218 protein-coding genes, 4 tRNA genes and 2 pseudogenes (2 of these 224 cut by a window edge) are annotated in these 223,438 nt (G+C 62.2%); 124 read left to right on the top strand and 100 right to left on the bottom strand.

Features of this window, described 5'->3' with window-relative positions:
* The 3 genes in view from aztC to aztA are tightly spaced (at most 32 nt apart) and all read right to left on the bottom strand, a layout consistent with a single transcriptional unit that may run on beyond the window.
* Positions 1–547: the 5' portion of a zinc ABC transporter substrate-binding protein AztC gene (gene aztC / locus AC1D10_RS22735; RefSeq protein WP_477275780.1), read on the bottom strand. It extends 395 nt beyond the left edge of the window; 547 of the gene's 942 nt are visible here — the first part of the coding sequence; its start codon is at positions 545–547; its stop codon lies beyond the left edge, outside the window.
* A 32-nt stretch (positions 548–579) separates the two neighbouring features.
* A complete protein-coding gene (gene aztB, locus AC1D10_RS22730; protein WP_477275778.1) occupies positions 580–1,455 on the bottom strand; it encodes a zinc ABC transporter permease AztB in 876 nt (291 codons plus the stop codon).
* Positions 1,455–2,273, bottom strand: coding sequence for a zinc ABC transporter ATP-binding protein AztA (aztA, locus tag AC1D10_RS22725; RefSeq protein WP_477275776.1), 819 nt, complete (start codon positions 2,271–2,273; stop codon positions 1,455–1,457). Before aztA ends, aztB begins: the two co-directional genes overlap by 1 nt.
* A 227-nt stretch (positions 2,274–2,500) precedes the next feature.
* Between aztA and AC1D10_RS22720 the strand changes: the two genes are divergently transcribed.
* Positions 2,501–2,845, top strand: coding sequence for a RidA family protein (locus AC1D10_RS22720; RefSeq protein ID WP_477275774.1), 345 nt, complete (start codon positions 2,501–2,503; stop codon positions 2,843–2,845).
* Positions 2,846–2,984: 139 nt separating this feature from the next.
* Here AC1D10_RS22720 and hutC read toward each other — a convergent pair whose 3' ends face one another.
* On the bottom strand, positions 2,985–3,725 hold the full coding sequence (gene hutC, locus AC1D10_RS22715) for a histidine utilization repressor (protein WP_477275772.1): 741 nt from the start codon (positions 3,723–3,725) through the stop codon (positions 2,985–2,987).
* The gene (locus AC1D10_RS22710) at positions 3,722–5,074 is read right to left on the bottom strand and encodes a formimidoylglutamate deiminase (protein WP_477275770.1); all 1,353 of its coding nucleotides are present in this window, start codon (positions 5,072–5,074) and stop codon (positions 3,722–3,724) included. The genes hutC and AC1D10_RS22710 overlap by 4 nt, the downstream gene beginning before the upstream one ends.
* A gap of 98 nt (positions 5,075–5,172) precedes the next feature.
* Between AC1D10_RS22710 and hutI the strand changes: the two genes are divergently transcribed.
* From hutI to AC1D10_RS22670, 8 genes are all read left to right on the top strand, one after another.
* Positions 5,173–6,408, top strand: coding sequence for an imidazolonepropionase (gene hutI / locus AC1D10_RS22705; protein ID WP_477275768.1), 1,236 nt, complete (start codon positions 5,173–5,175; stop codon positions 6,406–6,408).
* Entirely contained in the window at positions 6,405–7,943 is a 1,539-nt protein-coding gene (hutH, locus tag AC1D10_RS22700) for a histidine ammonia-lyase (protein ID WP_477275766.1), read from the top strand. The genes hutI and hutH overlap by 4 nt, the downstream gene beginning before the upstream one ends.
* A gap of 2 nt (positions 7,944–7,945) precedes the next feature.
* Positions 7,946–8,758 carry an N-formylglutamate deformylase gene (gene hutG, locus AC1D10_RS22695; protein WP_477275764.1) on the top strand — a complete coding sequence of 271 codons (813 nt, stop codon included), beginning with the start codon at positions 7,946–7,948 and terminating at the stop codon, positions 8,756–8,758.
* A gap of 28 nt (positions 8,759–8,786) precedes the next feature.
* Positions 8,787–10,457, top strand: coding sequence for a urocanate hydratase (gene hutU / locus AC1D10_RS22690; RefSeq protein ID WP_477275762.1), 1,671 nt, complete (start codon positions 8,787–8,789; stop codon positions 10,455–10,457).
* 12 nt (positions 10,458–10,469) lie between these two features.
* Complete coding sequence (locus AC1D10_RS22685; protein WP_477275847.1) at positions 10,470–11,057, top strand: HutD/Ves family protein; 588 nt, start codon at positions 10,470–10,472, stop codon at positions 11,055–11,057.
* Positions 11,058–11,323: 266 nt separating this feature from the next.
* Entirely contained in the window at positions 11,324–19,906 is an 8,583-nt protein-coding gene (locus AC1D10_RS22680; RefSeq protein ID WP_477275760.1) for a glycoside hydrolase family 94 protein, read from the top strand.
* Positions 19,907–20,423: 517 nt separating this feature from the next.
* On the top strand, positions 20,424–22,205 hold the full coding sequence (locus AC1D10_RS22675; protein WP_477275758.1) for a glucan ABC transporter ATP-binding protein/ permease: 1,782 nt from the start codon (positions 20,424–20,426) through the stop codon (positions 22,203–22,205).
* A gap of 108 nt (positions 22,206–22,313) precedes the next feature.
* Positions 22,314–23,078 (top strand): heme ABC transporter permease, encoded by a 765-nt coding sequence (locus AC1D10_RS22670; protein WP_477275756.1) that lies wholly within the window; start codon positions 22,314–22,316, stop codon positions 23,076–23,078.
* A gap of 21 nt (positions 23,079–23,099) precedes the next feature.
* Here AC1D10_RS22670 and AC1D10_RS22665 read toward each other — a convergent pair whose 3' ends face one another.
* On the bottom strand, positions 23,100–24,158 hold the full coding sequence (locus AC1D10_RS22665; protein WP_477275754.1) for a D-TA family PLP-dependent enzyme: 1,059 nt from the start codon (positions 24,156–24,158) through the stop codon (positions 23,100–23,102).
* Between the two features lie 189 nt (positions 24,159–24,347).
* On the opposite strand from AC1D10_RS22665, the gene AC1D10_RS22660 reads away from it, so the two are divergent.
* A complete protein-coding gene (locus AC1D10_RS22660) occupies positions 24,348–25,034 on the top strand; it encodes a D-lyxose/D-mannose family sugar isomerase (protein ID WP_477275752.1) in 687 nt (228 codons plus the stop codon).
* Between the two features lie 4 nt (positions 25,035–25,038).
* Here the strand turns inward: AC1D10_RS22660 and AC1D10_RS22655 are convergent, their stop codons facing one another.
* Complete coding sequence (locus AC1D10_RS22655; RefSeq protein WP_477275750.1) at positions 25,039–26,724, bottom strand: hypothetical protein; 1,686 nt, start codon at positions 26,722–26,724, stop codon at positions 25,039–25,041.
* Between the two features lie 360 nt (positions 26,725–27,084).
* Between AC1D10_RS22655 and AC1D10_RS22650 the strand changes: the two genes are divergently transcribed.
* A complete protein-coding gene (locus AC1D10_RS22650; RefSeq protein ID WP_477275748.1) occupies positions 27,085–28,071 on the top strand; it encodes a methyltransferase in 987 nt (328 codons plus the stop codon).
* Positions 28,072–28,275: 204 nt separating this feature from the next.
* Here the strand turns inward: AC1D10_RS22650 and AC1D10_RS22645 are convergent, their stop codons facing one another.
* The 5 genes from AC1D10_RS22645 to AC1D10_RS22625 form a co-directional block, all read right to left on the bottom strand.
* On the bottom strand, positions 28,276–28,467 hold the full coding sequence (locus tag AC1D10_RS22645) for a hypothetical protein (protein ID WP_477275746.1): 192 nt from the start codon (positions 28,465–28,467) through the stop codon (positions 28,276–28,278).
* 719 nt (positions 28,468–29,186) lie between these two features.
* On the bottom strand, positions 29,187–29,609 hold the full coding sequence (locus AC1D10_RS22640; RefSeq protein ID WP_477275744.1) for a CBS domain-containing protein: 423 nt from the start codon (positions 29,607–29,609) through the stop codon (positions 29,187–29,189).
* On the bottom strand, positions 29,584–29,958 hold the full coding sequence (locus AC1D10_RS22635) for a hypothetical protein (RefSeq protein WP_477275742.1): 375 nt from the start codon (positions 29,956–29,958) through the stop codon (positions 29,584–29,586). The genes AC1D10_RS22640 and AC1D10_RS22635 overlap by 26 nt, the downstream gene beginning before the upstream one ends.
* Positions 29,959–30,224: 266 nt before the next feature.
* On the bottom strand, positions 30,225–31,364 hold the full coding sequence (locus AC1D10_RS22630; RefSeq protein ID WP_477275740.1) for a tyrosine-type recombinase/integrase: 1,140 nt from the start codon (positions 31,362–31,364) through the stop codon (positions 30,225–30,227).
* Positions 31,357–31,989, bottom strand: a complete 633-nt coding sequence (locus AC1D10_RS22625; RefSeq protein ID WP_477275738.1) for a hypothetical protein — start codon at positions 31,987–31,989, stop codon at positions 31,357–31,359. Before AC1D10_RS22625 ends, AC1D10_RS22630 begins: the two co-directional genes overlap by 8 nt.
* A gap of 127 nt (positions 31,990–32,116) precedes the next feature.
* On the opposite strand from AC1D10_RS22625, the gene AC1D10_RS22620 reads away from it, so the two are divergent.
* The 3 genes from AC1D10_RS22620 to AC1D10_RS22610 all read left to right on the top strand — a co-directional run bounded on the left by AC1D10_RS22620 (position 32,117) and on the right by AC1D10_RS22610 (position 34,559).
* Entirely contained in the window at positions 32,117–32,305 is a 189-nt protein-coding gene (locus AC1D10_RS22620) for a DNA-binding protein (protein WP_477275736.1), read from the top strand.
* 605 nt (positions 32,306–32,910) lie between these two features.
* Complete coding sequence (locus AC1D10_RS22615; RefSeq protein ID WP_477275734.1) at positions 32,911–33,786, top strand: hypothetical protein; 876 nt, start codon at positions 32,911–32,913, stop codon at positions 33,784–33,786.
* Entirely contained in the window at positions 33,783–34,559 is a 777-nt protein-coding gene (locus tag AC1D10_RS22610) for a hypothetical protein (protein WP_477275732.1), read from the top strand. Before AC1D10_RS22615 ends, AC1D10_RS22610 begins: the two co-directional genes overlap by 4 nt.
* Before the next feature lie 8 nt (positions 34,560–34,567).
* On the opposite strand, the gene AC1D10_RS22605 is transcribed toward AC1D10_RS22610, so the two are convergent.
* Positions 34,568–34,723, bottom strand: a complete 156-nt coding sequence (locus AC1D10_RS22605) for a hypothetical protein (RefSeq protein WP_477275730.1) — start codon at positions 34,721–34,723, stop codon at positions 34,568–34,570.
* 75 nt (positions 34,724–34,798) lie between these two features.
* On the opposite strand from AC1D10_RS22605, the gene AC1D10_RS22600 reads away from it, so the two are divergent.
* The 15 genes from AC1D10_RS22600 to AC1D10_RS22530 all read left to right on the top strand — a co-directional run bounded on the left by AC1D10_RS22600 (position 34,799) and on the right by AC1D10_RS22530 (position 42,822).
* Positions 34,799–35,203, top strand: coding sequence for a hypothetical protein (locus tag AC1D10_RS22600; protein ID WP_477275728.1), 405 nt, complete (start codon positions 34,799–34,801; stop codon positions 35,201–35,203).
* Positions 35,145–35,630: a hypothetical protein gene (locus tag AC1D10_RS22595; protein ID WP_477275726.1), complete on the top strand. Its 486-nt coding sequence runs from the start codon at positions 35,145–35,147 to the stop codon at positions 35,628–35,630. The genes AC1D10_RS22600 and AC1D10_RS22595 overlap by 59 nt, the downstream gene beginning before the upstream one ends.
* A 19-nt stretch (positions 35,631–35,649) precedes the next feature.
* Positions 35,650–35,949, top strand: coding sequence for a hypothetical protein (locus AC1D10_RS22590; RefSeq protein WP_477275724.1), 300 nt, complete (start codon positions 35,650–35,652; stop codon positions 35,947–35,949).
* 15 nt (positions 35,950–35,964) lie between these two features.
* On the top strand, positions 35,965–36,489 hold the full coding sequence (locus tag AC1D10_RS22585; protein WP_477275722.1) for a glycosyltransferase family protein: 525 nt from the start codon (positions 35,965–35,967) through the stop codon (positions 36,487–36,489).
* Between the two features lie 159 nt (positions 36,490–36,648).
* Positions 36,649–37,029: a P27 family phage terminase small subunit gene (locus tag AC1D10_RS22580; RefSeq protein WP_477275720.1), complete on the top strand. Its 381-nt coding sequence runs from the start codon at positions 36,649–36,651 to the stop codon at positions 37,027–37,029.
* A 3-nt stretch (positions 37,030–37,032) separates the two neighbouring features.
* A complete protein-coding gene (locus AC1D10_RS22575; RefSeq protein ID WP_477275718.1) occupies positions 37,033–37,293 on the top strand; it encodes a hypothetical protein in 261 nt (86 codons plus the stop codon).
* On the top strand, positions 37,290–37,547 hold the full coding sequence (locus tag AC1D10_RS22570) for a hypothetical protein (protein WP_477275716.1): 258 nt from the start codon (positions 37,290–37,292) through the stop codon (positions 37,545–37,547). The genes AC1D10_RS22575 and AC1D10_RS22570 overlap by 4 nt, the downstream gene beginning before the upstream one ends.
* The gene (locus tag AC1D10_RS22565; protein ID WP_477275714.1) at positions 37,535–37,897 is read left to right on the top strand and encodes an HNH endonuclease; all 363 of its coding nucleotides are present in this window, start codon (positions 37,535–37,537) and stop codon (positions 37,895–37,897) included. Before AC1D10_RS22570 ends, AC1D10_RS22565 begins: the two co-directional genes overlap by 13 nt.
* Positions 37,898–38,177: 280 nt before the next feature.
* The gene (locus AC1D10_RS22560) at positions 38,178–38,846 is read left to right on the top strand and encodes a hypothetical protein (protein WP_477275712.1); all 669 of its coding nucleotides are present in this window, start codon (positions 38,178–38,180) and stop codon (positions 38,844–38,846) included.
* A gap of 41 nt (positions 38,847–38,887) precedes the next feature.
* A complete protein-coding gene (locus AC1D10_RS22555; protein WP_477275710.1) occupies positions 38,888–39,304 on the top strand; it encodes a hypothetical protein in 417 nt (138 codons plus the stop codon).
* A complete protein-coding gene (locus AC1D10_RS22550) occupies positions 39,301–40,320 on the top strand; it encodes a hypothetical protein (protein WP_477275708.1) in 1,020 nt (339 codons plus the stop codon). Before AC1D10_RS22555 ends, AC1D10_RS22550 begins: the two co-directional genes overlap by 4 nt.
* A gap of 357 nt (positions 40,321–40,677) precedes the next feature.
* Positions 40,678–40,902 carry a hypothetical protein gene (locus tag AC1D10_RS22545; protein ID WP_477275706.1) on the top strand — a complete coding sequence of 75 codons (225 nt, stop codon included), beginning with the start codon at positions 40,678–40,680 and terminating at the stop codon, positions 40,900–40,902.
* 97 nt (positions 40,903–40,999) lie between these two features.
* Positions 41,000–41,890, top strand: a complete 891-nt coding sequence (locus AC1D10_RS22540; RefSeq protein ID WP_477275704.1) for an ATP-dependent DNA ligase — start codon at positions 41,000–41,002, stop codon at positions 41,888–41,890.
* A 1-nt stretch (position 41,891) separates the two neighbouring features.
* A complete protein-coding gene (locus tag AC1D10_RS22535) occupies positions 41,892–42,101 on the top strand; it encodes a hypothetical protein (RefSeq protein WP_477275702.1) in 210 nt (69 codons plus the stop codon).
* Between the two features lie 595 nt (positions 42,102–42,696).
* Positions 42,697–42,822 (top strand): hypothetical protein, encoded by a 126-nt coding sequence (locus tag AC1D10_RS22530; RefSeq protein WP_477275701.1) that lies wholly within the window; start codon positions 42,697–42,699, stop codon positions 42,820–42,822.
* Between the two features lie 97 nt (positions 42,823–42,919).
* On the opposite strand, the gene AC1D10_RS22525 is transcribed toward AC1D10_RS22530, so the two are convergent.
* Positions 42,920–43,108: a hypothetical protein gene (locus tag AC1D10_RS22525; RefSeq protein WP_477275699.1), complete on the bottom strand. Its 189-nt coding sequence runs from the start codon at positions 43,106–43,108 to the stop codon at positions 42,920–42,922.
* 643 nt (positions 43,109–43,751) lie between these two features.
* Here AC1D10_RS22525 and AC1D10_RS22520 point away from each other — a divergent pair.
* The 4 genes from AC1D10_RS22520 to AC1D10_RS22505 all read left to right on the top strand — a co-directional run bounded on the left by AC1D10_RS22520 (position 43,752) and on the right by AC1D10_RS22505 (position 45,226).
* On the top strand, positions 43,752–43,916 hold the full coding sequence (locus AC1D10_RS22520) for a hypothetical protein (RefSeq protein WP_477275697.1): 165 nt from the start codon (positions 43,752–43,754) through the stop codon (positions 43,914–43,916).
* A 90-nt stretch (positions 43,917–44,006) separates the two neighbouring features.
* Positions 44,007–44,231 carry a hypothetical protein gene (locus tag AC1D10_RS22515; protein ID WP_477275695.1) on the top strand — a complete coding sequence of 75 codons (225 nt, stop codon included), beginning with the start codon at positions 44,007–44,009 and terminating at the stop codon, positions 44,229–44,231.
* A gap of 329 nt (positions 44,232–44,560) precedes the next feature.
* Positions 44,561–44,983, top strand: coding sequence for a hypothetical protein (locus tag AC1D10_RS22510; RefSeq protein ID WP_477275693.1), 423 nt, complete (start codon positions 44,561–44,563; stop codon positions 44,981–44,983).
* Between the two features lie 111 nt (positions 44,984–45,094).
* Positions 45,095–45,226 (top strand): hypothetical protein, encoded by a 132-nt coding sequence (locus AC1D10_RS22505; protein WP_477275691.1) that lies wholly within the window; start codon positions 45,095–45,097, stop codon positions 45,224–45,226.
* Positions 45,227–45,278: 52 nt separating this feature from the next.
* Here the strand turns inward: AC1D10_RS22505 and AC1D10_RS22500 are convergent, their stop codons facing one another.
* Positions 45,279–45,578, bottom strand: coding sequence for a hypothetical protein (locus AC1D10_RS22500; protein ID WP_477275689.1), 300 nt, complete (start codon positions 45,576–45,578; stop codon positions 45,279–45,281).
* Between the two features lie 134 nt (positions 45,579–45,712).
* Positions 45,713–45,916 carry a helix-turn-helix domain-containing protein gene (locus AC1D10_RS22495; protein WP_477275687.1) on the bottom strand — a complete coding sequence of 68 codons (204 nt, stop codon included), beginning with the start codon at positions 45,914–45,916 and terminating at the stop codon, positions 45,713–45,715.
* Between the two features lie 110 nt (positions 45,917–46,026).
* On the opposite strand from AC1D10_RS22495, the gene AC1D10_RS22490 reads away from it, so the two are divergent.
* Together AC1D10_RS22490 and AC1D10_RS22485 are read left to right on the top strand one after the other, a co-directional pair.
* Positions 46,027–46,269 (top strand): hypothetical protein, encoded by a 243-nt coding sequence (locus tag AC1D10_RS22490; RefSeq protein WP_477275685.1) that lies wholly within the window; start codon positions 46,027–46,029, stop codon positions 46,267–46,269.
* A gap of 147 nt (positions 46,270–46,416) precedes the next feature.
* Positions 46,417–47,037 (top strand): hypothetical protein, encoded by a 621-nt coding sequence (locus AC1D10_RS22485; protein WP_477275683.1) that lies wholly within the window; start codon positions 46,417–46,419, stop codon positions 47,035–47,037.
* A gap of 275 nt (positions 47,038–47,312) precedes the next feature.
* Here the strand turns inward: AC1D10_RS22485 and AC1D10_RS22480 are convergent.
* Positions 47,313–47,386, bottom strand: a tRNA-Gln gene (locus tag AC1D10_RS22480).
* A 188-nt stretch (positions 47,387–47,574) separates the two neighbouring features.
* Complete coding sequence (locus AC1D10_RS22475) at positions 47,575–48,507, bottom strand: lysylphosphatidylglycerol synthase domain-containing protein (protein ID WP_477275681.1); 933 nt, start codon at positions 48,505–48,507, stop codon at positions 47,575–47,577.
* Positions 48,508–48,885: 378 nt separating this feature from the next.
* Between AC1D10_RS22475 and AC1D10_RS22470 the strand changes: the two genes are divergently transcribed.
* Both AC1D10_RS22470 and AC1D10_RS22465 read left to right on the top strand, forming a co-directional pair.
* On the top strand, positions 48,886–50,235 hold the full coding sequence (locus AC1D10_RS22470; RefSeq protein ID WP_477275679.1) for a Ppx/GppA phosphatase family protein: 1,350 nt from the start codon (positions 48,886–48,888) through the stop codon (positions 50,233–50,235).
* Positions 50,236–50,257: 22 nt separating this feature from the next.
* Positions 50,258–51,049: an RlmE family RNA methyltransferase gene (locus AC1D10_RS22465; RefSeq protein WP_477275677.1), complete on the top strand. Its 792-nt coding sequence runs from the start codon at positions 50,258–50,260 to the stop codon at positions 51,047–51,049.
* A gap of 16 nt (positions 51,050–51,065) precedes the next feature.
* On the opposite strand, the gene AC1D10_RS22460 is transcribed toward AC1D10_RS22465, so the two are convergent.
* Complete coding sequence (locus tag AC1D10_RS22460) at positions 51,066–52,487, bottom strand: MFS transporter (protein ID WP_477275676.1); 1,422 nt, start codon at positions 52,485–52,487, stop codon at positions 51,066–51,068.
* A 291-nt stretch (positions 52,488–52,778) separates the two neighbouring features.
* On the opposite strand from AC1D10_RS22460, the gene guaB reads away from it, so the two are divergent.
* From guaB to AC1D10_RS22445, 3 genes are read left to right on the top strand one after another with little or no spacing between them, the layout of a single operon-like run.
* A complete protein-coding gene (gene guaB, locus AC1D10_RS22455) occupies positions 52,779–54,281 on the top strand; it encodes an IMP dehydrogenase (protein WP_477275674.1) in 1,503 nt (500 codons plus the stop codon).
* Positions 54,232–54,855, top strand: coding sequence for a hypothetical protein (locus AC1D10_RS22450; protein WP_477275673.1), 624 nt, complete (start codon positions 54,232–54,234; stop codon positions 54,853–54,855). Before guaB ends, AC1D10_RS22450 begins: the two co-directional genes overlap by 50 nt.
* Positions 54,856–54,879: 24 nt before the next feature.
* Positions 54,880–55,299 (top strand): MAPEG family protein, encoded by a 420-nt coding sequence (locus AC1D10_RS22445; RefSeq protein WP_477275671.1) that lies wholly within the window; start codon positions 54,880–54,882, stop codon positions 55,297–55,299.
* A 49-nt stretch (positions 55,300–55,348) separates the two neighbouring features.
* On the opposite strand, the gene rnd is transcribed toward AC1D10_RS22445, so the two are convergent.
* From rnd to AC1D10_RS22415, 6 genes are all read right to left on the bottom strand, one after another.
* Positions 55,349–56,500, bottom strand: a complete 1,152-nt coding sequence (rnd, locus tag AC1D10_RS22440; RefSeq protein WP_477275669.1) for a ribonuclease D — start codon at positions 56,498–56,500, stop codon at positions 55,349–55,351.
* Positions 56,501–56,575: 75 nt separating this feature from the next.
* Complete coding sequence (locus tag AC1D10_RS22435) at positions 56,576–57,820, bottom strand: MFS transporter (protein ID WP_477275667.1); 1,245 nt, start codon at positions 57,818–57,820, stop codon at positions 56,576–56,578.
* A gap of 156 nt (positions 57,821–57,976) precedes the next feature.
* Positions 57,977–58,984: a LacI family DNA-binding transcriptional regulator gene (locus AC1D10_RS22430; RefSeq protein WP_477275845.1), complete on the bottom strand. Its 1,008-nt coding sequence runs from the start codon at positions 58,982–58,984 to the stop codon at positions 57,977–57,979.
* A gap of 153 nt (positions 58,985–59,137) precedes the next feature.
* On the bottom strand, positions 59,138–60,151 hold the full coding sequence (locus AC1D10_RS22425; protein ID WP_477275665.1) for a zinc-dependent alcohol dehydrogenase family protein: 1,014 nt from the start codon (positions 60,149–60,151) through the stop codon (positions 59,138–59,140).
* A gap of 39 nt (positions 60,152–60,190) precedes the next feature.
* Positions 60,191–60,961: an L-iditol 2-dehydrogenase gene (locus AC1D10_RS22420; protein ID WP_477275663.1), complete on the bottom strand. Its 771-nt coding sequence runs from the start codon at positions 60,959–60,961 to the stop codon at positions 60,191–60,193.
* 238 nt (positions 60,962–61,199) lie between these two features.
* Positions 61,200–62,519, bottom strand: a complete 1,320-nt coding sequence (locus AC1D10_RS22415) for an ABC transporter substrate-binding protein (protein ID WP_477275661.1) — start codon at positions 62,517–62,519, stop codon at positions 61,200–61,202.
* A gap of 298 nt (positions 62,520–62,817) precedes the next feature.
* On the opposite strand from AC1D10_RS22415, the gene AC1D10_RS22410 reads away from it, so the two are divergent.
* The 3 genes from AC1D10_RS22410 to aspS all read left to right on the top strand — a co-directional run bounded on the left by AC1D10_RS22410 (position 62,818) and on the right by aspS (position 67,041).
* Complete coding sequence (locus tag AC1D10_RS22410) at positions 62,818–63,804, top strand: tagatose kinase (RefSeq protein WP_477275659.1); 987 nt, start codon at positions 62,818–62,820, stop codon at positions 63,802–63,804.
* Complete coding sequence (locus AC1D10_RS22405; RefSeq protein WP_477275843.1) at positions 63,804–65,084, top strand: D-tagatose-bisphosphate aldolase, class II, non-catalytic subunit; 1,281 nt, start codon at positions 63,804–63,806, stop codon at positions 65,082–65,084. Before AC1D10_RS22410 ends, AC1D10_RS22405 begins: the two co-directional genes overlap by 1 nt.
* A gap of 166 nt (positions 65,085–65,250) precedes the next feature.
* On the top strand, positions 65,251–67,041 hold the full coding sequence (aspS, locus tag AC1D10_RS22400; RefSeq protein ID WP_477275841.1) for an aspartate--tRNA ligase: 1,791 nt from the start codon (positions 65,251–65,253) through the stop codon (positions 67,039–67,041).
* Between the two features lie 112 nt (positions 67,042–67,153).
* Here aspS and AC1D10_RS22395 read toward each other — a convergent pair whose 3' ends face one another.
* Complete coding sequence (locus AC1D10_RS22395) at positions 67,154–68,344, bottom strand: hypothetical protein (protein WP_477275657.1); 1,191 nt, start codon at positions 68,342–68,344, stop codon at positions 67,154–67,156.
* A gap of 326 nt (positions 68,345–68,670) precedes the next feature.
* Here AC1D10_RS22395 and parC point away from each other — a divergent pair, with 326 nt between their 5' ends.
* Both parC and AC1D10_RS22385 read left to right on the top strand, forming a co-directional pair.
* On the top strand, positions 68,671–70,923 hold the full coding sequence (gene parC / locus AC1D10_RS22390; RefSeq protein WP_477275655.1) for a DNA topoisomerase IV subunit A: 2,253 nt from the start codon (positions 68,671–68,673) through the stop codon (positions 70,921–70,923).
* Between the two features lie 272 nt (positions 70,924–71,195).
* Positions 71,196–72,410 carry an AI-2E family transporter gene (locus AC1D10_RS22385; protein WP_477275653.1) on the top strand — a complete coding sequence of 405 codons (1,215 nt, stop codon included), beginning with the start codon at positions 71,196–71,198 and terminating at the stop codon, positions 72,408–72,410.
* Positions 72,411–72,428: 18 nt separating this feature from the next.
* On the opposite strand, the gene AC1D10_RS22380 is transcribed toward AC1D10_RS22385, so the two are convergent.
* The 3 genes from AC1D10_RS22380 to AC1D10_RS22370 form a co-directional block, all read right to left on the bottom strand.
* Entirely contained in the window at positions 72,429–73,325 is an 897-nt protein-coding gene (locus AC1D10_RS22380; RefSeq protein WP_477275651.1) for a DMT family transporter, read from the bottom strand.
* A 120-nt stretch (positions 73,326–73,445) separates the two neighbouring features.
* Positions 73,446–74,210, bottom strand: coding sequence for an arginyltransferase (locus AC1D10_RS22375; protein ID WP_477275649.1), 765 nt, complete (start codon positions 74,208–74,210; stop codon positions 73,446–73,448).
* 140 nt (positions 74,211–74,350) lie between these two features.
* On the bottom strand, positions 74,351–74,821 hold the full coding sequence (locus tag AC1D10_RS22370) for an RDD family protein (RefSeq protein ID WP_477275647.1): 471 nt from the start codon (positions 74,819–74,821) through the stop codon (positions 74,351–74,353).
* A gap of 210 nt (positions 74,822–75,031) precedes the next feature.
* Between AC1D10_RS22370 and sthA the strand changes: the two genes are divergently transcribed.
* On the top strand, positions 75,032–76,420 hold the full coding sequence (gene sthA / locus AC1D10_RS22365; RefSeq protein ID WP_477275645.1) for a Si-specific NAD(P)(+) transhydrogenase: 1,389 nt from the start codon (positions 75,032–75,034) through the stop codon (positions 76,418–76,420).
* Positions 76,421–76,724: 304 nt separating this feature from the next.
* Here the strand turns inward: sthA and AC1D10_RS22360 are convergent, their stop codons facing one another.
* Positions 76,725–77,384: an alpha/beta hydrolase gene (locus AC1D10_RS22360; protein ID WP_477275643.1), complete on the bottom strand. Its 660-nt coding sequence runs from the start codon at positions 77,382–77,384 to the stop codon at positions 76,725–76,727.
* Positions 77,385–77,586: 202 nt separating this feature from the next.
* Here AC1D10_RS22360 and AC1D10_RS22355 point away from each other — a divergent pair, with 202 nt between their 5' ends.
* Positions 77,587–78,852, top strand: coding sequence for an OpgC family protein (locus tag AC1D10_RS22355; protein WP_477275641.1), 1,266 nt, complete (start codon positions 77,587–77,589; stop codon positions 78,850–78,852).
* A gap of 14 nt (positions 78,853–78,866) precedes the next feature.
* On the opposite strand, the gene AC1D10_RS22350 is transcribed toward AC1D10_RS22355, so the two are convergent.
* Positions 78,867–79,946, bottom strand: coding sequence for a LacI family DNA-binding transcriptional regulator (locus AC1D10_RS22350; RefSeq protein ID WP_477275639.1), 1,080 nt, complete (start codon positions 79,944–79,946; stop codon positions 78,867–78,869).
* A gap of 364 nt (positions 79,947–80,310) precedes the next feature.
* Between AC1D10_RS22350 and AC1D10_RS22345 the strand changes: the two genes are divergently transcribed.
* The gene (locus AC1D10_RS22345) at positions 80,311–80,460 is read left to right on the top strand and encodes a hypothetical protein (protein ID WP_477275637.1); all 150 of its coding nucleotides are present in this window, start codon (positions 80,311–80,313) and stop codon (positions 80,458–80,460) included.
* A gap of 15 nt (positions 80,461–80,475) precedes the next feature.
* On the opposite strand, the gene AC1D10_RS22340 is transcribed toward AC1D10_RS22345, so the two are convergent.
* Both AC1D10_RS22340 and AC1D10_RS22335 read right to left on the bottom strand, forming a co-directional pair.
* Positions 80,476–80,850, bottom strand: a complete 375-nt coding sequence (locus tag AC1D10_RS22340) for a DUF423 domain-containing protein (RefSeq protein WP_477275635.1) — start codon at positions 80,848–80,850, stop codon at positions 80,476–80,478.
* 42 nt (positions 80,851–80,892) lie between these two features.
* Complete coding sequence (locus AC1D10_RS22335) at positions 80,893–82,152, bottom strand: multidrug efflux MFS transporter (RefSeq protein WP_477275633.1); 1,260 nt, start codon at positions 82,150–82,152, stop codon at positions 80,893–80,895.
* 180 nt (positions 82,153–82,332) lie between these two features.
* Between AC1D10_RS22335 and AC1D10_RS22330 the strand changes: the two genes are divergently transcribed.
* Positions 82,333–82,998 (top strand): GntR family transcriptional regulator, encoded by a 666-nt coding sequence (locus AC1D10_RS22330; RefSeq protein ID WP_477275631.1) that lies wholly within the window; start codon positions 82,333–82,335, stop codon positions 82,996–82,998.
* A gap of 103 nt (positions 82,999–83,101) precedes the next feature.
* A complete protein-coding gene (locus tag AC1D10_RS22325) occupies positions 83,102–83,362 on the top strand; it encodes a DUF982 domain-containing protein (protein ID WP_109668581.1) in 261 nt (86 codons plus the stop codon).
* A 55-nt stretch (positions 83,363–83,417) separates the two neighbouring features.
* Here AC1D10_RS22325 and AC1D10_RS22320 read toward each other — a convergent pair whose 3' ends face one another.
* Entirely contained in the window at positions 83,418–83,570 is a 153-nt protein-coding gene (locus AC1D10_RS22320; protein ID WP_111545757.1) for a hypothetical protein, read from the bottom strand.
* A 196-nt stretch (positions 83,571–83,766) separates the two neighbouring features.
* Here AC1D10_RS22320 and AC1D10_RS22315 point away from each other — a divergent pair, with 196 nt between their 5' ends.
* Together AC1D10_RS22315 and AC1D10_RS22310 are read left to right on the top strand one after the other, a co-directional pair.
* Positions 83,767–84,738 (top strand): glycosyl transferase family 90, encoded by a 972-nt coding sequence (locus AC1D10_RS22315; protein ID WP_477275628.1) that lies wholly within the window; start codon positions 83,767–83,769, stop codon positions 84,736–84,738.
* A gap of 149 nt (positions 84,739–84,887) precedes the next feature.
* Positions 84,888–85,859: a glycosyl transferase family 90 gene (locus AC1D10_RS22310; RefSeq protein ID WP_477275626.1), complete on the top strand. Its 972-nt coding sequence runs from the start codon at positions 84,888–84,890 to the stop codon at positions 85,857–85,859.
* Positions 85,860–85,905: 46 nt separating this feature from the next.
* Here AC1D10_RS22310 and AC1D10_RS22305 read toward each other — a convergent pair whose 3' ends face one another.
* A complete protein-coding gene (locus tag AC1D10_RS22305) occupies positions 85,906–86,949 on the bottom strand; it encodes an aldo/keto reductase (protein WP_477275624.1) in 1,044 nt (347 codons plus the stop codon).
* A 262-nt stretch (positions 86,950–87,211) separates the two neighbouring features.
* Here AC1D10_RS22305 and ppk2 point away from each other — a divergent pair, with 262 nt between their 5' ends.
* Positions 87,212–88,132: a polyphosphate kinase 2 gene (gene ppk2, locus AC1D10_RS22300; protein ID WP_477275622.1), complete on the top strand. Its 921-nt coding sequence runs from the start codon at positions 87,212–87,214 to the stop codon at positions 88,130–88,132.
* A gap of 35 nt (positions 88,133–88,167) precedes the next feature.
* On the opposite strand, the gene AC1D10_RS22295 is transcribed toward ppk2, so the two are convergent.
* From AC1D10_RS22295 to AC1D10_RS22280, 4 genes are all read right to left on the bottom strand, one after another.
* Entirely contained in the window at positions 88,168–88,812 is a 645-nt protein-coding gene (locus AC1D10_RS22295) for a dihydrofolate reductase family protein (RefSeq protein WP_477275620.1), read from the bottom strand.
* A 202-nt stretch (positions 88,813–89,014) separates the two neighbouring features.
* Positions 89,015–90,046: a porphobilinogen synthase gene (gene hemB / locus AC1D10_RS22290; RefSeq protein WP_477275618.1), complete on the bottom strand. Its 1,032-nt coding sequence runs from the start codon at positions 90,044–90,046 to the stop codon at positions 89,015–89,017.
* A 78-nt stretch (positions 90,047–90,124) separates the two neighbouring features.
* The gene (locus AC1D10_RS22285) at positions 90,125–90,952 is read right to left on the bottom strand and encodes a DUF2066 domain-containing protein (protein ID WP_477275616.1); all 828 of its coding nucleotides are present in this window, start codon (positions 90,950–90,952) and stop codon (positions 90,125–90,127) included.
* Positions 90,953–91,032: 80 nt separating this feature from the next.
* Positions 91,033–91,914 carry an NAD(P)H-binding protein gene (locus tag AC1D10_RS22280; RefSeq protein WP_477275614.1) on the bottom strand — a complete coding sequence of 294 codons (882 nt, stop codon included), beginning with the start codon at positions 91,912–91,914 and terminating at the stop codon, positions 91,033–91,035.
* Between the two features lie 180 nt (positions 91,915–92,094).
* On the opposite strand from AC1D10_RS22280, the gene AC1D10_RS22275 reads away from it, so the two are divergent.
* The 4 genes from AC1D10_RS22275 (at position 92,095) to AC1D10_RS22260 (ending at position 94,918) form a co-directional block, all read left to right on the top strand.
* Positions 92,095–93,138 carry an enoyl-CoA hydratase/isomerase family protein gene (locus tag AC1D10_RS22275; protein ID WP_477275612.1) on the top strand — a complete coding sequence of 348 codons (1,044 nt, stop codon included), beginning with the start codon at positions 92,095–92,097 and terminating at the stop codon, positions 93,136–93,138.
* Positions 93,135–93,557, top strand: coding sequence for a DUF6163 family protein (locus AC1D10_RS22270; RefSeq protein WP_477275610.1), 423 nt, complete (start codon positions 93,135–93,137; stop codon positions 93,555–93,557). Before AC1D10_RS22275 ends, AC1D10_RS22270 begins: the two co-directional genes overlap by 4 nt.
* 238 nt (positions 93,558–93,795) lie before the next feature.
* Positions 93,796–94,311 carry a transcriptional regulator LdtR gene (ldtR, locus tag AC1D10_RS22265; RefSeq protein WP_379027411.1) on the top strand — a complete coding sequence of 172 codons (516 nt, stop codon included), beginning with the start codon at positions 93,796–93,798 and terminating at the stop codon, positions 94,309–94,311.
* A gap of 205 nt (positions 94,312–94,516) precedes the next feature.
* On the top strand, positions 94,517–94,918 hold the full coding sequence (locus AC1D10_RS22260; RefSeq protein ID WP_477275607.1) for a hypothetical protein: 402 nt from the start codon (positions 94,517–94,519) through the stop codon (positions 94,916–94,918).
* Positions 94,919–94,942: 24 nt separating this feature from the next.
* Here the strand turns inward: AC1D10_RS22260 and AC1D10_RS22255 are convergent, their stop codons facing one another.
* Complete coding sequence (locus tag AC1D10_RS22255; protein WP_477275605.1) at positions 94,943–95,476, bottom strand: hypothetical protein; 534 nt, start codon at positions 95,474–95,476, stop codon at positions 94,943–94,945.
* Positions 95,477–95,848: 372 nt separating this feature from the next.
* Between AC1D10_RS22255 and AC1D10_RS22250 the strand changes: the two genes are divergently transcribed.
* The 15 genes from AC1D10_RS22250 (at position 95,849) to AC1D10_RS22180 (ending at position 112,152) form a co-directional block, all read left to right on the top strand.
* Positions 95,849–97,102, top strand: coding sequence for a L,D-transpeptidase family protein (locus AC1D10_RS22250; protein WP_379095850.1), 1,254 nt, complete (start codon positions 95,849–95,851; stop codon positions 97,100–97,102).
* A gap of 147 nt (positions 97,103–97,249) precedes the next feature.
* Entirely contained in the window at positions 97,250–98,896 is a 1,647-nt protein-coding gene (locus AC1D10_RS22245; RefSeq protein ID WP_477275603.1) for a Na+/H+ antiporter, read from the top strand.
* 176 nt (positions 98,897–99,072) lie between these two features.
* Positions 99,073–100,386, top strand: a complete 1,314-nt coding sequence (glyA, locus tag AC1D10_RS22240; RefSeq protein WP_013532252.1) for a serine hydroxymethyltransferase — start codon at positions 99,073–99,075, stop codon at positions 100,384–100,386.
* 70 nt (positions 100,387–100,456) lie between these two features.
* Positions 100,457–101,110 carry a hypothetical protein gene (locus AC1D10_RS22235; protein ID WP_477275600.1) on the top strand — a complete coding sequence of 218 codons (654 nt, stop codon included), beginning with the start codon at positions 100,457–100,459 and terminating at the stop codon, positions 101,108–101,110.
* Between the two features lie 165 nt (positions 101,111–101,275).
* Entirely contained in the window at positions 101,276–101,755 is a 480-nt protein-coding gene (gene nrdR, locus AC1D10_RS22230) for a transcriptional regulator NrdR (RefSeq protein ID WP_056594062.1), read from the top strand.
* A gap of 2 nt (positions 101,756–101,757) precedes the next feature.
* Complete coding sequence (ribD, locus tag AC1D10_RS22225; protein WP_477275598.1) at positions 101,758–102,876, top strand: bifunctional diaminohydroxyphosphoribosylaminopyrimidine deaminase/5-amino-6-(5-phosphoribosylamino)uracil reductase RibD; 1,119 nt, start codon at positions 101,758–101,760, stop codon at positions 102,874–102,876.
* An 11-nt stretch (positions 102,877–102,887) separates the two neighbouring features.
* Positions 102,888–103,505 (top strand): riboflavin synthase, encoded by a 618-nt coding sequence (locus AC1D10_RS22220; RefSeq protein ID WP_477275596.1) that lies wholly within the window; start codon positions 102,888–102,890, stop codon positions 103,503–103,505.
* Between the two features lie 101 nt (positions 103,506–103,606).
* A complete protein-coding gene (gene ribH / locus AC1D10_RS22215; RefSeq protein WP_477275594.1) occupies positions 103,607–104,062 on the top strand; it encodes a 6,7-dimethyl-8-ribityllumazine synthase in 456 nt (151 codons plus the stop codon).
* Between the two features lie 5 nt (positions 104,063–104,067).
* Positions 104,068–104,568, top strand: a complete 501-nt coding sequence (gene nusB, locus AC1D10_RS22210) for a transcription antitermination factor NusB (RefSeq protein WP_256750781.1) — start codon at positions 104,068–104,070, stop codon at positions 104,566–104,568.
* A complete protein-coding gene (locus AC1D10_RS22205) occupies positions 104,565–105,782 on the top strand; it encodes an MFS transporter (protein ID WP_477275591.1) in 1,218 nt (405 codons plus the stop codon). The genes nusB and AC1D10_RS22205 overlap by 4 nt, the downstream gene beginning before the upstream one ends.
* Positions 105,783–105,961: 179 nt before the next feature.
* A complete protein-coding gene (osmF, locus tag AC1D10_RS22200) occupies positions 105,962–106,873 on the top strand; it encodes a glycine betaine ABC transporter substrate-binding protein OsmF (protein ID WP_477275589.1) in 912 nt (303 codons plus the stop codon).
* Between the two features lie 55 nt (positions 106,874–106,928).
* Positions 106,929–108,092 (top strand): ABC transporter permease, encoded by a 1,164-nt coding sequence (locus tag AC1D10_RS22195; RefSeq protein ID WP_477275587.1) that lies wholly within the window; start codon positions 106,929–106,931, stop codon positions 108,090–108,092.
* Positions 108,089–109,027, top strand: coding sequence for an ABC transporter ATP-binding protein (locus AC1D10_RS22190; protein WP_477275585.1), 939 nt, complete (start codon positions 108,089–108,091; stop codon positions 109,025–109,027). The genes AC1D10_RS22195 and AC1D10_RS22190 overlap by 4 nt, the downstream gene beginning before the upstream one ends.
* Complete coding sequence (locus AC1D10_RS22185; RefSeq protein ID WP_477275583.1) at positions 109,024–109,773, top strand: ABC transporter permease; 750 nt, start codon at positions 109,024–109,026, stop codon at positions 109,771–109,773. Before AC1D10_RS22190 ends, AC1D10_RS22185 begins: the two co-directional genes overlap by 4 nt.
* A 237-nt stretch (positions 109,774–110,010) precedes the next feature.
* Entirely contained in the window at positions 110,011–112,152 is a 2,142-nt protein-coding gene (locus AC1D10_RS22180) for a sodium-translocating pyrophosphatase (protein ID WP_477275581.1), read from the top strand.
* Positions 112,153–112,355: 203 nt separating this feature from the next.
* Here AC1D10_RS22180 and AC1D10_RS22175 read toward each other — a convergent pair whose 3' ends face one another.
* Positions 112,356–112,871 (bottom strand): outer membrane protein assembly factor BamE, encoded by a 516-nt coding sequence (locus AC1D10_RS22175; protein WP_477275579.1) that lies wholly within the window; start codon positions 112,869–112,871, stop codon positions 112,356–112,358.
* 113 nt (positions 112,872–112,984) lie between these two features.
* On the opposite strand from AC1D10_RS22175, the gene AC1D10_RS22170 reads away from it, so the two are divergent.
* The 8 genes from AC1D10_RS22170 to AC1D10_RS22135 all read left to right on the top strand — a co-directional run bounded on the left by AC1D10_RS22170 (position 112,985) and on the right by AC1D10_RS22135 (position 118,302).
* A complete protein-coding gene (locus AC1D10_RS22170; protein ID WP_477275577.1) occupies positions 112,985–113,527 on the top strand; it encodes a ubiquinol-cytochrome C chaperone family protein in 543 nt (180 codons plus the stop codon).
* A 3-nt stretch (positions 113,528–113,530) separates the two neighbouring features.
* Entirely contained in the window at positions 113,531–114,079 is a 549-nt protein-coding gene (locus tag AC1D10_RS22165) for a YceD family protein (RefSeq protein ID WP_477275575.1), read from the top strand.
* A gap of 113 nt (positions 114,080–114,192) precedes the next feature.
* Positions 114,193–115,251 carry a phosphate acyltransferase PlsX gene (gene plsX / locus AC1D10_RS22160; protein WP_477275573.1) on the top strand — a complete coding sequence of 353 codons (1,059 nt, stop codon included), beginning with the start codon at positions 114,193–114,195 and terminating at the stop codon, positions 115,249–115,251.
* Positions 115,248–116,219 carry a beta-ketoacyl-ACP synthase III gene (locus AC1D10_RS22155; RefSeq protein WP_477275571.1) on the top strand — a complete coding sequence of 324 codons (972 nt, stop codon included), beginning with the start codon at positions 115,248–115,250 and terminating at the stop codon, positions 116,217–116,219. The genes plsX and AC1D10_RS22155 overlap by 4 nt, the downstream gene beginning before the upstream one ends.
* A gap of 102 nt (positions 116,220–116,321) precedes the next feature.
* Complete coding sequence (locus AC1D10_RS22150; RefSeq protein ID WP_013532231.1) at positions 116,322–116,645, top strand: integration host factor subunit alpha; 324 nt, start codon at positions 116,322–116,324, stop codon at positions 116,643–116,645.
* A 131-nt stretch (positions 116,646–116,776) separates the two neighbouring features.
* Positions 116,777–117,316: a MerR family transcriptional regulator gene (locus AC1D10_RS22145; protein WP_023810244.1), complete on the top strand. Its 540-nt coding sequence runs from the start codon at positions 116,777–116,779 to the stop codon at positions 117,314–117,316.
* A 151-nt stretch (positions 117,317–117,467) separates the two neighbouring features.
* Entirely contained in the window at positions 117,468–117,770 is a 303-nt protein-coding gene (locus AC1D10_RS22140) for a hypothetical protein (RefSeq protein ID WP_379095794.1), read from the top strand.
* A gap of 55 nt (positions 117,771–117,825) precedes the next feature.
* Positions 117,826–118,302 carry a hypothetical protein gene (locus tag AC1D10_RS22135; RefSeq protein ID WP_477275568.1) on the top strand — a complete coding sequence of 159 codons (477 nt, stop codon included), beginning with the start codon at positions 117,826–117,828 and terminating at the stop codon, positions 118,300–118,302.
* Positions 118,303–118,453: 151 nt separating this feature from the next.
* Here the strand turns inward: AC1D10_RS22135 and AC1D10_RS22130 are convergent, their stop codons facing one another.
* Positions 118,454–119,068 (bottom strand): hypothetical protein, encoded by a 615-nt coding sequence (locus tag AC1D10_RS22130; protein WP_477275566.1) that lies wholly within the window; start codon positions 119,066–119,068, stop codon positions 118,454–118,456.
* Between the two features lie 284 nt (positions 119,069–119,352).
* Here AC1D10_RS22130 and AC1D10_RS22125 point away from each other — a divergent pair, with 284 nt between their 5' ends.
* From AC1D10_RS22125 to AC1D10_RS22110, 4 genes are all read left to right on the top strand, one after another.
* Complete coding sequence (locus tag AC1D10_RS22125; protein WP_477275564.1) at positions 119,353–119,637, top strand: helix-turn-helix domain-containing protein; 285 nt, start codon at positions 119,353–119,355, stop codon at positions 119,635–119,637.
* Between the two features lie 190 nt (positions 119,638–119,827).
* Positions 119,828–120,289: a YbaK/EbsC family protein gene (locus AC1D10_RS22120; protein ID WP_477275562.1), complete on the top strand. Its 462-nt coding sequence runs from the start codon at positions 119,828–119,830 to the stop codon at positions 120,287–120,289.
* A 97-nt stretch (positions 120,290–120,386) separates the two neighbouring features.
* Positions 120,387–120,463, top strand: a tRNA-Pro gene (locus AC1D10_RS22115).
* A 528-nt stretch (positions 120,464–120,991) separates the two neighbouring features.
* A complete protein-coding gene (locus AC1D10_RS22110; RefSeq protein WP_477275560.1) occupies positions 120,992–121,438 on the top strand; it encodes a Ros/MucR family transcriptional regulator in 447 nt (148 codons plus the stop codon).
* A 210-nt stretch (positions 121,439–121,648) separates the two neighbouring features.
* On the opposite strand, the gene AC1D10_RS22105 is transcribed toward AC1D10_RS22110, so the two are convergent.
* Positions 121,649–121,942: a hypothetical protein gene (locus AC1D10_RS22105; protein ID WP_477275558.1), complete on the bottom strand. Its 294-nt coding sequence runs from the start codon at positions 121,940–121,942 to the stop codon at positions 121,649–121,651.
* A 1,427-nt stretch (positions 121,943–123,369) separates the two neighbouring features.
* Between AC1D10_RS22105 and AC1D10_RS22100 the strand changes: the two genes are divergently transcribed.
* Positions 123,370–124,089, top strand: a complete 720-nt coding sequence (locus AC1D10_RS22100; RefSeq protein ID WP_477275556.1) for a carbonic anhydrase — start codon at positions 123,370–123,372, stop codon at positions 124,087–124,089.
* Between the two features lie 574 nt (positions 124,090–124,663).
* Positions 124,664–124,930, top strand: coding sequence for a hypothetical protein (locus AC1D10_RS22095; RefSeq protein ID WP_477275555.1), 267 nt, complete (start codon positions 124,664–124,666; stop codon positions 124,928–124,930).
* Here AC1D10_RS22095 and AC1D10_RS22090 read toward each other — a convergent pair.
* The 4 genes from AC1D10_RS22090 to AC1D10_RS22075 all read right to left on the bottom strand — a co-directional run bounded on the left by AC1D10_RS22090 (position 124,908) and on the right by AC1D10_RS22075 (position 129,545).
* The gene (locus tag AC1D10_RS22090) at positions 124,908–126,215 is read right to left on the bottom strand and encodes an O-antigen ligase family protein (protein WP_477275553.1); all 1,308 of its coding nucleotides are present in this window, start codon (positions 126,213–126,215) and stop codon (positions 124,908–124,910) included. The two genes, AC1D10_RS22095 and AC1D10_RS22090, sit on opposite strands and share 23 nt — an antisense overlap.
* Entirely contained in the window at positions 126,212–127,747 is a 1,536-nt protein-coding gene (locus AC1D10_RS22085; RefSeq protein WP_477275551.1) for an undecaprenyl-phosphate glucose phosphotransferase, read from the bottom strand. Before AC1D10_RS22085 ends, AC1D10_RS22090 begins: the two co-directional genes overlap by 4 nt.
* A 95-nt stretch (positions 127,748–127,842) precedes the next feature.
* Positions 127,843–128,973: a glycosyltransferase family 4 protein gene (locus AC1D10_RS22080; protein WP_477275549.1), complete on the bottom strand. Its 1,131-nt coding sequence runs from the start codon at positions 128,971–128,973 to the stop codon at positions 127,843–127,845.
* Positions 128,974–128,981: 8 nt separating this feature from the next.
* Positions 128,982–129,545: a polysaccharide biosynthesis/export family protein gene (locus AC1D10_RS22075; RefSeq protein WP_013532220.1), complete on the bottom strand. Its 564-nt coding sequence runs from the start codon at positions 129,543–129,545 to the stop codon at positions 128,982–128,984.
* A 256-nt stretch (positions 129,546–129,801) separates the two neighbouring features.
* Here AC1D10_RS22075 and AC1D10_RS22070 point away from each other — a divergent pair, with 256 nt between their 5' ends.
* Positions 129,802–132,054: a GumC family protein gene (locus tag AC1D10_RS22070; protein WP_477275546.1), complete on the top strand. Its 2,253-nt coding sequence runs from the start codon at positions 129,802–129,804 to the stop codon at positions 132,052–132,054.
* Positions 132,055–132,102: 48 nt separating this feature from the next.
* Here AC1D10_RS22070 and AC1D10_RS22065 read toward each other — a convergent pair whose 3' ends face one another.
* The 6 genes from AC1D10_RS22065 to AC1D10_RS22040 form a co-directional block, all read right to left on the bottom strand.
* A complete protein-coding gene (locus tag AC1D10_RS22065; protein ID WP_477275544.1) occupies positions 132,103–132,939 on the bottom strand; it encodes a GNAT family N-acetyltransferase in 837 nt (278 codons plus the stop codon).
* A 5-nt stretch (positions 132,940–132,944) separates the two neighbouring features.
* Positions 132,945–133,691, bottom strand: a complete 747-nt coding sequence (locus tag AC1D10_RS22060; RefSeq protein ID WP_477275840.1) for an aspartate/glutamate racemase family protein — start codon at positions 133,689–133,691, stop codon at positions 132,945–132,947.
* A 2-nt stretch (positions 133,692–133,693) separates the two neighbouring features.
* Positions 133,694–134,512 (bottom strand): ABC transporter permease, encoded by an 819-nt coding sequence (locus tag AC1D10_RS22055; protein WP_477275542.1) that lies wholly within the window; start codon positions 134,510–134,512, stop codon positions 133,694–133,696.
* Position 134,513: 1 nt separating this feature from the next.
* A complete protein-coding gene (locus AC1D10_RS22050; protein ID WP_477275540.1) occupies positions 134,514–135,425 on the bottom strand; it encodes an ABC transporter permease in 912 nt (303 codons plus the stop codon).
* Between the two features lie 246 nt (positions 135,426–135,671).
* Positions 135,672–136,961, bottom strand: coding sequence for an ABC transporter substrate-binding protein (locus AC1D10_RS22045; RefSeq protein ID WP_477275538.1), 1,290 nt, complete (start codon positions 136,959–136,961; stop codon positions 135,672–135,674).
* A 34-nt stretch (positions 136,962–136,995) separates the two neighbouring features.
* Positions 136,996–138,084: an ABC transporter ATP-binding protein gene (locus AC1D10_RS22040; protein WP_477275536.1), complete on the bottom strand. Its 1,089-nt coding sequence runs from the start codon at positions 138,082–138,084 to the stop codon at positions 136,996–136,998.
* A 262-nt stretch (positions 138,085–138,346) separates the two neighbouring features.
* Between AC1D10_RS22040 and AC1D10_RS22035 the strand changes: the two genes are divergently transcribed.
* A complete protein-coding gene (locus AC1D10_RS22035; RefSeq protein WP_477275534.1) occupies positions 138,347–139,060 on the top strand; it encodes a GntR family transcriptional regulator in 714 nt (237 codons plus the stop codon).
* A gap of 7 nt (positions 139,061–139,067) precedes the next feature.
* On the opposite strand, the gene AC1D10_RS22030 is transcribed toward AC1D10_RS22035, so the two are convergent.
* On the bottom strand, positions 139,068–140,300 hold the full coding sequence (locus AC1D10_RS22030) for a GNAT family N-acetyltransferase (protein ID WP_477275532.1): 1,233 nt from the start codon (positions 140,298–140,300) through the stop codon (positions 139,068–139,070).
* Positions 140,301–140,391: 91 nt separating this feature from the next.
* Here AC1D10_RS22030 and AC1D10_RS22025 point away from each other — a divergent pair, with 91 nt between their 5' ends.
* A complete protein-coding gene (locus AC1D10_RS22025) occupies positions 140,392–141,450 on the top strand; it encodes a polysaccharide deacetylase family protein (RefSeq protein WP_477275530.1) in 1,059 nt (352 codons plus the stop codon).
* Between the two features lie 22 nt (positions 141,451–141,472).
* Here the strand turns inward: AC1D10_RS22025 and AC1D10_RS22020 are convergent, their stop codons facing one another.
* On the bottom strand, positions 141,473–141,688 hold the full coding sequence (locus AC1D10_RS22020) for a DUF2842 domain-containing protein (protein WP_477275528.1): 216 nt from the start codon (positions 141,686–141,688) through the stop codon (positions 141,473–141,475).
* A 190-nt stretch (positions 141,689–141,878) separates the two neighbouring features.
* Here AC1D10_RS22020 and AC1D10_RS22015 point away from each other — a divergent pair, with 190 nt between their 5' ends.
* On the top strand, positions 141,879–142,970 hold the full coding sequence (locus tag AC1D10_RS22015; protein ID WP_477275526.1) for a COX15/CtaA family protein: 1,092 nt from the start codon (positions 141,879–141,881) through the stop codon (positions 142,968–142,970).
* 10 nt (positions 142,971–142,980) lie between these two features.
* Here AC1D10_RS22015 and AC1D10_RS22010 read toward each other — a convergent pair whose 3' ends face one another.
* The 4 genes from AC1D10_RS22010 to speB all read right to left on the bottom strand — a co-directional run bounded on the left by AC1D10_RS22010 (position 142,981) and on the right by speB (position 146,191).
* Complete coding sequence (locus tag AC1D10_RS22010) at positions 142,981–143,304, bottom strand: hypothetical protein (RefSeq protein ID WP_378925484.1); 324 nt, start codon at positions 143,302–143,304, stop codon at positions 142,981–142,983.
* Positions 143,305–143,387: 83 nt separating this feature from the next.
* Positions 143,388–144,227, bottom strand: coding sequence for an aminoglycoside phosphotransferase family protein (locus AC1D10_RS22005; RefSeq protein ID WP_477275524.1), 840 nt, complete (start codon positions 144,225–144,227; stop codon positions 143,388–143,390).
* On the bottom strand, positions 144,227–145,153 hold the full coding sequence (gene argC, locus AC1D10_RS22000; RefSeq protein ID WP_477275522.1) for an N-acetyl-gamma-glutamyl-phosphate reductase: 927 nt from the start codon (positions 145,151–145,153) through the stop codon (positions 144,227–144,229). The genes AC1D10_RS22005 and argC overlap by 1 nt, the downstream gene beginning before the upstream one ends.
* Before the next feature lie 30 nt (positions 145,154–145,183).
* Positions 145,184–146,191, bottom strand: coding sequence for an agmatinase (gene speB, locus AC1D10_RS21995; protein WP_477275520.1), 1,008 nt, complete (start codon positions 146,189–146,191; stop codon positions 145,184–145,186).
* A 123-nt stretch (positions 146,192–146,314) separates the two neighbouring features.
* Here speB and AC1D10_RS21990 point away from each other — a divergent pair, with 123 nt between their 5' ends.
* The 3 genes from AC1D10_RS21990 (at position 146,315) to AC1D10_RS21980 (ending at position 150,147) form a co-directional block, all read left to right on the top strand.
* Positions 146,315–147,523 carry an acyltransferase family protein gene (locus tag AC1D10_RS21990; RefSeq protein ID WP_477275518.1) on the top strand — a complete coding sequence of 403 codons (1,209 nt, stop codon included), beginning with the start codon at positions 146,315–146,317 and terminating at the stop codon, positions 147,521–147,523.
* A 96-nt stretch (positions 147,524–147,619) separates the two neighbouring features.
* On the top strand, positions 147,620–148,672 hold the full coding sequence (locus AC1D10_RS21985; protein ID WP_477275516.1) for a glycerophosphodiester phosphodiesterase family protein: 1,053 nt from the start codon (positions 147,620–147,622) through the stop codon (positions 148,670–148,672).
* Positions 148,673–148,752: 80 nt separating this feature from the next.
* Positions 148,753–150,147, top strand: coding sequence for an MFS transporter (locus AC1D10_RS21980; protein WP_477275514.1), 1,395 nt, complete (start codon positions 148,753–148,755; stop codon positions 150,145–150,147).
* 78 nt (positions 150,148–150,225) lie between these two features.
* Here the strand turns inward: AC1D10_RS21980 and AC1D10_RS21975 are convergent, their stop codons facing one another.
* Complete coding sequence (locus AC1D10_RS21975; RefSeq protein WP_477275512.1) at positions 150,226–151,104, bottom strand: aldo/keto reductase family oxidoreductase; 879 nt, start codon at positions 151,102–151,104, stop codon at positions 150,226–150,228.
* A gap of 91 nt (positions 151,105–151,195) precedes the next feature.
* Here AC1D10_RS21975 and AC1D10_RS21970 point away from each other — a divergent pair, with 91 nt between their 5' ends.
* Entirely contained in the window at positions 151,196–152,095 is a 900-nt protein-coding gene (locus AC1D10_RS21970; RefSeq protein ID WP_477275510.1) for a LysR family transcriptional regulator, read from the top strand.
* A gap of 236 nt (positions 152,096–152,331) precedes the next feature.
* Here the strand turns inward: AC1D10_RS21970 and rpsI are convergent, their stop codons facing one another.
* The 3 genes from rpsI to AC1D10_RS21955 all read right to left on the bottom strand — a co-directional run bounded on the left by rpsI (position 152,332) and on the right by AC1D10_RS21955 (position 153,960).
* Positions 152,332–152,814, bottom strand: coding sequence for a 30S ribosomal protein S9 (rpsI, locus tag AC1D10_RS21965; RefSeq protein WP_111545698.1), 483 nt, complete (start codon positions 152,812–152,814; stop codon positions 152,332–152,334).
* Position 152,815: 1 nt separating this feature from the next.
* Positions 152,816–153,280, bottom strand: a complete 465-nt coding sequence (gene rplM / locus AC1D10_RS21960) for a 50S ribosomal protein L13 (protein WP_013532205.1) — start codon at positions 153,278–153,280, stop codon at positions 152,816–152,818.
* Between the two features lie 215 nt (positions 153,281–153,495).
* Positions 153,496–153,960: a PaaI family thioesterase gene (locus AC1D10_RS21955; protein WP_477275507.1), complete on the bottom strand. Its 465-nt coding sequence runs from the start codon at positions 153,958–153,960 to the stop codon at positions 153,496–153,498.
* 152 nt (positions 153,961–154,112) lie between these two features.
* On the opposite strand from AC1D10_RS21955, the gene AC1D10_RS21950 reads away from it, so the two are divergent.
* From AC1D10_RS21950 to AC1D10_RS21925, 6 genes are all read left to right on the top strand, one after another.
* The gene (locus AC1D10_RS21950) at positions 154,113–154,934 is read left to right on the top strand and encodes an enoyl-CoA hydratase (RefSeq protein ID WP_477275505.1); all 822 of its coding nucleotides are present in this window, start codon (positions 154,113–154,115) and stop codon (positions 154,932–154,934) included.
* Positions 154,935–154,936: 2 nt separating this feature from the next.
* On the top strand, positions 154,937–155,359 hold the full coding sequence (locus AC1D10_RS21945) for a VOC family protein (RefSeq protein WP_477275503.1): 423 nt from the start codon (positions 154,937–154,939) through the stop codon (positions 155,357–155,359).
* Positions 155,359–156,135: an AAA family ATPase gene (locus AC1D10_RS21940; RefSeq protein ID WP_477275501.1), complete on the top strand. Its 777-nt coding sequence runs from the start codon at positions 155,359–155,361 to the stop codon at positions 156,133–156,135. Before AC1D10_RS21945 ends, AC1D10_RS21940 begins: the two co-directional genes overlap by 1 nt.
* 76 nt (positions 156,136–156,211) lie before the next feature.
* Positions 156,212–156,733 (top strand): CoA-binding protein, encoded by a 522-nt coding sequence (locus tag AC1D10_RS21935; RefSeq protein WP_477275499.1) that lies wholly within the window; start codon positions 156,212–156,214, stop codon positions 156,731–156,733.
* Positions 156,734–156,879: 146 nt separating this feature from the next.
* A complete protein-coding gene (locus AC1D10_RS21930) occupies positions 156,880–158,160 on the top strand; it encodes an O-acetylhomoserine aminocarboxypropyltransferase (protein ID WP_379095038.1) in 1,281 nt (426 codons plus the stop codon).
* 6 nt (positions 158,161–158,166) lie between these two features.
* Positions 158,167–158,511 (top strand): cupin domain-containing protein, encoded by a 345-nt coding sequence (locus tag AC1D10_RS21925; RefSeq protein WP_477275496.1) that lies wholly within the window; start codon positions 158,167–158,169, stop codon positions 158,509–158,511.
* A gap of 177 nt (positions 158,512–158,688) precedes the next feature.
* Here the strand turns inward: AC1D10_RS21925 and AC1D10_RS21920 are convergent, their stop codons facing one another.
* The gene (locus AC1D10_RS21920; RefSeq protein ID WP_477275494.1) at positions 158,689–159,939 is read right to left on the bottom strand and encodes a cytochrome P450; all 1,251 of its coding nucleotides are present in this window, start codon (positions 159,937–159,939) and stop codon (positions 158,689–158,691) included.
* A gap of 119 nt (positions 159,940–160,058) precedes the next feature.
* On the opposite strand from AC1D10_RS21920, the gene AC1D10_RS21915 reads away from it, so the two are divergent.
* Both AC1D10_RS21915 and AC1D10_RS21910 read left to right on the top strand, forming a co-directional pair.
* Positions 160,059–161,162 carry an NAD(P)/FAD-dependent oxidoreductase gene (locus AC1D10_RS21915; protein WP_477275492.1) on the top strand — a complete coding sequence of 368 codons (1,104 nt, stop codon included), beginning with the start codon at positions 160,059–160,061 and terminating at the stop codon, positions 161,160–161,162.
* Positions 161,163–161,246: 84 nt separating this feature from the next.
* Entirely contained in the window at positions 161,247–161,597 is a 351-nt protein-coding gene (locus AC1D10_RS21910) for a hypothetical protein (protein WP_477275490.1), read from the top strand.
* Positions 161,598–161,730: 133 nt separating this feature from the next.
* On the opposite strand, the gene AC1D10_RS21905 is transcribed toward AC1D10_RS21910, so the two are convergent.
* The gene (locus AC1D10_RS21905) at positions 161,731–162,321 is read right to left on the bottom strand and encodes a hypothetical protein (RefSeq protein ID WP_477275488.1); all 591 of its coding nucleotides are present in this window, start codon (positions 162,319–162,321) and stop codon (positions 161,731–161,733) included.
* Between the two features lie 330 nt (positions 162,322–162,651).
* On the opposite strand from AC1D10_RS21905, the gene clpP reads away from it, so the two are divergent.
* From clpP to AC1D10_RS21885, 4 genes are all read left to right on the top strand, one after another.
* The gene (clpP, locus tag AC1D10_RS21900) at positions 162,652–163,281 is read left to right on the top strand and encodes an ATP-dependent Clp endopeptidase proteolytic subunit ClpP (protein WP_109669506.1); all 630 of its coding nucleotides are present in this window, start codon (positions 162,652–162,654) and stop codon (positions 163,279–163,281) included.
* Positions 163,282–163,579: 298 nt separating this feature from the next.
* Positions 163,580–164,854, top strand: coding sequence for an ATP-dependent Clp protease ATP-binding subunit ClpX (clpX, locus tag AC1D10_RS21895; RefSeq protein WP_477275485.1), 1,275 nt, complete (start codon positions 163,580–163,582; stop codon positions 164,852–164,854).
* A 306-nt stretch (positions 164,855–165,160) separates the two neighbouring features.
* Positions 165,161–167,572, top strand: a complete 2,412-nt coding sequence (gene lon / locus AC1D10_RS21890; RefSeq protein WP_477275483.1) for an endopeptidase La — start codon at positions 165,161–165,163, stop codon at positions 167,570–167,572.
* A 298-nt stretch (positions 167,573–167,870) separates the two neighbouring features.
* Positions 167,871–168,143, top strand: a complete 273-nt coding sequence (locus tag AC1D10_RS21885; RefSeq protein WP_006201846.1) for an HU family DNA-binding protein — start codon at positions 167,871–167,873, stop codon at positions 168,141–168,143.
* Positions 168,144–168,237: 94 nt separating this feature from the next.
* Here the strand turns inward: AC1D10_RS21885 and AC1D10_RS21880 are convergent, their stop codons facing one another.
* Positions 168,238–169,260: an aldo/keto reductase gene (locus tag AC1D10_RS21880; RefSeq protein ID WP_477275481.1), complete on the bottom strand. Its 1,023-nt coding sequence runs from the start codon at positions 169,258–169,260 to the stop codon at positions 168,238–168,240.
* Between the two features lie 175 nt (positions 169,261–169,435).
* Between AC1D10_RS21880 and AC1D10_RS21875 the strand changes: the two genes are divergently transcribed.
* Positions 169,436–170,002, top strand: coding sequence for an SIS domain-containing protein (locus AC1D10_RS21875; RefSeq protein ID WP_477275479.1), 567 nt, complete (start codon positions 169,436–169,438; stop codon positions 170,000–170,002).
* A gap of 3 nt (positions 170,003–170,005) precedes the next feature.
* Positions 170,006–170,743, top strand: coding sequence for a creatininase family protein (locus AC1D10_RS21870; RefSeq protein WP_477275477.1), 738 nt, complete (start codon positions 170,006–170,008; stop codon positions 170,741–170,743).
* 11 nt (positions 170,744–170,754) lie between these two features.
* Here AC1D10_RS21870 and AC1D10_RS21865 read toward each other — a convergent pair whose 3' ends face one another.
* From AC1D10_RS21865 to AC1D10_RS21850, 4 genes are all read right to left on the bottom strand, one after another.
* Positions 170,755–171,078, bottom strand: coding sequence for a hypothetical protein (locus AC1D10_RS21865; RefSeq protein ID WP_477275475.1), 324 nt, complete (start codon positions 171,076–171,078; stop codon positions 170,755–170,757).
* 3 nt (positions 171,079–171,081) lie between these two features.
* On the bottom strand, positions 171,082–171,999 hold the full coding sequence (locus AC1D10_RS21860; protein ID WP_379095070.1) for a carbohydrate ABC transporter permease: 918 nt from the start codon (positions 171,997–171,999) through the stop codon (positions 171,082–171,084).
* 12 nt (positions 172,000–172,011) lie between these two features.
* Positions 172,012–173,133, bottom strand: coding sequence for a carbohydrate ABC transporter permease (locus tag AC1D10_RS21855; RefSeq protein ID WP_477275473.1), 1,122 nt, complete (start codon positions 173,131–173,133; stop codon positions 172,012–172,014).
* Positions 173,134–173,220: 87 nt separating this feature from the next.
* On the bottom strand, positions 173,221–174,885 hold the full coding sequence (locus tag AC1D10_RS21850) for an ABC transporter substrate-binding protein (protein WP_477275471.1): 1,665 nt from the start codon (positions 174,883–174,885) through the stop codon (positions 173,221–173,223).
* A 283-nt stretch (positions 174,886–175,168) separates the two neighbouring features.
* On the opposite strand from AC1D10_RS21850, the gene AC1D10_RS21845 reads away from it, so the two are divergent.
* From AC1D10_RS21845 to rbsK, 3 genes are read left to right on the top strand one after another with little or no spacing between them, the layout of a single operon-like run.
* Complete coding sequence (locus AC1D10_RS21845; RefSeq protein WP_379095079.1) at positions 175,169–176,227, top strand: ABC transporter ATP-binding protein; 1,059 nt, start codon at positions 175,169–175,171, stop codon at positions 176,225–176,227.
* A 26-nt stretch (positions 176,228–176,253) separates the two neighbouring features.
* Positions 176,254–176,706: an RbsD/FucU family protein gene (locus AC1D10_RS21840; RefSeq protein WP_477275468.1), complete on the top strand. Its 453-nt coding sequence runs from the start codon at positions 176,254–176,256 to the stop codon at positions 176,704–176,706.
* Between the two features lie 4 nt (positions 176,707–176,710).
* On the top strand, positions 176,711–177,640 hold the full coding sequence (gene rbsK, locus AC1D10_RS21835) for a ribokinase (protein WP_477275466.1): 930 nt from the start codon (positions 176,711–176,713) through the stop codon (positions 177,638–177,640).
* Between the two features lie 61 nt (positions 177,641–177,701).
* Here the strand turns inward: rbsK and AC1D10_RS21830 are convergent, their stop codons facing one another.
* From AC1D10_RS21830 to AC1D10_RS21820, 3 genes are all read right to left on the bottom strand, one after another.
* Positions 177,702–178,898, bottom strand: coding sequence for a glycosyltransferase (locus AC1D10_RS21830; RefSeq protein ID WP_477275464.1), 1,197 nt, complete (start codon positions 178,896–178,898; stop codon positions 177,702–177,704).
* A gap of 23 nt (positions 178,899–178,921) precedes the next feature.
* The gene (locus AC1D10_RS21825; protein ID WP_477275462.1) at positions 178,922–179,488 is read right to left on the bottom strand and encodes a polysaccharide biosynthesis C-terminal domain-containing protein; all 567 of its coding nucleotides are present in this window, start codon (positions 179,486–179,488) and stop codon (positions 178,922–178,924) included.
* A gap of 374 nt (positions 179,489–179,862) precedes the next feature.
* Positions 179,863–184,422, bottom strand: a complete 4,560-nt coding sequence (locus tag AC1D10_RS21820; RefSeq protein ID WP_477275460.1) for a putative Ig domain-containing protein — start codon at positions 184,420–184,422, stop codon at positions 179,863–179,865.
* Positions 184,423–184,893: 471 nt separating this feature from the next.
* Here AC1D10_RS21820 and AC1D10_RS21815 point away from each other — a divergent pair, with 471 nt between their 5' ends.
* The 4 genes from AC1D10_RS21815 to AC1D10_RS21800 all read left to right on the top strand — a co-directional run bounded on the left by AC1D10_RS21815 (position 184,894) and on the right by AC1D10_RS21800 (position 187,148).
* A complete protein-coding gene (locus AC1D10_RS21815) occupies positions 184,894–185,424 on the top strand; it encodes a phage tail protein (protein WP_477275458.1) in 531 nt (176 codons plus the stop codon).
* 90 nt (positions 185,425–185,514) lie between these two features.
* Positions 185,515–186,015, top strand: coding sequence for a phage tail protein (locus AC1D10_RS21810; RefSeq protein ID WP_477275456.1), 501 nt, complete (start codon positions 185,515–185,517; stop codon positions 186,013–186,015).
* 60 nt (positions 186,016–186,075) lie between these two features.
* Positions 186,076–186,609: a phage tail protein gene (locus tag AC1D10_RS21805; RefSeq protein ID WP_477275453.1), complete on the top strand. Its 534-nt coding sequence runs from the start codon at positions 186,076–186,078 to the stop codon at positions 186,607–186,609.
* Complete coding sequence (locus tag AC1D10_RS21800) at positions 186,609–187,148, top strand: GNAT family N-acetyltransferase (RefSeq protein WP_477275451.1); 540 nt, start codon at positions 186,609–186,611, stop codon at positions 187,146–187,148. Before AC1D10_RS21805 ends, AC1D10_RS21800 begins: the two co-directional genes overlap by 1 nt.
* Before the next feature lie 47 nt (positions 187,149–187,195).
* Here AC1D10_RS21800 and AC1D10_RS21795 read toward each other — a convergent pair whose 3' ends face one another.
* The 6 genes from AC1D10_RS21795 to AC1D10_RS21770 all read right to left on the bottom strand — a co-directional run bounded on the left by AC1D10_RS21795 (position 187,196) and on the right by AC1D10_RS21770 (position 191,383).
* Positions 187,196–187,489 carry a DUF6916 family protein gene (locus tag AC1D10_RS21795; RefSeq protein ID WP_477275449.1) on the bottom strand — a complete coding sequence of 98 codons (294 nt, stop codon included), beginning with the start codon at positions 187,487–187,489 and terminating at the stop codon, positions 187,196–187,198.
* Positions 187,490–188,067: 578 nt separating this feature from the next.
* Positions 188,068–188,664, bottom strand: a complete 597-nt coding sequence (locus tag AC1D10_RS21790; RefSeq protein ID WP_477275447.1) for a hypothetical protein — start codon at positions 188,662–188,664, stop codon at positions 188,068–188,070.
* Positions 188,658–189,383 (bottom strand): NAD(P)H-binding protein, encoded by a 726-nt coding sequence (locus AC1D10_RS21785; RefSeq protein WP_477275445.1) that lies wholly within the window; start codon positions 189,381–189,383, stop codon positions 188,658–188,660. The genes AC1D10_RS21790 and AC1D10_RS21785 overlap by 7 nt, the downstream gene beginning before the upstream one ends.
* A gap of 9 nt (positions 189,384–189,392) precedes the next feature.
* Entirely contained in the window at positions 189,393–189,893 is a 501-nt protein-coding gene (locus tag AC1D10_RS21780) for a nuclear transport factor 2 family protein (RefSeq protein ID WP_477275443.1), read from the bottom strand.
* A 1-nt stretch (position 189,894) separates the two neighbouring features.
* Positions 189,895–190,791: an MBL fold metallo-hydrolase gene (locus tag AC1D10_RS21775; RefSeq protein WP_477275441.1), complete on the bottom strand. Its 897-nt coding sequence runs from the start codon at positions 190,789–190,791 to the stop codon at positions 189,895–189,897.
* 100 nt (positions 190,792–190,891) lie between these two features.
* Positions 190,892–191,383 carry a GlcG/HbpS family heme-binding protein gene (locus AC1D10_RS21770; RefSeq protein ID WP_477275439.1) on the bottom strand — a complete coding sequence of 164 codons (492 nt, stop codon included), beginning with the start codon at positions 191,381–191,383 and terminating at the stop codon, positions 190,892–190,894.
* 154 nt (positions 191,384–191,537) lie between these two features.
* Between AC1D10_RS21770 and AC1D10_RS21765 the strand changes: the two genes are divergently transcribed.
* Positions 191,538–192,455: a LysR family transcriptional regulator gene (locus tag AC1D10_RS21765; RefSeq protein WP_477275437.1), complete on the top strand. Its 918-nt coding sequence runs from the start codon at positions 191,538–191,540 to the stop codon at positions 192,453–192,455.
* 497 nt (positions 192,456–192,952) lie between these two features.
* Here the strand turns inward: AC1D10_RS21765 and AC1D10_RS21760 are convergent, their stop codons facing one another.
* From AC1D10_RS21760 to AC1D10_RS21740, 5 genes are all read right to left on the bottom strand, one after another.
* On the bottom strand, positions 192,953–193,159 hold the full coding sequence (locus AC1D10_RS21760; RefSeq protein WP_477275435.1) for a hypothetical protein: 207 nt from the start codon (positions 193,157–193,159) through the stop codon (positions 192,953–192,955).
* Between the two features lie 108 nt (positions 193,160–193,267).
* Positions 193,268–193,426: a hypothetical protein gene (locus AC1D10_RS21755; RefSeq protein WP_477275433.1), complete on the bottom strand. Its 159-nt coding sequence runs from the start codon at positions 193,424–193,426 to the stop codon at positions 193,268–193,270.
* Positions 193,427–193,871: 445 nt separating this feature from the next.
* Positions 193,872–194,168 (bottom strand): hypothetical protein, encoded by a 297-nt coding sequence (locus AC1D10_RS21750; RefSeq protein ID WP_477275431.1) that lies wholly within the window; start codon positions 194,166–194,168, stop codon positions 193,872–193,874.
* A 426-nt stretch (positions 194,169–194,594) separates the two neighbouring features.
* A complete protein-coding gene (locus AC1D10_RS21745; RefSeq protein WP_477275429.1) occupies positions 194,595–195,662 on the bottom strand; it encodes a cyclic nucleotide-gated potassium channel in 1,068 nt (355 codons plus the stop codon).
* A 215-nt stretch (positions 195,663–195,877) separates the two neighbouring features.
* A complete protein-coding gene (locus AC1D10_RS21740; protein ID WP_477275427.1) occupies positions 195,878–196,285 on the bottom strand; it encodes a nuclear transport factor 2 family protein in 408 nt (135 codons plus the stop codon).
* A 141-nt stretch (positions 196,286–196,426) separates the two neighbouring features.
* Here AC1D10_RS21740 and AC1D10_RS21735 point away from each other — a divergent pair.
* Positions 196,427–196,528, top strand: a pseudogene (locus AC1D10_RS21735) (ATP-dependent DNA ligase); the annotation flags it as partial.
* 334 nt (positions 196,529–196,862) lie between these two features.
* Positions 196,863–197,132, top strand: coding sequence for a hypothetical protein (locus tag AC1D10_RS21730; protein ID WP_477275425.1), 270 nt, complete (start codon positions 196,863–196,865; stop codon positions 197,130–197,132).
* A gap of 63 nt (positions 197,133–197,195) precedes the next feature.
* Here the strand turns inward: AC1D10_RS21730 and AC1D10_RS21725 are convergent, their stop codons facing one another.
* On the bottom strand, positions 197,196–197,423 hold the full coding sequence (locus AC1D10_RS21725; RefSeq protein WP_477275423.1) for a hypothetical protein: 228 nt from the start codon (positions 197,421–197,423) through the stop codon (positions 197,196–197,198).
* A gap of 257 nt (positions 197,424–197,680) precedes the next feature.
* Positions 197,681–198,202, bottom strand: coding sequence for a trypco2 family protein (locus AC1D10_RS21720; RefSeq protein ID WP_477275421.1), 522 nt, complete (start codon positions 198,200–198,202; stop codon positions 197,681–197,683).
* Between the two features lie 14 nt (positions 198,203–198,216).
* Between AC1D10_RS21720 and AC1D10_RS21715 the strand changes: the two genes are divergently transcribed.
* Complete coding sequence (locus AC1D10_RS21715; protein ID WP_477275419.1) at positions 198,217–198,906, top strand: hypothetical protein; 690 nt, start codon at positions 198,217–198,219, stop codon at positions 198,904–198,906.
* 501 nt (positions 198,907–199,407) lie between these two features.
* Here the strand turns inward: AC1D10_RS21715 and AC1D10_RS21710 are convergent.
* Positions 199,408–199,484 (bottom strand) — tRNA-Asp (locus AC1D10_RS21710).
* A 217-nt stretch (positions 199,485–199,701) separates the two neighbouring features.
* Between AC1D10_RS21710 and AC1D10_RS21705 the strand changes: the two genes are divergently transcribed.
* Positions 199,702–199,777 (top strand) — tRNA-Val (locus AC1D10_RS21705).
* Positions 199,778–199,803: 26 nt separating this feature from the next.
* On the opposite strand, the gene AC1D10_RS21700 is transcribed toward AC1D10_RS21705, so the two are convergent.
* The 4 genes from AC1D10_RS21700 to AC1D10_RS21685 form a co-directional block, all read right to left on the bottom strand.
* The gene (locus AC1D10_RS21700; RefSeq protein WP_477275417.1) at positions 199,804–200,031 is read right to left on the bottom strand and encodes a hypothetical protein; all 228 of its coding nucleotides are present in this window, start codon (positions 200,029–200,031) and stop codon (positions 199,804–199,806) included.
* Between the two features lie 290 nt (positions 200,032–200,321).
* The gene (locus tag AC1D10_RS21695) at positions 200,322–202,595 is read right to left on the bottom strand and encodes a beta strand repeat-containing protein (protein ID WP_477275415.1); all 2,274 of its coding nucleotides are present in this window, start codon (positions 202,593–202,595) and stop codon (positions 200,322–200,324) included.
* A gap of 397 nt (positions 202,596–202,992) precedes the next feature.
* The gene (locus AC1D10_RS21690) at positions 202,993–205,620 is read right to left on the bottom strand and encodes a beta strand repeat-containing protein (protein WP_477275413.1); all 2,628 of its coding nucleotides are present in this window, start codon (positions 205,618–205,620) and stop codon (positions 202,993–202,995) included.
* A 363-nt stretch (positions 205,621–205,983) separates the two neighbouring features.
* Positions 205,984–209,043, bottom strand: a complete 3,060-nt coding sequence (locus tag AC1D10_RS21685) for a beta strand repeat-containing protein (protein ID WP_477275411.1) — start codon at positions 209,041–209,043, stop codon at positions 205,984–205,986.
* Between the two features lie 383 nt (positions 209,044–209,426).
* Here AC1D10_RS21685 and AC1D10_RS21680 point away from each other — a divergent pair, with 383 nt between their 5' ends.
* Positions 209,427–210,566, top strand: a complete 1,140-nt coding sequence (locus AC1D10_RS21680) for a helix-turn-helix transcriptional regulator (RefSeq protein ID WP_477275410.1) — start codon at positions 209,427–209,429, stop codon at positions 210,564–210,566.
* A 77-nt stretch (positions 210,567–210,643) separates the two neighbouring features.
* Here the strand turns inward: AC1D10_RS21680 and AC1D10_RS21675 are convergent.
* Positions 210,644–210,930 (bottom strand): annotated as a pseudogene (locus tag AC1D10_RS21675) (SDR family oxidoreductase); the annotation flags it as partial.
* Between the two features lie 156 nt (positions 210,931–211,086).
* On the opposite strand from AC1D10_RS21675, the gene AC1D10_RS21670 reads away from it, so the two are divergent.
* Positions 211,087–212,265 carry a M24 family metallopeptidase gene (locus AC1D10_RS21670; protein WP_477275408.1) on the top strand — a complete coding sequence of 393 codons (1,179 nt, stop codon included), beginning with the start codon at positions 211,087–211,089 and terminating at the stop codon, positions 212,263–212,265.
* Positions 212,252–213,484, top strand: coding sequence for a M20 metallopeptidase family protein (locus AC1D10_RS21665; RefSeq protein ID WP_477275406.1), 1,233 nt, complete (start codon positions 212,252–212,254; stop codon positions 213,482–213,484). Before AC1D10_RS21670 ends, AC1D10_RS21665 begins: the two co-directional genes overlap by 14 nt.
* 26 nt (positions 213,485–213,510) lie before the next feature.
* Here the strand turns inward: AC1D10_RS21665 and AC1D10_RS21660 are convergent, their stop codons facing one another.
* The 8 genes from AC1D10_RS21660 to AC1D10_RS21625 form a co-directional block, all read right to left on the bottom strand.
* Positions 213,511–214,266, bottom strand: a complete 756-nt coding sequence (locus AC1D10_RS21660; RefSeq protein ID WP_477275404.1) for an ABC transporter permease — start codon at positions 214,264–214,266, stop codon at positions 213,511–213,513.
* Positions 214,263–215,036 carry an ABC transporter ATP-binding protein gene (locus tag AC1D10_RS21655; RefSeq protein WP_477275402.1) on the bottom strand — a complete coding sequence of 258 codons (774 nt, stop codon included), beginning with the start codon at positions 215,034–215,036 and terminating at the stop codon, positions 214,263–214,265. The genes AC1D10_RS21660 and AC1D10_RS21655 overlap by 4 nt, the downstream gene beginning before the upstream one ends.
* The gene (locus AC1D10_RS21650; protein ID WP_477275838.1) at positions 215,036–216,064 is read right to left on the bottom strand and encodes an ABC transporter substrate-binding protein; all 1,029 of its coding nucleotides are present in this window, start codon (positions 216,062–216,064) and stop codon (positions 215,036–215,038) included. The genes AC1D10_RS21655 and AC1D10_RS21650 overlap by 1 nt, the downstream gene beginning before the upstream one ends.
* A gap of 90 nt (positions 216,065–216,154) precedes the next feature.
* The gene (locus AC1D10_RS21645; RefSeq protein ID WP_477275400.1) at positions 216,155–216,592 is read right to left on the bottom strand and encodes a VOC family protein; all 438 of its coding nucleotides are present in this window, start codon (positions 216,590–216,592) and stop codon (positions 216,155–216,157) included.
* Between the two features lie 2 nt (positions 216,593–216,594).
* Complete coding sequence (locus AC1D10_RS21640) at positions 216,595–217,338, bottom strand: FadR/GntR family transcriptional regulator (RefSeq protein WP_477275398.1); 744 nt, start codon at positions 217,336–217,338, stop codon at positions 216,595–216,597.
* The gene (locus AC1D10_RS21635; RefSeq protein WP_477275396.1) at positions 217,335–218,774 is read right to left on the bottom strand and encodes an FAD-binding oxidoreductase; all 1,440 of its coding nucleotides are present in this window, start codon (positions 218,772–218,774) and stop codon (positions 217,335–217,337) included. Before AC1D10_RS21635 ends, AC1D10_RS21640 begins: the two co-directional genes overlap by 4 nt.
* Before the next feature lie 324 nt (positions 218,775–219,098).
* Entirely contained in the window at positions 219,099–220,403 is a 1,305-nt protein-coding gene (locus AC1D10_RS21630; protein WP_477275394.1) for a M23 family metallopeptidase, read from the bottom strand.
* Positions 220,404–220,552: 149 nt separating this feature from the next.
* Positions 220,553–221,020, bottom strand: coding sequence for a peroxiredoxin (locus AC1D10_RS21625; protein WP_379096925.1), 468 nt, complete (start codon positions 221,018–221,020; stop codon positions 220,553–220,555).
* A gap of 95 nt (positions 221,021–221,115) precedes the next feature.
* On the opposite strand from AC1D10_RS21625, the gene AC1D10_RS21620 reads away from it, so the two are divergent.
* A protein-coding gene (locus tag AC1D10_RS21620) for a hypothetical protein (protein ID WP_477275391.1) crosses the window boundary here: on the top strand, positions 221,116–223,438 show its 5' portion. The gene runs 1,049 nt beyond the window's last position; the window shows 2,323 of its 3,372 coding nt (coding positions 1–2,323); its start codon is at positions 221,116–221,118; its stop codon lies off the right edge, out of view.

Here is a 223,438-nt window from a genome sequence, read left to right as displayed (position 1 = left end):
GCTTCTTGGTGTAGGCGGCGGCATTGGTTTGGTAGCTGACGCAGCCGTCGGCATCGGCCGTGCAGAATGCATCGGCGATGTTCTTCACGTAGATCTTGGCATTGGTGATCGACTGGAAGGCGTGCGGATCGGTGACCGTCTTGCCGCCGCCGGTGCCGGCACCCTCAGCTGCGTCTGCGTCGGCGAATTCAGGTTTGAAGTCGATCGGCGTCACGCCTTTGGTCAAGGTGACGATCGAGGCCTTGGTGGCGCTGGCATCGACCAGCCGCTGCAGAAAGCCTTCGAAATGCAGGCCGTTGACCAGCACGATGTCGGCCTTGGCCATTGCCACTGCGTCGGCCGGGCTCGGCTCGTAGACATGGGCGTCTCCGTCCGGTCCAACAATGGTGGTTACATCGATGCGGTCGCCGCCGACATTTTTTGCAAAATCGGCAATGACGGTGAAGCTGGCGACCACTTTGAGCGGTGCCGCGAAGGCCGACGATGCGCCTAAGGCAGTTAATGTTATAACGCTCATCGCCAGGGTGGCGCGGATCGTTTTCAGCATGGACGGGTCTCCTTTTAGGGGCGGGTTGGGGATCAGGCCGTTCTGTGACGGTGATGGATGATGCGGGCACGCAGAACGCCGCGCGTGCCAAACAGGATCGAGGCGAAATAGACGACGCCGGCGGACAGGATGATGGCCGGGCCGGACGGCAACGATGCGTGATAGGACAGAAGAAGCCCGGCGATGCAGGAAGCAAAGCCGATCAGCACGGCCAGCACACACATCGGCTCGACGCGCACGGTCCAGAAACGGGCTGCGGCGGCGGGCAGCATCATCAGGCCGACCGATAGAAGCGTGCCGAGCGCCTGGAAACCGCCGACGAGGTTGAGCACGACGAGGCCGAGAAAGATGAAATGCACCGGACTGCCGAGCCGGCTGACCGAGCGCAGGAACAACGGATCGAGGCATTCGGCGACCAGTGCCCGCCAGAAGATGGCGAGGCTGACCAAGGTCACCGCGACAATGCCGCCGATCAGCGTCAGCGCTTCGTTGTTGAGCGCCAGCACCGTGCCGAACAGCACATGCATGAGATCGACGCTGGAGCCGCGGATCGACACCATCAAGACGCCGATGGCGAGCGAAATCAGATAGAAGGCCGCCATCGAGGCGTCTTCGCGCTGGATGGTGAATCGCGAGACGGCGCCGGCGCCCAGTGCCACGATGATGCCGGCGATCAGCCCGCCGATGGTCATCGGCAAAATCTCCAGCCCATAGAACAGGAAACCGGCGGCGGCACCCGGCAGGATGGCATGCGCCATGGCGTCGCCGGACAGGCTCATGCGCCGCAGCATCAGGAAGACGCCAACCGGGCAGGCGCCGAGCGACAGCATCAGCGAACCGATCAGCGCCCGCTGCATGAAGCCGAAATCGGTGAAGGGCGCGATGAAAAGACCGTAAAGCGTGTCCATCAGGCAGCCCTCGGTCCGACGCCATGGTCATGATCATGCCCGTGAGCATGGCCACGATGGTCGTGATCGTGGTCATGAGCATGCCCGTCTGGCTCGCACCAGGGCGCATTCTCTTCCCAGGCTTCGTGGAAGCGGCGGGCGCGCAGCAGGTTCTCCGGCTTCAGCGTTTCCCTGGTTTCACCCCAGGCAATCGGCTGGCGGGCAAGCAGCAGCGTTTCGGGGAAATTCTGGCGCACCAGATCCAGATCGTGGACAACCACCATGATGGTGCGCTCCTCGCCATGCCAGCGCTTGATCAATGCGATCAGGTCGCCGACTGTCTTGGCGTCGACGGCGTTGAAGGGCTCGTCGAGCAGGATGAGGTCGGCGTCCTGCAGCAAGACACGCGCAAACAGCGTGCGCTGCAACTGGCCGCCTGACAGCGTGTCGATCGGGCGCTTCTCGAAGCCGCCGAGGCCAACGGCCATCAGCGCCTGGCTGACGGAATCGCGATCTTCCCTGGTATGGCGGCCGAGCAGGCCGCGCCGTGGCCACAGGCCAAGCGAGACCAGGTCAACCACCCGCGCCGGGAAGGAGCGATCAAGCTCCGATTGCTGCGGCAGATAGGCGGCACGCACGCCGGGCGCGCGGATGACCTCGCCGGCCATCGGCTTCAGGACGCCGACAATGCCTTTCATCAGCGTCGATTTGCCAGAGCCGTTGGCGCCGACCACGGCGGTCAGCGAGCCTTTCCGAATCGTGCCGTCAAGATGATGGATCGCCGGGTGGCTGCCGTAGCCAAGCGTCAGGTCGCGGAAGGTCAGGCAGGTATTTGTCATTCTGCGATCCGTGGGGCAGCGAAATCCGGCTGCTGGCAGCGGCCGATTGGATATGTGATGTTATTACATTAGTCAACAAGCCAATCGGGCGGAATTGCGGCTGCCGGGTCAACTTGCCGTGTGTGGATATCATACATGGTTGGCCCAAGGGGATTCGACCGGGCGACCTTGCCCGAAGCCGGCGGCAACTCTAAAGAGGCGCAACCGACACAGGAAGGAACCATCCAATGAGCATTCGTCGCATCGATGTTGGCCCGCGCATGAGCCAGATCGTCATTCACGGAAATACCGTCTATCTGGCCGGTCAGGTCGGCGAGCCGGGCGGGAATGTCGCTGCGCAGACCAGGGACATCCTGGCGGCTATCGACGAACTGCTGGCCAAGGCCGGTTCGGACAAGACCAAGATCCTGCAGGCGATCATCTGGCTGGCCGACATGAGCACCTTTGCCGAGATGAACGCGGAATGGGACAAGTGGGTGCCGCAAGGCAACACGCCCGCCCGCGCCACCGGCGAAGCAAAACTCGCCGGACCGGAACATCTGGTCGAGATTATTATTACGGCGGCGGTTTAGCTGCGGCCTTCAACCTCCCCCTTGTGGGAAGGTTGGACCGCAGGTCCGGGTGGGGGCAGCGCCGTCCCTCACCCCGTCAAGCCAGCCTTGCTTCGCAATGCCGGCACGCCGATCCTCCCCACAAGGGGAGGGTAAAAAGCTACCCCTGCGACGGCCTGAATCGCGCTACCAGCGTATGGCTCTCCGCCGCGTAGGTGAAGCGGACGTGGGTGACCGGATGTTCGGCACTCCATGTCCGTCGCTCGACCACCAGACAAGGCGCGCCGGCCGCAATGTCGAGTGCCGCGGCGATGTGCCTGTCGGCGGCGACCGCGCGAATACGGTGTTCGGCTTCGCTCCACGGCACGCGGCCGATCAGCCACGGGCTGGGCGCGATGGCCAGGAATTCCTCGTCGGCGGCTTCAGGTACGGCGGTCAGGTTGATCAGCCGCTGCTCATGCGCGAACGGCCGCTGGCCGGCGAAATGCCGGCATTCCAGCGCCAGCACCGGCCCGGCGGTACCGAGTTCCAGCAAAGCCCGGTCCTCGGCGTCGCTGCGTCTTTTGTGCCGCTCCACGCGCTCGTAGCGATAAAGCAGGCCGAGTGCTTCGACCTCGACCCTTATATCGTGGATCTCCAGCACCGCCGCTTGCGACTGCGGCCGGCGGACAAAGCTGCCTGAGCGGCGGCGGCGCTCGATCAGCCCCGCCTTGGCCAACTGCGACAACGCCTTGTTCACCGTCATGCGCGAACAATTGTATTGCGCGCTCAACTCGTGCTCGAACGGGATGCGATGGCCGGGCGCCCAAGCGCCGGACAGGATCTTTTCGCTGATGTCGGACAGGATGCGCTGGTGCAGCGAGACGCCGCCTTCCACATCCGCTGTCTCGATCATGCTCATGCCGAAAGCGCCGTCATCACGCTACGAAACCGCGCGGCGATGGCCTCGCGCCTTGCATGCCGGCCGCCGCTGACCTGTTTGTTGCCATGCACCCAGACGCAGTCGACCTTGCTGCCATTGGCGAAGATCCAGGCGTCGAGGATAGCGTCGCCGGTCTTGCCGGCCAGCGAGGGATTGCTGGCGTCGAGCGAGACGAGATCTGCCGATGCGCCGGCGGCAATCGTGGAGGCGCCTGCACCAAGGGCGACGCCGCCGCCGTCGAGCGCGGCATCGAACAGCGCGCGCCCGGTCGAGCCGCCGGCCACCGCCAGCACATTGCGGGCGCGGTGGGCGAGGCGCTGCGAATATTCGAGCTGGCGCAACTCGTCGGGCAGGCCGATCAGCACGTTGGAATCGGAGCCGACCCCGAAGCGGCCGCCATGTTCCCTGAACATCGGCGCCGCAAAAGTGCCGTCACCGAGATTGGCCTCGGTGATCGGACAAAGGCCGGCGATCGCCCCACTCTTCGCCATCCCGACCGTTTCCGCATCGGTCATGTGCGTGGCGTGGATCAGACACCAGCGTTGGTCTACTTTCGCGTTGGCCAACAGGAATTCGACCGGCCGCGCGCCCGACCAGGCAACGCAGTCATCGACTTCCTTCACCTGCTCGGCGACGTGGATATGGATTGGCCCATCCGGCGCCATGGCGGCCACCTCGGTCAATTCCTCAGGTGTCGCAGCGCGCAAACTGTGCGGAGCAACGCCGACGACAGCCTGATTCAACGCACGAACCGATGCGCGGCATTTCTCAACAAGCCTGGAGAACCGGTTCACATCGTTGATGAAACGCCGTTGGCCTTCGTTTGGCGCAGCGCCTCCGAAAGAGGAGTGCGCATAAAACACCGGCAGCAGCGTAAGGCCGATACCGGTTTCGCCGGCCGCGGCCGCGATGCGCTCGGCCATCTCGGCAAGGTTGGCATAGGGTTTTCCGTCGCGGTCATGATGCAGATAATGAAATTCGCCGACGCGTGAAAAACCGGCCTCCAGCATTTCGACATAGAGCTGCGCGGCAACCGCCTCGACCTGGTCGGGCGTCATCGACAGGGCGAAGCGGTACATCACCTCGCGCCAGCTCCAGAAACTGTCGGCGGAAGGGCCGCGAAGCTCGGCCAATCCGGCCATGCCGCGCTGGAAGGCATGGCTGTGCAGATTGGGCATGCCGGGCAGCAGGATCGCGTGGCGTTCGTCGCCGGCCACGGCGGTGGCTCCCGGCTCGACAGTTGTTATGCGTCCATTGGCCAAGGTGATCCGCACATTGCTGTGCCAGCCATTGGGAAGGAGCGCCTGTTCCGCGAAGATATCAGTCACTTTTCTCTCCGGTTCCCTGTCCCATATGCGATGATGGCACTTGCAGTGCGTTTCAATATGTATATACATAATCGTCACCGATTGAAACGGAAAAGATGATGGCTGCAGAGAGCAAAAGCCGGTCAGGGGGTCTTCGTCTGTGGCGCAATGCGCGCCTGGCGACCATGGCCGAGGGTGCCGCCGGACTTGGTGTCGTCGAACACGGCGCGGTCGCCGCGCGTGACGGCCGCATTGTCTATGCCGGCCCTGAATCGGGAATGCCCGCAGCGCTTGCCCAAGGCGCCGATACGATCGACTGCGAGGGCCGCTGGATCACGCCGGGCCTGATCGACTGCCACACCCATCTGGTCCATGCCGGCAACCGCGCCAACGAATTCGAGATGCGATTGGCCGGCGCCACCTACGAAGAGGTCGCCAGGGCCGGCGGTGGCATTGTCTCCTCGGTCAAATCCTTGCGCGCCGCCAGCGAAGACGAACTGATCGCGCAATCGCTGCCGCGCCTCGATGCGCTGATCGCCGAGGGCGCCACCACCGTAGAAGTAAAGTCGGGCTATGGGCTCGATCTCGAAAACGAAAAGAAGTCGCTGCGTGCTGCCCGCCAGCTGGGTGAACAGCGGCCAGTGACGATCCGCACGACCTTCCTCGGCGCCCATGCGTTGCCGCCGGAAGCCAAGGGCGACAAGGACGCCTTCATCGATCTGGTCGCAAAGGAAATTCTTCCGGCGGTTGCCGCCGAGAAGCTGGCCGATGCCGTCGACGGGTTTTGCGAGGGCATCGCCTTTTCGCCGGAGCAGATGGCGCGCGTCTTCGACGCTGCCATGGCAGCAGGCTTGCCGGTCAAGCTTCATGCCGACCAGTTGTCCAATTTGCATGGCGCCGAACTTGCCGCGCGCTATGGTGCGCTGTCGGCGGATCATCTCGAATACACCGATGAGGCGGGCGCCGTGGCGATGGCGAAGGCCGGAACCGTGGCGACAATCCTGCCCGGCGCCTACTATTTTATTCGCGAAACGAAGAAGCCACCGATTGGCCTGTTCCGCCAGCACGGCGTCAGGATGGCCGTCGCAACCGACAACAATCCCGGCACCTCGCCGCTGACCTCGCTGCTTCTGACCATGAACATGGCGGCGACCTTGTTCGGCCTGACTGTCGACGAATGCCTTGCCGGCGTTACCCGCGAGGCCGCCCGTGCGCTCGGCCTGTTGGCAGAAACCGGCACGCTCGAAGCCGGCAAATCCGCCGATCTGGCGATCTGGAACATCGAACGCCCCGCCGAACTCGTCTACCGCATGGGGTTCAACCCGCTGCATGCCCGCATCTGGAGAGGACAATGACCGAACTGACCCTGAAGCCCGGCAATGCGATGCTGGCCGACTGGCGCGCCATCTACCGTGGCGCCGTGCCGAAGCTTGACGATGCCTGCCGGCCAAAGATCAAGGCGAGCGCCGAGGCCGTTGCAAGGATCGTCGCCAAGGGCGAGCCGGTCTATGGCATCAACACCGGCTTCGGCAAACTGGCGAGCGTCCGCATCCCCGCCGGCGACCTCGAGACCTTGCAGCGCAACATCGTGCTGTCGCATGCCGCCGGCGTCGGCGAGCCGATGCCGGTCGCTGTTTGCAGGCTGATGATGGCGCTGAAGCTGGCCAGCCTGGCGCAGGGCGCATCCGGCGTGCGCCCGCAGACCATCGAGTTGCTGGAGGCAATGCTCGCCAACGACGTCATCCCGGTGGTGCCGGCGCAAGGCTCCGTCGGCGCCTCCGGCGACCTTGCGCCGCTGTCGCACATGACGGCGGTGATGATCGGCGTCGGCGAATGCTTCACCCCGCATGGCCGCTTCCCGGCCAAGGTCGCCTTCGTTTCTCACGGGCTGGAGCCGGTGATATTGGGCGCCAAGGAAGGCCTGGCGCTGCTCAACGGCACGCAGTTTTCCACCGCCTATGCGCTGGCTGCCTTGTTCGAGGCCGAAGTGCTCTACCAGTCGGCGCTGGTCGCCGGCGCCTTGTCGACCGACGCTGCAAAAGGCTCCGACGCCCCCTTCGATCCGCGCATCCATGCGCTGAGAAAGCATCGCGGCCAGATCGAGACGGCGGACGCGCTGCGCAGCCTCATGGCAGGCAGCGCCATCCGTGAATCGCATCGTGTCGGCGACGAACGCGTTCAGGATCCTTATTGCTTGCGCTGCCAGCCGCAGGTCATGGGCGCAGCACTCACCGTTCTGCGTCAGGCAGCGGACACGCTTGGCACCGAGGCCAATGGCGTCACCGACAATCCGCTGATCTTCGCCGAGGATGATACCGCACTTTCCGGCGGCAATTTCCACGCCGAGCCGGTGGCCTTCGCCGCCGACATGATCGCGCTCGCTGTCTGCGAGATCGGCTCGCTGTCGGAGCGCCGTATCGCCATGCTGGTCGATCCCGCGCTGTCGGGTATGCCGGCCTTCCTGACGCCGAAGCCCGGCCTGAACTCCGGTTTCATGATCCCGCAGGTGACGGCGGCGGCCCTCGTTTCCGAGAACAAGCAGAAAGCCTATCCGGCCAGCGTCGATTCCATACCGACCTCGGCCAACCAGGAAGACCATGTTTCGATGGCAGCGCATGGCGCGCGCCGGCTGATCGGCATGGTCGAGAACGCAACCGCGGTCATCGGCATCGAATTGCTGGCCGCCACCCAAGGCTGCGATTTCCATGCACCGCTCGCTTCGAGCGCGGCACTTGAAGCCGTGCGCAAATTGGTCAGGGCGGAAGTGCCGCATCTCGACAATGACCGGCATTTCCATCCTGACATGGAAAAAGCCATCGCCATGGTGCGCAGTGGTGCGACCATCAAGGCAGCTGGTGCGGTAACACTGCCGTCGATCTCGGGAGCCTGAACATGACCGACTGGCTTACAGTGACGGAAGGCACGGCACCTCTGGTGGTGTCGATTCCGCATACCGGTATCGATCTCGCCGGCATCGACAACCGGCTGGTCTCGCCCTGGCTTGGCCGTCGCGACTGCGACTGGTGGATCGACCAGCTCTACGATTTCGCCGCCGGCCTGGGCGCGACTGTTGTGCATACGTCGATCTCGCGCACGGTCATCGATGTCAACCGCGATCCCTCCGGCGCCTCGCTCTATCCGGGGCAGACGACGACGACGCTTTGCCCGACTGAGACTTTCGACGGTGATCCGCTTTACCTGCTCGGCGAGGAACCGACGCCGGCGGAAATCAGCCAGCGCTATCAGTCATATTTCCTGCCCTACCATGAAATGTTGGGGTTTCAGGCCACCAGGCTGCGCGGCCTGCATCAGAAGGTCGTCATCTATGACTGCCACTCGATCCGTTCGGTTCTGCCGCGCCTGTTCGAGGGCACGCTGCCTGTGTTCAATCTCGGCACCAATGACGGCCAGACCGCCGATCCGGCGCTGCAGAACCTGGTCGGCCAGATCATGGCTGAAACCGGCGACAGCTACGTCATCAACGGCCGTTTCAAGGGTGGCTGGATCACGCGCTACTTCGGCAACCCGCAAGGCGGCTTCCATGCGCTCCAGATGGAACTTGCCGATCGCGGCTATCTGCATGAGCCCGAGGGCAAGGGGGAGCCGGACAATTGGCCGGTGCCCTATGATGCCGCGTACGCGGCACCCATGGCCGCGAAGCTGAAGAAGATTCTCGAGGCCGCGATCACCTGGGCGCAGAGCTGACATTCGATCCTTTATCTGGAGTGACGACATGAACAATCCTCGCCACAACATCCGCGAAGTCCGTAGCCCACGCGGCACGGAAATCAGCGCCCGCTCCTGGCTGACGGAAGCGCCACTGCGCATGCTGATGAACAATCTCGATCCGGACGTCGCCGAAAACCCCAACGAACTGGTCGTCTATGGCGGCATCGGCCGGGCGGCGCGAACCTGGAACGACTTTGACCGCATCGTCGCCTCGTTGAGGACGCTGGCCGATGACGAGACCTTGCTGGTTCAGTCGGGCAAGCCGGTTGGCGTGTTCCGCACCCATCCGGACGCGCCGCGCGTGCTGATCGCCAACTCCAACCTGGTGCCGCACTGGGCGACATGGGAAAAGTTCAACGAGCTCGATAAGAAGGGCCTGATGATGTACGGCCAGATGACGGCCGGTTCGTGGATCTACATCGGCACGCAAGGCATCGTGCAGGGCACCTACGAGACCTTCGTCGAGGCCGGGCGCCAGCACTATGGCGGCAATCTCAGGGGTAAATGGATCCTGACCGGCGGTCTCGGCGGCATGGGCGGTGCCCAGCCGCTGGCCGCTGTCATGGCCGGCGCCTGCTGCCTGGCGATCGAATGCAACCCGGATTCGATCGATTTCCGCCTGCGCACCCGCTATGTCGACGAGAAGGCCGAGACACTCGACGAGGCGATGGCGATGATAGAGCGCTGGACCAAGGCAGGCGAGGCGAAGTCGGTAGGCCTACTCGGCAACACGGCCGAGATCGTTCCGGAAATGTTCAGGCGCGGCATTCGCCCCGATATGGTCACCGACCAGACCTCGGCCCACGACCCCATCAACGGCTATCTGCCCAAGGGCTGGACGATGGCTGAGTGGCGTGAGAAGCGCGTCGGCGACCCGAAGGCAGTTGAAAAAGCCGCCCGCGCTTCGATGCGCGAACATGTCGAGGCGATGGTGGCGTTCTGGAACGCCGGCGTGCCGACGCTCGACTATGGCAACAACATCCGCCAGGTGGCCAAGGAGGAGGGGTTCGAGAACGCTTTTGCCTTCCCCGGCTTCGTACCGGCCTATATCCGACCGCTGTTTTGCCGCGGCATCGGCCCGTTCCGCTGGGCAGCCCTGTCGGGCGATCCCGAGGACATCTACAAGACCGACGCCAAGGTGCGTGAACTGACGCCCGGCAACACCCATCTGCACAACTGGCTCGACATGGCGCGCGAGCGTATCGCCTTCCAGGGCCTGCCGGCGCGTATCTGCTGGGTTGGCCTCGGCGATCGGCACAGGCTCGGCCTCGCCTTCAACGAGATGGTGGCCAAGGGCGAACTCAAGGCGCCCGTCGTGATCGGCCGCGATCACCTCGATTCCGGCTCGGTCGCCTCGCCGAACCGCGAGACGGAATCCATGAAAGACGGCTCTGACGCGGTGTCCGACTGGCCGCTGCTCAACGCGCTGCTCAACACCGCATCGGGCGCCACCTGGGTGTCGCTGCACCATGGCGGCGGTGTCGGCATGGGCTTCTCGCAGCACGCCGGCATGGTCATCGTCGCCGACGGCACGCGCGAAGCGGCCAGGCGCCTGGAACGCGTGTTGTGGAACGATCCGGCGACCGGTGTCATGCGCCACGCCGATGCCGGCTACGACATCGCCATCGAGTGCGCCAAGGAGCACCAGCTCAACCTGCCCGGCATTCTCGGCTGATTGGCTGAACCGATGCGCATCCTGCGGGCAGCCGAGTACCGGTCGATGCCGTGGAAGAACGGTGGCGGGGTGACGACGGAAATCGTCGTCGAGCCTGCCGGAGCCGGGCTCGACGAGTTCGACTGGCGCGTCTCGATGGCGCGCGTCGAAGGCAGCGGTCCGTTCTCGCAATTTGCCGGGATTGATCGCACGCTTGCCGTGCTCGAAGGCGAGGGCATTGTGCTCGATATTGCCGGCCGCCCGCCGATATCGGTCACCAGGGCGACGGACCCGCTTTCCTTTCCTGCTGACGTATCGACTGCGGCCGCGCTGATTGGCGGGCCGATCACCGATCTCAATGTCATGACCCGCCGCGGCCGGATGACGCATTCGGTCGAGCGCCTGGTGGCCTCGACCCCCGTGGAAATCAGGACGGAGACCAGGACGACCCTCGTCCTGTGCTTGAACGGCGAAGTCATCGTGCCCGGCGCCGATCCGGTCCGCCTCGGGCCACTCGACGCACTGCTGCCCGGCCCGGACATCGCCAGCCTGCTTGTCCAGCCCGTCCATGACACGACGCTGTTCGTCATCCGGATCGAAGGCATCTCCGGCAACGATTAACGCTTGTTTCCAAACATGATCGCGATGCCGGCGAAATATAGCGTAAGCTGCTGGCGGCACCACGAAAAAGCCTGAATCCTCTCCGTCGATCGGACCTGACGGGAAGAGGGGCGCTCGTCTTTGAATTTTGCTGAGAGATGACGCCCTGTCGTGGTGCGGAAACAAACTTTCGGCAAGTGGGATAATGCAACCAATTGCATTTGAATCGGTTTTAGGGCCATTGCCGTGGCGGTGACGCCGCTCAGTGTCCGCATACGGAATTTTCAATGAATATTCAGACGACCCCTGCACAAATCGAGAAGACAAGCGCGAGCTTCCCGGCCATCACGGAAGAGCCGATTCGATCCAATTTCCTGCCCGAAGAGCGTCTTCGCCTGCTTGGCGAAAGCCTGGCAAAGGGCGATCTCACCGATTTGTTCGGCCTCACGCCTTTCGACTTTCAGGCCCGCATCCGCGACAGCGCCAAGAAGATCTTGGAAGTCTACCGCTCGACCAATGCCGCGCAGGCGAGGGGTGAGACGATCACGCCGGCGGCGCAGTGGCTGCTCGACAACAATTATCTGGTCGAAGAAACCATTTTCCAGGTCAAGCGCGATCTGCCGCGCCGCTTCTACCGCCAGTTGCCCATTCTGAAACTCCCCGATGGCGGCACCGTGCCACGCGCGCTGGCACTGGCCTGGACCTATGTGGCGCATTCGGACAGTTCGGTCTCGGCGACGATGTTCAAGTCCATCGTCCAGGGCTTTCAGTCGCTCGAGCCGCTGAAGATCGGCGAACTCTGGGCGCTGCCGTCGCTTCTGCGCTTCGTGCTGATCGAAAATCTCCGCCGGCTGGCGGTCAGGGTCAACCGCACCCGCCAGATGCGCCAGATCGCCAACGATGTCGCCGACAAGGTTCTGGCGACCGACGACAGCCCGGACCGGCAGGCGATCCTGTCCAACTTCAGCGCTCACGCGCAGGACACCACCTTTGCCACCCAGTTGCTCTACCGCTTGCGCGATGGATCGCAGAATGCCGGCAAGGCCTTGGAATGGCTCGAAGGCGAGCTCGAAAAGACCGGCTCCGACGCCGAGGAAATCATCATTTCCGAACATCACACGCTTTCGAGCGGCAATGTGACGACCGGAAACATCATCCGCGGCCTGCGCCTCATCAACGACGTCGACTGGACGGTGTGGTTCGAAGGCGTCAGCCGCATCGACACCGTGCTGCGCGAGCGCACCGATTTCGCCGCGCTCGACTTCTTCTCGCGTGACCAGTACCGGACCGCGATCGAGGAACTGGCGCGCCGCTCCGACCTTTCGGAATATCGCGTCGCCGAGAGGGCCATCGAACTGGCCGGCCCCGCCGCCAGCGAGACCACGTCTGGCGACAATGAAGGCGATGCCGCTCCGGCTGCATCCGCGCACACCGATGTCGGTTTCTTTCTCGTCGGTCCACGCCGGCTGGAACTGGAGAAATCGATCGGCTATCGGCCAACCATCAGCCAGGCGGTCAAGCGTGCCTTCCGCAAGACCGGATGGCTTGGCATCGTCGTACCGGTGTTTGCGCTGACGGCCCTGCTTCTCGTCCTCTCCGGCAACGCGCTCGCCAATCTCGGCCTGTCGGTGCCGTCGATCGTCTTGATGCTGGCGCTGTTTGCCGTGCCAGCCAGCGAGGGCGCGCTGGCCTTCTTCAACACCGTCGTATCGCTGTTCCTGAAACCGACGCGCCTCGTTGGCTATGATTACAGGCACGGCGTGCCGCCGGAGGCGCGCACGCTGGTGGTGGTGCCGTCGCTGATCGGCTCACGCGACGACGTCGAGGAAAACATCCGCAATATCGAGGTGCATCATCTCGCCAACACAGCGGATGAAATCCATTTCGCGCTGCTGTCGGACTGGCCCGACAGCAAGACCGAGATCGATGCTGCGGATACCGAAATCCTCGAATTCGCCCGCGCCGAGATCGCTCGCCTCAACGCCCGCTATCCCTCCGAAGGTGCGCCGCGTTTCTACATCCTGCACCGGCGCCGACTGTTCAATGCGGCGCAAGGGTCCTGGATGGGCTGGGAGCGCAAGCGCGGCAAGCTGCACGAGCTCGACCTCCTGCTGCGCGGCGACAGCGACACCACGTTCCTGCCGCTCGACGTGCCGCTGCCGGAAAACGTCGTCCATGTGATGACGCTCGATGCCGACACGCGCACCACCCGCGACGCTGTCGCGACCCTGGTCGGCAAGCTATGCCATCCGCTCAACCGGCCGCATTTCGATGCCACCAGGCGTGTCGTCACGGCCGGCTACGCGATCCTGCAGCCGCGCATCACCGCGTCGCTGACCAGCGGCGACGATGCGTCGTTCTTCCAGAGGGTCTTCTCAGCCAATCGCGGCCTCGACCCGTACGTCTTTGCCGTGTCCGATCTTTATCAGGACGTCTTCGGCGACGGGTCCTTCACCGGCAAGGGCCTTTATCATGTCGACGCTTTCGAGGCCGCGCTGCAGGGCCGCATCGAGGAAAACACCATCCTCAGCCACGATCTGCTCGAAGGCGCGCTGGCGCGCTCGGCCCTGGTCACCGACGTCGAACTGGTCGAGGACTATCCGACGCGCTACTCGGTCGATGCCTCGCGCCACCATCGCTGGGCACGTGGCGACTGGCAGCTTCTCGGCTTCATGCTCGATCCGCGCTCCGGCGTGCCGGCTCTGTCGCGCTGGAAGATGATCGACAATCTGCGCCGCTCGCTGACGCCGATCTTCTGGGTCATGGCGGCGATCGCCGGCTGGACGCTGCTGCCCTTCACCCAGGCCGCGCAGTGGCAGGCCCTGCTGATCCTCAGTCTGTTCATGGCGCCGACATTCGACATCGTCAACGCCATCCTGCCCAAGAGCGGCGACCAGACGCCGCGCGGCCATTTCTCGGCCCTGGCGCGCGACGCCGCCTTCGGCACCGCCATGGTGGCGCTCAAGATCGTGCTGATGGCGCATAACGCCTGGATGATGGGCGATGCCATCATCCGCACGCTCTACCGGCTGTTCGTCAGCCGCCAGAACCTGCTGGAATGGCGTACCGCCTCGCAGGCGCACAAGAGCGGCGACAACGATCTCGGCTCCTATTACGGCATGATGTATGGCGCCGTGATCATCGGCTTCGTTGGCCTCGCCATACCGGTGCTAGCCGATTCCACCGGTGCTTTCGTCGCCTTCTTCTTCGCCCTGTTTTGGATCGCTTCTCCAGCCATCGCCGCCTGGATCAGCCGTTCCGCTGAAACCGAGGATCGGCTGCACATCTCGGCAGCCGACATCCATGTGCTTCGCACGGTGGCGCGGCGCACATGGCATTACTTCGAAAGCTTCGTGACGGCCGAGCACCACAATCTGCCGCCGGACAATTTCCAGGAAAGCCCGGCGCCCGTCGTGGCGCCGCGCACCTCTCCGACCAACATCGGCGTCTACCTGCTGTCCGTCGTGTCGGCGCGCGACTTCGGCTGGATCAGCCTGTCCGACGCCATCACCCGCATCGACGCCACCATGACGACCATCGAGGGCATGCCGCGTGATCGCGGCCACCTCTTCAACTGGTATGACACGACGACGCTGAAGCCGCTCTATCCGCTCTACATCTCGGCTGTCGACAGCGGCAATCTCGCCGGCCATCTGGTGGCGGTGGCGGCAGCTTGCGCCGAATGGGCGGAAGCGCCCTCCGTCCATCTCCAGGGCGATTTCGAAGGCATTCTCGACACCGTGACCATCCTTAGCGAGAGCCTTGACGAGTTGCCCGACGACCGCCGCCAGCTGCGGCCCTTGCGCCAGCGCCTCGTCGACCGTCTCGACGGCATGCGGCGCGCGGTCGACACCATCAAGGCGCAGCCGGAAATGGCGTCGATCCGCACCATCAACCTGGCCGTGCTGGCCGGCGAGATCCGCAAGCTCGCCACCGCCATCCACACCGAGGCGGCGTCGCCACAGAGCGACGTCATCGTCGACTGGGCAGCCAGGCTCGAGGCCACTTGCGAGGCACATGTCCATGACGCGCACAGCGACGACAATGCCGTCGAGGCGCTGCGCGCCAAGCTGCTGACCTTGCGCGAGCGCACGCGCCGCTTCGCCTTCGAGATGGATTTCTCCTTCCTGATGCGGCCCGAACGCAAGCTGCTGTCGATCGGTTACCGGGTCGAGGAGCACCAGCTCGATGAAAGCTGCTACGACCTGCTGGCGTCCGAGGCGCGGCTGACCAGCCTGTTCGCCATTGCCAAGGGGGACCTGCCGACCGAGCACTGGTTCCGGCTTGGCCGGCCGATCGTCGAGATCGGTTTCCAGGGCGCGCTGATGTCCTGGTCCGGCTCGATGTTCGAATATCTGATGCCGCCGCTGGTGATGAAGGAGGCGCAAGGCAGCATTCTCAACCAGACCAGCAAGCTGATCATCAAGCGCCAGATCCAGTACGGCCGACAGAAGAACGTACCGTGGGGCATTTCAGAAGCGGCCTACAACGCCCGCGACCGTGAACTGACCTACCAGTACACCAATTTCGGCGTGCCCGGGCTTGGCCTGAAGCGCGGCCTTGGCCAGAACACGGTGATCGCGCCCTACGCCACTGTGCTCGCGGCACAGTTCAACCCGCGCGAAGCCGTGCGGAATCTTGCCCGGCTGCGGGAGATCGGCGCGCTTGGCCGCCACGGTTACTACGACGCCGTCGACTTCACGCCGCAGCGCGTGCCGGAAGGCACCGATCATGTGGTCGTGCAGAACTACATGGCCCACCATTCAGGCATGTCGATTGTCGCGGTTGCCGACGCCATCTTCGAAGGCCGCATGCGCGATCGCTTCCACAGTGATCCGGTCATCGAATCGGCCGAACTGCTGCTGCAGGAGAGGGCGCCGCGCGACATTCCGACCGCGACCGTGAGGACCGAGGCCGACGAACGCTCCAAGGACGAGACCGAAGTCGAGAGCCCTGACTCCCGCATCGTGCTCGATCCGTTGCGGGCGCTGCGTTCGACCAGTGTGATGTCGAACGGCCGCTATTCGGTGATGGTTACCGCGACCGGTTCGGGCTATAGCCGCTGGGGCGATCTCTCCGTCACACGCTGGCAGCCGGATCCGACCGAGGACCGGCTCGGCTCCTACATCTTCCTGCGTGACGCGGGTACCGGCGACTGGTGGTCGGCAACCGCAGAGCCGAAGCATGCGGCCGAGGAAAAGGCGCAGACCTTGTTTTCCGACGACAAGGCGAGCTTCGTCAAATCGGTGGGCACGCTGCGCTCCGAGGTCGAATGTATCGTGATCTCGGAAGGCAACGGCGAGGGTCGCCGGGTCACGCTCTACAATGACGGGCCGTCCGACCGTCACATCGAAGTGACTTCCTTCGCCGAACTTGTGCTCGGCCTGGAGGCATCCGACAACGCGCATCCGGCTTTCTCGAAGATGTTCGTGGAAACCGAAATCGCGTCCAACAACTCGCAGATCTTCGCTACGCGACGCAAGCGGGAGACCAGCGAGCCCGATATCGCCATGGTGCATTTCGTCACCGACCCGTCCGGATCGGCGCGCGATGCCGAAGCCGAGACCGACCGGCGCGCCTTCATCGGCCGTGGCCGCACCATCGTCGACGCGGCCGCTTTCGATCCTGGCTCCAGGCTAGGCGGCCATTCGGGCTTCACGCTCGATCCCGTCGCCGCGCTGCGCCGCCAGGTGCGCGTGCCCGCCAACAAGAAGATATCGCTGACCTTCTGGACCGTCGTCGGCGCCAGCCGCACGGAACTGGACGAAGCCGTTGCCCGGCTCGACCATCCAGAGAGTTTTGCCCGCCAGGCCATGCTCGCCTGGACCCGCAGCCAGGTGCAGACCCGCCATATGGGCCTCAGCCTGACCGATGCCGCCAATGTGCAGAAACTGGCCCGCTACCTGATCTATCCCGATCCGTTCCTGCGTCTTCCGGCCGAATCCATCGCCTCGGGGCTGGGCAAGCAGTCGAGCCTGTGGCCGACGAGCATTTCGGGCGATTTCCCGATCTTCCTGGTCAGGATCGGCGACGTTGCCGATCTCGAAATCGTCGCCCAAGCGCTGCGTTTCCAGGAGTACATGCGCACCCGCGGCATGATGATCGACTTCGTCGTCGTCAACGAGCAGGCGTCCTCCTATGTCCAGGACCTGCAGCGGGCGGTCGAGACGCTGTGCGAAAACAGCCGCTTGCGCGGCAAGGAACTCGGGCCTCGCCAGCACATTTTCGCGGTGCGCCGCGACCTGATGGACGAGACCACCTACAAGACGCTGCTCGCTGTCGCCAGGGTGGTCCTGCACACGCGCAACGGCACCATCTTCGACCAGATCGAACGAGCCGAGGCGGCGGCCCTGCAGGCGCGCGACGCGCTGCAGCCGGCAGCCTTGGTGGTTCCGCGCGAATTGCCCTCGCTGGCGCCCATGGCGCATGCCTCGCAAGCGGTGGCGAATGTCAGCGCCGATGGCGCCGGGCTTAGCCAGTGGAACGGTTTTGGCGGTTTCGACGGCGACGGGCGGCACTATGTCGTGCGCCTGGCTGGCCGGCGCACCACGCCACAGCCGTGGATCAACGTCGTCTCCAATGCTTCGTTCGGCTTCCACACCTCTGCCGAGGGTGCTGCCTTCACCTGGAGCCGCAACAGCCGCGACTACCAGCTGACGCCATGGTCGAACGACCCGGTCTCGAACCGGCCGGGCGAGGGCCTCTACATCTACGATCAGGCCAGCGGCAAAGCGTTCTCGCCGCTCGCCGCCGTGGTACGCGATCCTTCGATGACCTACGAGGCCTGGCACGGCCAGGGCTTCTCGACATTCCGCTCGAAGCGCGGGCCGTTGTCGATGGACCTCACCCATGTCGTCGACCCGGTCGACCCGGTGAAGATCTCGCGGCTGCGCATCCAGAATTCCGGCTCGGTGCCGGCGCGGCTGCGGGTTTATGCCTATGCCGAATGGGTGCTCGGCGGGCATCGGTCGCGCACGGCGGCAACCATCGTCCCGTCGCGGGACGCCGCCACCGGTGCGTTGCTGGCGCAAAACCCCTACGGGCTCGATTTCAGCGAGCGGGTGGCCTTCCTAGCCACCGATGGCGGCGTCCAGTCGGTGACGACCGACCGCTCGGAGTTCCTCGGCCGGCATGGCTCCAGCGAGCTTCCACAGGCGGTGCTGAGCGGCGCGGCGTTGTCGGGCCGTGTCGAGGCCGGCGACGATCCTTGCGCGGCGCTCGCCCGCGACATCGAGATCCAGGCAGGTGGCGACGTGACGCTGCTCTGGCTGCTTGGTGATGCCGAGTCCGTCGAGGAGGCCAGCGCCCTGGTGCAGGAACACCGGGCTAGGGATTTCGACCAGCGGCTGGCCGACAACGAGCGCGAATGGCGTGGTTTCCTCGACACCATCCAGGTCGAGACACCGGACAAGGCGCTCGACGCCATGGTCAATCACTGGCTGCCCTATCAGAGCCTGGCCTGCCGTATCCGCGCCCGCTCCGCCTTCTACCAGGCAAGCGGTGCGTTCGGCTTCCGCGACCAGTTGCAGGACACGCTGGCATTGCTGGCGCATGACCCGCTACTGGCACGCGACCAGATCCTCAACGCGGCGCGGCGGCAGTTCCCCGAAGGCGACGTGCAGCATTGGTGGCTGCCGCGCACCGGGGCCGGCGTGCGCACCATGATCTCCGACGACGTGGTCTGGCTGGCCCATGCCACGGCGCGCTACCTGCTGGTCACCGGCGATGCCACCATCCTGAAGGAGCACCTGCCCTTCATCGATGGACAGGCGCTGGGCGAGGGGGAGCACGATGCGTTCTTCACTCCGGAAATTTCGAAGAAGACGGCGTCGCTCTACGACCATTGCGCGCGGGCGCTCGACCTTGCCATCAAGCGCAGCAGTCCCGCCGGGCTGCCGCTGATCCTCGGCGGCGACTGGAACGACGGCATGAACCGCGTCGGCGAGCACGGCAAGGGCGAGAGCGTCTGGCTCGGCTGGTTCCTGCTGAAGACGCTGGGCGACTTTGGCGCCGTTGCCAAGACCGAAGGCGATGCCAAGCGCGCGCAAGCCTGGGCAAAGCATGCCGATGCGCTGAAGCGGGCGCTTGAAAGCACGGCATGGGACGGCGAGTGGTACCGGCGCGGCAGCTTCGACGACGGCACGCCACTGGGGTCGCACAACTCGGAAGAGTGCAAGATCGACTCGATCGCCCAGTCATGGAGCGTGCTTTCGGGCGAGGGCGATCCGGCACGATCGACGACGGCGATGGAGCAGGCGACCAAACTGCTGGTCGACGACAAGCTTAAGATCGTCAAGCTGTTTACGCCGCCTTTCTCGAAGACCGACAAGGACCCCGGCTATATCAAGAGCTATCCGCCCGGTGTTCGCGAAAATGGCGGCCAGTACACCCATGCCGCCACATGGTTCGTCATCGCGCTTGCCGAGATGGGGCGGACCGACGAGGCCTATCGCTGTTTCTCGATGCTGAACCCGGTCAACCACGCGACCGACGAGGCCTCGGCCGAGCACTATCGCGTCGAGCCCTATGTGGTGGCGGCCGATATCTATGCCGGGGACGACAAGGGCGGCCGTGGCGGCTGGACCTGGTACACCGGCTCGGCCGGCTGGCTCTACAGGGCGGCGGTCGAAGGCATCCTGGGTATCGAGCGGCGCGGCAAGCGCGTTCAGTTCAATCCGAGGCTCCCCAGCCATTGGGACGGGTACTCGGCAACCCTCAAGATGCTGGGGGCGGAACTCAGGGTTCGTGTCACCCGCGACAATAAGGCCAAGGCGGTTTCGCTGGAACTGAATGGGGCAAAGACCAAGGGCTCGACTGTCGAACTGAAGAGCGGCGAGGTTGCCGAAATCGTCATCAGGATCCCTGCCTGAGGCAAGTCGCCCGGCAGCATTCCCTCGGGCTCGAGCCCGGGGGAGGGCGCGGTTTTCGGGACCACGGTTGGATGAAAGGCGCCATGCCGCCCAGCGTTGCCATCGGCCTGGGCCGAAGGCCTGTCGCTGAGATGCCCATAAAATCAAAGGCTTGATCCGTACCGTATGAACCGCCCCAAGCGGCGAGGCTTGGCATCGCGTTGCCTTGGCGCGCGCCCAAGGCCGCTTAGTTTCGCTCTATACTGTGCAGAAGGCGATTTGAGCCTTGGTCATCCGCCCGACATTGTTGTTGATTAAAATTGTGGCAGCGCGTTCCAGCTGCCATGATTTCGCCGCATGCCTGACATTTTACCTGTCTTCTCAAACCGTTAGATGATCACGGCAGATTTCGGAACGTCGCCATCTTTTGTTCGCTCTGAGGGAACTGAAGAGGTACACGGCCATTGTTTTGCGACGTATCAACCGGTACGAGTCAAATGATGCAGTGCACAATAAACAGCTTGGCGGAGTAACTGGGGTGACCCTTCTGCAAATCTACTGGCGAGCGCTCGGTTATCTGGCCGCGGACAGGAAACGCGTCGCGTTGATCTGTTCGGCCAACGTAGCCCTTGCCATCGTGGCGCTTCTCGAGCCGATTATGTTCGGTCGCGTCATCGGCGCCATCTCCGATCGTGGCTCTGTCTTCACCACGCTGGTCATGTGGGCGGGTCTCGGCGCCTTCAACATCGTTGCTTTCGTCATGGTGGCGCGCGGCGCTGACCGCTTTGCCCATGCGCGGCGCAGCGAAGTTCTGTGCCAGTCCTTCGAGCGCGTCATCACCATGCCGCTCGCCTGGCACCATCAGCACGGCACCTCCAATGCGTTGCACACGATGCTGCGCGCCGTCGAAACCCTGTTCAGCCTTTGGCTTGAATTCATGCGCCAGCATCTGTCCACGGCTGTCGCCCTCGTACTGCTGGTCCCAACCGCGATCAGCATGGACCTGCGCATGTCGCTGGTGCTGCTTGGCCTCGGACTGCTCTATGTCGGCATCGGCCGGATGGTAATGCGCCGCACCAAGGCGGGCCAGGCCGCGGTCGAGCGCCACTACCACAAGGTGTTCGCGCATGTGACCGACTCGGTCTCCAACGTTGCCGTGCTGCAGAGCTACAATCGCCTCGGTCACGAGGCTGATACTCTGCGCCGCTATGTCAAGAACCTGCTCGACGCGCAGAACCCTGTGCTCGACTGGTGGGCGCTGGCCAATGCCTTGCACCGTCTGTCATCGGCAATCTCGATGCTGATCGTGTTGTCGATCGGCGCCTATCTCGTGACTCATGGTCAGTTGGGCATCGGCGATGTCATCGCATTCACCGGTTTTGCCACGATGCTGATTGCTCGCCTCGACCAGATGTCGGCTTTCGCCAACCAGATTTCCGAGGCGCGCGCCAAGCTTGAAGATTTCTACCAGCTCGAGGACTCCGCGGCCGATGCCGCCGAGCCGGATGGACTGCGCGATCTCGCCAACATCACCGGCCATGTCCGCTTCGAGAATGTCGGCTTCGAATTCGCCAATTCGGGCCAGGGCATCGACGACGTGTCGTTCGAAGTCCAGGCCGGTCAGACCGTTGCCATCGTCGGACCGACCGGCGCCGGCAAGACCACGCTCATCAATCTGCTGCAGCGCGTCTTCTCGCCGTCCCATGGCCGCATCCTGATCGACGGCGTCGACACCCGCAGCGTGACCCGCAAGTCGCTGCGCCATTCGATCGCCACCGTGTTCCAGGATGCCGGCCTGCTCAACCGCTCGATCGAGGACAACATCCGTGTCGGCCGCGCCGAGGCGACAAATGATGAGATCCATGCCGCCGCCAACGCGGCTGCGGCGCAGGACTTCATCCTGGCCAAGAGCAATGGCTATGACACGGTTGTCGGCGAACGTGGCGGCCAGTTGTCGGGTGGCGAGCGTCAGCGCATTGCTATTGCCCGCGCGGTGCTGAAGGATGCCCCGATCCTCGTGCTCGACGAGGCGACCAGCGCGCTCGACGTCGAGACCGAAGACCGCGTCAAGGACGCGATCGACGAATTGCGGCGCGACCGTACCACCTTCATCATCGCCCACCGCCTGACCACCGTTCGCGACGCCGATCTGGTCGTGTTCATGGATAAGGGCAGGGTGGTCGAAATGGGTGGCTTCGCCGAACTGTCGCTGCGCAACGGTCGCTTCGCCAGCCTGCTGCGCGCCGGCGGCCTGCTCAACGACGAGGAGGTTCGCCGCCTCAGCCGCACCGTGCAGCAACAGCAGGAAGCAGCCGCCTGAGCAGGCGGCGCGTCTTCCTTCTCCCACAGGAGAGAAGGAAGACGTTGACACGCCTGCGACACCACCGCTCGATTGCCCCAAACGCGCCGGCGGTCTATGTAGAGCCGCATGAGCGACACGACTTCACGCCTGACCGGATGGCTGGATCTTGCCAACCCGACGCGCTTCGTCTGGCTGGCGGACAGGGTCGTGCCATGGTTGGCGTCCACCGCCGCACTTATCCTTGCCGTCGGGCTCTATATGAGCTTCGCCGCGCCTGAGGATTTCCAGCAAGGCATCACCGTTCGCATCATGTACATCCACGTGCCTTTCGCCTGGCTCGCCATGATGTGCTACACGCTGATGGCGATCTCGGCGTTCGGCACGCTGGTCTGGCGTCACCCGCTGGCCGATGTCGCGCTCAAATCCGCCGCCCCCATTGGTGCCGTATTTACGGCACTGGCGCTGATCACCGGCTCGATCTGGGGCAAGCCGATGTGGGGCACGTGGTGGGTCTGGGATGCGCGGCTGACCTCGGTTTTCGTGCTGTTCCTGATGTATCTCGGCATCATCGCGCTGACCCGCGCGCTCGACGATGCCAGCCGCGCCGCCTGGGCCGCCGCCACCATCACGCTGGTCGGCTTCATCAACATCCCGATCATCAAATTCTCGGTCGACTGGTGGAACACACTGCACCAGCCGGCCTCGGTGTTCAGGCTCGGCGGGCCGACCATCGATCCCAGCCTGCTGTGGCCGCTGCTGGTGATGGCTGTCGGCTTCACGGTGCTGTTCTTCGCCCTGCACCTGATGGCGATGCGCACCGAAATCCGCCGCCGCCGCGTCATCGCTATGCGCCGCGTCGCGGCACGGCAGGCCGAGCGGCAGCCAGTTTAATTCAGTATCTGACGAATCCGGTCACCCCATCCGTCCGCGCGCTGCCACCGGCAATGTTTCCAGCACCTTGTCGCCGTCGATCAGATTGATCTCGTTGAACAGGTTGGTAACGACGCAGCAATGATCGGGCACGACGCGGACGCGTTCGCCGATCCGCAGCTTGCCATCGCCCGATAGCGTGACGTTGCCGTGCTCCTCGCTCAGGCCCGTCACCCGCGCTCCCGAAACGCCGAGCAACTCGCCGAAATCGGCGAGCCCCAGCGTGTCGCTGGACAGCGCCTTGCTGCCGGCGTCGAGGATGGCGCGCGTCGGCGTCGGATGGCTGACCACCGTCGACAGCACCGTCAGCGCGCAATCGTCGAGGCTGCCGACGCCTTTGGCGACCTGGTAGCGGTCGAGATAGATGTAGGTGCCCGGGCGATATTCGGTGACCACCGATGCTTCACTGGAGCGCCAAATGTCCGGCGTGCCGCCGCTTGAGATGCGCTCGCAGGCGAGGCCAGCGGCGGCCAACACCTGCCTGGCGTCGGCAAGCCAGGCCTCGGCCTCCGCCGCGCGGCCGGCGGCCGGGTAGGTCATCAGCCCGCCGAAGGCGAGGCCGCCGGCCTTGTCGATCTGTCTTGCCAGCGCAACCGCTTCACCAGCCGTCTGCACCCCGCAGCGGCCCATGCCGGTGTCGCATTCGACCAGCACCGACAGAGGATGGCTGGCATCGGTGAAGGTGGCGGCCAGCCCTTCAATGGTCTCCATGCTGTCAGCCGTCACCGACAGGGTGACACGGCGATGCAGCGCCAGAAGCCGCGCCAGCTTGGCCCGCCCGAGGATGTTGTAGGGAAGAAAAATATCGGCAAGCCCGGCGTCCGCCATCACCTCGGCCTCGCCGATCTTCTGGCAGGTGATGCCGACGGCGCCGGCCGCCACTTGCTTCTTGGCCCAATAGGGCAATTTGTGGGTCTTGATGTGAGGCCGCAGCTTCAGACCGTTCCTGTCTGCATGGGCCTGGGCGCGGGCAATGTTGGCTTCGGCTCGCGCGGCGTCGATCAGGATCGACGGCGTATCGAGGTCGTGGATGGTCGGCATCGTCTGTCACCCCATGGAAATCCGCAGGGTTTATGACCCTGAAAACACGCGATGTCACGCGGCCAGCAAACCCGATCTGTGGTCCATGCACGCAAAGCCCGGCAGGGCCAGGCGGCAAGGATGGATCGACACCGCATCGACGTTCGGCTATGCGATTTGTCGGAAAAATCGACACGAAGGACCATGATCATGAAACGCTCCGCCATCAACGACATCATCCGCGAAGCCGACGCTTTCATCCGCTCGTTCGGCTATATCATGCCGCCCTTCGCCTATTGGTCGCCGCAGGAGGCGAAGGCCCGCCAGGTCGACTCCTCGGCCGTGTTCAGCTCGCGGCTCGGCTGGGACATCACCGATTACGGCCAGGAGAAGTTCGACGAACTCGGCCTGTTCCTGTTCACCGTTCGCAACGGCCGCTACGAAGACATGAAGAAGGGCATGGGCATGCTCTATGCCGAGAAGATCATGATCTCTCGCAAGGACCAGCTGTCGCCGATGCACCGCCACAACATCAAGGCCGAGGACATCATCAATCGCGGTGGCGGCAAGCTGGTGCTGGAACTGTTCATGCACGATCGCGACGGTGGCATCGATCCCAAGGCTGAGGTATCGGTGCCTGTCGACGGAACCATTCACAGGCTGCCGGCGGGCGGGCTCCTGAAGCTCGATCCGGGTCAGAGCGTCACCCTGCTGCCCGGCGTCTGGCACGCCTTCTGGGCCGAGGGCAAGGATGTGCTGATCGGCGAGGTGTCGACCGTCAACGACGATCTTACCGACAACGTGTTTCGCGAACAGATCGGCCGTTTTTCCAACATAGACGAGGACGTCGCCCCGGTGCATCTGCTGGTGTCCGACTATGAGAAGTGGCTGGGCTAGGCACTCAATGACAGCAGTCTGGCGCTGACTGCACGCTCGTCCTGCACAGGCAGGACGAGGTGATCGGCACATCTGCCTTGGCCAGCGCAGTGGCGAGGCTTGCCTGCAGCGCCGGCAGTTCTTCGGTCTCGCCGCGCCGCTTCAGGCACTCCACCAGCCCGTGCAGCGCCCAGACATTGTTCGGGTGCTGGGCGCAGCGCTGCACCTTGCCGCTTAGGCCCAGATCGTCGCGATAGACCTGTTCGGCCTCATGCGCGTGGCCCTGGTCAAGAAGCAGCGCCGCCAGCGCATGGCGCGGCGGGTGCATCCACGCCCACGGCTCGGTGTAGGACAGATTGTCGTCAAGCTCGACCGCTTGCCGCAGATGGCCGTACGCCTCCTCATGCCGGCCCTGGTGATAGGCAAGCTCGCCATCGAGGAGAGCCGCGCCGACTGCCAGTGACGCCCGCGTCGGGTTGCTGAGGAAGCGCCGTTCGGCTGGAATGCCGGCCAGATGCAGGTGGAACCGCTCGCGCTCGCGCTCCGCCTCGACAAAATTCCTCAGCGTCGCATGGGCCACACCCTTGGCGTAGTGCTGCATGGCCGCCGTCAGCACGTAGAGGCCGGGCTCTTCGGTCACCGGCTCGTCGATGATCTCCTGCCAGCGGCCGAAACGCACCTCAACATGCGATTTCATGGCGTGGTAGCCCTCCACCGTCTGGGTGAGCTTGGGCCGCTCGGAAAGGCTGATCAGATCGCGCGTCACCAGGCTGCGCACCTTGTCGGCGGCCCACAGGGCCGGCCTGGACTGGCCTGACAACATGCAGGTGAACATCATCAGATGCAGGTCGTGGCAGCAGCCGAGCAAATAGTAGGTCGGCTCGTCCGCATAGGCGAGATAGAGGTCGTTGGCACGGACCGCCTTCTCGCTGGCAAGCTTTGCTTTCTCGTACTCGCCGCACAGCACGTAGATATGCCCCGGCATGTGGTTCATGTGCCCGGCATCGGGACACATTTCGCCGAGCAGATCCGCCGAGCGTGTGCCGCGTTCCGGCATGGTGGACATTTCCAGCAGATGGATGTGCAGGTGAACGATTGCTGGATGTTGGGTGGCATCAGCCTGGTCGGCAAGCCGGATCGACCGCTCGCAAACCGCCAGCGCTTCGATCACGTCAGAGTTTGGCGCCGGCGCACCGGTCTTGAGATTCCACAGACGCCGCACGGTGCGCATCATCAGCGCCTCGACCAGCAGCGCCATCACATCATGGTCGTTTGGAAAGTCCTGGTAGACCAGCCGCATCGCGGCGGCGTAGGCGTCATCCCACTGCTCGAATTCCTGAGGCGTCACCCGGTGCGGCTTCTGGAAGCGGCTGGCGAGTGCCTCGATCAATCGCCTCTCAATATGGCTGGCGGCGGCCGCATTGGCGCTAGCCAACTGGACATGCTCGAAACAACGCTTCGTCGCGCTATCGGCCTCGGTCTCGCCATGCTCCTTCCAAGTCAGATTGTAGAAAGGCCCGGCGGCATAGGCGATGCCCCAATGCACCATCGGGCAGTCAGGATCCGTTTCGAGTGCCTTCTCGAAACACCTGATGCCTTCCTCGTGATTGAAGCCGTAGCACCATTTCAGGCCGATATCGAACCAGCGTTGGGTTTCTGCAGAGCGGGTTGAGATAGGGCGGCGATAGGTACCGAGGTTGAAGCGGTCCATGTAATCTCATTCAACTTGCCGTCGGCTGCGAGCCAGGGCTCTGGCCAGATTCCTTCAGCATCAATGTGTGCCGGAATCTATAGGAATGGCAAACACCACGACTGCGATCGCTGAAGTTTGAGAGGATGAGGCGATGCACAGCAGCACAACATTAGACGTGATCGTAAGGCCGTTTTCGCTGGCGTTGACGTCCTGTCTAGAGAGCATGTTGCATAAGACTTCGCTGGCATGCAGCGACCTCGTCAACGTCAGCCAGCCGTGATAGACGAGCCGCTATGCCTCAGAAGTGAGGAAGCGCCACCCCGGTCGAATCCGATCTTCCGAGCTGCTTCAAAATCGGTCCTGCGGAAGGGGATGTGCATGGTGGATTCTGATCGGATCGACAAGCTGATCGCAGCGGTGTCCCCTGCCTTGGCGCTGCGCGCCGGGCTGGACCTTGGCATCTTCACCCGGCTCGGTGACAGCGCGGTGACCGCTGACGGCCTAGGGGCCGCGCTCAAAGTCGAGCCCGATCGTCTGTCGCGGCTCCTCTACGCGCTCGCCAGCATCGGTCTCCTCGAAGTCAAGGATGGTCAATTTCGCAACGGAGCCGAAGCGTCGGCCTTCCTCGACGCGTCCAAGCCGACCTATCGCGGCGGCGATCATGCGCTCCTGCGTCAGCTCTGGGGAGCCGACCTGCTGACCGCAGAATCGCTGCGACAGAACCGGCCGGCTGCGCTGCACGATTTTTCCGAAGCCGGGCTCGAGGCCGCGGCGGCCTTCAGCCGCATGCTCGCGCCGGGCGGGGTGATTTTCGGCCGACATCTGGCCCAGGAGATGGACCTCTCGACGATCGGTTCGGTGATCGACATCGGTGGGGGCCCCGGGACCATTCTCGTCGGACTTCGCGAGCGGCGGCCGCAGATTGCGGCGACGCTGATGGAACTCCCAACGGTCGCAGCGGTCGCGTCAGATATCCTGTCAGAATACGGTGCCGACGACGTGGTTGTCGAAGAGGGGGACATAACTGTCGCGCCATCGATCGGTCGGCACGATCTGGCGATCCTGAAGGCCGTCGTCCAGGTCCTTCCGCCGGACCAGGCGCGCAGTTCGATCCTGAACGCGGCGCGTTGCCTCACACCCGGAGGCGAGATCGCAATCGCGGGGTGGGGTGTGGTCGATGACGACCGCCTCGGCCCGTCTGAGGGTGTCTTTCTGAATCTCACCTTCTTGAACCTCTATCGCCACGGCGAATCGTACACTGAAGGTCAGTATCGCGCGTGGATGACCGAGGCTGGATTCCGGGATATCTCCAGGTCGCGCCTGACGGACGGCTGCACTTTGTTTCGTGCGCGCCTCACGGGCTGATCGTGGCTGAATGGTTGGTTTCGGACGCAAGGCCTGCAGGAGATTAGCCTGCTCTTGCGGGGGGCCTATGGCAATACAATTTCGGCCTCACTGAAGCGCGCTGCACACAACGCCACTGCCGCCACAGAGCGCATAGGCGCAGGACTGAGGCGGTGCGCCTAGCAGAGGCCGCACACAAGCTGCGTGGGATCCGGTAGCGTGCCGCTATTCGGTCTTTGCCGGCACTTCTTTCTTTATGGTTTGAGTGTCCGCAGCCTTCGACATATCGGCCTTCTCGACGCTCGCTGTTTTCTGCGAGTCGACCGCGGCCTGTACCTTCGAATGCGCCGGGCAATCCGCAGAGGCGGCGGATACGGACAGGGTCAGCGCGGCGGCTATTGCGAGGAATGTTTTCATTGTCTCCTCCTCGTTCGTTGAAGACGCAGCGTAACCTGTCTGTTGCCGACCACAAAATCACATTTGCCCCCCACCGGGGGAAGGAGACGGGCGACAAGTGCGGATCGAGGAGATCACGCCGAAGGTGAAGCGCTAGTGTTGCCCTCGACGCTCACGGGATGATTAACGTTCAGGTGACATACCCCGCGGGGTTGCAACCCGCCACGAGCATCCCAACATTATGCGGCGGACCTACTGTCCGAGAGATCTTGCCGGGAATATCGCGCTGCTTTGTTGAGTGAAGATAGTGAGAAGTCTAGCCCGCACCACCACCGTGATTGCATCGATCGCTGTGGCTATCGTGCTGACCTTTATGGCAGCTAAAGGATTTGAGCTATCGGCGCCAGATCCGATCGTGGCCCATGCCTTCGAGAGGAACATTTGAGGACACGAGGCGCTACGCCAGGGGCGCTGACGTCCTTAGCCTCAGCCCGGCCCAGCCGCCATTCTCAGCGATGGACTCGACGCGGCGGGCATGACGCCGGCCACAGAGGCAGACACCAGGACGCGCGACGCGCGCCTTTGCAGAGGATTTCTGACGCGCCCCCGTGTCCCGCCAGCGCGCGTTTGAGTGAAGCGATGGCGGGACCGCGTAGCATGAAGTGTCGGCGTCGGCCTGGTTGACCGGACATCTCTGCCGCCGCTCTGGCCGCAGCACGCCGGCAAGGGCGAGCCGCCCTTCAGTGGTGATGGGCGGAAACGCTCTTGACGTATTCGGACACCATTTCCCTCGGTGCCGACTGACTGATGTCGCCGACGCTAAGGATGCCGACCATCCGCATATTCTTGTTGATCACCGGCAACCTGCGGATTTTCAGTTCTTCCATGTGCTGTACGGCCTTAGCCAGATCGTCGTCTTCGCGGCAGCAGTGAATGCCGGTCGTCATGACATCGCGTGCTGTTGCCGTGCGGCCGTCGAAACCATCGTCCGCCAGTCCTTTGCAGACAATATCGCGGTCGGTCACCATTCCGATCAGTCGGTCGTTCTCTCCAATGGGAATCGACCCGATATCCTGGGCTCGCATCATTTTCGCCAGTTCGGTGACATCGGTTTCGGGGCTGACCCAGTCTACACCCTTATGCATTGCGTCTTTCACTTTCATGGCGGACCTCCCTTGCTGGGTTGGTGAATGTCCCCCTGTCCCATTTTAACGCGGGCGGGGTTTGACTGCCAGAGGCCATCATCCAGTCCCGCGTTTTAAGATGGTCATCGGTGTCGCCGATGACCATTTTCGCGGTTTGGTTGTCATGCGTCCATTTCCAGCCAACAGAGCCGCTTGTTGAGACCATGGCGTGGCGAAGACCTCCGCCATGGCGCGGCGGCGGTTGTTCCGGAATTCCCAACACCGATGACTGAAGCGGCGAAGGTTCTGCTGAAAGCAAGGAACTAAGACGATGGAATACCGAATAGAGCCAGCCGGGTTTGCCGACCGCTGGTGCGTTACCCAACAAGGCCCGCTTCGGCGGGTTTTCATGTCGCTATCAATGCCGCTATTCGCAGCCTCCGCTCATTACCACGCCTGACAAATCAAGGGCTTATGTTGCTGCGCATTTCGAGGCTAGCAACATGGTTTGTGGCGGTTTTGGTAGCTAAGTGTTTGAAACTGTTTGGCTGGGGAACCTGGATTCGAACCAGGACTAACGGAGTCAGAGACAGATTGATCCGTTGTTTTTGCTTCGAAATCCCGCCTCGTGTTGCAGTCGTGTTGCAGTCGGCGCTAAGAAAGTAGCCGCGCCTCGATCTCGGCAACTGCCGTCTGATCGGCTGCGTCATCCTCGAAAAGATGGCCGTAGGTGTCGAACGTCACCGTGATCGAGCTATGTCCCATGATGGTCTGGACGCGTTTCGGCGATAGCTTCTGTTCAATGAAAAGGCTCGCCGCAGCATGGCGCATGGCGTGGAAATTATACTTGGCGATTTTCAGCGGATTGCCTTCGGCATCTTGCCTCGTCGGATGGAGGATGAACAAGCCGGCACCGACGAGCAGGGGCGTCCAGACGCGCGCAAGAATGTTGTGGTGATCGAGCGGCGTTCCTTCATCGGACGGAAACACCAAGCCATCCGGGCCGTTTGCAACCGATAGACGCTGCTGCTTCACGGCGTTGATTGCCATCGGCGCCAGCGGCACGTCACGCTCGCCGGCCGACGTCTTCGGCAAGCCAAAATCGCCCCATGCGTCGACCCGGCCTTTCACTGTGAGAATACCGCGCTTCAGGTCGACGGCGCTCCATCTGAGTCCGCGCAACTCAGAGGCACGCAAGCCGCTGAATAGCGCGGTGACGATCAGCGCGCGGTGCTTGCCTTGGGCTGCATCAAGAATGGTCCGCAACTCGGCCTTGGTCGGGATCTCAGGGCGTTTCAACTTTCGCCGGTCATTCGTCTTCACCTTGGCATCCGACACCGGATTGGTCGCTGCCAAGCCACGCCGCCGTGCTTCAACAAAGATCGCGCCGAGCGAGCGCACAATGCGCTTCATCATGGCCGGCGATCGATCCTTCGCCAGTTCGTCGGCGAAGGCGTGAACGTGGGGCGTGTTGAACTGCGATAGCTTTCTGGCGCCGATCAGCGGGACAATGTGAATGTTTACATGCTGGGCATAGGCGTCCCGCGTGGAGCGCTCCAGGCCTCCGGCGTCGCATCTTTCTAGCCAGAGCTTCGCGGCCTCCTTGATCGTGATTGAGGCGCTATCAGCGACGTGCACACCTAGCTGCAGGTCGCGCCGCACCTTCACGAGATAGGCGTCGGCGTCTTTGCGCTTGTCGAATTGCTTGGCGCGGCGGTTGCCGCCAGCATCGAAATAATCGGCGAGCCAGCGAACTTCGCCGGAGGGCAGGGTGCGTTTGCGGACCTTAGCCATTGCGGAGACCTTCCTGCGAAACCGAGAGCCTGCGATTTGCCGCTGCGCGACAGCGATCCGAGCAGTAGCGCGCAGTTGAACGACGTCCGGTAAGATGACCGGTGTAAAATAGGCGCGAGCAATTCTCGCAGCTTGCAAGCGCGGCATCGACTTCGGCGGCCATCGCCACTTCTGCGCACATGAGATCAAAAAGCGACCGGGGCCGCAGCACCATGCGCTTGGTTTGGTCCGGCCCTCGATAATCGAAGCCCAGATGCATGACGGTCGAATCCGAAAGCAGATCGTTCAAGGTCGCTATTCGCTCGGGATGATCCGCCAGCGGACCAATTCTGACAGCCCGCTCCAAAGTGGCGAGCGCATCCGAAACCGACTTGTCGTCGCGCAGGTGCCAATCCTGTGGCCGTTCGAGCAATCCATGCGCCGCAAAGAACTTTTCGCGTTTCTCAACAGTGTCGCTGCTGTTTATAAAATTGAGGACAAGCGGGCTGGACAGGTCGGACACATTGTAAGCCCGCGCTGCTCGGCGCTCTGACCGGTACATGTAGAAGAGCTTGTCCCCTTCAACATCGAAGTCTGCCCGCACCCCATCCGGGCAAACCTGCCATTCCAAAACTATCGGCAACACTGACCATTCCCCAAGCGTTCGCTAATTTCCTGTAGAACCGTATGACATACTTTTACGGATACCACAACTGAGTTCCTTTCTCTACGTTCGTTAATTGTTAGAAAACTCGAACGCGGAGAAATTTGCGATGACTGAAAGTGAAAGAAGGTCGCGCCCGGTCTGGGGCGCCAAGGCCATCGGTAAGGAGATCGGTCTTAGCGAACGACAGGCTTACCACATGCTGGAAAAGGGCCTGCTGCCGGCGCGGAAGGTCGGCGACAAATGGGTGGCCGATGCGCGTCAGTTGCACGCGGTGATTTCGGGGGAGGCGGCATGACGCGCGCGCTTCCGATCTGCGCCACGGCGGCAGCCTTCGCCGTGATTGCTGTCATTGCTCTCGGCTGGTGGGCGCCATGAGCTTTGATCTCGAAACACTCCGAACTAATCACACTCGGCGCTCGACGCCTTGTCGAAGTCCCTCCGGCACAGCGAGGATGCGCGGCAGTGCCGTGGTTGCGGTCTCAGCTGCCGATGACGGCCGCCGAGGCGATCGAGGCGATCCGTTTGGCAAACTTGCTCAGAAGCGGAGGCATCAATGACGGAGCCTCTTAAAATGCGAAAGCCGACCTCGGCAAAGGTCGGCTCGCTGGAAATGTCGAAAGGCTTGGCAGCTATCGATACCAGCGAGAATAACGGGAAGACACCCACTAGGCAACAGCGTTGGCGCAATCGTAACCCTGTTGCGGCGTGGGCGCATTCGGCCACTCGATCAGCGATGAGGAGAGGCATCTTGGTGCCGCCTGATCATTGCGAAAAGTGTGGCAACACTGGGCGCATCGAAGCGCACCACAAAAGTGAGTACCGCAATGTCCTCGATGTCGTCTTCTGGTGTGCACCATGTCACCGGCGCCACCATGCGCAACTGCGCAAAGGCGGTGCGGCATGACCGAGCAAATTCAACCGGGATTGAAAAAGGTCCGGGGCATGGCGCAGGCCTCGCTCGACCTGATCGAGGCGATGCACAAGATCGCCGAGGAGATGCAGCCGATCACCGGCCGAGGCATCGGCTACAAGTTGTTCACGGCCGGGCTCATCTTGTCGATGTCGACCAACGACATGCAGAAGGTCTATCGCCTCCTGCGGATTGCGAGAGAGCAAGGCGACATCCCGTGGGATTGGATCGTTGACGAGACCCGCGAACTGGAGCGGGTTTCGACCTGGGACGATCCTGCAGAGTACGCTCGCGCCGTCGCGCGGTCCTATCGCCGCGACTTCTGGAACCAGCAGCCATATCGCGTCGAAGTTTGGAGCGAAAAAGGTACCGTTCGCGGTGTTCTAAAGCCAGTGCTCGACCAATACGCTGTCGGCTTCCGCGTCATGCACGGCTTCGCCAGTGCGACCACGGTCAACGACATTGCCACAGATGATGATGGGCGACCTCTGATCGTCCTCTATGCCGGCGACTTCGATCCCAGCGGCATGTACATGTCGGAGGCCGATCTGCCGCGGCGCCTTGTCGAGTATGGCGGCGCGCACGTCAGGTTCCGGCGCATCGCTCTGACGCCAGAACAGACGCAAGGCCTACCGTACTTCCCTGCGTCCGACAAACGCACTGACAAGCGCTACGACTGGTTCGCCCAGAACCACGGGGCACATTGTTGGGAACTTGACGCTATGGACCCGCGCGACCTGCGCGAGTGCGTGCAGCAGGAGATCGAAAAACTCATTGAGCCGGAAGCCTGGGCTCGCTGCGAAACGGTCAACGCGGCCGAGCTGGAATCCTTGCAGTCGATCCTGACGGGCTGGAGAGCGGCATGACCAAGGCCAGCCCCGTATTCTGTCCTGATCCGCCGCGCGCGATGGCCGATCAGCGGCTTTCGGCGCTCGATATTCGGGTGCTGATGGCGATCTCTTTCCATGACCGATTCAGCAAGAACGGCATTGGCTGCACAGCCGGTCACGGCCGATTGGCAAGCCTTGTCGGCTGTCATTTGAAGAGCTTGTCCAGGTCGATCAAGACGCTTGCCGTCTGCGGCTATGTCGGCGGCCGCGCCAATCCACTCAACCCGAGATCGCGGTGCTACTTCGTGATCTACAACGTCATGGACGAGTTGATCACCAAGACCGTCAAGGGTAACCAGTCTGTTACCTATACGGGTAACGAGTTCGCTACCAATGACGCGTCGATAGGTAACCATCTCGTTCCAGAAATTGAGCCGATAGGTAACCGTGTTTCAGAAAACGCTGAACGAAATCAAGAGGATGCGTCGTATAATATATTAGGTGAAACCTATAATAAATCTCGTGAAACGATCTCAATAGATCCCGTTGAAACGGCGTCATCGACGCAAGATTCCTGGAAAAAAAGGGGCAATGAACGGGCGAGTTCCACGAGCGTCGGCGCCATGCTGGCGATGGTCGAGCGTGGGTTCAAAGACGGCGGCAATACCAATCTCCGTCAGTGGCACGACTGGCTGGCCGGCCTTGTCGGTGAGCATGCCAGTATCGACAACAACGACCCGAACTATGGCCGAGCTTATCGACTGTTCGAAGAGATCGGCAGCGTTCTCAATGTCGGTGACGCCGCATGACCGCCGCGCTATCTCAACAAGCGGCCAGCAGTCTCGATCAGACGCCGCTGCGTTGCAATCATGCTGCACCGCGCGATGTTCAGTGCGATCATTTCTTCTGTGCGCTTAAGCGCGATCTCGGTCCGTTCAATGCGCTGCTTTGCGAGTTCCATGGTGTTGTCCATGGGTATCCAACACCTGGCTGGCGGAATCGTTCCCTGATGGCGGGCGAAACGGGTGTGGCGAGGGCCGGCTGAAGGATGGACTCGCCACCGACCCATCGCCGTCGCGGGCGTCGTCCGATCGGCACGGCGGAAGAGCGAGAAGAGCGCAAGCGTCGACTTGGTCGGGAGCGACAAGCTCGACGGAAAGAACGTCTCCCTTCTGGAGGCATTTTTCTACAAATCCCTATCGATCATGTGTTGGTGAACTTGCTGCTTGAAGCCGGCGCCGTCGACAATGTGGGCAGCCGCAACCGAAAGCGGCTCACCAGCGCGGTCGTGCGTATTCTGAATAACGCGTTATCCGAAGCCGTCGCGGCCGGGCGTAAATTCCAACCTGAGAAAGAGGAATCATCAAATGCTCGCACGCACTCCGAGGACCGAAATGGACTTCGTCACAATCCTGAAAATCCCGCCAAAGCCATCCTCGATCGCCGAGGCTGAACGGAAGTGGCGTGAGGCAGTCGCTGAACGCGAGGCAGCTCAATCCAAGCACGCCGAGCTTCACCGCCTCTATTTCGGCCAGGTGCCGGGGCAGCCGCCCAGGGCCACCGCCGCCGAGGTCGACAAGGCTGGCCAGGAAATCGTCCCTTATCAGGTCAAAGAACGCGAGGCGATGCAGGCCTTGGAAGCAGAGCGAGCAGCCTTCGACGCGGAGCTTGCCTCCCTGACACCCAAGATCGCCGAATACCGCGCTGCCATCGGACAGAAGCTCGATGAACTCGAGGATCTGCTCGGCGTCGGCGTGTTGTTCTACGGGGCCGCAGTGCAGGCAAACGTCAAGCTGCAGAGCAAGCTGCCGGGGCGATGCCAGGGCATGTTGCAGCACGGCGTCGCGATGACGCGGAAGATTCTGAACGGGGCCGACTGAGCCAAAAGGAGAGACCAAAATGTATTTGACCAGAGACATGTCCAGCATCGGGAAGATGCAGCGACCCGTAGCCCCGCAGACTGTGGCGCCGCCGCTTCAGCCGATGAAACTCACCGCACCCTTGAAGCCGGTGAAACTGACAAGCGTCAGGCCTCAGATGAAACCCGTTCGCGTGGTCCGGCTATATGACCCGAAGAGAAAAGCTGAAGACCTCTACTGGATCCGAAGGCTGGAGAATGTGGGCATAACCGAAGGCAACAGCTCCGCCCTCAAATTGATGAAGGACAACTATAGGCGCCGCTACGGCGAGCGGATCTGAACACCCCAAGCGACGATGGAAGCACTGACGGTTGAAGCGCTGATGGCTGATCTAGACATCCACATTGCAGGAGAGCTTTCCGTGCTGCAAGCGCGCGGTGCCGATCGTCACCAGATCGAGTTGCGGCACAGAGAGCTATGCGACTGGGCTATTGTCCAATGCGCGAGAGCCGAGCTTGCCAGGCCGATCGACATCGATCCTGCACTGTCGGACGAGTCGGTGACGGTGCGCGCGATGTGGAGGTATCTGCTCCCTGAAGTGACTACGGCCATCAAGGCTGGCCTGACTGTCGAATACATTGCGGTAGTCCGCTGCGAAGACGGCATGACCGTTCTTATGACTGTCGATTTCGTAGAGCCAGAAGACCCGATGCTTTGGGCTACGTCGGACTTCTACAAGCATTTCGACCCTGAGCTATGGGCAGACGCCCTGGAGGGCATAGCCATCGACCACAACGCCGCGATCGAGGTCGCAGATTACTACCCGCAGGCACTTGCCGATGCTCTCGAACCGCCAGGACCATGGAGGCGAATGTTTTGAGACCGTGCAATGCAACCCCGGGGGCGGGGGATCGCGTCTCAGGCCGCCATCTTCCTAGACCGCTGCCCATCCCACAACACGCAGTTGCGTTCCCCCGGTTCGTTCCGTGCGCGCGAGGCTTGCATCATGGGGGCTAGGGGGCCGGCGTCGGCTGCATCATTGAACGTCGTCCCGATCGCCAGCCAGTCGGGTGCCAAGGCTGTCCGTGCCCCAAAGGTTCCGGCGCCGGGCCACCTCTCGGCCGCGTCAAAGAAATGGTGGAGCGAGGTAAACGCCGAATTCAGTTTGGAGCCTCACCACCTTCGACTGCTGCAGGCAGCCTGTGAGAGCTGGGAGAGAATGCAAGCGGCTCGCGCTGCGATCGCCCAACACGGTCTTACCTTCACCGATTCCCAAGGCAATCCAAAAGCGCGGCCGGAAATCGCGATCGAACGCGACGCCAAAGTCGGCTTTGCGCGGCTGCTTCGGGAACTGGACCTCGACGGAGAGCCGGCACCCGATGCCCGCCGACCTCCAGCGATTAGAAGCAACAGGGATTGAGCCATGCCCGTCAAACGGAGAGCAAGCAAGAAGCACAAATCGGCCGAGGTCTTTGCGTGGGCCGAACTGTTTCAAACCGGGTATGACGGCTTCGGCGACCTTACCGAATTCGGTTACTCCATCGAGTACAACGATCCGCAGAAACTGAGGGACGCGCGAGATGCCTGGGCGCGCCTGGGAGCCGCGTTCCTCAATACCCGGCCAGACTGGTGGCCGTCGACGCCGGCATGGGCGCTGGAACAGTTCGGAGATCCCCGAGCATGAAGCGCCGCATCCCTAAGTCCAAACGCCGGCATGCGATCACGGCGGAAGCGATCGAGGCATACCAAGCGCGTGATTTCCTCGCGCTGCATCGAGCCTTAGGCTTGATGCCTTGGGAAATGTCCCCGCTGCCAAATGATCCGCTGGGCTGTGATCCCGATTGGGAGATGCCGGCGCGCACCAACAACCTGTTCGAACTCTCTTTCCCCCAGGCGCTCGAATTGCAGCGCGAGCTGGAGGAGGCATGTCGAAGATGACCAGACGCATAGACCGGCGCAGCCCAGAAGCCGAAGCGTATAGGAAGCTCTATCGCACGGCACGCTGGCAGGCTGTGAGGACCGCGCAGCTTAGAAATCATCCGCTTTGTCACAAGTGCCTACAACGCGGCCATGTCACGCCGGCCACTGTCTGCCACCACGAAGACAGGGAGACGAAGAAAACGAACTTCTACGGCGGTCCGTTTCTCTCGGTTTGTTCGCCCTGCCACGATGGGCCGATCCAGTCGGCGGAAAGGCTGGGCTTCAGCAAAGAAGTTGGCGCCGATGGCTGGCCGCTCGATCCGGCCCATCCCTCAAACCGAAGCCGGCGCACGGCGTCGAGAACGTAAATCAGGAGACCCGAGAATGCTGCTCTCGACAGGACAGATGTACCGCAATACCGCAGCCGCTGCGAAGATCCTGGATGGGCTCTCGCCGACTGGCGCCTACTCGATGTAGCGCGATCTGCTGACCTCATTCATTGGCGGTTCACGCTATACCGGCACGACGAGCGCTTCGGCGCTCAACGATCAGACCGGGCTTGGCTCCCGAAATCTCCCCGCTTCCCCTACGAACATATCAGTCACTACCGCTGGGCCGAACAGTCGAACCTGCGCCCATTTGGATGCTGTGAACCAGGATTTCACCGGCTCCGTCATGTCCAACTTCATAGCGGCCGGCAGTGGCTACATGATTGCCTCTTTCTTGTTGTGGGCCACCGCCGGAACTAACAATCTGGTTTTGGGCGATGGTAACACGAACCTCGGCCTCTACTTGCAGGCAGGGAAGATCAATTCCTACAATCAAGGGCAATGGGCACCTGCGCTCGGTTCAGGTTTTGCCACGGCCAACAGCACGCCATACGTCGCGGAATGGCGGCACGAAGGAGGCAACCTCTATTGTCGCCTCAACGGTGGGTCATGGTCGGGCGCTACGGTCTCCGGCAACTCCACGCTCACGGGTGCGCTCAACATCGGCGGTAAGGGCGGTTCCGGGCCAGGCTCCAATAAATTTCTTCGAGGCCGCCACATGGTCGACCATTCCGGCAACCGGCACACAGGATGCTGTCGTGGCAGATTTCAAGGCGTGGGTTGGCGCCTAACCCACCCCATCCAGCCCGCCGTGATTGACCGGCGAGCGCCAATCAGCCAGCGCTGCCGCCATGCCTTGTTGCGGGGGCGGCTGATCATGATTTGGGAAGGGCCAAAGGCGTGGTGGGGACTAAATGCGGATTTCAATACTGTCATACACATAAAACGTGGCGAAGAAACTTACGAAATCTTGCACAATTTGGATTAAGGGAGCACACCTGCAAAAAAATCGCCGGGGGAAATTTAGCAGTGCCGTTCTCGCCAAAGGAAAAATTGCCAGCAGAGAAATGCCCGCCCGACGACGCGATAGAGCTTTCCGGCCTTTATGTACGCCTGATAGAGGGTCCTGCGATTGAGCCAGAGTGCTGCCTTTCTTTCAACGCACTAGGTAAAGAGAATAAGAAAAAGGTGGACCCGTGTATCTGGGCTGCCTGCTCGCTCGTCAAATGGGACGTCGAATGGGTTGACGGTCCGGAAGCCAGGGTGCGCGATTTCGCCATCGCGGCGGGAGTTTTTAAATACAAGAAATACGGTGCATTGATCAAACTTTCTCCAGCGGACGGACTCGCTCACAGTGGTTCGGAGGATTCTCCCCATGTCAGCTTCTGGATGGCGAAGGATTTCGATCTGCAAAAAGCAGTCGTTAAGGTTGTGAGCTTGACATGAAACAGCGCAGGAGAATGCGAGCGAGTTTCGTTCAAACGCTAGTCTACTATGATGGACCTGTCTTGGCACTTTTGCAGAATCGTAAGGGCAGTAACGTCCTAGCCTACGTTATCCGTGAAGACATCGAAGGATACAGTGAGCCCTACATCGCAAAGCTAACCAACGAGAAGATTCTAGCAGATTATCTGGAGCAAAGGGTTGACCTCAGTTATTTGATGAGGGCCAAGGGCGGGGAGCCTTATCTATTTGATTGGGCAAATTTCGATGACGAAGTCGTCATGGTCCCGGCCGAAGAGGTAATTGAAAACATCGAAGATGTTCTCCCTCCAGCAGGGATATTTTCCAGGAATCACACTGAAGCAATTAAAGGGCTGACTGTTACCAGCCTCGTAAGCCACGCTTTCAAAATCGATGGGCGGTGGTCCGCGAACGATTTTTCGCGGTTCTACTCTAAGCTCGCTGACCTCTACAGTCTCTTTTCCTATTTGGACGAAATGAGGGACTCCACAGGTCCTTTGGCGCAAAAGCTAGTCGATAAAATCGCGAAATACCCATGGCAGCGCGGCGGGAGCTATCTCGGTTTCTTCCGCGATATAGCTTCAGAGTCGAGGGACGAATATCCCCTCCAAGTTTCCAAGATCAAGTACGCTTCTCCTGGGCAGATTGAAGTCAAGGGGGTGAAAAGCTCCCTCGACCATATCGACTCTTTGGTCCTCACCTTCGACAAGCTCAAGCCAGGCCTTTCAACAACCTACCAAGAGCTGCGCGGTATTTTGGAGCGCGATGGCGTGCTGGGATCCGACGATAAGGATTTCTCACTTAGGCCCGTCGCCAATTCGGCAAAGGAAAGGGCAGACAAGCTGCTCTCAAGTATGGGTGTCGCGGACACGGATGCAGTTTTGACAGCCTGCCAGAACCATCTTGTCACTTACTCCAAAATCGCGATGGCTATTTACCGACGCGGCGAGGAGTTCCATAAATTTCACGCCGAAGGGCGCATGCAGTTGCCAAGCTAGTCGGGCCGCAACCAACCCATCCGCTGCTCGTTGACCCTATGCTGGTTGATCCCAGCGCACTTCAACTTGCCCGCCCGTACCCCATTTCGGGCGGGCCTTTTTTCCGACCGTTGGAACATTATCGCACGGACGACGTTCGGTTGGATCACTGTCCCCCAGTGACCCTCGTAGATCTGGCCCGCTGCCTCACGGTGGCGGGCTTTTTTGTTTGCGCTCCGGGAACTTCATTCGAAACGGCGTATTGATTTTGCGGCAGCTAGTCCTTGAAACGTTCCGGCTGCTGACCGGTCGGCCCGCGTCCGCCACAAATGGGCGCGGGCCAATTGCGTAACGAGTAACTTTGCGAATGAGTAGGTCATGGCCAGTTCCGCCACCAGCCAGAATTCGAAACGCGCTGCGGTGCGCAAGGCGCTTGAGCGCCATAAGGTCTACATTACTACGCAGAGTTTTGCGGCTGGGGCCTACCAGGCACGCGTGCTGGTCAACGGCGAGGCCTACTGGGTCGATGAACTGCGGCTGAGCCAGCTGCAGCAGGGCCTGTCGCCGGCCGAGCTTGAGTTGACACCGGCCACCGACGACTGAGAGGCGCGCACTGGGGACTCGTTTCAGCGTCGGCTAATGGAACGGAAACGTTTCGCATCTATTGAATCAAATTCGAGTTTTGCGTGGTGGAGTTCCGATGCGTAACGGGGTTGGCGAAGCCCGGTTGAGGTTCATCAAACCCCAGGAGCCGATCCTGGTCCAGGAGCCGCCTGTCAGCGACGATTGGATGCACGAAATCAAATATGATGGGTTCCGCACCCAGATCATCCTCGATTGGGCCGGCGCCCGCGCATTCACCAAAAACGGGCACGACTGGTCGAAGCGTTTCTGGCCAGTGATCGACGCGGCGGAAAAGCTTCCGGCAGAATCCTTCGTCATTGATGGCGAGATGATCGCACCGGAACCGGACGGCACCCCAAATTTCCATCAGATGCACTCGCGCATGACTTGGAACGCCGAACTGCTGGCATTCGTAGCCTTCGACATCATGCACCTCGACGGCCAGGATCTCCGCCCATTACCGGCGCTCGATCGCAAGGCCAAGCTGTGGGACCTCGTCAAGCCGGCCACGGGGATCATTCAGTATTCCGAGCATGTCGAGGGCGGCGGTGCAGCATTCTTCCAGGCGGTCGAGAAGATGGGGCTGGAAGGCATGGTCTCGAAGAGACGCGGAAGCCCCTATCGGAGCGGACCGTCCGATTCCTGGGTCCAGACGAAATGCTGGGAGATTGGCGAGTTCGAACTGCTAGGCGTCAAGCGCGAGCCCGGTAAGCCGCCGATGGCGCTTATGGCGCGCGGCGGTAAATATGCCGGCTCGGCGTTCATCTCGGCCAACCGGTCTGTCAAAGAACGCCTGTGGAAGCGGGTACAGCAAGCGAGGGCCGAACAGCCGCCCGGCGTTCCCAACGCGGTGGCGAGTCCAACCGTCGAATGGCTCAAGCCTGGGATTAAGGCCCAGGTGAAGCACCTGCGCGGCGAGGCGAAGTTGCGCCACGCTTCTCTGCAGGATTTTCGGGAGGAGCATTAGTATGCCTATCAGACGAAAAGCCGTGGATGCCGGGATTTTTGATCCTGCCGAATTGGCCTTGCTGGGGAGGGTTTTCGCGCAGATGAAAACCCCTGACCAATCAGCCGATTCTCAGAGCAGACTGGCCTCTCGAATCATCGCCAATTTTATGGCCGGCGTGGTTGACGAAGCGGAGCTCATCGAGCTTTCAAGGCAACCTTTGGGCCGCTAAATCGTGCATTCCCGGTTCTGCCTCGTGCACCAACGATGCCGGCTTGGCCGACTGATCGGCACTGCGCTATATCAGCCTCATGGCGGGCAAGAACTGGACGTTTCAATCTCTGATCGACGGCAGGATGGCGGTGACGGCTCACTGTCACAACTCGGCCTGTCACCATAGGCAAGCGCTTGACCTGTTGAAGCTCCGCGACCGCTTCGGCCCAGACGCGCCGGCCATGGAATGGGATATTCGACCGAAGCTTCGCTGCAAGAAATGCAACGGCAACGAAGTCGGGCTGATCTACACACCGGACACAACGCCGACCGGGTTCCGGGAAGCCAAGGGCAGCTAATGGGTAGCGCTCAAAGCCGCGTTGACCAATCGGGCGCGTCGGCTTGCATAAACCAATAAATCGCGATCACGAGCAGGACCGCCAACACGGCCAGCCCAATCCAGATTGTAAGCTTCGTCTTGTTCATGGCAGGCAGGTAATCAGTCACCGCCCGCGCCGCAATTCAAATGGCCGTGTGTTGCTCTACGGCTGGGTAGCGCCTAGGGAACCATTCTCCGTCGCTTGCCGTTAGGTCAGTTGGAAGGGACATCCAACATGATTGACGATGTAGGCAAGCCGCCTAAAGCGGACAATGGATTTGCAGTGCGCCGTCTGGTCGATGAGACTGGCGTTACGAATGCTCAAGCCGTCGAGCTTGTCGCCTTCCTTGGGCTCAATTGAGCGTCTCTGGTGCGAGAGGCCCGGATACTGAAGAAGCCTTAAAGAGCCGAACGACCCTATCCAGCCCTTCAAGGCTTAGCATTTCTAAAAGTGCCGGCTATTTCCGCACAATCCATTCCAGCAAGTCGGGGTCAATGACATTACTGCCCGTAAAGTCGCGAATCAAAAGCGCGGCTTCTGTCCGCCATTTGATTTCGGGAACGTTCGCTTGGCTGACTGATTTTACGAAGATGCTGCGTAGAATATCGCAATCCAAAGCCGATATCTTAAAGCCTGGCTGATCCATGATGCCAACTCCCATTTAAGGGCGGGGAGCACAACGAACTCTCAATCACCGATGCCCACAATGTCGCCGGCGACGATGCGATTCATATCCCCTTCGCTCATGGGTTCAATAGAATTCTAATGTACGCTTTTTACCAAAGGCGCATCGGCCCGTTTCAATACGTCAAAGTTAAATGCGGCGCAGTTGCAGCCTTGCTAATACGACGACGGCGGGGGGCTGCTCGGGAGGAGCCAGCCCATGGAAATACGAGACCTGGTTGCGAAGATGTCGGCTACGCTGCTGAAGCGCCGCGCCAACACCCTGTCGGTGTCGATTGGACCGATCCGCGCATCCTTGGCCGACATTCCGCCCAAGCCGCAACAGAGGCCAGTGTATCGGCCATCGCCTCCGATTCGGCCAGCCAGCAACATGTAACCCGAAGAGTGTTCGCGGGAGAATGGCCGGCGCCTTTTTGAGCGCGGTCCTTGGTGGGATAAAGGGGACGGCCAGATCAGCCTCGGCTTGACGGAACATTAGCAATCTCTAACTATTTTTGCTTGCGGCAAGCGATGCTCACCCCATCACTGCCTTAAGATCGGGATCTTCACCGGCTCTCGATCGGCCCGCCTCCGCAAGCGGCGCGGGCTTCTCTGCAGGGAAAGCGATGCCTGAAACGCCCGTCACAACCTACGTCGTAAACGTGTTCGAGGCGCCGCATTGGCGCACCGTGCTGTCGACCAAGGACAAGCAGAAGGCGTTCGCGATGGCGAAAGAGATCGGCGACAAGGTGAGGAGATCACGCCGAAGAGACTCGCGAAATGCGCAATAGCGAGTATTTTATCTTCGTCGGCGCTCGTGAGGGGCATTCGCCGATTGGGAGACTAGCCTGCACTCTCGCCCATTTTTGAGGGAGGCAGAGTTGCTACGTATCCCGCAAAGCCAAATCCTGAACCCGGAGGATTTAGAGACCTGTCAGCGTGTATTCGACCAGATATGGGCCGAGGCAGGGGCTGATTACGTGGATGGCGAGATCCTGGCGTCAACCGTGCTGGCTATCTTTCTGAGCGGCATGACTGAGGATGATGCTGAATTGCTGGCTGCGGCACGCGCGCGCCGCAAAGACTTCATGAAGCTACCTAGCTGACCCAACGGTAGGGGATGGCGCAACCGCGACTGGATGCCGACGTTCAGTTGAGGAGCACCGCCGATAGGCTAATTGCGCGATTGCTAATATGCTCTAATTTTATCAATGCGGGGAACGAAACCCCTTTCCCGCAGTGGCCGGCGCGGCCGCACCGCCAAGTTGCCCCAGCCGCACCGGCCACTCCCCTCGGCCTGACATACACGCCCGACACCAGTCCAACCGGCTACGGCAAAGGTGGATGACAGATGGCAAGCGCCAAGCAGATGCATACCTGCTAACATGAACCGTCTCGCACATTTCACGCGTGACCAAACATCTGGGAGGATGCGATGAAAACCATGAATCGCAGGTCTGCAATTGCGCTCGGTGTGACGGCAGCCGCCGTATCGCCGTTATTCACCTTGGTGGCATCTGCGAAGGTCAAGAAATACGGCCCGAAGGAAGGCAAGGAGATTGCTCCAGGCGTCAGGGTCGTGGAGGTAGGCACAGGAAACTCCGACATTCCTGCCTACAAGAGCATCTCAGTTGTCGACGTCGTGTTTCAGCCCGGAGCGCACGCTCCCGCGATGATGATGGACAACGACATGGTCTGCACGATCACCGCTGGTGCCTTCACGATCAAGAAAGCGGATAAGGAATTCAAGCTTGAGGAAGGCGGCATATACACGTGCACCAAGGGCAAGACCGACGAGGCGACCAACACAAGCAAGGTGGTCGGTATACATCGTATCGCAGTCTTGATACCTGCCTAGAATTGAAGTTCCCCGGCCGGGACTGAATCGCCTGACCGGGGCTCTGCTACGCTCCCGACCTTATGAATCACCGCTGATTTCTTATGACCAACGAGCCCACAACCCTACATCGTGAGCGTGTTTGAGGCGCCGCACTGGCGCACGGTGTTTGTCACGAAGGACAAGCAGGCTGCCTTCGCCACGGCGAAACAGATCGGCGACAAGGTTAGGGTCGAGGAGATCACCCCGAAGGTGAAGAAATAAAAATCCCGCCGACGAGCGTGCCGGCGGGCTTGGCTGTTTATGGCGCAGATTTTTACATCGCCATTTTTTCACATTCGGCCTGAGCCTTTTTTGTCGAAGTGTCGATCATGTAAGCTTTGCCCTTGGCGTCGGTCATCATCATAATGCAGTGCTTGATTGGCTTGGCCATTTTCATCATCTCGGCGCCCATCTTTGCATCCGGCATCATCGTTCCCATGTGCCCATCGGGCATGATTGCCGTCACTTCTCCGCCCTTCATCATTGACATTTTGCCCATCGTGTCTTCGGCAAGTGCTTGCGAGGCGGAAAGACCGAGGAGGCCGATAATGGCAAAGAGTTTGATCGATTGCATCTACTTCACTCCCATTTGGTAGGGCATGATTACCCCTTACGGGGTTCGCAAATGCAAGCCGGAACGTTACTCCAAAACACGAACACGTGATCATATCTGACGCTGGCGTGAGGTTGCAGCACTCGCACAAGCGGTTATGTCTTCTTCAACCGCACCCCAGCGCCGCCACCGTTCTCGGCGATGAACTCGACGCCAGCAGATTCGAGAGCAGCGCGGATGGCGTCAACCGTGCTTTCTCGCATTGCTTCGCCGCGCTCAAGACGAGCAATCGTGTTGGGTGACACGTCGGCTTTCACCGCCAATTCTCGCACGCCGAGGCCAATTGCCGCCCTCGCCATTTTGCACTGCGCAGCGTTCATTAGTAACCCTGTTACTTTTTAGCTTGATGTGAATCAGATCCTGAAGCTATAGTAACCCTGTTACTAGACATGCTCAAGGAGCAACTACAATGCCGAAACTCACGTTTCCGGCAACCGGCGAAGCTATGCCCGCTGCCGAGGTAATGCCAATCGTCGGAAGATTTTCAGGCCGCGTCATCTTGGGTGATGTCGCCGTGCAGATGGCCGCTGCGGCACTCCAGATCGAGCGAGACACCGCCTCGATCGCCGCTGCCCTGGCGATCATTCACGGCGGTCAGTACCGCGTCCAGATCAGCCATGATGTCGAATATGTCATGGTGGTGAGGTCATGACCTACCTCGCCATAGCCATGCTGCTTGCCGCAGCAGCCCTACGCACGCGTCTTGGGCGCCTGCACCTAGCATTGAGGCTGCTTCGCCTCTCCAACGCCCTGCACGGCGCTGGCGCCCGCATAATCGACAATGCGGAGGCCGATCGCCATGGATGACCTCGATCTCACCAAGAAGGCCGAGGCCTATGTCGCGGCGAATTATTCCCAGCCGGAAGAATTGCCGCCGCCACTCCTCGTCGACTGTCAAAGCCGGCGCTCTATCGCGGATTCGATCGAAAGGCTGATCGACAAGCTCGACGCCATGTCGCCGGACCCGGATCTTGAAGACACGGCCGACGACGAACCGTCTCTGGGCTGGTCGGCGGGCTATGGTGGCGGCACCGACGACCGCGAAGGCGACGAGTGCGACTATGAGGAAAGCGGCGACGAGCACGACGTTTCCGCTACCGCCAATTGGTCAAAGGGCGGGCATTGGTGCGAAGACGTCGAGGAAGAGAACGAGCACGGCGGCGACATCTTGGACGAGCCGCACGACGACCAGGGCGAGGCAGAGCCGTTTTTGGGATGGGGCAACGCCACCGGACAGACCGGAGTAGGCGTCGAAGGCTGGACCGCTACCGACAATGAAAGCGGCGGCTGGAACAGCGGTCTAGGCTTCACCGGAGAGGGCCACGATCAAGCGAGGGAAATGATCCGTGGGCTGCGCCGTCCCGAACCGTCTTTGACGATCATTGGGCCGGCGTTCCCGCTGTTCGATTTCCGCCGCTGACATCGGGCAAATTTGCACGATGTGGCCCGCTGCCTCAACGGTGGCGGGCTTTTTCATTGGCACTGCAAGGCTAGGTTCCCTTTGCGGAAGATGGCCGAACATCAAGAGAACAAATCCGCTTTCTCGTGTTGCAGTCGTGTTGCACGGAGTACGCGGGAGCATTTTGTAATGCTTGGGAAAACAAGGTGTTAGCGGGAAGCAAGTTGCAATCGCCATGCAACACAAACCGCAGCAAGAGCCAACAACTAAGCAATTGATTTTACTTGGCAAATCAGTGGCTGGGGAACCTGGATTCGAACCAGGACTAACGGAGTCAGAGTCCGTGGGTCTACCGTTAACCTATTCCCCAGCAGGCGCGGTCATGAACCGTGCGGGCCGAGCGGCTGAGCCGCTTGAGCGCTGCCTTGTAGCCGCCACCGGAAAATAGTCAAGCCTGCTCGGCAGTTCAATTGGGGCAATCGCAGAAGTTTGTGCTGCCCCTCATGCGCCTGCCGGCACCTTCTCCCCGCGAACGGGAAGAAGCCCGGTGGCGACGCCTCAGCTCTCGGTCCGGCTGAACTGCGAGCGTTCGAAGAACAGCACGATACCCAGGCCGAGGAACAGAGGGATGATCAAATAGAACAGCCGGAACACCAGCAGCGCCGCCAGCACGCCGACCGGATCCATGTCGGATAGCCCGGCCAGGAACACGACTTCGAACACGCCGAGGCCGCCTGGCGCGTGCGATATCTGCGCGATCGAGAACGAGACGAGGAAGATGCCCAGCACGACGAAATAGCCGGGATTGTGGGCCACGGGCAGGGCGAAGGAGATAATCGCGGTAGCGGCCAGCAGCTCGATCGGGCCGATCAGCAATTGCCGCGCGACGATCGGCAGCGCCGGATAGTGCAACTGGAAGCTGGCGATCTTCAGCGGGCGCAGATGCAGCCAGCTGCCGAAGATGTAGGCGGCGACGAGCAGCAGCATCACGATCCCCGCGGCCTCCGACAGGCCATGATGGGCAATGCCGGAAAACCGGTCGAGAATCTCAGGCTCGAACACCAGCACAAGGCCGGAGGCGAGGATCGTCGACAGGACGAAGGTGATCCAGCAGATCGCCACCAGGATGCCGACATCCTGGCCGGTCAGGCCCCTGGTGCCGTAGGCGCGGTAGCGGATGACGGCGCCCGAGAACACCGAGCCGCCAATGTTGTGCGACAGCGCATAGGTGGTGAAGGAGCACAAAGTGACGAACAGCCACGACACCTTCTTGCCGATATGCAAGAGCGCGATGTGGTCGTAGCCGGCGAGCGAGGCATAGGCGATGACCGAACTCAGCGCGGCAAGGATCCAGCCGCGGGCTGGAATCGCGGTAATGCCGTCCCAGACATCGTCGAGCGAGATGCCGCGCAGTTCGTGCCAGAGCAGCAGCAGCGAGAAAATCACCGCCGAGATGCCGACGACCGGCCAGAAATAGCGTCTCCAGTTCATTGCCTGACTGCCATGCGTTGCGGATCCGCTTCCTTTTCTGTCGAGAGGCCGGTTGCGCCGGATTCTTCCGCTCATTTCAGAAATGCCTCATTGAAGCCGGCTATTCAACCGCGAACGCTTTACGTGGCGGCAGCCGGTAGATTTGTCTGCGTCGAGGGCGGCTGGAGGGGGCGCCATTCGGCGTTGCGCCTACCAATCCAGGCTTACGGGTACATTGCGTCGCGCGGCCGCAACGACGGTTCGCACGCCCAGGCGGCAAAATTCGACCGGCGGCTCTTGGTGATCGGGCGCAGCACTGTTAGTCTGGCGGCAACTTAAAACACGCCAAAGCGCCTGCTGCGTCCGTCATCGGTTCGCGCGGCGCCGGAAGGAACGACAGTGGAAGACCGCGACACCGGCGCCGGGGCGCCGGAGGTAGGTGCGTCCAACGCTTCCCCAGGGCCAGCTGGCTCGTGGCGGCAACGCCGCCCGACGGAGTCCCGCTCCGCCGACGGGCAGGCGGGCGACGCAACCCATCCCCAGAAGGGCAAGCCGAAGAAGCGGCGCAAGCGAAGGCGCGGGCGCAAGGTCTTTGCGCGCGATGAAGCGCATCGCACAGAGAATCGATCGCCTGTGCCCGGCAACGCCCCTGCGGCGGCGGAAGCGACCAAACTGCCCGATTTGGTTGTCCTGCCCGCCGCTGCGCCGGCACGGCACGAACAGGGGACCCGTCGGCCGCCGCTGCAGGAGCTTCCCGTATTTGCGGCACTCGACCTCGGCACCAACAATTGCCGGTTGCTGGTTGCCGTGCCGACGCGGCATGGCCAGTTCCGCGTCATCGATGCCTTTTCGCGCATCGTCAGGCTGGGCGAGGGGCTGACCGCCAATGGCCGGCTTGGCCAGCCGGCGATGGACCGCGCGGTCGAGGCGCTGAAGATCTGCGGCGACAAATTGCGCAACCGCAAGATTCGGAAGGCCCGGTTGATCGCCACCGAAGCCTGCCGTTCGGCCGAAAACGGCGTCGAATTCCTCGATCGGGTCGAGCGCGAGGCCGGCCTGAAGCTCGAGATCATCGACCGCCAGACCGAGGCACGACTGGCGGTTTCCGGCTGCGGCTCGCTGGTCGAGCGCGACACGCAGGGCGTCGTGCTGTTCGATATCGGCGGCGGCTCGTCCGAAATCGCGCTGATCGACCTCGCCGGCCGCCGTTCGCCGCGTCTCGCCAACCATATCGTCTCGTGGACATCGCTGCCGGTCGGCGTCGTCTCGCTGGCTGAGCGTTTCGGCGGCCGTACGGTGACACGCGAAATCTTTGCCGCCATGGTCGACGACGTCGCCGGCCGTTTGGCCAGCTTTGATGGCCGTGATCGGCTGAGCCATCTCAAGGCCAGCCCGAATTTCCATCTGCTCGGCACGTCGGGCACGGTGACGACGCTGGCCGGCGTCCACCTCGACCTCGAACGCTATGATCGCCGGCGTGTCGACGGGCTGTGGATGGACCGCCACAGCGTCGACCGCATGGTCGAAAAACTGGTCGGCTGGGATTTCCAGCAGCGCTGCGCCAATCCTTGCATCGGTGCCGATCGCGCCGACCTGGTGCTGGCGGGTTGCGCCATACTGGAAGCGATCCGTGCGGTGTGGCCGTCGGAGCGACTGCGCGTCGCCGACCGTGGCCTGCGCGAGGGCATATTGAGCGAGCTGATGGCCGATGACGGCGTCTGGCGCAACGATGGGCGCAGCAGGGCATGAGCCCGAACCGAAGAAATAAGCAATGACCAAGAAACCGGAAAAACCAGGTTCTGCCAGCATTCGCGTGCTGAAGACGCGGATCAAGAAGAAGAGCGGCCTGAAGGAATCGTCGCGCCGCTGGCTGCAGCGCCACATCAACGATCCCTATGTCCAGCGCTCCAAGGCGGATGGCTATCGCTCGCGCGCGGCCTACAAGCTGATCGAGATCGATGACAAGCACCATCTCCTGAAACCCGGTATGAAGGTGATCGACCTCGGCGCTGCCCCCGGCGGCTGGTGCCAGGTCGCGGCCGCGCGCACGAAATCGACGGCCGACAAGCCGCATGTCGTCGGCATCGATTATCTGGAAATGGATGCGGTGCCCGGCGCGCCGGTGCTGTTGATGGATTTCCTCGATCCGCTGGCGCCGCAAAAGCTGGCCGAGGCGCTGGGTGGCGATCCGGATGTGGTGCTGTCCGACATGGCGGCACCCACCACCGGCCACAAGCGAACCGACCATATCCGCACCATGCATCTGTGCGAGGTGGCGGCCGATTTCGCGCTGTCGGTCCTGAAGCCGGGCGGGCATTTCCTCGCCAAGACCTTCCAGGGCGGCGCCGAAAACGAACTGCTCTCCATGCTCAAGCGCAACTTCCGCTCGGTCCATCACGTCAAGCCGCCGGCGTCGCGTGATGAATCGGTCGAGCTTTATCTGCTGGCGAAGGACTTCAAAGGACGAGAGGCCGGTCCACCGTCAGGCGGATCGGAACGCCCAGTGGACGTTCCTAAGGCCTCGAGCGCTGGTAGAGATAGCGAAGGGCAAGGCGAGCCCTAAGCCTAGGCCAGCCGGTTCAATTGCCAGGCGGGCTGGCCGTTTCCAGCGTCTTGGGTGTGGTCAGCCGGCCATGGCCTGAGACGGCGTTGCCGGCATCGGGCGCCAGCCGTATGAACGATAGCGACGCGGCGGCGGAAATCGCGGCCACGACGAAAAACGCGGTGTGAAAATCCGCCAGCGTCAGCGACCTGTCATTGAGGGTCGTCGACACTTCCAGGATACCGCCTGCCACCGCCACGCCAAGCGCGATCGAAAGCTGCTGGGAGACAGCGGCAATCGGCGTCGCCTTGCTGGTGTCCTCAGCCGAAACCTCCGCGTAGGCAAGTGCATTGACGCCGGTGAAGAACATCGAACGGATGAAGCCGCCGACGAGCAGCATGGCCAGCATCAGCAGATAGGGTGTCTCGGGTGTGAACAGGCCATTGATGGCGATCGAAGCCGCAGCGACCAGCGAGCCGACGACCAGCACGCGGCGGAAGCCGGCGACGCGGAAGACCAGCGCGGTGACGAATTTCATGCCGATGGCACCGATCGCCGAGACGAAGGTGATCATGCCGGACTGAAAGGGCGTCAGTCCGAAGCCGATCTGGAACATCAACGGCAACAGGAACGGTACGGCGCCGATGCCGATGCGGAACAGCGAACCGCCGAGAACCGAAGAGCGGAACACCTGGTTGCGGAACAATTCGAGCGCGAGCAGCGGATTTCTGGCGCGGCGCGCATGCAGCAGATAGAGCGCGCCAGAAAGCAGACCGACCGTCACGGTGATGATGCCGACGAGCGGCGGCAGATAGGGCAGGCTGACCACCGACAGGCCGAACACCACGCCGGATGCCGCCAGCCCGCTCAGCACGAAACCGATGAAATCAAGTGGCGGGTTCGCCGTCGGTTCGGTCTCCGGCAGGAAACGCGTCGCCAGCCAGATGCCGATCAGGCCGATCGGCACATTGATCAGGAAGATCCAGTGCCAGGTGAAATAGGTGGTGATGAAGCCGCCGACGGGCGGCCCGACCAGGGGTCCGACCAGCGCCGGAACGGTCAGCCAGGACATCGCCGCGACGAGTTCGCTTTTCGGCGTCGCGCGCACCAGCACCAGTCGTCCGACCGGCGTCATCATGGCGCCGCCAATGCCCTGCAGGAAGCGCGACACCACGAAGGCCGGCAGCGAACCGGAAAGCGCACAGGCGATCGAGCCGACGATGAAGACCGCGATAGCGGCGCGAAAGACATTCTTGGCGCCGAAGCGGTCGGCCATCCAGCCACTGATCGGAATGAAGATCGCCAGCGACACCAGATAGGCCGTCAGCGCCAGCTTGAGCGCGATCGGGCTGGTGTGGATGTCGACGGCAATCGCCGGCAGCGACGTGGCGATAACGGTCGAATCCATGTTTTCCATGAAAAGGGCGACCGCCAGGATGAGCGGGATGGTGCGATTCAAGGAACGCGTCCAGACTTGAATGTTGCGTCGCCGAGTGCATGTCGGCCTTGAGGCGGGCGGTTACCATGCCTTCGCTGGGATGTCGCATTAATTTGCTGTCACATTTGTGCGACCGGCAACCGTAGGTGGCGTTCTTTCGGCGAAGACGTCACCTTTCCGGGAGCGTGAAATCATCGGCTTTTCATCGGCCGCGGGACGTGTTACGAGCCAGCGCCAATCCTGAAAGGGAAGAAGACGAGTCGGCGCTGTCCATTCTGGTCAAGCGCTTTTTCTGTATTCCGAGGACTGGCCATGGCAAAAATCATCGAAACGTCCACCGGCGCGCTGGCGCTCACCTTTGACGACGTGCTGCTGCAGCCCGGTCATTCCGAGGTCATGCCTGGCGAGACCGATGTCCGCACCCGCATCGCCGGCGACATCGACCTCAATGTGCCGATCCTGTCGGCGGCGATGGACACCGTCACCGAAGCGCGGCTTGCGATCGCCATGGCCCAGGCCGGCGGCATTGGCGTCATCCACCGCAATTTCTCGCCGGCCGAGCAGGCCGAGCAGGTGCGGCAGGTCAAGAAGTTCGAATCCGGCATGGTGATCAATCCCGTCACCATCGGCCCCGACGCCACCCTTGCCGACGCGCTTTCGCTGATGCGCACCTATTCGATTTCGGGCATTCCGGTGGTCGAGAATGGCGGCACCGGCGGCCAGAAGATCGGTCGGCTGGTCGGCATCCTGACCAACCGCGACGTGCGCTTTGCGTCCGATCCGGCGCAGAAAGTCTATGAACTGATGACCCGTGAGAACCTGATCACGGTCAAGGAGAATGTCGACCAGGACGAGGCCAAGCGCCTCCTGCATCAGCACCGTATCGAAAAACTGGTCGTCGTCGACAAGCAGGGTAATTGCGTCGGGCTGATCACCGTCAAGGACATCGAGAAGTCGCAGCTCAACCCGCACGCCACCAAGGACGCGCAGGGCCGCTTGCGCGCCGCCGCCGCCACCAGCGTCGGCGATGACGGTTTCGAGCGTGCAGAACGCCTCATCGATGCCGGCGTCGACCTTCTGGTGATCGACACCGCGCATGGCCACTCGCAGCGCGTGCTGGACGCGGTGACGCGCGCCAAGAAGCTTTCCAACTCGGTTCGCATCCTGGCCGGGAACGTCGCTACCGCCGAAGGCACGCAGGCGTTGATCGATGCCGGGGCGGACGCCGTCAAGGTCGGCATCGGCCCGGGCTCCATCTGCACCACCCGCATCGTTGCCGGCGTCGGTGTGCCGCAGCTTTCGGCCATCATGTCGGCGGTCGAGACGGCGAGCAAATCAGGCGTCTCGGTGATCGCCGATGGCGGCATCAAATATTCCGGCGATCTTGCCAAGGCGCTCGCCGCTGGCGCCAGTGCAGCCATGATCGGCTCGCTGCTGGCCGGCACCGATGAAAGCCCCGGCGAGGTCTATCTGCACCAGGGCCGCTCCTTCAAGGCCTATCGCGGCATGGGTTCGGTCGGCGCCATGGCGCGTGGCTCCGCCGATCGCTACTTCCAGGCCGAGGTGCGCGACACGCTGAAACTGGTCCCGGAAGGCATCGAGGGGCAGGTTCCCTACAAAGGACCTGTGTCTGGTGTGCTGCACCAGCTTGCAGGCGGGCTGAAAGCCGCTATGGGTTATGTGGGCGGTCGCGATCTTGCCGATTTCCGCGAACGCGCCACTTTTGTACGCATATCCAACGCCGGACTTCGTGAAAGCCACGCCCATGACGTCACGATTACCCGCGAAAGCCCGAACTATCCCGGCGGAGCCTGATCCGTACGGGCTCGGGCGGAGCCTGACCGCAACGATCCTGCGGCTGTCACGCCACGCGGGCGCGCTTTGTTTCCTGTCGGCGGCGGTTTTCATCGCCATGACGGTGCTGGAGTTCTTCTATTTCCGCCAGTTGAGCGGCGGCCTGGCGTCACTCGACATGCGCTTTCTCGGATTCACGCCGGACGAAGGCATGGCCTGGCTGACGGCGCTCGGCCGGCGCGGTGGCGAGATCATTCTCGTCTGGCACTATCTGACCTTCGATTTGTTGTTCCCGGCGCTGTTGTCGGTGACACTGGTCAGCCTGATTCTGTCCACCGGCCGGCGATTGAAGAACTTCCGCGTGCTGCCGGGGCAGTTGCAGTCGATCTTCGCGCTGATTCTGGTGCTGCCCTACACGCTGGCCGACTATGCCCAGAACATTGCGGTGGCGCGCCTGCTGTCCGATTTCCTGTCGGCCAATCCGGATTCGCTGTCTCTCGCTTCGGCGCTGATCGTCACCAAATTCGCACTTCTCGCGCTCCCGCTGATCGTCATTGCCGCTTTCTGGCTGGCGGGCCAGAGGCGCCAGGCTTGACGCCAAACAGGGCAGGGGCACTTCATGAATCAGACCACGATCTTCTGGCCGATGCTGGCGCATGTGCTGCTGATCTATATTGTTTACGTCGTGCTGGGTCGTCGCAGATACGGCGCGGTCAGGTCAGGTGAAGCCAAGGCCGGTCAGTACAAGGTGCGCTCGACCGAACCGGCCTCCAGCATCACCGTCGCCAGCAATCTCATCAACCAGTTCGAATTGCCGGTGTTGTTCTACGTGCTGTGCCTGACGCTGCACGTGACCAACGGCGTCAACTATCTGACCCTGGCGCTGATGTGGATTTTTGTCGCGTCGCGCTATTTCCACGCCTGGGTTCATCTCACCAGCAACAATCTGCGGCTGCGCAGCCGCTCGTTCTTCGTCGGTGCGGTTGTGCTGGCGCTGGCCTGGATCTGGTTCGCGCTGCATCTGCTGGGAGTGGTTTGAGCTTCGCCAGCTCCCCCTTCTCCCACAGGGGGAGGAGGGGAGGCCGACGCTAAAGGTCGAAGACCGCAATCTTGCGCTTGTCGAACTTGATGCCGATCTCGCCGCGCACCAGCTTCAGCGCTGCCTCACCGAACACGGCGCGGCGCCAGCCCTGCAGGGCGGGGACGTCGGCCTCCTCGCCCTCGGCCGCGATGCGGTCGATATCGTCGCTGGAGGCCAGCACTTTCGAGGCGACGCCTTCCTTTTCGGCGACGATCCTGAGCAGCACTTTCAACAGTTCCGCCGCCGCGCTCGAGCCCTCGGGCGGCTGGAAATTCTTCGGCAGCTTCGGCATCTGTTCCTTCGGCAAGGCCAGCGCGGCGTTGACCGCGCCAAGCAGCGCCGTCGCCGTCGAGGAGCGCTCCCAGCCTTTCGGCGTCGTCCGCAGCTTGCCAAGGGCTGCCACGTCGCGCGGCGCCTGCTGCGCCACCTCGTAGATCGCGTCGTCCTTGAGCACGCGGCCGCGCGGTACGTCGCGCTCGCGCGCCTCGCGCTCGCGCCAAGCCGCCACGGCCTGCACGATCGCCAGTTCCTGCGGCTTGCGTAGCCGCATCTTCAGCCGCTTCCAGGCGTCCTCGGGATGCGGATCATAGGTCTCGCGCGAGGTCAGGACCTCCATTTCCTCGTTCAGCCAGTGAGCGCGGTTTTCCCGCTCCAGCTCGGCGCTGAGGTGCTGATAAACCTCGATCAAATGGGTGACATCGGCCAGCGCATAGTCGAGCTGCTTGTCGGAAAGCGGCCGGTGGCGCCAGTCGGTGAAGCGCGATGACTTGTCGAGCCGCGCGCCGGTGATCCGCTGCACGAGCTGATCGTAGGAAACACTGTCGCCGAAGCCGCAGACCATCGCCGCCACTTGCGTGTCGAACACTGGATGCGGAACGAGATCGCCGAGATGGACGATGATTTCGATGTCCTGCCTCGCTGCGTGGAAGACTTTGACGACGGCTTCATTGGCCATCAGCTTGAAGAACGGCTTCAGGTCGATGTCGGGCGACAGCGGATCGATCAGCGCCGTCACGCCGGGTGCGGCCATCTGGATCAGGCACAGGATCGGCCAAAAGGTCGTTTCTCGAATGAATTCGGTGTCGACGGTGACGAAATCCGACTTTTCGAAAGCGGCGAGAACGGTCTCGAGTTCTTTCTGGGTGGTGATGACGTGCATCAAATCGCTTTTGGCAGGAGTAAGGTCTTCCTAGATTTCAGCCGGAAGCGCGTTCGTCAAGCTTTGGCGCCATCGTCATGAGGATCCCGGCTCGTCGGGATCATTGTTTCTTCTTGCCAGCCGCGCGAAAACCGTCGAGGTGCGCAACAGGGCGGTGAAGCGGCTGCGCTTGCCTGCCGGGACGCTGGAGCGGGCCTGCATCCGGTAGAGAATGACGGCGATGAAGATCGCGTAGACGACGGCGCTGAACACGAACAGCGCGCTCGGCCCGAAATACTGCATCGCGGTGGAGGCGGCGAACGGCCCGCCGATGGCGCCGAAGGAATAGAACAGCATCAAAGCCGCGTTGATCAGCACGAACTCGCCGGCGTCGGCGCGGTCGTTGGAATGCGCCGCCGACAGCGAATAGAGCGGCATGGCGAAACAGCCGAAGATGAAGATGATGACAAAGTTGAGTAGCGGATTGCTGCCGGCGATGAACACCAGCGCCAGTGCTGAAAACATCGCGCAGCAGGTGGTGATCAACAGCACCCGGCGCCGGTCCCAGCGGTCGGAGAGGTAACCGAGCGGATACTGGATGATGGCGCCGCCGAAGATGCCGACGCTGACGAAGGTGACGACATCGGCGACCGACATGCCGATCTGCTCGGCATAGACCGGCGACAATGTGCGAAAGGCGCTGTTGGTGACACCGACGGCCATGCAGCCGAAGCAGCCCAGCGGCGAAATCCGCCAGACGCGTGCCAGGTCGAGCTTGACGTCCTCGGGCGGCGTCGGGTTGGAGCGGTCGCCGAGCGAGACCGGCACCAGCGAGAGCGTGATCATGATCGACATGATGGCGAAGATGGTGAAGCCACCGGCGCCGAAGATCGGGATCAGGAACTGGGCGCCGGTCACGGAACCGGTGTCGACCATCCGGTAGATCGCCAGCACGCGCGCCCGGTCGTGGTTGCTGACGCCGGAATTCAGCCAGCTTTCGACGATCGTGAACAGCCCGGCAAAGCAGAAGCCGCCGGCAAAGCGCACCGCGCACCACATCACCGGATCGAGAACCAGCACCAGCAAAAGCGTTCCGACCGAGGCGATTGCCGCCAGCGCCGAAAATGCCCGGATATGACCGACCGCCTTCATGATGCGGGTGATGGCCAGGCAGCCGAGCAGGAAGCCGGCGAAGTAGAAGGTGCCCATCAGGCCGATGTCGGAGGCGGAAAACCCTTCCTGCGCGCCGCGCAGCGCGATCAGCGTGCTCTGCAGCCCATTGCCGCCGAGCAGGATGCCAGCGGCGAGCAGGAGCGGGATCAGCGGGCGGATGGAGGACATGAAGGAAAACAACCGCTTGTCGTTGATCCTTCTTGAACCATCGTCTCCCCCAACGCCAGCGGCAATTCCAACGGAGCTCGGCCACGCTGACAACCACGCTGCCAAATAAGGGAGATCGTCTGCCCTTTGCTGTGGCGTTCGGCCCGCCTGCGCCTGCTAGGCCGAGCTTCGCAGCATTAGTTCGGCGTTGAGCAGGATGCGTCCACTGTCTGGTTTGGCCGGGGATTTTTCATCCAGCCGCTCCAGCAGAAGTTCGATGGCCAGGCGGCCGATCTCATTGTAGTTCTGCGCAACGGTCGTGATCGGCGGGCAGGCGTAGCGCGACAAGGGATGGTCATCGTGTCCCGCGACCCGCATGTCGCAGTCCGCCCCATGGCCCACCTTCAGGCCCAGCTGATAGGCGGCCGCGATCACGCCGAAGGCAACGCGATCGTTGGCGCAAAGCACGGTCCTGGTCGGAAACCCTTGCCCCTTCAGGATACGAAGCGCTTCGTCAAAGCCGAATTTCTCGAAATCCCACGATCGCACGTCGACGACGGGGACGATGCTCGGCGTCATCTTGAACTGCTGCATGGCCTCGACATAAGCGTCCTGCCTGGCCGAGGCATTGTTGTTGACCAGCGGCATGGCAAAATAGCATGGCGGCTCGCCGGACCGGCAGAGATAATCGACGATCAGCCTGAAACTCTGCCTGTTGTCGGTGCCGACGAAAGACGAGGTCTCGTCAAGCGGCGAGTCGACATAGATCAGCGGGATGCTCGATCCGAGTTCGGCCAGGATCCGGTGATGGGACTGCACGCCGAGCGGCGCGATGATGGCACCGGCAATGTTCATCGACTTGAATGTCTGGATCGCCTGGTCTTCCATTTCGGCACGTCCGTCGGAAGACAGCACAAACGCCAGGAAGCCGGCTTCGTTGGCGATCGTTTCGATGCGACGCGTCAGCGCCATGTAAAACGGATCCGTCGAGTTCGGTATGATGACGCCGAGAATGTTGCTGCGGCGGCGATTGAGATTGACGGCGAACATGCTCGGCCGGAAGCCGGACTTCCTTTGCGCGGCCTCGATCACGTTTCGAGTGTTTTTCCTGACCGAGCTGGGATCGTTGAAATATTTGGAAACCGTCGTGCGAGACAAGCCGACAAAGGCCGAGAAGTCCTCCATCGTCCTGATCGTCTTTGCCATTCACAGGCTCCCTGCTCGTATTGCCGTCGCCACTGTCTACTTGAGTCACCTTTTCGCGGAAAGGAGGTGGGATGTTCTTTCCGAGCGCAGGAGACCGTCTGTGGCCCATGGGCGCGGCTGTACTGTCTGAAATTACGTGTCCGAGGAAAACTGTACTTTCATGGTCGTTGGGTCGCCGCTGCCTTTGGCGAAGAACGGCAACAGTTCGGAAAGCGGCAGCTGGTGGCTGACAAGCCGCGCCATCGTGCCGTCGTCCTGGCTGAGAATGTCGAGCGCCTGCGGGATGTTGCGGTTCAATGAGTGCGATCCCGCCAATCTGATCTGCCGGCGGAAAATCTCGAACGGGGCGACAGAGATCCTGGCATCGGGCGCGCAGACCCCGAAAACCAGCGCTGTGCCGCCATCGGCGGTGAACCCGATCATGCCTTCGACCACCTTGGCGACACCGGTGGCGTCGGCGACGAAATCGAAACCGCGCGCCATGGCCGACAGCGCCTGCGATCCGGACACCAACGGCTCCAGCCCGACCGCTTCGGCGAAGGCGAGGCGCTGTTCGCTGATGTCGGCGACCGCCACGCTCTTGACCCCCTTGGCCCTGAGCGAAAGGGCAAGCAGCAGGCCGATCGGTCCGGCGCCGAAGACCAGCGCGGTGCCGGGCGTGCTGTTGCCGGCTTCGATCCCGGCGGCACCGAGACCATTGAGGACACAGGCGAGCGGCTCGGAGAGTGCCGCCGTGGCGAAGCCGAGATCGCCGATCCCATGCAGATGGTCGACGGCAACCATGCTGAACTCGGCGAAGCCGCCATTCTCGGTCACGCCATAGGCTTTCAGGCTGGCGCACAGATTGGTCAGGCCCTTCCTGCAGGCCGGGCAATGCCCGCACGGGATGTTGGGATCGACAGCGACCCGGTCGCCGGGCTTGACGGTGGTGACATCGCTGGCAACTGCCTCGACGGTGCCGGCATATTCGTGGCCGGGGACCAGCGGAAACGCGCCTTGGCCGTAGCGGCCATGCAGGACCTCGATGTCGGTATGGCAAAGTCCGGCGGCGCGGACCCGCACCAAAGCGTGCCCCGGTTTGATTGCGGGCATCTCAAGCTCCGCCATGTCGGCAACACCTGCGGCCGTAAATCGAATGGCCTTCATGTCAGTCTCCCTTGTCCCTCACGACGCGGCTCGGGCGCATCAGCTCATCCAGTTGCCGCCGTCGACATTGTAGGTCTGCGCGAGGATATAGTCGCTGTCGGCCGACGCCAGGAACACGGCGAGCCCGGCAATATCCTCGGGCTGCGCGAAGCGGCCGATCGGCACCGACCTGGCCACGGCAGCCTTCTTCTCGCCCGGTTTCAGACCTTCCCAACGGGCGAAGTGCGCGTCGACAACATCCCAGTGCTCGCCGTCGACGACGCCGGGTGCGATCGCGTTGACATTGATCCCGTGTTTGACCAGCGCAAGGGCGGCAGACTGCGTGGCCGAAATGATCGCTGCCTTGGAGGCGCAGTAAAGCGTTACCAGCGCCTCGCCGCGGCGCCCGGCCTGGCTCGCCATGTTGATGATCTTGCCGCCGCGGCCGCGCGCGATCATCACATTGGCCACCGCCTTCATCATGAACAGTGGCGCCTTGAGATTGATGGCGAACACCCGGTCATAACTCGCTTCGGTGATGTCGGTTATCGGCGCCATGTCGAAGATGGCTGCATTGTTGACCAGGATATCGATGCCGCCAAAATCGCGGTCAACCTCCGCCACGACCCTGTCGATCGCATCGAGGTCGGTGACGTCGAGCTGGATGGCGCTGGCCGCCGGACCGATTGCGGCTGCGGCCCGCGTGGCGCGCTCGATGTCGATATCGGCAATCACCACCTTGGCGCCTTCGCGCGCATAGGCTTGCGCGAAACCCAGGCCAATGCCGCGCGCCCCGCCTGTTATCAGGGCAATCTTGTTGTTCAGTTTCATTTCCAATTCCAATTCCGTGAGTTTTTGAAAGCGCTATCAGAGGGCCAGATGGCGACCGGTGCAACGTTGTGGGAGATGGTCCATCGAATCCTTGACGCTGCCTGAGAAACGCACGGACCCGCTGTGGCGGATCCGTGCATCCTCCAGGCCTGCTGCAATGGGAGGCTTTTCAGGCCCGGATCGCCAGGAGGCTGTGCTCATTCCGCCTCCTGGCTCACCTGTCTGGGCTTGAGCCCGCCTATTTGATGTAGCCTGCCTCCGTCATCGTCTTCTCCACGGCGGTCTGGGCGCCGTTGAGCACATCGTCAACCGACTGCTGACCGGTGACAGCGGCGGCTATCGCCTGGCCGACCTCGGTGCCGATGCCCTGGAATTCGGGGATGGCGACGAACTGGATGCCGGTATAGGGAACCGGGTCCTTGGTCTGCTTGGTCGGATCGGCGGATTCGATCGCCGAAAGCACCGTTGCGGCGAAGGGGGCTGCTTTCTGGTAGTCCGGGCTGGCATAGGTGGACTTGCGTGTTCCCGGAGGTGCGGCGACCCAGCCCTCGGTCTCACCGACGCGCTGGACATAGGCTTTTGAGGTCGCCCATTTCACGAACGACTTGGCGGCATCCGCCTTGGTGGAGCTCGCCGGGATGGCCAGGCTCCATGCCCAGCCCCAGGCCGAGCCGTTGGGTGTGACCGCCACCGGTGCCTTGGCGAAGGCGACCTTGTCGGCAACCTTGCTCTGCTTGGGATCATAGACGCGGCCCGCCGCCGACGTGGCGTCGATCCACATGGCGCAATGGCCCGAGGCGAACAGCGTCTGGTTTTCATTGAAGCCGTTGGAGCTGATGCCAGGAGGTCCATCCTTTTTCATCGTATCGACGTACCAGCCGATCGCCTTCTTCCACTCCGGCGAATTGAGCTGCGGCTTCCAGTCCATGTCGAACCAGCGGCCGCCGAACGTGTTCACTAGCGTGCCAAGGAAGGCCATGTTCTCGCCCCAGCCCGGCTTGCCGCGCAGGCATAGGCCATACTGTTCCTTCGACTTGTCGGTGAGCTTGTCGGCGAATTCGGTGATCTGGTCATAGGTCGGCTGCTCCGGCATCTTCAGGCCGGCGGCGTCGAACAGATCCTTGCGGTAGAGTGTGAACGAGCTCTCGGCGTAGAACGGCACGGCGTAGAGCTTGCCGTCGACGGTCAGGCCGCTGCGCACCGGCGCGATGAGATCGTCATAGTCATAGTCGTCGCCCAGATCGTCGAGCGACGTCAGCCAGCCGCTCTTACCCCAGATCGGCGTTTCATAGCCGCCGATCGTCAACACGTCGAACTGGCCGCCCTTGGTGGCGATGTCGGTGGTGACCCGCTCGCGCAGCACGTTCTCCTCCAGCACCACCCAGTTGACCTTGTTTCCCGTCGCCTTCTCCCATTCCGGCGACAGCTTCTGCATGATGATCATGTCGCCATTGTTGACCGTCGCAACTGTGATTTCCGCGGAAAGGGCGGCACTTGCCGTCAGTGCCGAAGCGGTGACCGATGCGGCGAGAATTCCAATACGCTTACCAATTGGCATTTCGTCTCCTCCTTTACGAATGCGCATGTGTAAGTGAACATGCGTATATATTTTATTGCGCTTGAAAACATCCAAGTCAAGCAGCATAGGGCTTGATATTTGGCCCTCGGCCCAGGCTCGACGGATGGCGGCTCGCATTTTCTGCATCATAAAAGCGGCGTGCGTAGCAAATAAAGTGAACATATGTGCAGTTTGTATTGACTTCGCTCTCGACGCGAATTACCTCGGCTACGGTCAGGAGCTATCGTACAACCACGATCCGCGTTCGCTCCGGCTGGGGAGAGAAGGAATTGCAGGAATGAGCCTTTCCCGCCGCAGGGAGATCGCATCCGAATCCGTGGGTCCGACCATTGCCGCCGGCGAAATCCTGGTTGAGATCATGGCGACGGACCGGGGTGCCGGTTTCCTCGAACCGCTGGCGCTGGTCGGCCCTTACCCGAGCGGAGCTCCTGCCATCTTCATCGACCAGGTCGCAAGGCTGGGCGGAGGTGCCGGGCTCATCGGCTGCGTTGGCCGCGACGATTTTGGAACGATCAATCTGGAAAGGCTCAGGCGCGACGGCGTCGACGTGTCGGCCGTGGCGGTCAGCGACCGCTACCCGACGGGAAGCGCCTTCGTTCGCTACAGGCCCGATGGCGGCCGGGACTTCGTCTACAACATCGCTGAATCCGCCGCCGGGCAAATCCGCCTGACCGCGCAAGCGCGCCAACTGGCGGACAGGGCAGCCCACCTGCATATCATGGGATCCACTCTGTCCGTAGCCGGGCTGAGGGAGATCGTCGCCTATGCCACGAAGGCGGTACGCGCTCGCGGCGGCTCGACTTCCTTCGATCCGAATGTGCGCAAGGAACTTATCGACGGTGCCGACGGCGCGCAATTTTCGGCACTGGTCGACAATGCGGATTTGCTGCTTCCCTCCGGCGAAGAGTTGCTTACGGCGGCAGGGGTTGACGACGAATGCCAGGCGGTGAAGGCGCTGATCGCCAGGGGCGTCGGCGAGATCGTGTTGAAGCGAGGGGCCGCCGGCTCGTCCCGGTTCGCCGCCGATGGCAGCAGGATCGACTGCGCCGGCTTCCTGGTGGAAGAAGTGGACCCGACCGGAGCCGGCGACTGTTTCGGCGCGACCTATCTGACCTGCCGGCGCAAGGGGATGGAGCCCGGCAAGGCGCTGTTCTACGCCAATGCCGCCGGCGCCCGCAACGTCACGCGGCGCGGACCCATGGAAGGCATCGCTGGCTTCGATGTGCTTGACGGCTTCATTGCCGGGACCGCGAGGGCGACATGATGGCCAACCCCCTTGCAGGCCTCGCCACGGCGCGCAGAAACGGATCGCCTTACGGCATCACCTCGATCTGCTCAGCCCATCCGCTGGTGATCCAGACGGCCGTAAGGCGCGCCGTCAGGGACAAGGAAGCCACGCTGCTGATCGAGGCAACCTGCAACCAGGTCAACCAGTTCGGCGGCTACACCGGGATGACCCCGGACCTGTTCATAGCCTTCGTGCTGGAGATCGCCAGCAGGGAAGGGCTCGAGGCCTCACGTATCATCTTCGGTGGCGACCATCTTGGACCGAACCCGTGGCGCTCGGAGCCGGCGGCGCAGGCGATGAGCAAGGCCGAAGCCATGGTCACCGCCTATGTCTGGGCCGGCTTCAGCAAGATCCATCTCGACGCGTCGATGGGATGCGCCGGCGAGCCGGCTGCCCTGGACGACGAGACGATCGCCGTGCGGGCCGTGCGGCTGGCCAAGGCGGCTGAAAAGGCGGCGCGCACGAGCGGTAGTGCGCTGCCTGTTTACATCATTGGCACCGAGGTTCCCGCCCCGGGCGGCGTCGATCACACGATCAGCGACCTGAAGCCCACCGAAGCGGCGGCGGCGCGCCGCACGATCGACGTGCATCGCGAAATCTTTGCCCGGGAAGGCCTGACCGAAGCGTTCGGCCGCGTCATCGCCGTCGTCGTGCAGCCCGGCGTCGAATTCGGCAGCCAGAACGTCGTCGCATACAGGCCGCAGGCGTCGAAGGCGCTGACCGGGCTCCTCGATGAAGAACCGTCGCTCGTCTACGAAGCGCATTCCACCGACTATCAGAGCCGTGCGGCGCTGACTGCACTTGTCGGCAACGGCTTTCCCATCCTCAAGGTCGGCCCGGGACTGACATTCGCCTTGCGCGAGGCGCTTTACGGGCTCGACCTGATCGCGTCCGAAATGGTCGCGGACTATCGCGACAGGTCGCTTGCCCGCACGATGGAGCGCGTGATGCTGGCAGCACCCGGCCATTGGCACAGTCACTATCACGGCAGTGAAGCTAGTCTCTATCTGCAGCGGCATTACAGCTACAGCGACCGGATCCGCTACTACTGGAGCAACCCCACTGCCGGCGTTGCTGTTGGACGTTTGCGCGAGGTGCTCAACGGCGTCGGCATTCCCGAAACGCTGATGCGACAGTTCCTGCCGATGGTGCCGGCCGGGCTCGGGCCTGCCGGGAAGCCCGAGGCTATTCTTCATGCCGCGATCGGTCAGGTGCTGGCCGACTACGAAGCGGCTTGCCGAGGGGATACCGCCTGAAGCCGTTGCGCCGTCGCTAGCCAAAGGGGCTACCGCGCCTGTCGGTCGGCACCCGGCGCCACTTGCCTTGACAAATCCGGCCTCCCATGCGCTTTTCGCGCAAATTTTCAGGCCGGGCTGTGATGCTTCGGCCCGCAACCCAGCACCCCGGACCTTACCAATGACAATGCACCGTTACCGCAGCCATACCTGTGCCCAGTTGAGGAAGAGCGACGTCGGCTCGACCGTTCGCCTGTCTGGCTGGGTGCATCGCGTGCGCGATCATGGCGGCCTGCTCTTCATCGACCTGCGCGACAATTATGGCCTGACCCAGATCGTCGCCGATCCGGATTCGCCAGCCTTCAAGGTTGCCGAGACCGTGCGGGGCGAGTGGGTCATCCGCGTTGACGGCGAGGTCAAGGCGCGCTTGCCCGAGACCACGAACGCCAACCTGCCGACCGGTGAGATCGAGATTTTCGCCCGCGAGATTGAGGTGCTGTCGGCGGCCAAGGAATTGCCGCTGCCGGTGTTCGGCGAGCCTGACTATCCCGAGGATATAAGGCTGAAATACCGCTTCCTCGACCTGCGCCGTGAGACGCTGCACAGGAACATCATCGCGCGGACGAAAATCATCGCCGAAATGCGCAGACGCATGGGCGAGGTCGGCTTCACCGAATTCTCGACACCGATCCTGACCGCCTCGTCGCCGGAAGGCGCGCGCGACTTTCTGGTGCCGTCGCGCATCCATCCCGGCACCTTCTACGCGCTGCCGCAGGCGCCGCAGCAGTACAAGCAGCTGATCATGGTGTCGGGCTTCGACCGCTATTTCCAGATCGCGCCCTGCTTCCGCGACGAGGACCCGCGCGCCGACCGGCTGCCGGGCGAATTCTACCAGCTCGACCTCGAGATGAGCTTCGTCGAGCAGGACGACGTGCTGTCGACCATGGAACCGGTCATGCGCGGGGTCTTCGAGGCCTTCGCCAACGGCAAGCCGGTGACACAGAATTTCCAGCGCATTCCCTATGACGTCGCCATGCGCAAATACGGTTCCGACAAGCCGGACCTGCGCAACCCGATCGAGATGCAGGCCGTCTCCGCTCACTTCCGCGATTCCGGCTTCAAGGTGTTCGCCAACATCCTGGCCAACGATCCGAAGGCCGAGGTGTGGGGCATTCCGGCCAAGACCGGCGGCAGCCGTGCCTTCTGCGACCGCATGAATTCCTGGGCGCAAGGCGAGGGCCAGCCCGGGCTGGGCTACATCTTCTGGCGCAAGGAAGGCGACAAGATCGAGGGCGCTGGCCCACTGGCCAAGAACATCGGCGAAGAGCGCACCGAGGCGATCCGCCAACAGCTCGGCCTTGCCGATGGCGATGCTGCGTTCTTCGTTGCCGGCGATCCGAAGAAGTTTGTCTCGTTTGCAGGTGCTGCGCGCACCCGCGCCGGCGAGGAACTGAACCTTGTCGACCGCGAGCGTTTCGAACTGTGCTGGATCGTCGACTTCCCGTTCTTCGAATGGAACGAGGAGGAGAAGAAGATCGACTTCGCCCACAACCCGTTCTCGATGCCGCAGGGCGGCATCGATGCGCTGAATGGCGAGGATCTGCTCGGCATCAAGGCGTTCCAGTACGACATGGTCTGCAACGGTTTCGAGATCGCCTCGGGCGGTATCCGCAACCATCTGCCCGAAACCATGGTCAAGGCGTTCGAGACGGTCGGCCTGGATCGCGCCACGGTCGAGGAGCGCTTTGGCGGCCTCTACCGCGCATTCCAGTATGGCGCACCGCCACATGGCGGCATGGCCGCCGGCGTCGATCGTGTCGTCATGCTGTTGGTCGGGGCGAAGAACCTGCGTGAAATCACCATGTTCCCGATGAACCAGCAGGCCTACGACCTGTTGATGAACGCGCCTTCGGAAGCAAGCCCGCAGCAGCTTCGCGAACTGGCACTGCGCATCGCGGTACCCAAGAAGGACGCCTGATCGCGCTTCGGGCGATGCATTAGAGAAGCGCCCGAACCGATTCTTTAAATTTGCTAATCCCACAAAAAAGCCCGGCATCGCTGCCGGGCTTTTTGCGTTGAGGTCGCTTCGATTAGTCTTCGTTCGCCTTGACCGCGACGCCGAGCGTCTTCGGCAGGTCGAGCGGGTTGGACATGGCGCCTGCCATGATCAGCGCGAACGGCACCGATGCCGGCGGCTCGGCCGAGATTTCGATGCTTTTCGGATCGTCGAGATACTTGCTGACCGCGGCCGTGACTTGCGCCGTCAGTTCCGGATTGTTGAGCTGCGCCATGCCGAACGGCACGATCGCCTTGGCCTGGTTGGCGATGTCCTTGCCCGACATGCCTTGCTGCTTGCCGACATAATCCAGCACCTTGTTGGTCAGCGAATCGTCGTCGAAACGGATCGAGGCGCTGTTGAACGACAGCTGCTGCAACAGGCCGAGCATGGCCATGCCTTGCGCCGAATTGTCGGCGCCTTGGGGCTGTGCCGCCATCTTCTTCTGCATGTCCTGCAGCGACTTGATGAAGTCCATCGTGTAGCCGCCAAGATCGAAGGTCATGCCGAGCGTGCCGGCATTCTCGACGGAAATGTCGTATTTCGACAGTTCCATCTTGCCGTCCGCGGGCTGCCAGGTGCCGGCCATCTCGAGATTGCCGGAGATGTTCTGGTAGCCGAGCGCGTTGATGACTTCCTTGGACTTGGGGTCGTCGACCAGCGTCAGGTCGGCGTTGAACTTTTCCGTGTTGGCGGTAAATTCCATCGCCTTGCCGTCCGCTGGCGGCGTGATCTCGACGGCAAGCCCGTCCATGGAGAAGGCGGTCTTGTCGGCAACCTTGACCGTCATGTTCGAGAGTTCGGCCGACTTGTACATCATCAGCGAGCCCAGCGGGCCGGTGGAACCGTCAGCCGGGACCGTCATGTCATGGATGACGAAAGGGCTGAGATTGAGGGTGACGCCATCCTTTGAGTGCTCGAATGCCGACGTCGACACGGTGGCGATATCATAGCCGCCGTTGGCCTCGGTGACGCCTTCGAGTTTGACATCGCCGATGGCGAGCGCTTCCTTTTCCGCCGCCGGCTTGATGGCAACGCCCTGCAGCACCATGCTGGTGTTGTCGCCGGTCACGCCGGTCCAGGAGATGTCGACGCCCTGGGCGGTAAGGGCCGCCCTCAGCCGGTCGGCGACCGCTGTGTCTTGTGCGAGAGCCGCGTTCAGCGGCAGCGTGAGCAAGAAGGTCGAAAAAGCCAGTTTCTGGAGAGTTGAGCGTTTGATTGTCATCGCAAGGTCCCTGAGAGTGTCCTGAAATTGTTTTTCAATTCTTTGCGCCATCACCATTCCGTGACGAACTGGACGGGAAAAAGGCGTATCCCGGCACAATGGTCGAAAATCGCAGTGAAAGGCAAACTCGATCCAACCCTCTTTGCGCAAACCGGTGAATTTGTCATGAAGAGCCGGTTGCTTGATATCATCGAACTTGGCCTAGTGGCCGCGTGTAACAGGCTGATGTTGGTGGACATCCCTCGGCCTGCGGTTTCATGTTGCAGAAGGGCCGGTATATCTGTCGGCCTCTTGCCGCGAATCACCCGCTCGGTTAGTCCCAGCCCATGGGAAAAAGGCTTTTGCCGCCTGAAAATGGCGGTGGCGATCATATCGAGCCGGTCGATCTGAAGAAGGCGCTGGAAGAGCGCTATCTGGCCTATGCGCTGTCGACCATCATGCACCGGGCGCTGCCCGACGTGCGCGACGGACTGAAGCCGGTCCATCGCCGCATCATGCACGCCATGCGCCTGCTGCGGCTCAACCCCGACCAGGGTTTTGCCAAATGCGCCCGCATCGTCGGCGAGGTGATGGGCAAGTTCCACCCGCATGGCGACCAGTCGATCTATGACGCGCTGGTGCGGCTGGCGCAGGATTTTTCGATGCGCTACCCCTTGGTCGACGGGCAAGGCAATTTCGGCAACATCGACGGCGATAACGCCGCTGCCATGCGCTACACCGAAGCGCGCATGACCGATGTGGCGACCGAGCTGTTGTCCGGCATCACCGAGGATGCTGTCGACTACCGGCCGACCTACAATGAAGAGGACGAGGAGCCGGTGGTCTTGCCCGGCGCCTTTCCGAACCTGCTGGCCAACGGCTCGTCCGGTATCGCGGTGGGAATGGCGACCTCGATCCCGCCCCACAACGCGGCCGAGCTTTGCGACGCGGCGCTTCACCTGATCGAGCATCGGGATGCGCCGGTGGCGAAGCTGATGGACTTTGTCCAGGGCCCGGATTTCCCGACCGGCGGCATCATCGTCGACAGCCGTGCCTCGATCCTCGAAGCCTATGAAACCGGGCGTGGCGGCTTCCGCGTCCGGTCGAAGTGGATCCAGGAGGATCAGGGCAGGGGCACCTGGAGCATCGTTGTCACGGAAATCCCTTACGGCGTGCAGAAGGCGCGGCTGATCGAGAAGATCGCCGAGCTGCTGATGGCGCGCAAGCTGCCGCTGCTCGAAGATATCCGGGACGAAAGTGCGGAAGACATCCGTGTCGTGCTGGTGCCGAAAAGCCGCTCGGTCGACCCGGGCATCCTGATGGAATCGCTGTTCAAGCTCACCGAGCTCGAAAGCCGCTTCCCGCTCAACATGAACGTTCTGTCGCGGGGCAAGGTACCCAACGTGCTGTCGCTGAAGGGCGTGCTGCAGGAATGGCTCGAGCATCGCCGCGACGTGCTTGTCCGCCGCTCGAAATATCGCCTCGGCGAGATAGAAAGACGGCTGGAGATCCTCGCAGGCTACCTGATCGCCTATCTCAACATCGACGAGGTGATCAGGATCATCCGCGAGGAGGATGAGCCGAAGCAGGTGATGATGGCCCGCTGGTCGCTCACCGACACCCAGGCCGAAGCTATCCTCAACATGCGGCTGCGCGCTTTGCGCAAGCTGGAAGAATTCGAAATCCGCAAGGAATTCGACGGCCTGAGCGCCGAGAAAAAGCAGATCGAGGCGCTGCTTGCTTCAAACGAGAAGCAATGGGCGACGATCAAGTGGGAAGTCACCAACATCCGCGACAAGTTCGGCCCGGAGACCGAGCTCGGCAAGCGCCGCACGCAGTTCGCCGATGCGCCCGAGCATGACCTGACCGACATCGCCCATGCCATGATCGAGCGCGAGCCGGTCACCGTGGTCGTCTCGGAAAAGGGCTGGCTGCGGGCGATGAAGGGGCATCTGGCCGATCTTTCGACGCTGACCTTCAAGGAGGGCGACAGCCTCAAGCTCGCCTTCCATGCCCAGACCACCGACAAGGTGCTGGTCTTCACCACCGGCGGCAAGTTCTACACCATCGGCGCCGACCGGCTGCCCGGTGGGCGCGGCCATGGCGAACCGATCCGCATCATCGTCGACATGGACAATGATCAGGACATCGTTACCGCCTTCGTTCACGATCCGAAGCGCAGGCTTTTGCTGGCCTCGCATGACGCCAATGGCTTCATCGTGCCGGAGGAGGAAGTCGTCGCCAACACCCGAAAGGGCAAGCAGGTGATGAACGTCAAGGCGCCGGACGAAGCCAAGCGTTGCATTGCCGTCACCGGCGACCATCTCGCCATCGTTGGCGAGAACCGCAAGATGCTGGTGTTCGCGCTCTCCGAGATTCCGGAAATGGGCCGCGGCAAGGGCGTACGGCTGCAGAAATACAAGGACGGCGGCCTTCTCGATCTCAAGCCGTTCACGCTGCAGAGCGGCCTCTCCTGGCAGGATTCAGCCGACCGCACCTTCACCCGGTCGCGCGAGGAACTGGCCGAATGGATCGGCGCCCGTGCCTCGGCCGGACGGATGGTGCCGAAGGGATTTCCGAGGACGGGGAAGTTCGGGTAGTTGAGCGTCTCTCCCTTCTCCCTCTGGGAGAAGGTGGCCGAGCGTAGCTCGGTCGGATGAGGGGTGTTCCAGTTGGCGCATCGTTATCCGGACCGGCGACATGACAGCCGACGCTTCGTTTCTTCCAGCACCCTCATCCGTCCCGGCGTTTGCGCCGATCCATCTTCTCCCACCGGGAGAAGGGAGGAACTTCATCACGATTTGGAATGTCGTCACGATTGCTGCACTATATCAGTGCATAAGCCGGCAGGGTGTTTGGGAGAGGCAGGCGTTTGAAGGAAGCAAAAATCCAGGAACCGGAACGCCATCAGCGCCTGTTCGGCCTGTCGACGCCGTTGCGGTCCGCTGTCATTCCGCCACTGTCGGCGGCGCGCTGGCTGCTGGTGCTGATCGTCGCCGCCAGCGTCTATTTCTTCCATGGCTTCCTGTTTCCGGTGCTGGCGGCGCTTGTCATCGCTTTCGCCAGCTGGCCGCTCTACCGGCGCCTGCTTGTTTCCGTTGGCGGCAACCGCACCATCGCCGCGACCTTTGCTATCCTGTTCATCCTCGCCTTCCTGGTGGTGCCGATCGCGCTCGCCGGCACCTACGCCATCAATGAGGTGCGCGAGTGGGTCGGCTGGGCGATAGACACCAACCGGCACGGTGCCGTCACGCCGCAATGGATCGCCACGATGCCTATCGTGGGCGAGTGGCTGAACGAGCAATGGACGACCAATTTTGGCCATCCAGGCGGCATTGGCGAACTGATCCAGCTCGTCAGCGGCGCCAACATCGGCAGCATCTATCGCGGCGTCCTTGCCGCCGGCGGCAGCGCTTTCGGCCTGCTCCTGACGCTGCTGTTCATGATGATCGCGCTATTCTTCGCCTATCGTGACGGCGAGCATTTTGCAGGCCAGGTCGACCGCCTCGGCGAACGCATCCTGCCGACCAGATGGGAGCGGATTTCGCGCGTCGTGCCGGCGACGATCTCTTCGACTGTGACCGGCATGACCGTCATCGCGATCGGCGAAGGCCTGGTGCTCGGCATTGCCTACTGGCTCGCCGGCGTGCCGTCGCCGGTGACACTCGGCGCCCTGACCGGTGTGATGGCGCTGATCCCCGGCGGCGCACCATTGTCCTTCACCCTGGTCTCGATCTACCTCGCTGCCAGCGGTTCGCCGATGGCCGGGCTGGCGCTGTTCCTCTGGGGTGCGGTAGAACTGTTCATCGTCGACAAGACATTGCGCCCGAAGCTCGTCGGTGGACCGATAAAACTGCCCTTCCTGCCGACTTTTTTCGGCCTGATCGGCGGCGTCAAGACCATGGGTTTCCTCGGCCTGTTCATCGGCCCGGTGCTGATGGCCCTGCTGGTTGCGATCTGGCGCGAGTGGCTGCGCGAGGTGGAACTGACGGACGAAATCGTCCCTGCTTCTGCGGCCGAAATCGAAGCCGGCCCGCAGATCGAGGTTCTGCCGGAACCCGGTATGGCGAAGAAAGCCAGCGCCTGATTCTGCAATCCAGCCCGGTTAGGTCGGGTGATGCACCGCAAGGTCGGGCCGGCGCTTGCGGCCGTCCTGCAACTGCCAGAGCGAATGGGCGATCAGCGTGACGATGAGGATCGCGCCGCCGAACAGGCTGTTGCGGGTCGGTGTTTCGGCAAAGATCATCCACACCCAGACCGGCGCCAGCACGGTTTCGAGCAGGTAGAACATCGCCACTTCGGGCCCTGAAATGTATTTCGGTCCGTTGGCGAGGCAGAAGAACGAGATCGGCATGATCACCGCGCCGTTGAAGATGATCCACCACGGCGCGTTGACGTGAAAACCTTCGCCGGTGACCATGAACGCCGCCAGCGCGAGCGGCAGAAGGACGCCGACCAGGGCCGTGAAGCCCATGTCCTTGCCGCTGGCGCGCGAGATGGTGATGGCCACGGCGACGAAGAAGGCCGAGCACAGCGCCATGAAGTCGCCAAACAGATGCCCGGTGCCGACCGATCCTCCAACGATGACCAGCACGCCGAAAATCATGATCAGCATCGCGGCGATCGTCACCAGCCGCGGTCTTTCCCCAAGGAATATCCAGGACAGCAACGCCGCAAACACGGTGTTGAAGGCCAGGATGAACACCAGGTTCGCGGTTGACGTATGATAGACGGCGGTGACGAAGGTCACTCCCGTCAGTCCGTAGCATATCGCCACGACAAGGCCGGGCCAGCCGGGGATGAGCTGTGGGGCATTCCGGCTCAGCGCGCGCCATATCGACCAGACAATCATGGCCGAGACGAAGGTGGTGCCGGTGCGCAGCAACATGATGGTCCATGCGCCACCGTCGGCGAGCCGGATCAGCGGAATGTCGACGGTCAGTAGCAGCCCGCCGATGGCGGTTATCCGAAGGCCCTTCTGGTGGTCGTGGTGGGAGGACATGCGGTAACTTTCGCAATGAAGTGCAGACGGCACCGGCGCAATGGCGCACTCTCCAGCCAAGCGGCTGAAAGACCAGCATCCCCTGCCTTGAAACAGTTTAAGTGTGGAGCGTGGAAAAACTCAGCGTGAAACCGCTTCGTTGGTGTAGCGCTCCCAGCCTTTCGGGCCGAGATGCTCCTGCGGCATGAAGCGCATCTTATAATTCATCTTGCGCGAGCCGTTGACCCAGTACCCCAGGTAGACATGGGGCAGGCCCATCGCCCGGGCGCGGGCGATGTGATCGAGGATCATGAACGTGCCGAGCGACCGCTCCTCGAAATCGGGATTGAAATAGGAATAGACCATCGACAGGCCATCGGCCATCTTGTCGGTGAGCGCCACCGCGATCAGTTCGCCCTGTCCCTTGCCGGTGATGAAGGTGTCGGGTCCGCGCCGCCGGTACTCGATCACCTTGGTATCGACATGGGTATCCTCGACCATCATGGCATAGTCGAGCACCGTCATGTCGGACATGCCGCCACGGCGGTGGCGGGCGTCAAGGTAGCTGCGGAACAGGGAATATTGTTCGGTCGAAGGTTCGGCATTGTGCATGTGGCCGATGAGATCGGAATTGTGCTGCAGCACCCGTTTCATATTGCGGCTGGCGACGAATTCCTGGGCCAGGATGCGTACCGAAACACAGGCGCGGCAGGTTTCGCATGCCGGCCTGTAGGCGATGTTCTGCGACCGCCGGAAGCCGCCTTGCGTCAGGAGGTCGTTCATCTCCGCCGCCTTGTCGCCGACCAGGTGCGTGAACACCTTGCGCTCGAACTGGCCGTCGAGATAGGGGCACGGCGACGGCGCGGTCAGGAAGAACTGCGGCGACTGGGTCGGGTGCTGCGTCATCGAGCCTTGGAAACACTCCTTCGAATCGCTCTACCTTTGGCGCGGATGGCGAAAAATTCAACAGGATTGTGAAGGCGTGGTTGACTCGACGCCTTCACATTTACACTCAATCGGCTGTGAATGCTCTTCAGAGCGTCGTTTCAGCGGTCCGTCCGGCTGACAACAGTGCCGAGCAAAAGGTCGTGCAGCGTGCGCTTGCGATCGGCAAACAAGGTCACAAGCAGGACCAGCGGCGACAGGATGACGTTGCCGGCCCAGAACAGCACCGAGTGGACGACGGCGGTGAGACCATCGATCGGCCTGCCGTCGAGCCGGTCAAGCCGGATGCCCATCATCTTCATGCCTGACGTGGCCTGGTCGGCACTGCCCAGCGTGTTCCAGATGTAGAGGATGGCGACGGCCGGCACCAGGACACCAAACAGCATCCAGCCAAGGCCGAGAGTCAAAAGGCCGAGGAAGAACACCAGTATGGCGAATGGAATGGTGAGCAGCGCGACGATGATATAGTCGATCACGAAGGCCAGGATGCGCTTTGTGCGCACGCCGTCATAGGCCCTGACATCGTCAAGCCTGGAGGTGATGATTTCGCCGTCGAGAACGCGCGCGTTCATGTCATTTCCCCGTTACGGGGCCCGACATAGGGTGCGGGCCGCTCAGCAATGAAATGGTGAAGGCCTGCGGCGGAATCAAGATCGTGCTTTTTTGCGGCGCGCAAAGCGCGTGCGAATGAGATGCAATCTGAATCGGTTGAATTCGCGGCGCGGATGGCATTAGCTTGCTGCGGCGCAACAAAGCGCGCAGGGGCAAAGGGACGGGGCACTATGGACTACGACATGCTGGTCATCGGCAGTGGCCCCTCTGGGCGGCGCGCCGCGGTGCAGTCGGCCAAGCTCGGCAAATCGGTGCTGGTGGTCGATCGCGGCCGGCGTCTCGGCGGCGTCTCGGTGCATACCGGCACCATTCCGTCGAAAACGCTGCGCGAAACCGTGCTCAACCTCTCCGGCTGGCGCGAGCGCGGCTTTTACGGACGCGGTTACCGGGTCAAGCAGGATATTTCGGTCCACGATCTGGTCGAGCGCCTGCACAAGACGCTCGACCACGAGGTCGAGGTGCTGCAGCACCAGTTCATGCGCAACACGGTCAAGAGCGCCCGCGCCGATGTGAAGTTTCTTGGCCCCAACAAGGTCAGCCTGACCTCCGACACCGGCGACTATAGCGAGGTCGGTTTTGCCAATGCGCTGATCGCGGTCGGCACAAGGCCACATCGGCCGGGCGACGTGCCTTTCGACAAGACCCGCGTCTTCGACAGCGACGAAATGCTGGAGCTTGACCGTTTGCCCCGCACACTGACCGTGATCGGCGCCGGCGTCATCGGGGTCGAATATGCGACGATCTTTTCCGCGCTCGACGTGCCGGTGACGCTGGTCGAGCCGCGCAACTCCATCCTCGATTTCGTCGACCGCGAGATCGTCGACGATTTCATCCACCAGATGCGCGATCGCGGCATGACGATCCGCCTGGGCAGCGCGGTGAAGGAGATCCGTTCCAAGCCTGAGGCCGCCGAGGTCGAACTGACCGATGGCCGCACCATTCGCTCCGAGGTGGTGCTCTACGCCGCCGGTCGCACCGGCAATGTCGGCAGCCTGGGCCTGGATGTCGTCGGTATCGACGCCGACTCCAGAGGGCGTATCAAGGTCGATCCGCATACCTTCCAGACCAGCGTGCTCAACATCTACGCCGCCGGCGACGTCATCGGCTTTCCAAGCCTGGCCTCGACCTCGATGGAGCAGGGCAGGGTGGCGGCCTGTCATGCATTCGGCGTGCCGCTGCCGCCATCGCCGGAAACCTTTCCCTATGGCATCTATGCGGTGCCGGAAATCTCGACGGTCGGCCAGTCCGAGGAACAGGTGCGTGAAAGTGGGGCCGCCTATGAGGTCGGCGTGGCGCGTTTCCGCGAGACCTCGCGCGGTCACATCATGGGCGTCAACACCGGCTTCCTGAAGCTGTTGTTCTCGATCGAGACGCGTCGGCTGCTCGGCGCGCATATCATTGGCGAGGGCGCCACGGAACTCATCCACATTGGCCAGGCGGTGATCAATCTCGGCGGCACCGTCGACTTCTTCGTCAACAACACCTTCAACTATCCGACGCTCGCCGAAGCCTACAAGATCGCCGGACTCGATGCCTGGAACCGGATGGGACGAGGGTAGGCAAAACAGTTCATTCGGCGGCAGGCGCCGGCGCCCGCCGCGGCAGGCATCAGCTAGAGCGCGGTATCGGCGATCCGCCAGCCCCGGAAAAACGGTGCGCGTGTGGAGACAAGTCATGCTGACAATCAGCGATCCGAACACCGGTGAGGCGCCGGGCGCCGTCCTCAATCTTATCCGCTGCTGCACTTGGCCCTGTCGCACTATCGGGCCGGTGGTCATCCGGCCCAGTTCAGAAGCGGACTTGCCTCGTTGATTGCGGGAGCGGAAGAGCGCATGGCTGCGAGATGATGGCTTCCGCCGTCAATCAGCTTTGCGCGATGGGCGCCTTCAGCCATTGCCTGACGATTGCCGCGTCGGCGCTGCCGAATTCATGACCCGATGCAACAATCCGGGCATCGAGGTCGGCGCCATGCTGGCTGAGCAATGTCACCAGAGCTGGCGCGAAGGGCGCATAGGTGAGGTCGGCAGCGCCGGCGATGATCAGCACCCGCACGCTTGACACATCCGCCGCCGGCACGTCGTCGAGCACCGGCATCGGCCGCAGCAGCGCGGCGCGTTCAACGAGGCCGGGATGCAGCAGCATCAGGCTCGAAACCAGATTGGCGCCGTTCGAATAGCCAAGGAACGTCGTGCGGGCGAGGTCGAGATTGTGGCGTCTCGCCGCGTCGCTGACGAAGCCCGCAAAAGCGTTGGTTTCGGTGTGGATGCTCTGCTGTTCGAAGCGCGTCGGCGTGATCCGCGCGAACCAGCGGAAGCCATCCTCCTGGACGATGCGGCCGCGCACGGCGATCAGCGCGGCGTGCGGCGCGATCTCTCGTGCCAGCGGCACCAATGTCGTCTCGTCGACACCCGACCCATGCAGCAGGAAGAAGCATTCTCCAGTTGAATCCGCCGGGCCGTAAAGACGGTAGTCGAAGGCAAGATCACGCCGTAGCACACCATCTTGTGAGGGCTCTTCGGTCACGGTCTCATCCTTTTGATTTCATGACGGTTCCGGTCAGTTTGCCGGCTTCAAAACGCAATATTTTCAAGCTCCGCGAAAGTTGATTGAACCGGGCGCATTAGTGTCCGTTTCTTCGCCGATACCATTCCTTCGGGAGGAATCGAAGCGGTGCGCCGGGGGTCGCATTGCCGGCATGAACAACCAGCTTTGAGGCCTTTTGTCGATGACCACCCAATTTTCGCCAGACCGCGATACGCGAGTCTCGGATCGCGATTCGCGCATCCCGGATCGCGGCACGCGTATCCCGGATCGCGCTGATCGCGTCTCGGAACGCGACACGCGCATCGATGTGCTCCGCGCTCTCGCTTTGCTGACCATCTTCGTCGACCACGTGCCGGGTACCGCCTTCGAGTATCTGACCTACAAGAATTTCGGCTTTTCGGACGCGGCGGAGGTCTTCGTGCTGATCTCCGGTGTCTCAGTCGCGCTCGCCTATGGCAAGAAATTTCAGCCCGGAAACAGGCTGCTGGCAACGTTGAAGATGTGGCGCCGCGCTGGCGTGCTCTATGCCGCCCACATCGTTACCACCATGGTGGTGATGGCGATCTTCTGCGCGGCGGCCGTGTTCGCCAGGCGGCCGGAGCTTTTGACGATGATCAACATCGAGCCGTTGATCAAGAATACACCGCAAGTGCTGGTCGGCATCGTGACGCTCGGCCACCAGCTCGGCTACAACAACATCCTGCCGGTCTATGCGGTGCTGCTCTTGCTGGCGCCGGCCTTCCTGCTCTTCGTCAGCTACCGGCCATTGCCGGCGCTGGCCGCATCCGGCGCGCTGTGGCTGATCGCGGGGATCTACCAGATCGCGCCGCCCAACTACCCCGAGCCCGGCTTCTGGTTTCTCAACCCGCTGTCGTGGCAGTTCCTGTTCAACATCGGCCTGGCCGGCACGCTGCATGTGCGTCGCGGCGGCAGCATCCCAGTCAATCGCTGGCTGGTTGGCGCGGCTTTGGCCTACACCGCCACGGCGCTGGTGTGGGTGCATAGTCCGCTCTGGGGGCAGATCTCCTGGTTGGGCCTGCCTCCCGTGCTGACCGGCTTCGACAAGACGTTCCTGGCACTGCCGAGGCTGCTGCATATTCTGGCGGTGAGCTACCTGATCGTGGCATTCCCCGCCATCTCGAACCTGTTCCGCACCGGGCGAGATCATCCGCTTGCCATATTGGGCACACGATCGCTGCCGGTTTTCATTGCCGGCACGGTGCTCGCCCTGACGGCGCAGGTGCTGAAGCAGATCAACCCGGGCGGGCTTGCCTATGACAGCCTGTTGATTGCCGCTGGCATCGCCATGCAGTTTGCGCTTGCCTACTATCTCGAATGGCTTTCGAGTCTTGGCTGGTCCGGGAAAAGCAGGCCGGCTCACAAGGCCGCACCGCCCGTCCAAGCGTCCTTCGGCATGTCGTCGATGGCAACAAGAATGGGCCGGTGAGAGCGTCAGGTGGCTCAGGCGGGCGAGGGGCCGGATGAGGCCCGCACCACGAGGTCGACCGGCAGCGATTGCCGACTGAATGTGCCGTCGTTTTCGAGGATCGCCTTGACGGCGAGGCGGCCCATCTCGGCGATCGGCTGGACGATTGTGGTCAGCGGCGGCTTGGAAACCGCTCCTTCCGGGACACCGTCGAAGCCGACGATCGAAACGTCGCCGGGTACAGTGATGTCGTGCTGCCGCAGCCAGTCCAGTGCATGCAGGGCGATCCTGTCCGACATTGCCAGGATCGCGGTCGGTGTCTTGGCGCCGGCAAAAATATGGTCGAGGCCGGCCCAGACACTCTCCTCGTCATTGACGGTTTCGTAGATCGGCACCTTCGAGACGTCGATGTCGACGCGGTCGAGTTCCGCGAAGTAGCCACGCAGGCGGTCGCGTGTCCCGGAGTAGAGCGCCATCTCCACTTGCGCCTGCGCGGTCGGGCCGAAGCCGTCGTCCGCACAGGGCAGGGCAAGCACGGCAAAGCGACGATGCCCAAGTTCGGTCAGATGTCGCGCCGCCATTCCGGCGCCGGCGATGTTGTCGACGCCGATCGCCGCGACCGCCTCGTCGTCGTCTGAATCGAGATCGAGCGCCACAAAGGGCAGCTTGCGTTCACGCGCCAGTTCGACCAGCCTTGAACCGCCGTCGACACAGAAGACGATGAAGCCATCGACCAGCGCGCTCTGGATGTTCCAGGCGAGCTGTTCGTTGTTGGCGGCGGAGACCAGCGAGATTCCCGCACCGGTCGCGTCACAGGCCTGCGAGATGCTGGCCATCATCACCCGGGCGAAAGGATCGTCGAAGAAATAGGACAATGGTTCCGCGGTCGCGACACCGATGGCGTTGACCTTGCCGGCGCGCAGCAGTCGGCCTTTTGGGTCGGGTCCGCCGTATCCCATTGCCTCGGCTGCCGCCTTGACCCGTTCGCGGACCTCCTCGCGCACGATCTCCGGGCGGGCGAACACGTTGGACGCAGTGCCGTGCGACACGCCGGCCGCTTTGGCAATGTCTGCCAGTCGGACCGGTCTTGTCTTTCCAGAGGTGAATGGCGCCATCTTCGTCTCCTGAATTCATTTCCATCTAACACTTTCGTTGGATCGGTTCAAATTTTGCCTTGATCGAAGGCCCGACAAGGTGTACATTTGAATCGATCCAAGGAACTGAATGGCTCCTACGGTTGGATCGATTCAATTCATAGAAAGGGAGATGTGTCATGCATCCCGTCAACTATCTCTTCCAGGACATCTATCGCAACGATTGGAGCATCAGCTCGAATGCCGCGACCGCGAAGCGCCGTGGCAGAGCCGGCCCATGGGTTCGCGAGCTACGGTCTTTTGTGAGGCGGAAGCGGAGCTGATCGGGGTCGTCTTTTCGCGACCGCCGATTGGATCGATTCAAGCACTGAAAGGAATACATGCTATGCATCCCGTGAGCTATCTGTTCGAAGACATCTACCGCAACTACTGGGGCATCGCGCCGGCTTCCGAGCAACCGGAGAGGCGTCGGTTGGTGCGTCTGCGGCGACACAATCGCGAAGTGCTCAATCAGCCCGAGCGCCGACAGGATTGATCGGATCCGGTCTGATCAGGAACGCATGCGCACCAGTGCCGAGCCAGCGATCACCAGCCAGCCGGCGATGAGCAAGGTGCCGCCGATCGGCGCCGACAGCGGGAACAGCCGCGAGCCGAGGAAATCGCGGGACAGCAGGTCACCGCAGAACAACAAAAGCCCGACCAGCAGGATCAGGCTGCCGATGCGCAGGATCCGGTTCGCGTCAAGCAAACCGGCTGCGAGGAAAACCGGCGCATGCATGAGCAGGAAGGATGCGGCGGTGCCGACGAAGGCGCCGCCCAGATGCGCCGCCGCGGCCGACAGCGCCACGCCGGCGGCACCACAGACGCCGCCGGCCAGGACGAGGACACGGCCGCTGTTGCCGGAAGATTGCTCGGCCGTGCTCATATCTGGGGCTCCATGACGTTCAAGGCATAAGACCCAATTCGGTCAGGTCTTGCCGGCATTGGCGAGCATGTCCTGCTCGCGGCGCGACTGCGCCAGCCAGTTATACACCGCACCGCCGGCCATCAAGATGGATGTGCCCAGAAACACCGAGCGCATGCCGAAATGGCCACCGGCAAAGCCGCCTAGCAAGGGACCGGCGACCTGTCCGACATATTGGGCGGAGATCGAGAGCCCGAGCACATTGCCGCCGACGCCGTCGGGCACATTGTGACGGATGACGCTGGTGATGCAGGGCAGGAGCCCGCCCAGCGCCAGGCCCATCAGGAAGCGCAGCCCGATGAGTTGCCAGCTCTGCGTGACGAAGGCCTGCGGGATCAGCAGCAGCGCCGAGACGGCAAGCGCGCCGATGATGACGTTCCAATGGCCGATGCGGTCGGCGAGCTTGCCGAGGCGCGAGGCCGACAGGATGGCGCCAAGCGCCGCCGCCGACATGACGACACCTGATATCAGCGTGACGCGGCTCTGGTCTTCGATGAGTTGCTGCACATAGACGGTGATGATCGGCTCGATCGACATGGTGGCGAAGCTCAACAGCATGCCGGTCGCCAGCATGGCGACAACAGGCCGTTTGTCGGGAATTTGTGCCCAGCCGCCTTTCGGCTTCTGCTTCGATGCGGCGTCTGTCGTTTTCGGCCGGGGATTCTCCTTGATCAGAAACGTGGTCGCCAGGAACGCCAGGAAGATGACGCCGCCGGACAGCAGGAAGGTGGCGCGGATGCCGATCAGCGGCGGCAGGGCGCCGCCAACCAGCGGACCGACCAGTGCGCCGCCTGTGATGCCGGCCGACAGCAGGCCCAGCGCCCAGCCGGAGCGCTCCTTTGGCGTCTGCATGGCGACCAGGATGGTCGAGCCCGAGGAATAGCCACCGGCAAAGCCGATCAGCAGCCGCAGCAGCACCAGCTGCCACACGGTCTGCACCATGCCGGTCAGCGACATGCATATGGCCATGCCGAAGCTGGCGCGAACCAACATCACCTTGCGACCGTAGCGGTCGCCCAGACGTCCCCACAGTGGTGCGACCAGTGCCGCCGCGAAGAAGGTCGCGCCATAGGCGATCCCCGACCATTGCACGATCGCCGCGTGGCCTTGGGCGCCGAGCTGCTCGATATAGAGCGGCAGGAACGGCAAGAGCAGTGTCATGGCGACAAGCGTCGAGAACGACCCGGCAAAGCACACGAACAGATTGCGCCGCCAGTGGATGTTGTAGGTGCTGTCGGTGGCCGGGGGCGTGTTCTGCGGCATGTCATTGTCCTGTCCAAGCAACGCCGCGTCAGGAGGTTGCTGCGGATACCGTTTTGGGATACCAAGTTGGTATCCGTCATGGACGCAAGCGTGGGCGCTGTCAATGCGACCCTCGAACGTGATCGGAAGATGCCGTCAGCAAGCCGTTCGCCGGCAACGGCCACAGAAACGGAAACGACAATGTCGCAGATGCAGAGCGTCGAAAAACAGCTTCGGCAGATGATCCTCGGCCTCGAGATCGGCCCCGGCGAGAAACTGACCGAGCGCTGGATCGAAAGCCGCTTCGGCGCGTCGCGAACCCCGGTCAGGGCCGCGCTGCTGCGGCTCGAGACCGAGGGCCTGGTCGGCAGGGACGGCCGTGGCTGGACGGTGTCACCGATCAACCTTGCCGAGCTCGAGCACATCGCCGTCTACAGGGAGGCGGTCGAGCTTGCAGCGCTTCGCCTGACATGCATCCTGGCGGACCGGAGCGCCGTCGATGTCATCCAGGCCATGCTCGACTCCTGCGACACCGACACGCCGCGCGAGGAATGGCATCGTGTCGGCATGGATTTCCACATCGAACTGGCACGCCTGTCTGGCAACGAGTTCCTCTTTCGTGCGGTCCGCGATGCCATGACGCGCCTGTCTCGGGCCCGCTGGCTGGAGGTTCGCGACGAGGCGGCGCTTGCTCGTGCCTGGGCCGAACATGGCGCCATTCTGGCGGCGACCCGCCTTGGCGATGCCGATGAAGCCACGCGCCTGCTTTCGGCCCACATCGTCGGCAGCCGCGACCGGCTGGTGACGTCGCTCGCCAACGACCGGCGTGGCCTTCGCGCCAGGGGCTTTGCGGTCGTCGCCGCTTAGTTCGCTGCAAAGGGCAGGGCAATCGCCGCGCAAAAGGCGGCGTCAGGGCGCGGGGTGCACTTTCGGCCTCGCTTCACAGACGCCGATGGCGTAAGGAGCGGCGATGGAAAACAACCGATTTGAAACACCTGTGACTGTGAAGTCAGTCGCGGCGGGAAGCACTCAGCTCTTGCGCACGGCCCGTGAGGCTTCCGACTACCTCCTCAACAACTGGCCCGGCAAGCGCAGCCCCAAGCATCGCGCGGCCCTGCAGGCCTGCCATGATGCATTGGCCGGCGACAAGCCGGCGATGAACGCCAGGCGCGCCTTCATTGCGGCAGCGCGCGAAGTGGACGTCTTTGTCAGCGACAAGGCCCCGGCCTGATACAAGGCGACAATCTGGAATGAGGCACGGGCCCGCATGCGCGGGCCTTTTGCCGTCACTTTGCCGTTTCGGTTTCGGTTTCGGTCTCGTCTTCGGGCTTTGAACGCTCTCGCGCGGCAACCTTGGCCGCCAGCTTCTCGGCCTTCTTGGCCGCCTTCTGGCGGTCGCGTTCCTTGCGTTCGTGATCGTAGTTTGGTGGTCGCGCCATATCGGCTCCTTTTCACTGCCTCGCGGCTCTGGTCCTGCCTAGGAGCATTAGCCGTCAAACACAACAGCTGAAGCGATAGTGCCCGGTCGTTCGCGTCGATGACGGTCCGGGGGTTGCAAGATGCGCGGCACAATGGTGTAGGGAGAGCCGGGGCACCAACATATTGCGAGCTGCCCATTGTTTGATCAAGTGATCGATGGCCACAATTGCGCGAACGACTGCTAAGGTTTTCTATTATGTGCGAAATTTCGCGCGCGACGCCGTCCCACAGGAATTGTTTCGCCGGCAACTGGCGAACAGGCTCAAAAAGGCCAGGCTCACGGACAGCTCGGTTCGCCATAGGCTGAATTACTACAACAAGCTGCACGATGCCTTTGTGCCCAGCGCGAATGCCGTGCGCATCGGCAAGCTGCCTTTTGACCCGACAATGTACTATTACGACCTGAAGGAATTTGCCCGCTACTTCGATCCGTCATTGCTCGTCGATGTGGAATTCGGCGACATCGTCGAGGTGCCGAAGGTGCCGTCGATCGTCAAGGATCGGCCTATCCGTGCGCAAGACAGCAATGCGGTCATCATGAAGCTCGACAAGTTTCGTCATTTCCACATGCCTGCCGACGCAACCGCATTCGCCGACAAGCTCCCTTCCGTGGTCTGGCGCGGTGATCTCAACAACCCGATACGGACGAGGTTTCTGGACGCAGTGCGCGACTTGCCGTTCTGCGACGCCGGCTCACACAAGCCGAATGCGCCGGTCGCGTATAGCAAACCCTATCTGAGCATCGGCCAGCATCAGCGCTATCGCTACATTGTCTCGCTCGAAGGCATCGACGTGGCGACCAACCTCAAATGGGTCATGAATTCGAACTCGCTCTGCCTGATGCCGCCACCGACATACGAGACATGGTTCGCGGAAAACCAGCTCGAGGCTAACGTCCACTATGTGCCACTCGAAGCGGATTTCTCCAACCTTTCGGAGCGCGTGGCATACTTCGAGCGACATCCGGCGCAGGCCGAACGCATCATTTCTGCTGCGAATGCCTATTGCCGGACATTTACCAACGAGCAGGCCGAGCAGGCAATCTCCCTGCTCGTGCTCTACAAATACTTCGTGCTCAGCGGCCAGATCAAACCCGACGCCGAGGTCTGGCGTTATATCATGGGCTAGCGGCCGGCGGGCATCGTCCGCCGGTTCCCCATCCAGATCAGTGTTCACGCGCCGCGTCGGGTGTCCGCAGATGCGTGGCACGATAGGCCCGAGGGAACAACAACAGCCACCGTTTGTTTTGATCGAGGTTTGTTTTGATCAAGTGAATTATGGCCACCATACAGCGAACGACGGCAAGGGTTTTCTATTATACGCGAAACGTCATGCGCGATATCGCGCCGCAAGCACTCTTCCGACGGCGGCTGGCGAGTCGCCTCGAAAAAGCCCGGCTTCCGGACGGATCGGTTCGCCAGCGGCTAAATTACTACAACAAGCTGCAGGACCCATTTTCGCCCAGCCCGGCTGCGGTGCGTATCGACAATCTGCCGTTTGCACCGAGCACGTACTATTACGACCTCAAAGAGATTGCCCGGTATTTTGACCCCAAATTGCTCATAGACTTGGAATTCGGCGATGTTGTCGATGTGCCGAAGGTGCCGTCGCTCGTCAAGGATCGGCCGATCCATGCCGACAACAGCAATGCGATCATTCTGAAATTCAACAAGTTCCGGCACTTCCACATGCCTGCCGACGCAACCGCGTTCGCCGACAAGCTCCCTGCCGTGGTCTGGCGCGGCGATCTCAACAATCCGATACGGACAAGATTTCTGGATGCCGTACGCGATCTGCCGTTCTGCGACGCCGGCTCACACAAGTCGTACGCGCCGGCCGAGTACCGCAAGCCATTTCTCAGCATCGGCCAGCAGCAGCGTTATCGCTACATCGTCTCGCTCGAAGGCAATGACGTGGCGACCAACCTCAAATGGATCATGAACTCGAATTCGCTCTGCCTGATGCCCACGCCGACATACGAAACATGGTTCGCGGAGAAGCAACTCGAGGCCAACATCCACTATGTACCGCTCGACCCGGATTTTGCCGACGTTGCCGAAAAGGTGCGCTATTTCGAACAACACCCGGCAGTGGCCGAACGCATCATTGCCGCGGCGAATGCCTATTGCCGGACATTCACCGACGAGAAGCACGAGCAGGCGATCTCCCTGCTCGTGCTCTACAAATACTTCGTGCTCAGCGGCCAGATCGAGCCTGATCCCGAGGTCTGGCGCTACATCACGGGTTAAGTGCCGGGCCGGCGTCGTCCGCCGGGTTCCTCGTCGAAATCTGGGGTCACACGCCGCTGCGATCGAGAACCAGATCGGCGGCGCCGAAGCGGTCCTTTGCCGTCAGCTGCTGGTGCCAGTAGGGGTAGAGCACCGGCGGCCGGCTGATCGCGTCGAGGCGTTCACGCTCCTCGCCGGTGAGCACCAGGCTTGCCGCCGCGATGTTGTCCCGGAACTGCGTTTCGCTCCTGCCGCCGATCACCAGCGAACTGACCGCCGGCCGGCCGAGCAGCCAGGCCAGTGCCACCTGCGCTGCCGACACGCTGCGCTGCGAGCCGATCTCGACAAGGACGTCGACGATCCGCCAGAGCCGGTCCTCGTCGCGGATCGGCGGTTCGGACCAGCCGGCGAGCTGCCGGGCGGTGGGGCTGTCGCGGCGGTATTTGCCGGACAGCAATCCGCCGGCAAGCGGGCTCCAGACCAGCACGCCGAGCCCCTGGTCGACCGAAATCGGCAGCAATTCATATTCCGCCTCGCGCGCTTCCAGCGTGTAGTGGATCTGCTGGGTGACGAAGCGCGGCTGGTGATGGCTGTCGCTGATGCCGAGCGCCTTCATCACTTGCCAGCCGGAATAATTGGAGCAGCCGACATAGCGGATCTTGCCCTGGGCAACCAGCGTGTCGAGCGCGGCGATGGTTTCCTCGAGCGGTGTCGTGCCGTCCCATTCGTGCAGGAAGTAGATGTCAATGACGTCGGTCTTCAACCGCTTCAGGCTCTTCTCGCATTCGCGGATCAGGTGATAGCGCGACAGGCCTTCGTCGTTCGGACCGTTGCCGATCCGCATCCGCGCCTTGGAGGCGATCAGCACGTCGCCCTTGCGCTTGCCGCCGAGTGCTTCGCCGATGATCTCTTCCGAAATGCCGTTCGAATAGACGTTGGCGGTGTCGATGACGTTGATGCCGGCATCGATGCAGAGATCGATCATCCGGCGCGCCTCGTCGAGATCGGTCTTGCCGACAGCCGAAAACGCGCCGGCGCCGCCGAAGGTCATCGTGCCCATGGTCAGTGTCGAAACTTTCAAGCCGGAACGGCCGAGGGTGCGGTATTCCATGTCAGTCCTCGCGATTGCATTGGGGAAAGGGGCTTTGGGGAAAGATATTTGTAGGACAATTTAGACCGCTCGTCGACATGCCACGGCGACGGATCGATCATGCCTCGCGGGATTTGCTGCGGCGGCCATCGTGCTCAGTCTGCAATAAAACCGTCATTGCCGGTCTATATTGAAGTCGGCTCAGGTGTTGCCACTCCGGGACGCAGGCCAGGGGTTGGGCGCCGGACGTGGATCGACACGGCTTGCAAGCGGAGCAGCTGAAATGACCGAGCTAAAACAGAATTCTCCCGCCAGGGACTGGCTTGAAGCCGAACTCGCCGACACGCTCGATGAAGACTATGAGCTCGAAATGTCGGAGCCGGCGCTGTCGATGGAGATCGCGAAGATCTACAAGAACTCGCATCCGCCTTCGATCGATCGGATGCAATATTTTCGCGACCTGATCACCTTGCAATCCGAATTGATCAAGCTGCAGTCCTGGGTCGCCTATCACAAGAAGAAGCTGGTGGTGGTCTTCGAGGGCCGCGACTCTGCCGGCAAGGGCGGTGTCATCAAGCGCATCACTCAGCGGCTCAATCCACGCATCTGCCGTGTCGTCGCCCTGCCGGCGCCGACCGAGCGCGAGAAGTCGCAATGGTATTTCCAGCGCTATGTGCCGCATCTGCCAGCCGGCGGCGAGATCGTGCTGTTCGACCGCTCCTGGTATAACCGCTCCGGCGTTGAACGGGTGATGGGTTTTGCCCAGCCCGATCAGGTCGAGGAATTCTTCCGCGACGTGCCGGAGTTCGAGCGCATGCTGGTCCGCTCGGGCATCACCGTGGTCAAATACTGGTTCTCGATCACCGACGAGGAGCAGCAGATGCGCTTCCTGATGCGCATCCACGATCCGATGAAGCAGTGGAAACTCTCGCCGATGGACCTGCAGTCGCGCGTGCGCTGGGAGCAGTACACCAAGGCCAAGGAAGAGACCTTTGCCCGCACCAACATTCCGGAGGCGCCCTGGTTCATCGTCGAGGGCAACGACAAGAAGCGGGCGCGGCTGAACTGCATCGACCATCTGCTCAAGCAGATGCCGTATGAAGAGGTGCCGCACGAGGAGATCACGCTGCCCGAGCGCGTCTTCAATCCCGAATACGAGCGCCAGACGCTGCCGCGCGAGCTCTACGTGCCGGAAAAGTACTGAGCGTCTCACCGTCCCCACATGAGGGAGAGCGAAACCTAGGCACGCTTGATGATCACGTGGGTGGCGAGCGGCGTGGCGACCTGCTCGCTGCAGAGATAACCGAGCCTGGGCATGTCCAGTCCGGCAAAAAGGTTCTCACCGGCACCAAGCAGCACCGGCGAGATCGCCAGATGCATCTCGTCGATCAGCTTCTCCTGGAGATATTGCTGGATGGTGGCGACGCCTCCGCCGACCCGCACGTCCTTGCCATCAGCCGCCGCCTTCGCTTGTTCAAGCGCCGAATGGATGCCGTCGGTGACGAAGTGGAAGGTCGTGCCGCCCTCCATGACGATCGGTTCGCGCTTATGATGGGTCAGCACGAAAACCGGCACATGGTAGGGTGGGTTGTCGCCCCACCAGCCCCTCCAACTGTCGTCGGGCCATTCGCCGCGGATCGGCCCGAACATATTGCGGCCGAGGATCCAGGCGCCGACATTCTCGAAGCTGCGCGCCGCAAAGTCCTCGTCAGCGCCGGTCGCACCGCCTTCCTCGCCGAACATCTTGCGGAAGGTGCGGGTGCTCCAGGCCCATTTGTGCAAGGCTTCCCCGCCGACACCGAGCGGATTTTGCAGGTCCTGGTCGGGACCGGCGCCGTAGCCGTCGAGCGACAGGGTGAATGCGTTGACGCGAAGTTTGGACATAAAGTCTCCTCCATAACCAGTTGTGCAAGCGGTAGCAAACTGATTGTGAATTGCAAGCAGTTTGTGTGGATGCAGCAAACCGCAGGCGATTGGTCCAACGACCTTCGCTCGGGCTCCCGTCCGGAAGCCGGCAATTGTTCATGGAGATCGAGGAGGTCGCCGGCATTGCCCGCTGCGACCGGCCATCGGTGGGAAGAGAAAACTATCCCTTCAGCATCGTCGCCACTTCAGGCGCGAAATAGGTGAGGATGCCGTCGCAGCCGGCACGCTTGAAAGCGAGCAGCGATTCCAGCATCGCCTTTTCGCCATCGATCCAGCCATTGGCGGCCGCCGCCTTGATCATCGAATATTCGCCCGACACCTGGTAGGCGAAGGTCGGCATCTGGAATTCGTCCTTCAGCCGCCGGATGATGTCGAGATAGGGCAGGCCGGGCTTGACCATCAGCATGTCGGCGCCTTCGGCGATATCCTGTTCGGCCTCGCGCACCGCTTCGTCCGAATTGGCGTGGTCGATGTAATAGGTCTTCTTGTCGCCCTTGAGCAGCCCGGCGGTGCCGACCGCCTCGCGATAAGGGCCGTAGAAGGCCGAGGCGAATTTGGTCGCGTAGGACATGATTGCCACGTCCTGGAAGCCGTTGGCGTCGAGCGCGTCGCGGATGGCGCCGATGCGGCCGTCCATCATGTCGGACGGCGCGATGATGTCGGCGCCGGCCGCCGCCTGGATGACGGCCGCGGCGGTCACCTGTTCGACCGTCTCGTCATTGACGATGATGCCGTCGCGCAGGATGCCGTCATGGCCATGGCTGGTGAACGGATCGAGCGCGGCATCGGTGATGATGCCAATCTCAGGCACCGCGTCCTTTATCGCCCGGGTGGCGCGGTTGATGACGTTGTCGGGGTCGAGAATGTGCGAACCGGTCTGGTCGCGCAGCGCGATGTCGACATTGGGGAAGGTGGCGAGTGCCGGAATGCCGAGCTTTGCCGCGCGCTCGGCCTCCTTGACGGCGAGATCGACAGACAGGCGGAAAACGCCCGGCATGGCGGCGATCGGCTCGCGGACATTCTTGCCGTCGACGACGAAGATCGGCCAGATCAAATCGTCGACCGTGAGCCGGTTCTCCTGCACGAGACGGCGCGACCAGTCGGCCTTACGCATGCGGCGCAAGCGGCGGCTGCCGGTGATGTCGTCGACGCTGCGCGCGCCGGCTGGCTTTGTCGGTGTGAATTTGTTCATCGCCAAAACTCTCGTTCGGCGGCTTTTTACCACGAGCCCTTGCTGCTGACCAATGCGACACGTTTGTGCCAGGGTGTCCTAGGGTTGCCCATTGCCTGACAGAATCTGCGCCGCGCCCCTAATCGCGACGCGGAAAGCCTCGTCGAAGGAGACACCGCGCACCTGCCAGCTATAGGTCTTCCCGCCCATGGCCAGCCGCCAGTCGGCGATCCAGCCGAATTCCTTGTCACTCCAGACGATGCTTCCGGCAAGCGCCTGATCGGCTCCGGCCTTTGTCGCAGCCGTATCCAGCTTCGCCATGTCAGCGTCGCGCAGCGTCTTGTCATCCAGCCCGGCCTGCAACAGCAGCGCTACCCTGGGGAAGACTACCTGCATGGCCAGCGGCAAGGCGGCATTGCCGAACGATTCGCGCATCAATGCGCCGCGCTCGTCATCGGCATCGAGCGCGAAATGCCGGATGCCTTGCTCGGTTGCCAAGAAAACCGCCAGCCGTGGCCGCTCGGTCAGCCATGGCTTGCTGCCGAGCGAAGCCAGGACCGGGTCGATCGTCGCCGGCGTGTATTGGCAATAAAGGTCGTGCGGCCGGTCGTGGGTGCCTTGTTCGTCATGCACCGGTATGCCTTCCATGCGGTCGCGGTAGCGGAAGCTGGTGACAAAGCTGCCGGCCTTGTCGCGCAGCCCCGTCATCTCTGGTTTTGCCGTCAGGCGCTGATCACCGGAAACCCGGACCAGAACCGCATCGAGGCAGATCTTGAAGCCCGCCTGGCGGTTCGGCTCGCCCTGGCCGGTGACGATGGTCTGTGATTGGTAGAGGTCATCGACAACAGCCGCCCTGGCCGGACCATTGGCGGCGTAGAGGGCCAGCAGGCCACCCAGAACAAGGGCAAGGCGCAAAAACTGCGGCATGGCTCACCGTCCGGTTCGAGGGTTTGTCGGCCAATCTCTAGCACCGGGTGTCGCTGGCGGCCAAGACGGCGCTCCGCCGCTCAGTTTTGACTTTGGCCCGCGGATCCGGACGCGGCGGCCTCCTCAACGAATTTCCTGAAGTCGGTTGGAGGGTCGCCGGTCAAATGCTGGTGCGCGTCCGTCACCCGTTGGTAGCGGCCTTCTTCTATCGATCGGCACAAGGTCGAAAAGGCATGCGGCCATGGGTCCTCCATCGCTGCCCAGGCCCGCTGAAGATAGTCGGCGGGCGAACAGGCAACGAACTCAAGCGGGCGGCCAAAGGCCGAACCGGCGGCCCCGGCGAGGTCGTGAAACGACAGCGACCGCGGTCCCGTCAGTTCATAGGTTTTTTCAGCGTGATTCATGGCTGACGCGACCACGGCCGCCGCTGCCAACGCAACATCGTTTCTTGATACAGGCGCAACCCGCCCAGCGCCCGTGGGGAGCGAAACGACCCCGGACGAAAGGGCCGGCTTGATCCAGCTATCCAGAACCAGATCCGAATACAGGCCGCATCTCAGGATCGTCCAGGCGCACCCGCTTTCACGCAGCCTGCGCTCCGCGTCCCTGTAGACAGGCGTGAAATAGAACGGCGAGTCCGCATCGATATCGATGATGCTGGTGAAGACGATTGACGGTACGTTTCGGGAAACGGCCGCCTCCATGGCATTGGCGTGGTGACGAAGGACATTCCGGCCGTCGCCGTCGCTCGAGACGAGCAGCAGCGTCGAGACACCTTCGAATGCCCGCAACAAACTTTTCGGATCATCGTAGTCCGCGACCCGCAACGGCATTTCGGCAGGCACGCTCGCCGCACGCGTGCCGGGGTTCCTGACCATCCCGGCCGCCGGCAAGCCCTGGCGCGACAGCGCCGCAAGCACCTTGCCTCCGACAAATCCCGACGCTCCGGTTACAAGGATCATGCGTTCGTCCTGAGCCTCACAGGCAGACACGTTGCACCCATTTGGCCGGGGTGCAAAGGATGGTGCCTTGCCTCTCCGAGATCCAAACAGGCGCACGATGGCAGCGCTTGGCATTGACGCACCCATGCGCCACGCTTTAGCACTTCAGTCCCGACGGCGCGGGGGAGGGATTCTTTCACGATGGATTTTGGCGGAGGCGACGAGATCCGCTTTGAACATCTGGGCCGGGCCGGCGTCGTCACGTTGACACGGCCGCAGGCGCTCAATGCCTTGACGCACCGCATGATCAGGGCGCTCGACGCTGCTCTTTCCGCCTGGGAGGCCGACCAAGGTGTCGATGTCGTCGTCGTCAGGGCCGAAGGCAGGGCGTTTTCAGCGGGCGGCGACATCCTTCATGTGTATGAGGCCGGCAGGGCTGGAAAGCCGCCGGTCGAATTCTTCGCCGATGAATACCGGCTCAATGCCCGCATCAACGGCTTCAAGAAACCCTACGTCGCCCTGATCGACGGCATCGTCATGGGCGGCGGCGTCGGCATCTCCTTCCACGGCTCGCACCGAGTGATGACCGAGAATGCCCAGTTCGCAATGCCGGAGGTCGGCATCGGCTTTTTCCCGGATGTCGGCGCCAGCCATTTGCTGCCTGATCTCGGCGGCTCCTTCGGCATGTATCTGGCGCTGACCGGCAATCGCATCCGCTATGGCGACGCGCTGTGGTCGGGCTTGGCCACCCACACCATCAAGGCAGAGGACCAGGGCGGCTTCCTTGACCGGCTGACGCTGACCGGCGATCCGGAATCGGTGCTGCGCGGTTTCTTCGTTCAGGCAAGGCGGGAGACCGACAGGCCGACGCTGGAGGCGATCGTCCGTCATTTTTCACAACCGTCTCTCAACGCCGTCATCGACAGCCTGGAACGGGCGGCAGGCGCCGACGAGTTCGCGGCAAAGGCGCTGGCGACGATTCGGACACGCTCGCCGACCAGCCTGCGCGTCGCCTGGCGCGAGATCAGCGCCGGGCTGACCTTGTCCATGGACGCTTGCATGAAGATGGAGTTCCGCATCCTCAACCGGATGCTCGCCGGCCATGATTTCTACGAAGGCATCCGCGCCGTCATCATAGACAAGGGTTCGAAGCCGCAATGGCGGCCAGAGAGCCTGGATGCGGTCAGCGAGGCGGATGTCGACGCCTATTTCGCCTCGCTAGGCGACCGGGAACTCGACCTGTGAGCGAGGTGACCTCGAGACGCGTCGTGCTGCAGCCCTCGGGCGTGGAGGTGATCTTCGCCTGGTTCCAGCGCGTCATATCAGGCTATTGCCTGCTGTTCGGCATTCTCTACTGGATCAAGCTGATCGGCTTCTATCCGGGCCCGCTATGGCGTTTCGACCTGATGCCCGTGCACTGGCAGGTGGCGGCGGTGGTGCTCGCCGTGTTCTTCCCCTTTGCCGCCGCCGGCCTGTGGATGCTAGCCTCCTGGGGGCCGGTCATCTGGTTCATTTGCGCGGTGACCGAGATCGTCATGTATGCCGGGTTTCCCGAACTTTTCGGCCACCGCATACTCATTGTCATCTCGCATGCGGCGGTGGCGCTGCTCTATATCGTTTTCCGGGTGATCATCTGGCTGCAGAAACGACCAGTACGGCACTAAGCCCTTGAGCACATTGGCGGCCTGGCGGCGGCCTGGATTCAGCCCCGCAATTATTGGCGAAATCTTTAGGTTAATTGTCCTTGCTCGGGTGACCGTTCGTTAAGCCTCTTCCGAAACCTCTTAGCGGTAAGCTCTTGTTAGCCCTAGCGTTTAAGTCGAATTTTATGAGTATTCGATAGTGTCGCGATCAAGGTGAAAAACAAAAAATCACCAGGGCGACAAACGAGAGGCAAAGACAATGATCAATTCGCGTCCGGCGGCGAAGACCGCCAACGTATCCGACGACCGCCGCGAGGCTATCCGCTCGCTGTACATGGAATCGCTGCAGCTTGTAGAGCGGCTGCACCGCCGCCTGCTTGACGTGATCAAGGATGAATTCGACCGCAACGGCCGTTCCGACATCAATGCCATCCAGGCGCTGCTGCTGTTCAACATCGGCAATTCCGAGCTGACCGCCGGCGAGCTGCGTTCGCGTGGCTACTATCTCGGCTCCAACGTCTCCTACAATCTGAAGAAGCTGGTCGACCTCGGCTTCATCAACCACCAGCGCTCGCGCATTGATCGCCGTTCGGTTCGCGTCTCGCTGACTCCGAAGGGCAACGAGGTGGCGGACGTCGTCGCCGGCCTCTATGAACGCCATGTCGGCTCGATCGAGCAGGTCGGTGGCATCAACACCGAGGAATTCAAGCAGATGAACCGTGCCCTGCAGCGGCTCGACCGCTTCTGGAACGATACCATCGCCTACCGGATGTAACCGGCACATCGGATCCGGCCCGCGCCAAAGAAGCGCGGCCGAAATGTCGACCTCTGGTCAAGGCCGGTGCCGAAGGGCATCGGCTCTTTTCTTTCCCCATCCCAACTCTTCCCGATCCCCAAGCCCAGGCGCGCCCGGTCGGCACCATCCCGCCAGGTTTGCTTTCGCTGCGGCAGTGCCTAATGTCATGGCTTGGAGGGGGCGCATGATGGACCTGGGGAAACGCTCGAGGATTTGCTCGGTTGCCGCAGCGCTTTTGTTGGTCTCGCAAACGGCTTTCGCCGAGGAGTGGTGGCAGGATTCTTTCGCCGCGGAAGGCAGCGCTCCCTGTGACAACAATGACTCGATCGTGACGTTTGCCGGCAAGGCAGTGGAGATGTGGGAGGTCGGCTGCACCTTGGACAAGGTTCAGAAGATCAACCGCCTGGATGTCGTCATCCTGGACATGACGTGTACCGACGGTGAGAGTACGGACAAGAGACGGGAACTGTTGCTCAAACTGGAGGATAGCAAAGTCCTGCGCTATCCCCAGCACGAGGTGCTGCAACGATGTTCGGAATTGAAGGCGCAGCCAAGCCCGGACCCAAAAGTTGAAACTCCACACTGAGGAACCATGAGATGGTCAGCAGGATCACGGCCTCAGCGGGCAGAACTTTTCGTGAAAATACGCAAGCGCCTGTTCGGCCTGGCGCGGCTCGCCGAAGAACGGGCCGGTAGCTTCTGGCTCACTGGTCAGATCGCAGCTGCCGTCGGTGTCGGTCGTGCAACTCTTGGTCAGCCCCTTGAGCGAGATGGTGGCCGGCGGATTGTCGAAGCCAATGGCCGTGACGGCGCTCAAGTCCAGCGTGTAGGTTAGGCGATAGTAGGGTTCGCCATCCTCCTCGAACTGCTGTTCGGCCTTGTAGCTGCACGCGCTGAGCTTCGTCACCGTAAACCTCAGCGTTTCGGTTCTGTCGCCGACCTCGTTGGGGCCAGTGCTGGTGAAGACCGCCGGCGATCGGGAAACCTGCTTCAGCGGTTCGTCGACCTGCTGCCCATATTTGGGGATCGCGCCCTGTTCCAGGCCGTGCACGAAATAGGCGACCGTTTCCTCCGGCGTCGGAGCGCTGCCGCTCGGAGCTGCGGCCAATGCGAAGGCCGCGACGACTGAAAGGACACCAGGCATGGTCTCGTTCCCTGTGTTGGGCGAGCTTGTCAGTGTATCATCAAGGGTTGGTGGTTTATCGGTCGATATTGGGCCTACGATCGCGGATCGGTGCCGAAAGAGCACTGGCCTTTCATTTCGCTGCGTCGACCGGGCCAAATTCGGACGGAAGCCACGTTGCCGCCATATTCCAATGGGACCGAGGATGCCGGTGATGCTGTGGTGAAGGCCGTGCGTTCACCCGGAACCCGTATCGCGGCTCGAGCGTTTGTGGCCGAACTGATACGGACATGGTTGGCTAATTGTTAAGATTGCCAACTTTAGAGTACGGGCAAAATCGCCCTGATAACCGAATGCAGCAGATCGAACGCTACAAGAATGTCTGGAACGTCCATGAGAACCAGCCGCCGTTTTTTCCTTTCCGGAGCCTCCGCGCTCGCAGCCGCGATGGTCGCCGGCGGCGCCAATGCGCAGGATGTGATCGGTGATATCCTGAAATCCTCGGCGCGCGGCAATTGGGATGACCAGTTCGATGCCCGCGCCAGCGAGGGCGGCAAGGTGGCCTCGACGCTGCCGATCTTCAGCGCGCAGACCGTGGCCTTTACCGAGCAGGCGGTGGCGCAATATCAAAACATTGCCGCTCAGGGCGGCTGGGTAGAGGTCCCGGCGACCAAGAAGCTGCAACTCGGCGTCGATGACCCGGATGTCGTGCCGTTGCGCAAGCGCCTGATGGTCTCTGGCGACCTGTCGCAGAGCGCCGGAATTTCGACGGCCTTCGATTCCTATGTCGACTCGGCGGTCAAGCGCTTCCAGTTGCGTCACGGGCTGCCCGCCGACGGCTCCATGGGCAAATACACCTACTTGGCGATAAACGTCTCGGCGCAGATCCGGCTTGGCCAGTTGCAGACCAATCTGCAGCGGCTGAAGGAGAAGGCCGGCACGCTGGGCAGCCGCTATGTTCTGGTCGACATTCCGGCCGCGCAGGTCGAAGCCGTCGAGAACGACCGCGTCGTGCTTCGCCACACCGCGATCGTCGGCAAGATCGATCGTCAGACGCCGATCGTCAATTCCAAGATCAACGAGATCATCGTCAATCCGTACTGGAATGCGCCGGTCTCGATCGTGCGCAAGGATATCATTCCGCTGATGCGGAAGGACCCCAACTACCTGAAGGACAGCCATATTCGCCTGTTCGCGCCGGACGGCAGCGAAGTCGACCCGCTCAATGTCGACTGGTCGACCGACGACGCCGCCAAGTATCGCTTCCGCCAGGATCCGGGTGCGGGCAACGCCATGGCCTCGGTGAAGATCAATTTCCCGAGCCCGGACGGCGTCTACATGCACGACACGCCGCAGCAGAGCCTGTTCGGGAAGATGATGCGCTTCGATTCCTCGGGCTGCGTGCGCGTGCAGAATGTGCGCGACCTCGTCACCTGGATCCTGCGCGACACGCCCGGCTGGGACCGCCAGCATTTCGAGGCGGCGATCAAGACCGGCGAAAACACGCCGATCCAGATCACCAACCCGGTGCCGGTGCATTTCCTCTATCTCTCGGCCTGGTCGACGGGCCCGGGCGTCGTGCAGTTCCGCGACGACGTCTACGCGCTCGACGGCGCCAACGAGCTGCAGATCACCTCGTCGCTTTAAATACCTGATTGTTTTACAGAAAAGGCCGCCGGTCAGGGCGGCCTTTTTCGTTGCTCGGATCCCGGTTGCGCTTTTTTTGCGGGAGAGGGCGGCTGGACGGATCGGCCGGCTTTGCGCATGGTCGGCGGACAAGTCTGGAACCGGACCATGGATGTCGCCGTCTTCATTCTGGTTGTGCTCGTCTTCGTCGCCGTTTCCGGCGCGCTGGTGCGCCTGGTGCGGGTGCCGTTGCCGGTGCTGCAGATTGCCATAGGCGCCGCACTCGCCTGGCCGGTGCGCGGCATCCATGTCGAGATCAATCCGGAACTGTTCCTGCTGGTGTTCATTCCGCCGCTGCTGTTCGGCGATGCCTATGGCGCGTCTAAGCGTGAATTGCTGGCGCTGCGCGGACCAATCCTCAACCTCGCCATCGGGCTTGTGTTCTTCACCATCGTCGGCTTCGGCTACGCCCTGCACTGGCTGGTGCCGAGCATTCCGCTGGTCGTCGCTTTCGCGCTCGCCGCCGTGCTGTCGCCGACCGATGCGGTGGCCGTGTCCTCGATCGTCGACAAGAACCTGGTTCCGGCGCGGCTGATGCACATTCTGGAAGGCGAGTCGCTGCTCAACGACGCTTCGGGACTGGTCATGTTCCGCTTTGCCGTCGCGGCCGCTCTGACTGGCAGCTTTTCGTTTGCCGCGGCATCCCTGAGTTTCCTCTATGCCGTTGCCGCCGGCATCCTGATCGGCGTGGCGGCATTGTTCGTCGCCGCCAAGCTGCTGCAATTGCTCAACCGCATCGGCGGCGTGCCGGCCGAGGCGCAGGTGCTGGTGATGATCCTGCTGCCCTTCATTGCTTATCTCGGCGCCGAGCACATCGGCGCTTCCGGCATCCTGGCGGCGGTCACCGCCGGCTTGCTGACCGGCGGCTCTGGCGTGTTTCGTTTCCTCGGCGTCTCGGCGCGCATGCAGACGATGTCGCTGTGGACGACGCTTTCCTTCGTTTTCAACGGTGCTCTCTTCATCGTGCTCGGACTGCAGCTTCCCGACATCATCCGCCATGTGCCGCCTGAACTGATGAGCCTGCACCCGATCGTCCAGCCGGTCGCGACCGTCATCGCGCTGACGCTGTGCCTGATCGCGCTACGCTTTCTGTGGATCTGGGTCGGCGATATCGCGGCTGGTATCGCGGCGCGGCTGGGCAAACGCAAGGTGGAGCCGTTTGGGCTGCGCGTGCGGCTCGCCGGTTCGGTGGCCGGGGTGCGCGGCGCGATCACGCTGGCCGGCATCCTGTCTCTGCCGCTCGCCTTGCCTGACGGTTCGCCCTTTCCGGCGCGCGACTTGGTCATCTTCCTCGCCGCGGGCGTCATCATCTGCTCGCTGGTCTTCGCCAGTCTCGCCTTGCCGAAGATCGCCAGCGGGCTGGTCGAGCCTGGAGAGGATGTCGGTGCCGCCGAGGAGCGGCTCGCACGTGTCGGCGCGGCCAAGGCGGCCATCGCCCGCATCGAGAGCATCGCCGCCACCGACACCGAAGATGGAGGCGAGGTGCCCGGCGCCCGGCTGGCTGCCGCCGACAACATTGTCGCCGGCTACCGGCGCCGGATTGCTGCCTCCGACGAAGCCGATGAAGCACGCGCCAAAGCACGCGAAGCCGGTCGGCTGGAACTTGAGCTCAGGCTCGCCGGCATCGAGGCCGAACGCGGGGCCGTTCGCGCCATGTTGCGCAGCGGCCAGATCAACGATCATGCGGCACGGGCGCTGTTCACCGAGATCACCCTTACCGAAGCCTTGCTGAAGGGGCGGCAGGACCGGAAATAGCCCACTCGTTGCCTCGTTGGCGCAATCCGGCCAGCAAATTTCGCGCCGCAAACGTGGCGGGGCGAAAACAACTGTGTTAATGGCGCGGCGAATGCATGTCGCCCAAAAGTGTGCAGCGGTTTGGGACAACGACATGCATAAATCAAAATTGCCCCCGAACCCGAGGATGTCAGGCCATGGCAACAGCAGCGGCAGTGTCGAACAAATTCGAATCCTTCTTCGAAACCACGCTGGCCGACGCCGATCCGGAGATTTTCGGCGCCATCCGCAACGAACTCGGTCGCCAGCGCCACGAGATCGAATTGATCGCCTCTGAAAACATCGTCTCGCGCGCCGTTCTGGAAGCGCAGGGCTCGATCATGACCAACAAGTACGCCGAGGGCTATCCGGGCAAACGCTACTATGGCGGCTGCCAGTTCGTCGACGTCGCCGAGGAACTGGCGATCGAGCGGGCGAAAAAGCTGTTCGGCTGTAACTTCGCCAACGTCCAGCCGAATTCGGGCAGCCAGATGAACCAGGCCGTGTTCCTGGCGCTGCTGCAGCCTGGTGACACCTTCATGGGCCTCGACCTCAATTCGGGCGGCCATCTGACCCACGGCTCGCCGGTCAACATGAGCGGAAAATGGTTCAAGGTCGTGTCCTATGGCGTGCGCCAGGACGACCACCTGCTTGACATGGATGCGATCGAGAAGACCGCCCACGAGACCAAGCCGAAGCTGATCCTGGCCGGCGGTACCGCTTATTCGCGCGTCTGGGACTGGAAGCGTTTTCGCGAGATCGCTGATGCGGTTGGCGCTTATTTGATGGTCGACATGGCGCACATCGCCGGCCTGGTGGCGGGGGGCGTGCATCCGTCGCCGCTGCCGCATGCTCATGTGGTGACCACGACCACGCACAAGTCGCTGCGCGGCCCCCGTGGCGGCATGATCCTGTGCAATGACGAGGACATCGCCAAGAAAATGAATTCCGCGGTGTTCCCCGGCCTGCAGGGCGGCCCGCTGATGCATGTCATCGCCGCCAAGGCGGTGGCCTTCGGCGAAGCACTGAAGCCGAGCTTCAAGGTCTACGCCGAGAGCGTCGCCGCCAACGCCAAGGCGCTCGCCTCCAGCCTTAAGGAAACCGGTCTCGATATCGTCTCCGGCGGCACCGACAACCATCTGATGCTGGTCGACCTGCGCCCCAAGAACGCCACCGGCAAGCGCGCCGAGGCAGCGCTCGGCCGCGCCAACATCACCTGCAACAAGAATGGCATTCCGTTCGATCCGGAAAAGCCTTTCGTCACGTCAGGGGTGCGTCTCGGCACGCCGGCCGGCACCACGCGCGGCTTCGGCCAGGCCGAGTTCCGCGAGATTGGCAAGCTGATCGCCGAAGTGCTGGATGGTCTGAAAGTCGCCAATTCCGACGAGGGCAATGCCGCTGTCGAAGCGGCGGTCAAGGCCAAGGTGGTGGCGCTGACCGACCGTTTTCCGCTCTACCCCTATCTCGGCTGACGAGATTAAGGTCTCATCATCTTGCCGCGATGACAGGCGTCGTCGCGGCAAGCCTGCGGCAGGAGCCTTGATGATGCGAATTGTTCGTCTCGCCGACCTTGCCGTCGCTGGCACTCTGGCTGCTTTGATTGCCTTGCCGTTGTCCGGCATCGCCTTGGCACAAACCGCCCCCGCTCAAACCGCGCCGACGCAGCCCGCACCTGCCCAGGCCGCGCCCGCGGCACCCGCCCCGGCAGCCCCCAAGCTCGAAACTTTCGGCAGATGGTCGACGCTGGTCGACGAGGTCGATACCGGCGAGGACATCCGCAAGACTTGCGCGGCGTCGACCGCCTTTATCGGTGCCGGTGGCGAGAGCGGCATCCTGACGCTCATCATCACCAACGGCGATGCGCTGCCGCCGGATGCTTACCCGTCCCTGACCATTGCGGTCGATAATAAGGGCTTGCCGACCGGCAAGTCGGTCGCGGCCACCTTCGGCGATGACAAGGGCCACATCACCGCGAAGCTCCATTCCGATGCTACCGTCAATGGCCGGCTCAGCTGGATCGTGGACAATCAGGCCAAGACCAGCCTGGCGCTCTTGCGTGTCATGCGCCGCGCATCGGCGCTCGATGTCTCCTTTGGCGACGCGCCGGTTGGAAGCATATCCATGGACGGCTTCACCAAGGCCTATCGCAGTCTCGGCAAATCGTGCGGGTTTCCGACCACCGACGTCGCCCCCTGACGGCATCGGCACACTGTCCGGCTGCTTTGGCGACGCTGGCAATCTTGCTTGCGCCTCGCTATCTCTGAGGGGCAAGGGGCGAGGGGCTGTTGCCGATACTTTGCCATCGTTGCAAAAACCTCTAAGCCTTTCGCCTCACCAGATTCGCCAACCAAAGGCTTCTCCATGCGCTGTCCCTATTGCCAGTCAGAAGATACGCAGGTGAAGGATTCGCGCCCCGCCGAGGATGGCGCGGCAATCCGCAGGCGGCGCGTCTGCCCCGATTGCGGCGGCCGCTTCACCACCTTCGAGCGCGTGCAGCTGCGCGATCTCGTCGTGGTCAAGAAATCGGGTCGCAAAGTGCCGTTCGACCGCGACAAGTTGTTGCGCTCGGTGGAGATTGCCGTTCGCAAGCGCAATGTCGATCCCGAGCGCATCGACCGCGCCGTGACCGGCATCGTGCGCCAACTCGAAAGCTCCGGCGAGACCGAAGTGGCTTCCGGCGAGGTCGGCCGGCTGGTCATGGAAGCGCTGAAGTCGCTCGACGATGTCGCCTATGTCCGCTTCGCCTCGGTCTACCGCAATTTTCGCGAAGCCAAGGACTTCCACGAATTGCTCGGCGAGCTCAAGGGGGACGAAATCAAGGGTGAAGAGGACGCCAGCTGAGCATGACGGCACGCGACAGACAGGCCGAACTTGATCGCCGTTTCATGGCGGCGGCGCTCCGCCTTTCGCGGAAGAATGCCGGGCGCACCGCGACCAATCCTTCCGTAGGCACGCTGATCGTGCGCGACGACGGCAATGGCCCGATGATTGTCGGCACCGGTGTGACCGCTGTCGGCGGCCGCCCGCATGCCGAGACCGAGGCGTTAGCCGAGGCCGGCGCGCTGGCGCGCGGCGCCACCGCCTATGTCACGCTGGAACCTTGCGCCCATCATGGCCGCACGCCGCCTTGTGCCAATGCGCTGGTCAGCGCCGGTGTCGCGCGCGTCGTCGGCGCCGCCAGCGACCCCGATCCGCGCGTGTCCGGCAAGGGCTACGCGATACTGCGCGCCGCCGGCGTCGAGGTCGTCGAGAAGGTGTTGGCGGCGGAAGCCGCCGAACAGATGGCCGGCTATCTGATTCGATCGTTGAGAAAGCGCCCCGAAGTAATTCTCAAGCTTGCCCTTTCCAGTGATGGCAAGATCGGCAGGCAAGGCGAAGGGCAGGTGTCGATCACCGGCGATGTCGCCCGCCGCGAAGTGTATCTCATGCGGGCCGAGGCCGACGGCATACTGGTCGGTATCGGCACGGCACTGGAGGATGATCCGGCTCTGACGGTGCGCTTGCCGGGGCTGGAGAACCGTTCGCCGGCCCGCATAGTGCTCGACCGGCAGATCAGGTTGCCCGAGGCCTCGAAGCTGGTTTCGGGCGTGGACCGGGTGCCGCTCTACGTCGCCGCTTGCCTGGAAGCCGATCCGCATCGGCGGACCATGCTGGAACGCGCCGGGGTGCGCTTCATCGGCACAGAAACGCATGAAGGAGGCGTAGCCCTGCCGGAATTGCTCGAGGATCTGGCCGCGCTCGGCATGGCCAGCGTTCTGGTCGAGGGCGGCGCCAAGGTGGCGAGCGCTTTTCTGGCCGATGGGCTGGTCGACCGCATCGTGCTGTTCCGGGGGCCCGAAGCGATCGGTAGTGATGGCATTGCATCGCCCATCGATGCCGACCATATCCCGGCAGGATTTCGCAAGCTTCGCGAGATGCGTTTCGGCGAAGACAGCTATGCCGAGTGGATCAGAGACATTTAGGATCAACACCGATGTTTACCGGAATTGTCACCGATGTCGGCACTGTCGCGGCCGTCGAGCCGCTCAGGGAAGGGGTGGGGCTGCGCATCGACACCGCCTATGACCCCGAGACGATCGCCATTGGCGCTTCGATTTCCTGCGGCGGTGTCTGCCTGACGGTCACCGCCTTGCCCGACAGCGGCTCGAACGCGCACTGGTTCGAGGTTGAGGCCTGGGAAGAAGCGCTCAGGCTGACGACGGCGATGGGCTGGAAAGCGGGCACGCGGATCAATCTGGAGCGGGCGCTGAAGATCGGCGACGAACTCGGCGGTCACATCGTTTCGGGCCATGTCGACGGCATGGCCGAGATCGTCGAGCGCAAGGACGAAGGCGATGCGGTGCGTTTTACCCTCGAAGCACCGCGCGATCTGGCGAAGTTCATTGCGCCAAAGGGCTCGGTCGCGCTCGACGGCACCTCGCTCACCGTCAACAAGGTGGAAGGCACGCGCTTCGACGTGCTTTTGATCCACCACTCACTGACCGTGACCACCTGGGGCGAGCGCCAGGTCGGCGACCGCGTCAATTTGGAGATCGACACCATGGCCCGCTATGCGGCGCGCCTGGTGGAGGCCGCGAAAGAGGGGCTCTAAGCGGTTACCCGGGAATTTCGACCCAAGGTCACCTTCGGAAAGCTTGCGAACTCGTCGGCTTCGGCCTAAGTCACCGGCTCCGCCGGAGACGTGACGCAAAAATGCCCAGGAACAAGAAACTCAAGCTGCTGATCATCGAAGCCCGCTTCTATGATGATCTGGCGGACGCGCTGCTCGAAGGCGCGAAGGGCGCGCTCGACGAAGCCGGCGCCAAGTACGATGTCCTCACCGTGCCAGGGGCGCTGGAAATTCCGGCCGTGATCTCCTTCGCGCTCGATGCCGCCGAGGGTGAGGGCACCGATTATGACGGTTTTGTCGCGCTTGGCACCGTGATCCGGGGCGAGACGCATCATTTCGATATCGTCGCCAACGAATCCGCACGCGCCTTGATGGACATGTCGGTGCAGGAATCGATCTGCATCGGCAACGGCATCCTGACAACCGAGAATGACGAGCAGGCTTGGACACGCGCCCGGCGCACGGAAGGCGACAAGGGTGGTTTTGCGGCGCGTGCCGCGCTCACCATGATCGCCATCAAGAAACGGCTCGGAGCCTGACCGGCGTGACGCAATCCGGAGACAAGGACCGACCACCGGTGCGCCAGGCCAACAAGCGCGGCGCTGCCCGGCTGGCCGCTGTGCAGGCGCTCTATCAGATGGATGTCGCCGGCAGCGGCGTCTTCGAGATCACCGCCGAGTACGAGGCCTTTCGTCTCGGCAAGGAAGTCGACGGCGCGCTCTACCGCGAGGCCGACGCACAATGGTTTCGCGCTATCCTCGCCGGTGTCGTCGAGAACCAGAAGACCGTCGATCCGATTATCCGCCAGGCACTGACCGAGGACTGGCCGCTGTCGAGGCTTGATTCGACGCTGCGCGCCATTCTGCGCGCCGGCGTCTATGAGCTGATGAAGCGCGAGGATGTCCCGGTCGCCGTCATCGTCTCGGAATATGTCGACATCGCCAAGGCCTTCTACGAGGAAGACGAGCCGAAGCTGGTCAACGCCGTGCTTGACCGTGTGTCTCGCCGGGTGCGTGGCGAGGGGCGCGGCAAGGACGCATCGTGACGGCAATCGTCGTCGAGGCGGCCAGGGAGGCGCGTCGCACCGCCCTGATCCTCGCCGCCTCGCAGGCGATCATCGGCTCGGCGGCACCCATCGCCATCTCCATGGGGGCGCTGGCCGGGCAATATCTGCTTGGTCCCGACAAGTCATTGGCGACGGCGCCGATCACCGGCTTCAACATCGGCGTGGCGCTCGGCGCGCTTCCTGCAGCGGCGATCATCCGCGGCATGGGCCAGCGCGGCGGCTTCATGACCGGCACGATCGTTACCGCGCTTGGCGGTCTGGTCGCTACAGCAGCGCTTTTCCACGGCAGCTTCTGGCTGTTCGCCTTCGGCCTGCTGGTGATCGGCGTCGGCGGCGCCTTCGTCCAGCAGTTCCGTTTCGCCGCCGCCGACAATGCGCCGCCCGAGTTCAAGGCGCGCGCCATCTCCTTCGTGCTGGCCGGAGGCATCGTCACCGCCATTCTCGGGCCGCAGATCGTCATCTTCACCCGTGAATCATTCGCGCCGGTGATGTTTGCCGGTTCGTTCGCCGCCATCCTGCCGCTGGCCGCGGCCGGCGCCATCATCCTGTCGTTCCTGCGACTGCCGGCGAAGGCATCCGGCAGGGTGGAGATCGCCGACAGCGACGCAAGACCGTTGGCGGAAATCGTCACGAAGCCGCGCTTCGTCGCCGCGCTGTTCTGCGCTGTCGGCAGCTACGCCCTGATGAGCTTCGTCATGACGGGCGCCCCGCTGGCCATGGTTGGTTGCGGACTGTCGGAGGACGATGCGACGCTCGGCATCTCCTGGCACGTCATGGCGATGTTCGCGCCGAGCTTCTTCACCGGCTCGCTGATCCATCGATTCGGCGCCGAACGCATCGTCGCCATCGGCCTAGTCCTGCTCATCGGTTGTGCCATCGTTGCTTTGTCGGGCGTGGCGCTGTGGCAATTCTGGACGTCGCTGATCCTGCTCGGCCTTGGCTGGAATTTCAGCTTCATCGGCGCCACGGCGATGGTGGCGGCCAGCTATCGGCCGTCGGAAAAGGGCAAGGTGCAGGGCTTCCACGACTTCGTCCTGTTCGGCTCCGTCGCCTGCGCTTCGCTGATGTCGGGCATGGTCTACAATGCATGGGGCTGGACCATGCTGAACTGGATGGTCTTCCCGGTCGCCGTACTGTGCTTCGTCGCCCTCGGTGCGCTCAAGCTGACGGGCATTCGCAAAGCCGACGCGTAATCCGGATTGCCGTTTGACCCTGACACGATGCTGTCAGCATGGCTTCGGCGAAGCCGCCGCTGGCCGAACAAAATTATTGCGCCCCTCCCCATTGTTATGAAACCGTATGCCCCGACGGGGCGTTGAAGCCATGCTCATATGCGGCCGCCGCATTCCGGTTCACAGCAAGGGATTTCACAATGTTTTCAGTCAAGGTCTTGGCCAGCGCGGCATTGGCGCTCGGCATCACGGCGGCCTCCGCCAGCGCCCAGGTGGTTGTCTCTTCGAAGATCGACACCGAAGGTGGCGTGCTCGGCAACATCATCCAGCTCGTTCTCAACGCCAACAACATCAAGACATCAGACCGTATCCAGCTCGGCGGCACCCCGGTGGTCCGCAAGGCGATCACTGCCGGCGAGATCGACATCTATCCGGAGTACACCGGCAACGCCGCCTTCTTCTTCGAGAAGGCCGACGACCCGGTCTGGAAGGATGCCGCCAAGGCCTATGAGACGGCCAAGAAGCTCGACTACGACGCCAACAAGATTGTCTGGCTTTCGCCGTCGCCGGCCAACAACACCTGGGCGATCGCGCTACGCAAGGAGGTCGCGGAGACCAACAAGCTCGCCACGCTTTCCGACTTCGGCAAGTATGTCGCGGGTGGCGGCCAGGTGGTGCTCGCGGCATCCGCCGAGTTCGTCAATTCCGCGGCAGCACTTCCGGCCTTCCAGACCACCTATGGCTTCACGCTGAAGCCGGACCAGTTGATCACGCTCTCCGGCGGCGACACGGCGGCAACCATCGCAGCCGCCGCCAACCAGACCAGCGGGGCGAATGCCGCCATGGTCTACGGCACCGATGGCGGCATCGCGCCGTCCGGGCTCGTCGTGCTCGACGACGACAAGGGCGTGCAGCCTGTCTACCAGCCGGCGCCGATCATCCGCGAAGCGGTGCTGAAGGAACATCCCGAGATCGAGACGCTGCTGAAGCCGGTTTTCGCCAAGCTCGACCTCGTCACGCTGCAGGATCTGAACGGCCGCGTGCAGGTCGGCGGCGAGCCGGTCAAGGGCGTCGCCGAGGACTTCCTGAAGAAGAACGGCTTCCTGAAGTAGGACGATTCCGGCGCGCCGCATTCGTGGCGCGCCGGATCGACTGACGGGGCAGCGCGTGCAGATCCGGTTCGACAAGCTCGGCGTGGTCATCGCCGCGATAGCAACCTATGCGGCTTTTGCCGCGCCCTTTGCCACGTTCCGTGCCAACCGCATCGTTCCCGGCCAGGCGCGCTCGATTCTCGAGGCGTTGCCGGCAGCGACCGGAACGCTTCTGCTCGCCATCGTTGTCGCCGCAGCACTTGTCGCGCTGTTCAAGACGCCACTTGTCCTGCGCCTTGCCGCCAGCGTGGTGGCACTTGCCGCGCTCGTTCTGCTGATCGGCGACGCTGGCACATTTCTCACGCCGGCCGGCAACACTTTTGCCAGGGTTTCGCCGGCCTCCGGTTTCTGGATACTGATCTTCGCCTTCACGCTGTTGCTGGCCGACGTGCTGACACGGCTGAACCTGTCGCCATTGGCACGCGTCGGCGTGCTTGCCGTCGCGGCATTGGCGACCGGCCTGCTGTTGATCTCGGGAAGCTGGGACAATCTGTCAATCCTCAAGGAATACGCCAACCGCGCCGACAGTTTTTGGGCCGAAGGATCCAAGCATGTGACGCTGGCGCTCGGCTCGCTGCTTGCTGCGGTGATCATCGGACTGCCGCTTGGCATTCTCTGCCATCGCGTCGAAAGGCTACGGGCCGCCGTTCTCAACGTGCTCAACATCATCCAGACCATTCCCTCGATCGCGCTGTTCGGCCTGCTGATAGCGCCGCTCGGCTGGGTCGCAACGCATGTGCCTGGGGCTGCGGCGCTCGGTATTCGCGGCATCGGCACGGCACCGGCTTTCGTCGCTCTGTTCCTCTATTCGCTGCTGCCGGTGGTGGCCAACACCGTGGTCGGTCTGGCCGGCGTGCCGCGCGCCGCCAACGACGCTGCTCGTGGCATGGGCATGACCGACAGGCAGCGCCTGTTAGGCGTCGAGTTTCCGCTGGCATTTCCGGTCATCCTCACCGGTATCCGCATCGTTTTGGTGCAGAACATCGGCCTTGCCACTATTGCAGCGCTGATCGGCGGTGGCGGTTTCGGCGTGTTCGTCTTCCAGGGCGTTGGCCAGACGGCGATGGATTTGGTGCTGCTCGGCGCCGTGCCGACTGTGGCGCTCGCCTTTGCCGCCGCCATCATTCTCGACGCGGTGATCGAAATGACCGCCACCAAGCGCAGGGTTGAAACGGCATGATCGAGATCGAAGGCATTACCAAGCGCTACGACGCGACAACGGTGGTCGATGACGTCTCGATGGTCATCGAGCCAGGCACCATCGCCGTCATTGTCGGCACGTCGGGTTCCGGCAAGACGACGCTGCTGCGCATGATCAACCGGCTGGTCGAGCCGACCGCGGGCACCATCAAGCTCGATGGCGCCGACAATCGCTCGCTGCCCGGTTACGAACTGCGCCGCAGCATCGGCTACGCCATCCAGGGCCACGGCCTGTTTCCGCATCGCACGGTGGCGCAGAACATTGCCACCGTTCCGGTACTGCTCGGCTGGGACAAGGCTCGCATCAAGGCCCGTGTCGACGAGTTGATGATGCTCTATCAGCTCGATCCTGAAGCCTTCGGCCCGCGCTACCCGCACGAATTGTCCGGCGGCCAGCAGCAGCGCGTCGGCGTCGCCCGCGCGCTCGCCGCCGAGCCCAACGTGCTGTTGATGGACGAACCGTTCGGCGCGCTCGACCCGATCATCCGCACCAAGGCCCAGGAGGATCTGCTTGCGATCCAGAAGCGCTTCGGCACCACCGTCATCCTCGTCACCCACGACATGGAGGAGGCCGTGCACATGGGCGACAAGATCGCGGTGATGGATGCCGGCAAGCTTGTGCAATACGCCAAGCCCGCGGAGATCCTGGCAAACCCGGCCAGTGCCTTCGTCGAGACCCTGGTCGGCGCCAGCGAAAGGCCGTTCCGGCTCTTGTCGCTCGGCAGCGTACGCGACGCCGTGGAAAAGGGCTCTGCCGAAGGCGAGGCGATCCCGGGCGATGCCAGCCAGCGCGACGCGCTGGCTGAACTGTTGTGGTCGGGCCGGCCGGCGCTGCCGGTCAAAGGCGCCGACGGCAAGCCGCTTGGCCGCGTCACCGTCGACGGTCTGGTGAAACGCGCGGCGAGGCCGGCATGAAAGCCTGGCTTCCATCCCTGCTCAGGCTTGCTTTGGTGGTGTTGCTCGTTGCCTTTGTCACCAATCCCGGCTGGTTCGAACCGCTGCTGAAGCCGCTGACCGAGAACAATGCGCCGGTGATCTACAATCAGGGCAGCCTGCTGACGCTGACTTTGCTGCATTTGCGCATCGTGCTGATCGCCACTGTCGCTGCGACCATCGTCGCGGTCGCGCTGGCCATCCTGGTCACAAGGCCGGCCGGCGCCGAGTTCCTGCCGCTGTCGCGCAGCCTGGTCAATATCGGCCAGACCTTTCCGCCGGTGGCGGTGCTGGCGCTTGCCGTGCCGGCGGTCGGCTTCGGTGAAAAACCGACGCTCATCGCGCTGTTCCTCTATGGCCTGCTGCCGATCTTCGAGAACGCGTTGACCGGACTGACGACCTTGCCGGCCAATGTCATGGAGGCGGCGCGCGGTGCCGGCATGACCGGCTGGCAACGGCTCACCAAGGTCGAGCTCCCGCTCAGCGCCCCGATTATCCTTGGCGGCATCAGGTTGTCGGTGGTGATCAGCCTTGCCACCGCCACCATCGGCTCGACCGTGGCCGCCAAGACGCTGGGCGAGGTGATCATCGCCGGGCTGTTGTCCAACAACCTCGCCTTCATCCTGCAGGGCGGCCTGATCGTGGCAGCCCTTGCGGTGCTGATCTATGACGGTCTGTCGGCAATCGAGCGCTACACCGCACAACGCATGGGCAGGGAGGCAGAGTAGCCACGCGTTGGGTCAGACCGATTTCAATCGATCTAATAGCACAATGCCGGTGGCGGCGACCTCGTGGCCTATGCCTTTTGGGCGAAAGCCGGGCAAAAACCGAACAATATCTTGACGTTCGCAGCCCTGTTTCGCATACACCGCTGCGAAGAGGCGGATTCCGTGCACGGATCCGGTCTTTGTCTCAACGGCCCAGGGAGGGGTTCTTTTGGGCCATCAATCGAGGAAAATCCGGCAATGACAATTATTTCCGTCGTCATCGCCTGCGGCCTGCTTTCAATCCTTTACGCCATCTGGGCGACACGTTCGGTCCTCGCGGCCGATCAGGGCAATGCACGCATGCAGGAAATCTCCGCCGCCATCCGCGAAGGCGCGCAGGCCTATCTGGCGCGCCAGTACACCACCATCGCCATCGTCGGCGTGGTCGTGCTTCTGCTCGCCTGGTGGCTGCTGTCGATCACCGCCGCCATCGGCTTCCTGATCGGCGCCGTTCTGTCGGGCGCCGCCGGCTTCATCGGCATGCATGTTTCGGTGCGGGCCAACGTGCGCACCGCACAGGCGGCTTCCAACAGCCTCGCTGCCGGTCTCGACATCGCCTTCAAATCGGGCGCCATCACCGGCATGCTGGTCGCTGGCCTGGCGCTGCTCGGCGTGTCGATCTACTACCTCATCCTAACCCACTTCATGGGCCTTCAGCCCAATGACCGCATCGTCATCGACTCGCTGGTTTCGCTGGGCTTCGGTGCTTCGCTGATCTCGATCTTCGCCCGTCTCGGTGGCGGTATCTTCACCAAGGGCGCCGACGTCGGCGGCGATCTGGTCGGCAAGGTCGAAGCCGGTATTCCCGAAGATGATCCGCGCAACCCGGCCACCATCGCCGACAATGTCGGCGACAATGTCGGCGACTGCGCCGGCATGGCCGCCGACCTGTTCGAGACCTATGCGGTGACCGTCGTCGCCACCATGGTCCTCGGCGCCATCTTCTTCGGCGGCACTGCCGTTCTGGGTGCGGCGATGCTCTATCCGCTCGCCATCTGCGGCGCTTGCATCCTGACCTCGATCGTCGGCACCTTCTTCGTCAAGCTCGGCTCCAACGGCTCGATCATGGGCGCGCTCTACAAGGGCCTGATCGTTACCGGCCTCTTGTCCATTGTCGGCCTCGGCGTTGCCACCCACGTTACGCTTGGTTGGGGCGAGGTCGGCACCGTTGCCGGCATGGCCATCACCGGCAAGAACCTGTTCATCTGCGGCCTGGTCGGCCTCGTGGTGACCGGTCTCATCGTGGTGATCACCGAGTATTACACCGGCACCAACAAGCGCCCGGTCAACTCCATCGCCCAGGCATCGGTGACCGGTCACGGCACCAACGTCATCCAGGGCCTTGCGGTTTCGCTGGAATCGACGGCACTGCCGGCGATCGTCATCGTCGGCGGCATCATCTCGACCTATCAGCTCGCCGGCCTCTACGGCACGGCGATCGCGGTCACGACGATGCTCGGCCTCGCCGGCATGATCGTGGCGCTCGACGCCTTTGGTCCGGTCACCGACAATGCTGGCGGCATTGCCGAAATGGCCGGCCTGCCCAAGGAAGTGCGCCACTCCACCGACGCGCTCGACGCGGTTGGCAACACCACCAAGGCGGTGACCAAAGGCTACGCCATCGGTTCGGCCGGTCTCGGCGCGCTGGTGCTGTTTGCCGCCTATTCGAACGACCTGAAGTTCTTTGCCGCCAATGGCGACAAATATCCGTACTTCCAGGGCATGGGCGAAATCTCCTTCGATCTTTCCAACCCCTATGTCGTCGCTGGCTTGATCTTCGGCGGCCTGATCCCGTATCTGTTCGGCGGCATCGCCATGACGGCCGTCGGCCGTGCGGCGGGCGCCATCGTCGAGGAGGTGCGCAAGCAGTTCCGCGAGGATCCCGGCATCATGGCCGGCACCTCCAAGCCGAACTACGCCCGCGCCGTCGATCTTCTGACCAAGGCGGCGATCCGCGAGATGATCATCCCGTCACTGCTGCCGGTGCTGGCGCCGCTCGTCGTCTATTTCGGCGTGCTGCTGATCTCCGGTTCGAAGGCGTCCGCCTTTGCCGCCCTCGGCGCCTCGCTGCTGGGCGTCATCGTCAATGGCCTCTTCGTCGCCATCTCGATGACCTCTGGCGGCGGCGCCTGGGACAACGCCAAGAAGTCCTTCGAAGACGGCTTCGTCGACAAGGACGGCGTCAAGCACCTCAAGGGTTCCGAAGCGCACAAGGCTTCGGTGACCGGCGACACGGTCGGCGATCCCTACAAGGACACCGCTGGTCCGGCCGTCAACCCGGCGATCAAGATCACCAACATCGTCGCGTTGCTGCTGCTGGCCGTGCTCGCGCACGGCTAAGCGATCAGCCGCCTACAAGACAAAACCCGCGGGGAGCGATCCTCGCGGGTTTTGTTTGCGGCTACGACAGTCGCTCTTCTGTTCGTCCCTTCGCCTGCGGGCCTTGCCCGACCGATCCCCCATAACAAAAACCCGCAGGATCGCTCCCGCGGGTTTTTGGTCGCCTGAGATGGTGTGGCTTCCGGAGTGAAAGCCGAAAAGAATTAGGCGCCGCCGCCACCTGGGATGCCGGGGGCCAGCTTGCTGGCGCCGTTGATGATCTGGCTGAGGAAGTTCTGGTCCTTGCCGCCGGTCGGCGTGGTGCGCGAGATGAAGTCGAACATCTTGCCGTCCTTCAGGCCGTAATTGGCGATCTGGGTGACACGACCGTCGGCGCCGAAATAGACCGCCAGCACCTTCTGGTCGATGAGTCTCGGCTTGTCGAAAGCGACGTAGCGCTTGCGCGTCTGGGAAATGTAATAGAAGGCCTCGTTGTCGAAGGTCGCCGTTGTCGACGGCGTGCCGAGCGCCAGAAGCACCTGCTCGCGGCTCGAGCCAACCGGCACCAGGTCGATCGCCTGCTGGTCGATCACGTAGCCCTGGGTGAGGGTCTCGCTCGGGTTTAGGTCACCGATCATCTTGGAGGTGTGGCAGGCGGACAACGCCGAAACGATCACCAGCAGTGAGATCGCGCCGGCGGGCCGGAACGAGAAGGTCGACTTGAAATTCAGCGCGCGCAACAACAACTCCATTAGCTGGCCGCAACTTGCGCTGGGCCGCAAAACCGGTAAACCAGCTTGCTGGCCGATGCAACAAGGCCACTTCAACAAACGGTCCCGGGAGACCATCCCCAATGTTCCAGCGCTTTTTTGGCCGCGAACGCCATGCCAACCGCGCTATCACCGAGGCGCTTTACGCACAAATCGTGGCGGCGGCGCGGCAGACTGTGTTTTATTCCCACTGGAATGTGCCCGACACGCCGCTTGGCCGTTTCGAGATGGTGTCGCTGCACATGTTCCTGTTCCAGCACCGGTTGCGGGGCGAGGACGGCGCGGCGCAAGAGGTCGCCCAGGTGCTGATCGACGAGTTCTTCCTCGACGTCGATCATTCGTTGCGGGAATTGGGCGTTGGCGACGTCGGCGTGCCCAAACGCATGAAAAAGCTGGCAAAAATGTTTTATGGCCGAACCGCTGCCTATGACGACGCCTTGGAGAGAAACGACCATGACGGGCTCAGCGCTGCCCTTGCCCGCAATGTCCGGCCCGACGCCGGCGCCTGGCCGGAAGCATCGCTGCTGGCCAATTATGTCACCGACGCCTGCAATCAACTGGCCGCGCAGCCGTCCGAATCGATTGTCTCCGGCACGGTGGCGTTTCCCGTCGCCAACGGAGGTTGATCGATGAAACACATTGACCCGCAAAGCCCGGTATCGTTCCGCGCAAATATCGCCCGTCTGCCGCACAAGGGTTTGCCGGTGGTGATCGAGGCCGACGCCACGCAGCGCGCGGCGCTGGCCGAGGAGCACGGGCTGCTTTCGGTCGAAGCCTACCGCGCCGAGCTTCTGGTGACGTCGTGGAAACGCAATGGCGTGAGGGTCATCGGTCGCGTCGAAGCCGACATCACCCAGGCCTGCATCGTCACGCTCGACCCTGTCGGAGCTCATATCGACGAGCCGATCGAAGCGCTGTTGCTGCCCGAGGACTCCAAGCTCGGACGACAGGGTTTCGATGACGGCGGCGAGATCCTGCTCGACGCGGACGGACCGGACAGTCCCGAAACATTTTCCGGCGACACGATCGACGTCGGCGCGCTCGCCGAACAGTTCTTCGGACTGGCGATCGACCCTTATCCGCGCAAGCAGGGCGCGTCTCTGAGTGCCGGCGGCGAGGCCGAACCGGCGGAGAATGAATTTCAGCAAAAACTGCGATCCCTGCTGGGAAAATCCTGAAAACCTCGCCCGCGACGGAAAAGTCGGTTGTGCGGCAGCCCAAAACCGTTATTTTCGCCGAACCTTCGCGATCACTAAAGCGATCTGCCGCCTAACCGTGAGATAAATACCGCGTGATCAGGATTTCCATCGATGCCATGGGCGGCGATCACGGACCCGCCGTGGTCATTCCAGCGCTCATGACGGTCGCGACCCGCCGTCCCGACATCCGCTTCGTCATCTTTGGACGTGAGGAGGTGGTGCGCCCTGAACTGGCCAAATTCCCAAAGCTGGCCGAGGTCAGTGAATTCTTCCATTGCGAGATCGCGGTCAGGATGGACGACAAGCCGAGCCAGGCACTGCGCCATGGCCGCTGGAAGTCGTCGATGTGGAAGGCCGTCGAAGCGGTCAAGGCAGGGTCGGCGGACGCCTGTGTCTCCGCCGGCAACACCGGCGCGCTGATGGCGATGTCGAAGTTCTGTCTGCGCACCATGGCCACCATCGATCGTCCGGCGATCGCCGCACTCTGGCCGACGACGCGTGGCGAAAGCGTGGTGCTCGACGTTGGCGCCACCATCGGTGCCGACGCGCATCAGCTGATTGATTTCGCAATTCTCGGCACCGGCATGGCGCGCTCCGTCTTCGGCGTCGCGCGACCGACTGTCGGCCTGCTCAACGTTGGTGTCGAGGAGATCAAGGGGCAGGAAGAGGTCAAGGAAGCGGGACGCATGCTGCGCGAGGCCAACATGGCCTCGATGAATTATCATGGCTTTGTCGAAGGCGACGATATCGGCAAGGGCACGGTCGACGTCGTGGTGACGGAGGGCTTCGCCGGCAATATCGCCCTGAAGACGGCGGAAGGTACGGCGCGCCAGATAGCGGGTTATCTGCGCGCCGCGATGAGCCGCACCCTGATGGCCAGGATCGGCTATGTCTTCGCCAAGGGCGCCTTCGATCGCCTGCGCGAAAAGATGGATGTCGGTCGTTCCAATGGCGGCGTCTTCCTGGGGCTGAACGGCATCGTGGTGAAGAGCCATGGTGGTGCCGATTCGGACGGTTTCGCCGCGGCGATCGAGCTTGCCTACGACATGGTGCGCAACAATCTGCTTGACCGCATCGAGGCCGACCTCGATCTGTTTCATGCGCGGAACCCGACGTCGTTATCGACGCAAAGGAATAGGAAAGAACTTTGATCAGATCAGTCGTGCGCGGCACGGGCGCCGCGCTGCCCCGCCGAATCATGAAGAATGCCGATTTCGAAGGCATGGTGGAAACCTCCGACGAGTGGATCGCCCAGCGCACCGGCATCCGCCAGCGCCATATTGCCGGTGATGACGAGACGACGGCCTCGCTGGGCGAGGCGGCGGCGCGAGCCGCACTTGCCAATGCCGGCCTGACGCCTGCCGACATCGATCTGATCGTCCTGGCGACCTCGACGCCCAACAACACCTTTCCGGCCACCGCCGTCGAGATCCAGAACCGGCTCGGCATGCATCACGGCTTTGCCTTCGACATGCAGGCGGTCTGCTCTGGCTTCGTCTATGCGGTCGCCACCGCCGACCTCTACATCCGCGGCGGCCTGGCCAAGCGCGTCCTGGTAATCGGCTCGGAAACATTTTCGCGGATCCTCGACTGGAGCGACCGCTCGACCTGCGTGCTGTTCGGCGACGGAGCCGGTGCGCTGGTCCTGGAGGCCGGCGAGGGGACTGGCTCGATCGCCGACCGTGGCGTTCTGGCGGCCAGCCTGCGCTCCGACGGTGCGCACAAGGACAAGCTCTTTGTCGACGGCGGGCCGTCGACCACCGGCACGGTCGGCCATCTCCGGATGGAGGGCCGCGAAGTCTTTAAGCATGCGGTGGGCATGATCACCGACGTCATCGAGGCGACGTTCTCGCAGGCCGGTATATCAGCCGATGATCTCGACTGGTTCGTGCCGCACCAGGCCAATAAACGAATTATTGACGCTTCGGCCAGGAAGCTCGGGATAGCTGAGCAAAAGGTGGTGGTGACGGTCGATTTGCACGGTAACACCTCGGCTGCTTCGGTGCCGCTGGCGCTTGCGGTGGCCGTCGCCGACGGTCGCATCAAGAAGGGCGATCTGGTGCTTCTGGAGGCGATGGGTGGCGGCTTCACCTGGGGTGCTGTCCTGGTTCGCTGGTAAGTGCCGAACGGTCCGGTTTCGGTCCTTGACCTTGCCGGATCAATTACTTAGGCTCTGCCGCTGTTGTGCCGATTTTATGTTTTGAACTGATGGGACGGTCGCATGGGGGGAAAGACACTTACGCGCGCCGACCTTGCCGAGGCAGTTTACCGGAAGGTCGGCTTGTCGCGCACTGAATCGGCTGAACTTGTCGAAGCGGTGCTCGACGAAATCTGTGAAGCGATCGTTCGCGGCGAGACGGTGAAGCTGTCGTCCTTCGCGACATTTCACGTCCGCTCCAAGAACGAGCGCATTGGCCGCAATCCAAAGACCGGCGAAGAGGTGCCGATTCTGCCGCGCCGGGTGATGACATTCAAGTCGTCGAACGTGCTCAAGAGCCGTATCTTGCGGTCCCATCAAAGCGGCAAGGCCAAAAGCGGCAAGTAGCCTCGTTCACCTGCGCGGTTGAAAACTGGCGCGCACCATGACGCCGGGCTTGAATATTGTTTCACAAACCGCTGAAATAAGACCCGATTCGGTAGGTAGGCCGGATCATCGTCCAGCGTGAGGATTCGCCCATGGACAAGAGCCCCGACGCCTTTCGTACCATCAGCGAGGTCGCCGAAGATCTCGACCTGCCGCAGCATGTGCTGCGCTTCTGGGAAACGCGTTTCAACCAGATCAAGCCGATGAAGCGTGGTGGCGGCCGTCGTTACTACCGGCCGCAGGATGTCGAACTGATCAAGGGCATTCGCCATATGCTCTACGACCAGGGCTACACCATCAAGGGCGTGCAGAAGCTGCTGCGCGAGAACGGCAATCATTTCCTGGTTGCCATCGGCAATGGCGACATGGCGGCCGTCGAGGCGATCTCGCAGCGGCGGCAGGCCGATCAGGTGCCGCTGACGCCCGCAGCCCAGCCGCGCGGCATGGATGACGAACTGGTTGGCCAGCCGCGTGTCAAACCCAGCCGCCGCTTTTTCGGCCTTGGCAAGAGCGACGAGGACGGTCCGGTGCAGCCGGACGCGTCGAAACTCTCGCGCGACAATCGCGCCTTGCTGCAGGAGGCGCTGTTCGACCTCCTGGAATGCAAGCGGCTGCTCGACCAGGTGCGCTGACCGCTCCGCACGGACCGACTTGAGCAATTCCAGGAAAGTGTGACACGGTTTTCCGTCTGGAATTGCCTTAAACCGCTCTGGCGTCTCGAAAACCGGAACCGGTCTTCCGGTGAGGCGTTACGTTTCCTTCTACAATGCAAGGAAACTCGTCATGGCATCATTTTCGACCCTCTCGGACATCGACCTCGACAAGCAGGTCGCGGCTCTCACCAGGGAATTGGCCGGCTTAAAGAAGGCGGTGTCGAGACGGGGCGGCGCTTACTACGAAGACGGTCGCGATGCCGCGCTCGACACCTATTCCGATCTTGCGGGCCGTCTGCGGGACGCGGTGCCGGCCATCCGCAAGCAGGGCAGGGTGATCGAGAAATCGGCCCGCGACCATCCGGCGGCGGCTGCCGCCGTCGGCCTTGTGGTGGTCGGTCTCGTTGCCAGCCTGCTCTTCAGCCGGCGCTAGCCCTCGGCCTTGGCCGTCATCGGGAATACGCCGTCACAGGGATACCTCAGCCTTGTTGGCCAAGCCTGATCTGGTGGAGCGCGCCGGCCAGAACATCCCTTGCCGTATCGCGGTTTGTCCTTGCGTGAAGGTTGCGCCGGTGCATCGGTGTCGGGTTTACGCCGAGATCTGGACCAGCGCGGTGGTTTCGAAAGCGCATTATCCTGTCGGGCTCGCATCGCATTGCCAAGAGAAGACGAGCCTTGAACAAGAAGCCAAGGCCGGTCTTCTCGTTGGCAGTCTGGTATGCTTATGCCTTCTTCATCGTCACGTGGTGGTGATGATGATGGTAGTGATGGCGGTGATGGACGGGATGGTACGGATGATGATGATGGTGACGATGATGCTTTACCATCGGAGCCGCATCCGCGCTCGTCGCGCCGATTACCGGCACCGTGAAAGCAAGTGCAACTGCAAGCCCGAGGGCCGAGAGGAGGGACTTCTTCATGGATCGTTTCCTTTTTTAGCGGGCAGATTTGAATCGGGTCGATGATCTGATCGCCGCGAATGGAATTACGCTCCTGAATTTTTTCCTCGGTATTTCCCGATTGTAGAATTTTGTTTCTGGACTGTTTCTACGGAAACCGGGCTTCCGCCACCATCATCGCCAAGGCCGAGAAGCCGCGCTCTTGCGCCTGTTTTGCCTACATCGGCGGAACCACGCCATTGTTTCCCACCACCACGCGGCCGGAACTCAGCGTGCCGTCGGCCTCACGCTGGGCGGTAACGAAGACCGTCGCACCTGGCTTGAGGTCGGCCGGCGTGGCCGGCGCGAAGGTCACGACAGGTGTGGTGTCGGGTATCGAGATCTTCTTCGTCTGCCCATTGTCATAAGTCAGCGTGACCGCCCGGCCGTTTACATCGGTGACGTCGGCCACGGTGCCGTTGGTCATGCGGCTGTTTGGCTGCAGGTCCCAGGGGCGGTCGCCCTCACCAGTGCCTTTCAAAGCGGCCGGAAAGACCACCACCTCCAGCGCGCCACTGCCGCCATCCGCCTTCGATACGGAGGCGATGCCGAGGAAATCGCCTTGCTGGATGTCCTTTACGGATGCATTGGCGACGCCTGAAATCTTCCAGCCGGCATTGAGCTTGATCGCAGAGGTATCACCCAGGCGGGTTTTCACGGTGAGCCGCGATGGCGCGAAACTGGCCACCGTGCCGCGCACGCGCAGTAAATCCGCCGCTTGAGCAGCGCCTGCGCCGGCAGCGGAAAGGCTGGAAATCGTGCCGAGCACGATGATGAGTGTCTTCAAGTTCATTGCAGAGATCCTTCCGGGAACGGGCTGGCTGAAACCGGATGGTTTCATGCCAGCGACCTCGGGATAACGAACGGGCGGGGCGAAACTGCCGAACAAAAAGGCGATTGGACGGTCAAAACAACTTGATCGCCACGTGTGCGCGATCCGACCGCGCAAGCCGCCTGGTTCACGATCCCGTGACGGTCAGATTGGGACTTGGCAAATCGCCGGCGAGCGGGCATCTTCCCGATCGTCTCAGGCAACAACGTCATTTGATCAAACTCTTTCAGCCCACGGAGTTGCCAATGCCCCAAAATGCAAAACGCGAAGCCCTCTCCGAACCGGTAGCCAATGAGATCGGGCCAGATTACAACACCCTCAGAGCGATGCGGGAAACCCGCGGCTACAGTGTGGAAAAGCTTTCCCTGACATGCGGTCTGGCTGCCGACGAGATTGAAGATATCGAGAGCGGCAAGGTGACCGATCCGTCGAAGCTGCGTCGTATTGTGTCCGCGCTTCGACTTCCCCAGGACGCTTTGATCGCTTCGGCTGTGCACACGCCGGCCGCGCAAGGTCGATCCCTAGCATAGATCAACATCGGGCATGCCCGACAGCCCGCCAAGGATATCCTTGGCGGGTTTGTTTTTGTTGGTGCCGCAGCCTTTCTGTCCAGCTTGGGACTTGCCGATTTGTGCACCGCACGTGTTTATACGCGCGGCGAACCGATCCGCTGCCAATCACGGCCGCCGTCCAAAAAATCTTGAACCGTGGGTTTTCGATATGAGCCTGGAAACCGTTCGTGCCTTCTTTGCCGCCCACGCGCCCGACATCGATGTCATCGTCACCGAAGCGAGCTCGGCAACGGTGGCACTGGCGGCAGAGGCGCATGGCGTGCTGCCGGCGCAAATCGCCAAGACGATCTGCCTGCGCGTCGGCGACCGCACCATGCTCGTCGTCACCAGTGGCATCGCCAGGCTGGACAACCGCAAGTTCAAGGACCAGTTCGGCGGCAAGCCGCGAATGCTCGACGCCGCTGAGGTTGTCGAAGCAACCAGCCACCCGGTCGGCGGTGTCTGCCCGTTCGGCCTGCCGGCGCCGCTACCGGTCTATTGCGACACGTCGCTGCGCGATTTCGACGCGGTCGTGCCCGCCGCCGGCGCCACCAACGCCGCCGTGCGGATTACACCGCAGCGCATGGTCGACCTCACCGGCGCCGCATGGGTCGATGTTTGCCAGGGATAGGTTGGGAGTTCGCTGGCACCCCACGATGGCATCGGCCCGATAGTCGCCGAATTTCGGTTGACCCGAGCGGGGTTATCACGATACATCGCGACCGGTCCGGAGTGTAGCGCAGCCCGGTAGCGCACTTGACTGGGGGTCAAGGGGTCGTCGGTTCGAATCCGGCCACTCCGACCATTTAAAACAAAGGCTTAGCCACATCCCCCAGAGGTGGCTATAAAATTTCTAGCCACATTGTAGCCAGCAATGAACAGCCCGCGCGAAGCGGGCTAAACCTTTCGTGTGATCCGGTAACGCCTTTGCTTACGTCAGCAACACCTTCGCACAATTGAGGAACGGCGCCGCTGTGGTAGATTTCCATCTGTCGGCGGTTCTTTCCTCCCATTCAGATCGCTGACCCCGCGCTCACCACCGCCCCCCCGTGGCGAGCCATTAATAACCCGCTGCCATCCCCTCCGGCAGCGGGTTTTTATTGTCTGACATACAAACAAAAAGTCCGCCGAAGCGGGCCTTGTCTCATTTGCGATGCTGAGCGGTCAGGCGTCGACGTTGGCGGAAAACTCGCCACCGGATTGGCGATTGGAATTGGAATAGCTGTCGGGCGCGCCTGGCGGGCTGATGCTTGCCAGGGCCTCGGGAGAATTGCGTATTTAAGAAGTCTCTAATAAAGACGTTGTTTGTCAGCTAACAACGGGGGACCGACAAATGACCAACGAAACCGACAACCACGCCGCTGCGCTGGCCGAGCTAACGGCGGATCTTGTCTCTGCATACGTAAGCAACAACCCGTTGCCAGCCACTTCGCTGCCCGACCTGATCGCCTCTGTGCATCTCTCGCTTTCGGGTCTCAATCTTCCCGCAGCACCGCCAGCCGAACAGCAGGCGCCCGCCGTCAATCCGAAGAGGTCTGTGTTTCCGAACTACATCGTGAGCTTGGAAGACGGCCGCAAATTCAAGTCAATGAAACGCCACCTTGGTTTGCTTGGCATGACACCGGATGAATACCGCGCGAAATGGGGCTTGCCGCACGACTATCCAATGGTCGCACCGGAGTATTCCAATCGCAGATCGGCTCTGGCAAAGGCTAGTGGTTTAGGTCGCAAGGCTGAACCTGTTAAGGAGGCGCCCGCGAAGCGGAAGGCGAAGACTTAACGCCCCTCCAGATGACGTAAGGTCAAGACTCAGCTATCAGGAAGCGCGGCGGACTTGGCGTCCGCTTTGCCGGCGCCTTTCAGGCAACCTCCAGCGAGCGGCGCCGGCTTTTTCCTTCGACTGAAATCGTCAAGCGCGCCCTTGCAGGGGCGAAGCTTGTGGAGGGCGCCGTGTGAGGCTCAAGAGGTCGCCGGCTTTGGCGCCTTGTCGTCAGCTGCGAGGAGTGAAGAGCGGCTCTCTGCATCCATGAACCAAGCACTGGCCGTCGCGCGTTGGCACAAACGCTACTGCTGGGATTTCCGACCAGTCGCACGCATTGCTGTGCTGGCGGACGTAGAGGGCATAGGTGTTCGGACCTGTGGTCAGCACCGCCGAGCCACGGCTCTCGATTAGCGCCTGCGTCTGTTGGCAGGTCATGCCGCGGGTGTCCGGCCGGGCCTGGGCGAGGGTTGTGAAGGCAAGCGTGACCGCTGCCCAGGTCAACGCAATCCGGCGAATGGACATGACTAAACTCCCATGATGGGCCATTTGGTTGACAAAACTCGCACGGCGCAGGGCGGCTCTGCAATGGTGGCGTCTAGTGTTGCCCGGCTTGCCCTAGCGGGCAGAGGAAGCCGCGCCTCGTGCTCCTCAAATGTTCCTCTCGAAGGTATGAGCCACGATCGGATCTGGTGCCGATAGCTCAAATCCTTTAGCTGCCATAAAAGTCAGCACGATAGCCACAGCTATCGAGGCAATCACGGTGGTGGTGCGGGCTAGACTTCTCACTATCTTCACTCAACAAGCAGCGCGATATTCCCAGCAAGATCTCTCGGACAGTAGGTCCGGCATATCATGTTGGGGTGCTCGCGGCGGGTTGCAACTAACCCTTAGTCTAAGTCCAGCTATCGGCGGCGCTTGGCAACGCGGGTCGGAAGCGGCCCCGCGTTTCCCTCTCCCTTCGGCAGCAGCACCGGCATTTCAGAAGCTAATTATGCAAGACTCGGAACAGTCAGCGCCTCTTTACCTTCGGCGTGATCTCCTCAACCCTCACCTTTGTCGCCGATCTCTTTCGCCATGGCCAGGGCTTTGGCCTTGTCCTTGGTGGCCAGGACCGTGCGCCAATGCCGCTTTTCAAAAACGCTCACGAGCGAGGCTCGGGCTTTGGCTGACAGGTGCCGGTGACAACCTATGCGCCTAAGCCCTGGACGGGGTCCGCGATCACACCATAGGCGTCTGCATCTCCATTATATTAGCTTGTGCTTGCGGATGTTTCCGCCTGGGCCGGCGTCCCTTACATCCCAACACCCTGCCCAACGGCGCACCGCGGGAAGTGAGGGAAGCATGAGCAGCTTAGGCTTATGGGTCGTGCTCGTGACGGCGACCGTGGCGATCCTTTACCTGTTGTCGTATGTCTCGATCAGGATGTAGGCCAGCAGCGCCCGGCCGCGTCTCTAAAGGGAAATGGCCGGTACGGTCGGGGTGTTTGGTGTTGGGGTAGGCCGCACCGGCCACTGCGGGTTTGTTTTGGACGTCCCCCGCGCTGCCAAAACTATGGGCACATTATCAGCTGCGCAATTAAGCCTATTGGCTGGACTAAGACCGAAGTCCCTAAGTCCCCCGCTCAAAAGTCGGTTTCCAGTCGCGGTTCCGCTCCCGTGCTGGCCTTGGTAGTCGGGAATGACCGTGAAAAACACCGGGCGCCGATCGCGGCCGCCATCGAGCGAAGCCGTAGTCGAATTGCAAGGCGGGCAGGTGATGCAATCGACCCGACCAGCCCGAACTCGCCTCAAGCTGTTTGCCCAGGGTGCTTTCCGCGAAGGGAAATTTCAGCGCTCCGTTAAAGGGGCGCTGCACCGGACGCGTGGTTTATGTGTTTCGGAGATATTAGAGGAAGCGTGTATACAGTCGACCTGCAACAGTCTCGGAAACTCGTTGGGGGGAGCCAAATAGTGTGCAGCAATTGCGACGGTGAAGGGGTCGGCCGCAGGGATTTCCTCAAAATCGGCGCGGGGCTGCTTGCGATCGGTCTTGGCGGTGCTTCGTGGTCGGCGCGCGCGGCGGAGAGTGCTGCGCCGGCGCTGTCCCCCGATGCAGCGCTCGCCGCGCTGAAAGCCGGCAACGAGCTCTATGTCAGCCACCCGGAGCTCTGCTCGATCGACCTAGCCGCGCAGCGGAACGCTGTCGCCGGGCATCAGGCGCCATGGGCCACGATCATCAGTTGCGCCGATAGCCGCGTTCCGCCGGAGCTGATCTTCGGCGGCCATGGCGTCGGCGAACTTTTCGTCGCCCGGAATGCTGGCAACCTGGTCGACACCGCCACGCTTGGCACGGTCGAATACGGTGCTGCGGTTCTCGGCTCTCCCTTGATCGTCGTCCTCGCCCACACCAGCTGCGGCGCCGTCAAGGCAGCATGCGACGTGGTCACGAAGAACGCCACCTATCCCGGCGCTATCGGCCCGATGATCGAACCGATCCTGCCCGCCGCGATCTCGGCGCGGAACGAAGCGGGCGATTTCGTCGACAACACGGCCAAGGAGAGCGCACGCAGGACCGCGAGGCGCCTGACGGCGTCGAGCAAGGTGTTGGCTGGTCTCACCGGGTCGCAGAAGCTGAAGATTGTCGCGGCGATCTATGATCTCCAGACGGGTGCGGTGACCTACATCGAGTGACAGACTTCCCCGGCCGGCGAGCGTTTGCCCTGGCCGCCCTACAGCGCCGCGGCTGGGTAGCGCCTAAACCCGCTTGAAGTCGCGCGACGTCGATTAGCGTGCACTTAATTAGTTCCGGAAAATTTTAACGAATCATTGACCGCGCTGTCCCAGAATAGGACGGCGCGGTCAAACCCCAACCGGACTGCGCAGGCGGCTCCGGCACTCAGCGCCCGCCCACTGTCGGAGCCGCTACTCACACTCTCTAATATACCAGTGATGGTTGAATCAACTGTTACCGCAGGTGCTTTCTAGTGCATTGTTCCAGTCGTTAGACTTTGATGGAATTCGAGTTGTAGGCACCGAGATTAAGCCACGCCCCACAGCTTGAAGCCGGCCGAGCGTGATCGATCATGCCACCGCGAGCTTGAATTTCGATCTCAAAGAGGAACGGTGACTGATTTGTAGTGCCAGGGCAACTGCGGCAATCTCGGCTGGCTTCGTTGGAACCCATGTGAGTGAGGCGGGGTTTGGTGTGCTATATCATTGCGAGATTGGTCTGCGCTTTTCTTGAAAGTCGGAAAAGGAGGATGACGTGAAGATCAGGACGACAACCCACAATCACCCCGGAGAACCGGGTGTCATTCTGCTGGACCAGTCATTGCAAAACATGATTGTGGCGACCGACATTCGCGATGGCGCTACGACGCTGTTCGGGACAGTAAATCTGCAGGTGAATTATTCCGGGCAGTACGACATCAGAGTCGAACTATCGCCAGGGGAACTCACGCAGATCTACCAGCTACTGGTCAAAAACCTCCTCGAGAAAATACAGGAACTTACGAGCGCTCAAAATCCTTGACGCTCGCAAACCAACCGCCTTCCATAGCTCGCTTTCCACCTTGGGCTTGAACCGGATCCGGTCGCAACAGCCGCTGATGGCGGTATTCCAGCGCGATGGCGCCCCAGATCAGCCCGAGCAGCAGATAGACATGGCGCCAATGGTCGATGTCGATGAAGGTGCCGAGCCCGATATTGCCGATGAAGGCGACATAGGCGCACAGCAGGTAGGGTTGCCACGGCCGGTCGCGCAGCAGGATGCGGAATCCGGCCGATATCGTCCAGGCAACGAGCGTCAGGAACGACACGAAGCCGAGCCAGCCATAGTCCATCAGCATCTTCAGCCAGATGTCGTGGGTGTCTTCGCCGAAGATGGTGCCGAAGACCAGCGGGCCGATGCCGAACGGATGCTCGAGCGCCATCTGGAAGCCGATTGCGTAGCGGGCGAAGCGGCCGAGGCGGGCGGTGTCGTAGCTCTGTTCGAGATGGGCGCGGTTGGAAAACATCTCCGACACGCCGGGCAGCTGCAGGATGACGACCATGGCGATGACCAGCAGCGACAGCGCGGCGATCGTCATCACCACCACACGCAGCCGGAACATGCCGCTGGCGCTCTGCAGGAACAGGCAGCCGGTGAGCAGGACGGCCGAGACGGCGAACATGCCCCAGGCGCCACGCGAGAAGGAGAAGAAGATGCCGGCGGTGATGATCAGCAGCGGCACCGCCAGCAGCGGCATGCGTGGGATCGGTCCGGTCAAAAGCAGATAGAGCAGATAGATGCCGGGCAGCACCAGGAACGGGCCGAACACATTCGGGTCCTGGAAGGCGCCGGCGGCGCGGTCGTATTTGGTGAACATCTCCGCGCCCGGAAATGCGTGGAAATAGCCCGCTATGCCGAGCAGCGAGGTGATCACCGCCGACACGACATAGGCGAAGAAGATCAGCCGGTAGAGGCTGGGTTGCACCGCGGTCACCGAGGCGAAGAACACCGCGGTGAAGGCGAGAAACAGCGAGACGGCGAGATAGAGCGGCGTGTTGGCCAGATCCGCCATCTGCGTCATCGCCATCATGCCGCCGATGTTCATCGTCACCAGCAGCACCAGCAGCGGCATTGCCGCGCGCGACACCCTCAGGCCGAAGAGAGCCCAGATGGCGATCAGCCCGGCCATGTAGAGTTCATAGGGCGCCGGTTCGCTGATGACGAAGCCGGACAGGAATATGCCGAGGAAGACCGCGCCCGAGGAAATCAGCGCGATCAGCTTGGCGTTGACCGCGGCCTGCGGCAGCTCGTGGGAAATCGCGCTCAATAGGCGTTTTCCGTGTTCAAGAGCCGGATCGGCGTCAGGAACAGGATCCGCAAGTCGAACAGCAGCGACCAGTTCTCGATGTAATAGAGGTCATACTCCGTCCGCATGCGGATCTTCTCGTTGGTGTCCATCTCGCCGCGCCAGCCATTGATCTGCGCCCAACCAGTGACGCCTGGCTTGACCTTGTGGCGCGCGAAATAGCCGTCGACCACTTCGTTGTAGAGGAGGTTATGCGACTGCGCGGCGATGGCGTGCGGGCGCGGTCCGACCAGCGACAGCGAACCCAGCAGCGAGTTGAAGAACTGCGGCAGCTCGTCGATCGAGGTCTTGCGGATGAAGCGGCCCACGCGGGTGACGCGCGGGTCGTTCTTGGTCACCGTCTGCTTGGCGGTCGGGTCGGCCTTGTCCGTATACATCGAGCGGAACTTGTAGACCTCGATGATCTCGTTGTTGAAACCGTGGCGCTTCTGGTGGAACAGCACCGGCCCCTTGCTGTCGAGCTTGATGGCGATAGCGGTCGCCAGCATCACCGGCGAGAACATGACGATGCCGACGAGGCTGAAGACGATATCGAAGGCGCGCTTGGCGACCGAATCCCAGTCGTTGATCGGCTTGTCGAAGATATCGAGCATCGGCACCGAGCCGATGTAGGAATAGGCGCGCGGGCGAAATTGCAGCGCGTTGGAATGCGCCGACAGCCGGATGTCGACCGGCAACACCCACAGCTTCTTCAACAGCTGCAGCACGCGCGATTCGGCGGTCAGCGGCAGCGATACGATCAGCATGTCGATGCGGGCGATGCGGGCGAACTCGATCAGTTCCGAAATGGTGCCGAGCTTGGGATAGCCGGCGACGATGGGCGGTGAGCGCTTGTCGCCGCGATCGTCGAAGATGCCGCAGATGCGGATATCGTTGTATGGCTGCTTTTCGACCGAGCGGATCAGGATCTCAGCCGCCTTGCCACCGCCGACGATGACGGCGCGCCGCTCCATGCGGCCATCGCGCGCCCAGCGCCGGATCACCTTCGACATCACCAGCCTGAGGCCGAAGAGGAGGACGAAACCGACGACGAACCAGGTGCCGAACAGCAGGCGTGAATAGTCTTCCGACATCTTCATGACGAACGCCGTCAGCGCCATCAGGGCGAAAGTGCCGGCCCAGACCAGGAGCACGCGGCCGAAATTGGCGATGGGCCGCATCAGGGCCACGATCTGATAGCAATCGGTGACGTCGAGCAGCACCACTGCCAAGAACGAAGAGGCGGCGATCGTCAGCGGATATTGCCAGGCCAGATAGTTGAAGAACCCCACATAGTGGAAATAGACGGCGAGCCCGGACAGGAACAGCAAGCCGAATTCGACCATGCGCAGGACGCCGCTGACCATGATCGGCGACATGGTATCGCGCCTGTACTGCGAAGCGACCTGGCGGGCGACATCGTTCATGCCGCCGGGCGTGTCGCCATCGGCCGGGCCGTCGAATTTACGCACCGCCTCTGCTGAAAAGCGGCGCGCGGGGTCGATCTCGTTCATGGGGCTTTCCGCAAGCTTCCCTACGGTGAATAGCAAAAGAGAGCTAAGAAACCCTTGAAACAACGAGTGGCTTTGAAACGGCTTGGGCTTGAGGCCTATCTATCGAGCGCGGCGAAGTAGGCCTTCTCGATGTTGGCGGCCATCACATCGGCGCCAAAGCGCGCCTTGAGGCTGGCGCCGTCGGGCATCAGTCTGCCATAGGCGGCGGGGTCGGCCAGCGCCTGGCTCATCCTGTCGGCCAGCTCCACCGGGTCGGGCCGGATCAAGGCCGGGGAGCCGGTGCCGAAGATCTCCGGTATGCCGCCAACGGAGGTGGCGATCATCGGCTTTCCCGCGGCAAGCGTTTCCAGGACGATATAGGGCATGGCTTCGGCGCGCGAGGGAACGATGACCAGCCCCGCCAGCGCGAAGGCTTCCCTGGCCGGCATCGGCGGCAGAAAGCGGACATGGCTTTCAAGCCCGAGCCGCTTCACCTGGGCATGATAGCGGGGCAGGTCGTCGCCGTCGCCGACCATCACCGCGGTAAGCACTCGGCCGATCCGCGGGCCGGCACTGGCCAGCGCATCGATGAAGATGTCGGGCCCCTTCAGGTCGCGCATCATGCCGATATAGAGCAGATCGGCTGCGTCGGACTTGCTCGACACCGGCTCGAACTCCACGGCGCGCAGGCCATTGTAGACCAGGGTGTTGGGAATCGGCGGCTCCCCGACCTTGCGGCGATAAGTGCGCCTTTCGTAGTCGGAAACAAACAGCAGGTAGTCGGTGAAGCGCGCCATGAAGCGCTCGAGCGCGAAGAACAGCTTACCGGTGGTCGTGTTCTCGTCATAGTGGAGGGAGCCGCCATGCGGCGAATAAAGGCGGGCTACGCGAGACCTTGATACCCGCAACAATGAGCCGAACAGACGGGCATAGGCGCCACCCTTGGCGCCGTGCCCGTGCAACACGTCCGGCTGCAATTCCTTGATGATCCTGTACGTGCGCCAGGCCGACGCGAGGTCGCCCGGGCCGACATGGCGCTGCATCGGCGTGCGATGGATGCCGAGCGCCAGCATATCCTTCATCTGCTCGAACAGGCGTTCCTCGAACTCGCCGCCGGTCGTCGAATCGCAGACAATGCCGACGGAATGCCCGGCGGCGACCTGCGCCTCGGTCAGGTCGCGCACATGCCGGAAAATTCCTCCGACGGGTGAGCGAAAGCAGTGGACGATCCTGAGGTTGTCCGCCACGTGGTTCGTCAGAAAAGGCGTTCGCGGACGTAGACGGTATCGCCGGGCAGCAGCGGGTCGGACGTGACCACGCGGCCGGTCATCACCTTGCCGTTGATGTCGCGGGTGATGTCGACGCTTTCCTGGTTGGCGCGCGGCGTGAAACCGCCGGCAATGGCGATCGCCTTCTGCACCGTCAGGCCGGGGACATAGGAATACTGACCGGCGGCGCCCACTTCGCCCATGACGAAGATCGGCCGGTAGCGGTCGATCTCGACCGAAACGTCGGGATCGCGCAGATAGCCTTGCCGCAATTTGTCGGCGATCTCCTTTTCCATCTGCTGCGCAGTGTGGCCACGCGCGGGAATGGCGCCGACGAGCGGGAAGGAGAGGTAGCCGGATTGGTCGACGCTGTAGGTGTTGGTCAGCCCATCCTGCTCGAACACTGTGACGCGGACGCGGTCGCCGGCCCCAAGACGATAGGGCTGATCGAGCACCTCGTGGAAAGCGGCCGGTGTCGGCCGGTAGCTGGAGCAGCCGGCGAGCATCGATACGGCAAGCAGCGCGCGAAACAGGGAAGCAGTGCTTTTCATGACCGGACAGGTACCTTCGACTGGTCGCTGCAGCGTCGCAGCAAACTCTAGGATCGAGGTCGTTATCATCCTGTTAGGGTTAATGGCCGGTAAAGGGAGCGGCCGGCGCATGGCGCATCGGCAAGAGTTTTACGATTTTTGGCGGTTTTGTTTGTCACTCGCCAGTAAACCCTAACGCGAACTTGCCGCCATCTTAACGGCTGAGTTACCATAGTTGTTTACGGTGTGTCCTGACCCAGTATCGGAGTAGGGATGCATGTCCGTTCAGTCCGCGGCCGCAGATGTCGACGTCGATCTCAGGCAGCTCTTCGCCAGCCTGGCGAGGAATTGGCTGCGCATCGTTATCGTGGCGCTGGCGGTGACCGGTGCGGCTTTCGCATTCGCCTCGCTAGCCACGCGTCACTACAAGGCCCAGACGCAGGTGGAGATTGCTCCGCGTGAATCGGTTTATACGCGGCCGGCAAGCAACAACGACACGGACAAGCCGATTCTCGATGAACAGGGCGTTGCCACTCAGGTCCAGATAATTTCCTCCAACGAAATCCTCAAGCAGGTCGCGCAAAAGCTCAATCTGGAAAAGCTGCCCGAGTTCGACGATGCGCTCGACATGTCGCCGTTGAGCCGTGCTCTGGTCCTCGTCGGCTTGAAGAGCGACCCGATGGAAATTCCAACGGAAGAACGCGTGCTCAAGAAAATGCATGAGAAGCTCAACGTCTATGGTGTCGAGAAGACCCGCATCATTGCCATCGAGTTCTCATCGGAAGATCCCAAGCTCGCTGCCGCCGTACCAGACGCCATTGCTGCCGCCTATATCGCGGGGCAAGGGGCCGCCAAGCTCGAATCGAACAATGCCGCCGCTGACTTTCTTGCACCGGAGATCGCCGCCCTGCAGCAGCAGGTGAAGGATGCCGAGGCCAAGGTTGCCACCTACCGCGCGCAATCCGACCTTCTGATGGGCGGCAACAATTCGGTGCTAGCCACGCAGCAGCTTTCCGAACTGTCGAGCGAACTGATGCGTGTGCGCGCCAACCGCGCCTCGGCGGAAGCGACGGCCGACAGCGTGCGCAAGGCGCTGCAGGGCGGCGGTTCGCTCGATGCCGTGCCTGAGGTCTTGTCTTCCGATCTGATCCAGCGCCTGCGCGAGCGGCAGGTTGAGCTCAAGGCCAACATTGCCGATCTTTCCACCACCTTGCTCGACAATCACCCGCGCATCCGGGCGTTGAAGTCTCAGCTTGTCGACCTCGACGGCCAGATCCGCAACGAGGCGCAAAAACTCATGAAGGGTCTGATGACCCAGGCGCAGACCGCGCAGGCTCGTGAGAACCAACTCGTCGCCGACGTCAACACACTGAAGGCCGCATCGGCGCGCGCCGGCGAACAGCAGGTCGAACTTGATGCCTTGCAGCGCGATGCGACCGCCAAGCGCCAGCAGCTCGAATCGTACCAGGCCAACTACCTCAGCGCGGCGTCGCGCAAGGACCGCAACTATCTGCCCGTCGATGCCCGGGTGGTTTCACTGGCCCAGGTTCCGTCCGAGCCGTATTTCCCGAAGGTTATGCCGATCGTCGGTGCGGCTTTCGTCGCATCGTTGCTGGTCATGGCCATCGTGACGCTTCTGCGGGAGCTGTTTTCCGGCCGCGCGATGCGGCCGGCGACCGGTTCCCGCTTCGAGCGCATCGATGAGGTTGCGATGCCGGTTGTCCGCCAGGAGGCCACCGTCCTCCAGACCCCCGTCATTCGACAGGACCCCGTTGCTCGCCAGGAGATGGGAGAACGTTCGGCAGAGGCAGAGGCGGATCCCTACGCAGCTTCGATGCCCTATAAGGCCGAGGTGCCTGACAGGGTCGTGATGCCCGATGCGGCGACAGCGCAGGAGACGGCTGTCGAGGCCGAGCCGGCTCGTTCCACCCTGGGCGAGATTGACGTTGAGAAGGCCGCCGAAAAGCTGATCGCCAGCGGTGCGGCGCGCGCCATATTCGTCTCGCCGGAGGGCGACGAGGCTGCCGCATCGGCGGTCCTGGTGGCACGCGAGGTCGCCGACGCCGGCCTGCGCGTCCTGTTGCTGGACCTTACCGCTTCGGGAGCCGCCTCGCGGCCGATGCTGGATAGCGGCCTTTTCCCCGGCATCACCAACCTGCTCGCTTCGGAAGCGCAGTTCAGCGACGTCATCCACGCCGATCTCTACTCGGACTGTCACGTCATTCCCGTCGGCACCGCCGATCCGGTCCGCGCCATGCGCGCCGCCGACCGGCTGCCGATCATTATGCAGTCGCTGACCACAGCCTATGATCTGGTCGTGGTCGAGTGCGGGCCGGCCGACGCGCAAGGCATCGGCCGTCTGGCCGGTGACGCCACCGAGGTGTTCCTGTCCATGCTGGAGCCGGATGATGAGGTGACCCAGGCCGCGGTCAAGCTCATCGAAAGCGGCTATCCCGACCTGACGCTGGTGACGCCGCTCGGCCACGAACCGCCGGGCAATCCGGTGCCGGGACGGCGCTCGGCGGCCTGAAAGAGCCGTAAACCTGCGGCGCAAGCCTCCCGGAAACTCCGCCTGGTTCTACCCTAATTCCAGGGTCGTCACGCCGAATAGCCGCTGCAGGCCAAGGCCCGGGGGCGGGCCCTTGTACATGCGGGTGGTGCTGAAGGTCGGCGCAAAGCCGGCCGCCTCGAGAGCCGCAATGAAACCAGTATTCTCGGCGGGAACGTCGATGTGCAGCTCGCCGCCCTCGCAGGCACCCGCCAGTCCGTTCAGCAGCTGCAGCGCCGTGTCGGTGCTGTCGGCAAACAACGGGCCGATCTTGAAACCTGAACGGCACGGCCGAGCCACGGCATAGCCGGTGGTGCCGCGCGAGCTGATCGCCGCCAGCCCGTGATGCGGCGCCTGCAGCCACCGCTGCAGGAAGGCTCGCCGGGGTGCCGGAAAACAATACGCGTCGTAAGCGATGATGTCGGGAACGAGCTGAGTCGTCACCGTGCGCAATCCGTCGACCCTGACCGCCGGGCCTGCCGCGCGGCCGCTGTAGCGGATGGTCTCGTAGGCCGGCCTGAAGCCCTTGCGCCGGTAATTGGCCCGCTGTTCGGCGACGCCGTCGAGGCCGATGGTCCTGCCCGCAAGCCTGTTCAGGCCGGCGGTCCACACCGCCTTGCCGTAGCCTTTGCCGCGCTTGTCCGGCCGGCAGATGTAGAGGCCGATGAAGCCGAATTCGCGTCCATAGGCCACTGCCGAGATTGCCGCGACCATTTCGTTGCCGACAAAGGCACCGATGAAGCCCGAGGGGTCCGCAGCCTGGAACATCGCTGCGTCTTCGAGGCCGGGGTTCCAGCCTTCCCCCGCCGCCCAGTCAATGAGAACCGCCAGCTCGTGCAGCGACAGTGTGCGGATGGTTGGCTTCATTCCTCTCACTCCGCGGCGACGGCTCCGGGTGAGAAGGATTTCAGCATACCATGATAGGGCTTGGCCAGCGGGCTGGCATAGGCACCGCGCTTCGATGTCGAAAGGCCGAGCGCTATCAGCGCTTCCGCCTGTTTCAGCGCCGCGCCGACGCCGTCGATGACCGGCAGATCGAACTCCGCCTGCAGCCGGTGCGCAAGATCGGCCATGCCGGCGCAGCCGAGCACGATGGCCTCGGCGCGGTCTTCGTTGATCGCCCTGGCGATTTCGTCGCGCAGTTTCCCGACTGCGCCGGATGTCGGATCTTCAAGCGCAAGCACCGGAATGTCGGCGGCGCGCACGCGCGCCCGTCCCGCCATGCCGTAGCGCTGCACAAGCCCCTCGACCGGTACGCGCGAGCGCTCGGTGGTGGTCACCACGGTGAAGCGCTGCGCGATGAAGGACGCAATGGTGAGTGCCGCCTCGCAAATGCCGATGACCGGAATGGCGGCCATTGCACGCGCGGCGTCGAGGCCGGTATCGTCGAAGCACGCGATGATCGCCGCCTGCGCGCCGCGGCGCTCGCCCGTAGCGATTTCCATCAGCAGGCCGGGCACGGCGAGGGCCTCGTCATAATAGCCTTCGATCGAAGCCGGTCCCATGGACGAGGTGACGGCAACGACCTCCGTCCAGGGGCCGGCGACGGCACGCGCCGCGGCACCTATGGTTACGGTCATGCTCGCAGTCGTGTTGGGGTTCACCACAAGAATCTGCACGTTCAAGCTCTCGCCCGGCGGCGGCCGACATAGAGGATGGCACCGAGTGTCGCCAGGATCACCAGGAAGGAGAATACCGTGGTCACCGTGCCCAGCGCGTAGAGGACCGGCGTCGTGACGTTGGTGGTCATGCCGTAGATCTCCAGCGGCAGCGTGTTGAACGTGCCTGACGTCATCAGCGTGCGGGCAAACTCGTCGTAGGACAGCGTGAAGCCGAACAGGCCGACGCCGATCAGGCTCGGCGCGATCATCGGCAGCACGACATGGGCGAAGGTCTGCCAGGACGAGGCGCCAAGATCGCGCGCGGCTTCTTCATAGGCAGGCGAGAAACGGTTGAAGACGGCGAACATGATCAGCACGCCGAAGGGCAGCGTCCAGGTCAGATGGGCGCCGAAAGCCGACGTGTACCAGGCCGGGCGAAAGCCGACCTGCTGGAAGACGACGCCGATGCCCAGTGAAATGATGATCGAGGGCACGACCAGGCTGGCGACCGCCAGGTAGAACAGTGCGGTGGCACCGCGGAATTTTCGGCGGAAGGCGAGGCCGGCGAGCAGCGACACCGCGACGGTGACGATCATCACCATGACACCCAGCACCAGCGAGCGCTTGAAGCTGCCGCCGAAATCACCGACCGCCTGACGCTCGAACAAATTGGCGAACCAGTGCAGCGAAACGCCGTTGAGCGGGAAGGTGAGGCCACCGGTTTCGCCCTGGAAGGACAGGATCAGGATCGCCGACAGCGGACCGTAGAGGAACAGCACGAACAGCGTGAAGAAGGCCGCCAGCACGTAGAATTCGAGGGTGCGTTTTTCGTGGCTCACGTCACAGCTCTTTCCTGATGTCGACGATGCGCAGGATGCCGGCAACCATCAACAGCACCAGCACCAGAAGCACCACCGCATTGGCGGCGGCGGCCGGATACTGCAGCAGCGACATCTGGTTCTTCATCATCAGTGCCACCGACGCGCTCTGCCCGCCCGACATCACCTGCACTGTCGAGAAGTCGGCCATCACCAGGGTGACGACGAAGATGGTGCCGATCGCCATGCCGGGCTTGGCTAGCGGAATGATGACGTTCCACAGCACCTGCCAGCCGGACGCGCCGGCATCGCGCGCGGCCTCGACCAGCGATTTGTCGATGCGCATCAGCGTGTTGAAGATCGGCGTCACCATGAACAGCGTGTAGAGATGCACCATGGCCAGCACGACCGCGAATTCGGAGTAGAGCAGCCATTCGATCGGCTTCGGCACCAGGCCCAGCTGCACCAGCGTCGAGTTGATCAGGCCGTTGCGGCCGAGCACCGGGATCCACGAGATCATGCGGATGATGTTGGAGGTCAGGAACGGCACGGTGCAGACCAGGAACAGCACCATCTGCATGGCCGTGGTGCGGATATGGAAGGCGAGGAAATAGGCGACCCAGAAGCCGATGAACAAGGTCAGGGCCCAGACGATAACTGCGAATTTGATGGTGTTGAGATAGGTCTTCCAGGTGACCCAGGAGCCCAGCACGTCGGAATAATTGGTGGTCAGAAAATCCGGATACATGGCCGCGAAGTCGTAGTCCCAGAAGGAGACGACGACGATCATGACAATGGGCAGAAGCAGGAACGCTCCAAGGATCAGCGCCAGCGGCGCCGATTGGAGGTAGGGCGTGACCGCGCCGAGGGAGAGCCGGCGGCGTCTCGCCGGTCTGGCGGCGGACATTGCGGGGCGTTCGAGAGCAACTGTCATCGCTACGCCCGGTGCAGGTTCGCGAAGCGGCGCAGCGGCCTTGCCTTCTCCCCTTGTGGGAGAAGGTGGATTGGCGCAAAGCGCCAAGACGGATGAGGGGTGCTGGAAGACATGGGGCTTGATAACTCCGCATCGTCTCGGTGCCGTTGGTGGTGACGTGTCGCCAAGCTGGAACACCCCTCATCCGACCTCGCTTCGCGAGGCCACCTTCTCCCACAAGGGGAGAAGGAGGGGCGCTGCCTCACGTTACGCCGCGATGAACTCGTTCCAGCGCTTCACCCTGTAGCGGTCCTCGTCCATCACCGAGTTCCAGCAGGCTACATGGCCCATGCGCTCCTCGAACGAACCGCCATCGCGCAGCGCGCCGGCCTTTTCCATGACGGTGCCGTCGGGCGCCTTGATGTCGCCCTTGGCCGGCTTGCCTTCGATCCAGTAGCCCCACTCGTCCTCGGTCATGAACTTCTTGGCCGAGACCATGTTGGCCGAGTAGTAGCCCTGGCGGTTGAGATAGCCGCCGACCCAGCCCGACGTGTACCAGTTGATGTATTCATAGGCCGCGTCGAGCTCGGCGCCCTTGAGATGGGCCGCGAGGCCGAGGCCGCCGCCCCACGAGCGGTAGCCTTCCTTGAGCGGCTGGAATCGGCAGGCGATGCCCTTGGAGCGCACGGCTGCCACGGCTGGCGACCACATCGACTGGATGACCACTTCGCCCGACGCCATCAGGTTGACGCTCTCGTCGAAGGATTTCCAGAAGGCGCGGAACTGACCGCTCTGCTTGGCCTTGATCAGGAAGTCGATCGTCTTGTCGATCTCCTCCTTGGTCATGTTGCCCTTGTCGGCATATTTGATGTTGCCCATGGCTTCCATGATCATCGCCGCATCCATGATGCCGATGGACGGGATGTTGAGGATCGCGGTCTTGCCCTTGAAGGCCGGGTCCATGATGTCGGCCCAGGTGGTGATGTCGCGGCCGACGAGGTCGGGGCGGATGCCCAGTGTGTCGGCGTTGTAGATGGTCGGTACCATGGTGAACCAGTTGGTCGGCGCCTTGGCGAAGGTCTTTGAGTCCTGCGCTTCGACGTAGCCGACCGTGTGCGGAGCGGTGCCCTGGGCAATGACGCTGTCGGGGGTCAGCTTGCCGGTTTTGAACAGCGGCACCAGCTCATCGTAATATTTCAGCTTGCTGACATCCATCGGCTGCAGCACGCCGCTTGGGAAGACCTTCTTGCAGATCCAGTATTCGATGTCGGCGATGTCATAGCTGTCGGGCTGGGTGACTGCGCGCTGGGCGGCGGCGTCGGAATCGGTCGCTGTCATCTCCAGCGTGATGCCGAGGTCGGCCTTGCACTTGTCGGCGATGGCATTGAGGTTCGACACGCCGGTGCCGAACTGGCGCAGCGTGATGTTGGACTGCGCCCAGATGGTCGGGAAACCTGTTATGGCGCCCGAGCCGGCGGCAAGGCCGACGGCGGCCGCGCCCGTCTTGAGCAGCGAGCGGCGCGAAATGCCGGTCTTGGTTTCTATGGTGTTTGTCATGTTTTTTCCCCTGTTTTGGTTTGCTTCGTTGACGTCATGAATGAAGGCGGCCGAGAGCGATCGCATCCTCGGAATCCCAGGCGAGCGGCACGGCGTCGCCGATGGCGACGGGTTTGGCGAAGAAGTCGGAATCGTCGATGATGACAGTGAAATCGTCGATGCCGCCGCCGGTGACGGAGAGCTTCACCGTGGCGCCGCGATATTCGATGTTGGAGACGATGCCGGTGAAGCCGAGGCCGGGCGAGGGCGCGGCGCCGATGCGCACGTGGTCGGTGCGGATGGCGATGTCGATCGGCTGTCCCACCTCGTGTGGTTTTCCGCTGGCCGCCAGCGAGCCGCCGCCATTGACGTCGAAGACGACCATGACATCCCGGCTGCCGGTGACGCGGCCGGAGATGACGTTGTGGTCGCCCATGAAGCGTGCGACGAAAGCGGTGGCCGGCCGCTCGAACACGTCGCGCGGCGGGGCCGCCTGTTCGATACGGCCGTCATTCATCACCACGATGAGGTCGGCAAGCGCCATCGCCTCCTCTTGGCTGTGGGTGACGTGGACGAAGGTGATGCCAAGCGACGTCTGCAGCTTCTTCAGTTCGGCGCGCATACGGATCTTCAGGAATGGATCGAGCGCCGACAGCGGCTCGTCGAGCAGCAGCGCCTCCGGGTCCGTGATCAGAGCGCGCGCCAGCGCCACGCGCTGCTGCTGGCCGCCGGAAAGCTGTGCCGGCCGCCGCGTCGCATAGGTCTCCATCTGCATCAGCTTGAGCATATCCAGCGCCTTGGCGCGGCGCTGTTGCTTGTCGACGCCCTTCATCTTGAGGCTGAAGGCGACATTGTCGATGAGGTCGAGATGCGGGAACAGCGCATAGGATTGGAACATCATCGCCGTGCCGCGTTTGGCCGGCGGCAGGTCGGTAACGACGGTGTTGCCGAGGCGCACGTCACCCGACGAGATGCTCTCATGGCCGGCGATCATGCGCAGCGTCGAAGTCTTGCCGCAGCCGGAAGGGCCAAGCAGGCAGCAATAGGTGCCGGCCGGAATCTTCAGGCTGATGTCCTCGACGGCGGTCGTCGTTCCATAGACTTTCGAAACGGACACAATGTCGATTTCGGCGGCTTTGGACATCAGGCTTCCCCGTTTGGTCGCATTAACCAATGCATCATGCGTGCCAATCGCCGCGTGCACGTCCAAGCGATTGAATTGTCGGGAAAATCAGGTTTCTTGTCTGCTGCCCGCTGAACGAGCTTGTTTGTGCATTGCACAAATTATGGGCGATTGTCGGCGATGTGCACAAAAATCGTATGCAATCTTTTTTGACTTCGTGTTCACTTTGCCTCTCGTGCACGGATGACGAGTCGCGTTAGAAGGAGACAGGAAGACTTCCGCCATGAACATTGCCGACCAGATCTACTCCGCCACCGACAGCGCCACGCAGGATCGCGCCCAGGCGATCCGCGACCAGTTGCGCGACGCTATCGTCGACCGTCGGTTGGCGCCGGGCACCAAGCTGTCGGAGGGCGAGGTCGGTACCCTGTTCGACGTCTCCCGCACCGTGGCGCGCGCGGCGCTGCAGATGCTGTCCTTCGAGGGCCTGGTGCGCACGGAGCGCAACCGTGGCGCCTTCGTCGCCAATCCTTCGCCCGAGGAAGCGCGCCAGGTGTTCGCCTCGCGCCGGCTGATCGAACCGGGCATAGCCATCGCCGCCTGCGGGCGCGTCACCGCTGCCGACATCGCTGCCTTCAGGGTGCAACTCGACGAGGAGGGCCGCTTCATCGCCGAGCGCGGGCCCAATGCACGGCGCTCCGAGATCAAGGCGTCAGGCGATTTCCATCTGCTGCTGGCCTCGGTCGCCGGCAATGCCATCCTGCAGCGCTTCATGGAAGAACTTGTGGCGCGCTCTTCGCTGGTCATCGCGCTTTACGGCCGATCTGGCGTGTCGGCCTGCGGGCATAGCGAGCATACGGGGATTGTCGGCGCGTTGGAGAGCGGCGATTCCGGGTTGGCGAGCCGGCTGATGCTGCACCACATCGACCACATCGAGGCTGATCTGGATCTGCGCGTCAGGGCCGGCCCGGCGCTCCGGGAAGCGCTCAATTTCTGAAAGCTAACTAGCTCTCATCCTCCGCGCCCGAGGCTGCTGGCGCTGCCTGCCCTACGGCCTTGCGGCGCAGCATCTTCGTCAGCTTCCAGATCGTCGGGCTGTTCTTGATGAAGGCCTTGATCCCAGCGCCTTGCCGAAGCGTCAGCGCCAGCACGCGGCCCTTCAGCGTCAAGGGGATCAGCACCTCGAACTGCTGGGTTTCGATATCGCACCATAGCCGCTTGTAAGGCTCGTCGCCGACGGAGAAGTCGTAGACCTGGATGCCGGTCTCGCAGGCTTCCTGGATGTTGTCGAAGAACAGGAAGTCGCCGGGGCTGGTATGGCCGAGATCGTCCTCGGCGATGGCGCCGAACTCACAGATCAGGCGCTTGCCCGAGCGGCTTGACCCGGTGATGGCGCGGAGCTTGCCGGCAACTTCGAGCCCATGCAGCACGAAGGAGGGCTTGTCCTCGGCAAGCGCGTCCGTGAACAGCGCACGGAAGAAGGCGCGCACCTGCTCGTCGCCGAAGACGTTGGCGATGCCCATCTTGCGAAAACGGAGTTCCTTCATCTCGAAAAAGGCATCGAGCAGCCTGTCCACCTCGTCCGCCGTGCGCGCTTCGATGCGGCTATGGCTGCCGACGGCATCGAACTTGCGCATCTGCGAGCGGTGCTTCTTGCGCTTTCGTTTGCCGCTGGCGCGGGAAAGCAGCGCGTCGAAGCCGCCGGCGAGGTCAACGGCCAGCGACAAATTGGGACTGGCAAAGTGGTCAAGCAAGGCGAAGGGATTGGCGACGCCATCGAGATCGGGCAGCAACCGCTCCAGCGCGATGAGATCGATGTCCGGACGTGCCTTGGCAATAGCCGCCAGCATCGACCGGATGGACGCAACATCCGCCTTGGCCAGCCAGTTCGGATCGGCGGCGACGAAGTTGCCATTGGCGTGGTGGCCACCCATGAAACGGGCGACACGGAACGGACCTTTCGCCGTGACCTCCAGGGCCAGCGCAAAAACCGGCCTGCCTTCCACGTTGAGCGTCGCGACAAGCAGATTTGGTTGGATCTGACCGGCCCAGTTCAGAATCCAGACAGCACTCTGGGCCGGCGCGAACAGGGCCGAGCGGCAGAACTCGCCGTAGGCTGACAGTCCTTCCGCGGATACCACCGAAATCGACAGGCCGGCCTGATGCCGTGGCAAGGCGCGCGACGACTCGGTCGCCGCAAGCCGATTGCCGTCAAATGACGCTGTTGCGTCAACCATACCTCAATCCTTAGGGCGTATTGATCGCAATTTGGGGGTTCGCGTAGGCGCATTCCGTGCTTGGTTCAGCCTAGGCGCAAAAGGTGAATGAATGATCGACGGGGGCGAGGCAATCCGGAAACTGGCGCTGAACGTCGCCCGTTATACCGGTCTTGCACCGTTGGCCAAGCCGTTCATCGGCGGCATTGGCGCCATATTGATGCTGCACCGCGTTACCGCGACGCCGGAAAAGCCCGACAGCGTCAACCGGCATCTGAACATCGCGCCCGGCTTTCTCGACGCCGTGATCGCAGACATGAAGGCGAGCGGCTATGCTTTTGTCTCCATGGACGAAGCCGTCGAGCGCATCAAGGCAGGCGGCAAGGGCGGTGAGTTCGCCACCATCACGGCCGACGACGCCTATCGTGACAACATGACCGAGGCGCTGCCGGTGCTGGAGAAGCACGGCGCGCCGATCACCATCTATGTCGCGCCCGGGCTGATCAACGGCACCGCCGACCTGTGGTGGGATGTGGTCGAGGATGTTGTCAGCGCACGCGACAGCCTCACCCTGACGCGCCCGAATGGTCTGCTGACGATCGATTGCTCGACCCCTGCGAAGAAATTGCAGGCCAACGCACGCCTGCACGCCTATCTCACCTCCGAAGTCCGCGAGGAGGAGCTGCAGGCCGTGCTGCGCGACCTGGCTGGCTCGAATGGCGTCGACGCCGACGGCCCGCGCCTGCGGACCTTGATGAGCTGGAACGAAATCCGCAGCATCGCCGCGCATCCGTTGGTGACGATCGGCGCCCACACGATCAATCACAGCAATCTGAAGCGGCTCTCCGAAACCGATGCGCGACACGAGATCGGTGCCGTGAGCGACATGTTGCAGGCCGAACTGGGCGAAAAGCCCAGCCATTTCGCCTACCCCTATGGCTATGCCAGCGCGGTGGGCTGCCGGGAAGTGGGCTTTGTCCGCGACGCCGGCTACACCTCCGCCGTGACCACGCGCCACGGCGTGCTGCGCGCCGAACATGCCGGGTTCCTGCATGCCTTGCCGCGCATTTCAGTCAACGGCCGCTACCAGAGCCTCGCCCACATCCGCACCATGCTGTCGGGCGTGACCACGCCGCTCGCCAACGCCGGCAAGATGGTCGTCACCATCTGACGGCAGCAGGCCGGGTTCCGCTTCAGCGCTTCGCCGGTGGCTCCAGCATCAGCCACTTGATGATGCCCATCGCCGGCAGCACCCAGAGCAGGCCGCTGAACAGGAAGAACAGGAAATGCACCCACGGGCCCGACTCCGACAGCCGGGCGACCGCGAAGATCGATGCGAGCAGCGCATAGACGATGACCAGCGCCACCAGCAGAAACGCTCCGATCAGCTTTTTCAGGCGCAAGGGCATGGTTGGCCTCCTGGTCTAGGCTGTCGGGAATTCGGTCCCGGCAAGCTCAGGGTGTTGGCTTCGCATAGGCCTTGACGCGACCCTGTGCAACCGGTGAGACGCGGCGCGACGGCGTGCCGCGCCGCCTGGTCTTGCCAGCACGGGTGCGATGGTCCACCAATCCGCCAAACCAACCTGCCGGGACAAGACCATGGCTGCCATATCAGCTGCCGCGCCATTCGTGGCTCGCGACCGCGACCTGCACAACCGGGCACTGCTGCGCGGCTGGCTCTATGTCGTGGTTCTGGTGCTGTTTGCGCTGGTGCTGGTCGGCGGCGCCACCAGGCTCACCGGTTCCGGCCTGTCGATCACCGAGTGGAAGCCGATCCACGGCGTGATACCGCCGCTGAACGACGCCGAGTGGCAAGAGGAATTCCAGCTCTATCAGCAGATCCCGCAATATGCCGAACTCAACAAAGGCATGAGCATCGAGGCGTTCAAGTCGATCTTCTGGTGGGAATGGGCGCACCGCATTCTGGCGCGCAGCGTCGGCCTGGTCTTTGCCTTGCCGCTGCTGTTCTTCTGGGCGACGCGCCGCATCGAGCGCGGCCTGGGGCCGAAACTCGCCGGCATCCTTTTGCTTGGCGGCCTGCAGGGCGCCATCGGCTGGTGGATGGTGGCCTCGGGCCTGGTGGACCGGGTCTCGGTCAGCCAGTACCGGCTGGCGACCCATCTGACGCTGGCCGCGCTGATCTTTACCGCGACCATGATCGTGGCGCGGGGGCTGGCGCCGCATTCCGAACCCGCCGCCGATCGGTCGACGCAAAGGCTGGCCGGCTTCATCGTGCTTTTGGCGCTGATCCAGATCTATCTCGGCGGGCTGGTCGCAGGGCTCGACGCGGGCCTGAGCTACAACACCTGGCCGCTGATGGACGGCAAGATCGTCCCGGGTGATTTGCTGATCCTCGAGCCGGCGTGGCGCAATTTCTTCGAAAGCCCCAAGACGGTGCAGTTCGTGCACCGGCTCGGCGCCTACACGCTGTTCATCGTGGCCTTGTGGCACATGATCGCCACGCGCCGGCGGCTGCCGGGCTCAACGCATGCCCGCCGCGCGACGCTGCTGTTCCTGGCTGTGCTGGTGCAGGCCTCGATCGGCATCGGCACGCTGCTGATGCACGTGCCGCTGCATATGGCGCTGACCCATCAGGGGTTTGCGCTCATTGTGCTGGGCTTTGCCGCCGCGCATTGGCGCGGTACCAAGGGTGCCTATCCCTTGCCGACGGAAATAGCTCTTAGAAGCTGAGTTCAGCCAGCTACATCCAGAATTCGTTTGAAGATGTCGTCTTCTCGCCGTCGAACTCCGCCTGGCGCAAAGCTGCGGCGGATGGCGTTGATTGGCTCTGAGCGGCCTTGGCAGCCTTGTCGGCGTCGGCGGCCCTGAGTGCGTCAAGCTTGGCCTGGGCCACGGCGATGTCCTGCTGCACCTGGGCGGCCTGGACCTGATCCTTGATCGCCTTGGCCTGGTCTTCCAGATCCTGGATCTGCTTTTCGAGCGCGGCCTCCTGGGCCGCATTGCTCGATGAACTGGAAGAGGAATACTGGGTTGCCTGGGAGGAACCTGAAATCGCGCTGACCATGACAAATCCCTGATGGAGCCACGCCCACGTCAGTAGGCCATCATGGTGAACAAGCCGTTACCGCCGCCGGTCGAGTGGTCGGATCAGAAGCTTGCCCGCACCGCCTGGATCGCCGCCGCGATCGACAACTCGCGGTTCTCCTCGACCAGATTGTCGTCCTCGTGATGCCAGGACGCCGACAGGCAACCATAGGCGATGGCATGATCAAGGATCGCGGGCGGTGTCTGGGCCAATGTTCCGGCAAAGACTTCTGCCATATACGCGATGCGCTCAGGATCCAGGCAAAGCCCGTCCCGGTCGAGCGGGTTGTAGAACATGTTCGCGGCGTCGAAGCCGGGATCGCCGATTACGCCCTTCGGATCGATCGCCAGCCAGCCGCGCGGCCCATGCAGGACGTTGTCGTGGTGCAGGTCGCCATGCAGGGGCCTGATATCGTGCGGATTGGCCAGCAGCCGATCGGCGATGATGGCGGCCTTGACGTAGATGGTGCCATTGCCGGCGTCGCGGTCGGTTGCGGCTTTCCTGAACAGGCTTGAAAAACGCTCCCTGAGCGGCTGAAGCTCGGGCGGGAAGGGGTGCTTGGATGGCGAAAACAGTTTCGCCAAGAGATCCGCCGCGATTGCGGTCGCGGCGTTGTCGCCCTGTTCGTCGAGAACCTGCCGAAGCAGGGTTTCACCGGCATATTCGAGCAGCATGCTATGACCGTCGCGGCCGAGCAGGCGCACCGAGCCTTCACCGCGCCGCCAGGCGAGATAGTGCTCGCCGCGCAATTCATCAGCGACATCATCGAATGGCTTGAGCGCCTTGACGATTGCCGGCGAACCGTCCTCGCGCCGCACCTTCCAGATTCGGCTCGAAAAGGTCTCGACGATGAGTTCAGGCGCGCTGACCCTCCAGCGCGCCGGAAATGCTGGCGCGTCCATCAGAGGCCGAGCATCAGGTCCATGTTTTGGACGGCGGCACCCGAGGCGCCCTTGCCGAGATTGTCGTAGACCGCCAGCAGCAGAGCCTGCGCGCGTTTGTCGTTGGCAAAGACGTAGACCTTCATCCGGTTGGTGCCGTTGTAGATCTCCGGATCGATGTCCGGCACGCGCTCCAGATGCGCATAGGGTGCCACCTCGACCACACCGCCCTTGATGGCGGCGAAATGGTCGGCAATGGCCGCATGAAGCTCCGCACCCGTCGGTATATGGGCGAGACCACCGAGCTGCAGCGGGACCACGGTGATCATGCCTTGCGCGAAATTGCCGACCGCCGGCTGCATGATCGGATCATGCGATAGCCTGGCATAGGCCTTCAACTCCGGCACGTGCTTGTGCTGCAAGGTGAGGCCATAGGGCAGGAACTCCAAGGCGTCCTCGCCCTTGGCGACATAGTCCTCGATCATCGGCCGTCCACCGCCCGAATAGCCGGAAATGCCGTTGACCGTGATCGGGAAATCCGCCGGCAGCAGGCCGGCGGTGACCAGCGGCCGCAGCGTTGCGATCGGTCCCTGCGGCCAACAGCCGGGGTTGGCGACGCGCCTGGCCGAGGCGATCGTCTTTGCCTGTCCCTTGTCCATCTCGGCGAAGCCGTACGCCCAGCCTTCGGCGACGCGATGCGCGGTCGAGGCATCGATGACCTTGGTGGTGTCGTTGGCGATCAGCGAGACACTTTCCTTCGCCGCATCGTCGGGCAGGCACAGTATCGCGACATCGGCGGCATTGAGAAACTCCGCCCGCGCCGCCGTTTCCTTGCGGCGCTCGGTTGGAATGGAGATGATCTCCAGATCGCCGCGCTCGGCAAGCAGCGCCCGGATCTGCAAACCAGTGGTGCCGTGCTCGCCGTCGATGAAGATTTTCGGTTTCATTGCCTGATCAAATTCCCTGATATTTCAAGACTATATGCCCTGACCGTGATTCACCGCGGCACCGTTGTGGTTGCCGTTGTTCAGCTCTTCAAGCCGGGCCTTTCGTTCGGCCAGCAGGCCGAGATACTGCATGGCCACCATCGAGCCGGCGATCGCCGTTATATCGGCGTGATCATAGGCCGGCGCAACCTCGACGACATCGGCGCCGACAATATCGATCTGGTTGAGCTGGCGCAGGGTCGACAGGATTTTTGCCGAGGACGGTCCGCCGGCAACCGGCGTGCCGGTGCCCGGCGCATAGGCCGGATCGAGGCAGTCGATGTCGAAGGTGAGATAGGTCTTCCTGCCGCCGGTGCGGTCGACGATGGCATAGGCGATGTCGGACGCGCGCATCTCCTCGATCTCATGGCCGTAGAGGATCTTGATGCCGAACGTGTCGGGCGCATGGGTGCGGATGCCGATCTGGATGGACCGGTCGGGATCGATGACGCCTTCATTGACGGCGCGGCCGACGAAGGAACCATGATCGATGCGCTTGCCGTCATCAGGCCAGGTGTCCTGATGGGCATCGAACTGCACCAGAGCGAGCGGTCCGTGGATGGCGGCATGCGCCTTGAGCAGCGGCCAGGTGACGAAATGGTCGCCGCCAAGCGACAAAAGGAAGGCGCCGGATTTCAGGATTTTCGCCGCTTCGCGCTCGATGGTGCCGGGCGTTTTCTGGTGGTTGCCTGAGTCGAGCAGGCAGTCACCATAGTCGACCACCGCGAGATGCTCGAACAGATCGCGTGAAAACGGGTATTGCGGGTCGTTGTCGAGGATCGCCGAGGCGCGGCGGATAGCCTGCGGTCCGAATCGGGCGCCGGGCCGGTTGGTGACAGCGGCATCGAAGGGAATGCCCCACACCACCGCGTCCGCGCCCTTCACGTCCTTCGTGTATTTGCGCCGCATGAACGACAGCGCGCCGGAATAGGTCGGCTCGAGGGCCGCGCCCGTTTTGGAGCGGGCGGTGAAGGCATGGTCGATGTTGTTGGTCGCCATTACGGATCCTCGGTTTCATCGGGGTGCCACAACTACAGAACCGGCACGCAACATGCCAGTCACAGCTTGGGGAGACGAAATGGCGCCCCTCAAGTGCCATGGCAAAACAGGATTTGTATCATCATGACGCAGACCGCGTTCCTTAATCCTCCCCGCCCCGTTGTGTCGACCCACATAGGCACGATCGCCGGCGAACGCTTCCTGGTTCTCGATTCGTGGCGCGGCATCTGCGCGCTGCTGGTGGCGCTGTTTCACTTCCCGACCGGTTCGACGATTTCGCAAAGCGCCTTCATCGGTTCGTCCTACCTTTTCGTCGACTTCTTCTTCGTTCTTTCCGGTTTCGTCATCGCCAGCAGCTACGGCAACCGGCTGAGCCAGCCGGAAGAGGTGGCGCGCTTCGCCCTAGTCCGTTTCGGCCGCATCTACCCGCTGCACCTGCTCATGCTTGCCGCCTTTGTCGGCTTCGAGCTGTTGCGGCTGGTGCTGCCGCAACTGCATGGCACCGGGGCCGCTCCCTTCACCGGCGGTTTCGACCCTAGGAGTCTGCTTGCGAACCTTCTCTTGCTGCAAGGCGTCGGCTTCGAGGATCAATTGACCTGGAACGCGCCGAGCTGGAGCATTTCGGCCGAGTTCTTCGCCTACCTCCTGTTTGCGGGCGTGGTGTTCGTCGCCGGCGCGCGCGCCTGGGTATGGTTCGTCGGCGCTGCCGTCACCGCGCCGCTGTTCCTGCTCGGCTTCTCGACCCATCATATGGATGTGTCCTTCGATTTCGGCTTCATCCGCTGCCTGTACGGCTTCTCGCTCGGTGCCTTGCTGGCCTGGTTTCAGCATGATTCCATTGCAGGGGCGCGACAGGCGCTGGCCAAGGGCAGCCCGCACAGGGCCTGGACCCTTGCCGAAATCGTCATGGTGGCCGTCATCGTGCTTTTTGTCTCGCTGGCGGGCGACAATGATTTCGGCATCGCGGCACCCCTGGTGTTCGCGCTGGCGCTGTTTCTCTTCGCCCATGAAGGCGGCTGGATCAGCGCCTTGCTGAGGACGCCGTTCATGCTGACGCTCGGCGCGCTGTCCTATTCCATCTACATGGTCCACATCTTCGTCCAGGCGCGCATGATCAACGTCGCCGGGCTCGTCGAGCGCAAGCTTGGCCTGGGCCTGATCGACGACTTGGTGCTGCGCGGCCAGCCCGCAACGGGCTTTGGTTCCGGTTGGACAGGGGCCGTGGCGATCGTCGTCATGCTTGTCGCCACCATTGCAGCCTCCTGGATCACCTGGCGCTTCGTCGAAATGCCGGCCATGGCGTGGTTCCGCCGGCTCTCGAAACGCATCTGAACCCGAGCTGTTGGGGGAAGCCGCTAGCCGGCTTCGTTCACCGGCCTGTCACGGGCATCGCCTATCCGGGTTTGATCCGGCAAGGAGCGATTCTCGATGCGGACCATCTGGCTAAGCCTTCTGCTTTCCGCGGCACTTGCGGCCGCCTCTGGCCAGGCCCTGGCCGGCGAGACCCGCGCCAGGCAGATTCTCGACCGCTTCGAGCACGCCAACCAGTGGCGCGACCACGTCATGGTGGCCGCGCATCGCGCCGGCAGCATGCAGGCCGGCAAGACGCTCTATCCCGAGAATTCGATCGCGGCCGTGGAAGGCTCGATCGCCATGGGCGCCGAAATCGTCGAGGTCGACATCAGGCGCGCGAAGGATGGTGAGTTCGTCGTCATGCACGACAGCTGGCTCGACCGCACCACGACCTGCAAGGGTGAGGTGATCAAGTACACATTGGCCGAACTTAGGACCTGCCGGCTGGTGGTCGAAGGCACCGGTGCGGTATCGGGTGAAACGGTTTCGACGCTGCGCGAGATGTTGCTGGCAACCCGGGACAGGATCCTCATCAACCTCGACAACAAGCTCGATGTCGGCGACCTCTCTGGCATGATCGCGGTGGCTCGCGAACTCGGCATGGCAGAACAGGTCATCGTCAAGGAGAACCTGTGGAACTCCACCCGGATTGCCACGGTGAAGGCCGCCATGGATGCCATCGGCGGCGGCTTCCAGTTCATGCCGATCATTGCAGACGACGCGGTGCATGATGCCGGTTTCGTCGAGACAGTCGACCACGTCTTCTCGCCGCGCGCGACCGAGTTGATCAACTGGCGGGCCGGCGCCGAGACGTTGACCGAGACCGGCGGACCGCTGTTCAGCACGCGCATGCGCGCGGCTGTCGTGCGTGGCAACTGGCACATCTGGGCCGACACATACGCCATCGTCAACAAGCCGGGCGGCTTCCTGGCCGGCGGCCGCGGCGACGAACTGGCGGTGCGGGCCAGCCTGCCGCGCGAAGCCTGGGGCTTCTGGGCCGATCGCGGCGCCACCATCATCCAGACCGACGAGCCGAAAGCGGCCATCGATTGGCTGGCGGCCAACGGCTACCGCGTGCCTTATGCCGAGCCGCGCATCGAACCTGCCGCGACCGCCAGCATCAATTGACCTGCCGCGACTGAGGTTTCGGCACATTGTCGCGGGCCAGTGTCTGCTGACGGAACGGTGTCAGTGAAAAGCCGTTATCCATGGGCATGTCCGACACCATGCTCTTCAAGCGCCCCGCCCATCTCGCCTATGCCGCCACCGTCGCCGCCACCAGTCTCGGCTTCGTGGTGGTGCAGCTGGATGTCTCCATCGTCAATGTTGCGCTTAACAGGATCGGTTCGGCACTCTCGATGGGCATAGGCGGCCTGCAATGGGTCGTCGACGCCTATACGCTCGCGTTCGCCTCGCTGCTGCTGGCCGGCGGCGCGCTTGGCGACAGGATCGGCGCCCGCCGCGTTTTCGTTGGTGGCATGGCGCTGTTCAGCATTGCGTCGCTGGCCTGTGGCCTGGCACAGAGTGCATGGATGCTGATCGCGGCGCGCGCCGTGCAAGGCGCCGGCGCTGCCTTGTTGATGCCGTGTTCGCTGGCGCTCCTCAATCGCGCCTACGCTTCCGACAAGGCACGCCGGGCGCGCGCCGTTGGCCTGTGGACAGCGGCGGGCGGCATCGCCCTGTCGGCTGGACCGGTGCTCGGCGGCTTCATGGTCGCGTCGCTTGGCTGGCAGAGCATTTTCCTGGTCAACCTGCCGATCGGCGCGCTCGCCATCTGGATGGCTTACCGGGTTCTCCAGGAAACGCCGCTCAAGGCCGAGAGGCCGCCGATCGACTGGGCCGGGCAGGGACTTGTCGTGCTGACGCTGTTTGCGCTGACCGGCGCCTTCATCGAAGCCGGCTCCTCGGGTTGGACTTCGGTGCCGGTGATTGGCGGACTGCTGCTGGCGGCCATTGCCGGAAGCGTCTTCCTGCTGGTCGAGAGCAGGACAAAGGCCCCGATGTTTCCCCTCGGCCTGTTTGCCAGCCGCGTGCCGGCGGTGACGAGCCTCGTCGGGCTCGCGGTGAACCTGACGCTTTACGGCACGATCTTCATGCTCAGCCTCTATTTCCAAAAGGAAAGGCATTTTTCGCCCGAGATGACCGGGCTCGCCTTCCTGCCGTTCATGGCCGCCGTCACCGTGTCGAACATCGCCGCCGGGCGCATTGCCGCAAACTATGGCCCACGATTGCCGATGGCGATCGGCCTGGCCATCGGCGCGGCCGGTTTCGGCCTGATGGCGTCGATCCAGGCAGACACATCGTATCTGTCGCTGCTGTGGCGCCTGCTGTTCCTGCCGGTGGGGATTGGTCTTGCCGTTCCCGCCATGACCACGGCGTTGCTGTCCGCGGTGCCGACAGAGATTTCGGGGACTGCGTCCGGAGTGCTCAACACCGTGCGCCAGTCGGGTGGCGCGATCGGCGTGGCGCTGTTTGGCTCCGCGTTGGCGCTGGGCACCATCGAGGGAATGCGGCTGGCATTCCTGGCCTCGGCGCTTGCGGTGGCCGGCTCGGCGCTCTGCGCGTTCCTTTTTATCCGCGATGCGGACCATGCCGCCGGATGAGAATGCTCAATGAAAAGGCCGCGCGCAGCCGGCCTTTTCAAGATCGTCAGTTGGACACTGCTATCGCAGCGCCACTGGTCAGGCCGCGGCGACGCTCGCCATACCATCCAATTCCCTGAGCACATCGTCCGAAAGGGCGAGTTCGGCAGCACTGAGGTTCTCCCGCAGATGCGCGACCGATGATGTGCCGGGGATCAGCAGGATGTTGGGTCCGCGACGCAGCAGCCAGGCGAGCGCGACCTGCATTGGGGTGGCGCCGAGGCGCTGCGCTACATCGGACAGCGTCGAAGACTGTAGCGGGTTGAAGCCGCCGAGCGGGAAGAACGGCACATAGGCGATGCCGTCACGGGCAAGGTCGTCGATCAGGGCGTCGTCGCCGCGATGCGCCAGATTGTACTGGTTCTGCACACAGACGATTTCGGCAATCCGGCGTCCTTCCTTGATCTGCGTCGATGTCACGTTGCTCAGTCCGATGTGCCTGACCAGGCCCTGCCGTTGCAGTTCGGCCAGCACGGTCAGCGGCGCTTCGATCGATCCTTCGGCGGGACCATGTGTATCGAACATGATCCGAAGGTTGACCACGTCGAGCACATCGAGCCCGAGATTGCGCAGATTGTCGTGCACCGCCTGGGTCAGCGCTTCGGCGGAGAAGGCCGGCAGCCATGATCCATCCGTGCCACGCTTGGCGCCGATCTTGGTCACGATGACCAGATTCCGGGGGTAGGGTGCCAGCGCCTCGCGGATCAGCCGGTTGGTCACGTGCGGGCCATAGAAGTCGCTGGTGTCGATGTGGTCGACCCCTTGCAGAACTGCCTCGCGCAGCACGGCCAGTGCCGCGTCATGGTCCCTGGGCGGCCCGAATACGCCGGGTCCTGCGAGCTGCATGGCACCATAGCCGAGACGCTTAACGGTGTGGCTGCCAAGGGTGAAGCTGCCGGACTGTTGAATATCAGACATAATTGATCTCCTTTGAGGAGACGAAGATAGCCGCTGCTCAACCTCGTGATAATCAGGTACAATCCACACAGGTCGTGCGGAATAGCGAACAATGATGGACCTCGGTGATCTGAACGCCTTCGTGGCGGTGGCGCGCGCCGGCGGCTTCCGCGACGGGGCGCGTGCCAGCGGCGGCAGCGCCTCGGGCCTGAGCGAGGCGGTGCGTCGGCTCGAGGCGCAACTCGGTGTCAGGCTGTTCAACCGCACGACGCGCAGCGTTGTCCCGACCGAGGCGGGCCTCAGCCTGCTGGAACGGCTTGGCCCGGCGCTGTCGGAGGTTGAGGCAGCCCTCGACGTGGTGAACGGCTTTCGCGACAGACCGGCGGGCTCGTTGCGTCTTAATGTGCCGGTCAGCGCCGCGCGGCTGATATTGCCCGACATCGTTCCGAGTTTTCTAGCCGCCTTCCCCGGCATCCGGCTGGAGGTGATCGCCGATGAGAACTTTGTCGATGTGCTGGCGGCCGGCTGCGACGCCGGCATCCGCTACGACGAGCGGCTGGAACAGGACATGATCGCGGTGCCGATCGGACCGCGTGTGCAACGCTTCGCCACTGCCGCCAGCCCCGCCTATCTCGATCGCCATGGGCGGCCGCAACATCCGAGCGACCTGCTCGGCCACGCCTGTGTGCGCGGCCGCTTTGCCAGCGGTGCGATGCTGCCATGGGAATTCGAGCGCAACGGCGAGGTGGTCCGGGTCGACCCGACGGGGCCGCTGATCGTGCGGATCGGCGGCGCGACCGACCTGGCCGTCGATGCGGCCATCGCCGGCACCGGCATCATCGGCCTCTTCGAGGGCTGGCTTCGTCCTCACTTCGACAGCGGCGCCCTTGAGCCCATTCTCGAACCGTGGTGGCAGAACTTTTCCGGGCCGTTCCTCTATTATCCCGGCCGGCGCCTCGTGCCGGCCCCGCTGCGGGCGTTCATCGATTTCATCAAGGCCGGCAAGTCCTGACCTGCCGCTAGGCATGAGCTACGCCCAGCGCCCTACCTCCCATCGAGGGGAGGTAGGGCGCGCCGCGCTCTGTATTCCGAACATTGCTCTGCTACTGGACTTCGCAGATTGCTCGGCCGGCGAAACTGCCGCGACCCCCTTGATGGGGAGGTCGTGCCGCAATCGCGAGTGGGTGACTGCCGAGTCCCAAACAAAAAGGCCGCCCGGAGGCGGCCTTTTCGATTGTCTGAAGCTGCTTAGCGCTTCGAGAACTGGAACGAGCGGCGGGCCTTCGCCTTGCCGTACTTCTTGCGCTCGACGACGCGGCTGTCGCGGGTCAGGAAGCCACCCTTCTTGAGCACGGCGCGCAGCGTCGGCTCGTAGTAGGTCAGCGCCTTGGAGATGCCGTGACGCACCGCGCCGGCCTGGCCCGAGAGGCCGCCGCCGATGACGGTGGCGACGATGTCGTACTGGCCCGAGCGGTTGGCGGCGATGATCGGCTGGTTGAGGATCATCTGCAGGACCGGACGCGCGAAATAGGTCGCGAATTCCTTGTCGTTGACGACGATCTTGCCCGAGCCGGGCTTCACCCAGACGCGCGCAATGGCGTTCTTGCGCTTGCCGGTGGCATAGGCGCGGCCCGACTTGTCGAGCTTCTGGACGTGGACGGGGGCTGCCGGCTGGGTGTTGGTGTTGCCGGTGGCGGCGCCCAGTTCTGCGAGCGAGGAAAGCTCAGCCATCTTATGCGACCTTCTTGTTCTTGGCGTTCAGCTTGGCCACGTCGAGCACGACGGGCTGCTGGGCGACATGCGGATGCTCGGCACCTGCATAGACGCGCAGGTTCTTCATCTGACGACGGCCGAGCGGGCCACGCGGCACCATGCGCTCGACGGCCTTCTCGACGACACGCTCGGGGAAACGACCCTCGAGCAGCTGGCGCGCGGTGCGCTCCTTGATGCCGCCGGGGTGGCCGGTGTGCCAGTAATAGACCTTGTCGGTGAACTTCTTGCCGGTGAACACCACCTTGTCGGCATTGATGACGATGACGTTGTCGCCGTCGTCGACATGCGGGGTGAAGGTCGGCTTGTGCTTGCCGCGAAGATGATTGGCGATGACAGTGGCGAGACGGCCGACGACGAGACCCTCGGCGTCGATCAGGATCCACTTCTTCACCACATCCGCAGGCTTCTGCGAAAAGGTTGTCATGGTTTCTGCTTTCGGTTCGGACCTTCACAACGGAAGGCGTTTCTTGTTGCTTGGATTGGCGAAAAGCGCTTGCCCGCCGCCAATAACAAAACGGCGGCCTTTGCGGGCCGCTGCTTCGTGAGGGCTTATAGGCGAGGGCAGTTGCTGCGTCAAGGCGCTTGAAAAGGCCGATAGCGGGTAAAGTGTAGCAAAAACAGTACTTTGGATAAAAGGTATTATTTTACCACATCGCCATTTCGCTTCGGTGGGATCGAATAGGTGCCGGTGGCATGTGCGATCGTGTGTCCGTCGGGACCGGCGACGATGTCGATGTCGAAGACCATCAGGTTCTTGCCAAGCTTCAGGATGCGGCAATGGCCGTCGATCGGCCCGGCCTCGGCCTTGCGGACGAAGTTGATGTCGAGGTTGACGGTAACGGAAAGCGCGTCCGGACCGGCATGCGAAAGCACGCAGACGTAGCCGCCAATGTCGGCCAGCGTGAACAGCGACGGGCCGGACACGGTGCCGCCGGGACGCAGGTGCTGCTCGCCGGCATTGAGCCGCACGGTGCAACCGCCCGGAAATACGTCGATCGCCTCATAGAAGGCGAACTGCTCGTTGAGTTGCGGATAGACGGTCTTCATTAGGGTATTGACTTGCGCTGCGGTCAGCACGGGCTTGAGATTGGTCTGGGCGGGCATGTCGGCCTCTCGTTTTGCGCCAGCCTGTATGAACGCAGCGCGGCATTTCTGGCAACACTTTCGTCCCCTGGCGCAAGCGATGGATGTTGGATGAAAGCCGATCCGATATTAGATACTCTCCCAGCCCGAGCGGAATCGCGGAGACCTTATCCATGGCTGAAATCCTTGCCATCAAGCCTGCCGCCATTGACGGCCCGGTTGTCGCACAACTGAACAAGGGCGTGCTGCGCCTCACGCTCGCCAATCCACCCGCCAACGCCTTGTCGCTGGCGGTGATGGCGGCGCTGACGGCGGAACTCAAGCGCGCCAAAGCCGACAAGGCCGTTCGCGTCATCGTGCTGTCGGCAGCCGGCAAGGTGTTCTGCGCCGGTCACGATCTCAAGGAAATGACTGCGCGGCGCGCCGACGCCGATCGTGGCAAGGCCTTCTTCGCAGAGACGTTCGCCGCTTGCGCCGAACTGATGCAGGCGATCGTGCGTAATCCCGTGCCTGTGATTGCCGAAGTCGACGGCCTCGCCACCGCCGCCGGGCTGCAACTGGTCGCCAGTTGCGACCTGGCGATCGCCTCGCATGAGGCGACCTTCTGCACGCCGGGCGTCAACATCGGCCTGTTCTGCTCGACGCCGATGGTGGCGCTGTCGCGTAATGTCTCGCGCAAGCATGCGATGGAGATGCTGTTGACCGGCGAGACGATCGATGCGGCAACCGCCAAGGAATTCGGCCTGGTCAACCGCGTCGTGCCGCGCGAATATCTGAATCAGATCGTCACCAAATACGCGCAAACCATTGCTTCCAAATCATCTTTGGTGATCAAGACCGGCAAGGAAGCCTTTTACGAGCAGGCCGAGATGGGGCTGGCCGACGCCTATGCCTACACCGGCCGGATCATGGTCGAGAACATGCTGGCGCGTGACGCCGAGGAGGGCATCGGCGCCTTCATCGGCAAGCGCAAGCCGGAATGGACGGACGAGTAATCGTGGAACCGCGCATCTCCATCATTACCATCGCGACTGACGATCTCGACCGCGCTGTGCGTTTCTACGAGGCGATGGGCCTTACCCGTCATGCCGGCATCACCGACGGTGTCGCCTTCTTCCAGATGGGCGGCGCCATTCTCGGCCTGTTCCCGCGCGCCAGCGCCGAGGGGGATTCCGGCATCGCCTTCGCCGGGGCGCCGTCGGCGGTTTATCTCGCCTACAACACCCGCTCCGACGCCGAAGTCGACGAGGTGCTCGCCATGGCGGAAAAAGCCGGCGGCCGTATCGTCAAGCCGGCCGGCCGCGCCTTTTGGGGCGGTTGGTATGGTTACTTCGCCGATGCCGATGGGCATGTCTGGGAAGTGGCGCACAATCCGGCCTTTCCGATCGCGGAAGACGGCACGATTTCCCTGCCTGACTGATGGCTTACCGCAAGCAGCTGACGCGGCTCAAGGCACCCTATCTCAAGCGCATCCTGGTCGATCCCGCGCGGGTCGAGGATTGGGAAAAATATCCCTGGAACCTGCCGCTGTTTCGCGGCCACGATTTCGAGCTCGAATTCACCACGCCGATCACTATCATCGTCGGCGAGAACGGCACCGGCAAATCGACCCTGCTGGAGGCGATCGGCGCGCTTGCCGGCTACGACGAAGCGGGCGGCGGCAAAGGTTACAGGCCGGTCGACCATTCCGGCGCCATCGACAAGAGCGGTGCCGCACTGGCCGACACGCTGCGTGGCCACTGGCTGCCGAAGGTCACCGCCGGCTGGTTCTTTCGCGCCGAATCCTTCTACGCCGTCGCGCGTTATCTCGACCAGGCGGCGTTGGAGTCTGGTGGGGCGCCTCCTGATTTCCTGTCCTGGTCGCATGGCGAGGGTTTTATCCGCTTTTTCGAGGAACGCTGCCGCAAGCAAGGCATCTACATCCTCGACGAGCCCGAAAGCGCGCTTTCGCCGTCACGCCAGATCGAACTGCTCAAGATGCTGCGGCGCATGGACCAGTCGGGCACCGCGCAAGTCATCATGGCCACGCATTCGCCGCTGCTGATGGCTTGTCCCGGCGCGCGGCTGTTCCGCATCAGCCGCTTCGGGCTCGACCCGACCGATTTCAGCGATACCGACCATTTTCGCATGATGCGCGACTTCTGCTCCGATCCGCAGGCCTTTATGGAAGAAGCGCTGAGGGAGGATGACGCGTGACTGACGACGAACTCAATTGGCGCATCGAACAGGCCTGCCGCGAAGGTCCGGCCGTTTCACTACCGCAGGAAGCCGCATGAACCACGACAGTTACGACAACACTTACATCACCGGGATCCTCAATTCGGTGAAGACCATCGCCATGGTCGGCGCGTCCGCCAATGACGTGCGGCCGAGTTACTTCGTGCTGAAATATCTGCTGGCCAAGGGATTTTTGGTGTTCCCGATCAACCCTGGCCAGGCCGGCAAGGAAATCCTCGGCCGGATGACCTATGCCAGGATCGCTGACGTTCCCGGACCGATCGACATGGTCGACGTTTTTCGCGGGGCGACAGCAGTGCCTGGCATTGTCGAGGAGGTGTTGCGGCTCGATCCCTTGCCGAAAGTCCTCTGGATGCAGCTTGGCGTACGCCATGACGAGGCAGCCGCGCGCGCCGAAGCTGCCGGCATGAAGGTGGTGATGAACCGCTGCCCCAAGATCGAATATGGCAAGCTGTCCGGCGAGATCGGCTGGACCGGCGTCAATTCCGGCGTGCTGTCGTCGAAGAAGCCGCTGATGCGCTCCGGATATCAGAGTTTCGGCGTTCGCCAGAAGTAGACGCAAAAATTATTCCGTAAGGCAGTGCATTTTCTCGCGCCTTGGCCGCGGATCGTTCGCTGAAGGGTATTTTCTTCTTTGCATTCGCGCCCGGGCTTCGCCAAGAATGCCCCGCCATTTCAAGAGTTTCAAAAAGGGAGGTTTCGATGACCCGCACGCCCGGTTTCAATACGCTCGCCGTCCATGCTGGCGCCAAGCCCGACCCGGCCACCGGCGCCCGCGCCACGCCGATCTACCAGACGACCTCCTTCGTCTTCGACGATGCCGATCATGCCGCCTCGCTGTTCGGGCTCAAGGCCTTCGGCAACATCTACACCCGCATCATGAACCCGACGCAGGCGGTGCTCGAAGAGCGCATCGCGGCGCTCGAAGGCGGCACGGCGGCGCTTGCGGTCGCTTCCGGCCATGCCGCGCAAGTGATTGTGTTCCACAATCTGATGCAGCCGGGCGACAATTTCGTCGCCGCCAACAAGCTCTATGGCGGTTCGATCAACCAGTTCGGCCATGCCTTCAAGAATTATGGCTGGGAGGTGCGTTGGGCCGACACCAATGACATCTCGACCTTCGAGAGCCAGATCGACGACCGGACCAAGGCGATCTTCATCGAGAGCCTGGCCAATCCGGCCGGCACCTTTGTCGACATCGAAAAGATCGGCGATATCGCCCGCAAGCACGGCCTGCCGCTGATCGTCGACAACACGCTGGCCTCGCCGTACCTCATTCGACCGATCGAGCACGGCGCCGACATCGTCGTCCATTCGCTGACCAAATTCATCGGCGGCCACGGCAATTCGATCGGCGGCGCCATCGTCGACGGCGGCACGTTCGACTGGTCGAAGTCGGGCAAATACCCGATGCTGTCGGAACCGCGCCCCGAATATGGCGGCCTCATCCTGCACGAAACCTTCGGCAACTTCGCTTTCGCCATCGCCGCGCGTGTGCTTGGCCTGCGCGACCTCGGCCCGGCGATCTCGCCGTTCAACGCCTTCCTCATCCTGACCGGCCTGGAGACCTTGCCGCTGCGCATGCAGCGCCACTGCGACAATGCGGTGACGGTCGCCGCCTGGTTGTCCAACCACCCCAAGGTCGCTTCGGTGAACTATCCCGGCCTGCCGAGCGACAAGAACAACGCGCTGCAGAAGAGATACTCGCCGCAAGGCGCCGGCGCCGTGTTCACCTTCGGCCTCAAGGGCGGCTATGACGCAGGCGTCAAGTTCGTCGAGGCGCTCGAACTGTTCTCGCACCTCGCCAATGTCGGCGACACCAAGTCGCTGGTCATCCACCCGGCCTCGACCACCCACCGCCAGCTTTCCGACGAACAGAAGGTCAAGGCTGGCGCCGGTCCGGACACAGTCCGGCTTTCCATCGGCATCGAGGACGTCAACGACATCATCGCCGACCTCGAACAGGCGCTTGCCAAGGTCTGATCGATCATGAGCGTGTTTCTTTCCGTCGACACCAAAACCGTCGAACCCGAATCTGGCGCGCCGGCGCCAGACCGTCTGATCTCGGGCGATCCGACATTCCGCACCTGGAATGTCGAGGAGCGGGACGGCGGCCTCTATGCCGGCATCTGGGAATCGACCCCGGGCAAGTGGCGCATCGTCTACGACGAATGGGAATTCTGCCACATCCTGTGCGGTGTTTCGGTGATCGCGGAGGATGGTGGCGAAGCGCGCATGGTACGGGCCGGCGACAGTTTTGTGCTCAGGCCCGGGTTTAAGGGAAGCTGGGAAGTGCTTGAGACGACTCGCAAGGAGTATGTGATCAAGCTGTAGGCATCCAACCCGGATCAGACGACGCGATCGATGTCGCTGTCCGAAAACCCGTATCGGGCCATCATTTCGCGATGCCATCGGCTTCCAAGCAACCCATCGAGGCGCAAAGCCATGCCACTGCGAACGCCGTCGCCGATCTCGAAAACAACCTCATTCGCCGCCCCGGGCCCGCGATCGTCAAAAGCCGACGGCGAGCGTTTCCAGCCCATGGAAGTGGTAAGTGTCGCGGAAGCGCGGCTGTTCGGCAAGATGGAGCTTTGGGTGCCGGTCGAACAAGGTTTTCAGCGACACCTGCAATTCGAGCCGGGCGAGCGGCGCACCGATGCAGAAATGGATGCCGGCGCCGAAAGACACGTTCTTCTGGTCCGCACGATCCGGGCTGAAGGCGAGCGGGTCGGCGAAGGCGCGCGGATCATGATTGGCCATGCCAAGCAGCAATCCGATCGTCTGGCCCGGCTGCACGACGATGCCGGGGACGATTTCGATTTCCTGATAGGCGTAGCGCATGAACATGTGCAGCGGCGCGTCGAAGCGCAGGCATTCCTCGACTGTTGCCGCTGTCGCTTCCGGTGAGCCGAAGAAGCGGCTGACATCGCCGCCTTGCGCCAGGATCGAGCGGACGGCGTTGCCGGTCTGATGCACGGTCGCCTCATGGCCGGCATTGAGCAGCAGGATCGCCGAGGACACCATCTCGTCCTCCGACAGTTTCTGGCCGTCCTCCTGCGCCGAAATCAGCAGCGACAGAAGGTCGTCGCCGGGGTTCCTGCGCCGCTCAGCGATATAGCCACGCAGAAAATCGGCAAATTCGCCAGCGGCGCGGTTGGCCGTCTCCTCGGTTTCGCGCGTGCGGCCATGCAGATACATGGCAACCATCTGGTGCGACCAGTCGAGCAGTTGCGGCCCCATCTCGACCGGCACGCCGAGCATTTCGGCAATGATGGTGATCGGCAGCGGCGCTGCGAAGGCGGGCAGGAGGTCGACGGCTTGGCCCGGTTCGAAACGGTCGATCAGGTCGTTGGCGAGCGCTTCGACACGCGGCCGCAGCCGCTCGACCTGACGCGAGACGAAGGCACGGTTGACCAGCGTTCTGAGCCGCGTGTGCACCGGCGGCTCCAGTTCCAGCATCGAATTGGCTTCGATTCCGTCGAATGCCTTCAGATGGCTACGGTCCTTGCCAACGCCGCGGCTGTCGGGAATGCCGGCCGGGTTCTGGCGTCCGAAGCGGCGGTCGCGCAGCAGCCTGCTGACGTCGTCAAAGCCGCCAAAGCACCAGAAGCCGAATTCTTCCCAGAAGAACGCATTCGATGCGCCGTGCAGAAAGGCATAGGCCTCGTACGGATCCTGGAAGAAGGCAGGCTCGTGCGGGTCAAGCCTAAGGCGGCGGGTGGCTGGATCAAAGGCTGGGGTGAGTGGCGTCAATTTGGTCATGCCAGACCAATAGCGCGGCTTGCCAGCCCGGTTCCAGACCGTATGTTGCGGCCAGTGAGCAAAACGTTGGCAGCCCAATGCGTTGAGCCAGCCGATGCGGCTGCGGAAAGACTGACCTGATGAATGTGATCGTTGTCGGCGCGGGCATTGCCGGTCTTTCCACGGCGTGGTCGCTGGTCAAGGCCGGCCACAGCGTTTCCATCGTCGAGCAGGGCCCGATCCCCAACCCGTTGGCGGCATCCGGCGACCATCACCGTATCATCCGCCGCGCCTACCGGGCCGGAACCGGCTATGGCCGGCTGATCACCGAGGCCTATCAGGCCTGGGACGAGATGTGGGCCGATCTCGGCGAAAGCCACCTTGATGCGCGCGGCTTTGTCTGCATTTCGCGCGAGCCGGGCGACGAGGCCGAGGAATACCGCGAGGGCCTTGAGGAGGGGAATTTTCCGTTCGAATTGCGGGAGCCGGATGCCGCTGTTGAACGCTGGCCGTTCCTTGAGCCAGGCTCGTTCCGCTACGCCTATTTTTCGACCGAAGGCGGCGTGCTGCATTGCCGCAAGATCGCGTCCGGCCTCGCCAGATGGCTGCGGGCCACGGGCGCCAATGTCTACGAAAACAGCAAGGTCGTCGAAGTTGATGCCGAGGCTGGTCACATCGTGCTCGAAAGCGGCGAAACCATGCAGGCCGATCGCATCGTCGTCGCCGCCGGCGCCTGGGTGCTGAAACTGTTTCCGGAACTGGATGGCGAGTTGAAAACCTATCGAACAGCACTTGCCTATATCGAACCGCCGGCCGACCTCAAGGCGGCTTGGGAGGTGGCGCCGGTTGTCCTCGATATCGGCGGCCCGGTCGACGGTCACGCGATCCCGCCCTCCGGCGGCGCCGGCATGAAGTTCGGTTCCGGGCTGCATAGGGTGCCGACCAGCGACGCCGACTGGAACCGTGACCCGGTGGCGGGCGAGGGCGAGGCGATCCGCAACCTGTTTTCGCCGCCGATCGCGCGCATCGATGAATACCGGGTGACCGAGGTCGTCACTTGCGCCTACACCTTCACCGCCGACGAGAAATTCATGGCGCACGAAAAGGGCAAGTGCCTGATCGTCTCGGCCTGCTCGGGCCATGGCTACAAGTTCGGCGCCGCCGTCGGCAGGCGCGTGGCGGCCGCCATTGGTGATGGCGACATCGCCGGCCTGAAGCGTTGGCTGCGGGCGGAGGTGGCCTGAACGCCGCTGGAGCTAGGGTCCGGACTCATAACCAGTAGGAGACAGCGGCTGCGATGCAGACCGCAGCGAGAGAGATAGGATCCCATGACGGATAGAATCACCATCGCCGAGTCATTGCCGACAACCGCCGTCGTGCGGGTCTCGCGCGCCAGCTACGACCCGAGCCGGTTCGCCGAGGTCGACGCCGCGAGCAAGAAGACCTCGGAGTACATCATCCCGGCCATCAGACGGTTGCCGGGGCTCCTTCACTTTTATGCGGGCGTCTCGCCGACGGGCTCGATCGTGCAAGTTAGTGTCTGGGACACCGACGAGCATGCGGCGCAGTTGGACCTGCTGAAGGAGATGGTTGTCGACGGCCGTAGGGATATGGAGGCGGTCGGCGTGACGTTCACCCCCATTGTCAACTACCCCATCGACTGGACCTGGACCGTCTGACCCGGGGTCTGAACTCAGAACCAGTAGGACACAGCGGCCGCGACAGATCGGAACGTCACGGCGTTGCGGTCATGGCGGGTTGCGATCACAACTCGCTCCTCATGCCAACACTTTTGTGGGTCCAGACCCTAGCCTAATCCTGGCAGTGCCTGGGAATATGCACGCGCCGCCAGCCGGATGAGCCTTCGCGGACCAGCACGCGCCGCGCCACCGTCTGGTAGGACGCGGGAACATTGATGATGCGCCTTTGTTCCGGCTGCACCAGCACCTCCTCTGCGATCCTGTCGTACTGCGCCGGGATGACGACGCGCCGTGTACGCTCCGGCTGGATCACCACGGTCTCGGCGACACGCCCGTAGCGCGCCTTGTGCCAGATCTTGCACAGCACCTTGCGGCCACGGATGACGCGCCATTCCCAGGAATAGCCGCCATCATCGATCTGGACCGTGTGGTATACGGTGCGGGTGATGGCGGGCACCACCTCGTAGGTCACTTGTGCCGGAACGGTCATCACCACGCGGTCGCGGGTGCCGTAGATGGCGGGAACATAGTCGACCTGCTGGCCGGGCGGGCTGACCAGCACGTCTTCGTAGACCGTGTCGTAGACATCAGGCGTGCGGACGGGCTCATAGCATTCGACGGCGCGGCCGCCGGCCGCTGTCTCGGAAATCGTGCCGAGCATGGTCAGCCCGGCAATGGTGAAGCATGCGGTTTTCCTGAACATGACACTCCCCCTGTTGAACGGTACGATGACGGTTCAACGTTGGATCGTAGGGGATCAGGCGTCTGGTGAAAGGGAATTTGCCGTATTTCGTTAAGCAATGCGGTTAAGAAATTGCTACGGATGGTGACGACGTCGCCGATCGATCACGGTACGGGTCGATGAATCCCGAGAATGTAACCTTGATTCGACTTACCCAGATGGCTAGGAGGGGGCGGCCTTGCACAAGGATGAGCCGGCATCCTATTTACGGAATAACGATCCAGAACCGATTCTGCCCGATCTGCCAGCATTCCCGGCGCCGGAATCCCACCGCGAGATAAGAGATAACTAATGAAGAACCCCGTCGAAACCTACATGAACCTCGTTCCGATGGTGGTCGAACAGACCAATCGCGGCGAGCGGGCCTACGACATTTTCTCGCGCCTCCTCAAGGAGCGCATCATTTTCATCACCGGTCCGGTCGAGGACGGCATGGCGACGCTGGTCTGCGCGCAGCTGTTGTTCCTCGAAGCCGAGAATCCGAAGAAGGAAATCAACCTCTACATCAATTCGCCGGGCGGCGTCGTCACCTCCGGCATGGCCATCTACGACACCATGCAGTTCATCAAGCCGGCCGTGTCGACGCTCTGTATTGGCCAGGCGGCCTCGATGGGCTCGCTGCTGCTGACCGCCGGCCACAAGGACATGCGCTTCGCCACGCCGAACGCCCGCATCATGGTTCACCAGCCGTCCGGCGGCTTCCAGGGCCAGGCATCCGACATCGAACGCCATGCCCAGGACATCATCAAGCTGAAGCGTCGCCTCAACGAGGTCTACGTCAAGCACACCGGCAAGAGCTACGAAGAGATCGAGAAGACGCTCGACCGCGACCATTTCATGACCGCCGACGAAGCCAGGGATTTCGGCCTCATCGACAAGGTCATTTCGTCGCGCGAGCCGGCTGAAGGCGCTGTGGCATAAGGGCTAGTTGGCAGTTGGATGGCGACATCACGCGCTTTTGGCGTGTCTTGCGGCATTTCGGCCACAATTGGCTGTTCCCTCGGCGGTCAGGATTGCCTACGTTAAGGCTATGTTGAGTTTCGGCGGCTTAGCTTTATGCGGGGCTGTCGCGAATCATTGCCACGTTTTCTGATTTGTGTTTCGTACGGAATGCGTTGCGGGGAGCCGGATTATACTGGCGGCGGCGGATTCCCGCGATAGATTGAGTATGCGCCCTTTCAGCCAGACCATCGGCGGGCGGCCATGAAAGGACATGAAAATGAGCAAGGTCGGCAACAACGGCGGCGATACCAAGAACACGCTTTACTGCTCGTTTTGCGGCAAAAGCCAGCACGAAGTGCGCAAGCTGATCGCCGGTCCGACGGTCTTCATCTGCGACGAATGCGTCGAGCTGTGCATGGACATCATCCGCGAGGAGAACAAGACCTCGATGGTGAAGTCGCGCGAGGGCGTGCCGACACCGCAGGAAATCCTCAAGGTTCTCGACGACTATGTCATCGGTCAGCCCTACGCCAAGCGCGTGCTGTCGGTGGCGGTCCACAACCACTACAAGCGCCTCGCGCATGCCGGCAAGAACAACGATGTCGAGCTGGCGAAGTCGAACATCCTGCTGATCGGCCCGACCGGTTGCGGCAAGACACTGCTTGCGCAGACGCTGGCCCGCATCATCGACGTGCCCTTCACCATGGCTGACGCCACGACGCTGACCGAAGCCGGCTATGTCGGCGAGGACGTCGAAAACATCATTCTGAAGCTGTTGCAGTCGGCCGACTACAATGTCGAGCGCGCCCAGCGCGGCATCGTCTACATCGACGAGATCGACAAGATTTCGCGCAAGTCCGACAATCCCTCGATCACCCGCGACGTGTCGGGCGAGGGCGTGCAGCAGGCGCTGCTGAAGATCATGGAAGGCACCGTCGCCTCTGTGCCGCCGCAGGGCGGCAGGAAGCATCCGCAGCAGGAGTTCCTGCAGGTCGACACCGCCAACATCCTGTTCATCTGCGGCGGCGCCTTCGCAGGGCTGGACAAGATCATCTCGGATCGCGGCAGGAAAACCTCGATCGGCTTTGGTGCCATCGTCGCTTCGCCCGAGGATCGCCGCACCGGCGATGTTTTCCGCCTGGTCGAGCCCGAGGATTTGCTGAAATTCGGTCTTATCCCCGAATTTGTCGGCCGTCTGCCGGTCCTGGCGACGCTGGAGGACCTCGACGAGCCGGCGCTTATCCAGATCCTGACCGAGCCGAAGAACGCGCTGGTCAAGCAGTATCAGCGGCTGTTCGAGATGGAGAATGTCGACCTGACCTTCCACGAGAACGCCCTGTCGGCGATCGCCAAGCGCGCTATCGAGCGCAAGACCGGCGCGCGCGGCCTGCGCTCGATCATGGAAGCGATCCTTCTCGACACGATGTTCGAACTTCCCGCGCTCGAAGGCGTGCGCGAGGTGGTGATTTCGGAAGAGGTGGTGACCGGCAGTGCCCGGCCGCTCTACATCTATTCCGAACAGAAGGAAAAGAAGGGCAATGTCAGCGCCTGACATGAGCCCGCAGCGGAGTTTTGAAACGGCGCCGCAAGGCGCCGTTTTGCTGTCACGCAGGGTTTTGCGGCTGCGCCCGGTCTTGGCGTCGCAAATGTGTCACTTGCGGGCAAGTTGGAGGAGCGGATTTGTACGGGCCCCTTGATCTTTGTGGATCGTGCATCCAACTAATTGGAGAAGGCCGAGGTGCCCGATTTCTGTGCTGTAAAACTCCCGTCACAAACGGTGGTAGGCGGAACGATCCCCGGTCGTTAATATAAGATTCGCGGTTGGCTGATTGGCGGCCGCGACATGAAAGGTTGGACAATGGCCAAAATATCCAAGGCTCCCAGCGACGGTGTCTTCGCAGTCCTCCCACTGCGCGACATCGTGGTGTTCCCGCACATGATCGTTCCGCTCTTTGTTGGGCGTGAAAAGTCGATCAAGGCGCTGGAAGAGGTGATGGGGCAGGAAAAGCAGATCCTGCTTGCCACCCAGATGAATGCCGCCGATGACGATCCCGAGCCCGATGCCATCTTCGACATCGGCACGCTCGCCAATGTGCTGCAATTGCTGAAGCTGCCCGACGGCACCGTCAAGGTTCTGGTCGAAGGCGCTTCGCGCGCGAAAATCGTCTCGTTCACCGACCGTCCCGACTTCCACGAGGCCCGCGCCGCGGCGCTTGTCGAGCCGGAAGAGGAAGAGGTCGAGGTCGAGGCGCTGGCTCGTTCGGTCGTCACCGACTTCGAGAACTACGTTAAGCTGAACAAGAAGATCTCGCCGGAAGTGGTGGGTGCCGCCAGCCAGATCGACGACTATTCCAAGCTCGCCGACACGGTCGCTTCGCATCTCGCCATCAAGATCCCTGAAAAGCAGGAGATGCTGGCCACGCTCTCGGTCAAGGAGCGGCTGGAAAAGGCGATGGGCTTCATGGAAGCCGAAATCTCCGTCCTGCAGGTGGAGAAGCGCATCCGTTCGCGTGTCAAGCGCCAGATGGAGAAGACGCAGCGCGAATACTACCTCAACGAGCAGATGAAGGCGATCCAGAAGGAGCTTGGCGAGGGCGAGGACGGCCGCGACGAAGCTGCGGAGATCGAGGCGCGCATCAAGAAGACCAAGCTTTCCAAGGAGGCCCGCGAAAAGGCGGAAGCCGAGTTGAAGAAGCTCAGGACGATGTCGCCGATGTCGGCGGAATCGACCGTTGTGCGCAACTATCTCGATTGGATCCTGTCGATCCCGTGGGGCAAGAACTCCAAGGTCAAGCAGGACCTGGCCTTCGCGCAGAACGTGCTCGACACCGACCATTTCGGCCTCGACAAGGTCAAGGACCGCATCGTCGAGTACCTTGCCGTGCAAAGCCGCCAGAAGAAGCTGAAGGGGCCGATCCTGTGCCTCGTCGGCCCTCCCGGCGTCGGCAAGACCTCGCTCGGCAAGTCGATCGCCAAGGCGACCGGTCGCGAATTCATCCGCATGGCGCTGGGCGGCGTGCGTGACGAAGCCGAGATCCGTGGCCATCGGCGCACCTATATCGGCTCGATGCCCGGCAAGGTCATCCAGTCGATGAAAAAGGCGAAGAAGTCCAACCCGCTCTTCCTGCTCGACGAGATCGACAAGATGGGCCAGGACTTCCGCGGCGATCCGTCGTCGGCGCTGCTTGAGGTGCTCGATCCTGAACAGAACTCGACGTTCATGGACCATTACCTCGAGGTCGAATATGACCTGTCGAGCGTGATGTTTGTGACGACGGCGAACACGCTGAACATCCCTGCGCCGTTGATGGACCGCATGGAGATCATCCGCATTGCCGGCTACACCGAGGACGAGAAGATCGAAATCGCCAAGCGGCACCTGATGCCGAAGGTGGTGCGCGACCATGCTCTGCAGCCGAAGGAATTCTCCGTCGGCGAGGACGCAATCCGCGCCATCATCCAGACCTACACCCGTGAAGCGGGCGTCAGAAGCCTGGAGCGCGAGCTGATGAAGCTCGGGCGCAAGGCGGTGACCGAGATCCTGAAGACGAAGAAGAAGACGGTGAACATCACGGCGGCGAACCTCGCCGACTATCTCGGTGTTCCGCGCTTCCGCTTCGGTCAGGTCGAGGCTGACGATCAGGTCGGTGTCGTTACCGGGCTTGCCTGGACGGAGGTCGGCGGTGAGTTGCTGACGGTCGAAGGTGTCATGATGCCCGGCAAGGGCCGCATGACGGTGACCGGCAACCTGCGCGACGTGATGAAGGAATCGATTTCGGCGGCGGCCTCCTATGTCCGCTCGCGCGCCATCGATTTCGGCATCGAGCCGCCGCTGTTCGACAAGCGTGACATCCACGTGCACGTGCCGGAAGGCGCGACGCCCAAGGATGGACCATCGGCTGGCGTGGCGATGGCCACCGCGATCGTTTCCGTGCTGACCGGCATTCCGGTCAAGGCGGATGTCGCCATGACTGGCGAGATCACGCTGCGCGGCAGGGTGCTGCCGATCGGCGGCCTGAAGGAGAAGCTGCTGGCCGCACTGCGCGGCGGCATCAAGAAGGTGCTGATCCCGGAAGACAACGCCAAGGACCTGGCGGAGATTCCGGACAACGTGAAGAACGGCATGGAGATCATTCCGGTCGGACGGGTCGGAGAGGTGTTGCGCCATGCACTGGTGCGTATGCCGGAGCCGATTGAATGGGTCGAACCGGTCAATCCTCCGGCCGCGACCGACAGCGCGGATGATGCCGGCAAGACGCTGGCGCATTAGAGCGGCGCGCGTCCACTTGGACGCGCAGAGGACGCTCTAACGCTTGGACTTGCGCATGGTCCTTTCCGAAAACCGACTACGGTTTTCAGGGCCATGCGTTAGTTTTCGCTAACGTTGCAGTGCAAAAACAGAGAGCCGGGCTTCGCGCCCGGCTTTTTCATGTGAAAAACCCCGGAATTCCGGGCTTTTTCCGATTTTTTCCTGCCTTTTCGACTTGGTTGCGGGAACGCTTCTTTCTAAAGTCCGTTTCCTGCCGGATGAGTCGTAAGTTCCGGTGTTCTCATGGAAGGGAATTTTTATGAACAAGAACGAACTGGTGTCCGCTGTCGCCGACGCCGCGAGCATTTCGAAGGGTGACGCGCAGTCGGCGGTCGATGCGGTATTTTCCGTGATCACCGGCGAACTGAAGAAGGGCGGCGATGTCCGGCTTGTCGGCTTTGGCAATTTCACCGTGTCAAAGCGTGCGGCCTCGACCGGCCGCAACCCGCAGACCGGCGCCGAAGTGAAGATCCCGGCGCGCACCGTGCCGAAGTTTTCGGCCGGCAAGGGCCTCAAGGACGCAGTCAACTAAGCGCCTTTTTCTTTCAGAGACCAGAAAAGCCGGGCTTGCCCGGCTTTTCATTTTTGTGCCCGACGCCGACGCGCGTGGTCGCCCGCGAAGTGGATTAGGCGGTCGGCGCTTCAGTTCGCATCAGGCCTGCCTTCTTGAGATCGGCCCAAAGCGCTGCCGGCAGCTTCGCATCGAGCAGCGACCGATTGCTCTCGACTTCGCTCGGCCGCTGGCCACCCGGGATTACCGACACCACCGATGGATGCTGCAGCGGAAACTGCAACGCGGCCTCGATCAGCCGCACGCCATGGCGCTTGCAGACCGCCTCGATGCGCGCCACGCAGTCGAGCACGTCCTGTGGCGCCTCGGTGTAATTGTAATAGGCGCCAGGCTTCGGCCCCGTCGCCAGGATGCCGGAATTGTAGGGTCCGCCGAGAACGATGCCGATGCCGCGCTTCTGGCAGAGCGGCAGGAAGGATGCCAGCGCCTCCTGCTCCAGCAGCGTGTAGCGGCCGGCAAGCAGGAAGAGATCGAAGTCGCCGCGCTCGGCCAGCGCCTGGCAGACCTGCCACTCATTGATGCCGCCGCCGAACGCCTTGATCACCCCCTGGTCGCGCAGGGACAGCAGCGCGTAATAACCCGAGCGCATGAACTCCTCGATGCGTTGGTCGGACGCCTGCTTGCTGCCATGGGTGAAGATGTCGACATCGTGCACGAAGAGGATGTCGATCCGATCGACGCCAAGCCGCTCCAATGAGGCCTCGAACGAGCGCATGACGCCGTCATAGCTGTAGTCGTAAACCTCGCGCCGCGACGGCGTGTCGAAGAACTTGCCGATGCCGGTGCGCTCTTCCGGCGGGCAGGCGCGCATGATGCGGCCAACCTTGCTCGACAGCACGTAGTCGTCGCGCTTCTTGCCGCGTAGGAACGGGTTGAGCCGCGTTTCCGACAGGCCAAGCCCGTAGAGCGGCGCGGTGTCGTAGTAGCGGCAGCCGGTCGCCCAGGCGGCCTCCAGCGTGGCATTGGCGTCCTCGTCCGAGACGGCACGGTAGAGATTGCCGAGCGGCGCCGTGCCGAAGCCAAGCTCCGTAAAGTCGATGCCGCCATTGCCGATGCGGTCGAAATGCCGTGTCTTCATATTCTGCTGTTTGCCTCACTTGATTTGTCTGACATGACACTATCATGCCTGTGGCCCGGCAAAAGCGTCGCGGACCGTTGGACACGCATTTTCGCGGTTGATAGCATGAACGAAATCAAGCTGTTCGTGGCAGTAAGGGCGGCAATCCCAGGGTGGTTTCGATGGCAGGTTTGTGGTGAGCGGCAACAACGAAAACCTGTTCAAGACCGCACTGGACGAACTCGGCAGCGTGCTGGCTGGCCTCGACGAGAGCCGGATCGACGCCGCCTGCAAGATGCTGGCCGGCGCCAAGCAGATCATCGTCTACGGCTGCGGCCGCGAGGCCTTGCAGGTCAAGGGTCTGGCCATGCGGCTCTATCATCTGGGCCTGCCGGTCTCTGTGGTCGGCGACATGACCACGCCGCCCTTGGGGCCTGGCGATGTCTTCCTCGTCAGCTCCGGACCCGGCGAAACCTCAACCGTGCTGACCTTGATGCAGGTCGCGCATGGTGCAGGCGCGACCAATCTCCTGCTGACCGCCCAGGCCGAAAGCAGCGCGGCAGAGCGCGCCGATTTCACCCTGCTCATCCCGGCGCAGACCATGGCCAACGACCAGGGAGCGCGGAAGACATCGGTCCTGCCGATGGGCTCGGTGTTCGAAGGCGCGTTGTTCCTGCTGTTCGAGGTGATGGTGCTGAAGCTCAGGGATTTGATCGGCGCGTCGCCCGAAGCGATGCGCGCCCGCCACACCAACATGGAATAGATCATGCGCTACGAATTGATGCTGCCACACCAGATCCGCAAGGCGATCGCCGAGAACTGGCCTGTCGCACTGCCGCTCGGCGTGCTCGAATACCATGGCGAGCACATGGCCGTCGGCATGGACACGCTGGCCGTCATCAAGACGCTGGAACTATTCGAAAAGGAGGCCGACATCGTCATCCTGCCGCCCTTCTACTATGGCGCGGCGAGCTACGCGGTGGCTGCGCCGGAGGGCAGCGGCTCGGTGCAGGTCGGTGGCAATGCGCTGGCGCCGTTCGCGCAGGAGCTGTTCTACAGCCTGCTGCGCATCGGCTTTCGCAACATCCACGCCATCATCCACCACCAGACCGAGAACTTCGCCGCCGGCATGCCGACAGATCTCGCCTTCAAGACCGCCGGCCGCCAGGCAATCTTCCAATTCCTCGAAAAGGAGCGTGGCGAGGGCTGGTGGGGCTCGGAGGCGATGGCCGACTACTATTCCGGACATGCCGCGGGTGAGAACTTCTTCAACTGGGTGCAGGTGCATCCGCTGATGTCGGCGACGATGAAGTACCCGTTCGACCATGCCGGCATCGGCGAGACATCTCTGATGATGGCGCTATGCCCGGAGGCGGTCGACGCCGCTCACTTCGAAGACAACAAGAGCTGGTATACGGCGACCGCCAGGGACGCTTCGGCCGAGCTCGGGCAAAAGGGTGTGGCCATGATCCTCGATCATCTGCGCGCGACGCTTCTTGGCTGACCGGTCAAGAATTATGCGCCACTCGATCTGGCGCGCTGCCGCTCGGCCCGGTATTCGGCCATAGACTTGTTCGGGTCGCTCTTGGTGGCCACGGCCCAGATGAAGGTGCCGCCCCCGCAGAGGGCGAGGATGACGTAGAGCGCTATGCCAAGCGCAAGGTGGTTGCCGTAGAAGCCCACCAGGGCCATCAGCAGGGCACCGAACAGCATGGCCATGACGAAACCGGCGATGACGGCGCGGCCTTGCCAGCCGAGGGGCATGGCGCCCCTGCCGTAGCGGCCGCGGCCGACATCACCGACACGGATGTTGCGCGCGAACCAGTACTTGGCACCCATCGCCTATTTAACCGCTCCGGCAGTCATGCCCATGATGAGGTAACGTTCGAGCGCGATGCCGATGACGGCCAATGGCGCAATTGCCGCGGTGGCCAGCGCTGCCATCGACCACCAGTTGATGCCTTGCGAGCCGGTCTGGCTTGCCACCATGACCGGAATTGTCTTGGCATCGGTCGAGGTCAAAAGCGCTGCGAAGAAATACTCGTTCCAGCACAGCACCATCGCCAGGATGAAGGCGGCGACCATGCCCGGCAATGCAATCGGCATGACGATGCGGAAGAACGCCCCCCAGATCGACAGCCCGTCGACGAGCGCTGCTTCCTCGAGTTCGACCGGGATCGAGTTGAACTGGTCGCGCATGATCCAGATGACGATCGGCAGCACCATCAGCGTGTAGAGCAGGATCAGCCCGATGCGCGTATCGAGCAGCCCGACTTCCCGGTAGAGCACCAGGAAAGGCAGCGCCAGCACCACCGGCGGCAGGATCAGCTGCGACAGGAAGAAGAATGAGATGTCCTCGTTCTTGAACCAGGCGAAGTGGTAGCGATAGCGGGTGAGCCCATAGGCCGCCAGGCTGCCGATGACAATTGCAAGGCTCGACGCGCCGACGGAGGTGATGACCGAGTTCATGAAGCGCTTGAAGAACTCATCGCGCACCGTGGAGGTCTGGAAGATCGAATCCGGCGACAGGCCAAGCGATCGCCAGCCCTTCCAGTCCGGCTGGAAGTCGACGAACGGGATCAGGTGGCCCTGGGTGACATCGACCGCCGATTTGAACGAGGTGGTTAGCGTCCAGTAGATCGGGAACAGGCAGATGAAGGCCCAGAACACCAGCGCGCCATAGATGAAGACGCGGCTGGTGATGAAACTCGCCGGAGAGCGGATTTCGGAAACGGTGTATTCGGTGGTTTGAACGCTCATGATCCCCGCCGCTCAGTTGACGTTGCGCACGAAGCGGTTGGCGAATTTCAGCAGCCAGGTCACGAACACGATGATGATGACGAGATAGGCCATCGCCAGCATGGTGCCGTAGCCCACATTCGAGCGGTCGCGGTATTCGCGGTAGATGAAACTGGAAACGGAATCGGTGGCGCCACCGGGCCCGCCCGAGGTCACCGTGATGATAATGTCGGCCAGCTTCAGCTTGAAGATGATGCGCAGGATGACCGCCGTCACCGACACCGGCAGCATCAGCGGAAAGGTGACCTGCCAGAAGGTCTGCCACGCATTGGCGCCGTCGACCCGCGCCGCTTCGAGGATCTCACGTGACATCGCCTGCAGGCCGGCGAGCAGCATGATCATCATGAACGGGATGAAGGTCCAGGCATCCAGCACCATGATCGAGATACGGGCGATGATCGGATCCGAGAAGAAGGCCGGGTTTTCCCAGCCGAGATGGCGCGCCAGTGTGGCCGCCGGCCCGAAGCGATATTCCATCAGCGACTTGCCGACCATCCACGACACCGCGACCGGCGACAGCATCAGCGGCATCAGGAAGACGACGCGGAAAAACTTGCGCGCCCGGATCTGCGCGTTGAGCAACAGCGCCAGGCCGAAGGCAATGACATATTCGACCAGCACGGCGAGCACATAGAGCACCATGTTGAACAGCGCATTGCGATAGTAGGGGTCGCGCAGCATCTGCCAGAAATTGTCGAGCCCGTTGAACCTGCGGCCGCTGAAAGAGCTGAGGTTCCAGTCGGTGAGCGCGATGTAGAAACCGAACAGCGTCGGGAAGATCACCATGGCGATGGTGAACAGCAGCGCCGGCAGCAGGAACAGCGCTCGCTGGCCATCCTCGCCGCGCGTCAGCACCTGGCCAATGCCGATTGCCACGCCCCACAGCACATAGGCGTAGACGACAGGGCGCCAGGTTTCGAAACCGACCGTGCTGGTTTCGGTCTTGTACAGGATCTCAAGCGCGATAACCGCCAGCAGGCCAAGTGTCGCAACGGCCATCAACACCCAGCCGAGCCGCTTGCGGCCTGGTGAAATCAGATCGGAAGGGGCGGCATCTGCCGGCCACTGGTTTGCGGTCGAAGTCTGGTCAGCCACAAATTTCGCCCGTTTGAAGGCTCATCGAGGAGCCGGAGCCGATCGGCTGTGGTCCGGCGTTGCCGCCGGACCACGGTTTCACATAGCTTACATGCCGAGGGAGGCCTTGTAGAGCTTGATCTGCTTTTCGCGGCCGATCTGGTCGGTCAACTTCTCCCAGGCCGCGGCAATGGCGTCGGCGCCTTCTTGTGCCTTCATCTTGCCGGCGAAGGTGTTGGCCAGGATGTCCTCAGCGGCGCTGTAGTACTGGAAGATGCCGGGGATGCGTGGCTCGATCGCCGCGTTCGGATGGTTGTAGGAGTCACCTTCCGACTTGAGGTACGAGGTGATGAACGCCTCGTCGTAGCCGGCCGCCACCCATTCCGGAATGTCGAAATGGGAGTTGCGGTAGGGCTGGAAGCCGGACGGATACATGGCCGTCCATATCGACAGGTCCTTGCCGCCGAGATGGGCGGCGGCGGACCATGCCGCCTTCTTCTTCTTTTCGTCGGCATCGACGCGCGCCATGACGTAGACGCCCCAGCCGAGATAGGCGCAGTTCGGCGAGTAGTTCGGCCCGCTGGCGAGCTTCTCCCAGGCGCCTGTCTTGGAATTGTAGACGTCGTCCGAACCCGGCAGGATCGAGAAGCCGGTGACGTCGCCGACCACCGAGGAATCGTTGGTCTTCACGTTGGAACCGATGTCGCCCCACCAGGGGATCATCGAACCGGTTCCGGCCAGGAACTGCTGGAAGCCAGTGGTGTTCGGGTCGGCGTTGATCTGGTCGGCCGGTTCCGAAGGCAAGGCATCGATGACGTCCTGGATGGCGCGCACCCAGGCCGGATTGTTGATGCGCGGCTTCATGGTGTCGGCATCGAACAGCCAGGCCTTGTCATCGGGATGCTTGGCGTAGGCGGTGGCGCGGCTGCCAAGGAAGTAGAAGCCGAACCCGCCCCAGGGCTTGGGCGCATCGAGATAGCCGTAGACGTCCTGGCCCTTGAATTTCTTGCCCTTGAGGAACTTGGTCACGGCCTGGACCTCTTGCCAGGTCTTCGGCACGCCCCATTCTCCGGCCCCGCCGCCGTCCTTCCAGGCCTTGGCGAGGTCGGCATCGGCGAACACGTCGGTGCGGTAGTTGAAATTGTGCGTGTCACCATCGATGGTCACGCGATACTGCTTGCCATCCCAGGTGCCGACCGGAGGCTTCAGGTAGTTGACCAGATCGTCGAAATCGATCTGCGTCTTGACCCAGTCGGGCATCTCGGAGGTGAGACCTTTGCCGCAGACATCGCCTTCGAACGGCGCGCCCATCTCGATGATGTCGAAATCGACGGTGCCGGTAGCGATCGACTGCTGCAGGCGAGCGTTGTAGTCGGCCTGCGCCAGGTCGATCCAGCTGATCTTGGCGCCGGTGTAGGCTTCCCATGGCTTCAGGAAGCCGCGGAACAGCACATTGTGCAGGTTCTGGTTGTTGAGACCCATGAAGGTCAGTTCGACGCCGGCGAATTCGCCTTCCTTGACGTTGGCTTTGGTCGCCTCGAGGCAGAGTTCACCGACCTTCTGGAAGTCGGCGTCGGTCGGCTGACCCTTGCCGACGCCTGGGATCTGCAGGATTTTGGAGCGCAGCTCGCTGGCCGCGGAAGCAGGGCGCGTGAAGGCGCCAAGTCCGGCGCCGGATGCGGCTGCTATCGCGGCCATGCTGGCCGCGCCCTTCAAGATGTCGCGCCTTGTGGCGCCAGCACGGACCAGTTTATCGTAAAGACCTGTTCTCATCGACTATTCCTCCCAGAACATCAGCGTGAATGGATATGGCCAACCTTGTCGGACGCTGGAGCGCCAACGATTCTCCCGGCTCGGAAACGAACTACGCAGGACCCCACCTGCTTGATTGAAGCTCCGATAGCGGTACCGATTTTGGACCAGCGCCCGCCACTATTCTCACAACCAAACGCCGTGTCAACGAGAACAGGTTTTTATCTATAAGAGACTGACTTGCCCTGACCGTTCGCGTTGGTTAGCTTCTGCGTCTACGGCCGATGGAGCCGATGGGGGAGATATGGCTCAAGTCGCAATCAGCAAGGTGGCCAAAGCGTTTGGAACCGTCAAGGTCCTGCACGAAGTCAGCGTCGACATTGCCGACGGACAGTTCGTGGTGCTGGTTGGCCCTTCGGGTTGCGGCAAGTCCACGCTGCTCCGAATGGTGGCCGGGCTGGAGACCGTCTCCGGCGGTACGATCGCCATCGGCGACCGCATCGTCAATCACTTGCCGCCGGCCAAGCGCGATATCGCCATGGTGTTCCAGAACTATGCGCTCTATCCGCACAAGACGGTCGAGCAGAACATGGCCTTTGCGCTCAAGCTGCGGAAAACCGATCCGGCCGTGGTCGCCGAGCGGGTCAAGCGCGCCGCCGACATCCTCGACCTCAATCCCTACCTGAAACGCTATCCAAGGCAGCTCTCCGGCGGCCAGCGCCAGCGTGTGGCGATGGGCCGCGCCATCGTGCGCAATCCGCAGGTGTTCCTGTTCGATGAGCCGCTGTCCAATCTCGACGCCAAGCTGCGCGTGCAGATGCGCACCGAGATCAAGGAACTGCACCAGCGGCTGAAGACCACCACCATCTACGTCACCCACGACCAGATCGAGGCCATGACCATGGCCGACAAGATCGTCGTCATGCGCGATGGCCGGATCGAGCAGGTCGGTGCCCCGTTGGAACTGTTCGACCGGCCGGCCAACCTGTTCGTTGCCGGTTTCATTGGCTCGCCTTCGATGAACCTGCTCAAGGGCGTCATGCGCAAGGGCGGCAAGCCTGGTGTCGAAATCGCAGGCACGCTGTTCCCGATTGCATCGGACAATGCCGCGCAGGACGGTCAGGCCGTCGTCTATGGCGTGCGCCCGGAACATCTCGAGATCCATCCCGACGGCGTGGCGGCGAAGATTTCGGTGGTCGAGCCGACCGGCTCGGAAACGCTGGTGTTCCTGCGCTTCGGCGAAGGCGAGATGGTGGCGCTGTTCCGCGAGCGCCACGACTTCAAGCCCGGCGACACGCTCACCTTGAAGCCGAGGCTGGACCAGATCCATCTTTTCGACGCCGAGACCGGCAAGCGTCTCTGATCTCAAACGACTTCACGAGGAAGACCATGCTCAAAGGCATCAATCCGCTGCTCAATGCCGACGTGCTGCAGGCATTGCGGGCGATGGGGCATGGCGATGATTTGATCATCGCCGACACCAACTTCCCGTCCGATTCGGTGGCGCGCCAGACCGCGCTCGGCCGCCTGCTGCGCATCGATGCGCCGGCCGCCGAGGTGGTCAAGGCCGTACTGTCGCTTTACCCGCTGGATACATTCGTCGATGACTCCGCCGCGCGCATGGAGATCGTCGGCAAGCCGGACGAGATTCCGCCCGTGCAAAAGGAAGTGCAGAAGGAAATCGACAAAGCCGAAGGCAAGTCGTGGCCGATGATGGCGGTCGAGCGCTACGCCTTCTACGAGCGCGCCAAACAGGCCTATTGCGTCATCCAGACCGGTGAGCGCCGCTTCTATGGCTGCTTCGCCTTCCGCAAGGGCGTCGTGCCCCCGGATGCGGAGTAGCAGCATGGCCTCGGGCAAGCCTGTCGTCATCCTTGGTGTGTTCGTCGCCGACACCGCCTATCGCGCCGATCGCCAGCCGCGCATGGGCGAGACGATCCTCGGCAACTCGTTCAAGCTGGGGCCGGGCGGCAAGGGCTCGAACCAGGCGGTGGCCGCCGGCAAGCTTGGCGCCGACGTCACGTTCCTCACCCGCCTCGGCGTCGATCCCTTCGCGGATATGGCCAGGCAAACCTGGGCCCAGGCGGGCGTCAAGAATGCAGTCATCGACACGCCGGAGAGCTATACCGGCGCCGCCTACATCTTCGTTGAGGAGACGACCGGCAACAACGCCATCATCGTCAGCCCCGGCGCGGCGACGCTGATCTCGTCAGCCGATATCGAAGCCAATGCCGCGCTGATCAGCAGTGCCGGCGTCTTTGTCACCCAGCTCGAACAGCCGATCGATGCCGCCATGCGGGCGCTGGAGATCGCCCGCGGGGCAGGGGTGACGACCATCCTCAACCCGGCCCCGGCGGCAAAGCTTCCCGACCGCATCTACACGCTGTGCGACTACCTCACCCCCAACGAGACCGAGACGGAGGAACTGACCGGGATGAAGGTCTCCTCGGTCGACGATGCACGCGCCGCCGCCGGAAAGCTGCTGGAAAAGGGCGTCGGCACCGTCATCGTCACGCTCGGCGACAAGGGTGCGCTTTTGCACTCGAAGGATCGCTCCGAGCACATTCCCGTCATCAATGCCGGCCCGGTCGTCGAGACCACGGGGGCAGGGGATGCTTTCAATGGTGGTCTGGCCGCCGCGCTGTCGCGAGGTGTCGAGCCGTTGCAGGCGGTGCGCTTCGCCTGCGCCGTTGCCGGAATTTCGGTGACCCGGCCCGGTACGGCGCCATCCATGCCGACGCTGCAGGAGGTCGAGGCGCTGCTGGCAAGAGTGTGAGATCGGCTTGGCGGACCGATTGCCGACGCCGCCTCCGGTCTGTTGTTAAAAGTTTTGAGCCCTATGATTTTTTCGAACGCAAGCTCGTGGAGATCCTGCGCAGGGGAGCGGTGAAGCGCCAGCTTCTGGACTGATGCAACGCAGCGATCTGCATCTGGCACACATGCAGCGTTTGTTCGATCCAGTCCTTCTCGTTCCTTGCATTCGAAGCGGCGCTCCGTAGCTCGGCGTTGCTTTGGTGAGCCAGATCGAGCTCGCTGCGCAACCTCGAGATTTCCGGCAGCAACGCAGCTTCCTCGTTGCTCGCGTCCGAAGCGGCCCTCTGTAGCTCGGCATTGCCTTGCTGAGCCAACTGCAGCTCGTTGCGCAGCCTTGAGATTTCAGACTGCAACGTCGCTTTCTCGGTCTCAGCGCTTGCAAGCATCGGTCGCGTCGTTTGCACATCCTCCCAGGCAAGCCGCGCCACCAGATCACCGACGGCACGGCGTATCTGCTCGCTCCAGGCTGCGGGGTCGGCGCGCATCAGCCGCGCATACTCATATTGTTCGTTGCTGGCGTTCGGTATCCAGACGCGCAAGGCTGAAGGCCACCAGCCTGCTCCGTCCGCGACATCGAGAAAACTAGCCAGTTGTCCCGCCTGGGAGTGGCGCGAATTCTTCCATTTGGCGCTGAAATGCAGGACGGTTGGGACGCGGCAATAGGTGAGGGGATTGCGCGGGTTCTCGCGTATGATGCGTCGCCATAGCTGCCAGTCCCCGGCCGATGCGAGGTCTTCCGGCCAGACATCCAGCGAAGGCAGGCTATCAGCCCGGTACAGGAAGCAACTGGCGGGTATCGTGTTGCCGACCTCGGTGAACATCCTGAATTCGTCGGCCAGCTCCAGATTGGTCAGGAAGGGTGCTGCGATGCCATCGGTGGAAACCCACAGCGCCTGACTGTACGCGATGGCAGCCCCGCCTTTCAGGCCTTCCGTCAGGACTTCAAAATGATCCGGAAACAGGAGATCGTCGTCGGCTGTAAAGCCGATCAGCTCGCCCCTCGCTTCGCGCAGCGCGATATTGCGGTTGGCGTAGCCAAAGTTCGGCGCCTTGGGCAGATCGAAGAAGCGGATGCGGGCGTCCTGAAAGGTTTCGACCACCTCGGCCGTGCCGGGCGCACAGCCGTCGCCGACGACCAGGAGCTCAAAATCCTCGACGGTCTGATCCAGCACCGACTGGATGGCCATGCCGATGACATCCACGCGCGAATGCGTCGGCATCAGGATGGAAATGCGGGGTTTGCTCACCATCCCTTGGCGCTGCCGAAATCATAGGGAATGAGATCGGTGTCGATGGGCAGGCGATACTTGTCGGGATTTGAGTGGTCGTACTGTATCGTTGGGAAATTGATGACGACCACTTCGGACGTTCCGATGTTTCGGTCGGCATGCCAGACAAATTTCGGAACATTGACCAGGCGTGGACGATCGCCGGAGAGGTAAACCTTCGAAATCATGCCGTATGTGCTGGATTCGGGGCGAGGATCATAAAGGACCAGCTCCAACTCGCCGCTGACCACAAAATAGCGATCCTCATGCAGCTTGTGCAGGCCCCAACCCTTCACCATGCCGGGGCGAATTGTGAAGATGTAGGAAAAGACGAGCGGATCGGCATGCCAGCCCCAGCGCGGGTCATAGACCTCCGTGACGCTGCCGCGGTCATCATTGTGCCGGATGCTGTCGAAAAACGACATGCCGTCCACCAGAGGCGCAATGTTTTGCCGCTGCTCGTCGAGAGTCCGTTGATCCTGCTGAGACGCGGCAAGCGTGGATTCAAGAATATCTGGGCGGATCCCGGAATGGTCGCTCATGAACAAAGTCCTCGTTATTTTTGACCGAGTCGGATCGAACTAACTCCCACAATTTTCGCTGGATGTCCTGACTGGGCCACCAGGTTCGCATCGCCACGACGACTTTTTTCGGGCACAGTGCGAATGTCTGGCCGCGTGGAACGGCCGGACTTGCCTTTTGCAAGCGTGTCAGTTGATCTGAATTCGGATCGGCTGTCGTCTGGCCGGTATTTCGAATATCCGGGCAAGCCCGCGCCGTAGGTGCGACCCACGCGCTAAAGACCGCCGGGCGGCATATGGTTGACCGTCACTCCGGCAGCCCCGCGATGCCTTCGTGGCCGGCGATGCCGCGAAGGCGAAACAGGCGCGCGACAGTTTTCAGCCAGAGCTTGGGATCAGAACGTCTTGCCCAGATTGACCAGGAACCCGTTGTCGGTGTCGCCATCGCTGCCGAGCAGGCCGCGATATTCCAGCCGTACGGCAAAGTCCTGGACCGTCTGCACATTCACTCCAAGGCCGAGCACGAAACGGTCCTTCCCCATGCCATCAATGCTGGTGTGATAGAAAGGTCCGCCGAACAAGTCCGCATAATTCATGGTTATGGAGCTGTCGCCCTGGAAGTCGTGCTGGTACTCCAGTCTCAATTGCGGCGAAACCAGGCCAAAGTCGGTGGCGAACTTGTAGTTGAGCGTCAGGCCGAGATTGCCGGTGGTGGTGCTGATATCCTGCTCGCCATAGTGCAGGGCCGACGACGGATCGCCACTTTCGGTGAAGGCATCCAGCGTCGCCCGTGCCACGTCGAGGCGCGCATAGGGCGAAATCTGCCACTGTTCGATCTCGAACTTCTTGCCGGCTGACACCGAGGCCAAAAACTGGCCACCGTCCCGCTCGCCGGTGGCAAAGCCGCCACCGGATGTCAGATAACGCTGCGAGTCGAATGACAGCCACTGATATCCGACCAGACCGTCGATGAAGTAGTCCTGGCCAGGATGATAGGTGGCATAGAGTCCCGCCGTGTAGGCCTTGCCGGTGCTGCGGCTGCCATTGTCACCAATGTCGCTGACATCGCGGCCGTAACCCATGCCCAGACCGATTGCGAACGCGCGGCTGAAGCGATAGTCGACGCCGGCGCTGAGGCCCGTGGTCTCGAACTTGTAGCCGTCGTCGCCGTCATGCTCGCCGATATTGATCGAGCCGCCGGTCCAGATGGTCACTTTGCTGTGGCCGAAGCTGCCGGTGCCGAAGCCGCCGGGAGTGCCCGATGTGGTCGTGTCGTCGAGGGACGATTTAAACGGCCAGTCCGGGTCGGAAGCCTTGCTGCGACCGCAGTCTGGTCCTTTTGCCGCTTGCTCGGCTTCGCCGCAGGTGCTGTCGAAGGAGAGCACGATGCCCTGGACGAAGGCCAGACCATCCGTGGGTTCCTGGCCATTGTCGCTGTCATGCAGGCCTTCCAGGCGCTGCTGGAAGTTGCCGATCTGCGAGGTGGCGAAACGGCGCGTTGCGGCGGTCTCTGCGTTGAGGATGCCCATGACCTCGCTGTCCAGCGTCGGATCTGGACGCTCCACGACCTCGATGGTGATCACCGTCACCGCCGATGTTGCATAGGCATTGCTCAAGGTGAAGGTCACCGTGGCCGTGCCCTGGTAAGTTGCCGTCGGTGTAAAGGTGAGCTGGTACCCGCTCAGCGATGTCGTGCCTGACGAAGGGGGAGGCACCGAAACCAGGGTCGCACTGGTAAACGGACCGCCGGCCGCATCCTTGGTCAGGTCAACCACCACTGCCTTGCCCGACACTGTCGTGACGTGCTGCGCGGCAGGAACAGGACGAGGCCTGACCTCGATCGTGACCGATGCTGCCGATGTTCCACCCGGCCCGGTCGCCGTGTACTGCAGCGTATCCTGTCCGGTGAACGACGCTCCGGGCGTGTAGACGATTGCGGTGCCGCTGACTGTCGCGGTGCCGTGTGCCGGTGCGGTCGAGATCGCTATGGAGGTGATGTCGCCGGTATCGTTGTCCGTGACGTTGATGGTCACGGCCTGCCCGTCAAGCGTCTCGGCCGTATCCGCATTGGCGACCGGTGGGTTGTTGCCGATCACCAGTGTATAGCTCGCCGTGCCGGTGAAACCGAGATTGTCTGTCGCCGTGACGGTAACGTTGAACGAGCCGACAACCGTCGGGGTGCCCGAAAGCGTACCTGTCGAAGACAGCGTTATCCCGGCCGGCAGCGTTCCCGTGGTCACCGTGTAGCTGTAAGGGCTGGTGCCTCCGCTGGCCGTAAGCGTCTGGCTGTAGGCAACGCCGTACTGGCCTGCAGGGAGGCTGGCTGGTGCCAGCGCTATGGTCGGCGTGGCGATCACCAGAGAGTAGGCCACAGACCCGTTCGCCGCGGTGCCCGTCGTGCTGTCTGTCGCCGTTACGGTGAAGTTGAAGGTTCCGGCAACGGTCGGCATGCCCGAGAGCGTGCCGGCCGCAAGGGTCATTCCTGCCGGCAGCACGCCCGCGGTCACCGCATAGGTGTAGGGGGCGGTGCCGCCGCTTGCCGACAGCGCCTGGCTGTAGGCGGATCCGGCCGTGCCGCCTGGCAGGCTGGCAGGCGCCAGGGTCAGGCTGGGCACGCCAATCATCAGGGTGTATGGGTGCGTACCTGTCTGGCCATGCGCATCTGTCGCCTGGACCGTGACCGAGAACGTGCCGGATTCCGTCGGTGTGCCCGACAAGGTGCCGGCCGCGTTGAGCGACAGGCCGGGCGGCAGCGTACCGGCCGACAACGAGAAACTGTATGGCGCAACACCTCCGGATGCGGTGACGGTGGCCGAATAGGCCGAAGCCGCCGTCGCATTCGGCAGCGTTGCCGGAGCAACCGCGATGGAGGGCGCGCCGACCTGCAGGACGTAGTTTTGCGTTCTGGCGAACGGTGCGCCAGCACCGGTGCTGCTATCCGCTGCCCGCACCGAGAAGGTGAACAGGCCGGTCGCAGCGGGTGTTCCCGAGAGCAGCCCGGTCGCAGGATCGAGGGAGAGTCCTGCCGGAATCCCCCCGGCGCTGACGATGTAGTTGTAGGGCGCTGTGCCGCCAGACGCCGAGAACTGCTGGCTGTACGCCGTGCCATAGGTCGCGATAAGGGTTCCTGCGGCGGGCGTAAGAGAAAGCGTTGGCGCACTGACGGTGAGCGTGAAGGGTTGTGAAATCGGGAATGGGCCATTTCCGGTGCTGCTGTCTGACCCCGTGACACTGAGGCCGAAACTGCCCCCCGCGGTCGGTGTCCCGGAGACGATCACACTGTTAGCTGTCGTCCCCGTTGCGGAAAGACCTGCCGGCAAGCCGCTCACCGACAGCGTGTACGGCGCAGCGCCACCAGATGCGGTGAAGGTCTGTGTGTAGGCCACGCCAACCTGCGCGGTCAAAGTCCCGGATGCAACGACTGTGATCGTCGGATTGCTGACCGTGACGGTGACTGTCGCTGGTGCGGACGTTCCGGCTGTATTCGTCGCCGTGTAGGTGAACGAGTCGGGGCCGGCGTAACCGGCAGTAGGCGTGTAGCTTATCGATGTGCCGCTGGCTATCGCCGTGCCGTGGGCAGCCGGAGTGGCGACCGCAACCGATGTCGGGGTGCCGGCGGTGATGTTGAGCGTGATCGGATTGGCGCTGCTGTTGTAGGCGACCGTGGCCGACACTGCGTTGGCGACCGGCGGAATGTTGACGATCTGAATGCTGTAGGCGCGGGGCGCACTCGAATAGGGGCCGGTCCCCGTGCTGCTGTCTGTCGCGGTGACAGAGAAGTTGTAGGTTCCCTCTGCGGTCGGCGTTCCTGACAACGCACCCGCGCCGGACAGCGATACGCCTGGCGGGAGGACTCCAGCCGTTAATGCATATGTATAGGGCGCGGTGCCGCCGGTCGCAGCATTGAGCGCGTCCGAATAAGCCGTGCCCACGGTACCGTTTCCAAGTGCCGTCGCAGGTAAGGTGATGGTCGGCGCGGCAACCGTCAGGGCGTAGGCGCGGGTGCCGCTTTGGGGCGTCCCGCTGCTGTCGGTAGCCTCGACCGTGAAATTGAACGTTCCGCCGGCGGTCGGCGTGCCGGAAAGCACGCCCGCCGTCGACAGCGTCATTCCGGCGGGAAGCGCACCCGCGCTGATGGTGAAAGTATAGGGGGATACTGCGCCGCTGGCGGTGATGGTCGTGCTGTAGGCGGAACCGACAGTCGCGCCACCAGGAAGGCTCGTTGGGGCAACGACGACGGTCGGGGCGGCGGCAATGACGACCGTGATGCTCGGAGCAACGAACCATTGGCCGCCGGTCGAGATCGTGGTGCTGTCTTGCGACTTCATCGTGAATGTAAAGCTGCCCTGGGCCGACGGCGTTCCGGAAAGCAGGCCGCTTGGGGACAATGTCAGCCCGCCCGGCAGGCTGCCACTATCGAGACTGTAGGTGTAGGGCGCGGTGCCGCCGCTCGTGCTGAATTGCTGGCTGTAGGCGAGGCCCACGGCGCCGGCAGGCGGGCTGGTTGGAGAAACAACCAAGGTGGGTCCGGGGATATTGAAGCTGTAGCTTTTATCGGCCGTCAAAGGCGTCGTCGGCGTCGAATCCGTCACGTGCACGGTGTAATTGTAAGGGCCCGAGCCCGTTGGCGTGCCGGAAATCCTGCCGTTGGACGCAAGGCTAAGACCCGGCGGCAAGCTGCCGCCGCCCGGCGTAAAGGTATACGGCGCCACGCCACCGGCAGAGGAAAGTGTCTGGTCGTAGAAAGTGCCGACTGCCGGCGTCGCCAGGCTTGCGGGGGTGACGGTGATGGGCGAGCTGGCAGGGGAGACTGTCACATTGACCGTGACGACGCCTGCGGAGGCATCTTCAAAGGTGAAGCTGTCCGACAGGGCGCCGTCGCCATTGTTGACATAGGTCAGGAGCCCGGCAGACGGGTTGTCGATGGTGACGGTGCCGTGTGCGGGCTGCACCACTTGGCTCTGCGGGTTTGTTCCGAAAGGATCGCATGATGACGCGTCGATCTGGTGGGATCCGCCAGATGCCACGGTAAACGTTATCGGGGCGGGGCAGCCTACGGATGGCGCGGCCTGCGCCCGGGATGGCGCCAAGGCAGTCATGCCAACAAATGCGAGCATCGCAACCCATAGCAGGAACCTGCTGGCAAGCGCGTCCGAACCCCCGGCGCAATACTTTACAGTCCGACTCAATGCACGCCCCCATGCCGCCAATCGATACGCTTTAGTGCCGAAGCGAAAAATATCGACCAATCAAATCTTTAAGCTGTCTAAGAATCCGGGTACGATCACCTTCTTTGGATTCGAAATCAAGTAAATCATACAGTCTTCACCATGTCTACCTCAGGTAGAAGACTCCACTTGCAGAATCCATGGTTTATGAGCAATGATGAATTCAACGAACTACCTGTCGAATATTAGGGGAGTCTAATGGCGGAAGTTTTTCTCGGCCAGATCATGATGACGGGGTTCGGGTTCGCGCCAAAGGGCTTCGCCCTTTGCAACGGCTCGATAATCGCCATCGCTCAGAACCAGGCGCTGTTTTCGCTGCTCGGCACCACTTACGGTGGCAATGGCACCACGACCTTTGGCCTACCCAATCTGCAGAGCCGCACCCCGGTCGGATTTGGCCCATCCGCTGATCCGAACTGGAACCCGTCCCCCTATCAGTGGGGTGAAACGGGCGGCGTTGAAAACGTCACGCTGCTTTCTCAGCAACTGCCTGCCCACAACCATGTGGGTAACGCGACCACGGCAGCGGGTGCGGTGCGCAATCCCAGCAGTGCGCTCTATGGCACCACCACAAACGCCATCTATACCGCGCCGAATGGCCGCGTGGTTCCCTTGGCGGCTCCCACCGTCACCTATGTCGGCGGCAACCAGCCGCACCCGAACATACAGCCTTACGAGACCATCAACTACAACATCGCGATGAGCGGGATTTTTCCGTCACGCAGTTGACGCCGCCAGCCACCACCCAGACCACTGCACGCCAAATCACTGCCCGGAGGAGGTCCATCGATGAGCACGCCATTTGTCGGAGAGATCCGCATGTTCGGTTTTTCGCGCGTGCCGAATGGTTGGTTCGCCTGCGACGGGAGGCTGTATCCCATCTCGGAATATGAGGTGTTGTTTACACTGATCGGCACCACCTATGGCGGCGATGGCCAGTCTACGTTCGCCGTGCCCAGTCTTTCCAGTCGTGTGCCCATCCATCAGGGCACCGGGCCGGGCCTTTCGAGCTATGTCCTGGGCCAGGCGGCCGGCAGCGAGAACGTCACATTGCTCCCTCAGCAGATGCCGCAGCACAACCATTCGATGACCGCGACCCCGGCGAGCGCCGATGGCAAATCGGTCAACACGACGGTCGAACTTGCTGCCGTCTCAAACGACACCATGTATGTGACCGACATTGCCGGCGCGACGCCTTATATCACCGCTCCACAATCGACGCAGACTGTCGGCGGGAACACGGCTCACGAAAACACGATGCCGACGCTGACAGTGCAGTTCTGCATTGCCTGGGCGGGAATTTACCCATCGCAGGGCTGAGCCCTGCGCTCGGGATTTTTATGGAAACCGGTTCGCCATCCAGATCGCAAGGACACTCCAATGACTGAACCCTTCCTCGGTGAGATACAGGTCTTCGGCTTCAACTTTGCTCCCAACGGGTGGGCGTCCTGCAATGGCGCCGTTGTTCCGATCCAGCAGTATTCGGCGCTGTTCTCGTTGCTTGGCGTCAACTTTGGCGGAAATGGCACCACCACCTTTCAGCTGCCCAATTTTGCCAACCGTGCCGGCTGCAATCAGGGCCAGGGTCCGGGTCTCTCAAGTCGCTTCATCGGTGAGACGTTTGGTGCAAGCAGCGAGACGCTGACGGTGGCGCAAATGCCGGCGCACATGCATCAGTTCACAATATACAATCAGCCGGATCTGGCCAAGAAATCGGGCTCGCCTTCTGCCGGCAACTCATTGAGCCCGCCGGGAAGCACCAGTCCTTTTGTGGCCAATGCGCAGCCGAACGCTCAATTCCCGCCAACCATGCTCGGCTCCACCGGGAGCAGTCAGCCGCATGAGAATCGTCAGCCTTATCTCGCGCTGAATTACAGTATAGCGATGGTGGGGGTCTATCCGTCCTTCGGTTGATGATACCCATCGAAGCAGAAGGGTTGCCGGCATTTCCAGCCGGCGAAAACTCACGGTTGAATTTTTCACGTGGCGCATCCCGCCGCGCGACGCTCACGGACATTCCGTTTCTGCGCCGGCTTTACTGGTCATTCCGCATGGAGGAAATGGAACCGGTGCCTTGGCTGCAGGAGATGAAGCGGGCGTTCATCGACGGGCAATTCAATCATCAGCATCGCCACTATATCAGCGTGTTTTCACACGCCGATTTCCTGATCCTTCAGACCAAGGGTGAGCCGATCGGCAGACTCTATGTCGATACCACCGCACAGCGTTGGCATATTATCGATATAGGTTTCCTGCCGCAATGGCGCGATCGCGGCCGAGGGATCGCACTGCTGAAGGCAATTCAATTTCAGGCGCAATGCCACGCAGCATCGAGCGTCTTCCTACATGTCGAGCGGCGCAACGTCCGCGCTCAGGCGCTCTACCACCGCCTTCAGTTTCGGCAAGTCGAGTCCAGCGATACCCATATCGGGATGCAGTGGTCTACGGCCTGAGCGCCTTCCGCCTGCTCGGCTCCTATATCCAACCCCGGCCGAAGCGCTCAGTTGAAGATCGCCTGATAAACGATGCCTTCCTTGTCCTTGGCGACAGGGACGAGGAATATTTCGAGGCTGCCCAAGGTCGCATTCTTCAACTTGTAGAGCTTTTGCGGCAGCACGATCGGCGAGCCGCTTCGAAACATCAGGGAAAAGGGCGATCGCTTCATGCCGGGAAAGCCGGTCTCCGGCAGTGGTCTGGCCTCCGACAGCGTCAGCGCCATCGAGCTCTGCCCCATGTCGATGTCGAACGCACTGCCGACACAGCTGGCGAAATGATTCAGCGTCACAAGTCCCATAAGTCCTCCGCCTCACCTCAAATCGCGTGCGCACGCGCATGGCTCCGATCACGCGTTCCACCAGAAAGTCTAGCCAGATGTGTTCTCTCGGATAGCGCCCAGCACGGACTCTTGATATCACCTTTTTGCAGACCACGAAATTCTTCCGAACCGAGAAGACTTGCAGACCCGATCGGAGCACTGAGCGTCGACTGTTCAGCAAAGCAACGTCGAGGGGAGCTGGTCTTTCACAGGATCGGCAACAAGCGAATAAGCCGGATCACATGCGAAAGCGCGACCGAGACCGCACAGAGGCACTACGCCTCGTTGATGACCCTCTGCCTTCGCTTCGGGATCAAGCTGTGCCTCTCGCTCGCAACAGAGAGGCGAACCCGTGACCTCACGGACATAGGCATTCCGCAGTGCTATCTTTCCAAGATGTGCGAGGAGGAATTGCCGTGAAGGTCAGTTATGGGCGGTGCCGATCTCCGGTGGTGAAAGTGGCCTGACCGCTAGACCAAAACCCTACTCGCCATAGGGTTTGACGTTGGAAACCAAGGGTATCGCTGACGCTACCCAGCACTTCGGCCTCATCAGCTTCAGCCAGCCAACGCCAAAAGGCTGCTCATTAACTTCGTCCTATCCTTGCCGATCATCAGCACGCCGCTGTCGGGGGCCAGCAGTGCCGAGAACGGCAACATGGCAGCGCCGATCGGCGAAGCCTCGGAGCCGAATTGTCCAGAGACGATTTCCGGCGCGACGATGCCGATGGCGAACTGCGTCTGCACCCTTGCCAGCAGTTCGAGATGGATCGGCCGCGGCAGGATGCTGTCGAGAACGATCGCTTCGATGTCGATGACGGAGGTGATGGCGATGATCGCCTCGACAAGCGCGTTCGCACAATCGTCGATCCATTCGAACAACGGCTCGCGCGCCCCCGGCGGCAGGGGATCCAGTTCCCGCACCCGATTGATCTCGATGCCGCGCGACTTGAGATGATTGACCAGCACATAAATCGACGCGCGATGTAGCAGGCTCTGATAGCGGGCCGGCTTGGCTGCCACCGAATCGAGGCTTGAAGGCGAGACCGGCAACGGGCCGAGCGCAGCGCTGTTGCCGTGTGGTCCGGTATGGACCTTGCCGCCCTCGCTGGGCCTCACCATTGTCCGCAGCGGCACAAGCCGGCTGATCAGCATATCCCGTCGAACTGTGTAGCTATTTCCCGTTCATCGCTGGCGCCGCCCGGCTCTCCGAATACGTCACAAACCTTTCCCGGGGCGGCCGCCAGTTCCGAGGCGACGATCAGGACGCGTGCGAAGTCAGCCCGTGCAATCTTGTATCGGAAATCAAGTCCGTGGGTCGGCGCCGTAACCCGGATGCGTTGCCGCCCACCCGGTTCATCAGTCAGGATGGCACCTCTGCATATCGTGTACTCGAGACCGCAAGTTTTCAGATATTGCTCGCGATCCAACTGGTTTTTCTGCAGGTTTCCCTTGAGGGTGTTGAGTATCGCGCCTGCCAGCGAGGGTCGATCAGCTCCCATTCCTGACAGCAGGACGATGCGCCCGCTGAATCCGTTCTTGCGTGCCGCCTCGACGACGTTGACGAGGCCCTGATAGGTCACATCCCGATTCTTGCTCACGGAACCAAAAAACGATCGCCCGCCAATGCCGCCGGTAATGTCGGCCGCAAAGAAGATGGCACGGCAATCGGCGTCCAGGGCCGCAAGAAGCGAACTCGGAACCGTCACGTCGCCGCCGACCACTTGTGCCCGATCGCCCAAAAGCTGCCGCGCCTTGTCGGGGTCGCGAGCGACGACACGCACAGGGTCTCCCCGTTGCAGCAACTGGGTGGCAATCTGCAAGCCGGTCCCGCGGGTTGCGCCAACGACATAAAATACACTGCTTTTGGGCAACGATGCCTCCTAAACAGGCGCGGCTAGGTTACCACCGCTCGGATCTGGCGCAATCGCTTGCGCCAGATCCGAGCCAGAGGTCTCGAACTTTGCAGTAGTGGGAGCAGCCACTTCAAGCGTCCGGGTTAGCGCCTGCTGGACCAGGAATGTGTCGACGTACTGCGTCATGCGCGCGATCTTGCCACCTCTCACCTCGTAGAGATGGGCAAAGGCGGCGTGCATCGACTTGCCCGTCGCCTTGTAGGTGCCGGAGTAAACTCCGAAGGCGGCGACACGGTCGCCGTCTTCGAGATAGGTGTGAACGTCGGCACGGTAGCCGATCCATTCCGTGGCCAGGCGCCGGAAGACGCCGGCGATGATAGCTTCCGCGCCGACATAGGTCCCGGCGTATGGGAAACCTTCGGCTTCGGTCCACCGTGCATCGGGGGCGAGAGCGGCCAGCAGGTTGCGGCCGTTGTCCTCCGACGCTCCTTCATAGGTGGCGCGGATCAGATCGAGATTGGCGCCCATCTCAGCCCCACTTCATTTCGCCGGTGGCAACCTTGGAGCCGATGTCGAGCGCGACCCCCATGCCGAGGCCGGGGAAGCGGGATTCCATGGCGCTCTTGAGCGCGGCCGCGTCCTTGGCCTTGGCCAGCTCTTCCTCGAAAGCAATGAGATAGGCCTTGGTGTGCTCGACGCCCGAGAGGTCGGTAGGGGACTGCGGCGTCATGTGGCCGGCAACGACGATCGCCGGCTTGCGGGCCGGGATCTTCTCGAGATTGGCAATCCATGCCGCGCGCAGTTCCTTGGTCGGCGTGTCGGCGGTCCAGACATGCACGCCCGCAAAGATCATCACGCCGCCGAACACCGCGTTCAGCGACGGCACGAACAGATAGCGCCGGTTGGCGAGGCCTTCGGCACTGACAATCTCAATGGTCTCGCCGTCGATGGTGAGCGTCTTGTCGTCGAAGACCTCCGGGATGACGACATCGGCGAGCGTCTGCGGACCGTTCTCCTTGAGCTGCGGCCCCCATACGGCGAGCTTCTTGTCGACACTGGCTTTGATGGCGGCCACCGTCTCGGAGGCGGCGATCACACGTGCATCGGGGAAAGCGTCCTTGATCGGCTTGAGGCCGAAGTAATAGTCCGGGTCGGACTGGCTGACATAGATGGTGGTGAGCTTCTTGCCCGTCGCCTTGATCGCGTCGGCCAGGGCCTTGCCATCGGGGAATGTGAAGCCGCCGTCGATCAGCACGGCTTCAGTGGCCCCTGAGACCAGTACGGGGGCTCGGAAGAAGCCATTTTCCCCGGCGGGAAAATGTTTCCAGGAAAGTCCTGCGGCAGCATGGCCAAGCCCTGCGGGAGCAAAGACGGCAGCGACACCGGCGGCGAGGGTCGTTTTCATGATGGTTCTCCTGGTAAACATGGATGTCTCCTTGGTGTTGGTTAAGCACGCGAGTTCAGGTGTGATGGTTCGTGTTCCCGCCGAGCTCGGGAAGCCTTTGGTCGGATGGCACATTGGCCCTCTAGGGGAGCAGGCCTTTTGCTCCGGCATTAACAACCGCGCCGTCATCCGGCAGCATGCCGCCGCTGGCGCCGATCGCTCCGACGACCTTGTTGTCGACGATCAGAGGCACGCCGCCTTCGACCGGAAAGGCGCCCGGCACCCCAAGCAAACGGATCTGGTTTTGCGTGACGATCAGATCCTGGATGGCCTTGGTCGGTGACTTGATTCCGTTGGCGGCCTTGGCCTTTCCGATCGCCGCTTCGATCGTGCCGATGCCGGCCTGATAGGCGCGTTCCAGATAGACAAGGTTGCTCCCGGAATCGACGATCGCAATGGTCATGTCGAGATTGCGCTTGCGCATCTCCGTCGTGGCGGCTTGTGCCGCCTGCTTGGCCTGCTCGATGCTGATAGGAGCGCCATATTGCACGTTCTGGGCAAAGCCGGGAGTGGCCACTCCGGTCAGCAGAACCGACAGGGCAAGAACTACGCAGGGGATCAGTGTGGTTGTCATCTCAAGGCCCTGTGTTGGTCGGGGGTAACGCGAGCGAACGTTTCGATGGGCGAAAATATGTCACGCGCGGATCGATTGATAAGACCAACAAAACAGACATAATGTATGCTGCTTACATACAATAAGGTGGGAGCCGAGCTGCTATGGGCTATGCATGAATCTCAACCGACTGGCCTACTTCGCGGCGGTCGTCGATGCCGGCTCCTTCACGCGGGCCGCCGAGCGGCTGGGCATCACCAAGGCGGTTGTGAGCCAGCAGGTAGCGCGGCTGGAGCGCGATGTGGGAACGACGCTGCTGATCCGCACAACGCGGCGGGTCCAACCGACAGAGGCGGGCTGGGCATTGCATGCCCGTTGCCTGATGATCCTGCGCGAGGCGGAGGATGCCTTTGGCGAGCTTGAGCAGGCCGCCGCCGAGCCGGCTGGCACCCTGCGGATCGCAGCACCGAACGACTACGGCACGTGTGCGGTCGTCCCGGTGGTGACCGCCTTCAGCGCGCGCTACCCCGCCTGTCGCGTGGAATTGGCACTTGGTGACGAGATGATCGACCTTGTTTCCGGCAGGATGGACGTAGCGATCCGCGTCGGCTGGCTTGCCGATTCCAGCCTCCAGGCGCGACGGATCGGTACCTTCCGGCAACTCTTGGTATGCGGCGCGGGCTTCGCTGGGCAGATGACGGCTACCGAACCAGAAGGTCTTGCCCGGCTGCCCTTCGTCGCCAACACGGCGCTGCGTGAGCCGCTGCTGTGGCAATTTTCGCGTGGCGACCTCGAACATCACGCCGTGCATATGCAGGCAACAATCTCGATCAATGCCACACCGGCAGTGCTGTTGGCCGTCCGCACTGGCGGTGGCCTGTCGGTTCTGCCGGATTTCCTGGTGAGCGACGACCTCGCCACGGGGCGGCTCGTCCACGTGTTGCCCGAATGGCGGCTTCCCTCAGGGGGAATCTATACAGTCTATCCCGCCGCACGGTTCCGCCCGCCTAAGGTAACCACTTTCGTCGAGATGCTCATTGCGGCTGAGCGGCAGAAGGGTTCAGACCCGCAGGGTCGGGCACGCGCGCCCTAGCGGGCTGTTTAAGAATCCCTTTGCAGACAATGGATCATCGTTGCAGATCTGTGGCGAGATCCTTTCTCAACAGCCTGCTAACTTCACCGGTTCGGCCAAAGTAAGATATGCGAGCGCCCGCTTTTGCCCATCGACACCTAGAAGCCGACCTTCCGCTTCCGGCCCAAATCGTGCCGTTGTGCGCGTCTATTCGTCATATTAGGCGCCGAACTATGCGGGCTTTTCTGGCCAGGCGGGGCAGGGCGCTACGCAAAAGAAATTGAATTTCGATCAGCTTCATCGCCGTTTGCTAGCCACCTGCTGCAGCGAAGCGGATCGAAGCGCGGGGACAATCGCAGGGCCTATGCAGGTCCCGACGAGAACACGGTGCGTGGGCTCGGGCGATACCGGTGTGACGCCGGCCTGGCGATCCTGCTGGTCAAACTTCGTCGGCGGTCTTCTGGCGGCGGAATGAGATCGGCCAAACAAAGGCCCGAGGCCGCCGCCGGACTGGGTGTTCAACTGGGGGGATCAATCCTCACCAAGTGGTCTGCGGCCTCGACCAGACACCGCATCTTGCCGCACAGGCCCACATTCTCGGCCAGCATTTCTGCTGTGCGTTCGAGTGCGATCTCGGCCCGAATGATGCGCTGCCTGGCATTGGCAACTTCCGACGTTAAAATATCGGCCGCCATCCCGTGGCCGTGGGGTTCCATGGTGTCCATCCGTTTCTAACACCTGGGTGGCGAAATCGTTCCCTGATGGCCGAGTCTTGCCTCGTGGCGCATCGTCTGGCAGGAGGTCACCCCTACATATCCAGCCCGCCGTAAAGTTTAGCCGGCCAAAGCGTATCCAATCGCGATGCCAAGGCCGATGGCGAGGCCGCCAGCGAGCTTGCAGGCTAGATCGAGGGCGAAGGCGCGGACGGAACCCCAGACATCGGTGCGGGGCTCTCTCAGGGCGTGGGAAAGGTCGTCAAAGATCGCTTCCATGCCCAAGATTCTAGATCGGATTCAGCTAAATGGGAATCCCTTCAACGATGGCGTTATCGCACCAGTGCTTAGCGATTGCTAATTTAAGGCGGAGACCATTCTCGCGCGACCGCCTTGCTAGTCGATGCGCGGCTCGCTGCGCCGGCAGCGGGTCAATCAATGATGATGTGTCCCTCAACATCGTCGTCGATGCTCATCCCACTCAAGCGGCGATGCTAAAAGAGGCACTGGGCCGAATGATGGACAAATGTGCCGTGGTCGTCTGGGGTCGCGTACTCAATCCTTGCGGTACGCGCGGCGAAATCGTCTTCGGCGTATAGGACTCCCGACTTGATCCTGACTGTCATCCGGACTGCCCACTCGCACGCCGCCATCATGCTCCAGCGCACATCGGCGTGAGCAGAGAGAGCCGCCATTACGAATAGTGCTGCCAGGCAAACGCGGTTCATCGCCTTACGCTGCGGGATCTCTCGATAAGCCTGACCGTATCGATTTCGACCGTCACCAGCGGCCCCAGGTCGATTGTCACCGTCTCGCCATCGATCCGGGTGACCTCGCCAGCAAGCTCGATCTGATCTCCCCGCTGCACCTTGGTACGGATCGAAAGCGCAAAGTCATAGCTCCGTATCGATTGCTGGCAATCATAGTTCGCGACTGACACGCTGACGCGCTCGTCATCAATCCGCCTGCGGACCGTGGCCGTGACCGCCACCAGATCTCCAACGCCAATTGCCAAGGTCATGCAGCGTACCGGCCCACTCTTGGTGGGTTGTTCCTGCCGCACTGATTAATCTATCGGCATATTAGCAACTGCGCAATTACGTCTATCGGCGGTACCACCGGCAAGAACGCGCGCTAGTGGGCGTGAGAGCACGAGCCGTGCGAAGCAGTAAAAGCCGGCGGGCATTTGGTTTTAAATGCAACTAATGTTTTGAAGCACGTTTTCCACGTTGGCCAGCTAAAGTCCCTACTGGCCATAACCGGCCTCCGGACTGGTAACAGAGTCTGCTTTGAGGCGCGAAGCCGCCAATCAACAGTATTTCTGCGCCGTAGCCGCCGATTCTGCGTCTGCGGCTTGCCAGGAATCGATGTGGGCGGGCGAGGTTGCTCTTCTACGCCTGATTTCATCGGTCCTCGATGCTCCCCATGCAGCTTGCTGACAGTACGGTCAAGCCATCGGTGCCGCGCCGCGCCGCTCGAGCGCGGTCTTGCGGATGATTTCCGCGATCTCGGGGCTGCTGCTGCACAGCATCTGGAAATCCGCCGCGTGCAGCGATAGGAGCGAGACCGCCGTTGCGGCGCTGACGGTCGCCGAACGCGGTTCGCCGCTGATCAGCGCCATCTCGCCGAAGAAGGCGCCAGGGCCAAGCTCCACCGGGTTCGGCGTCGCGACGCTAACGCGCCCCTCCACGACGAAGAACATCTGATCACCGGGCTCGCCATTGCGGCAGATCACGGCGCCTGCCGGCACGGTGCGAGGTCTTAGCGCGCGCACGATCTCAACTAGTACGGCCGGGCCGAGCTTCTGAAACAACGGTACGGCCGCGACCAATTGCCAATTACGGACGAATTCCCCGCGACGGACTTCTTGATAGAAGCCCGTGGCAAGAATGCCGGCCCACAGCGCGAAGATGCCGATGCCACTCATCATGACCACCCCGGCGAGGACACGGCCGGCGAAGCTTTGCGGAATAGCATCGCCATAGCCGGTGGTGGACAGCGTGACCACCGCCCACCACATTGCCTGGGGGATGCTGCCGAACTCTTCCGGTTGGATGTCGCGCTCAATGACATAGGCCGCAAGCGCGACACCGAACAGAACGACGCCGAAGAGCGTGGTGACGCCGATCAGGTTGCGCGCTTCGTTGGCCAGCACCCTGCCCAGCACCGGGAAGAAAGTCGAGTCGCGCAGCGGTTTCAGCAGCCAGACAGCACAGTAGAGGCTCCGGTCGGGCGTGCGGACGAGCAGAAATGCGGCGAGTGGAACCAAAACCGCGAGCACATCAATGGCGATTGCCGGCGTCCTGTTCCGTACGTCTCCAGCCCGGCGCTTGAGCAGCGTCGCGGCCATCTGCAGAAGATAGGCGCTCCAAATGACAGCGAGCAGGGCAGCCAGAGCCAGTCTGCTTCGTCCGGACATGTTCGGTGTCGTGAGCGCTGCCACCGCCAGAAGCCCAGGCGCAGCCAGCACCGCGTTGAGCGGGGCGTAGATTCTTAGGAAAGGCAGTACCGACATTCTATGCCCACGAGCGGCTACTACCATCCAGAATAGGATGCCTTCACGGCAAGCGCAAAGGTGCTTACCGCCGCTGCGATGCGCACCGGGACCGAAAGGCGGCCGGCCGCGCGCCGGCGTGCCTTACACCAAGGATTCTTTGGTCGACGACTTTGCCGATCTGCGCACGCTGCTTGATAGGCGCCGGCTAAACTCGGCGCCGCCCGACACTAGGCTTAACCCCAAAATGTGTCCCAGGCGTAGAGGTCGTGGATAAATTCCCGGCCGTCTATCACCTTGCCGTTCTTGATTTCGTAGACGATGCAAGTGAGTACATCCAGCCGTTTGCCGTTCCGCTCCCCGGTATCACGATGGACGGCGACGACTGATCCGTCCTCGCTCTCCGTTACGTGCAAAAGGTGGGATTTAAACGTCCCGTGAGTTTCGCTGCCCATCCGGCCGAAGTAGCCAAAAATCTGTTCGTGGCCCTTGTAGTCTCCGGCGAGCGAACTCTTCCCCGGACTATGCCACGTGCAGGACACGTCGTTCGTTTGCTTGAGAGTGTCCATGTCTCCTGCTTCGAACGCCGCATAACCGCGCCGTACGAGGTCGGCGTTCTGATTTCTAGGCATCACGTCTGTCATAACTTCCTCCCTAAACGGCGAACGGGGTAGGTTTGCCGACTGGCAAATTATAGGCCGTTCATTCGAATATTCAATTTTGCTAAAATACTTCGGAACTAAGATCAGGCGCCACGCCTTGAATCGCGTTCCGTGAGTCTGTGCATGCTCTGGAAGTTTGTCCTGCCCTTGATGCCGACCCTCGTGGAGAAGCCTCCCGAGGGCGACGGTTGGATTCACGAGGTCAAGTTCGACGGCTACCGTTCGCATGGCGGCGACATCAACGACGAGGCGCAAGGCGGTCAGCTTGGCGAAACATGGGAGGATAGCGAGCCATCGCTTGGCTGGACGAACCATATTGACCAGCGATTGAGCATGAAGGTCGCATCTCTGTGGTTCGAAGACGGCGAGCAAGACGCAGGGGAGATGGCAGAGCAGCCGGACCACTACTGAGGGAGAGAGGAAAACTTTTCCACTCTAGCCCGCCGCCTCATGGTGGCGGGCTCTATTTACTGGCACTGTTCGCCGGGCAAAATGTGGTTTGACGTTACGTTAACTAGGCGCAATATTTCGGATTGTTGTGCAGCGTGAGGGCGTTTCAATGAAACTCGTTGTCTTTGGCGTAGCAATGGTATTGGCCGCCACCGGAGCAGCTGTTGCGAAAGAGAAGAAAAAGGTGGCCACCGCTCAGGCTGCAACCTCGTGTTCTGCAGCTCATATGAAGGCTGGCAGAAAGCCGACCTCGAAACTCGATTGCAAATCGACAGGCACAGTGGTTGCGCGACCGTCAAATGGGGGCGCAAACTTCCTGGATCATTACAATCCGCGCTTAGGATATGACACCAGTCCGTGGTTTTCGAACTGGCAATAATTTGACGGCGGCTTCGGCTTCCGGGCCTTTCTCCGCTGCCTCAAGGTGGCGGGCTTTTCCATTTTATTTGGCAGGCGCCAGAACTCTCGCCGCCACCCGTTCAAGGCAATGTTGGGGGATATCGGGCCAGGTGGCCGTGGTGCATTCCTTGTCGGTGACAACTACAACGGCTTTCACGACCGGTTGCACGTTTGCAGCCTGGGTAGGGGTGGAAAGCAACGTCTGGGCAATGAGAGCCGATATCACGGCGATTTGGGCAAGCACGGCAGCGAAGGGGATGTTCTTGAGCATGTGGCGGTAACGCGACCCCACAGCAATCGTTCCAGGCTCCCTCACGGTGGCGGGGGCTTCCATTTATCTTGTGGCAGAAAAGTCACGCAGCTTGAATATGCAGACCTTCAACCGGAGCGAGCTTATTATCCAGCCAAGCGAAGCGTACCGTTGTTCACGGGCAAAGGGGACGCCCGACCTCCTCCCGAACTAGCGCTCGCTGCGTAAACGTGGTGGGCGTTTTTTTATCTCGCCGCAGGCCTCACGGTGGCGAGCCGTCATGCCAGCCGTTTGCCGAGTTCTTCTAAATGCCGCGCCTGCGCTTGTCGAACCCTCTCTTTGCTTTCGCCCTCGGTCCTATCCGCCGCCAATTTCTTCGATTGATCTCCGTCGGGCAACCGCAACGGCACTGCCAAAACGACCCTACTAACCGTCTGAGAACGGCTGTCCTTGCCGCCTTCGGCGCCCATGCCCCAAACCTTTATCGATCCCTTGCCGCCTGTTGATGTCTCTGCCGTCACAGCGACATCGAAATCCACCCTGGCAAATGCGCCAAGCTCGGTGTGCACAGTCAGATTGCTGCCAAGTCCACCTGGAAAGGCAGCGTTTACATTCTTGCCGAGATCCGTCTCCTGAACTTTAGCTATTCCCGAAAGAATTTGCCGAAGCGTTTCCGAGATAAATTCGTCGAGAGCCACCACTCCCTCCATGTCACGTCCATGCCGCATGGACTTGCCGATAGTCGCAGGAAGGATTTGGAAAGCAAGAATTCGTTCAGGTTGACCGCTTGCGGGATTCATGGTGCGTCTTGTGCATGGCTGACGAACCTACACTGCTGGCAAATATTCAGACGATCGCGACAATAATCGCCACCGGAGGCGGTACATACATTGCCTTCGCAGGCCTTAAGGCCTGGAAAAGCGAAATGAAGGGACGCCGAGACATCGAGCTCTGCCAGCACGTAATAGCTCTTTTTTACGAAGGCGAAGAAAAGGTACGCGAACTTCGGATGCCGATGTCGTACCCAACCATTGAATCTGCAGACCGGCCGAAGCGAGAAAACGAGTCTGAATCAGAGGCGCGACTTCGAGATTCGCACTATGTACCGATTGCCCGATGGCAGGCGCAAAGGGAATTCTGGAAGGACTTCTTCTCCTACAAGTTTCGGATGAAGGCTCTGTTCGGACCACAAGCTGCTAAGCCGTTCGACAAGGTCGACGAGGCGCTGCGAACGTTCACCGCTGCAGCTTCGGTGAGGTACGAGAGTATTAGGGGCGATAGAGTTGGAACAGAGGGTCAGGACTTGCGAATGGAGTTTGATTCCGCAATTTGGGGACACCCCTCGGCCCAAGACAAGATTGGGGCCCTTATGCAAGCCGCCATAGGCGAGATGGAAGACATCTGCATTCCGATCGTTCAGGCTCAGTCGCCGGTTCGGCTATTGCGAGACTGGAGCCGCAAGAAGCTCACTCGCTTTCAACGGTCGGCGTCGGGGGCGCCGTAGGGCCGATTCCCAAGCATACGGGGCGGCACTGACATCCCGTCACCATTACGGACATTGGCCCGCCGCCTCACGGTGGCGGGCTTTTTATCTTAGGAACGTCAATAGCAGAGCGGCCAAGCCATGCATGTCCCGATGATCCATTTCCAATGTGCGAGATAGAAGTCGACCAGGACGTGGGCCGCTTGAGAGGTCCAGTGTCGCTCATAACGATCGCCAGGGAGAACAATGAAAAACTTGCCGACGATTGGTTCCTCATCGACAAGACGCCCCTGATACCAAGCGGCCACCGCCCGATGAACATCCATTTTCTCTAGCGACCTTCGTTTGTGCCTTGTCGGACCTCTCTCGATAGTCGCAGGAAAGAGTTGGCACCGCAATTGCCGGCCCAGCGGCGGCGGGCCATTTCATTCCCGCTGCTTACATGGTGCTTATATGGGAAAATTCCCTGACATGGCCGAAGCCTACTTAGCGCGAAAACCATTTAACTATCAAATAGTTAAATGGCGCGAGTGACGGGGCTCGAACCCGCGACCTCCGGCGTGACAGGCCGGCACTCTAACCAACTGAGCTACACCCGCGCATTGACGAGCACGTGTCAGCCGTGTTCGTCGTTGGGGCGCTGGATAAGGGGTTCGCCACCGGGTGTCAAGCGCGGCAAGACAGCATAACGGCAAACAGGAGAAGGTTTTTTGACAGCCGGCGTTTTGTTGGCAAAACCAGCCTCCAACCAGGGCATGCTCAGCTCATTTGGCCTTGCGAAGCCGACCCCGACCGCTTAAAGGTCCGGCCCGGAGCGGGCGATTAGCTCAGTTGGTAGAGCGCTTCGTTTACACCGAAGATGTCGGCGGTTCGAGCCCGTCATCGCCCACCATTCCACAGAAACCTTCCGCTGCCGCGTCAATGGCGAAGCGTGCGACAGGGTGCGGCTGGCCACCCGTTGGCGGCGGCTTCACAGACGCGGCTGAGGTCGGCGCGGATATTGTCGGAGTTCAACAGTTCGGTCGCCTCCGGATAGCCCTCGGCAACCAATGTGGCGATGATGATGGCCGGACTGCCATGGGTACCGCTTTCCGCCAGCACATGCGCCCGCTGAAAGATGTGATCGGTTCTGAGTGGATTGATCATTTCCAGCCCCTCTGCCGGTTGTTGCCTGATCAACAACCTTTGAGAGGTGCTTGCGTTCCGTACTGTTTTCGCAGGTGAGGCTTGTCACACGGGGAGTGGAACCGCTGGATCGGTAGGGGATACTGCACGATCCTTGTAATTCTGCCACTGGGCAGATCCGTTGAACCGAGAGTTGTGCGTTTTGGCCGGCTGAAGCCACCGGCCCATGCGCAAAAGGCGGCACGATGTAAAATGCGCTCGATCGCGCCGGCCGCCCCGAAAGCAGAGCGGCCAGGCGTAACCGCTCTCCCTCACACCACGACGAAATCGGCGTTGGTCAGCGCCAGGTTTGCGGCAAGCGTGGCGAAGTGGGTCGAGCCGCCCGCCGCACTGCCGTTGCTGTCATAATAGAGCCAGCCGGTGTCAGTCTCGTAGATGATGTGATCGTCGCCGTCGCCTGCAAGACCTGTGGTGTTCTTGACGAACTGGTTGGCCGTCAGCGTGCCGTTGCCGCCAAGCGCTGCAAAGATCAAATTGTCGACCTGGACGGTGTCGTCGGCGACTGAGAAGTCGGTGATGGTATCGACATTGGTCGAGGCATTGAGCGCCGTGGTGAAGACGAAGCTGTCCTGACCCTGCGCGCCGGACAGCGTGTCGTTGCCGCCGAGCCCGTTGATGATGTTGTTGCCGGAATTGCCGCCGATGACGTTGGCGATGGAATTGCCGGTGCCGTTGATGTTCCCTGCGCTGCGCAGTTGCAGGTTTTCCAGCTCCTGGCCGGAGAGATTGAAGCTGACATAGGCCTGCACATTGTCGGTGCCTTGACCAATCACATCGACCACGTGATCGCCGGCATTGTCGACATAATAGGTGTCGTTGCCCTGAGCACCGCTCATCGTGTCGGCGCCGCCAAGGCCGTTGATGATGTTGTTGCCACTGTTGCCGTTGATGATGTTGGCAATCGAATTGCCGGTGCCGTTGATGGATGCGGCGCCGCGCAATTGCAGGTTCTCCAGCTCCTGGCCGGAGAGGTTGAAGCTGACATAGGCCTGCACATTGTCGGTGCCCTGGCCGACGGTTTCGATGACCTGATCGCCGGCATTGTCGACGTAGTAGGTGTCGTTTTCGCCACCTCCACGCATGGTATCGACGCCTGTGCCACCATCCAGAAGATCGGCTCCCCGGCCGCCGTTCAACGTGTCGTTTCCAGCTTCGCCGTAAATTGAGTCATTGCCGTAATGCGTGTCGTTGGAACCATCACGTTCATCGCCCCAGAGCGTGTCGTTACCGTCGTGGCCCATCAGAACATCGTTGCCGCCACGGCCACGCATCTTATTGTCAGCCGCGTTGCCATAAAGCGCGTCGTTGAACGTGGTTCCACGCGCGTCATTCACGCCGACCAATGTGTCGTAGCCGATGAAGAGGTTGCTCTCATCCATGTCGTGGGCATAGCCGCCCTGCAGATCGACCAGAACCGCGCCGTCCGCCTGGTTGTAGTTGACCCGGCCTCCCGCCCCGGCGAGGAATTTTACAACGTCGTTCCCGGCCGTGAGATAGAAATCCATGTAGCCGCCGAACGTGTTGGTAAAGGAGGCATCGACGATGAAAGTGTCTCCAAAGGATGTGTCGTCGATGGCATGAATGCCGGATACGCGATCGACACCACCTTGCCCATCTGCGATGGCAAAACCAATGGCATTCGATCCGGCCGCAAGGCCGGCGCGGGCCTGTGCCGTGAGGTTGGCCACCACGGCAGTCGCCGCGTCGTCATAGCGGGTCTCGACATAATCGATGTCGGTGTTTCCGGATGTCTGTGCAATGATTCTGTCATTGCCCTGGTCCCCCGACACGGTACCGGAAACCACCGTCACGGTGTCGTTGCCGTTGCCGCCGCGCAAGAAATCGTAAACGTCCACAGTGGCCGACACGCCGCCATTGATTGTATCGGCGCCATCGCCGCCCGCAAGATAGTTGCTGCCGGTTGTGCCTGTAATGGTGTCGGCGAACTGGGTGCCTTCAGCATCCTCGATGCCGCTCAGGGTGTCCGTGAAGCCCCAGCCGTCGACGGCAATGCCGGTCGCCAAATTGATCGTTGCACCATGTGTGATGATGCCACCACCGTCGACGTCGACTCCATAGTCAAGACCGTCGTCCCTGTAGGAAACCATATCTTCGCCGGCGCCGCCAATTATGGTGTCGGTGCCGCTTCCCGCAAACACTGTCCCACCGTTTGATCCCATATGGATGATGTCGTTGCCCGCCCTCGCAAACGCCCAAAAGGCGACATTTGCCATCGTGATGTTGTCTGCGAAGTAGCTGGCGTTCAGCCCCTCGACGCTGTTGAGCGTATCGGTGTTGCCCAGGCCGTCGGTGACGACACCGGTCTGCATGTTGATGGTCAGGCCGTTCGTGTAGTTCTCGTAGATGACGTCATCGATTCCATCCCCTCCATTCACCTGGTCATTGCCGCCAATCGCCATGATAATGTAGTCGTCGCCGGCCAATGCGTTGATGGTGTCGTCGCCGACCAGGTCCTGAACGCCGGGATTGATGTCGTTGCCGATGGTTCCGTTGATGACAGCCATTTTAGCCCTCCCGTGCTGTTTGGCATTATCCCAAGGATGATTGTATCCGAAGGTTGTATTAGAGTCATCTTATATAGAAGGCCGTAGAACCAAACTGTTCCGCGCCAACGAGGGGCCCAGAAATTTTAGTTCCAATTGTATTGTCGGGCAGCATCGAAGTTTTTCGAGGAAGCACTACAGTTGGAAGCGCCAGGCGCTCACTGGACGGCTCGACTCTCAAGAGCGTCATGAAAAGAGGAAGAGCAGAAGCCGCACCGGCAGAGGTGGGCGTCTGCTGGAGTGCTTGTTGGTCTAGCGATTTGTTAAACGGCGGACCGTCGCAACCACCATTGGTTCTCGTTAAGATTTGCAACGCTCGCTCTGGTTCCTGGAGCAAGCTTAGTTGTTATTCAGCCTCTCACACCACGACGAAATCGGCGTTGGTGAGCGCGAGGTTTGTGGCCAGCGTGGCGAAGTGGGTGGAACCACCCGCCGCATTGCCGTTGCTGTCATAGTAGAGCCAGCCGGTGTCGGTCTCGTAGATGATGTGATCGTCGCCGTCGCCGGCAAGACCTGTGGTGTTCTTGACGAACTGGTTGGCCGTCAGCGTGCCGTTGCCGCCAAGCGCTGCAAAGATCAAATTGTCGACCTGGATGGTGTCGTCGGCGACTGAGAAGTCGGTGATGGTATCGACATTGGTCAAGGCGTCGAGCGCTGTATGGAAAACGAAGAAGTCGCTGCCAGTTCCGCCGATCAGTGTGTCGTTGCCCAGGTGGCCGTCGAGGACGTCGTTGCCCGCGCCGGCAGTCAGGATGTTGTCATGCCCGCCGCCAAATATCTGATCCGCAAACTGCGTACCGGTGACATTGCGGATATTGGTTACGAAATCCGTATTCCCAAACGAATCCGTGGCGGTATCGGCTGCCACCCCCAGTTGCGAGCCGCCAGCCCAGAGATTGACGACGATACCATGTACTGCGCCGCTGTTGACGTCGGTACTGTAGTCGACCGTGTCAAGGCCGGAATTGCCATTGATCGTGTCATTTCCACGTCCGCCAATCAGCCTGTCGTCGCCTGAGTTGCCGTTGATGATGTCATTCCCGTCTCCCCCAATGAGCGTGTCGTTCCCGTCCCTGCCGCTTATTGTATCGTTGCCGCCTCCACCGATGAGAACGTTGACGAAACCGTCGCCGGTCAATGTGTCGCCACCACTGCCGCCGGTGACATTCTCGATGTTGCGAACAGTATCTTCCGCGATCCCGCCGATCGTGACTTGAGCGTCAACGGCCTTGGTTAGACTTACAGCAACAGCAGCGACCTGGTTGCTGTAGTCGGCCGTGTCGAGGCCATCTCCACCATCCATGACATCATGACCGAGGCCTCCTCTGAAGATATCGTTGCCGCCGAGGCCCAAAAGTGTATTTACACCGCTGTTGCCAGTGATGATGTTGGCAATCGAATTGCCGGTGCCGTTGATGTTCGCCGCGCCTGTCAGTGTCAGGGTCTCCAGCTCCTGGCCGGAGAGATTGAAGGAGACGGAACTGAAGACGTTGTCGGTGCCCTGGCCAGTCAGGTCTATGACATGGTCCCCGGCATTGTCGACATAATAGGTGTCGTTGCCTTGAGCGCCGCTCATCGTGTCGGCGCCGCCAAGGCCGTTGATGATGTTGTTGCCGGAATTGCCGTTGATGATGTTGGCAATCGAATTGCCGGTGCCGTTGATGTTCCCCGAGCTGCGCAGCTGCAGGTTCTCGAGTTCCTGGCCGGAGAGGTTGAAGGAGACATAGGCCTGCACATTGTCGGTGCCCTGGCCGGTGGTTTCAACCACGTGATCGCCGGCATTGTCGACATAATAGGTGTCGTTGCCGATGCCGCCTTGCATGGTGTCGGCGCCCGCCTTGCCGTCCAGCGTATCGTTGCCGCCGAGACCGATCAGCGTGTTGATGCCTGAATTGCCGGTGATGACGTTGGCGATTGAATTGCCGGTGCCGTTGATGGACGCCGCGCCGGTCAATGTCAGGGTCTCCAGTTCCTGGCCGGAGAGGTTGAAGGTGACCGAACTGAAGACGTTGTCGGTGCCCTGGCCAGTCAGGTCTATGACTTTGTCGCCGGCATTGTCGACATAGTAGGTGTCGCTGCCGAGACCACCTTGCATGGTGTCAGCGCCGCCAAGGCCGTTGATGACGTTGTTACCGCTGTTGCCGGTGATGATGTTGGCAATCGAGTTGCCGGTGCCGTTGATGGACGCCACGCCGATCAATGTCAGGGTCTCGAGTTCCTGTCCGGAGAGATTGAAGGAGACGGCGCTGAACACGTTGTCGGTGCCCTGGCCAGTCACGTCGATGACTTGGTCGCCGGCATTGTCGACATAGTAGGTGTCGTTGCCGAGACCGCCCTGCATGGTGTCTGCGCCGCCAAGGCCGTTGATGACGTTGTTGCCGGTTGTGCCGGTGATGGTGTCCGCGAACTGGCTGCCTTCAGCGTTCTCGATGCCGCTCAGGGTGTCAGTGAAGCCCCAGCCGTCAATTGCAATGCCGGTCGCCAGATTGATCGTTGCACCATGTGTGATGATGCCGCCGCCGTCGGCGTCGACTCCAAGGTCAAAGCCGTCGTCCCAATAGGAAATCGTATCCACGCCGGCGCCGCCAACTATGGTGTCGGTGCCGCTTCCGGCCATTACCCTGCCGCCGTTTGATCCCATCTGGATGGTGTCGTTGCCCGCCCTCGCAAACGCCCAAAAGCCGTCATCTCGCATCGTGATGTTGTCTGCGAAGTAGCTGGCGTTCAGCCCCTCGACACTGTCGAGCGTATCGGTGTTGCCCAGGCCGTCGGTGACGACACCAGTCTGCATGTTGATGGTCAGGCCATTTGTGTAAGCCTCGTAGACAACGTCATCCTCCCCGTCCCCTCCATTCACCTGGTCGTTGCCGCCAATCGCCATGAAAATTAAGTCGTTACCGGCCAATGCGTTGATGGTGTCGTCGCCGACCAGGTCCTGAACGCCGGGGTTGATGTCGTCGCCGATAGTTCCGTTGATGACAGCCATTTTAGCCCTCCCGTGCTGTTTGGCATTATCTCAAGGATGATTGTATCCGAAGGTTGTATTAGAGTCATCTCATATAGAGAGCCGTAGAATCATTCTGTTCTGCGCCAACGAGGTGCCCAGAAATTATAATCCCAATAGTATTGTTGAGGATAAAAGAAAATTTTCATGGAATACATACAGATCGTAATCGCTGAGGCGACCGCTTGGCGGTTTTATTTTCAGGAACGCCATGAATAACAGGAAGAGTAGAAGTCGCGCCGCCGGAGGCGGCGGTCTGCTTGGATTGCAACCATCGGTGGTTTCGGCTGAAAGTTGCAGCGCCCGCTCCAGCCCTGAAGCAGGCTTTTGCTGCTATTCATCTTCTCACGCCACGACGAAATCGGCGTTGGTCAGCGCGAGGTTGGCGGCGAGGGTGGCGAAGTGGGTGGAACCGCCCGCGGCACTGCCGTTGCTGTCATAATAGAGCCAGCCGGTGTCTGTCTCGTAGATGATGTGATCGTTGCCGTCGCCGGCAAGCCCGGTGGTGTTCTTGACGAACTGGTTGGCCGTCAGCGTGCCGTTGCCGCCAAGCGCTGCAAAGATCAAATTGTCGACCTGGATGGTGTCGTCGACCACCGTGAAGTCGGTGATGATATCGACATTGGTCGAGGCATTGAGCGCTGAGGTGAAGACGAAGCTGTCCTGACCCTGCGCGCCGGACAGCGTGTCGTTGCCGCCGAGCCCGTTGATGATGTTGTTGCCGGAATTGCCGCCGATGACATTGGCGATGGAATTGCCGGTGCCATTGATGGACGCGGCGCTGCGCAGCTGCAGGTTTTCCAGCTCCTGGCCGGAGAGGTTGAAGCTGACGTAGGCCTGCACATTGTCGGTGCCTTGACCAATCACATCGACCACGTGATCGCCGGCATTGTCGACATAATAGGTGTCGTTGCCTTGAGCGCCGCTCATCGTGTCGGCGCCGCCAAGGCCGTTGATGATGTTGTTGCCACTGTTGCCGTTGATAATGTTGGCAATCGAATTGCCGGTGCCGTTGATGGATGCGGCGCCGCGCAATTGCAGGTTCTCCAGCTCCTGGCCGGAAAGGTTGAAGCTGACATAGGCCTGTACATTGTCGGTACCCTGGCCGACGGTCTCGATGACCTGATCGCCGGCATTGTCGACATAATAGGTGTCGTTGCCGATGCCACCTTGCATGGTGTCGGCACCCGTGTTGCCGTCCAGCGTATCGTTGCCGCCAAGCCCGATCAGGATGTTGACGCCCGAATTGCCTGACATGACATTGGCGATGGAGTTGCCGGTGCCGTTGATGGAGGCGCTGGTGCGCAGCTGCAGGTTCTCCAGTTCCTGACCGGAGAGATTGAAGCTGACATAGGCCTGCACATTGTCGGTGCCCTGGCCAATCACATCGACCACAAGGTCGCCGGCATTGTCGACATAGTAGGTGTCATTGCCCTGTGCGCCAGTCATGGTATCGGCACCGATGCCGCCGTCCAGAATATTGGCAACATCGTTGCCGTAAAGCTGGTCCGTATGGCTCGACCCGGTTAGGTTTTCGACGAGGGAATAGCTGTCGCCGTCGGCGTCACCCGTATTGACCTTGTGATTTGAGAGGTTCGCAATGACGCCTGCGGCGGCACTTGCATAAGAGGCCGTATCCGAACCGTCGCCACCATTCAGATTGTCCTCGCCGCCTCCGCCGATCAGTATGTCATTACCGAGGCCGCCATTGATGGTGTCGGCATGGGAAGAACCGGTGATCGTATTGGCAAGACCATTGCCCGTAACAGTGATAGCGTCGCTCGTGTCAGTCCAATTGTTGGCGAAGACTGTCGTCGACAGGCTGACGTTCGCGGTCATAGCGTCCAGATTGACGACGAGATTGTCGGCTCCGTCGCCGCCAAAGAAGGTACCGGTCACGTTCGTCGACTGATGCGAAAGGGTCAATGACTTGCCATACAGGCCAATGCCCCCGTGATTGATCAGGTCCTGGATCGTCGCCCCGCTTGCGGAGATGCCGGATATGTCGAGAGCGCTTCCGGCGGCGATGACCAGACCCGATGAACTCGCTATTGTGCCGGCGGAAATCAGATACAGCGAACCATCCGCTATATTTGTCGCCCCCGTATAGGTGTTGGCGCCCGCAAATACCTGGGTGCCGTCACCGCTCTTCGTCAGGTTAAGGCTCCCGAAGACGCCGGAGCCATCCGAGATCACTCCATCAAACGTCCGTGCTCCCAATTCGAGGTCGACTGTCAGCGTAGCCGAGGTCACTGTGTCGGCCCGGACTTCGCCGCTGCCGGCCAGCCCTGCAACCGTTTGATCGAAAGCGCCGATGTTGAGCGTCGCTCCGGCGTTTACGGTGACAACGCTCTCAGCGCTGAAGGCGTGGTCGGCTCCCGCGCGCAATGTTCCGATCGCGACAGTGGTTGCGCCGGAATAGGTATTGAGCCCCGACAATGTCAGCGTTCCGATGCCGATCTTGTTCAATCCTATATGGCTCAAGCTATTCGCCAAAACACCCGAGAAGCTGGAGATGCCGGCTTCATTGACGTTCGCGACAACATCGGAAAGGCCGTTGTTGCTGATCAAGCCCCCTCCGGTCAGATGGTTCAGTTCCAGATTGAAGCCATTCGCGTCGAGAACCGCTCCGGCTGCGATATTCGTGTTGGCCAGCCCATTGGTAAAAGACGCGAACGCCGCACCCACACTGAGCGTGCCGCCATCAATGGCGAGCGAGCCCGCATCGTTGGTGGTGATGCTAGTTGAGACAAAGTGAATCGTTCCCGCATCGGCTGCGCTGCCAAAATGCACCGTAGTCCCGGCCCCGCCGAGCGCTGCGAAGGTACCGGTCAACGTCAGTGACGTGCCCGTCTGTGCTCTGATGGTCGTCGAAACGCCGGCAAGTTCGACCAGATCGTTGGCAAGCGTCGTGATGCCTGTAGACCGGAACGTGCTGTTGCCGGCGAACGCGATGTCTCCCGTTCCGAACGCGGCGGCGCCAAACGAAACCATGCCTTGATCGATTTGCGTTCCACCTGACCAGTTGTTGGTCGCATCGGACAGTTTCAGGGTGCCGACGCCGGATTTGGTTAGCAGTCCCGTTCCGGTAATCTGTGCCTGAACGTCGAGGGTGGTGTTGGCTCCGCTCGTCGCGATCAACGTTGCCGTATTGAGCTGCAGCGTCAGCGACGACGCCAAAACACTTGCCAGTGGATTGCCGCTCGACGTCACGCTGATGAGCGCACCGCCCGCCTTGTTCATGATGAGCGAGCCGTTCTCGAGACTGTAATTCTCGATTGGGGAACTCGCCAGAGTCAAGGTGCCGACAGTGAATGGACCTTGAACCGCCAGGTCGATGTGATGCGTGAGGTTGGCACCGGCGAGATTGCTGAAATCGGCTGTAGCACCGATTGCGTCAGGCACGCCGCCAGTCCAATTTGAAGCGGTTGACCACGCGCCACCTGCAAGACTATTCCAAACCGACATTTCTGACCCCCGTCAAAACAAATTCTCAATTGAAGCAGAAGTTTTCCTGAGTCGTTGCGCCTGGATACAGTCTTGGAATCCGACGCTACTCAGGGCCACGGCACCTGAATTGGCGCGTTCTGGAACCTGCTTTACCGCCGCCCACTAGGCCCGGCGTGTTGCAATGTCGTCACCCGAAAGGATGAGCTCTCGGAAATCCTTCGGCTTGCGTTGAGCTTTTCGAGACCAAGCTGGTATAGGCAGGGACGGGCGGTATCCCTGACTGACAGAAAGGGAGGGCGCTGCTGGGCGGGGGCAAAATGAGCAGGCTGAGCAACGAATTGCTTTCGTCGATCATCGGCGACATTTACGATTGTGCACTCAATTCGGAGTTCTGGACCGGCGTCATGGTCCGGCTCACGGAGTCCGTGGACGCCGCCTATTCAACCATCGCGCTGGCTGACCCCGGCGGTCAACATGGACGTTTTGCGGCCCAGTCGCCTTGGGATTCGGAGCAGATGCGCGTTCTCCAGCAGGACTACGGCTTCGAGGACATTCCAGGTCTGAAGGCCGTCGTCTTCGGCGACATCGACACACCGTTGTCGACATTGTCGAGCATGAGTGAAGCCGAGCTTCAGCTGTCACCTTTCTACCGGAACTGGGCTGGCCCGCAGGGATTGCGCGAGGGTTGCATCACCAAGTTCGTGCACACCTCGGATCGGATCGGCCTCGTGAGCTTCACGACACGCGCGAGCAGGGGTGCCGTCACTGCGGAGGAGCAGCGCTTCATAGCGCTGCTTTCTCCGCATTTGCGCCGCGCTTCGCTGATCGGCGACCTGCTCGATCAGGCGCGCGTCACCGCCAGTCTCTATCGCGCGACGCTCGACAATCTTGCAAGCGCTGTCGTTCTGACCAGCGCGGATGGCGCGATCCTTTATGCCAACGGCCGTGCCGAGGCGATGCTTTCGACTCAGCAGCCCATCTTTTCTAGAAACGGCATCCTCCAGGCACAAAATCCGATGACGGGCCGTGCCCTGCTGGAAGCGATATCGGGAGCCGCTCATGCCGATGCGTCGCTTGGCGCGCGCGGCATCGGCTTGCCCTTGTCCGCGGCCGGTCAGCCGCCAGCCGTTGCCTATGTATTACCACTGACCGAGGGGACCGCGCGCGCGGCTTTCCATCCCGCATGCGCCGCCATTTTCATCTCGACGACAACCTCGGCCGCGCCGCCCTCGGGGGCGGTGCTGACGACACTGTTCGATCTCACGCCAGCGGAAGTGCGGGTTTTGCTGGCCGTGGGTGGCGGACTGACCATGCAGAAGACTGCGCTATCGCTCGGGGTCGGAGAGAACACGATCAAGACCCACCTTGGCCGCATCTTTGCCAAGACCAACACGACGCGGCAGGCGGACCTCGTCAAGCTTGTCTCTGATATTGGTGCGCCGCTCAGTCGGGGTGCCGTCCCATTGGACATCGCATGACGGTTGGCGATAACGCGTCCGTTGCTGCCTCGACCGGTCGCGACGACAGGAATGGTGTTTAGCCGGGTCAAGACATTTCACTCTGCGAGAGACCCGATTCGGAAGTCGTTGCCCTCGGGCAGCAGTTGACCGCCATCGACGACAATGGTCGTGCCGGTGATGTGGCTGGCATCATCGGAGGCGAGGAACAGGAAGGCATTGGCGACGTCGCGCGGGCTGCCGAGGCGGCCGAGCGGGATGGAGTCCTCCATGTTCTTGATGTAGGCCGCGACGCGATGCAGCTCGATCGCTTGGTGAGGATGTTGCCGGGTTCGACGCCGTTGCCGGTGATACCGCAGCTGGAGAATTCGAGCGCGGCCGCGCGATAACGATGACAAAATTCAAATCAAACCAAGGCCGGTGAAGGCCGTATCCGGTTCAGGACTGGCTCACATGCTGTTCCTGGCCGATTGCGCGATGTCAAAACCGCTTCAAGGGTGGGCGAGCCCGCAACCGTTGAGCCAACAAACATGGAGCAGAGATGATCGAATTGCCGTTTGCCCGCGACGAGTACCAGCAGCGGCTTCGAAAGATCCGCACCGAGATGGCGAAGCGCGGTCTCGAACTCCTGATCATCAACGATGTTGCCAACCAGCACTACATCACCGGCTATGATGGCTGGTCCTTCTACACGCCGCAGGTGGTGCTGGTTCCAATCGAAGAGGTCGAGCCGGTCTGGATCGGGCGCGCCATGGATGCGGCTGGTGGTCTTCTGACGGCGTGGATGAAGCCCGAGAACGTCGTTGGCTTCCCGGAGGGCCACGTTCAGCGTGCCGATCGTCATCCCATGGACTGGATCGCGGCCTGGATCGTCGCCAAGGGTTGGGGTATCAGGCACATCGGCATCGAGCTCGAAGCCTATTATTTCTCGCCGAAAGGGCATGCCCGGCTTGTCGCCGGACTTCCCAATGCGAAATGGCACGACGCCGATCTCCTGGTGAACTGGATTCGTGCGGTCAAATCGGCGCCCGAGATCGCGTATTTGCGCAAGGCATCAACCTTGGCCGAAGCGGCGGTCTCGCGCGCCTTCGAAGTGATCGCGCCCGGTGTTCGCGAGTGCGATGCCATTGCCGCCATCCAGGCGGCGCAGATCGCCGGCAGCCCGGACTTCGCCGGTGACATCACCGCATTGCCGCCAACAATTCTCGGCGGCGAGAATGCCTCCGCGCCGCATATCATGTGGAGCGGCAGGCGGTTCGGTGAAAACGAGACGATCGCCCTGGAACTCGCCGGTGTCTGCCGCCGCTATGCTGCCGGGCTGGCGCGAACCCTGCAGCTCGGCAAGACGCCGACCAATGTCTCGGATACGGCAAAGGCGGTGATCGAAGGCATGGATGCGGTGCTCGATGCGGTCAGGCCGGGGATATCAGCCGAAGCCGTCGAGGGCGCATGGCGCAAGGTCATTCAACGCTATGGACTGAAGAAGGAGTCGCGTATCGGCTATTCGATCGGCGTCGCCTATCCGCCGGATTGGGGCGAACACACGATCAGCCTTAGGCCGGGCGACAAGACGGTGCTTGTATCAGGCAACGTCGTTCATTCCATTCTTGGCATGTGGATGGACGGATGGGGCATCGAGATCAGCGAGACCATCCTGGTTACCGAAACCGGCAATGAGACGCTGACGAAATTTCCGCGAGAAATCCATGTCAAATCATGAAAGTGCGGCCCCGGCAGGCGCGCATGCCGACACGATCGAGATCGATGCCGGAATTCTCGATCGCATGATCGAGATCCGCCGCCATCTGCACCGCAATCCGGAGCTTTCGAACCACGAAGCCAACACGCAGCGCTATCTCAGGCAGATGCTGGCTGGTCAGGGAATTGTCGACATTCGCGACGTCGCGGGCTTTGGCCTGGCGGTCGACATTGTCGGCACGGGCAAGCCGTCAAACCGAAAGGTGGCGATACGCGCCGACATCGATGCCTTGCCGATCGAGGAGGCGTCCGGTGTCGACTTTGCGTCGATCAATCCAGGTGTGATGCATGCCTGCGGCCACGACGCCCACGCATCTATGGCCTTCGCGGTTGCCGCGCATCTTCACCAGTCGCGGGATGAGTTTGGCGGAACCGTCCGCCTCATCTTCCAGCCGGCCGAGGAAGACGAGCCGTCGGGCGGCAGACGCGTGGTGGAAGAGGGGCTTCTCGACGACGTCGACGCCGCCATCTGCGTTCACGTCGATCCGTACACACCATCCGGCAAGATCGCTGTGAATTCCGGGCCGTACACTCTGGCGTGCGATACGTTCGATGCCCTCGTCGTCGGCGAGGCGGCACATGCGGCAAAGCCGTATGAGGGCATCGATGCGATTGCCGTGGCCTGCTCCATGGTGAGCGAACTGCAGAAGATCGTTTCGCGCGAAATCGACCCCTATGATCCGCTGGTCATCTCCGTAACCGGGATCAACGGCGGCAGCGCCTACAACGTGATCGCCGGCAAGGTCGCATTGAAAGGGACCATCCGCAGCGCCAGCGACGCAACGCGTGAGCGAGCCTGGCGGCGCGTTCGTGCCATACTGGAGGGGATGGCGGCGAGCCACGGCGCCAGTGTGCAACTCGACATCCACAAGGGCGAACCGGGGGTCGTCAACGACGCCGAGATGACGGAGCTGATTGTCGCCAGCGCCAAGGCCTGCATCGGGCCCGACAATGTCCTCAACACACCTGGATGGACCATCGCCGACGATTTTGGCTACTACAGCGACAAGCGCCCATCGGTCTATTTTCGGCTCGGAATCCGCAATGAAGACGTCGGATCGGTCTTTCCGCTTCACCATCCGAGGTTTCGCGTCGATGAGGCCGCCTTGAAAGTCGGCGCCGCGACCTTGGTTTCCGCGGCCACGACGTTTCTGTCGATGCAACGGGAAAATCCCGGCTGACCAATCGGTGAAAGCGGGTCGCCTGTTCAGTATTTGATGATCCGGCGCTCGACCAGCACCACGGCGCAGAACAGCGCGATCGACAGGCATGACGACAGCACGATCGCCGCGTAAAGCCGGTCCGACTGGTAGTTGAAGCTCGCCTGGATGATTAGCGCGCCGAGGCCCTTGTCCGAGCCGATCCATTCGCCGACGATGGCGCCGATCACCGCCGTCGCCGACGCAATCCTGAGCGAGGAGAACAGCATCGGCAGCGCGCGCGGCAGGCGCAGGCCCCAGAAGATCTCCCAGCGCGTCGCCGACAGCACGCGAAACAGTTCGTGCTCGTTGTCGCTGGCCGAGTCCAGGCCGCGGATCATGTTGACCAGCGTCGGGAAGAAACAGACCACTGACGCGATGACGATCTTCGGTGTCATGCCCAGCCCGAAGATCAGGGTGATGATCGGCGACAGCGCCAGGATCGGAATGGTGTTGAAGAACAGCACGATCGGAAAATAGGCCGCCTGAAGGATGCGGCTGTGGACGAACAGAACGGCGAGCAGCACGGCCGCAAGATTGCCGATCACGAAGCCCGCCAGCGCCTCGATCAGCGTCGGCCTGAGATTGTCGATGAGCAGCGCGAAACTCTTCTGGAAGACGCCTGATATCGCCGTCGGCGTCGGCACGATATAGGCCGGCACGCCGAGAGCGGGCAGCAGAAACTGCCAGGTGAGAAGGATCGACGCCGCACCGAGAACGGGCAGGGCGATTGCCATCTGCGCAGACAGTGGTGCCGGCCTCATGACGCGCGCTCCAGCGCGGTCCGCAGCTCGGCCATGGCGGCGACGATCGCCGGGTCTTCGCGCGAGCAGCGGTTGCCATCCTGCTTGAACGGCCGCATGTCGATGTCCTTGGCCAGTCGCCCCGGATTGGCAGCGAGCACGATGACCCTTTCGCCGAGATAGGCGGCTTCGGCGATCGAATGGGTGACGAACAGGATCGTCGTGCCGGTGCGCCGCCACAGGCCAAGCAACTCGTCGTTGAGGCGGTCGCGGGTGATTTCGTCAAGAGCCCCGAACGGTTCGTCCATCAGCAGCAGCTTCGGTTGCCCGAGCAGCGCGCGAGCGATTGCCACACGCTGGCGCTGGCCGCCGGAGAGCTGGTGCGGCAGGCGCTCGCCGAAGCCGGCAAGCCCCATCAACTCCAGCAATTCGTCGCTGCGATCCTCGATGCTGCGGGTCAGGCTGCCTTGCCCGACGCCAAGCGGCAGGCGAACGTTGTCGCGCACCGTGCGCCAGGGCAGCAGGGTCGAATCCTGGAAGACGAAGCCGACATCGCGGCGCGATCGCACAGCGTGCGGCGTGTCGCCGAGCACGTTGATGGTGCCGCCAAGCGGATCGAGCAGATCGGCAACCACCCTGAGCAAGGTCGACTTGCCGCAGCCCGAAGGTCCGAGGATCGCCAGGAAAGATCCGGCCTCGACGTCGAGGTCGAGGCCGGAGAGGACTTTGACGGCGGCCTGGCGGCGGCCATAGCCGACATCCAGTCCGCGGGTTTCGATCGCGTTCGCCATCAGGCGGCGGGCGCGTCGAGCTTCGGCCGGTCGGCGGCCGAAAGTTCGAGGATCTTGGTGGTGTAGACGTCTGCGGCCGCCGGCCGGCCGTTCGGATATTGTCCCACCTTGTCGAGCAACGCCAATTGCTCCTCGAGGGAGGCGGGATCGAACGTGCCCCAACCGTCCTTGGCCGTTGCCGCATCGAAGGACAGCTTGAGCACGAGGTTGACGGTCTTCTCTTCCCAGCCGAGGTCCATTTCCGGATAGGCGGCGACCATTTTCTTCACGGCCTCCTGCGGGTTGGCATGCACCCAGCCCCAGCCCTTGGCGACCGCGCCGATGAACTTCGCCAGCGTGTCCGGATCCTTTTCGATCGCGGCGTCCGTGGCGAAATAGACGTCGGCATAGGAATTCAGTCCGAGATCGCGCACCAGAAGGTCGATGCGATCATCGCCGACGACGCTCAACGCCTGCGTGTTGGTGATCCAGCCGCCAATGGCATCGACATCGCCGCGCATCAGTGGCGCCTTGTCGAAGCCGACATTGACGACGGTGACGTCGGACGGGCCCATGCCGTTCTTGGCCAGGATCTCGTCGATGACGAAACGCGCGGTTGGCTGGATACCGATCTTCTTGCCCTTGAGGTCGGCGATGCCGCGGATCGGGTTTGCCGCCTTCGAGGTGAAGGCATAGGGGCCGGTGCGGAAGCCGCAGGCGATGATCTTTACCGGCACGCCGCTGGCGCGCGCCGCGAAAAGCTGCGGCGTTTCGGAAAACTGGCCGAGCTGTGCCGCGCCGGAGATCACCGGCGGCACTGTCGAGGCGTTGGGGCCGCCCGGGCTGAATTCCACGTCGAGCCCGGCATCCTTGAAATAGCCATTGGCGACGGCCGCGATGTCGCCGATCTGGCCGTTGGACATCAGCCAGTCGTACTGGATGACGACCTTTCCGGCCGCCTTCGCACCCGGGGTCAGCACCAGTTGCATCCCTGCCGATGCGGCGGCAACGGCCGCCATGCCGGATTTCATGAAGCTGCGGCGGTTCATGTCGTAATGTTTGTTCCCACTCATTTTTCGCTCCTGTTGCAAGACTTGTCTGTCTCTTCATTGCACGCCGGTCCCTCGGCGCGCTGTCGTCTACGGCCGTTCTTCGTGGTAATCGCCGGGGCCGCCGTCGAGCCAGGCGTAGAGTTCCCAGAGCGTGTCGTCCGGGTCGGTGAAATAGGCGCAGCGCGCGTTCCAGACATAGTCCCCTGGCGGGCCCTGGAAGGGCACGCCCTTGGCCGTCAGATCGGCGTAGAGGCGGTCGATTTCGCCGGGCGCGTCGAGTTTGACCGCCACGCAAACCTTGTGCGCATGGCGCGGCGAACGCAGCTTCGAGACGCCAGCGTGCTGGCTGATATGGTCGATCTCCCAGGCTGCAAGCGTCACGCCCTCGCCATGGAAGTCGGCAAAACCCTCGGCGCGCCGGCGCAGGCGGAAGCCGAGCTTGTCGACGTAGAACGCCACTGTGCGCTCGATGTCCTCGACAAGCAGGCAGACGTCCGAAATCCGATATGCGGTGCCGAGCGACATGGCTATTTCCTTTCGTCGGCGCGCTGGGCGCGCGACGCCGGCAGCTTGACGCCGACGCGGTCGGCAGCGCCGATGATGTGCGCGCGCATCGCCGCTTCGGCGGCTGCCGGATCACCGGCCACCAGCGCCTCGTAGATGCGCACATGCTCGCCGACATTGACTTCCACCAGGTCGTGCAAGGGGTTGGTGAGACGCGCGTAGTAGATCGAGCGACGGATCTGTTCGCAGACGAAGGAGATGAACGTGTGGATATAGCTGTTGCCTGTCGCCCGGGCGATTTCGCGATGAAACAGAAGGTCGGCGTCGATGCTGCCGTCTTCCCAGCGCTCCTCGCCGCTCATGCGGTCGAGAGCCGCCTTGATGGCGTCGAGATGTTCCTGCTCGCGCCGCTCGGCGGCAAGTGCTGCTGATTCTGCCTCGAGGATGCAGCGCAGCTCGAAGAGCCGCTCCATGTTCTGCCCTTCCTTCAGCGTCTCGCGGTCGATGCGGATTGCCGCGCGCTGCTCCGGGGCCAGGACGAAAGAGCCAATGCCTTGTCGCGCCTCCACCATGCCATCGGCGCGCAATTGCGCGATTGCCTCGCGCACCACGTTTCGGCTGACGCCGAATTTCTCCGAAAGCTGTTGCTCCGTCGGCAGCAGGCTGCCCGGATTGAGATCGCCGGACTCGATCTCGCGGCTGAGGAACGCTGCGACCCGGTGCGGCAGCGCCTCGACAGTACCGATGGCAGCCAGTCGTTGTTTCATGAAACGGTCTCCGTCGTGGGTAAGAGGCAGCCGGGATTCATCAGCCTGTTCGGATCGAGGGCATTTTTGAGTGTGGCGACAAGCCTGCGGTGGACGGGAGAGAGCCCAACCCAGTACACGCGCTGGCGGGTGCGCCCGATGCCGTGTTCGGCGCTGATCGAACCGCCGAGGGCGTTGATGATGTCGTACAACCCGGCTGTGATCCTGACGCCCGCGGCGCGCGACTCGGGCTCGGCAAGGTCGAGCGGCGGCAGCACGTTGAAATGGATGTTGCCGTCGCCTGCATGGCCGTAGGCCTGGGGGATCCAGCCCGGATGCTCCAGCGCGACAAACTGGCGGGCCTGGGCGATGAGCGCGGGGATGTCCGAGATGCGCACGGAAAGATCCGTGCGTACATGGTAGCCGCGCTTGGCCTGGCCCTCGACCAGCCCTTCGCGAATGGCCCAGAAAGCCCTGGCTTGTGCGCCGCTTTCGGCCAGAATGGCGTCAGTGACGAGATGCTTTTCCATGGCTCCGGCAAGGAAGTCGACCAGCAGCGTGCGCAGGTCGATGGCAGCGCTCGCCGACAACTCGATCAGCACATGAACAGGGGCGGTGACCGGCGCGACGATGTCCGGATCGATCAAACGCGCAAGCTCCATGCATTCAGAGCCGATGATCTCGAAGGCGGATATCAGGTCCGAGCATCCGCGTCGGGCTTGCCCGAACAGCGCGATCGCTGCTTCGAACGAGGGAAGGCCCAGATACGCGGTCTCGACCCGGCCGGGTTTCGGAAACAGCTTGACCTCGACGCCGGTGATGATGCCCAGCGTTCCTTCGCTGCCGACGAACAGCTGCTTCAGGTCATAACCGCGGTTGTCCTTGCGCAGGCCGGAAAAGCCGCTCCACAATTCGCCGTCCGGCAGCACCACTTCGAGGCCGACAATGAGATCGCGGGCCATTCCGTAGCGCAGTACGTTGACGCCGCCGGCATTGCTTGCCGCGTTGCCACCGATCTGACAGCTGCCCTGGGCGCCGAGCGCCAGCGGAAACAGGCAGTCCTGGTTTTCGGCGGCATCCTTGATGTGCTGCAGGATGCAGCCGGCATCGGCCTGCAGGATGAAATTGTCGACGTCGACGAGACGGATGCTGTTCAGCCGCTCCAGGCTGATGACCACCGCGCCCCGGTTCGTGCCGATGTCGATCGCACCCGCCACAAGACCGGTGTTGCCGCCTTGCGGGATCATCGCCAGCCCAAGCCTGCCGCACAGCCGGACAGTGGCCTGAACCTCCGCGACCGAAGCCGGCTTCAGAACGGCGAGGGCGCCGCCATGATGGTCGCCGGACCAGTCTGCGAGATATCTGGCCATGCCCGCGGCGTCGGCAGCCACGCCGCTCTGCCCCAGCACATGCTCGAGGGCAGAGAGAACGTCAGGCGAGATGCCGTGGATGGTCATTGTCGGGCCGGTTTTGATGCAGGTGTGTATGCTTATACATATCATCCTACAACTGGAATGCTGTCAACGCCCAAGCGGTGTCGCCAAGGGCAATCACTTCAGATCGACGACAGTTTCCAATTTGCGGGGAAGATCACCAATTGTCGAAGTCGGCGCCGCCCCCATCGCCATGCCGGGCACTTCTCCCCGTATGGTGACGGGGGGAAGGGGGCTGACCGCGTCACCGGCACCTTTTCTGCGGCGCTGACAATTGGCGAACCATCAGGGCCTTCAGGGCGAGCTGGGTCTGGAGTGGGCCGCCGATCAGCTCAGCGCTTGCGACGCTCAGAGATACTGGGCGACCTTCTTGCCGACCGTGAGGAAGCGCAGGGGATCGATGGCTTCGCCATTGTGGCGGACTTCGTAATGCAGATGCGGACCTGTCGAGCGGCCGCTGCTGCCGGTCTTGCCGATGACGGCGCCGGCATCCAGCTTCTCGCCCACGGTCACGTCGATTTCGCTGAGATGTCCGTAGCGCGTCGCAAAACCATTGCCGTGGTCGACTTCCACCATCCGGCCATAGCCGCCGTTCCAGCCTGCCTTGGTGACGACGCCGGGCGCCGTGACCTTGGCGGCCATGCCGATCGGCGCCCTGAAATCCATCCCGGAATGCAGCGCGGCGGTGCCGAGGATCGGGTCGGTGCGCACGCCGAACGGGCTGGTGACGGAATGGCCGGGGGCTGGATTGGTCAGCGGCAGCTGGCGCGCTTCCTTCTTGAGGTGGTCGAGCGTGTCCAGCGCCTCGTCCAGTTCCTTGACCTTGCTGTCGAACATCATCGAACTGTCGAGCGGGATCAGCGGTCCGCCGACGTCGCTCTCGTTCTTGCCGAAATCGCTGTCGACCGGCAAGCCTGCCGCTTGCAGGGCCTGGGTGATGGCGTCGGCGCTCTTGTAGGCGTTGTCGGCAAGCGTGCTGATGCGGGTCAGCTGCTCGTTCTCGATGGATTTCAGCGACTGGTTGATCGAGACGAACAGCCTGTCGGCACGGTCGGCGGCTGAATCGTTGGGCAGCGGATCGGAGCGGGTCGACCATAGCGAGAATGGCCTGGTGTCGCCGGCACCGAGGTCGGCGCTCAGACTGGCGACCGCGTAGGTCTGCGCTGGCGGGTTGATGCTGCCGGTTACCTCGGCGGGTTTGTCCGGCTTGCCAGCCGCAGCCGGATCCTCGGCTGGCGCCGTGCCGACGTCATTCTCGGCGCGTTCGAGCAGCGGGCCGAGGCGGCCGTGACGCTGGCTCAATTGGCTCTGGCGTTCAAGCAGTTCGCTGACCTTGGTTTCCATCAGCTGCTGGTCGAGCAGCTGGCGGCTGGTGATGCGGTCGACCTGGCCGCGAAGCGCCGAAATGCGATCTTCATAGGCCTGCTGCATGCGTGCCTGCCGCGCCGTGGTGGCGCCGATCAGGTCGTCGCGCAGCACGAGGTAGGAGGTGGCCAGGAGGTAGCCGATGGCAATGGCGGCCAGCGCTGAGCCGACAAAGGCCGCGAGCCAGGGTCGGATCGTGAAGTGCCTGATCTCATTACCCCGGGCGATGATGATCGTGTGGGGCTCTTTACGCCTGCCGAAGACTGCTGACTGACCGGTTGCCTTCACGGGACCAAGCTTTCGTTTACGACACCACGACAAGCTTGATTACACATTATTAGGGTTAACAAAGTTTTGCGCTGCCGGCTTGCCGTCAACGATTACCAGCCATGCGGGCATGAGGTTGTAGGCAAGGGGCGTCGGCTGTGCCGACAAACTCAAAGCGCGCGGACAGCCGCCAGCACTTCCTCGGCATGGCCCTTGACCCGGACCTTGCGCCAGATCCTGGCGATCCGCCCGTCGCGGCCGATCAGGAACGTCGCGCGCTCGACACCCATGTACTTGCGGCCATACATCGATTTCTCGACCCACAGATGGTAGGCCTCGATCACCTTGCGCTCCTCGTCGGCAGCGAGGTCGATGGTGAGACTGTATTTCGATTTGAACTTGTCGTGCTTTTTGACGTTGTCAGGCGACAGGCCGATCACAACGGCGCCCGCCTTCTCGAAGTCCGGCTTCAGCTGCGAGAAGCTGATCGCCTCTTGCGTGCAGCTTGTTGTGTCGTCCTGCGGATAAAAATAGAGCACAATGGGCTTGCCGGAGGATGCGGCAAGGCTGAGCGATCCGCCGCCGTCCCGCGGCAGGTCGAATTGCGGCGCGAGATCGCCTACGTCGAGGTCAGTCATACCGATGCCCTTGTTTGTGGTTACGCGCGACGCCACACCGATATAGTGTCGAGCGGGGATTCGTCCACGATCGAGTTCGTACAACGGAAAAATGCGTGGATCAGGAGCAACCGCAACACGAGAAGATACGGTTCAGGCGGGATGAGATCACCGACCTGGGGACCTTTCCGTCCGCGTGCCGCGTGCCGCCGCTCGGTCAGGCGCGGATCGGACGCGGCTTTCGCATCCTGGCAAGGGTGTTCGCCGGTTTCGCCAGCTTCGTCTTGTTGGCGGCAGTTGTTGTCTATCTGGTCGGTGTGTCCGGCGTTGGCTCCGAGCGGCTTCGGGCGGAAGCGGAAACGGCCATCGAGAAACTGGCCGGCGTCGATGTCGATGTTTCGGTCGGACCGGCGCGCATCACCCTTGATGGATCGAGCTTCATTGCGTTGCAGGTCAGCGACGTCAGCCTGAAGACAGCCGGCGGCAAGCCGATGGCCGATGCGGGCCGCGTGCGCTTCGGTGTGCGCCTGATACCGCTGCTGTGGGGGGATGTGCGGCTGACCAGCGCCAGGATCTCCGATGCGCGCATCTTCGTGGCGGCGATGCCGTCCGGCGACTGGACCGCTGTCCTGCGCAACGAGGACGGCCTCATCGATCCGGAGAAACTGTCCGCTGCGGTGTTCGGCAACGTCAACCGGGCGCTCGATGCCGTGCGGGAAGATTCACTGCGCCGGATCGAATTTCGCAATGTCGAATTCGTGCTGCCCGAAGCCGGGACGATCAAGCTGATCAAGATCACCGACGCCACCGTCGCGCAGTCGGGACCGGGCGGCATGCAGTTTTCGTCCGAGGCCGATGTCGACGGCAGGGCGGTTGCCGTTGCCGCGTCCGCCGCCCGCGATGTCGCGGCACACCGCGTGACGGCTCTGGATGCCAGCATCGATCTGGCCGGCGACACCACGGCTGTTGCCGGAAAGCTGGGCGCGGTCACGCTGAAGCTGTCGGGATCGGAAGGGGCCGGCACGAATGCATCGCGGCTGACGGCCACTCTGTCATCGACCGGTTCCGTGCTCGATCTCGGCGCACGCGGGTTGCTGCCGGCGGATGTCGATGTCAACACGACGTTGGTTGCGGGCAGCAACAAGGTCCAGGTCGACAGATTGTTGCTGAAGACCGGCCGGTCGACATTCGATTTTGCCGGTTCGATCGGGCCGAAGCCGGCAACCGGAGCGGCAGGTGAGGAACCGTCCTATCGCTATGACCTGACCAGCGACGGTTCGTCGCTCGCGCCCTCGGAGTCGCCCGAGCCTGCGCTCGCCTTCCTCGCTCGGATTGCCGGTGTCTACAACACAGTGAGCCACAAGCTCGTGGCCGATCAGATCGCGATTCGGTCCGCCGCCTCCGGCGAGGTGCTTGGCACCGCCGCTGTGGAATTCGTCGACGGCCAGGCACCGGGGATCAATCTGGCGTTCAACGTCCACAACATGCAGGTCTCTCACGTCAAGCAGCTTTGGCCGTGGTTTTCGGCACGCAACGCCCGGCTGTGGGTGCTGGCCAATCTGTTTGGCGGCCGCGTCGTCGACGCCAACCTGCAGTTCCAGGTCGTCCCGGGCCGCCTTGGCAATGGCGTGCCGCTGTCCGCCGATGAGGTGTTCGGCCGCTTCCAGATCGAGGGATCGCGTTTTGACACGGCCGGGCGCATTCCGCCGATACGCGATGCGGTCGGCGTTGTTGCTTTCCACGGCAATGATGTCGACGTCTCCCTGTCCTCGGGCACCGTCTACCTGCCCAGCGGCCGCACCGTGGCGGCCAGCAATGGCACGCTGACGGTCAAGGCGGCCAATCATCCGCCGGTCATCGGCGCGCTCGACATCGATGTTGAAGGCGAAGCGCCGGCAATCGCTGAACTCGCCTCGTACGAGCCGATCAACGCCATGCGCCATGTCGGCCTTCTGCCCGATGACCTGTCGGGCAGCGTCACCGGTCATGTCAGGGCTGACATTCCGTTGCAGTCCGGCGTTGACTCCTCGAAGCTCGATTGGCTGGTGTCGCTCGACTATAGCGGCCTGTCATTGGCCAAGCCCTTCGAGGGCCAGACCGTGACGGACGCCGACGGTTCGATCACCGTCGACCCGGAAAAGGCAGTCATTTCCGCCAAGGCATCGCTGAACGGCATTCCGGCCGAACTCGACCTGATCGAGCCGCTCCGGGATGATGGGCCGGCGCCCAGCCGCAAGGTGGCCCTGGTTCTCGACGACAAGATCCGTGCCGCCGCAATGCCCGGCTTGACGCCGCTGCTTAGCGGAACGGTGAAGGTCGCGATCGACAAGAGCGGCAGCGGCGACCAAAACGTCTCGGCCGATCTGACCAACGCCAGGCTGGACATTCCCTGGGCCGGCTGGAGCAAGGGGGCGGGGGTTCCCGCCAATGTCACATTCG

Source organism: Mesorhizobium sp. P2_A8 (genome assembly GCF_056404935.1).
Note: the sequence above shows the minus strand (reverse complement) of the source record. Positions and strands in the feature narration are given on the sequence as shown.

Excerpts from the sequence above, each read along its gene's own strand:
- aztB (WP_477275778.1), bottom strand. The coding sequence starts at position 1,455 with ATGGACACGCTTTACGGTCTTTTCATCGCGCCCTTCACCGATTTCGGC.
- aztA (WP_477275776.1), bottom strand. The coding sequence starts at position 2,273 with ATGACAAATACCTGCCTGACCTTCCGCGACCTGACGCTTGGCTACGGC.
- AC1D10_RS22720 (WP_477275774.1), top strand. The coding sequence starts at position 2,501 with ATGAGCATTCGTCGCATCGATGTTGGCCCGCGCATGAGCCAGATCGTC.
- hutC (WP_477275772.1), bottom strand. The coding sequence starts at position 3,725 with ATGAGCATGATCGAGACAGCGGATGTGGAAGGCGGCGTCTCGCTGCAC.
- hutI (WP_477275768.1), top strand. The coding sequence starts at position 5,173 with ATGGCTGCAGAGAGCAAAAGCCGGTCAGGGGGTCTTCGTCTGTGGCGC.
- hutH (WP_477275766.1), top strand. The coding sequence starts at position 6,405 with ATGACCGAACTGACCCTGAAGCCCGGCAATGCGATGCTGGCCGACTGG.
- hutG (WP_477275764.1), top strand. The coding sequence starts at position 7,946 with ATGACCGACTGGCTTACAGTGACGGAAGGCACGGCACCTCTGGTGGTG.
- hutU (WP_477275762.1), top strand. The coding sequence starts at position 8,787 with ATGAACAATCCTCGCCACAACATCCGCGAAGTCCGTAGCCCACGCGGC.
- AC1D10_RS22685 (WP_477275847.1), top strand. The coding sequence starts at position 10,470 with ATGCGCATCCTGCGGGCAGCCGAGTACCGGTCGATGCCGTGGAAGAAC.
- AC1D10_RS22680 (WP_477275760.1), top strand. The coding sequence starts at position 11,324 with ATGAATATTCAGACGACCCCTGCACAAATCGAGAAGACAAGCGCGAGC.
- AC1D10_RS22670 (WP_477275756.1), top strand. The coding sequence starts at position 22,314 with ATGAGCGACACGACTTCACGCCTGACCGGATGGCTGGATCTTGCCAAC.
- AC1D10_RS22665 (WP_477275754.1), bottom strand. The coding sequence starts at position 24,158 with ATGCCGACCATCCACGACCTCGATACGCCGTCGATCCTGATCGACGCC.
- AC1D10_RS22660 (WP_477275752.1), top strand. The coding sequence starts at position 24,348 with ATGAAACGCTCCGCCATCAACGACATCATCCGCGAAGCCGACGCTTTC.
- AC1D10_RS22655 (WP_477275750.1), bottom strand. The coding sequence starts at position 26,724 with ATGGACCGCTTCAACCTCGGTACCTATCGCCGCCCTATCTCAACCCGC.
- AC1D10_RS22650 (WP_477275748.1), top strand. The coding sequence starts at position 27,085 with ATGGTGGATTCTGATCGGATCGACAAGCTGATCGCAGCGGTGTCCCCT.
- AC1D10_RS22645 (WP_477275746.1), bottom strand. The coding sequence starts at position 28,467 with ATGAAAACATTCCTCGCAATAGCCGCCGCGCTGACCCTGTCCGTATCC.
- AC1D10_RS22640 (WP_477275744.1), bottom strand. The coding sequence starts at position 29,609 with ATGAAAGTGAAAGACGCAATGCATAAGGGTGTAGACTGGGTCAGCCCC.
- AC1D10_RS22630 (WP_477275740.1), bottom strand. The coding sequence starts at position 31,364 with ATGGCTAAGGTCCGCAAACGCACCCTGCCCTCCGGCGAAGTTCGCTGG.
- AC1D10_RS22620 (WP_477275736.1), top strand. The coding sequence starts at position 32,117 with ATGACTGAAAGTGAAAGAAGGTCGCGCCCGGTCTGGGGCGCCAAGGCC.
- AC1D10_RS22615 (WP_477275734.1), top strand. The coding sequence starts at position 32,911 with ATGACCGAGCAAATTCAACCGGGATTGAAAAAGGTCCGGGGCATGGCG.
- AC1D10_RS22610 (WP_477275732.1), top strand. The coding sequence starts at position 33,783 with ATGACCAAGGCCAGCCCCGTATTCTGTCCTGATCCGCCGCGCGCGATG.
- AC1D10_RS22605 (WP_477275730.1), bottom strand. The coding sequence starts at position 34,723 with ATGGACAACACCATGGAACTCGCAAAGCAGCGCATTGAACGGACCGAG.
- AC1D10_RS22600 (WP_477275728.1), top strand. The coding sequence starts at position 34,799 with ATGGACTCGCCACCGACCCATCGCCGTCGCGGGCGTCGTCCGATCGGC.
- AC1D10_RS22595 (WP_477275726.1), top strand. The coding sequence starts at position 35,145 with ATGGACTTCGTCACAATCCTGAAAATCCCGCCAAAGCCATCCTCGATC.
- AC1D10_RS22590 (WP_477275724.1), top strand. The coding sequence starts at position 35,650 with ATGTATTTGACCAGAGACATGTCCAGCATCGGGAAGATGCAGCGACCC.
- AC1D10_RS22585 (WP_477275722.1), top strand. The coding sequence starts at position 35,965 with ATGGAAGCACTGACGGTTGAAGCGCTGATGGCTGATCTAGACATCCAC.
- AC1D10_RS22575 (WP_477275718.1), top strand. The coding sequence starts at position 37,033 with ATGCCCGTCAAACGGAGAGCAAGCAAGAAGCACAAATCGGCCGAGGTC.
- AC1D10_RS22570 (WP_477275716.1), top strand. The coding sequence starts at position 37,290 with ATGAAGCGCCGCATCCCTAAGTCCAAACGCCGGCATGCGATCACGGCG.
- AC1D10_RS22565 (WP_477275714.1), top strand. The coding sequence starts at position 37,535 with ATGTCGAAGATGACCAGACGCATAGACCGGCGCAGCCCAGAAGCCGAA.
- AC1D10_RS22550 (WP_477275708.1), top strand. The coding sequence starts at position 39,301 with ATGAAACAGCGCAGGAGAATGCGAGCGAGTTTCGTTCAAACGCTAGTC.
- AC1D10_RS22545 (WP_477275706.1), top strand. The coding sequence starts at position 40,678 with ATGGCCAGTTCCGCCACCAGCCAGAATTCGAAACGCGCTGCGGTGCGC.
- AC1D10_RS22540 (WP_477275704.1), top strand. The coding sequence starts at position 41,000 with ATGCGTAACGGGGTTGGCGAAGCCCGGTTGAGGTTCATCAAACCCCAG.
- AC1D10_RS22535 (WP_477275702.1), top strand. The coding sequence starts at position 41,892 with ATGCCTATCAGACGAAAAGCCGTGGATGCCGGGATTTTTGATCCTGCC.
- AC1D10_RS22530 (WP_477275701.1), top strand. The coding sequence starts at position 42,697 with ATGATTGACGATGTAGGCAAGCCGCCTAAAGCGGACAATGGATTTGCA.
- AC1D10_RS22525 (WP_477275699.1), bottom strand. The coding sequence starts at position 43,108 with ATGGATCAGCCAGGCTTTAAGATATCGGCTTTGGATTGCGATATTCTA.
- AC1D10_RS22520 (WP_477275697.1), top strand. The coding sequence starts at position 43,752 with ATGCCTGAAACGCCCGTCACAACCTACGTCGTAAACGTGTTCGAGGCG.
- AC1D10_RS22510 (WP_477275693.1), top strand. The coding sequence starts at position 44,561 with ATGAAAACCATGAATCGCAGGTCTGCAATTGCGCTCGGTGTGACGGCA.
- AC1D10_RS22500 (WP_477275689.1), bottom strand. The coding sequence starts at position 45,578 with ATGCAATCGATCAAACTCTTTGCCATTATCGGCCTCCTCGGTCTTTCC.
- AC1D10_RS22495 (WP_477275687.1), bottom strand. The coding sequence starts at position 45,916 with ATGGCGAGGGCGGCAATTGGCCTCGGCGTGCGAGAATTGGCGGTGAAA.
- AC1D10_RS22490 (WP_477275685.1), top strand. The coding sequence starts at position 46,027 with ATGCCGAAACTCACGTTTCCGGCAACCGGCGAAGCTATGCCCGCTGCC.
- AC1D10_RS22485 (WP_477275683.1), top strand. The coding sequence starts at position 46,417 with ATGGATGACCTCGATCTCACCAAGAAGGCCGAGGCCTATGTCGCGGCG.
- AC1D10_RS22475 (WP_477275681.1), bottom strand. The coding sequence starts at position 48,507 with ATGAACTGGAGACGCTATTTCTGGCCGGTCGTCGGCATCTCGGCGGTG.
- AC1D10_RS22465 (WP_477275677.1), top strand. The coding sequence starts at position 50,258 with ATGACCAAGAAACCGGAAAAACCAGGTTCTGCCAGCATTCGCGTGCTG.
- guaB (WP_477275674.1), top strand. The coding sequence starts at position 52,779 with ATGGCAAAAATCATCGAAACGTCCACCGGCGCGCTGGCGCTCACCTTT.
- AC1D10_RS22450 (WP_477275673.1), top strand. The coding sequence starts at position 54,232 with ATGACGTCACGATTACCCGCGAAAGCCCGAACTATCCCGGCGGAGCCT.
- AC1D10_RS22445 (WP_477275671.1), top strand. The coding sequence starts at position 54,880 with ATGAATCAGACCACGATCTTCTGGCCGATGCTGGCGCATGTGCTGCTG.
- rnd (WP_477275669.1), bottom strand. The coding sequence starts at position 56,500 with ATGCACGTCATCACCACCCAGAAAGAACTCGAGACCGTTCTCGCCGCT.
- AC1D10_RS22435 (WP_477275667.1), bottom strand. The coding sequence starts at position 57,820 with ATGTCCTCCATCCGCCCGCTGATCCCGCTCCTGCTCGCCGCTGGCATC.
- AC1D10_RS22430 (WP_477275845.1), bottom strand. The coding sequence starts at position 58,984 with ATGGAGGACTTCTCGGCCTTTGTCGGCTTGTCTCGCACGACGGTTTCC.
- AC1D10_RS22425 (WP_477275665.1), bottom strand. The coding sequence starts at position 60,151 with ATGAAGGCCATTCGATTTACGGCCGCAGGTGTTGCCGACATGGCGGAG.
- AC1D10_RS22420 (WP_477275663.1), bottom strand. The coding sequence starts at position 60,961 with ATGAAACTGAACAACAAGATTGCCCTGATAACAGGCGGGGCGCGCGGC.
- AC1D10_RS22415 (WP_477275661.1), bottom strand. The coding sequence starts at position 62,519 with ATGCCAATTGGTAAGCGTATTGGAATTCTCGCCGCATCGGTCACCGCT.
- AC1D10_RS22410 (WP_477275659.1), top strand. The coding sequence starts at position 62,818 with ATGAGCCTTTCCCGCCGCAGGGAGATCGCATCCGAATCCGTGGGTCCG.
- AC1D10_RS22405 (WP_477275843.1), top strand. The coding sequence starts at position 63,804 with ATGGCCAACCCCCTTGCAGGCCTCGCCACGGCGCGCAGAAACGGATCG.
- aspS (WP_477275841.1), top strand. The coding sequence starts at position 65,251 with ATGCACCGTTACCGCAGCCATACCTGTGCCCAGTTGAGGAAGAGCGAC.
- AC1D10_RS22395 (WP_477275657.1), bottom strand. The coding sequence starts at position 68,344 with ATGACAATCAAACGCTCAACTCTCCAGAAACTGGCTTTTTCGACCTTC.
- parC (WP_477275655.1), top strand. The coding sequence starts at position 68,671 with ATGGGAAAAAGGCTTTTGCCGCCTGAAAATGGCGGTGGCGATCATATC.
- AC1D10_RS22380 (WP_477275651.1), bottom strand. The coding sequence starts at position 73,325 with ATGTCCTCCCACCACGACCACCAGAAGGGCCTTCGGATAACCGCCATC.
- AC1D10_RS22375 (WP_477275649.1), bottom strand. The coding sequence starts at position 74,210 with ATGACGCAGCACCCGACCCAGTCGCCGCAGTTCTTCCTGACCGCGCCG.
- AC1D10_RS22370 (WP_477275647.1), bottom strand. The coding sequence starts at position 74,821 with ATGAACGCGCGCGTTCTCGACGGCGAAATCATCACCTCCAGGCTTGAC.
- sthA (WP_477275645.1), top strand. The coding sequence starts at position 75,032 with ATGGACTACGACATGCTGGTCATCGGCAGTGGCCCCTCTGGGCGGCGC.
- AC1D10_RS22355 (WP_477275641.1), top strand. The coding sequence starts at position 77,587 with ATGACCACCCAATTTTCGCCAGACCGCGATACGCGAGTCTCGGATCGC.
- AC1D10_RS22350 (WP_477275639.1), bottom strand. The coding sequence starts at position 79,946 with ATGGCGCCATTCACCTCTGGAAAGACAAGACCGGTCCGACTGGCAGAC.
- AC1D10_RS22345 (WP_477275637.1), top strand. The coding sequence starts at position 80,311 with ATGCATCCCGTGAGCTATCTGTTCGAAGACATCTACCGCAACTACTGG.
- AC1D10_RS22340 (WP_477275635.1), bottom strand. The coding sequence starts at position 80,850 with ATGAGCACGGCCGAGCAATCTTCCGGCAACAGCGGCCGTGTCCTCGTC.
- AC1D10_RS22335 (WP_477275633.1), bottom strand. The coding sequence starts at position 82,152 with ATGCCGCAGAACACGCCCCCGGCCACCGACAGCACCTACAACATCCAC.
- AC1D10_RS22330 (WP_477275631.1), top strand. The coding sequence starts at position 82,333 with ATGTCGCAGATGCAGAGCGTCGAAAAACAGCTTCGGCAGATGATCCTC.
- AC1D10_RS22325 (WP_109668581.1), top strand. The coding sequence starts at position 83,102 with ATGGAAAACAACCGATTTGAAACACCTGTGACTGTGAAGTCAGTCGCG.
- AC1D10_RS22320 (WP_111545757.1), bottom strand. The coding sequence starts at position 83,570 with ATGGCGCGACCACCAAACTACGATCACGAACGCAAGGAACGCGACCGC.
- AC1D10_RS22315 (WP_477275628.1), top strand. The coding sequence starts at position 83,767 with ATGGCCACAATTGCGCGAACGACTGCTAAGGTTTTCTATTATGTGCGA.
- AC1D10_RS22310 (WP_477275626.1), top strand. The coding sequence starts at position 84,888 with ATGGCCACCATACAGCGAACGACGGCAAGGGTTTTCTATTATACGCGA.
- AC1D10_RS22305 (WP_477275624.1), bottom strand. The coding sequence starts at position 86,949 with ATGGAATACCGCACCCTCGGCCGTTCCGGCTTGAAAGTTTCGACACTG.
- ppk2 (WP_477275622.1), top strand. The coding sequence starts at position 87,212 with ATGACCGAGCTAAAACAGAATTCTCCCGCCAGGGACTGGCTTGAAGCC.
- AC1D10_RS22295 (WP_477275620.1), bottom strand. The coding sequence starts at position 88,812 with ATGTCCAAACTTCGCGTCAACGCATTCACCCTGTCGCTCGACGGCTAC.
- hemB (WP_477275618.1), bottom strand. The coding sequence starts at position 90,046 with ATGAACAAATTCACACCGACAAAGCCAGCCGGCGCGCGCAGCGTCGAC.
- AC1D10_RS22285 (WP_477275616.1), bottom strand. The coding sequence starts at position 90,952 with ATGCCGCAGTTTTTGCGCCTTGCCCTTGTTCTGGGTGGCCTGCTGGCC.
- AC1D10_RS22280 (WP_477275614.1), bottom strand. The coding sequence starts at position 91,914 with ATGATCCTTGTAACCGGAGCGTCGGGATTTGTCGGAGGCAAGGTGCTT.
- AC1D10_RS22275 (WP_477275612.1), top strand. The coding sequence starts at position 92,095 with ATGGATTTTGGCGGAGGCGACGAGATCCGCTTTGAACATCTGGGCCGG.
- ldtR (WP_379027411.1), top strand. The coding sequence starts at position 93,796 with ATGATCAATTCGCGTCCGGCGGCGAAGACCGCCAACGTATCCGACGAC.
- AC1D10_RS22260 (WP_477275607.1), top strand. The coding sequence starts at position 94,517 with ATGATGGACCTGGGGAAACGCTCGAGGATTTGCTCGGTTGCCGCAGCG.
- AC1D10_RS22255 (WP_477275605.1), bottom strand. The coding sequence starts at position 95,476 with ATGCCTGGTGTCCTTTCAGTCGTCGCGGCCTTCGCATTGGCCGCAGCT.
- AC1D10_RS22250 (WP_379095850.1), top strand. The coding sequence starts at position 95,849 with ATGAGAACCAGCCGCCGTTTTTTCCTTTCCGGAGCCTCCGCGCTCGCA.
- AC1D10_RS22245 (WP_477275603.1), top strand. The coding sequence starts at position 97,250 with ATGGATGTCGCCGTCTTCATTCTGGTTGTGCTCGTCTTCGTCGCCGTT.
- glyA (WP_013532252.1), top strand. The coding sequence starts at position 99,073 with ATGGCAACAGCAGCGGCAGTGTCGAACAAATTCGAATCCTTCTTCGAA.
- AC1D10_RS22235 (WP_477275600.1), top strand. The coding sequence starts at position 100,457 with ATGATGCGAATTGTTCGTCTCGCCGACCTTGCCGTCGCTGGCACTCTG.
- nrdR (WP_056594062.1), top strand. The coding sequence starts at position 101,276 with ATGCGCTGTCCCTATTGCCAGTCAGAAGATACGCAGGTGAAGGATTCG.
- ribD (WP_477275598.1), top strand. The coding sequence starts at position 101,758 with ATGACGGCACGCGACAGACAGGCCGAACTTGATCGCCGTTTCATGGCG.
- AC1D10_RS22220 (WP_477275596.1), top strand. The coding sequence starts at position 102,888 with ATGTTTACCGGAATTGTCACCGATGTCGGCACTGTCGCGGCCGTCGAG.
- ribH (WP_477275594.1), top strand. The coding sequence starts at position 103,607 with ATGCCCAGGAACAAGAAACTCAAGCTGCTGATCATCGAAGCCCGCTTC.
- osmF (WP_477275589.1), top strand. The coding sequence starts at position 105,962 with ATGTTTTCAGTCAAGGTCTTGGCCAGCGCGGCATTGGCGCTCGGCATC.
- AC1D10_RS22190 (WP_477275585.1), top strand. The coding sequence starts at position 108,089 with ATGATCGAGATCGAAGGCATTACCAAGCGCTACGACGCGACAACGGTG.
- AC1D10_RS22185 (WP_477275583.1), top strand. The coding sequence starts at position 109,024 with ATGAAAGCCTGGCTTCCATCCCTGCTCAGGCTTGCTTTGGTGGTGTTG.
- AC1D10_RS22180 (WP_477275581.1), top strand. The coding sequence starts at position 110,011 with ATGACAATTATTTCCGTCGTCATCGCCTGCGGCCTGCTTTCAATCCTT.
- AC1D10_RS22170 (WP_477275577.1), top strand. The coding sequence starts at position 112,985 with ATGTTCCAGCGCTTTTTTGGCCGCGAACGCCATGCCAACCGCGCTATC.
- AC1D10_RS22165 (WP_477275575.1), top strand. The coding sequence starts at position 113,531 with ATGAAACACATTGACCCGCAAAGCCCGGTATCGTTCCGCGCAAATATC.
- AC1D10_RS22150 (WP_013532231.1), top strand. The coding sequence starts at position 116,322 with ATGGGGGGAAAGACACTTACGCGCGCCGACCTTGCCGAGGCAGTTTAC.
- AC1D10_RS22145 (WP_023810244.1), top strand. The coding sequence starts at position 116,777 with ATGGACAAGAGCCCCGACGCCTTTCGTACCATCAGCGAGGTCGCCGAA.
- AC1D10_RS22140 (WP_379095794.1), top strand. The coding sequence starts at position 117,468 with ATGGCATCATTTTCGACCCTCTCGGACATCGACCTCGACAAGCAGGTC.
- AC1D10_RS22130 (WP_477275566.1), bottom strand. The coding sequence starts at position 119,068 with ATGAACTTGAAGACACTCATCATCGTGCTCGGCACGATTTCCAGCCTT.
- AC1D10_RS22125 (WP_477275564.1), top strand. The coding sequence starts at position 119,353 with ATGCCCCAAAATGCAAAACGCGAAGCCCTCTCCGAACCGGTAGCCAAT.
- AC1D10_RS22120 (WP_477275562.1), top strand. The coding sequence starts at position 119,828 with ATGAGCCTGGAAACCGTTCGTGCCTTCTTTGCCGCCCACGCGCCCGAC.
- AC1D10_RS22110 (WP_477275560.1), top strand. The coding sequence starts at position 120,992 with ATGACCAACGAAACCGACAACCACGCCGCTGCGCTGGCCGAGCTAACG.
- AC1D10_RS22105 (WP_477275558.1), bottom strand. The coding sequence starts at position 121,942 with ATGTCCATTCGCCGGATTGCGTTGACCTGGGCAGCGGTCACGCTTGCC.
- AC1D10_RS22085 (WP_477275551.1), bottom strand. The coding sequence starts at position 127,747 with ATGAACGAGATCGACCCCGCGCGCCGCTTTTCAGCAGAGGCGGTGCGT.
- AC1D10_RS22075 (WP_013532220.1), bottom strand. The coding sequence starts at position 129,545 with ATGAAAAGCACTGCTTCCCTGTTTCGCGCGCTGCTTGCCGTATCGATG.
- AC1D10_RS22070 (WP_477275546.1), top strand. The coding sequence starts at position 129,802 with ATGTCCGTTCAGTCCGCGGCCGCAGATGTCGACGTCGATCTCAGGCAG.
- AC1D10_RS22065 (WP_477275544.1), bottom strand. The coding sequence starts at position 132,939 with ATGAAGCCAACCATCCGCACACTGTCGCTGCACGAGCTGGCGGTTCTC.
- AC1D10_RS22050 (WP_477275540.1), bottom strand. The coding sequence starts at position 135,425 with ATGACAGTTGCTCTCGAACGCCCCGCAATGTCCGCCGCCAGACCGGCG.
- AC1D10_RS22045 (WP_477275538.1), bottom strand. The coding sequence starts at position 136,961 with ATGACAAACACCATAGAAACCAAGACCGGCATTTCGCGCCGCTCGCTG.
- AC1D10_RS22040 (WP_477275536.1), bottom strand. The coding sequence starts at position 138,084 with ATGTCCAAAGCCGCCGAAATCGACATTGTGTCCGTTTCGAAAGTCTAT.
- AC1D10_RS22035 (WP_477275534.1), top strand. The coding sequence starts at position 138,347 with ATGAACATTGCCGACCAGATCTACTCCGCCACCGACAGCGCCACGCAG.
- AC1D10_RS22030 (WP_477275532.1), bottom strand. The coding sequence starts at position 140,300 with ATGGTTGACGCAACAGCGTCATTTGACGGCAATCGGCTTGCGGCGACC.
- AC1D10_RS22025 (WP_477275530.1), top strand. The coding sequence starts at position 140,392 with ATGATCGACGGGGGCGAGGCAATCCGGAAACTGGCGCTGAACGTCGCC.
- AC1D10_RS22020 (WP_477275528.1), bottom strand. The coding sequence starts at position 141,688 with ATGCCCTTGCGCCTGAAAAAGCTGATCGGAGCGTTTCTGCTGGTGGCG.
- AC1D10_RS22015 (WP_477275526.1), top strand. The coding sequence starts at position 141,879 with ATGGCTGCCATATCAGCTGCCGCGCCATTCGTGGCTCGCGACCGCGAC.
- AC1D10_RS22010 (WP_378925484.1), bottom strand. The coding sequence starts at position 143,304 with ATGGTCAGCGCGATTTCAGGTTCCTCCCAGGCAACCCAGTATTCCTCT.
- AC1D10_RS22005 (WP_477275524.1), bottom strand. The coding sequence starts at position 144,227 with ATGGACGCGCCAGCATTTCCGGCGCGCTGGAGGGTCAGCGCGCCTGAA.
- argC (WP_477275522.1), bottom strand. The coding sequence starts at position 145,153 with ATGAAACCGAAAATCTTCATCGACGGCGAGCACGGCACCACTGGTTTG.
- speB (WP_477275520.1), bottom strand. The coding sequence starts at position 146,191 with ATGGCGACCAACAACATCGACCATGCCTTCACCGCCCGCTCCAAAACG.
- AC1D10_RS21990 (WP_477275518.1), top strand. The coding sequence starts at position 146,315 with ATGACGCAGACCGCGTTCCTTAATCCTCCCCGCCCCGTTGTGTCGACC.
- AC1D10_RS21985 (WP_477275516.1), top strand. The coding sequence starts at position 147,620 with ATGCGGACCATCTGGCTAAGCCTTCTGCTTTCCGCGGCACTTGCGGCC.
- AC1D10_RS21980 (WP_477275514.1), top strand. The coding sequence starts at position 148,753 with ATGGGCATGTCCGACACCATGCTCTTCAAGCGCCCCGCCCATCTCGCC.
- AC1D10_RS21975 (WP_477275512.1), bottom strand. The coding sequence starts at position 151,104 with ATGTCTGATATTCAACAGTCCGGCAGCTTCACCCTTGGCAGCCACACC.
- AC1D10_RS21970 (WP_477275510.1), top strand. The coding sequence starts at position 151,196 with ATGATGGACCTCGGTGATCTGAACGCCTTCGTGGCGGTGGCGCGCGCC.
- rpsI (WP_111545698.1), bottom strand. The coding sequence starts at position 152,814 with ATGGCTGAGCTTTCCTCGCTCGCAGAACTGGGCGCCGCCACCGGCAAC.
- rplM (WP_013532205.1), bottom strand. The coding sequence starts at position 153,280 with ATGACAACCTTTTCGCAGAAGCCTGCGGATGTGGTGAAGAAGTGGATC.
- AC1D10_RS21955 (WP_477275507.1), bottom strand. The coding sequence starts at position 153,960 with ATGCCCGCCCAGACCAATCTCAAGCCCGTGCTGACCGCAGCGCAAGTC.
- AC1D10_RS21950 (WP_477275505.1), top strand. The coding sequence starts at position 154,113 with ATGGCTGAAATCCTTGCCATCAAGCCTGCCGCCATTGACGGCCCGGTT.
- AC1D10_RS21940 (WP_477275501.1), top strand. The coding sequence starts at position 155,359 with ATGGCTTACCGCAAGCAGCTGACGCGGCTCAAGGCACCCTATCTCAAG.
- AC1D10_RS21935 (WP_477275499.1), top strand. The coding sequence starts at position 156,212 with ATGAACCACGACAGTTACGACAACACTTACATCACCGGGATCCTCAAT.
- AC1D10_RS21930 (WP_379095038.1), top strand. The coding sequence starts at position 156,880 with ATGACCCGCACGCCCGGTTTCAATACGCTCGCCGTCCATGCTGGCGCC.
- AC1D10_RS21925 (WP_477275496.1), top strand. The coding sequence starts at position 158,167 with ATGAGCGTGTTTCTTTCCGTCGACACCAAAACCGTCGAACCCGAATCT.
- AC1D10_RS21920 (WP_477275494.1), bottom strand. The coding sequence starts at position 159,939 with ATGACCAAATTGACGCCACTCACCCCAGCCTTTGATCCAGCCACCCGC.
- AC1D10_RS21915 (WP_477275492.1), top strand. The coding sequence starts at position 160,059 with ATGAATGTGATCGTTGTCGGCGCGGGCATTGCCGGTCTTTCCACGGCG.
- AC1D10_RS21910 (WP_477275490.1), top strand. The coding sequence starts at position 161,247 with ATGACGGATAGAATCACCATCGCCGAGTCATTGCCGACAACCGCCGTC.
- AC1D10_RS21905 (WP_477275488.1), bottom strand. The coding sequence starts at position 162,321 with ATGTTCAGGAAAACCGCATGCTTCACCATTGCCGGGCTGACCATGCTC.
- clpP (WP_109669506.1), top strand. The coding sequence starts at position 162,652 with ATGAAGAACCCCGTCGAAACCTACATGAACCTCGTTCCGATGGTGGTC.
- clpX (WP_477275485.1), top strand. The coding sequence starts at position 163,580 with ATGAGCAAGGTCGGCAACAACGGCGGCGATACCAAGAACACGCTTTAC.
- lon (WP_477275483.1), top strand. The coding sequence starts at position 165,161 with ATGGCCAAAATATCCAAGGCTCCCAGCGACGGTGTCTTCGCAGTCCTC.
- AC1D10_RS21885 (WP_006201846.1), top strand. The coding sequence starts at position 167,871 with ATGAACAAGAACGAACTGGTGTCCGCTGTCGCCGACGCCGCGAGCATT.
- AC1D10_RS21880 (WP_477275481.1), bottom strand. The coding sequence starts at position 169,260 with ATGAAGACACGGCATTTCGACCGCATCGGCAATGGCGGCATCGACTTT.
- AC1D10_RS21870 (WP_477275477.1), top strand. The coding sequence starts at position 170,006 with ATGCGCTACGAATTGATGCTGCCACACCAGATCCGCAAGGCGATCGCC.
- AC1D10_RS21865 (WP_477275475.1), bottom strand. The coding sequence starts at position 171,078 with ATGGGTGCCAAGTACTGGTTCGCGCGCAACATCCGTGTCGGTGATGTC.
- AC1D10_RS21860 (WP_379095070.1), bottom strand. The coding sequence starts at position 171,999 with ATGAGCGTTCAAACCACCGAATACACCGTTTCCGAAATCCGCTCTCCG.
- AC1D10_RS21850 (WP_477275471.1), bottom strand. The coding sequence starts at position 174,885 with ATGAGAACAGGTCTTTACGATAAACTGGTCCGTGCTGGCGCCACAAGG.
- AC1D10_RS21845 (WP_379095079.1), top strand. The coding sequence starts at position 175,169 with ATGGCTCAAGTCGCAATCAGCAAGGTGGCCAAAGCGTTTGGAACCGTC.
- AC1D10_RS21840 (WP_477275468.1), top strand. The coding sequence starts at position 176,254 with ATGCTCAAAGGCATCAATCCGCTGCTCAATGCCGACGTGCTGCAGGCA.
- rbsK (WP_477275466.1), top strand. The coding sequence starts at position 176,711 with ATGGCCTCGGGCAAGCCTGTCGTCATCCTTGGTGTGTTCGTCGCCGAC.
- AC1D10_RS21830 (WP_477275464.1), bottom strand. The coding sequence starts at position 178,898 with ATGCCGACGCATTCGCGCGTGGATGTCATCGGCATGGCCATCCAGTCG.
- AC1D10_RS21825 (WP_477275462.1), bottom strand. The coding sequence starts at position 179,488 with ATGAGCGACCATTCCGGGATCCGCCCAGATATTCTTGAATCCACGCTT.
- AC1D10_RS21815 (WP_477275458.1), top strand. The coding sequence starts at position 184,894 with ATGGCGGAAGTTTTTCTCGGCCAGATCATGATGACGGGGTTCGGGTTC.
- AC1D10_RS21810 (WP_477275456.1), top strand. The coding sequence starts at position 185,515 with ATGTTCGGTTTTTCGCGCGTGCCGAATGGTTGGTTCGCCTGCGACGGG.
- AC1D10_RS21805 (WP_477275453.1), top strand. The coding sequence starts at position 186,076 with ATGACTGAACCCTTCCTCGGTGAGATACAGGTCTTCGGCTTCAACTTT.
- AC1D10_RS21800 (WP_477275451.1), top strand. The coding sequence starts at position 186,609 with ATGATACCCATCGAAGCAGAAGGGTTGCCGGCATTTCCAGCCGGCGAA.
- AC1D10_RS21795 (WP_477275449.1), bottom strand. The coding sequence starts at position 187,489 with ATGGGACTTGTGACGCTGAATCATTTCGCCAGCTGTGTCGGCAGTGCG.
- AC1D10_RS21790 (WP_477275447.1), bottom strand. The coding sequence starts at position 188,664 with ATGCTGATCAGCCGGCTTGTGCCGCTGCGGACAATGGTGAGGCCCAGC.
- AC1D10_RS21780 (WP_477275443.1), bottom strand. The coding sequence starts at position 189,893 with ATGGGCGCCAATCTCGATCTGATCCGCGCCACCTATGAAGGAGCGTCG.
- AC1D10_RS21775 (WP_477275441.1), bottom strand. The coding sequence starts at position 190,791 with ATGTTTACCAGGAGAACCATCATGAAAACGACCCTCGCCGCCGGTGTC.
- AC1D10_RS21770 (WP_477275439.1), bottom strand. The coding sequence starts at position 191,383 with ATGACAACCACACTGATCCCCTGCGTAGTTCTTGCCCTGTCGGTTCTG.
- AC1D10_RS21765 (WP_477275437.1), top strand. The coding sequence starts at position 191,538 with ATGAATCTCAACCGACTGGCCTACTTCGCGGCGGTCGTCGATGCCGGC.
- AC1D10_RS21760 (WP_477275435.1), bottom strand. The coding sequence starts at position 193,159 with ATGGACACCATGGAACCCCACGGCCACGGGATGGCGGCCGATATTTTA.
- AC1D10_RS21755 (WP_477275433.1), bottom strand. The coding sequence starts at position 193,426 with ATGGAAGCGATCTTTGACGACCTTTCCCACGCCCTGAGAGAGCCCCGC.
- AC1D10_RS21750 (WP_477275431.1), bottom strand. The coding sequence starts at position 194,168 with ATGACCTTGGCAATTGGCGTTGGAGATCTGGTGGCGGTCACGGCCACG.
- AC1D10_RS21745 (WP_477275429.1), bottom strand. The coding sequence starts at position 195,662 with ATGTCGGTACTGCCTTTCCTAAGAATCTACGCCCCGCTCAACGCGGTG.
- AC1D10_RS21740 (WP_477275427.1), bottom strand. The coding sequence starts at position 196,285 with ATGACAGACGTGATGCCTAGAAATCAGAACGCCGACCTCGTACGGCGC.
- AC1D10_RS21730 (WP_477275425.1), top strand. The coding sequence starts at position 196,863 with ATGAAACTCGTTGTCTTTGGCGTAGCAATGGTATTGGCCGCCACCGGA.
- AC1D10_RS21725 (WP_477275423.1), bottom strand. The coding sequence starts at position 197,423 with ATGCTCAAGAACATCCCCTTCGCTGCCGTGCTTGCCCAAATCGCCGTG.
- AC1D10_RS21720 (WP_477275421.1), bottom strand. The coding sequence starts at position 198,202 with ATGAATCCCGCAAGCGGTCAACCTGAACGAATTCTTGCTTTCCAAATC.
- AC1D10_RS21715 (WP_477275419.1), top strand. The coding sequence starts at position 198,217 with ATGGCTGACGAACCTACACTGCTGGCAAATATTCAGACGATCGCGACA.
- AC1D10_RS21700 (WP_477275417.1), bottom strand. The coding sequence starts at position 200,031 with ATGATCAATCCACTCAGAACCGATCACATCTTTCAGCGGGCGCATGTG.
- AC1D10_RS21695 (WP_477275415.1), bottom strand. The coding sequence starts at position 202,595 with ATGGCTGTCATCAACGGAACCATCGGCAACGACATCAATCCCGGCGTT.
- AC1D10_RS21690 (WP_477275413.1), bottom strand. The coding sequence starts at position 205,620 with ATGGCTGTCATCAACGGAACTATCGGCGACGACATCAACCCCGGCGTT.
- AC1D10_RS21670 (WP_477275408.1), top strand. The coding sequence starts at position 211,087 with ATGATCGAATTGCCGTTTGCCCGCGACGAGTACCAGCAGCGGCTTCGA.
- AC1D10_RS21665 (WP_477275406.1), top strand. The coding sequence starts at position 212,252 with ATGTCAAATCATGAAAGTGCGGCCCCGGCAGGCGCGCATGCCGACACG.
- AC1D10_RS21660 (WP_477275404.1), bottom strand. The coding sequence starts at position 214,266 with ATGAGGCCGGCACCACTGTCTGCGCAGATGGCAATCGCCCTGCCCGTT.
- AC1D10_RS21655 (WP_477275402.1), bottom strand. The coding sequence starts at position 215,036 with ATGGCGAACGCGATCGAAACCCGCGGACTGGATGTCGGCTATGGCCGC.
- AC1D10_RS21650 (WP_477275838.1), bottom strand. The coding sequence starts at position 216,064 with ATGAACCGCCGCAGCTTCATGAAATCCGGCATGGCGGCCGTTGCCGCC.
- AC1D10_RS21645 (WP_477275400.1), bottom strand. The coding sequence starts at position 216,592 with ATGTCGCTCGGCACCGCATATCGGATTTCGGACGTCTGCCTGCTTGTC.
- AC1D10_RS21640 (WP_477275398.1), bottom strand. The coding sequence starts at position 217,338 with ATGAAACAACGACTGGCTGCCATCGGTACTGTCGAGGCGCTGCCGCAC.
- AC1D10_RS21635 (WP_477275396.1), bottom strand. The coding sequence starts at position 218,774 with ATGACCATCCACGGCATCTCGCCTGACGTTCTCTCTGCCCTCGAGCAT.
- AC1D10_RS21625 (WP_379096925.1), bottom strand. The coding sequence starts at position 221,020 with ATGACTGACCTCGACGTAGGCGATCTCGCGCCGCAATTCGACCTGCCG.